General features: G+C 62.9%; 213 protein-coding genes, 6 tRNA genes and 1 pseudogene (1 of these 220 only partly in view). 122 read left to right on the top strand and 98 right to left on the bottom strand.

What is annotated here, in order from left to right; genetic code table 11:
- The first annotated feature begins 16 nt into the window (after positions 1 to 16).
- Complete coding sequence (gene ggt / locus ACIQWO_RS21890) at positions 17 to 1690, top strand: gamma-glutamyltransferase (protein ID WP_402829202.1); 1674 nt, start codon at positions 17 to 19, stop codon at positions 1688 to 1690.
- 218 nt (positions 1691 to 1908) lie between these two features.
- Complete coding sequence (locus ACIQWO_RS21885) at positions 1909 to 2736, top strand: hypothetical protein (RefSeq protein ID WP_402828844.1); 828 nt, start codon at positions 1909 to 1911, stop codon at positions 2734 to 2736.
- A gap of 62 nt (positions 2737 to 2798) precedes the next feature.
- Here ACIQWO_RS21885 and ACIQWO_RS21880 read toward each other — a convergent pair whose 3' ends face one another.
- Positions 2799 to 2924, bottom strand: a complete 126-nt coding sequence (locus ACIQWO_RS21880) for a hypothetical protein (protein WP_402828842.1) — start codon at positions 2922 to 2924, stop codon at positions 2799 to 2801.
- A gap of 218 nt (positions 2925 to 3142) precedes the next feature.
- Entirely contained in the window at positions 3143 to 5377 is a 2235-nt protein-coding gene (locus tag ACIQWO_RS21875) for a TonB-dependent siderophore receptor (protein WP_402828840.1), read from the bottom strand.
- A gap of 229 nt (positions 5378 to 5606) precedes the next feature.
- Here ACIQWO_RS21875 and ACIQWO_RS21870 point away from each other — a divergent pair, with 229 nt between their 5' ends.
- Positions 5607 to 6440 carry an AraC family transcriptional regulator gene (locus ACIQWO_RS21870; protein ID WP_402828838.1) on the top strand — a complete coding sequence of 278 codons (834 nt, stop codon included), beginning with the start codon at positions 5607 to 5609 and terminating at the stop codon, positions 6438 to 6440.
- Here ACIQWO_RS21870 and ACIQWO_RS21865 read toward each other — a convergent pair.
- The gene (locus ACIQWO_RS21865; protein ID WP_402828836.1) at positions 6404 to 7336 is read right to left on the bottom strand and encodes a LysR family transcriptional regulator; all 933 of its coding nucleotides are present in this window, start codon (positions 7334 to 7336) and stop codon (positions 6404 to 6406) included. The two genes, ACIQWO_RS21870 and ACIQWO_RS21865, sit on opposite strands and share 37 nt — an antisense overlap.
- Before the next feature lie 139 nt (positions 7337 to 7475).
- Here ACIQWO_RS21865 and ACIQWO_RS21860 point away from each other — a divergent pair, with 139 nt between their 5' ends.
- Positions 7476 to 8963, top strand: a complete 1488-nt coding sequence (locus ACIQWO_RS21860; RefSeq protein ID WP_402828834.1) for an MmgE/PrpD family protein — start codon at positions 7476 to 7478, stop codon at positions 8961 to 8963.
- A 60-nt stretch (positions 8964 to 9023) separates the two neighbouring features.
- Here the strand turns inward: ACIQWO_RS21860 and ACIQWO_RS21855 are convergent, their stop codons facing one another.
- The 4 genes from ACIQWO_RS21855 to ACIQWO_RS21840 form a co-directional block, all read right to left on the bottom strand.
- The gene (locus ACIQWO_RS21855; RefSeq protein WP_402828832.1) at positions 9024 to 12044 is read right to left on the bottom strand and encodes an autotransporter outer membrane beta-barrel domain-containing protein; all 3021 of its coding nucleotides are present in this window, start codon (positions 12042 to 12044) and stop codon (positions 9024 to 9026) included.
- Between the two features lie 192 nt (positions 12045 to 12236).
- Positions 12237 to 12851 (bottom strand): pyridoxamine 5'-phosphate oxidase family protein, encoded by a 615-nt coding sequence (locus ACIQWO_RS21850; RefSeq protein WP_402828830.1) that lies wholly within the window; start codon positions 12849 to 12851, stop codon positions 12237 to 12239.
- Positions 12852 to 12955: 104 nt separating this feature from the next.
- Complete coding sequence (locus ACIQWO_RS21845) at positions 12956 to 13282, bottom strand: DMT family transporter (RefSeq protein ID WP_402829200.1); 327 nt, start codon at positions 13280 to 13282, stop codon at positions 12956 to 12958.
- A 13-nt stretch (positions 13283 to 13295) separates the two neighbouring features.
- On the bottom strand, positions 13296 to 13964 hold the full coding sequence (locus tag ACIQWO_RS21840) for a glutathione S-transferase family protein (RefSeq protein ID WP_402828828.1): 669 nt from the start codon (positions 13962 to 13964) through the stop codon (positions 13296 to 13298).
- Between the two features lie 102 nt (positions 13965 to 14066).
- Between ACIQWO_RS21840 and ACIQWO_RS21835 the strand changes: the two genes are divergently transcribed.
- Positions 14067 to 15293, top strand: coding sequence for a transketolase-like TK C-terminal-containing protein (locus ACIQWO_RS21835; protein WP_402828826.1), 1227 nt, complete (start codon positions 14067 to 14069; stop codon positions 15291 to 15293).
- Between the two features lie 18 nt (positions 15294 to 15311).
- Here ACIQWO_RS21835 and ACIQWO_RS21830 read toward each other — a convergent pair whose 3' ends face one another.
- Positions 15312 to 15773 carry a MarR family winged helix-turn-helix transcriptional regulator gene (locus tag ACIQWO_RS21830; RefSeq protein ID WP_402828824.1) on the bottom strand — a complete coding sequence of 154 codons (462 nt, stop codon included), beginning with the start codon at positions 15771 to 15773 and terminating at the stop codon, positions 15312 to 15314.
- A gap of 170 nt (positions 15774 to 15943) precedes the next feature.
- Here ACIQWO_RS21830 and aceE point away from each other — a divergent pair, with 170 nt between their 5' ends.
- Entirely contained in the window at positions 15944 to 18628 is a 2685-nt protein-coding gene (gene aceE / locus ACIQWO_RS21825; protein ID WP_402828822.1) for a pyruvate dehydrogenase (acetyl-transferring), homodimeric type, read from the top strand.
- A gap of 92 nt (positions 18629 to 18720) precedes the next feature.
- Here the strand turns inward: aceE and ACIQWO_RS21820 are convergent, their stop codons facing one another.
- A complete protein-coding gene (locus ACIQWO_RS21820) occupies positions 18721 to 19347 on the bottom strand; it encodes a LysE family translocator (RefSeq protein ID WP_402828820.1) in 627 nt (208 codons plus the stop codon).
- 146 nt (positions 19348 to 19493) lie between these two features.
- Positions 19494 to 20270, bottom strand: a complete 777-nt coding sequence (locus ACIQWO_RS21815; RefSeq protein WP_402828818.1) for an NAD(P)H-dependent oxidoreductase — start codon at positions 20268 to 20270, stop codon at positions 19494 to 19496.
- Between the two features lie 121 nt (positions 20271 to 20391).
- On the opposite strand from ACIQWO_RS21815, the gene ACIQWO_RS21810 reads away from it, so the two are divergent.
- From ACIQWO_RS21810 to ACIQWO_RS21800, 3 genes are all read left to right on the top strand, one after another.
- A complete protein-coding gene (locus ACIQWO_RS21810) occupies positions 20392 to 21285 on the top strand; it encodes a LysR family transcriptional regulator (RefSeq protein ID WP_402828816.1) in 894 nt (297 codons plus the stop codon).
- Positions 21286 to 21374: 89 nt separating this feature from the next.
- Complete coding sequence (locus tag ACIQWO_RS21805; protein ID WP_402828814.1) at positions 21375 to 21749, top strand: hypothetical protein; 375 nt, start codon at positions 21375 to 21377, stop codon at positions 21747 to 21749.
- Positions 21746 to 21940 (top strand): helix-turn-helix transcriptional regulator, encoded by a 195-nt coding sequence (locus ACIQWO_RS21800; RefSeq protein ID WP_402828812.1) that lies wholly within the window; start codon positions 21746 to 21748, stop codon positions 21938 to 21940. Before ACIQWO_RS21805 ends, ACIQWO_RS21800 begins: the two co-directional genes overlap by 4 nt.
- Here ACIQWO_RS21800 and zapE read toward each other — a convergent pair.
- Positions 21924 to 22970: a cell division protein ZapE gene (gene zapE, locus ACIQWO_RS21795; RefSeq protein ID WP_402828810.1), complete on the bottom strand. Its 1047-nt coding sequence runs from the start codon at positions 22968 to 22970 to the stop codon at positions 21924 to 21926. The two genes, ACIQWO_RS21800 and zapE, sit on opposite strands and share 17 nt — an antisense overlap.
- Before the next feature lie 332 nt (positions 22971 to 23302).
- Here zapE and ACIQWO_RS21790 point away from each other — a divergent pair, with 332 nt between their 5' ends.
- The gene (locus tag ACIQWO_RS21790) at positions 23303 to 23839 is read left to right on the top strand and encodes a glyoxalase superfamily protein (RefSeq protein ID WP_402828808.1); all 537 of its coding nucleotides are present in this window, start codon (positions 23303 to 23305) and stop codon (positions 23837 to 23839) included.
- Positions 23840 to 23854: 15 nt separating this feature from the next.
- Positions 23855 to 24715, top strand: coding sequence for an arylamine N-acetyltransferase (locus ACIQWO_RS21785; protein WP_402828807.1), 861 nt, complete (start codon positions 23855 to 23857; stop codon positions 24713 to 24715).
- 83 nt (positions 24716 to 24798) lie between these two features.
- Here ACIQWO_RS21785 and ACIQWO_RS21780 read toward each other — a convergent pair whose 3' ends face one another.
- A complete protein-coding gene (locus tag ACIQWO_RS21780) occupies positions 24799 to 26037 on the bottom strand; it encodes an MFS transporter (protein WP_402828805.1) in 1239 nt (412 codons plus the stop codon).
- Between the two features lie 98 nt (positions 26038 to 26135).
- Here ACIQWO_RS21780 and ACIQWO_RS21775 point away from each other — a divergent pair, with 98 nt between their 5' ends.
- Positions 26136 to 27113 carry a LysR family transcriptional regulator gene (locus ACIQWO_RS21775; RefSeq protein WP_402828803.1) on the top strand — a complete coding sequence of 326 codons (978 nt, stop codon included), beginning with the start codon at positions 26136 to 26138 and terminating at the stop codon, positions 27111 to 27113.
- Positions 27114 to 27135: 22 nt separating this feature from the next.
- Here the strand turns inward: ACIQWO_RS21775 and ACIQWO_RS21770 are convergent, their stop codons facing one another.
- Positions 27136 to 28122 (bottom strand): LysR family transcriptional regulator, encoded by a 987-nt coding sequence (locus ACIQWO_RS21770; protein ID WP_402828801.1) that lies wholly within the window; start codon positions 28120 to 28122, stop codon positions 27136 to 27138.
- 154 nt (positions 28123 to 28276) lie between these two features.
- On the opposite strand from ACIQWO_RS21770, the gene ACIQWO_RS21765 reads away from it, so the two are divergent.
- The 3 genes from ACIQWO_RS21765 to mmsB all read left to right on the top strand — a co-directional run bounded on the left by ACIQWO_RS21765 (position 28277) and on the right by mmsB (position 32053).
- Complete coding sequence (locus ACIQWO_RS21765) at positions 28277 to 29515, top strand: ABC transporter substrate-binding protein (RefSeq protein WP_402828799.1); 1239 nt, start codon at positions 28277 to 28279, stop codon at positions 29513 to 29515.
- A 77-nt stretch (positions 29516 to 29592) separates the two neighbouring features.
- Positions 29593 to 31092, top strand: a complete 1500-nt coding sequence (locus ACIQWO_RS21760; RefSeq protein WP_402828797.1) for a CoA-acylating methylmalonate-semialdehyde dehydrogenase — start codon at positions 29593 to 29595, stop codon at positions 31090 to 31092.
- A gap of 31 nt (positions 31093 to 31123) precedes the next feature.
- Complete coding sequence (gene mmsB / locus ACIQWO_RS21755) at positions 31124 to 32053, top strand: 3-hydroxyisobutyrate dehydrogenase (RefSeq protein WP_402828795.1); 930 nt, start codon at positions 31124 to 31126, stop codon at positions 32051 to 32053.
- 108 nt (positions 32054 to 32161) lie between these two features.
- On the opposite strand, the gene ACIQWO_RS21750 is transcribed toward mmsB, so the two are convergent.
- Positions 32162 to 32590 (bottom strand): hypothetical protein, encoded by a 429-nt coding sequence (locus ACIQWO_RS21750; protein ID WP_402828793.1) that lies wholly within the window; start codon positions 32588 to 32590, stop codon positions 32162 to 32164.
- Between the two features lie 188 nt (positions 32591 to 32778).
- On the opposite strand from ACIQWO_RS21750, the gene ACIQWO_RS21745 reads away from it, so the two are divergent.
- The 3 genes from ACIQWO_RS21745 to ACIQWO_RS21735 all read left to right on the top strand — a co-directional run bounded on the left by ACIQWO_RS21745 (position 32779) and on the right by ACIQWO_RS21735 (position 35080).
- Positions 32779 to 33690 carry a bestrophin family protein gene (locus ACIQWO_RS21745; RefSeq protein WP_150664546.1) on the top strand — a complete coding sequence of 304 codons (912 nt, stop codon included), beginning with the start codon at positions 32779 to 32781 and terminating at the stop codon, positions 33688 to 33690.
- Positions 33691 to 33792: 102 nt separating this feature from the next.
- On the top strand, positions 33793 to 34149 hold the full coding sequence (locus ACIQWO_RS21740) for a helix-turn-helix transcriptional regulator (protein WP_039401336.1): 357 nt from the start codon (positions 33793 to 33795) through the stop codon (positions 34147 to 34149).
- Positions 34133 to 35080: an SRPBCC family protein gene (locus ACIQWO_RS21735; protein ID WP_402828790.1), complete on the top strand. Its 948-nt coding sequence runs from the start codon at positions 34133 to 34135 to the stop codon at positions 35078 to 35080. The genes ACIQWO_RS21740 and ACIQWO_RS21735 overlap by 17 nt, the downstream gene beginning before the upstream one ends.
- Before the next feature lie 55 nt (positions 35081 to 35135).
- Here the strand turns inward: ACIQWO_RS21735 and ACIQWO_RS21730 are convergent, their stop codons facing one another.
- A complete protein-coding gene (locus tag ACIQWO_RS21730) occupies positions 35136 to 35807 on the bottom strand; it encodes a helix-turn-helix transcriptional regulator (protein WP_402828788.1) in 672 nt (223 codons plus the stop codon).
- 126 nt (positions 35808 to 35933) lie between these two features.
- Between ACIQWO_RS21730 and ACIQWO_RS21725 the strand changes: the two genes are divergently transcribed.
- A complete protein-coding gene (locus tag ACIQWO_RS21725) occupies positions 35934 to 36674 on the top strand; it encodes an alpha/beta fold hydrolase (protein ID WP_402828786.1) in 741 nt (246 codons plus the stop codon).
- A 161-nt stretch (positions 36675 to 36835) separates the two neighbouring features.
- Positions 36836 to 37246, top strand: a complete 411-nt coding sequence (locus ACIQWO_RS21720; RefSeq protein WP_072633351.1) for a DUF4148 domain-containing protein — start codon at positions 36836 to 36838, stop codon at positions 37244 to 37246.
- A gap of 111 nt (positions 37247 to 37357) precedes the next feature.
- On the opposite strand, the gene ACIQWO_RS21715 is transcribed toward ACIQWO_RS21720, so the two are convergent.
- On the bottom strand, positions 37358 to 38260 hold the full coding sequence (locus ACIQWO_RS21715) for a ferritin-like domain-containing protein (protein WP_402828783.1): 903 nt from the start codon (positions 38258 to 38260) through the stop codon (positions 37358 to 37360).
- Between the two features lie 113 nt (positions 38261 to 38373).
- Positions 38374 to 39696: a TIGR00366 family protein gene (locus tag ACIQWO_RS21710; RefSeq protein WP_150664542.1), complete on the bottom strand. Its 1323-nt coding sequence runs from the start codon at positions 39694 to 39696 to the stop codon at positions 38374 to 38376.
- Positions 39697 to 39967: 271 nt separating this feature from the next.
- On the opposite strand from ACIQWO_RS21710, the gene ACIQWO_RS21705 reads away from it, so the two are divergent.
- Complete coding sequence (locus ACIQWO_RS21705; RefSeq protein ID WP_402828780.1) at positions 39968 to 40393, top strand: hypothetical protein; 426 nt, start codon at positions 39968 to 39970, stop codon at positions 40391 to 40393.
- 53 nt (positions 40394 to 40446) lie between these two features.
- Here the strand turns inward: ACIQWO_RS21705 and kefC are convergent, their stop codons facing one another.
- Together kefC and ACIQWO_RS21695 are read right to left on the bottom strand one after the other, a co-directional pair.
- The gene (gene kefC / locus ACIQWO_RS21700; protein ID WP_402828778.1) at positions 40447 to 42372 is read right to left on the bottom strand and encodes a glutathione-regulated potassium-efflux system protein KefC; all 1926 of its coding nucleotides are present in this window, start codon (positions 42370 to 42372) and stop codon (positions 40447 to 40449) included.
- A complete protein-coding gene (locus ACIQWO_RS21695) occupies positions 42372 to 43091 on the bottom strand; it encodes an NAD(P)H-dependent oxidoreductase (RefSeq protein ID WP_402828776.1) in 720 nt (239 codons plus the stop codon). The genes kefC and ACIQWO_RS21695 overlap by 1 nt, the downstream gene beginning before the upstream one ends.
- 263 nt (positions 43092 to 43354) lie before the next feature.
- Between ACIQWO_RS21695 and ACIQWO_RS21690 the strand changes: the two genes are divergently transcribed.
- Complete coding sequence (locus ACIQWO_RS21690; protein WP_402828774.1) at positions 43355 to 43648, top strand: hypothetical protein; 294 nt, start codon at positions 43355 to 43357, stop codon at positions 43646 to 43648.
- Positions 43649 to 43719: 71 nt separating this feature from the next.
- Here ACIQWO_RS21690 and ACIQWO_RS21685 read toward each other — a convergent pair whose 3' ends face one another.
- The 6 genes from ACIQWO_RS21685 to ACIQWO_RS21660 all read right to left on the bottom strand — a co-directional run bounded on the left by ACIQWO_RS21685 (position 43720) and on the right by ACIQWO_RS21660 (position 52129).
- Entirely contained in the window at positions 43720 to 44187 is a 468-nt protein-coding gene (locus tag ACIQWO_RS21685) for a cupin domain-containing protein (protein ID WP_402828772.1), read from the bottom strand.
- A gap of 175 nt (positions 44188 to 44362) precedes the next feature.
- Positions 44363 to 45757 (bottom strand): amino acid permease, encoded by a 1395-nt coding sequence (locus ACIQWO_RS21680; RefSeq protein ID WP_402828770.1) that lies wholly within the window; start codon positions 45755 to 45757, stop codon positions 44363 to 44365.
- 765 nt (positions 45758 to 46522) lie between these two features.
- A complete protein-coding gene (locus ACIQWO_RS21675) occupies positions 46523 to 47293 on the bottom strand; it encodes an SH3 domain-containing protein (protein ID WP_402828768.1) in 771 nt (256 codons plus the stop codon).
- 177 nt (positions 47294 to 47470) lie between these two features.
- A complete protein-coding gene (locus ACIQWO_RS21670) occupies positions 47471 to 49135 on the bottom strand; it encodes an inorganic phosphate transporter (RefSeq protein WP_402828766.1) in 1665 nt (554 codons plus the stop codon).
- A 16-nt stretch (positions 49136 to 49151) separates the two neighbouring features.
- A complete protein-coding gene (locus tag ACIQWO_RS21665) occupies positions 49152 to 50258 on the bottom strand; it encodes an S-(hydroxymethyl)glutathione dehydrogenase/class III alcohol dehydrogenase (RefSeq protein WP_039392986.1) in 1107 nt (368 codons plus the stop codon).
- Between the two features lie 149 nt (positions 50259 to 50407).
- Complete coding sequence (locus tag ACIQWO_RS21660) at positions 50408 to 52129, bottom strand: putative bifunctional diguanylate cyclase/phosphodiesterase (RefSeq protein WP_402828764.1); 1722 nt, start codon at positions 52127 to 52129, stop codon at positions 50408 to 50410.
- Between the two features lie 518 nt (positions 52130 to 52647).
- Here ACIQWO_RS21660 and ACIQWO_RS21655 point away from each other — a divergent pair.
- The 4 genes from ACIQWO_RS21655 to ACIQWO_RS21640 all read left to right on the top strand — a co-directional run bounded on the left by ACIQWO_RS21655 (position 52648) and on the right by ACIQWO_RS21640 (position 56936).
- Entirely contained in the window at positions 52648 to 53193 is a 546-nt protein-coding gene (locus ACIQWO_RS21655) for a YfiR family protein (protein WP_402828762.1), read from the top strand.
- Positions 53190 to 54614 carry a diguanylate cyclase domain-containing protein gene (locus tag ACIQWO_RS21650; RefSeq protein WP_402828760.1) on the top strand — a complete coding sequence of 475 codons (1425 nt, stop codon included), beginning with the start codon at positions 53190 to 53192 and terminating at the stop codon, positions 54612 to 54614. Before ACIQWO_RS21655 ends, ACIQWO_RS21650 begins: the two co-directional genes overlap by 4 nt.
- Positions 54615 to 54748: 134 nt before the next feature.
- Entirely contained in the window at positions 54749 to 55372 is a 624-nt protein-coding gene (locus ACIQWO_RS21645; protein ID WP_402828758.1) for an OmpA family protein, read from the top strand.
- A 256-nt stretch (positions 55373 to 55628) separates the two neighbouring features.
- On the top strand, positions 55629 to 56936 hold the full coding sequence (locus ACIQWO_RS21640) for an SGNH/GDSL hydrolase family protein (protein ID WP_402828756.1): 1308 nt from the start codon (positions 55629 to 55631) through the stop codon (positions 56934 to 56936).
- A gap of 46 nt (positions 56937 to 56982) precedes the next feature.
- Here ACIQWO_RS21640 and ACIQWO_RS21635 read toward each other — a convergent pair whose 3' ends face one another.
- Positions 56983 to 57645 (bottom strand): 2-hydroxychromene-2-carboxylate isomerase, encoded by a 663-nt coding sequence (locus ACIQWO_RS21635; protein WP_402828754.1) that lies wholly within the window; start codon positions 57643 to 57645, stop codon positions 56983 to 56985.
- A gap of 223 nt (positions 57646 to 57868) precedes the next feature.
- Here ACIQWO_RS21635 and ACIQWO_RS21630 point away from each other — a divergent pair, with 223 nt between their 5' ends.
- Positions 57869 to 58921 carry a YeiH family protein gene (locus ACIQWO_RS21630; protein WP_039401322.1) on the top strand — a complete coding sequence of 351 codons (1053 nt, stop codon included), beginning with the start codon at positions 57869 to 57871 and terminating at the stop codon, positions 58919 to 58921.
- 122 nt (positions 58922 to 59043) lie between these two features.
- Complete coding sequence (locus ACIQWO_RS21625; RefSeq protein WP_402828752.1) at positions 59044 to 59214, top strand: hypothetical protein; 171 nt, start codon at positions 59044 to 59046, stop codon at positions 59212 to 59214.
- Between the two features lie 38 nt (positions 59215 to 59252).
- On the opposite strand, the gene ACIQWO_RS21620 is transcribed toward ACIQWO_RS21625, so the two are convergent.
- The 4 genes from ACIQWO_RS21620 to ACIQWO_RS21605 all read right to left on the bottom strand — a co-directional run bounded on the left by ACIQWO_RS21620 (position 59253) and on the right by ACIQWO_RS21605 (position 62222).
- Entirely contained in the window at positions 59253 to 60155 is a 903-nt protein-coding gene (locus tag ACIQWO_RS21620) for a glycosyltransferase family 2 protein (RefSeq protein ID WP_402828750.1), read from the bottom strand.
- A 12-nt stretch (positions 60156 to 60167) separates the two neighbouring features.
- Positions 60168 to 61469, bottom strand: a complete 1302-nt coding sequence (locus ACIQWO_RS21615) for an O-antigen ligase family protein (RefSeq protein ID WP_402828748.1) — start codon at positions 61467 to 61469, stop codon at positions 60168 to 60170.
- 122 nt (positions 61470 to 61591) lie between these two features.
- Positions 61592 to 61954, bottom strand: coding sequence for a hypothetical protein (locus tag ACIQWO_RS21610; RefSeq protein ID WP_402828746.1), 363 nt, complete (start codon positions 61952 to 61954; stop codon positions 61592 to 61594).
- A gap of 55 nt (positions 61955 to 62009) precedes the next feature.
- Entirely contained in the window at positions 62010 to 62222 is a 213-nt protein-coding gene (locus tag ACIQWO_RS21605) for a hypothetical protein (RefSeq protein ID WP_039392977.1), read from the bottom strand.
- Positions 62223 to 62569: 347 nt separating this feature from the next.
- On the opposite strand from ACIQWO_RS21605, the gene ACIQWO_RS21600 reads away from it, so the two are divergent.
- The 3 genes from ACIQWO_RS21600 (at position 62570) to ACIQWO_RS21590 (ending at position 65831) form a co-directional block, all read left to right on the top strand.
- A complete protein-coding gene (locus ACIQWO_RS21600; RefSeq protein WP_402828744.1) occupies positions 62570 to 63523 on the top strand; it encodes a LysR family transcriptional regulator in 954 nt (317 codons plus the stop codon).
- 227 nt (positions 63524 to 63750) lie between these two features.
- Positions 63751 to 64404 (top strand): hypothetical protein, encoded by a 654-nt coding sequence (locus tag ACIQWO_RS21595; RefSeq protein ID WP_402828742.1) that lies wholly within the window; start codon positions 63751 to 63753, stop codon positions 64402 to 64404.
- Positions 64405 to 64484: 80 nt separating this feature from the next.
- Entirely contained in the window at positions 64485 to 65831 is a 1347-nt protein-coding gene (locus tag ACIQWO_RS21590) for an MFS transporter (RefSeq protein ID WP_402828740.1), read from the top strand.
- Positions 65832 to 65926: 95 nt separating this feature from the next.
- Here the strand turns inward: ACIQWO_RS21590 and ACIQWO_RS21585 are convergent, their stop codons facing one another.
- The 4 genes from ACIQWO_RS21585 to ACIQWO_RS21570 all read right to left on the bottom strand — a co-directional run bounded on the left by ACIQWO_RS21585 (position 65927) and on the right by ACIQWO_RS21570 (position 72251).
- Complete coding sequence (locus tag ACIQWO_RS21585; RefSeq protein WP_402828738.1) at positions 65927 to 68767, bottom strand: ATP-binding protein; 2841 nt, start codon at positions 68765 to 68767, stop codon at positions 65927 to 65929.
- On the bottom strand, positions 68764 to 69549 hold the full coding sequence (locus ACIQWO_RS21580) for a DNA-binding response regulator (RefSeq protein ID WP_402829198.1): 786 nt from the start codon (positions 69547 to 69549) through the stop codon (positions 68764 to 68766). Before ACIQWO_RS21580 ends, ACIQWO_RS21585 begins: the two co-directional genes overlap by 4 nt.
- Positions 69550 to 69986: 437 nt before the next feature.
- Positions 69987 to 71288 carry a UDP-N-acetylglucosamine 1-carboxyvinyltransferase gene (locus tag ACIQWO_RS21575; RefSeq protein ID WP_150809096.1) on the bottom strand — a complete coding sequence of 434 codons (1302 nt, stop codon included), beginning with the start codon at positions 71286 to 71288 and terminating at the stop codon, positions 69987 to 69989.
- Between the two features lie 147 nt (positions 71289 to 71435).
- Positions 71436 to 72251, bottom strand: a complete 816-nt coding sequence (locus ACIQWO_RS21570; protein WP_402828736.1) for a GntR family transcriptional regulator — start codon at positions 72249 to 72251, stop codon at positions 71436 to 71438.
- 395 nt (positions 72252 to 72646) lie between these two features.
- Here ACIQWO_RS21570 and ACIQWO_RS21565 point away from each other — a divergent pair, with 395 nt between their 5' ends.
- From ACIQWO_RS21565 to ACIQWO_RS21540, 6 genes are all read left to right on the top strand, one after another.
- Positions 72647 to 72895 carry a DUF3311 domain-containing protein gene (locus tag ACIQWO_RS21565; protein WP_402828734.1) on the top strand — a complete coding sequence of 83 codons (249 nt, stop codon included), beginning with the start codon at positions 72647 to 72649 and terminating at the stop codon, positions 72893 to 72895.
- Positions 72892 to 74391, top strand: a complete 1500-nt coding sequence (locus ACIQWO_RS21560; protein WP_402828732.1) for a sodium:solute symporter — start codon at positions 72892 to 72894, stop codon at positions 74389 to 74391. The genes ACIQWO_RS21565 and ACIQWO_RS21560 overlap by 4 nt, the downstream gene beginning before the upstream one ends.
- Positions 74388 to 75578, top strand: coding sequence for an amidohydrolase family protein (locus tag ACIQWO_RS21555; protein ID WP_402828730.1), 1191 nt, complete (start codon positions 74388 to 74390; stop codon positions 75576 to 75578). The genes ACIQWO_RS21560 and ACIQWO_RS21555 overlap by 4 nt, the downstream gene beginning before the upstream one ends.
- Positions 75575 to 76804 (top strand): cyanate transporter, encoded by a 1230-nt coding sequence (locus ACIQWO_RS21550; protein ID WP_402828728.1) that lies wholly within the window; start codon positions 75575 to 75577, stop codon positions 76802 to 76804. The genes ACIQWO_RS21555 and ACIQWO_RS21550 overlap by 4 nt, the downstream gene beginning before the upstream one ends.
- Before the next feature lie 516 nt (positions 76805 to 77320).
- Positions 77321 to 78130, top strand: coding sequence for an alpha/beta hydrolase family protein (locus ACIQWO_RS21545; protein ID WP_402828726.1), 810 nt, complete (start codon positions 77321 to 77323; stop codon positions 78128 to 78130).
- 4 nt (positions 78131 to 78134) lie between these two features.
- Positions 78135 to 79652, top strand: a complete 1518-nt coding sequence (locus tag ACIQWO_RS21540) for an MATE family efflux transporter (protein WP_402828724.1) — start codon at positions 78135 to 78137, stop codon at positions 79650 to 79652.
- A gap of 31 nt (positions 79653 to 79683) precedes the next feature.
- Here ACIQWO_RS21540 and ACIQWO_RS21535 read toward each other — a convergent pair whose 3' ends face one another.
- Positions 79684 to 80376: a LysR substrate-binding domain-containing protein gene (locus ACIQWO_RS21535; RefSeq protein WP_402829196.1), complete on the bottom strand. Its 693-nt coding sequence runs from the start codon at positions 80374 to 80376 to the stop codon at positions 79684 to 79686.
- An 84-nt stretch (positions 80377 to 80460) separates the two neighbouring features.
- Positions 80461 to 80622 (bottom strand): annotated as a pseudogene (locus tag ACIQWO_RS21530) (LysR family transcriptional regulator); the annotation flags it as partial.
- A gap of 263 nt (positions 80623 to 80885) precedes the next feature.
- Between ACIQWO_RS21530 and ACIQWO_RS21525 the strand changes: the two are divergent.
- The 3 genes from ACIQWO_RS21525 to mdoH all read left to right on the top strand — a co-directional run bounded on the left by ACIQWO_RS21525 (position 80886) and on the right by mdoH (position 86048).
- A complete protein-coding gene (locus tag ACIQWO_RS21525; RefSeq protein WP_402828722.1) occupies positions 80886 to 81539 on the top strand; it encodes a LysE family translocator in 654 nt (217 codons plus the stop codon).
- Between the two features lie 334 nt (positions 81540 to 81873).
- On the top strand, positions 81874 to 83427 hold the full coding sequence (locus tag ACIQWO_RS21520; protein ID WP_402828720.1) for a glucan biosynthesis protein G: 1554 nt from the start codon (positions 81874 to 81876) through the stop codon (positions 83425 to 83427).
- A complete protein-coding gene (gene mdoH / locus ACIQWO_RS21515; protein ID WP_402828718.1) occupies positions 83424 to 86048 on the top strand; it encodes a glucans biosynthesis glucosyltransferase MdoH in 2625 nt (874 codons plus the stop codon). The genes ACIQWO_RS21520 and mdoH overlap by 4 nt, the downstream gene beginning before the upstream one ends.
- Before the next feature lie 89 nt (positions 86049 to 86137).
- On the opposite strand, the gene ACIQWO_RS21510 is transcribed toward mdoH, so the two are convergent.
- Positions 86138 to 86902 carry a peptidoglycan DD-metalloendopeptidase family protein gene (locus ACIQWO_RS21510; RefSeq protein WP_402828716.1) on the bottom strand — a complete coding sequence of 255 codons (765 nt, stop codon included), beginning with the start codon at positions 86900 to 86902 and terminating at the stop codon, positions 86138 to 86140.
- Positions 86903 to 87404: 502 nt separating this feature from the next.
- On the opposite strand from ACIQWO_RS21510, the gene ACIQWO_RS21505 reads away from it, so the two are divergent.
- The 3 genes from ACIQWO_RS21505 (at position 87405) to ACIQWO_RS21495 (ending at position 89458) form a co-directional block, all read left to right on the top strand.
- On the top strand, positions 87405 to 87608 hold the full coding sequence (locus tag ACIQWO_RS21505) for a cold-shock protein (RefSeq protein ID WP_039392958.1): 204 nt from the start codon (positions 87405 to 87407) through the stop codon (positions 87606 to 87608).
- 230 nt (positions 87609 to 87838) lie between these two features.
- Positions 87839 to 88477 (top strand): LysE family translocator, encoded by a 639-nt coding sequence (locus tag ACIQWO_RS21500; RefSeq protein WP_039401294.1) that lies wholly within the window; start codon positions 87839 to 87841, stop codon positions 88475 to 88477.
- Positions 88478 to 88690: 213 nt separating this feature from the next.
- Positions 88691 to 89458: a flagellar brake protein gene (locus ACIQWO_RS21495; RefSeq protein ID WP_150576097.1), complete on the top strand. Its 768-nt coding sequence runs from the start codon at positions 88691 to 88693 to the stop codon at positions 89456 to 89458.
- Positions 89459 to 89574: 116 nt separating this feature from the next.
- Here the strand turns inward: ACIQWO_RS21495 and ACIQWO_RS21490 are convergent, their stop codons facing one another.
- From ACIQWO_RS21490 to ACIQWO_RS21455, 8 genes are all read right to left on the bottom strand, one after another.
- Complete coding sequence (locus ACIQWO_RS21490) at positions 89575 to 90696, bottom strand: helix-turn-helix transcriptional regulator (protein ID WP_402828712.1); 1122 nt, start codon at positions 90694 to 90696, stop codon at positions 89575 to 89577.
- Positions 90697 to 90856: 160 nt separating this feature from the next.
- The gene (locus ACIQWO_RS21485) at positions 90857 to 92206 is read right to left on the bottom strand and encodes a hemolysin family protein (RefSeq protein WP_402828710.1); all 1350 of its coding nucleotides are present in this window, start codon (positions 92204 to 92206) and stop codon (positions 90857 to 90859) included.
- Between the two features lie 47 nt (positions 92207 to 92253).
- Entirely contained in the window at positions 92254 to 93165 is a 912-nt protein-coding gene (locus ACIQWO_RS21480; RefSeq protein WP_402828708.1) for a LysR family transcriptional regulator, read from the bottom strand.
- A gap of 25 nt (positions 93166 to 93190) precedes the next feature.
- Complete coding sequence (locus ACIQWO_RS21475) at positions 93191 to 94027, bottom strand: dioxygenase (RefSeq protein ID WP_402828706.1); 837 nt, start codon at positions 94025 to 94027, stop codon at positions 93191 to 93193.
- Positions 94028 to 94105: 78 nt separating this feature from the next.
- Positions 94106 to 94510, bottom strand: coding sequence for a DoxX family protein (locus ACIQWO_RS21470; protein ID WP_150737556.1), 405 nt, complete (start codon positions 94508 to 94510; stop codon positions 94106 to 94108).
- A 256-nt stretch (positions 94511 to 94766) separates the two neighbouring features.
- Complete coding sequence (gene glcF / locus ACIQWO_RS21465) at positions 94767 to 96017, bottom strand: glycolate oxidase subunit GlcF (protein ID WP_402828703.1); 1251 nt, start codon at positions 96015 to 96017, stop codon at positions 94767 to 94769.
- A gap of 18 nt (positions 96018 to 96035) precedes the next feature.
- Positions 96036 to 97205, bottom strand: a complete 1170-nt coding sequence (gene glcE / locus ACIQWO_RS21460) for a glycolate oxidase subunit GlcE (protein WP_402828701.1) — start codon at positions 97203 to 97205, stop codon at positions 96036 to 96038.
- Positions 97205 to 98719, bottom strand: coding sequence for an FAD-linked oxidase C-terminal domain-containing protein (locus ACIQWO_RS21455; protein ID WP_402828699.1), 1515 nt, complete (start codon positions 98717 to 98719; stop codon positions 97205 to 97207). Before ACIQWO_RS21455 ends, glcE (ACIQWO_RS21460) begins: the two co-directional genes overlap by 1 nt.
- A 354-nt stretch (positions 98720 to 99073) precedes the next feature.
- On the opposite strand from ACIQWO_RS21455, the gene ACIQWO_RS21450 reads away from it, so the two are divergent.
- On the top strand, positions 99074 to 99880 hold the full coding sequence (locus ACIQWO_RS21450) for a FadR/GntR family transcriptional regulator (RefSeq protein WP_402828697.1): 807 nt from the start codon (positions 99074 to 99076) through the stop codon (positions 99878 to 99880).
- A 1005-nt stretch (positions 99881 to 100885) separates the two neighbouring features.
- Positions 100886 to 102211 (top strand): oxalate/formate MFS antiporter, encoded by a 1326-nt coding sequence (oxlT, locus tag ACIQWO_RS21445; RefSeq protein ID WP_402828695.1) that lies wholly within the window; start codon positions 100886 to 100888, stop codon positions 102209 to 102211.
- Between the two features lie 172 nt (positions 102212 to 102383).
- Here the strand turns inward: oxlT and ACIQWO_RS21440 are convergent.
- From ACIQWO_RS21440 to fdxA, 3 genes are all read right to left on the bottom strand, one after another.
- Positions 102384 to 102459, bottom strand: a tRNA-Asn gene (locus tag ACIQWO_RS21440).
- Between the two features lie 86 nt (positions 102460 to 102545).
- Positions 102546 to 102621 (bottom strand) — tRNA-Asn (locus tag ACIQWO_RS21435).
- Between the two features lie 104 nt (positions 102622 to 102725).
- Entirely contained in the window at positions 102726 to 103049 is a 324-nt protein-coding gene (gene fdxA, locus ACIQWO_RS21430; protein WP_402829194.1) for a ferredoxin FdxA, read from the bottom strand.
- A gap of 354 nt (positions 103050 to 103403) precedes the next feature.
- Between fdxA and pncB the strand changes: the two genes are divergently transcribed.
- The 5 genes from pncB to rmuC all read left to right on the top strand — a co-directional run bounded on the left by pncB (position 103404) and on the right by rmuC (position 109660).
- Entirely contained in the window at positions 103404 to 104597 is a 1194-nt protein-coding gene (gene pncB / locus ACIQWO_RS21425) for a nicotinate phosphoribosyltransferase (RefSeq protein ID WP_402828693.1), read from the top strand.
- Positions 104598 to 104766: 169 nt separating this feature from the next.
- On the top strand, positions 104767 to 105426 hold the full coding sequence (locus ACIQWO_RS21420; RefSeq protein ID WP_402828691.1) for a lactate utilization protein C: 660 nt from the start codon (positions 104767 to 104769) through the stop codon (positions 105424 to 105426).
- A 254-nt stretch (positions 105427 to 105680) separates the two neighbouring features.
- Positions 105681 to 107099, top strand: a complete 1419-nt coding sequence (locus ACIQWO_RS21415; protein ID WP_402828688.1) for a sodium:proton antiporter — start codon at positions 105681 to 105683, stop codon at positions 107097 to 107099.
- A gap of 46 nt (positions 107100 to 107145) precedes the next feature.
- Positions 107146 to 108138: a 2-hydroxyacid dehydrogenase gene (locus ACIQWO_RS21410; protein ID WP_402829192.1), complete on the top strand. Its 993-nt coding sequence runs from the start codon at positions 107146 to 107148 to the stop codon at positions 108136 to 108138.
- Between the two features lie 58 nt (positions 108139 to 108196).
- Entirely contained in the window at positions 108197 to 109660 is a 1464-nt protein-coding gene (rmuC, locus tag ACIQWO_RS21405) for a DNA recombination protein RmuC (protein ID WP_402828685.1), read from the top strand.
- A gap of 85 nt (positions 109661 to 109745) precedes the next feature.
- On the opposite strand, the gene ACIQWO_RS21400 is transcribed toward rmuC, so the two are convergent.
- From ACIQWO_RS21400 to ACIQWO_RS21370, 7 genes are all read right to left on the bottom strand, one after another.
- Complete coding sequence (locus ACIQWO_RS21400) at positions 109746 to 110243, bottom strand: GNAT family N-acetyltransferase (protein WP_402828682.1); 498 nt, start codon at positions 110241 to 110243, stop codon at positions 109746 to 109748.
- Between the two features lie 3 nt (positions 110244 to 110246).
- Positions 110247 to 110531, bottom strand: coding sequence for a hypothetical protein (locus ACIQWO_RS21395; RefSeq protein WP_039401268.1), 285 nt, complete (start codon positions 110529 to 110531; stop codon positions 110247 to 110249).
- 134 nt (positions 110532 to 110665) lie between these two features.
- Positions 110666 to 111949 (bottom strand): gephyrin-like molybdotransferase Glp, encoded by a 1284-nt coding sequence (glp, locus tag ACIQWO_RS21390; RefSeq protein ID WP_402828679.1) that lies wholly within the window; start codon positions 111947 to 111949, stop codon positions 110666 to 110668.
- Between the two features lie 87 nt (positions 111950 to 112036).
- Positions 112037 to 112696: a molybdenum cofactor guanylyltransferase MobA gene (gene mobA, locus ACIQWO_RS21385; RefSeq protein ID WP_402828676.1), complete on the bottom strand. Its 660-nt coding sequence runs from the start codon at positions 112694 to 112696 to the stop codon at positions 112037 to 112039.
- A 22-nt stretch (positions 112697 to 112718) separates the two neighbouring features.
- Positions 112719 to 113525 carry a hypothetical protein gene (locus ACIQWO_RS21380; RefSeq protein WP_402828673.1) on the bottom strand — a complete coding sequence of 269 codons (807 nt, stop codon included), beginning with the start codon at positions 113523 to 113525 and terminating at the stop codon, positions 112719 to 112721.
- A gap of 182 nt (positions 113526 to 113707) precedes the next feature.
- Positions 113708 to 114835, bottom strand: coding sequence for a GTP 3',8-cyclase MoaA (moaA, locus tag ACIQWO_RS21375; RefSeq protein ID WP_402828670.1), 1128 nt, complete (start codon positions 114833 to 114835; stop codon positions 113708 to 113710).
- A 353-nt stretch (positions 114836 to 115188) separates the two neighbouring features.
- Positions 115189 to 118545: an Rne/Rng family ribonuclease gene (locus ACIQWO_RS21370; RefSeq protein WP_402828667.1), complete on the bottom strand. Its 3357-nt coding sequence runs from the start codon at positions 118543 to 118545 to the stop codon at positions 115189 to 115191.
- 619 nt (positions 118546 to 119164) lie between these two features.
- On the opposite strand from ACIQWO_RS21370, the gene ACIQWO_RS21365 reads away from it, so the two are divergent.
- The 4 genes from ACIQWO_RS21365 to ACIQWO_RS21350 all read left to right on the top strand — a co-directional run bounded on the left by ACIQWO_RS21365 (position 119165) and on the right by ACIQWO_RS21350 (position 122390).
- Positions 119165 to 120169, top strand: coding sequence for an RluA family pseudouridine synthase (locus ACIQWO_RS21365; protein ID WP_402829190.1), 1005 nt, complete (start codon positions 119165 to 119167; stop codon positions 120167 to 120169).
- The gene (locus tag ACIQWO_RS21360) at positions 120156 to 120818 is read left to right on the top strand and encodes an HAD family hydrolase (RefSeq protein ID WP_402828664.1); all 663 of its coding nucleotides are present in this window, start codon (positions 120156 to 120158) and stop codon (positions 120816 to 120818) included. The genes ACIQWO_RS21365 and ACIQWO_RS21360 overlap by 14 nt, the downstream gene beginning before the upstream one ends.
- Before the next feature lie 20 nt (positions 120819 to 120838).
- The gene (locus ACIQWO_RS21355) at positions 120839 to 121237 is read left to right on the top strand and encodes a Rieske 2Fe-2S domain-containing protein (RefSeq protein WP_039404159.1); all 399 of its coding nucleotides are present in this window, start codon (positions 120839 to 120841) and stop codon (positions 121235 to 121237) included.
- 100 nt (positions 121238 to 121337) lie between these two features.
- The gene (locus tag ACIQWO_RS21350; protein ID WP_402828661.1) at positions 121338 to 122390 is read left to right on the top strand and encodes a S49 family peptidase; all 1053 of its coding nucleotides are present in this window, start codon (positions 121338 to 121340) and stop codon (positions 122388 to 122390) included.
- A gap of 99 nt (positions 122391 to 122489) precedes the next feature.
- Here the strand turns inward: ACIQWO_RS21350 and ACIQWO_RS21345 are convergent, their stop codons facing one another.
- Both ACIQWO_RS21345 and ACIQWO_RS21340 read right to left on the bottom strand, forming a co-directional pair.
- Positions 122490 to 123206, bottom strand: a complete 717-nt coding sequence (locus tag ACIQWO_RS21345) for an SAM-dependent methyltransferase (RefSeq protein ID WP_402828658.1) — start codon at positions 123204 to 123206, stop codon at positions 122490 to 122492.
- Positions 123203 to 123829 (bottom strand): Maf-like protein, encoded by a 627-nt coding sequence (locus tag ACIQWO_RS21340; RefSeq protein ID WP_402828655.1) that lies wholly within the window; start codon positions 123827 to 123829, stop codon positions 123203 to 123205. Before ACIQWO_RS21340 ends, ACIQWO_RS21345 begins: the two co-directional genes overlap by 4 nt.
- Before the next feature lie 175 nt (positions 123830 to 124004).
- Between ACIQWO_RS21340 and ACIQWO_RS21335 the strand changes: the two genes are divergently transcribed.
- The 21 genes from ACIQWO_RS21335 (at position 124005) to nagZ (ending at position 143713) form a co-directional block, all read left to right on the top strand.
- The gene (locus ACIQWO_RS21335) at positions 124005 to 124607 is read left to right on the top strand and encodes a DUF177 domain-containing protein (RefSeq protein ID WP_402828652.1); all 603 of its coding nucleotides are present in this window, start codon (positions 124005 to 124007) and stop codon (positions 124605 to 124607) included.
- 128 nt (positions 124608 to 124735) lie between these two features.
- Positions 124736 to 124915, top strand: a complete 180-nt coding sequence (rpmF, locus tag ACIQWO_RS21330) for a 50S ribosomal protein L32 (RefSeq protein WP_023594409.1) — start codon at positions 124736 to 124738, stop codon at positions 124913 to 124915.
- A gap of 118 nt (positions 124916 to 125033) precedes the next feature.
- Positions 125034 to 126086: a phosphate acyltransferase PlsX gene (gene plsX, locus ACIQWO_RS21325; protein WP_402828646.1), complete on the top strand. Its 1053-nt coding sequence runs from the start codon at positions 125034 to 125036 to the stop codon at positions 126084 to 126086.
- Between the two features lie 36 nt (positions 126087 to 126122).
- Positions 126123 to 127109, top strand: a complete 987-nt coding sequence (locus ACIQWO_RS21320; protein WP_402828643.1) for a beta-ketoacyl-ACP synthase III — start codon at positions 126123 to 126125, stop codon at positions 127107 to 127109.
- A gap of 147 nt (positions 127110 to 127256) precedes the next feature.
- Positions 127257 to 128186 (top strand): ACP S-malonyltransferase, encoded by a 930-nt coding sequence (gene fabD, locus ACIQWO_RS21315; RefSeq protein WP_402828640.1) that lies wholly within the window; start codon positions 127257 to 127259, stop codon positions 128184 to 128186.
- A gap of 24 nt (positions 128187 to 128210) precedes the next feature.
- Positions 128211 to 128960: a 3-oxoacyl-ACP reductase FabG gene (fabG, locus tag ACIQWO_RS21310; RefSeq protein ID WP_039401231.1), complete on the top strand. Its 750-nt coding sequence runs from the start codon at positions 128211 to 128213 to the stop codon at positions 128958 to 128960.
- Positions 128961 to 129096: 136 nt separating this feature from the next.
- Complete coding sequence (gene acpP, locus ACIQWO_RS21305) at positions 129097 to 129336, top strand: acyl carrier protein (protein WP_039401228.1); 240 nt, start codon at positions 129097 to 129099, stop codon at positions 129334 to 129336.
- 142 nt (positions 129337 to 129478) lie between these two features.
- Positions 129479 to 130717: a beta-ketoacyl-ACP synthase II gene (fabF, locus tag ACIQWO_RS21300; protein ID WP_150664491.1), complete on the top strand. Its 1239-nt coding sequence runs from the start codon at positions 129479 to 129481 to the stop codon at positions 130715 to 130717.
- Between the two features lie 166 nt (positions 130718 to 130883).
- Positions 130884 to 131483: an RNA polymerase sigma factor RpoE gene (rpoE, locus tag ACIQWO_RS21295; RefSeq protein ID WP_010805230.1), complete on the top strand. Its 600-nt coding sequence runs from the start codon at positions 130884 to 130886 to the stop codon at positions 131481 to 131483.
- A gap of 38 nt (positions 131484 to 131521) precedes the next feature.
- Entirely contained in the window at positions 131522 to 132208 is a 687-nt protein-coding gene (locus tag ACIQWO_RS21290) for a sigma-E factor negative regulatory protein (RefSeq protein ID WP_402828635.1), read from the top strand.
- Complete coding sequence (locus tag ACIQWO_RS21285; protein ID WP_039401223.1) at positions 132209 to 133264, top strand: MucB/RseB C-terminal domain-containing protein; 1056 nt, start codon at positions 132209 to 132211, stop codon at positions 133262 to 133264. It abuts the gene before it with no gap.
- Between the two features lie 128 nt (positions 133265 to 133392).
- Entirely contained in the window at positions 133393 to 134904 is a 1512-nt protein-coding gene (locus ACIQWO_RS21280) for a DegQ family serine endoprotease (RefSeq protein WP_402828630.1), read from the top strand.
- A 7-nt stretch (positions 134905 to 134911) separates the two neighbouring features.
- Positions 134912 to 135157, top strand: coding sequence for a glutaredoxin family protein (locus tag ACIQWO_RS21275; protein ID WP_402828628.1), 246 nt, complete (start codon positions 134912 to 134914; stop codon positions 135155 to 135157).
- Between the two features lie 208 nt (positions 135158 to 135365).
- Positions 135366 to 137171 (top strand): translation elongation factor 4, encoded by a 1806-nt coding sequence (gene lepA, locus ACIQWO_RS21270; protein ID WP_402828625.1) that lies wholly within the window; start codon positions 135366 to 135368, stop codon positions 137169 to 137171.
- An 18-nt stretch (positions 137172 to 137189) separates the two neighbouring features.
- The gene (gene lepB, locus ACIQWO_RS21265; RefSeq protein ID WP_402828622.1) at positions 137190 to 138104 is read left to right on the top strand and encodes a signal peptidase I; all 915 of its coding nucleotides are present in this window, start codon (positions 137190 to 137192) and stop codon (positions 138102 to 138104) included.
- 276 nt (positions 138105 to 138380) lie between these two features.
- On the top strand, positions 138381 to 139418 hold the full coding sequence (rnc, locus tag ACIQWO_RS21260) for a ribonuclease III (RefSeq protein ID WP_402828619.1): 1038 nt from the start codon (positions 138381 to 138383) through the stop codon (positions 139416 to 139418).
- Positions 139419 to 139475: 57 nt separating this feature from the next.
- A complete protein-coding gene (gene era, locus ACIQWO_RS21255) occupies positions 139476 to 140369 on the top strand; it encodes a GTPase Era (protein ID WP_402828617.1) in 894 nt (297 codons plus the stop codon).
- Complete coding sequence (recO, locus tag ACIQWO_RS21250; RefSeq protein WP_402828614.1) at positions 140356 to 141357, top strand: DNA repair protein RecO; 1002 nt, start codon at positions 140356 to 140358, stop codon at positions 141355 to 141357. The genes era and recO overlap by 14 nt, the downstream gene beginning before the upstream one ends.
- Positions 141354 to 142115, top strand: coding sequence for a pyridoxine 5'-phosphate synthase (pdxJ, locus tag ACIQWO_RS21245; RefSeq protein WP_402828611.1), 762 nt, complete (start codon positions 141354 to 141356; stop codon positions 142113 to 142115). Before recO ends, pdxJ begins: the two co-directional genes overlap by 4 nt.
- A gap of 90 nt (positions 142116 to 142205) precedes the next feature.
- Complete coding sequence (gene acpS / locus ACIQWO_RS21240; RefSeq protein ID WP_402829187.1) at positions 142206 to 142682, top strand: holo-ACP synthase; 477 nt, start codon at positions 142206 to 142208, stop codon at positions 142680 to 142682.
- Positions 142679 to 143713 (top strand): beta-N-acetylhexosaminidase, encoded by a 1035-nt coding sequence (gene nagZ, locus ACIQWO_RS21235; protein ID WP_402828608.1) that lies wholly within the window; start codon positions 142679 to 142681, stop codon positions 143711 to 143713. The genes acpS and nagZ overlap by 4 nt, the downstream gene beginning before the upstream one ends.
- A 125-nt stretch (positions 143714 to 143838) precedes the next feature.
- Here nagZ and efp read toward each other — a convergent pair whose 3' ends face one another.
- Together efp and earP are read right to left on the bottom strand one after the other, a co-directional pair.
- Positions 143839 to 144396 (bottom strand): elongation factor P, encoded by a 558-nt coding sequence (efp, locus tag ACIQWO_RS21230; RefSeq protein WP_402828605.1) that lies wholly within the window; start codon positions 144394 to 144396, stop codon positions 143839 to 143841.
- Between the two features lie 139 nt (positions 144397 to 144535).
- Positions 144536 to 145777 carry an elongation factor P maturation arginine rhamnosyltransferase EarP gene (gene earP, locus ACIQWO_RS21225; RefSeq protein ID WP_402828602.1) on the bottom strand — a complete coding sequence of 414 codons (1242 nt, stop codon included), beginning with the start codon at positions 145775 to 145777 and terminating at the stop codon, positions 144536 to 144538.
- A gap of 177 nt (positions 145778 to 145954) precedes the next feature.
- On the opposite strand from earP, the gene uvrC reads away from it, so the two are divergent.
- The gene (gene uvrC / locus ACIQWO_RS21220; RefSeq protein WP_402829185.1) at positions 145955 to 148108 is read left to right on the top strand and encodes an excinuclease ABC subunit UvrC; all 2154 of its coding nucleotides are present in this window, start codon (positions 145955 to 145957) and stop codon (positions 148106 to 148108) included.
- 73 nt (positions 148109 to 148181) lie between these two features.
- On the opposite strand, the gene kch is transcribed toward uvrC, so the two are convergent.
- Entirely contained in the window at positions 148182 to 149432 is a 1251-nt protein-coding gene (gene kch, locus ACIQWO_RS21215; protein ID WP_402828599.1) for a voltage-gated potassium channel protein, read from the bottom strand.
- A gap of 172 nt (positions 149433 to 149604) precedes the next feature.
- On the opposite strand from kch, the gene pgsA reads away from it, so the two are divergent.
- The 4 genes from pgsA (at position 149605) to ACIQWO_RS21195 (ending at position 150776) form a co-directional block, all read left to right on the top strand.
- The gene (gene pgsA / locus ACIQWO_RS21210; protein ID WP_402828596.1) at positions 149605 to 150198 is read left to right on the top strand and encodes a CDP-diacylglycerol--glycerol-3-phosphate 3-phosphatidyltransferase; all 594 of its coding nucleotides are present in this window, start codon (positions 149605 to 149607) and stop codon (positions 150196 to 150198) included.
- 188 nt (positions 150199 to 150386) lie between these two features.
- Positions 150387 to 150462: transfer RNA gene (locus ACIQWO_RS21205), tRNA-Gly, on the top strand.
- Between the two features lie 48 nt (positions 150463 to 150510).
- A tRNA-Gly gene (locus ACIQWO_RS21200) sits at positions 150511 to 150586 on the top strand.
- A 116-nt stretch (positions 150587 to 150702) separates the two neighbouring features.
- Positions 150703 to 150776, top strand: a tRNA-Cys gene (locus ACIQWO_RS21195).
- A gap of 126 nt (positions 150777 to 150902) precedes the next feature.
- Here ACIQWO_RS21195 and ACIQWO_RS21190 read toward each other — a convergent pair.
- Positions 150903 to 151370 carry a MarR family winged helix-turn-helix transcriptional regulator gene (locus ACIQWO_RS21190; RefSeq protein ID WP_402828593.1) on the bottom strand — a complete coding sequence of 156 codons (468 nt, stop codon included), beginning with the start codon at positions 151368 to 151370 and terminating at the stop codon, positions 150903 to 150905.
- A gap of 40 nt (positions 151371 to 151410) precedes the next feature.
- Between ACIQWO_RS21190 and ACIQWO_RS21185 the strand changes: the two genes are divergently transcribed.
- Entirely contained in the window at positions 151411 to 151845 is a 435-nt protein-coding gene (locus ACIQWO_RS21185; RefSeq protein WP_402828591.1) for a cupin domain-containing protein, read from the top strand.
- 218 nt (positions 151846 to 152063) lie between these two features.
- Here the strand turns inward: ACIQWO_RS21185 and ACIQWO_RS21180 are convergent, their stop codons facing one another.
- Together ACIQWO_RS21180 and ACIQWO_RS21175 are read right to left on the bottom strand one after the other, a co-directional pair.
- A complete protein-coding gene (locus ACIQWO_RS21180) occupies positions 152064 to 152345 on the bottom strand; it encodes a hypothetical protein (RefSeq protein WP_402828588.1) in 282 nt (93 codons plus the stop codon).
- Positions 152346 to 152519: 174 nt separating this feature from the next.
- On the bottom strand, positions 152520 to 153092 hold the full coding sequence (locus ACIQWO_RS21175; RefSeq protein ID WP_402828585.1) for a hypothetical protein: 573 nt from the start codon (positions 153090 to 153092) through the stop codon (positions 152520 to 152522).
- A 320-nt stretch (positions 153093 to 153412) separates the two neighbouring features.
- On the opposite strand from ACIQWO_RS21175, the gene ACIQWO_RS21170 reads away from it, so the two are divergent.
- Positions 153413 to 155395, top strand: coding sequence for a tetratricopeptide repeat protein (locus tag ACIQWO_RS21170; RefSeq protein WP_402828582.1), 1983 nt, complete (start codon positions 153413 to 153415; stop codon positions 155393 to 155395).
- Positions 155396 to 155455: 60 nt separating this feature from the next.
- Here the strand turns inward: ACIQWO_RS21170 and ACIQWO_RS21165 are convergent, their stop codons facing one another.
- A complete protein-coding gene (locus ACIQWO_RS21165; RefSeq protein WP_402828579.1) occupies positions 155456 to 156241 on the bottom strand; it encodes a helix-turn-helix domain-containing protein in 786 nt (261 codons plus the stop codon).
- Between the two features lie 171 nt (positions 156242 to 156412).
- On the opposite strand from ACIQWO_RS21165, the gene ACIQWO_RS21160 reads away from it, so the two are divergent.
- The 3 genes from ACIQWO_RS21160 (at position 156413) to ACIQWO_RS21150 (ending at position 158556) form a co-directional block, all read left to right on the top strand.
- Positions 156413 to 156862 (top strand): hypothetical protein, encoded by a 450-nt coding sequence (locus ACIQWO_RS21160; protein WP_402828576.1) that lies wholly within the window; start codon positions 156413 to 156415, stop codon positions 156860 to 156862.
- A 111-nt stretch (positions 156863 to 156973) separates the two neighbouring features.
- Positions 156974 to 157627 carry a glutathione S-transferase family protein gene (locus ACIQWO_RS21155; RefSeq protein ID WP_402828573.1) on the top strand — a complete coding sequence of 218 codons (654 nt, stop codon included), beginning with the start codon at positions 156974 to 156976 and terminating at the stop codon, positions 157625 to 157627.
- Between the two features lie 179 nt (positions 157628 to 157806).
- Complete coding sequence (locus tag ACIQWO_RS21150; protein WP_402828570.1) at positions 157807 to 158556, top strand: hypothetical protein; 750 nt, start codon at positions 157807 to 157809, stop codon at positions 158554 to 158556.
- Positions 158557 to 158621: 65 nt separating this feature from the next.
- Here the strand turns inward: ACIQWO_RS21150 and ACIQWO_RS21145 are convergent, their stop codons facing one another.
- Positions 158622 to 159140: a lipocalin-like domain-containing protein gene (locus ACIQWO_RS21145; protein ID WP_402828567.1), complete on the bottom strand. Its 519-nt coding sequence runs from the start codon at positions 159138 to 159140 to the stop codon at positions 158622 to 158624.
- 166 nt (positions 159141 to 159306) lie between these two features.
- On the opposite strand from ACIQWO_RS21145, the gene ACIQWO_RS21140 reads away from it, so the two are divergent.
- The 3 genes from ACIQWO_RS21140 (at position 159307) to ACIQWO_RS21130 (ending at position 161235) form a co-directional block, all read left to right on the top strand.
- Positions 159307 to 160185, top strand: a complete 879-nt coding sequence (locus tag ACIQWO_RS21140; protein WP_402828564.1) for a LysR substrate-binding domain-containing protein — start codon at positions 159307 to 159309, stop codon at positions 160183 to 160185.
- 73 nt (positions 160186 to 160258) lie between these two features.
- On the top strand, positions 160259 to 160828 hold the full coding sequence (locus ACIQWO_RS21135) for an HD domain-containing protein (protein ID WP_402829183.1): 570 nt from the start codon (positions 160259 to 160261) through the stop codon (positions 160826 to 160828).
- An 11-nt stretch (positions 160829 to 160839) separates the two neighbouring features.
- Positions 160840 to 161235 carry a VOC family protein gene (locus ACIQWO_RS21130; protein ID WP_402828561.1) on the top strand — a complete coding sequence of 132 codons (396 nt, stop codon included), beginning with the start codon at positions 160840 to 160842 and terminating at the stop codon, positions 161233 to 161235.
- Here the strand turns inward: ACIQWO_RS21130 and ACIQWO_RS21125 are convergent.
- Both ACIQWO_RS21125 and ACIQWO_RS21120 read right to left on the bottom strand, forming a co-directional pair.
- Positions 161219 to 161917: a GNAT family N-acetyltransferase gene (locus ACIQWO_RS21125; RefSeq protein WP_402828558.1), complete on the bottom strand. Its 699-nt coding sequence runs from the start codon at positions 161915 to 161917 to the stop codon at positions 161219 to 161221. The genes ACIQWO_RS21130 and ACIQWO_RS21125 overlap by 17 nt on opposite strands.
- 33 nt (positions 161918 to 161950) lie before the next feature.
- Complete coding sequence (locus ACIQWO_RS21120; protein WP_402828555.1) at positions 161951 to 162376, bottom strand: MAPEG family protein; 426 nt, start codon at positions 162374 to 162376, stop codon at positions 161951 to 161953.
- Positions 162377 to 162476: 100 nt separating this feature from the next.
- Between ACIQWO_RS21120 and ACIQWO_RS21115 the strand changes: the two genes are divergently transcribed.
- Together ACIQWO_RS21115 and ACIQWO_RS21110 are read left to right on the top strand one after the other, a co-directional pair.
- Positions 162477 to 163445, top strand: coding sequence for a GlxA family transcriptional regulator (locus ACIQWO_RS21115; protein ID WP_402828552.1), 969 nt, complete (start codon positions 162477 to 162479; stop codon positions 163443 to 163445).
- Between the two features lie 171 nt (positions 163446 to 163616).
- Positions 163617 to 164018 (top strand): glyoxalase superfamily protein, encoded by a 402-nt coding sequence (locus ACIQWO_RS21110; protein WP_402828549.1) that lies wholly within the window; start codon positions 163617 to 163619, stop codon positions 164016 to 164018.
- A 16-nt stretch (positions 164019 to 164034) separates the two neighbouring features.
- On the opposite strand, the gene ACIQWO_RS21105 is transcribed toward ACIQWO_RS21110, so the two are convergent.
- Positions 164035 to 164991 (bottom strand): dienelactone hydrolase family protein, encoded by a 957-nt coding sequence (locus ACIQWO_RS21105; protein ID WP_402828547.1) that lies wholly within the window; start codon positions 164989 to 164991, stop codon positions 164035 to 164037.
- A 106-nt stretch (positions 164992 to 165097) separates the two neighbouring features.
- Entirely contained in the window at positions 165098 to 165946 is an 849-nt protein-coding gene (locus ACIQWO_RS21100) for an AraC family transcriptional regulator (RefSeq protein ID WP_402828544.1), read from the bottom strand.
- Between the two features lie 92 nt (positions 165947 to 166038).
- Here ACIQWO_RS21100 and ACIQWO_RS21095 point away from each other — a divergent pair, with 92 nt between their 5' ends.
- Positions 166039 to 166713, top strand: a complete 675-nt coding sequence (locus ACIQWO_RS21095; protein WP_402828541.1) for an MSMEG_1061 family FMN-dependent PPOX-type flavoprotein — start codon at positions 166039 to 166041, stop codon at positions 166711 to 166713.
- Between the two features lie 31 nt (positions 166714 to 166744).
- On the opposite strand, the gene ACIQWO_RS21090 is transcribed toward ACIQWO_RS21095, so the two are convergent.
- From ACIQWO_RS21090 to ACIQWO_RS21080, 3 genes are all read right to left on the bottom strand, one after another.
- Positions 166745 to 167491, bottom strand: a complete 747-nt coding sequence (locus ACIQWO_RS21090) for a FadR/GntR family transcriptional regulator (protein WP_150664471.1) — start codon at positions 167489 to 167491, stop codon at positions 166745 to 166747.
- A 255-nt stretch (positions 167492 to 167746) separates the two neighbouring features.
- A complete protein-coding gene (locus ACIQWO_RS21085) occupies positions 167747 to 168919 on the bottom strand; it encodes a porin (RefSeq protein ID WP_402828536.1) in 1173 nt (390 codons plus the stop codon).
- A gap of 123 nt (positions 168920 to 169042) precedes the next feature.
- Complete coding sequence (locus tag ACIQWO_RS21080) at positions 169043 to 170317, bottom strand: glucarate dehydratase family protein (RefSeq protein WP_402828533.1); 1275 nt, start codon at positions 170315 to 170317, stop codon at positions 169043 to 169045.
- 307 nt (positions 170318 to 170624) lie between these two features.
- Between ACIQWO_RS21080 and ACIQWO_RS21075 the strand changes: the two genes are divergently transcribed.
- The 4 genes from ACIQWO_RS21075 to ACIQWO_RS21060 are packed head-to-tail and all read left to right on the top strand — an operon-like array spanning position 170625 to position 174739.
- On the top strand, positions 170625 to 171800 hold the full coding sequence (locus ACIQWO_RS21075) for an extracellular solute-binding protein (protein WP_233327665.1): 1176 nt from the start codon (positions 170625 to 170627) through the stop codon (positions 171798 to 171800).
- Between the two features lie 10 nt (positions 171801 to 171810).
- Entirely contained in the window at positions 171811 to 172905 is a 1095-nt protein-coding gene (locus ACIQWO_RS21070; protein ID WP_150576151.1) for an ABC transporter ATP-binding protein, read from the top strand.
- Positions 172902 to 173786 carry an ABC transporter permease gene (locus tag ACIQWO_RS21065; RefSeq protein WP_150576152.1) on the top strand — a complete coding sequence of 295 codons (885 nt, stop codon included), beginning with the start codon at positions 172902 to 172904 and terminating at the stop codon, positions 173784 to 173786. Before ACIQWO_RS21070 ends, ACIQWO_RS21065 begins: the two co-directional genes overlap by 4 nt.
- A gap of 53 nt (positions 173787 to 173839) precedes the next feature.
- Positions 173840 to 174739: an ABC transporter permease gene (locus tag ACIQWO_RS21060; RefSeq protein WP_402829181.1), complete on the top strand. Its 900-nt coding sequence runs from the start codon at positions 173840 to 173842 to the stop codon at positions 174737 to 174739.
- On the opposite strand, the gene ACIQWO_RS21055 is transcribed toward ACIQWO_RS21060, so the two are convergent.
- Entirely contained in the window at positions 174714 to 176366 is a 1653-nt protein-coding gene (locus ACIQWO_RS21055) for a methyl-accepting chemotaxis protein (protein ID WP_402828526.1), read from the bottom strand. The genes ACIQWO_RS21060 and ACIQWO_RS21055 overlap by 26 nt on opposite strands.
- A 371-nt stretch (positions 176367 to 176737) precedes the next feature.
- Between ACIQWO_RS21055 and ACIQWO_RS21050 the strand changes: the two genes are divergently transcribed.
- From ACIQWO_RS21050 to ACIQWO_RS21040, 3 genes are all read left to right on the top strand, one after another.
- Positions 176738 to 177130, top strand: a complete 393-nt coding sequence (locus tag ACIQWO_RS21050; protein WP_402828523.1) for a hypothetical protein — start codon at positions 176738 to 176740, stop codon at positions 177128 to 177130.
- Positions 177131 to 177316: 186 nt separating this feature from the next.
- Complete coding sequence (locus ACIQWO_RS21045; RefSeq protein WP_150576155.1) at positions 177317 to 177889, top strand: RNA polymerase sigma factor; 573 nt, start codon at positions 177317 to 177319, stop codon at positions 177887 to 177889.
- The gene (locus ACIQWO_RS21040) at positions 177889 to 178893 is read left to right on the top strand and encodes an anti-sigma factor family protein (RefSeq protein WP_402828520.1); all 1005 of its coding nucleotides are present in this window, start codon (positions 177889 to 177891) and stop codon (positions 178891 to 178893) included. Before ACIQWO_RS21045 ends, ACIQWO_RS21040 begins: the two co-directional genes overlap by 1 nt.
- Positions 178894 to 178979: 86 nt before the next feature.
- Here the strand turns inward: ACIQWO_RS21040 and ACIQWO_RS21035 are convergent, their stop codons facing one another.
- Positions 178980 to 180554: an aldehyde dehydrogenase (NADP(+)) gene (locus ACIQWO_RS21035; protein ID WP_402828518.1), complete on the bottom strand. Its 1575-nt coding sequence runs from the start codon at positions 180552 to 180554 to the stop codon at positions 178980 to 178982.
- Between the two features lie 10 nt (positions 180555 to 180564).
- A complete protein-coding gene (gene kdgD / locus ACIQWO_RS21030) occupies positions 180565 to 181476 on the bottom strand; it encodes a 5-dehydro-4-deoxyglucarate dehydratase (RefSeq protein ID WP_402828515.1) in 912 nt (303 codons plus the stop codon).
- 379 nt (positions 181477 to 181855) lie between these two features.
- Here kdgD and garD point away from each other — a divergent pair, with 379 nt between their 5' ends.
- The gene (garD, locus tag ACIQWO_RS21025) at positions 181856 to 183442 is read left to right on the top strand and encodes a galactarate dehydratase (RefSeq protein WP_402828512.1); all 1587 of its coding nucleotides are present in this window, start codon (positions 181856 to 181858) and stop codon (positions 183440 to 183442) included.
- 30 nt (positions 183443 to 183472) lie between these two features.
- Here the strand turns inward: garD and ACIQWO_RS21020 are convergent, their stop codons facing one another.
- A complete protein-coding gene (locus ACIQWO_RS21020) occupies positions 183473 to 183949 on the bottom strand; it encodes a nitrate reductase associated protein (protein ID WP_402828509.1) in 477 nt (158 codons plus the stop codon).
- Between the two features lie 453 nt (positions 183950 to 184402).
- On the opposite strand from ACIQWO_RS21020, the gene ACIQWO_RS21015 reads away from it, so the two are divergent.
- From ACIQWO_RS21015 to ACIQWO_RS21005, 3 genes are all read left to right on the top strand, one after another.
- Positions 184403 to 184666 carry a hypothetical protein gene (locus tag ACIQWO_RS21015; protein WP_402828506.1) on the top strand — a complete coding sequence of 88 codons (264 nt, stop codon included), beginning with the start codon at positions 184403 to 184405 and terminating at the stop codon, positions 184664 to 184666.
- On the top strand, positions 184633 to 185655 hold the full coding sequence (locus tag ACIQWO_RS21010; protein ID WP_402828503.1) for a hypothetical protein: 1023 nt from the start codon (positions 184633 to 184635) through the stop codon (positions 185653 to 185655). Before ACIQWO_RS21015 ends, ACIQWO_RS21010 begins: the two co-directional genes overlap by 34 nt.
- Positions 185656 to 185781: 126 nt before the next feature.
- A complete protein-coding gene (locus ACIQWO_RS21005) occupies positions 185782 to 186675 on the top strand; it encodes a DMT family transporter (protein ID WP_150664459.1) in 894 nt (297 codons plus the stop codon).
- Positions 186676 to 186710: 35 nt separating this feature from the next.
- Here the strand turns inward: ACIQWO_RS21005 and ACIQWO_RS21000 are convergent, their stop codons facing one another.
- The 6 genes from ACIQWO_RS21000 to ACIQWO_RS20975 form a co-directional block, all read right to left on the bottom strand.
- Complete coding sequence (locus ACIQWO_RS21000) at positions 186711 to 187547, bottom strand: DUF4088 family protein (RefSeq protein ID WP_402828500.1); 837 nt, start codon at positions 187545 to 187547, stop codon at positions 186711 to 186713.
- A 349-nt stretch (positions 187548 to 187896) separates the two neighbouring features.
- On the bottom strand, positions 187897 to 188889 hold the full coding sequence (gene egtD / locus ACIQWO_RS20995; protein WP_402828497.1) for an L-histidine N(alpha)-methyltransferase: 993 nt from the start codon (positions 188887 to 188889) through the stop codon (positions 187897 to 187899).
- Positions 188889 to 190136 (bottom strand): ergothioneine biosynthesis protein EgtB, encoded by a 1248-nt coding sequence (egtB, locus tag ACIQWO_RS20990; protein ID WP_402828494.1) that lies wholly within the window; start codon positions 190134 to 190136, stop codon positions 188889 to 188891. Before egtB ends, egtD begins: the two co-directional genes overlap by 1 nt.
- 301 nt (positions 190137 to 190437) lie before the next feature.
- Complete coding sequence (locus ACIQWO_RS20985) at positions 190438 to 190962, bottom strand: chromate transporter (protein WP_233327674.1); 525 nt, start codon at positions 190960 to 190962, stop codon at positions 190438 to 190440.
- A 32-nt stretch (positions 190963 to 190994) separates the two neighbouring features.
- Complete coding sequence (locus tag ACIQWO_RS20980; RefSeq protein WP_402828489.1) at positions 190995 to 191624, bottom strand: chromate transporter; 630 nt, start codon at positions 191622 to 191624, stop codon at positions 190995 to 190997.
- Positions 191621 to 191845 (bottom strand): hypothetical protein, encoded by a 225-nt coding sequence (locus ACIQWO_RS20975; RefSeq protein ID WP_150664454.1) that lies wholly within the window; start codon positions 191843 to 191845, stop codon positions 191621 to 191623. Before ACIQWO_RS20975 ends, ACIQWO_RS20980 begins: the two co-directional genes overlap by 4 nt.
- Before the next feature lie 92 nt (positions 191846 to 191937).
- Between ACIQWO_RS20975 and ACIQWO_RS20970 the strand changes: the two genes are divergently transcribed.
- The 6 genes from ACIQWO_RS20970 to ACIQWO_RS20945 all read left to right on the top strand — a co-directional run bounded on the left by ACIQWO_RS20970 (position 191938) and on the right by ACIQWO_RS20945 (position 196372).
- A tRNA-Leu gene (locus ACIQWO_RS20970) sits at positions 191938 to 192022 on the top strand.
- 198 nt (positions 192023 to 192220) lie between these two features.
- The gene (locus tag ACIQWO_RS20965) at positions 192221 to 192778 is read left to right on the top strand and encodes a hypothetical protein (protein ID WP_402828485.1); all 558 of its coding nucleotides are present in this window, start codon (positions 192221 to 192223) and stop codon (positions 192776 to 192778) included.
- 586 nt (positions 192779 to 193364) lie between these two features.
- Positions 193365 to 193868, top strand: coding sequence for a hypothetical protein (locus ACIQWO_RS20960; protein WP_402828482.1), 504 nt, complete (start codon positions 193365 to 193367; stop codon positions 193866 to 193868).
- Positions 193869 to 194039: 171 nt separating this feature from the next.
- A complete protein-coding gene (locus ACIQWO_RS20955) occupies positions 194040 to 194624 on the top strand; it encodes a hypothetical protein (RefSeq protein ID WP_402828479.1) in 585 nt (194 codons plus the stop codon).
- A 69-nt stretch (positions 194625 to 194693) separates the two neighbouring features.
- Positions 194694 to 195200 carry an AAA family ATPase gene (locus ACIQWO_RS20950; protein ID WP_402828476.1) on the top strand — a complete coding sequence of 169 codons (507 nt, stop codon included), beginning with the start codon at positions 194694 to 194696 and terminating at the stop codon, positions 195198 to 195200.
- 485 nt (positions 195201 to 195685) lie between these two features.
- Positions 195686 to 196372, top strand: a complete 687-nt coding sequence (locus ACIQWO_RS20945; RefSeq protein WP_402828473.1) for a phosphatase PAP2 family protein — start codon at positions 195686 to 195688, stop codon at positions 196370 to 196372.
- Between the two features lie 489 nt (positions 196373 to 196861).
- Here ACIQWO_RS20945 and ACIQWO_RS20940 read toward each other — a convergent pair whose 3' ends face one another.
- Complete coding sequence (locus ACIQWO_RS20940; RefSeq protein ID WP_402828470.1) at positions 196862 to 197626, bottom strand: SDR family NAD(P)-dependent oxidoreductase; 765 nt, start codon at positions 197624 to 197626, stop codon at positions 196862 to 196864.
- A gap of 159 nt (positions 197627 to 197785) precedes the next feature.
- Between ACIQWO_RS20940 and ACIQWO_RS20935 the strand changes: the two genes are divergently transcribed.
- Together ACIQWO_RS20935 and ACIQWO_RS20930 are read left to right on the top strand one after the other, a co-directional pair.
- On the top strand, positions 197786 to 198706 hold the full coding sequence (locus ACIQWO_RS20935; RefSeq protein ID WP_402828467.1) for a LysR family transcriptional regulator: 921 nt from the start codon (positions 197786 to 197788) through the stop codon (positions 198704 to 198706).
- 133 nt (positions 198707 to 198839) lie between these two features.
- Positions 198840 to 199886: a cation diffusion facilitator family transporter gene (locus ACIQWO_RS20930; RefSeq protein ID WP_402828464.1), complete on the top strand. Its 1047-nt coding sequence runs from the start codon at positions 198840 to 198842 to the stop codon at positions 199884 to 199886.
- An 84-nt stretch (positions 199887 to 199970) separates the two neighbouring features.
- On the opposite strand, the gene ACIQWO_RS20925 is transcribed toward ACIQWO_RS20930, so the two are convergent.
- On the bottom strand, positions 199971 to 200606 hold the full coding sequence (locus ACIQWO_RS20925) for a hypothetical protein (RefSeq protein ID WP_402828461.1): 636 nt from the start codon (positions 200604 to 200606) through the stop codon (positions 199971 to 199973).
- A 385-nt stretch (positions 200607 to 200991) separates the two neighbouring features.
- Here ACIQWO_RS20925 and ACIQWO_RS20920 point away from each other — a divergent pair, with 385 nt between their 5' ends.
- The gene (locus ACIQWO_RS20920) at positions 200992 to 201507 is read left to right on the top strand and encodes an Lrp/AsnC family transcriptional regulator (RefSeq protein WP_402828458.1); all 516 of its coding nucleotides are present in this window, start codon (positions 200992 to 200994) and stop codon (positions 201505 to 201507) included.
- Positions 201508 to 201523: 16 nt separating this feature from the next.
- On the opposite strand, the gene ACIQWO_RS20915 is transcribed toward ACIQWO_RS20920, so the two are convergent.
- Positions 201524 to 202378: an EamA family transporter gene (locus ACIQWO_RS20915; RefSeq protein ID WP_402828455.1), complete on the bottom strand. Its 855-nt coding sequence runs from the start codon at positions 202376 to 202378 to the stop codon at positions 201524 to 201526.
- Between the two features lie 162 nt (positions 202379 to 202540).
- Positions 202541 to 203452, bottom strand: a complete 912-nt coding sequence (locus ACIQWO_RS20910) for an alpha/beta fold hydrolase (protein WP_402828452.1) — start codon at positions 203450 to 203452, stop codon at positions 202541 to 202543.
- 391 nt (positions 203453 to 203843) lie between these two features.
- Between ACIQWO_RS20910 and ACIQWO_RS20905 the strand changes: the two genes are divergently transcribed.
- Complete coding sequence (locus ACIQWO_RS20905) at positions 203844 to 204479, top strand: superoxide dismutase (RefSeq protein ID WP_402829179.1); 636 nt, start codon at positions 203844 to 203846, stop codon at positions 204477 to 204479.
- 187 nt (positions 204480 to 204666) lie between these two features.
- Here the strand turns inward: ACIQWO_RS20905 and ACIQWO_RS20900 are convergent, their stop codons facing one another.
- A complete protein-coding gene (locus tag ACIQWO_RS20900) occupies positions 204667 to 204996 on the bottom strand; it encodes a hypothetical protein (RefSeq protein WP_402828449.1) in 330 nt (109 codons plus the stop codon).
- Here ACIQWO_RS20900 and ACIQWO_RS20895 point away from each other — a divergent pair.
- Complete coding sequence (locus ACIQWO_RS20895; protein ID WP_402828446.1) at positions 204995 to 206497, top strand: SulP family inorganic anion transporter; 1503 nt, start codon at positions 204995 to 204997, stop codon at positions 206495 to 206497. The genes ACIQWO_RS20900 and ACIQWO_RS20895 overlap by 2 nt on opposite strands.
- Before the next feature lie 20 nt (positions 206498 to 206517).
- Here ACIQWO_RS20895 and ACIQWO_RS20890 read toward each other — a convergent pair whose 3' ends face one another.
- Both ACIQWO_RS20890 and ACIQWO_RS20885 read right to left on the bottom strand, forming a co-directional pair.
- Positions 206518 to 206937 (bottom strand): c-type cytochrome, encoded by a 420-nt coding sequence (locus ACIQWO_RS20890; protein WP_402828443.1) that lies wholly within the window; start codon positions 206935 to 206937, stop codon positions 206518 to 206520.
- A gap of 86 nt (positions 206938 to 207023) precedes the next feature.
- Positions 207024 to 207215 carry a hypothetical protein gene (locus ACIQWO_RS20885; RefSeq protein WP_402828440.1) on the bottom strand — a complete coding sequence of 64 codons (192 nt, stop codon included), beginning with the start codon at positions 207213 to 207215 and terminating at the stop codon, positions 207024 to 207026.
- On the opposite strand from ACIQWO_RS20885, the gene ACIQWO_RS20880 reads away from it, so the two are divergent.
- A complete protein-coding gene (locus ACIQWO_RS20880; protein WP_402828437.1) occupies positions 207209 to 207748 on the top strand; it encodes a DUF6622 family protein in 540 nt (179 codons plus the stop codon). The two genes, ACIQWO_RS20885 and ACIQWO_RS20880, sit on opposite strands and share 7 nt — an antisense overlap.
- Positions 207749 to 207864: 116 nt before the next feature.
- On the opposite strand, the gene ACIQWO_RS20875 is transcribed toward ACIQWO_RS20880, so the two are convergent.
- From ACIQWO_RS20875 to ACIQWO_RS20860, 4 genes are all read right to left on the bottom strand, one after another.
- Positions 207865 to 208662, bottom strand: a complete 798-nt coding sequence (locus ACIQWO_RS20875; RefSeq protein WP_402828434.1) for a transporter substrate-binding domain-containing protein — start codon at positions 208660 to 208662, stop codon at positions 207865 to 207867.
- Between the two features lie 63 nt (positions 208663 to 208725).
- Positions 208726 to 209454 (bottom strand): amino acid ABC transporter ATP-binding protein, encoded by a 729-nt coding sequence (locus tag ACIQWO_RS20870; RefSeq protein ID WP_039401080.1) that lies wholly within the window; start codon positions 209452 to 209454, stop codon positions 208726 to 208728.
- Positions 209438 to 210091 carry an amino acid ABC transporter permease gene (locus tag ACIQWO_RS20865; protein ID WP_402828431.1) on the bottom strand — a complete coding sequence of 218 codons (654 nt, stop codon included), beginning with the start codon at positions 210089 to 210091 and terminating at the stop codon, positions 209438 to 209440. The genes ACIQWO_RS20870 and ACIQWO_RS20865 overlap by 17 nt, the downstream gene beginning before the upstream one ends.
- Positions 210088 to 210891, bottom strand: coding sequence for an amino acid ABC transporter permease (locus ACIQWO_RS20860; protein WP_402828428.1), 804 nt, complete (start codon positions 210889 to 210891; stop codon positions 210088 to 210090). Before ACIQWO_RS20860 ends, ACIQWO_RS20865 begins: the two co-directional genes overlap by 4 nt.
- Positions 210892 to 211341: 450 nt before the next feature.
- Here ACIQWO_RS20860 and ACIQWO_RS20855 point away from each other — a divergent pair, with 450 nt between their 5' ends.
- The 6 genes from ACIQWO_RS20855 to ubiA all read left to right on the top strand — a co-directional run bounded on the left by ACIQWO_RS20855 (position 211342) and on the right by ubiA (position 216570).
- Positions 211342 to 211803, top strand: a complete 462-nt coding sequence (locus ACIQWO_RS20855; RefSeq protein WP_039401071.1) for an Lrp/AsnC family transcriptional regulator — start codon at positions 211342 to 211344, stop codon at positions 211801 to 211803.
- A 288-nt stretch (positions 211804 to 212091) separates the two neighbouring features.
- Positions 212092 to 212715 (top strand): iron transporter, encoded by a 624-nt coding sequence (locus ACIQWO_RS20850; RefSeq protein WP_402828424.1) that lies wholly within the window; start codon positions 212092 to 212094, stop codon positions 212713 to 212715.
- Positions 212716 to 212811: 96 nt separating this feature from the next.
- Positions 212812 to 213135, top strand: a complete 324-nt coding sequence (locus tag ACIQWO_RS20845; protein WP_402829177.1) for a cupredoxin domain-containing protein — start codon at positions 212812 to 212814, stop codon at positions 213133 to 213135.
- Positions 213136 to 213193: 58 nt separating this feature from the next.
- Positions 213194 to 214033, top strand: a complete 840-nt coding sequence (locus ACIQWO_RS20840; protein WP_402828421.1) for an FTR1 family protein — start codon at positions 213194 to 213196, stop codon at positions 214031 to 214033.
- Between the two features lie 159 nt (positions 214034 to 214192).
- A complete protein-coding gene (locus tag ACIQWO_RS20835; protein WP_402828418.1) occupies positions 214193 to 215587 on the top strand; it encodes a 4Fe-4S binding protein in 1395 nt (464 codons plus the stop codon).
- 116 nt (positions 215588 to 215703) lie between these two features.
- Positions 215704 to 216570, top strand: a complete 867-nt coding sequence (gene ubiA / locus ACIQWO_RS20830) for a 4-hydroxybenzoate octaprenyltransferase (protein ID WP_150664436.1) — start codon at positions 215704 to 215706, stop codon at positions 216568 to 216570.
- An 84-nt stretch (positions 216571 to 216654) separates the two neighbouring features.
- Here the strand turns inward: ubiA and ACIQWO_RS20825 are convergent, their stop codons facing one another.
- The 3 genes from ACIQWO_RS20825 to ACIQWO_RS20815 form a co-directional block, all read right to left on the bottom strand.
- Positions 216655 to 217641: an N-acetylmuramoyl-L-alanine amidase gene (locus tag ACIQWO_RS20825; RefSeq protein WP_402828414.1), complete on the bottom strand. Its 987-nt coding sequence runs from the start codon at positions 217639 to 217641 to the stop codon at positions 216655 to 216657.
- A 115-nt stretch (positions 217642 to 217756) separates the two neighbouring features.
- Positions 217757 to 218569, bottom strand: a complete 813-nt coding sequence (proC, locus tag ACIQWO_RS20820) for a pyrroline-5-carboxylate reductase (protein WP_402828411.1) — start codon at positions 218567 to 218569, stop codon at positions 217757 to 217759.
- Positions 218570 to 218634: 65 nt separating this feature from the next.
- Positions 218635 to 219348 (bottom strand): YggS family pyridoxal phosphate-dependent enzyme, encoded by a 714-nt coding sequence (locus ACIQWO_RS20815; RefSeq protein WP_402828408.1) that lies wholly within the window; start codon positions 219346 to 219348, stop codon positions 218635 to 218637.
- 221 nt (positions 219349 to 219569) lie between these two features.
- On the opposite strand from ACIQWO_RS20815, the gene ACIQWO_RS20810 reads away from it, so the two are divergent.
- Entirely contained in the window at positions 219570 to 220067 is a 498-nt protein-coding gene (locus ACIQWO_RS20810) for a glutathione peroxidase (protein ID WP_402828405.1), read from the top strand.
- A 30-nt stretch (positions 220068 to 220097) separates the two neighbouring features.
- Here ACIQWO_RS20810 and ACIQWO_RS20805 read toward each other — a convergent pair whose 3' ends face one another.
- Positions 220098 to 220460, bottom strand: a complete 363-nt coding sequence (locus ACIQWO_RS20805; protein WP_402828402.1) for a hypothetical protein — start codon at positions 220458 to 220460, stop codon at positions 220098 to 220100.
- A 269-nt stretch (positions 220461 to 220729) separates the two neighbouring features.
- Here ACIQWO_RS20805 and ACIQWO_RS20800 point away from each other — a divergent pair, with 269 nt between their 5' ends.
- Entirely contained in the window at positions 220730 to 222220 is a 1491-nt protein-coding gene (locus tag ACIQWO_RS20800) for a PLP-dependent aminotransferase family protein (protein ID WP_402829175.1), read from the top strand.
- Positions 222221 to 222242: 22 nt separating this feature from the next.
- Here the strand turns inward: ACIQWO_RS20800 and glcE (ACIQWO_RS20795) are convergent, their stop codons facing one another.
- Positions 222243 to 222692: the 3' portion of a glycolate oxidase subunit GlcE gene (gene glcE / locus ACIQWO_RS20795; RefSeq protein WP_402828399.1), read on the bottom strand. It continues 633 nt past the right edge of the window; the window shows 450 of its 1083 coding nt (coding positions 634-1083); the start codon falls outside the window, past its right edge; the stop codon is at positions 222243 to 222245.

Below are 222692 nucleotides of genomic sequence, written 5' to 3'. Positions count from 1 at the left end.
ACTGTCCTTTGGCGCGATGTCGGCAGACTCGCATAGCCCGTATTGCGAAACCGTCGCGCAATGCGCGAACCCGATGGCCACCGGCGGCATGGTCACATCGTCGAACTATCTGGCGACGCAAGCCGGACTGAAGGTGCTTCAGCAAGGCGGGAATGCCGTCGATGCGGCGATTGCCGTCGCGTCCACCATCGCCGTCGTCTACCCCCAGATGAACACCATCGGCGGCGACAACTTCTGGCTCATCTACAACGCCAGAACCCACGAGCTTCGCGCACTGAACGCCAGCGGCCGAGCCGGTGAACGCGCCACCATTCAGTTCTACAAAGACAAGGGCCTGACTTCGATCCCGCCACGCGGCTATCTGTCGGTCAATACCGTGCCCGGCGTTGTCTCCGGATGGGATGAGGCCTATCGATACGCCCACGCCAGCATGGGACGAAGCCTTCCGTGGCCCGACCTGCTACGAGACGCCATCCATTACTCCAAAGACGGTTTCATCGTCACGCCGTCGCTGGCAAAGTGGTCGGCGATCAACGTCGACACCACCGATAAGGTGTTCCGCAACCTTCAACAGTTCGATGGCTTCCGGCAAATCTTCCTGAAACCCGACGGCACGCCCTACCGATCAGGAGAGCGCCTCATTCAGCCGGAACTGGCGAACACGCTCACGCAGATTGCCGAGCAAGGTGCGCAGGTGTTCTACAAGGGCGAGGTTGCCGAGAAGATCGTCAAGGACCTGCAGGCCAATGGCGGATTGCTCAGGCGTGAGGATTTCGCCCGTCATCGCGCCGATTGGGTGAAACCGATCTCGGTGAAGTACCGTGGTTTCGACGCCTACAATTTTCCACCGAATACACAAGGGTTTGCCTCACTCGAAATTCTGAACATCCTGAATCGATTCGATGTGAAGGCGTTGGGCGAAGGCTCGGCCGATTACTATCATCTCCTCGTGGAGGCGACCAAGCAGGCCTTCGCAGACCGTGACAAATATCTGGCCGATCCGGACTTCTTCGATATTCCGCTAGCCGACCTGCTATCCGTCAAGCACGGTACAGCGCAGGCCGCGCGTATCGACATGCACCGCGCCAACAATGCGGTCAGGCCGATGGACCCGAAGGGCGATACCGTCTGGTTCGGTGTCGTCGATGGTGACGGAAACGCCGTCTCGCTGATCCAGAGCATCTATTACGACTTCGGCTCCGGCATCGTGCCGAAGGGAACCGGCATTCTCCTGCAAAATCGCGGCTCGTTCTTCTCGCTCGACCCGAGCCACATCAATCACCTCGCCCCGCACAAGCGCACCTTCCATACGCTCAACCCCGCCATGCTGATGAAGGACGGCAAACCGTATCTGGTCCACGGAACGATGGGCGGCGAGGGGCAACCGCAGACGCAGGCGGCCATCGTCACACGCGTCGTCGATTTCGGCCTCTCGCCGCAGGCCGCGATCCATGCGCCGCGCTGGTTGTACGGCCGGACCTGGGGCGTGTCGTCGAACGATCTCAAGATCGAATCGCGTGTGCCAGCGGCAGTCTCGGAGGCACTGAAGCAGCGAGGCCACCCCGTCAAGGTCGTTGAACCCTTCACCGATACGATGGGCCACGCGGGGGCAATCCTGATCGATCAGGCCTCGGGTGTGCTGCAAGGCGCAGCCGATCCGCGCGGCGACGGATTAGCGGCAGGTTACTGAGCTCGACGCGCGCCGGACTTCGAACTGCGGTTTGGCGCGTATCACTGCGAAGTATTTCGTGGGACTCTCCACGCGGACCTATCAAGATTTCCTGATTTTCTGCCGTTATTTGCAGATCAAGTCCGCGTTATCTTGCCTGCAACGCTGTCCTCATCCGACAAGCGAGACTCGATAAATTTCGCCTGCCAACATTCTTTACTTTTTCGCTGATGATGAACATGAAAGTCACAACGCTTGCGTCGGCAGCATTCCTGAGCGCAGCGTTGGCCGGTTGCGGTCACTCGGAAATCGATACGGTTAAGTCTGCCGCCGTTCCGCAGGATTCGACGCACACCTACGAAAGCGCGCTGTCGAGCCGGTCCTCGTGCGATAAGGATAGCTGGAGCACCTTCAAGGACGATACGAACCGAACCGTCGTGGAATACCGTTGCGAGTTGAAAAACGGTGCGCCGCTGCTGGCTGCATTCCGTCAGCAGAAGATCCTCGATACGCAGCGTGATTTCCAGGGCTACTACAACGGCCTCGATCAATCCGCCGAGACCCTCCGTCAGCGGGATCCTGAGGCTCTGGAGAAGCAACTCGCGGACGCTCAGCGTCAACTCTCGGAATTGCAGGCCAATGGCTCGGGCCCGATGCCGAATACGCCGGAGGCGCTCAAGCAGTCCATCGTCAACCGCGACAGCGCATTGGAGGCTGCACAATCTGCGGTCAATCGCGCTCAACGGGCGCTCAGCGATGCGCGAGGCGGACAGGCCGGGGTGCAGCAGGAGCGTGCTCGATTCGAGCAGCAGGAGAAGGACGCGCTTGCGCAAATCGACAAGACCTACGGCGGCGTCGCCGGTGCGAGCGAAGTGTTCCGGTGGTATGTCAGGGATAAGCAGGTCGTGCCTGCCTGGGTGGGCGTCGAACTCGCAAAGCAGGATGGCAGTACCGTGCGACAAGATCGCAACTGGCAGCAGAACCTTCAGGATCTGCTGAACCACCGTGGAGACGATCACGTTCACGCAGTACTCAACGTGCCGGACAGTATCGTAGCGAGCAAGTAGTCGGCTACGATTCGGGACTGCGAGATGGGGTGATGGACCAACGGGCCAACTCACCCCAAACCTCACCCCTCAATCTTGTCGATGAACGCGAGCACCTGCGCTTCGGCTCTTACCCACGCGTCATCCGGTGAGTGACCTGATAACCCGGTGATTTTCGAGAAGTCCGTGAAGAACACGCCGTGCTCCATGTGACCTATCGACGCGACAGCTCTCCATCCCGAGACCCCGTTCGGTGCTACGCGAATCATGTATGTTCGCTGGCGGTACTGTTTATGCAACTGCGTTGGCATGTGGCGAACTCCGACTGCTGGAAGCTAATCCTAGCACGCGAATACGTAACGTGCGTTTAAAGTCCCTGCGTCGGTCGTTCGCCACCTCACCCTTTTGCCAACGACTTACGAACGAATTACCAACGATACTTCGCCGTCCCGATCACCGACGTCGTCGATCCGTAATAGCACGCCCCGCCTGAGCAGTACGCCGCATATTTCCGGTTGAACAAGTTGCTGCCGTTGATCGCAAACGTCCAGTTGCCCGTGTCGTAATGCACGGCGGCGTCCACGAGTGCGACGGCCGGGACGTCGAACGTATTCTGCGCATCGCCCGCCGACGGTCCGATCAGACGCACCCCCGCACCGAAGCCCAGTCCGCGCAGCGGGCCGCCATGCAGCGTGTAGTCAAGCCACAGCGAACTCAGATAGCGCGGCATCATCGTCGGGCGCTTGCCCAACTGCGACGCCGTGTTCGTCTTCATCACCGTCTGGTTCAGATACGTGTACGACCCGATCGCGCTCAGCGAGTCCGTCAATTGCAAACGTGCTTCCAACTCCACGCCGCGTGAGCGTACCTCGCCCGTCTGAACGATTGAACCGGTGTGCGCCGGGTCCGCAGTGCTCACGTTCTGTTGCGTCAGGTTGTAGAACGACAGCGTGTACAGCGCGTTGTACGACTTCGGCTGGTACTTGATCCCGATTTCGTACTGTTCACCCGTCGTGGGCTTGAGCGCCTGATTGAGATAGTCGACGCCCGCCGTCGGCTGGAACGACTTCGCGTAACTGAAGTACGGCGCGATGCCTGTGTCGAACAGATACGACAGCCCACCTCGCCACGTAAACGCATGCGGGCTTTGATTCTGGATGTTGGCCGCAGTGGTCGTCTGCGTCTGCACATTCATCGACGTCCAGTCCTGACGCAGGCCGAGCAACGCCGTCCAGCCGCCGTACTGGATCTGGTCTTGCAAATAAACGCCGAACTGGTCGGTGGAAGTATCGACGCGCTTGTTCGTCGTGGAGATCCGGCCGAGCGAGCTGTAATTCGGGGCAAACACGTTGAGCGTGCCGACTGGCCCTGTTCCGCTGCTCGTGCCGCTCAGCAGACGCTGATAGTCGAGGCCGACCAGCACGGTGTGCTGCACCGGACCCGTCGACAGCTTGCCTTCGAGCTGGTTGTCCCACGCGAATTGACTCAGATGTTCGCGGTCGAGGAAAGCGTTCATCGACACGGTCGTCGTCGAACCGGTCAGATAGTTCAGGAAGAACGACTGGTGATAGTCGATGTCGTCGTGCAGGTAGCGCGCGTTCGAGCGGAACTTGAAGGTGTCGTTGAACGCGTGCTCAAACTTGTACCCGAACGAGTATTGCGTGCGACGGAAATAATCTGCATCCGGATTGCCGACGTAAGTCCCCGGATCGATCTTGCCGTTCGGATTCCCGCTGGCCACACCGCTCACCGGCAACGAATTGAACAGACCGCCCGCCGGATCCCGTTGATAGGTGGCGAACAGCGTGAGCGACGTATCGCGCGACGGGCGGAACGTCACGCTCGGCGCAATCGCCAGACGCTGATCCTTGATGCCGTTGACCTGCGAGTCGGCGTCACGGGCGAGGCCCGTCACGCGATACAGAATCGTGCCGTCGTCGGTGACCTTGCCGCCCATGTCGAAGCCCGCTTCGAAACGGCTGTGACTGCCGAATTGCAGCATCAACTCGTGCACCGGCTCCTCGCTGGGCATCTTCGAGATCATGTTGACGATGCCCGCCGGGCTGCCCGCGCCATAAAGCACTGACGCCGGTCCGCGCAGCACTTCGATGCGCTCCAGGAAGTACGGATCGATGCGAGGGTTCGCGTAGAACGCATTAGGCTGAAGGATCAGCCCGTCAAGATACGTGTCGTACGAAAACCCGCGACCGCGCAACTGATCGAACCGGAAGTCGGTCGCGTCCTGCGACGACACCCCCGGCGTGTAACGCAACGCCTGATCGATGGTGGTCGCGCCCTGCGCATCCATCTGATCGCGCGTGACGACCGAAACCGACTGCGGCACGCGCACGAGCGGTGCGTCGGTCTTGGTCGCCGACAGGCTGCGTTTGGCGACTACACCGTCGGTCCGTCCTGTGGGCGACTCCTCACGACCGGCGCGCACCTCCTGCACCGGAAGGGCCACCGCCGGTTGAAGACCGCTTTCCTGTCCCTGCACCTCTCCCTGAGCTTGCGCATGCGCTACGCCAGTCATCGCTGCCAATGCGAACGGCAGCCCCAGCGGTGCCCGCCTCAACCAGCTTCCCCGCCGTTTCAACCCCTTGGGCAACCCGAATTCCGGATCAATGGACGAAGGCGTGACGAAATCGTGTGTGTTTATCATGTTAATAAAAATGCGTATCATTAACTTTTTGCGTGAAGCGTCGTCCCTGGCGTCTGAACGGCCGGGGTACGGAGGGTTTGGCGGGGGGATGAGTTATGAGCCGCGCCGGATCGGGCCGGGGCGGGGCGTCGACGATTAGCCGACGGGACCCGATCTTATCGTTGCCGCAGAAGTGTGTGGCGACAACAATCGTTTCGATTGCGACAGATTTTGTCCTGCCGACAGGGATTTGCTGAAATCAACTAACGAGATGGACACGAAGCGTATTCCAGTGACCGCGACGGGAGGTCGCGCGCTGCCGCCGGTGATCGCCAACGCGATCGACTATGCCCACGGCATGCGCGAGCCCGCTCATACGCATCAGCGCGCGCAACTCATCTACGCCACGTCCGGCATGATTCGCGTGCGCACGCCGTTAGCCTCATGGGTCGTCACGCCGACCGTGGGGTTGCTGGTCATGCCGCGCGTCGAACACGAACTGGAGATGGTGGGGCGCGTGGAGTTCCGCACCGTCTATCTCGTCAGTTACGAAGCGCCCGAGGCCGGGCTGGAAGGCGTGTTGCTGCCGGTGACGGGGCTGCTGCGTGAAGCCATCGTGTCCATGACGCAGGCGCCGGAACACTACGACCCCGACAGCGTGCCCGGCGTATTGGCGGATCTCATCGGCCGACTGCTTCGGGCCGCACGGCCGGGCGAGATCGAGACGCACTGGCGATTGCCGTTGCCGTCGCATTCGCGCCTGCGCACGATCTGCGAGGCGCTGCTGGCTGCGCCCGACAACAACGACACGCTGGAACTGTGGGCCGACCGTCTGGGGGCGAGTTCGCGCACCGTATCGCGGCTATTCCAGCGCGAGACCGGTGTCGCTTTTGCCCGATGGCGCGAGCAGATGCGGGTGTGCGAGGCGATGTGCCGTCTGTCGACCGGGGATGCGCCCGGCGACGTCGCGTCGGCCCTCGGCTATGCGGATACTGCGACCTTCGCCAGCATGTTCCGTCGTGTCCTCGGCGTCTCGCCGCAGCGCTATCAGGCAGGATTCGTCGCAGGGAATGCCCCTGCTTGAGACGTCGCGCCGCCCGCGAACCCAAGAATCGTGTCGTAGAGCTGCTGAGCCGCGCTGGATAGCACCAGTCCCCGCCGACGAATCAACCCGACGGTTCGCGTGACTTCCGGTTCCACCAGCGGCACGCTCGTGAGTAGCGGATGCTCGCCCGGTGGCATCGCCAGTCTCGGCACCGCCGCAATCCCCAAGCCCGCTTCGACCAGACTCACCACGCTCATCACATGCCGCACTTCGCAGAAAGAGCGCGGCAGATCGGGCGTGCCCGCGAGCGCCAGATCCAGCACGAACCGGTTGCCGCTCGCTTTCGCCACCGCCATGAAGTCGTATTCCTTCAGCTCGGACCACTTCACTTCCGTGCGTTTGGCCAACGGATGCTCATGTCGGCAAGCGAGCACAAACGGCTCCTTCAGAATCGGTTCGAACTCAATCGTGTCCTCCTGCGCGCCGAGGTAGTTCAACCCGAAATCCGCTTCGGCACGCACCACACTCGACAGCACGTCGCTCGCCCCCGTGTCCATCACGCGGATCAGCACACGCGGATACGTCTCGTGAAACTGACGCAGTACCTCTGGCAGGAAGTGACGCACAGCCGACGGCACGCACGCGAGCGTCACTTCGCCGCCCAGACGCGTCGCACCGTCCGTCAGGCCGCGCAGGCTTTCGTCGAAATCGTTCAGCAGCTCGCGCGCCTTGCGGGCGAAATCGCGTCCGAACGCCGTCAGGTCGACGCGACGGGTCGTGCGGTCCAGCAGCCGCACGCCCAGCGTGCTTTCCATCTTGGCGATGCGACGCGAGAGCGCCGACTGCGACAAGTGAATTTCTTCCGCTGCCGCCCGAAAGTTGCCCCGCTCCGCAATCGCCACAAAGGCCCGCAGGTCGCTCAGTTCAAGATTCATGCGTTCAGTGCACTAATGGTTGTGATTTTTGCGATTCTAATGCGTTGCGAGATGGCCGATCATTTTGGGCTGCCCCAACGCAGGGCAACCGGTAGCCATTCACCAAAGCACACACAACGATTTCACGGAGGAACGACACATGAGCACTTTTACCCGACGCTCGGCCCTGAAGGCTGGCGCTTTCGCCTCGCTGGCCGCAGCGCAAGGACTGGTTCAGCGCAGCATCGCCGCGCCCGCCCCCGGCGCAGCATCCGCCGCCAGCGCCGCTGAAAATACGCAGAGTGGCAAAGGCGTCACCCGCACGCTCGCGCGCTATATCGTCAACGCACGTTACGAAGATCTGCCTGCGAATGTGCGCAAGGAAGGCACGCGCACGTTGCTGAACTGGATCGGTGTGGCCGTCGGCGGCTCGCATCATGAGACGGTGGACCGCGCCGTTGCGGCGCTCACGCCGTTCTCAGGTCCGGCGCAGGCGCATCTGCTCGGCCGCAAGGAACGCTTCGACATCATGAACGCGGCGTTCCTGAACGGTGTGGCGAGCCACATCTTCGATTACGACGACACGCATCTGAAGACGATCATCCACCCGGCCGGTCCGGTGACGTCGGCCTTGCTCGCGTTGTCCGAATACCACCCGATCTCGGGTCGCGAGTTCCTCAACGCGCTGGTGCTGGGCGTGGAGACGGAATGCCGCATCGGGAACGCCGTCTATCCGAACCATTACGACGTGGGCTGGCACATCACCGGCACCGCCGGTGTATTCGGCGCGGCTGCGGCCGCAGGCAAGGTACTCGGGCTGACCGAGCAGCAGATGGTCTGGGCGCTGGGTCTGGCGGCGTCGCAGCCGGTGGGGTTGCGCGAGTCGTTCGGCTCGATGAACAAGAGCTTCAATCCGGGACGCGCCGCCAGCAACGGACTCTTCGCCGCCTTGCTCGCCGCGAAGGACTTCACGAGTTCGGACGGCATGATCGAAGCCAAGCGCGGCTGGGCGAACGCCATCAGCACGAAGCAGGACTACCGGGAGATCACGGAAGGTCTGGGGCAGCGCTACGAGGCGGCGCTCAACACGTACAAGCCGTTCGCATGCGGCATCGTGATTCACCCGGCTATCGACGCGGCCATCCAACTGCGCAACGAGTACAAGCTGACGGCCGACCAGATCGCGAGCATCGACCTGAAGGTCAACCCGCTCGTCATCGAACTGACCGGCAAAAAGACGCCGCGTATCGGACTGGAAGGCAAGTTCAGCGTCTACCACTCGGTCGCTGTGGCGATCATCGAGGGGGCTGCGGGCGAGCGTCAGTACAGCGACCGCGCGGTGCAGGACCCGGCGGTCATCGCACTGCGTGACCGGGTGACGGCGACGGTCGTGCCGTCGATCAAACCGGAGCAGGTCGACATGACCATCACGCTCAAGGACGGCCGCAAGCTGCACAAGTTCATCGAGCACGCCATCGGCAGTCTGGAAGTGCCGATGACGGATAAGCAACTGGAGACCAAGTTCCTCGACCTGGTGAACGGTATCCTGCCCGATGCGCAAGTGCGTCGCCTGATGGACGCTTGCTGGCAAGTCGAGACGCTGAAGAACGCGGGCGACATCGCCACGCTCGGCTCTGTGCAGAGCTAAGCGCAGCGAAGTTGAACGGTGCGACGTGCCGTCCGGCACGTCGCATTGGCATCACCAGCCTCACCAGCGATAGCGATACCCGACCTGCCCATAGACGTTGCGACGATAGTCGCCGCCCATGTTGCGCGCGTACTTCACACCGGCGTACAGCGAGGACGTGCGACCCAGCGTCGCTTCAACGCCTGCGCCGAGTTCGTACCACGTCTTCGCGAGGCTGCTGTCGAACGTCGCACCGCCCACGTTGGTCGCACCCGGCGACAGGAAGTCGTGGACCACGTCGACGCTCAGATATGGCGACGCCGAACCGACGCCCACCGCATTGCCCAGATCCGGCGTATTGAACTTGACGCCCACACGACCGCGCAGGGCATTCGTCGTATTACCCGATACAGACGACACGCTGTCGCTGAAGCCGTTCAGATGCAGGTACTGATACGCCAACTGCACTTGCGGCTCGACGGTGAAGCCCGATCCCAGAATCGAGAAGCGATGGCCGACCTCACCCGACAATGCCGCACCGAAGCCGTTCTGCGTCGCGCCTACGCCAGCGACGTCGCTGTACTTGTTGCGATAGTGCGAGAACTGCGTGGTGACGTCGATGAAGGCGCCTTGCGGCAGAATGCGCGTCCAGTACGCTCCGACCGATTGCGCCTGCATCGAGACGGTGCCGGTCGCGGCGGAGAGCGTCGGGTCCTGTGTGCGGGCACTGTCGGAGAACGACGCCGAGGCCGTACCGAACGTTGCCGTCAGCCCCACGAGCGCGCTGCCGCCCATGCCTGAGGCATCCGTATTCAGACGCCAGTCACGGCCGAACTGCGCCGCGAACATGCGTTCGTCCGCACCGAAGCGGCCGGACAGCGTGGTGTCCATCGTCTTGCCGTACAAACGTCCCCACACGCCGTTCGATGCATCCTCACCCGGCACGCTCACACCGCGCACACTACCCATGCGCTCCTGCAAGCGGCCCAGCATCGTGTAACCGAAGTCGGCGTTCAGTTGCGGCGTCATCGCGTAGCCCACGGCGGCGGCACGATACGCGGTCTGGCCCGAGGCGTACGACGTCGACAAGTACCAGCTCGGATCGCCGCCCACCGGGCCGACCTTGCGAAGTAGGTACTGATACGCGCCTGCCTGAATCGGTGCCGCCAGCTTGAAGGCCCCATCCGAGGCCGTGCCGTTGACTTGCACCAGCTGAATGCCCGCGCCCGACGTCGGCACACCCGTACCCGAGACCGTTAGCTTGAGCAGCGTCGTGCCGCTCGCATTCCCGTTGATGACGAGCTTGTCCGATGCAGTCGAGCCATCCGGCGCGACCGTCGCACCGAACAGCGCCGTGCCGTTGTTACCGACGTAATCGCCTGCGATGGTGAACGTGCCGAGTACGCCCGGCGTAGCACCCAGCGATGTGCTGCCCACCGCGATGATGCCCGCGTTCGTCACGCTGCCGAGTACGCCGCCGTAGCCGCCGAGCGTCGCACCGGAGGCGACGCTCGTCATGCCACTGCCCAGCGTCGCGCTGCGATGTGCGGCGTCGCCGACGAGGACCGTCGCACCGCTGGCAATCGACGTTGCGCCCGCGTAAGTGCTCGCACCGTTGAGCGTAATCGTGCCCGCGCCGAGCGAGACTGCCGAGAAGTTGGAAATCGCACCGTTGTAGTTGAACGCGTTGCCCGCGCCCGGTGTGATGGTCAGCGTGCTGGTGCCGGTGCCGCCGGACACGTCGCCATTCACGACCGCCGCGCCGCCCAGAATCTGGAGATTGCTGTTGCCGCTGCCGAGATCCACGGCTTTGCCGCTTTGATCGGCCGTGATCGTGCCGTAGTTGATGACCGTCGCATCGTTCGCGCCGGTATTCACGACCGCTGCTGTGGCACCGCCGCCTTCGAGCACACCGCTGGCCTGGTTGATGACGGTCACGGTGAAGGCGTTGCGCGCGCCGGTCACGGCAATCGCCGAGTCGCTCTGCCCACGGATGAGGCCGCTGTTGACGATAGTGGTGTTCGTGTAGATGCCCTGCACCGGAATGGGCGCTTTGGTGACGGGGTCTTTGTCGACGCCTGCGAGCGTGATACCGCGACCGATAGCGCCCGGCGTGTTCTCGCCGACAATGGTGCCGCTGTTGACGATGGTGCCGCCGCCCACGGTGACGCCTTCGCTGACGTCGTTGTTGGCGCGCGCGCCGCGAATCGTGCCCGTGTTGGTGATGTTGACGACGCCGTCGACATCTACGCCGTCGCCATCGCCCGTCACGCCATTCCCGATGATCGTGCCCGCGTTGACGATGGTGACGACTTCCTTGGCGTTGAAGCCGTCGATGTTGATGCCGGAGCCGTTCATGCCCTGAATCGTGGCACCGGCAGCGTTGTTGACGCTCAGCGTGAACGTGCCGTCGGTCGTCGCATCGGCGCCGCCCGTAATGCCGTGGCGTGCCCCCTGAATCAGGCCGCTACCCGTGTTGTTGACGGTGATGCCGCTGTTGGCCTGCGCGTCGACGCCGTCGCTGCTGCTCGTGCTGCCGGGGTTCACGGTCGAGCGAATGATGCCCGCGTTGTTGACCACGCCATTCACACCGGGGCGCACCGCGTCGGCTTCGTTCGCCTGAATGACACCGCCCGCAAAGTTGTTGAGAACGTTGGTGCCGGTCGTGATGGCGTTGAAGTCGATGGCCTGATTGCCGGAGCCGGAATTGTTGGTCGACGTCAGCGTGCCGTAGTTGTTGAAGACGATGCTGCCGTTCGACTTGTTCATCTGGATGACGTCGGCGTCGAACGTCGTCATGCTCGCGCCGACACCGTTCGTGACCGTTAGCGACACACCCGTGTTGTCGCGAATGGCCCGGCCGGTGCCCGTCATATTGATCGTGCCGTTGTTGACGATGGTGGCGTTGCCGGTGGCCGTAATGCCCACGGTACCGCCGCTGACCTGCAACGTGCCGCCGCTGTTGATCGTGCCGGTTTGGCCGCTCGACAACGTCTGCCCGGCGGTGAGCGTTTGCCCGTTATTGATCTGGAAGTTGGCGGCGAGGGCGTGCTGCTCGGCGAAAAGCGCGATGACGCCTGCCAGAATGGCGATGGGTTTCATAGACTCCGATGTCCTCTTTGGAACTTGGTCGAAGTCCCGGAGTATTGGACGGAGTCATGACGAACTGATGAAATGAAGTGAAAGTTCGGGAATTCGGGACGTGCAACGCACCGATGACCTAAGGTCACCTAACGATACGGACCGCGAAGCGCATCGGTGGCGAAGCGCTTGCACGGCCTGACGTTTCATCCGTCAATACAAACCGGCGACGGTATTCTTCTGGAGATCGCGGTCGTAAGTCTCTGCGTCGAAATGACCGCCGCTCAGACGGCGATGCATCGCGCCGGTGCTCGGCAGACATTCGCGAGCGATCTGCGTCGCCTGATCCCACAGGTGGGAGCGGACGATGGCTTTCGCGCAATGGAAATACACGCGATCGATCGACACGACGATTACGGTTTTGGGCAGTTTGCCGTTCACATCGAAGCGCGCGAGCAGGTCGGGGTCGACCGAAATGCGCGCACGGCCGTTCACACGCAACGTCTCGCCGATGCCGGGGATGAGGAACAGCAGCGACACGCGCGGATCGGCAATGATGTTGCGCAGATTGTCGATGCGATTGTTGCCGGGACGGTCTGGCACGGCGAGCGTGCGTTCGTCGAGAATCTGGACGAAACCGGCCGGGTCGCCCTTGGGCGAGCAGTCCGTGCCTTCCTCGCTGACGGACGCCAGCACGACGAACGGGCAGGCTTTCACGAACGCCTGATAGTCCTCGTTGAGGTACGTCAGTTCCTTCCAGATCGCGCGTTCGCCCGGCTCGCCGTAGATCGCTTCGAGCTGTTCGACAGTGCTCACATCGTGATTCATGTCATTGCCTCATCACTTCAGATGTCGGTTGCAGCGGGCAGTATAGAGGGTGACGTTGACGCGCGTAAGGCAGTCATTGCGCACATCCGCACGTCAGGCCCACATCAGGCGGCATCGCCTGCGGAGAACCGTAGTCCCGCAATGCCCACGATGGCCAGCGTCAGAAAGCCGACACGGCTCCACGTCAGCGATTCGCCGAAACAGAAGATGCCGACGGCCACCAGTCCAACCGTCCCGATGCCGGTCCAGATGGCATAGGCCGTGCCGACGGGCAACGCGCGCAACGCCAGCGCCAGCAGGTAGATGCTCGCGAGCGCGGCGGCAATGGCGACCGCACTCGGCAGCACGCGCGTCCAGCCCTGATTGAGCTTCAGCGCGAGCCCCATCGCGATTTCCAGTGCCGCCGCGAGCAACAGGTAGATCCAGGCCATCGCGTTCATCGTGTCAGGCCTCCTGCGCCTCGGTTGTCTCGGACGCGCCGCGATTGGCCGCAATCGCCTTTTGCACGGCCGGACGCGCCTCGATGTCCGTCAGCCATTGCCGCACATCGGGGAACGGCGTCAGGTCGAGGTCCAGTTCGTAGTACGTGCGCAGCCACGCGAAGGCGGCGATGTCGGCAATCGAATACTCGTCCGTCGCGAGATAGGCCGATCTGGCCAGCCTCGTGTCCACGACCCCGATCAGCCGCAGCGACTCCTTGCGATAGCGCTCGATGGCCTCGGCGTTACGTGTCTTCGAGCCGTGCAGGAACCACCAGAGTTGACCCAGCATCGGGCCGATGCCACCGATCTGAAAGTGCAGCCACTGATTGACGGCAATCGCCTTCGCTTGCGTCATCGGTTGCAGCACGCCGGTCTTGGTCGCGAGATAGGTCAGGATCGCGCCCGACTCGAACACCGTCAGATCGCGTTCGTGGTCGACGATCACCGGAATCTTGCCGTTCGGATTGAGCGACAAAAATGCGGGTTGCTTCTGCTCGCCCGCAGAGAGATCGACGTTCACCTGCTGATGGGCCAGTCCGGCTTCGTGCAGATACAGACTGACCTTCAGGCCGTTGGGCGTGTTGGCGGTGTAGAAGGTGAGCGGCGGATGGATGGAATTCTTGGCGTTCATGGCATTCCTCGGGACGTTGTCTTGATCTACGATTGCAAATACAATGATTGCAATTGCAATCGTATGTGTTTCCACGACGAATCACAAGATGTGAGGAATGCCATGAGGGAATGGGTGAGCCGGGGCCGTGCTGCAGTGAAAGGGCGGAGCGCGCCAGACGAGGTCACGCGGCAGGCGGCGCTTGCCTGCATCGGCAAGCTGCGCGCCGTGCGCAGTGCGGGGCAGACGCCGGTGTCGCCGTCCGGCGCGCTCGCGTCGCTGACGCATGCGCTGTCGGAGGGCGAGACGTCCGACAAGGTCTGGATCGTCGATTCGGATGCGGAGATTGCACCATCCCCGCCCCGCGATCCGGCATCGAAGCGCAAGCGAAGCAGCAAACCCGTGCCGCTCGCGAGCGCCATCGTCACGTGGTTTCGCTCGGCCCCGGCACGCGAACGTCCGCTGCTGTACCTGCTGCATTCACCGACGTTGCGCGGCGTGTTGAGCGCCGGTATCGAAGCGGCGGGACTGAAAGACGATCAGGACGCCGGAGCGGGACGGCGTGGCATTTTCCTCAACGACGCCACCATCTGGTCGCCGGACCGGTTCAAGCGCGTTCGCCCGGAATTGCCGATGTGGCTCGCGGCACAGACCGAGTGGTTGCCGTATGACCCGGCGTCGGCGCAGGAGCTGAAGGCGTTGCTGTGCGCGGCGCTTGACGCGCTGTACGTGCGCGGTGAATCCGGTTTTTGCTATCTGAGCGCGCATGAAGTGCCCCACGCGCCTTCGCGCGCACTCACTCGCACCGATGCGCGCGACGCTTTCAAAGGGATGTACCGACTGCGCACGTTACCTGACACGAATCCGCCGTACGTCATTCGACTGTGCGGGGCGGGCAGGGCGTTAGCGAACGTGCTGGAGGCCGCGCGCTGGCTGCAACTCGACTGGGGCGTGGCGTGTGAGGTGTGGAGTTGCCCGAGCTACACGCGTCTGGCGCGCGAGGCAGGGGAATCCGAGCGCATGGCGTTGCAGCGCCCGGACGAAGCCGCAGATGTGCCGCATCTCGTGCAATGTCTTGGTGACAGCAGTGCACCGGTACTCGCCGTCACCGGCTACGCCCGCCACATCGCCCATCAGATCGGCGCGTTCGTGCCCGCACGCTTTGCGGCGCTGGGCAGCGACGACACCGACATCGGGGCAGCGACAGACGACAGCGGCGAGCGTTTAGGCACCGGCGACGCCCCTGGTGTGCGATGGATCGTACTCAACGCGCTGCGTCTGCTGGTGGACGAGGGCACGTTGCCGCGCTCTCGCATCGCAGACGCCACGCGTCGTTACGGTGTGGTCTGACGGCGTGGACGGAATGTCCTATCGCGTCTTGGTTTCCGACAGAAACGCCTTCGCTGCCGTACTCGCACGATCCAGCGCTTCGGCCATCGGCGCGACGTCCTTCTCGCGAAACTGGTTGAGGAACAACTCCGCCACGGTGGATTGGTAGACCTTCCACATCTTCTTGCGAAGGCTGCGTCCCTTGTCGGTGATGGTCGCGTAGGCCGCACGCCCGTCGTCCGGATCGCGCATGCGCGTCACGAGTCCTTCCTGCTCCAGACGGTCGATCAGGCGCGTGAGGTTGTAGCGCTCGATGGCGAGCACGTCGGCCAGTTCGTGCATGCGCCGCGTGCCTTGAGGGCCGCTTTCCAACCCCCACAGCGTGTCGTACCAGGCGTAGGCGGGCAGGTCGGCCTGCGCCAGACGGCGCTCGATCTCGCGAATCATCGTGCGGTGCGCGCGCACGAAGGAGAACCAAAGATCGGGGTCAGGCGTGCTCATGAATGTCCTTGTTGATGTCACATGTGAGTTGCAGATGCAATTGTACATGGCTAGAATGGCCAACACGACGATTGCAAATGCAATCCATGCTGCGCTATTGCTGTCGTAATCTCTATCGCGAGCCCCCGTCGCGATCCGTACTGTGGTTCGTGATCTCAAGGAGACATGTCATGACTCAATTGCCAGTGGCGGCGGGTGCCGACACCGATATCCAGGAAACGCGCGAATGGCTCGATGCGCTCGAAGGCGTCACCACCGTTGAAGGTCGCTCGCGCGCTCACTTCCTGATCGACCGTCTTGCCGCATGGGACTTCGCGCAGCACGGCGACTTCCATACCCGGGTGACGACCGACTACGTCAACACGATCCCGACGTCGCGCCAACCGGCGTACCCGGGCGACCTCGCCATCGAGCGCCGACTGAACGCTTTCATCCGCTGGAACGCGATGGTGATGGTGCTGCGCGCGGGCAAGCATTCGAACGTGGGTGGCCACATTGCGACGTATCAGTCGGCGGCGGTGCTGTACGACGTCGGTTTCGATCACTTCTTCCGTGGCCGCACCGATACGTTCGACGGCGACATGATCTACGTGCAGGGCCATTCCGCGCCGGGCATCTACGCACGCGCTTATGTCGAAGGCCGCATCACGCAGGCGCAGCTCGATAACTACCGTCGTGAAGCGGGGCGCAGCGGCATCTCGTCGTACCCGCATCCGCGTCTGATGCCCGACTTCTGGCAGTTCCCGACGGTGTCGATGGGCCTCGGCCCAATTACTGCCGCATATCAGGCGCGCTTCATGCGCTATCTCGAATACCGTGGGCTGAAGCAGCATCAGGGCCGCAAAGTCTGGGCGTTCCTTGGCGACGGCGAGATGGATCAGCCGGAATCGCTCGCTGCGATCTCGCTGGGCGGACGCGAGCGTCTCGACAATCTCGTCTTCGTCGTGAACTGCAACCTGCAACGGCTCGATGGCCCCGTGCGCGGTAACGGCAAGGTCATTCAGGAACTGGAAGGCACGTTCCGGGCGGCGGGGTGGAACGTCATCAAAGTGGTGTGGGGCAGTGGCTGGGACGCGCTCCTGCAAAACGACGTTCACGGCTTGCTGCGCGAGCGGATGATGGCGTGCGTCGATGGCGATTATCAAACGTTCAAGTCGCAGAACGGTGCCTATGTGCGCGAGCACTTCTTTGGCACCTCACCGGAGTTGCTGGCGATGGTCGCGCATCTGAGCGACGACGAGATCTGGCAACTCGCGCGCGGCGGTCACGACGCGCTGAAGGTCCACGCCGCCTACGCGCAAGCGATGAAGACGGAGGGACGTCCGAGCGTCATCCTCGCCAAGACCGTAAAGGGCTTCGGCATGGGCGAAGCGGGCGAGGGGCAGAACGTCAACCACCAGTTGAAGAAGATGAGCGCCGACGCGGTACGCGCTTTCCGCGACCGCTTCGATCTGCCGGTGAGCGACGAGCAACTCGCCGAGATGCCGTATTTGCGTCCCGAGCCCGATAGTCCCGAAGGTCGATACTTCGCGGCGCGTCGTGCCACGATGGGCGGTCATCAGCCTGCGCGCTTCGGTTTGCGCGCGCCGCTTGCCATCCCGCCGCTAAGCACCTTCGCCGCACAGCTCAAGGATTCGGGCGAGCGCGAGATGTCGACGACGATGGCGTTCGTGCGCATCCTCACGACGTTGCTCAAGGACAAGGAGATCGGCAAGCGCGTGATTCCTATCGTGCCCGACGAATCGCGCACGTTCGGCATGGAGCCGCTGTTCCGCCAGATCGGCATTCACTCGTTCCAGGGACAGCGCTACACGCCGCAGGACGCCGGACAGCTGAGCTACTACAAGGAAGCGCTCGACGGTCAGATTCTGCAGGAGGGCATCAACGAGTCGGGGGCGATGGCGTCGTGGATCGCGGCGGGCACGTCGTACAGCACGCACGGCTTCGCCACGATTCCGTTCTACATCTTCTATTCGATGTTCGGCCTGCAACGCGTGGGCGATCTCGCCTGGGCCGCTGGCGACGCCCGCACACGCGGCTTCATGCTCGGGGCGACGTCCGGGCGCACGACGCTCATGGGCGAAGGCCTGCAACACGACGACGGTCACAGCCACGTGCTCGCGTCCGTCATCCCGAACTGTGTCGCGTACGACCCCACGTTCCAGTACGAACTCGCCGTGATTCTGCAAGACGGTATGAAGCGGATGTACGTCGACGATCAGGACGTCTACTACTACGTCACGCTGCTTAACGAGAATTACGCGCACCCGGCCATGCCCGAAGGTGCGGAGGCGGGCATTCTCAAGGGGCTGTACATGCTACGTAATGGTGATGAGGGCGAAGCAAAGGCCGATGCCCCGCGCGTACAACTCATGGGCAGCGGCGCGATCTTGCGTGAGGTCATGGCGGCGAGCGAATTGCTGCGCGACGACTTCGGCGTGCAGAGCGATATCTGGAGTGCGACGAGTCTGACGGAAGTGCGTCGTGAGGGGCTGGCCGTCGAGCGCTGGAATCTGCTGCATCCGGACCAGACGCCGCGTGTGCCGTACGTCCAGCAATGTCTTGCGGATCGCAAGGGGCCGGTCGTGGTCGCGACGGATTACATGAAGATCGTCGGCGACCAGATTCGTCCGTTCGTGCATGACCGTCGTTTCGTCACGCTCGGCACGGATGGCTTCGGCTGCTCGGATACGCGCGAATCGTTGCGCACGTACTTCGAGGTGGATCGTCACTTCATCGTGCTGGCGGCGCTTGGTGCGCTGGCCGACGAGGGACGTGTGCCGCGTGAGCGTGTCGCCGAGGCGATTCGCAAGTACGGTATCGATCCGGAGAAGCTCGACCCGGCAACGGTTTGACGGGGAAGTAGAGAGAGGCTAGAAGCGAGCTAGAAGCGGGACGGTGAAGCGCGGTGCGGGGGCGTGTCGCGCTTCACCTGAACGTTTGGCCGTCAGTTGCCCGTCTTGCGATACAACGCCAGACCACCCGCGAGCGAGAACATGACGACGGCGCAAACGCGATTCAGACGCTTGAGACCGTGTGCCGTCATCAGACGTGCGGCCTGCACGCCGCCGGTCGCGTAAAGCGTCATCACCAGAATGTCGACGCCTGCGGAGACCACTGCCAGTACGGCGTACTGCGGCGCGAGCGGCATCGACGTGTCCACGAATTGCGGCAGAAATGCCGAAAAGAACAGCAGGATCTTGGGGTTGGTCAGTCCGACGCCGAAGCTGCGCAGGAAGACGCGTCCCGCACTCAGATCGGACTTGATCCGCACCTGACTCAAGTCTTGCGGATGGCTGCGCCAGAGTTGAATCGCGAGCCAGACGAGATACGCCACGCCGACCCACTTGACGGTGGCGAAGAGCGTCGCCGACGCCATCAGCACCGCACCGAGCCCTGCGCCCACCGCCGCCACGACCAGCAGGTCGGACAGCGCCGCACCGCACATCCCAACGAGCACCACACGCCAGTTCCCTGAGATGCCGTTGGCAAGGGCGAGCAGTGTCGTCGGACCGGGGATCAGGCCGCCGATCAGCGCGGCGGTGGCGTATATCGCAAGCGTGGAGAGTTGCATGAGGCGGCGTCGGTAACGGAACGGAGACGCCAGTCTTGCAGATCGCGCTTCGGGCGGCAAGCGGCCTGCGCGAACCGCGCTCAAACGCCCGTGGCACAAGGCATTTGCCTATTCCCGTTTGGCGCCCGTGTTTCCCAATATGGCCGTCAGGCGATGTGCGCGGCGTATCCCGTTCTGTCTGTCGCAATATCGTCCCGAAGCGTAAGCGCCGGAATCTCGTAGTCCCCGTAATTCTGGCGACGATAAGGGATCGGCGCTGTCGTCGCGAGCGTGTCGAGACGCTTGCCGAAATCGCGCGTGATCGTGGCGAACGCCTCGGCGTCGACCCGCGACGAACGGAACGTCACGAACGGCGGCAGTACGTCGAAGCCGGGATAGAACAGCATGCCGTGCTGAATCGGGAACAGAACGTCGTCGATAGGGCCGTTGATGCCGCGCGCGCTGTAATGCGAGTCCCAGCCACCAGTCGTCACCACGAGCATCGCGCGTTTGCCTGACAGCGAACCTTCGCCGTAGCGGTCGCCCCAGTGCGCGCTCGAATGTTCGCCCACGCCATAGGCGAAGCCATACGCGTACACGCGATCGAACCAGCCCTTCATGATCGCGGGCATGGAGAACCACCACAGCGGGAACTGGAAGATTACCGTATCGGCCCAGCGAAGCTTCTCCTGCTCGCGGGCGATGTCGGCGCGCTGTGTGCCATCGAGGAATGCCTGCTTCGAGTCGAGCGACGCGTGAAACGGTTCAGCCGGATCGCGTTGCGGCGCGTCGGACTCGTCGATAGTGGTCTTCCATTGCATCGCGTACAAATCCGAGACTTGCACGTGATGCCCCGCCGCTTCCAGATGCTGAGCAGCGAAGTCGCGCAGCGCACCGTTGAGCGAGCGCGGTTGGGGATGGGCGTAGACGATCAGGACATTCATTTTCAGACTCCGTGGCCTTGCGGCGTATTCAATGCCATCGCTTCATTCCGATGGGGATGAATGCAGCTTAGTAACGCACGCGGTATATTGGAAATGAATTCCTGATATAGCAGGTATAACGATGGTTAATTTGCGGCGTCTTGATCTGAATCTGCTCGTCACGCTCGACGTACTGTTGGCTGAGCTGAACGTCACACGTGCGGCCGAACGGTTGCACATCTCCCAGCCAGCGGTGAGCGTGCATCTCGCGAAGCTGCGCGAGGTGCTGGAAGACCCGCTGCTGCTGCCGGGGCCGCGCGGCATGCGACCGACCGCGCGGGCGGAGTCGCTGCGCGAACCCTTGCGCGAAGCGCTCGAATCACTCACGCGGGCCGTCGCTCCGGCGGCACCGTTCGAACCGGCGAATGCTGATCGGACGTGGCGCATTACCGCGACCGATTACACCGAATCGACGATTGTCCTGCCGCTCATGCAGCAACTGCGGACGCAAGCGCCGAAGACGCGGCTGGCGGTCTACGACCTGGTCCCTTCACGGCTGTCGCGTCAGGCGGAGCAGGGCAACATCGACATCGTCTTTCACACGACGGAGAATGCGCCGGACGGCCTGCGTCGCAAGGCGCTCTTCACTGAGCGTTATGTGCTGGTGGGACGGCGGGGGCATCCGAAATTGAAGCGTCGCCCGACACTCAAGCAGTTCTGCGAACTCGATCACAGCATCGTTTCGCAGGACGGTGGCGGTTTTCATGCCAGCACCGACGACGCGCTGGCCGCGATGGGCCTGTCGCGACGTGTCGTCTTCTCGGTGCCGCACTTCCTGTTCCTGCGCGCAGCACTCGCAAGCACCGATCTCGTCGCTATGGCCCCGGAGCGTCTTGTGCGCGACGATCCCGCGCTGCAACTCATGGCGCCGCCCATCGATCTGCCCGGCTTCGAGATTTCGATGTACTGGCATGAGCGCGTGCACCGCGACCCGGCGCATCGCTGGCTTCGGGAAACCATCGCGAGTGTGGTGTGACCTCCTTCGCGAGGTGGTGTGTAAAGTAAGCTTTACACGTTGTGTCGTTTCGTCTATCGTGTAAAGCACGCTTTACATAAGGATGGACGATGACGCGTTATGTGAAAGAGATGGGCGGTGCGCTGCTCGCCTATATGTTGGTTTTGGCGGGATCGATTCGCGTGTTGCAGGCACTGCCGGAATTGGCGATGGCGGCGAAGGCGGCGATCGCCCTGTTGCCGATGCTGCCGGGTATTGCGATGTGCTGGGCCATCGTGCGTAATCTGCGTCGTATGGACGAATTGCAGCGGCGCATTCAACTCGAAGCGTTTTCGGTGTCGTTCGCGGGCACGGGGCTGATCACGTTCAGTTACGGTTTCCTCGAGGGCGTGGGCTTTCCGAAGCTATCGCTCTTTATCGTCTGGCCGCTGATGTGCACGCTGTGGGTGGTCTCTGGTTTCTTTTGCGGACGTCGCTATCGATGAAGAACGAGGTCAAGACGCTGCGTCTGGCGCGCGGCTGGTCGCAGAGCGATCTGGGCACGGCGCTGGGCGTATCGCGCCAGACGGTCAACGCCATCGAGAACGAGCGCTACGACCCGAGCCTGCCGCTGGCGTTCGCCATTGCGCGTGTGTTCGGTCTGCGCATCGAGGAAATCTTCAGCGAGGACGCATGAGCGTGCGTCGCTCGTAGTCGCGCGACCCCATCTCCGCCAGACGGCTGATCGTGCGCGACAGATCGCGCCAGTCGCTCAACGCATCGAGTGCAGGGATCAGCGGCGCATCGGACGCGATCAGCAGCGTTCGCTGACGGTCGTAGCAAATGTCGACGAGCCAGAGAAAGCGTTGCAGCGTGTCCGGGCGACGCAACTGCTCGACGTGCAGTTCGTCGACGATCAGCGCCTGCCACTGTTCAGCCAGACCGAGGTAGTCCAGATGCGAGCGGTGGGCCACGCACAGCGCCTCGAAGTCGGCCCACACCACGCGCTCGCCTGCGCTGCGCACCGCCAGGGCGCGACCGGCCACCGTGACGCTTGACGGGGCGCTTGCCGGGCGACCCTCCAGCGCTTCGTAACACGCGGGCAGGACCTCATGCGCAGCTGCCAGCGGCGCAAGCCAGCGCGGCATCGACGCCGCGTCGCCCCCCATCCGGTAATCGGTCGCGCCGTCGAAATGCACGATGGCGAAGCGCTGAAGAATCACCGCGATGGTCGGCTCGAAGCGCTCGTGAAACTCGGGGTCGGGCAACAACTGGGCGGGGGCGTAGTTCGACGTCAGCACCAGCCGCACGCCGCGTGCGAGCGCAATGTCGAGAAAGCGTCCGATGAGGAAGGCGTCGGCAATGTCGTGGACGTGGAATTCGTCGAAGCACAGCAGTTCAACGCCATCCAGCCAGCGATTGGCCACGGCCGCGAGCCGGTCGTCGCACTTCGGCTCGCGCACGAGTTGACGATGGATATCGCGCAGGAATTCGTGAAAGTGCACGCGGCGCTTCTCGCCATCGGCGACGGCGAAGGCGGTATCCACGACGAGGCTTTTGCCGCGTCCGGGCAGACCGTAGCAATAGACGCCGTCATGCGTCGCCGTTCCACGGGGTGCGCCCGGTCGCGAGAGGTTCGCGAGCACGGCGATGGCATCGCGTTGACGAAGGTCGGGGGTGATGTGGCGCTCGGCCAGCGCTTGCGTGATACGCGCGGCGTCGATCATGGACGCAGGACTCCGGAAGGCTGAGGCCGACGCATGGGGATCACGCGCTCGGCCGACGAGCGCCACTATACCGGCGCGCCGCACGGCAGGCCAATACGGAATTCCGTGCGCCGCCATCGCATTTCGGCATCGCCCCGGCGGTGGTCTTCGGCGGCCTGCGATTGCTGCTAGAATTGCCGCACGGCCGATGCTGCCTGCCGCTCGCACCCGAAACGGGGACGGTGAAAGCATCGCAGGCATCGCATGTCCGTCCCGTTCTCCGGGCGACGCGCATCAGCAACGCGAGCACTGATCGAATGCGTCGCCATTGAACGCTATCAAGGATGGCCAACATGCGAACCTATCTCGACGCCAAAATCATGGCCAAGTCCCTGCGCGAACGTCTCGCGCGCGAGGGCATCGACATCTCCCACGCACAAGCACTGGAATCCGTCGCCGCACAATTCGGCTTTGCGGACTGGAACGTGCTCGCCGCCAAAGTGAACGCCGCTGCGGTCAGCGACGGCATCGTGTTCGACACCGTCGCGCCGATTCACCGGATCTTCGACGAAGCGAAAGCGCGCGAATTCTACGTCGACTTTCTCGGCTTCAAGATCGATTGGAAACATCGCTTTGCCGACGGTCTGCCGCTGTACTGCCAGGTCTCGCGTGCGGGCATGACGCTGCACCTGTCCGGTCACTTCGGCGATGCCAGCCCGGGGGCGACGACGTTCGTCTTCATGCGCGGTGTCGAAGCCTATCAGCGCGACTTGTCGGGCAAGCGTTATCCCAATATGAATCCCGGCATCGAAGCACTCGACTGGGGCAAGCAGATGACGGTGACGGACCCATTCAATAACCGCATTCGCTTCTGCGAATCGAACGACTGACAGAGGAAGGCCGGTATGTCCCAAGATTTCGATCCAGCGCGCTATTTCCAGCGCATCGGTTATACCGGCCCCCGCGAAGCCACGCTCGACGTGCTGCGCACGGTGCATTCGCTGCATCCGCTTGCGATTCCCTTCGAGAACATCGATCCGATGCGCGGCAAAGCGGTGAATGTCGATCTGCCGTCGGTCGTCGCCAAGCTGGTCGACGGCGAACGCGGCGGTTACTGCTTCGAACAGAACGCACTGTTTGCGAGTGCGCTCAAGTATCTCGGGTTCGACGTCACGCCGCTGATCGGACGAGTCTGCTGGGGCCGCACCTTCGACGCGGAAGCGCCGCTCACGCACATGATGCTGCGCGTCGAACTCGACGGCGAATCATGGTTGGCGGATGTGGGCTTCGGCTCGGTCACGCTGACGGCGCCGTTGCGCCTGAATGCGTCGGGCGAGCAGGCCACGCCGCTCGAAACCTTCAATCTGACGCCCGTGCCGACGGGCGACGGTCATACCGTCGGCGAATATCGTTTGAGCGTGAAGTCGGCGCAGACATGGCTGCCGACGTATTGCTTCACGCCGCGTCCCGCCGAGTGGATCGATTACAAGCTCGGGAACTGGTACACGTCGAGCGCGCCGGACTCGATCTTCACGAATCACCTCATGGCGTGCCGCGTGTTGCCGCAGGGACGCCTCGCGTTGCTCGACACCAAGCTTGTCGAGCGCAGTGCGACGGGCGACGTGATCGCCGAGACGAAGATCGATTCGGCGTCGCAGCTCGTCGACGCGCTGGCCGGACGCTTCGGTCTTAATCTGGCCGATGTCGACACCGACGAGTTGTTCGCGCGTGCGCTCGCGGGTGCCGCCAAAACAATCGTGCGCTGAACAGTCGAAGCACAAAGAAAAAGGGCCTTGCAGACCGACCGTCTGCAAGGCCCTTTTTCCATGCATCCCTCGTTATGCGTGCATCAATGTGCCGACGTCGTACCCGGCCACATCCGCACGGCCAGCGCACCGAGGGCGGAGAGCATGGCGAGCGATGAGACGCCCGTCCAGCCCCAATGCGCCAGCGCTTGCGAGCCGAGCACCGAACCGAGCGACATGCCGATGAACACGCAGACGAACAGCACAGCGTTCAGACGGCTGCGGGCAGGGGGCTCGATCCCGTACACGATGGTCTGATGCGAAATCAGGGCGACCTGCACACCGAGGTCGAAGCCGATGGCGCCCAGACCGATCAGCCACAGTTGCGCATGCGGGCTCAGCAGCGGAGCAAACAGCATCGCGGCAAACGAGACGGCCACAAGGGCTGCGCCCAGACGCGTCACGATCTGCGGGCCCTTCTTGTCTGCGATACGACCGGCAATCGGTGCGCCGAGTGCACCGGCGGCACCGGCCAGACCGAACGCACCGGCCGCTGCCGCGCCCAGATGGAACGGCGCTTCGTGCAGCATCACGGCCAGCGTCGACCAGAACGCGCTGAAGCCGACCGAGAGCAAGCCCTGTGCGAAGGCCGCCCGGCGCAGCGCCGGGTGACGACGCCACAGACTCGCGACCGAACCGATCAGTTGACGATAGGACATCTGCGTCGTCGGATGGAACGACGGCAGGCTGCGCCACGCCACGACGCCGAAACCCGCCACGCTGATGGCTGCGACCACGTACATCGCCCGCCATCCGAAATTCTGCGCGACGAAGCCCGACACCACGCGGGACAGCAAAATCCCGAGCAGCAGGCCGGTCATGACGGTGCCGACGACGCGTCCCCGGATCGATTCGGGGGCGAGGGTGGCGGCCGCTGGCACGATGTCCTGCGCCATCGTCGCCGTCAGACCGATAGCGAGACTCGCGACGAGCAAGGTACCGATGCCCGGGGCGAAGGCTGCCAGCAGCAACGCAAGCGTCAGAATCGCGCCCTTGATCAGCACGATGCGGCGACGGTCGATGATGTCGCCCATCGGCACGAGCAGCAGAATCCCAAGGGCGTAGCCGAGTTGGGTAAGCGTCGGCACCCAGCCCACGGTCGTGTTGGCCGCGTGGATGTCGTCGGTCATGATGCCGAGCATCGGTTGCGCGTAGTACAGCGAGGCGACGGTCAGGCCCGTGCCCGTCGCCAGCAACAGAATCAGGCGTGCGGACAGCTCCGGCTGCGGCCGGGGTGTGGCACGGCTCGCGTCGGGGGTGTTCGAAATCTGAGCGGAACTCATGGGGTGAGGCTCCAGTAGGAAGGGACGGGGCGTAGTGTCTCGCTTGGTGCGGTGCAGCGGTAGACCTATAATCCGTACAACCTTTATACGTGTGACGTATGACAGAGCCCCTCGATCCCTCGTCCTCCGCATCGCCTTCGGCCCTCCGCCCCGGCGGTGCCGACCGCGTCGAACTGATGCAGACCTTCGTGCGCATCGTCGAATCCGGCAGCCTGTCGGCGGCGGCGGCACAGCTCGGCACCACGCAGCCGACTGTCAGCCGTCGGTTGCAAATGCTGGAACGCTCGCTGGGCCTGCGACTGCTTCAGCGCTCGACCCATCGCATGAAGCTCACCGAAGACGGCGAGCGCTGTTTCGCGCGTGCGAAGGAACTCGTGACCAGTTGGGAGGCGTTCGAGGCCGATCTGCGCGGCACCGGTGCCGAGCCGGAGGGGACGCTGCGCGTGCTTGTGCCGCACGCGTTCGGGCAGGACATGATGATCGGGCCGCTGGCCGATTTTCTCGACCGCTATACCGGTATGAAGGTGCACTGGTTCTTACAAGATCGCGAGCCGGACTTCATTGCGGAAGGCGTCGATTGTGCGATTCACGTGGGCGAGTTGCAGGACCCGTCGAACGTCGCCATTCTGCTCACCGACGTGCCGCGCATCGTCGTGGCATCGCCCGAGTTGCTTAGAGGACGTCCGATGCCGGAGCATCCCTCCGAACTAACGGCGTTTCCGTGGCTCGCGCTCACCACGTTCTACCGGACCGACATCACGCTCACGCATCGCGAGACGCACGAGAGCGAGCGCATCACATTCGACCCGCGCATGAGTACGGACAATCTGTTCGCATTGCGCAGTGCCGCATTGCGCTGTCTGGGGGTGGGCGTCGCGTCGGCCTGGGTGATGGCTGAAGACATTGCGCAGGGACGTCTGATCCAGCTCGTGCCGAAGTGGCGTTCGACACCGCTGCCGATGTATCTCTTGTACCCGTACGCGAAGTATTACCCCGCGCGTCTGCGCCGCTTCGTCGAAGCGATGCGCATCGCGATTCCGACCGTGATCGAGGAAGAGCAGCGCAAGATTCGCTGACGGGAGACGTGTCGGTGCGGCGTCAGGTCAGCAGCAACTGCCCGGCCTTGCCTTGCAACAGGGCGTCGTTGCGCTGGGCGGCGTCGCGCAGGTAATCCCACAGCACCGTAATGCGTTTGAGCGTGCGCAACTCCTCGTGACAGTAGATCCAGAAGCTGCGCGTGACGACCACGTCGTCGACCAGCAGCGGCACCAGTCGGGGATCCTGCGCCGCCATGAAGCACGGCAGAACGGCCAGCGCTTCGCCCTGCAACGCCGCCTGATATTGCGCGATGACGCTCGTGCTGCGCAGCACGACATGGCACCCGGGCACGATGTCTTCCAGATAGCGCAATTCGTTGCTGAACGAGAGTTCGTCCACATAGCTGATGAAGCGGCGCCCGGTGAGATCGGCGAACGTCGAGACGTCGCCATACTGTGCGAGATAGCCGGGCGTGGCGTACAACTGCAAACGGTAATCACACAGCTTGCTGCACACGTACGGTCCCCGTTGCGGGCGCTCAATGGTGATCGCCAGATCGGCTTCGCGCTTGGAGAGACTGACGAAGCGCGGCACCGGCAAGACGTCGAAATCGATGGCGGGATATTCGCGCTGAAAGCGTGAGAGCACGGGCGTGACGAAGTAGGTGCCGAACGCTTCCGTCGACCCGATGCGCACATGACCCGAGAGCGTTTGGCCAAGCCCTGCGACCTGTTCGCAGGCCGATTGCAGCGCCGTCTCCATCTGCTCGGCATGCACCAGCAGTTGCTGCCCCTCCGGCGTGAGCGCGAAGCCCGCGTTGCGCGACTTGTCGAACAGCAGCGTGCCGAGCGCCTGCTCCAGCGCACGCACCCGTCGCGATACCGTCGTGTGATCGACGCCCAGTCGAAGCGCGGCCGCGCTCACGCGCTGCGTGCGCGCCACTTCCAGAAAGTACCGAAGGTCGTCCCAATCGGGACGCGGTTCCGCACCCGACGTCCCCGCAATGCCGCTTGACCGCGTGGTTCTCGTCGTGCCGCTGTGCCCCATACCCCCGCTCCTGTGTGAAGTTGCTTTGTGCATTTCTGCACAAAGTAGATGCAGATTTTCGCTATGTAAAGCAAATTCGCACAAATACAATTTATGAGCGCCACGCATAGACGTCGGCGACGAAAGCATAAAAGACCTGAAGGAGACAAAAGCGATGAAGATCAAGCCGTGGCTGCTCGCGCTGGGACTCGGTGCGGGCTTGGGATTGTCGTCAGCCGGAACGTTTGCGCAGTTGCCGGACCGGCCCGTCAAGGTGGGCGTGCTCACCGATATGTCGGGCACGTATTCGGCGATGGGCGGGGCGGGGTCGGTGGTGGCCGCACAAATGGCTATCGATGACTGTCTGGCCGCCGAATGTAAAGGGATGAAGGTCGAACTGGTGTCGGCCGACAACCAGAACAAGGCCGACGTCGCCGCCAACAAGGCGCGCGAATGGTTTGATCGCGACAACGTCGACGCGATTGCCGATCTGACGAACTCGGCGGCGGCGCTCGCCGTGCAGAAGCTCGCGATGGACAAGCAGCGTGTCGTGCTGTTCTCCGGGCCAGCCACCACGCGTCTGACCAACGAAGACTGCTCGCCCACGGGCTTCCACTGGATGTTCGACACGTACTCGCAGTCGGCCGCCACCGCCCGCGCCGTGGTCGGCGACGGCGGTAAGTCGTGGTACTTCATCACCGTCGACTACGCCTTCGGACATTCGCTGGAGAAAGACGCCGCGGATATCGTGAAGACGCTCGGCGGCACGGTCGTGGGCCAGTCGCGACACCCGCTCAATGCGTCGGATTACGCCTCGTTCCTGTTGCAGGCGCAAAGCTCGAAGGCGCAGGTCGTGGCGCTCGCCAACGGCGGGCAGGACACCGTCAACGTGCTCAAACAGGCGCGTGAATTTGGCATCGTGCAGCGCGGTCAGAAGCTTGCCGCACTGCTGGTGTTTCTGTCGGACGTGCACGCCCTCGGCCTGAATACGGCACAAGGGCTGATGTTTACCGACGGCTTCTATTGGGACTACGACGACGCCTCGCGCACGTGGTCCGACCGCTTCCAGAAGAAGTACAAGAATCTGAAGCCGACGATGGTGCAGGCCGGTGTGTATTCGAGCGTGCTGCATTACCTGCGCTCGGTCGCGGCGGCAAAGAGTGTGGACGCGAAGGTGGTTGCGCAAAAGATGCGTGAATTGCCGATTCGCGATCCGATCATGCACAACGCGTCGATTCGTCCGGACGGACGCGTGATTCACGACATGTATCTGTTCCGCGTGAAGTCGCCCGCCGAGTCCAAAGGCCCGTGGGATTACTACACTAAAGTGGCCACCGTCCCCGCGACGGAAGCCTTCCAGCCGCTGTCGAAGTCGACCTGTTCGCTCGTGAAGACGAACACGGCAGCGAAGTAACCGACATCGGGCCGTCACCCGACGGTCCTCAACCCTTACCCGAATCCCTGCATTCGTTTCGATCTGGAGAGCGTGTCATGTCCCTACCCACCATTCCGCTGCTCATCGATGGCAAGCGCGTTGAATCGAAGACGTCGCAGTGGCGCGACGTCGTGAACCCGGCCACGCAGGAAGTCGTCGCGCGTGTGCCGTTCGCCACGACCGAGGAACTCGATGCGGCGGTGGCTTCCGCCAAGGCGGCCTACAAGGGCTGGCGCAACACGTCGCAGGCCAATCGCATGCGTGTGATGCTGCGCTTCCAGCAACTGCTGCGCGATCACACGGGCGAACTCGCCGAACTGATCACGCGCGAACACGGCAAGACGCTGCCCGACGCCGAAGGCGAAGTCGGACGTGGCCTCGAAGTCGTGGAGCACGCCTGCTCGATTGCATCGCTGCAACTCGGCGAGTATGCACAGAACGCGGCCGGTGGCGTCGACGTCTACACGCTCATCGAACCGCTGGGTGTGTGTGCGGGCATTACCGCGTTCAACTTCCCGGTGATGCTGCCGTGCTTCATGTTCCCGCTGGCCGTCGCCACGGGGAATACGTTCGTGCTGAAGCCTTCGGAACAAGACCCGAGCGCGTCGCTGCGCCTCGCCGAACTCGCGCTCGAAGCCGGTCTGCCGCCGGGCGTGCTCAACGTCGTACACGGTGGTCCGGACATCGCGAACGCGATTTGCGATCACCCGGATATCAAGGCCGTGTCGTTCATCGGCTCGACGCATGTCGGCACGCACATCTATCGTCGTGCATCGGAAGCGGGCAAGCGCTGTCAGGCGATGATGGGCGCGAAGAATCACTGCGTGATCCTGCCGGACGCAGATCGCGAGCAAGCCATCAACCATCTGCTCGGCGCGGCCTTCGGGGCGGCGGGGCAGCGCTGCATGGCGACGTCGGTGGCGGTGCTGGTTGGCGAGGCCCGCGAGTGGGTGCCGGAGTTGGTAGAGCGCGCACGTGCACTCAAGGTCGGTCCGGGCACGGATCGTAAGGCCGACGTTGGGCCGCTCGTCTCGAAGCAGGCGCGTGCGCGCGTGGAGAAACTGATCGGCGTGGGGGCGGAAGAGGGCGCGAAGCTGCTGCTCGACGGGCGCGGTCACTCGGTCAAGGAAGCACCGGACGGCAACTTCGTCGGTCCGACCATCTTTGACGGTGTGACGTCCGAAATGTCGATCTACCGCGAGGAAATCTTCGGGCCGGTGCTGTGCATGGCCGGGGCCGAGACGCTCGACGAAGCCATTGCCTTCGTCAACGCGAACCCGAACGGTAACGGCGTGGCGCTGTTCACGCAGGATGGCGGTGCGGCGCGTCAATTCCAGAATGAGATCGACGTCGGTCAGGTCGGCATCAATCTGCCGATTCCGGTGCCGGTTGCGTGGTTCAGCTTCACCGGTTCACGTGCGTCGAAGCTTGGCGATCTTGGCCCGAACGGTAAGCAGGCGATTCTGTTCTGGACGCAGACGAAGACCGTTACCGCACGCTGGCAGGCGCGCGGCACCGGCCCGTCGGGTGTGAACACCACGATCACGCTGAAGTAACGCGTCCTTCCACGGATTTCGGAGACAGACGATGGCTACGGAAACTCAACAAGGGACGCTACGCGTGGCGTTCATCGGCCTGGGCAACATGGGCGGTCCGATGGCGGCGAATCTGGTGAAGGCCGGACATGCCGTGCGCGGCTTCGACCTCTCCGGCGAGGCGGTGGAGCGTCTCGCGGCTGCGGGCGGTAAAGCGGCGAAATCGATTGCCGATGCGGTGCGCGACGCGCAGGTTGTCATCACGATGCTGCCTGCCGGTGAGCACGTGCTTGCGGCCTACGACGGCCCCGACGGTGTGCTGGCGAATGCTGCGCCGGACGCCGTGCTGATCGACAGCAGTACGGTGCCGCCGGAGATTCCCCGTCAACTGGCGAAGCTTGCGCGACCCGGCACGTTGCTGCTCGACGCGCCGGTTTCGGGTGGCACGGCAGGCGCGGCGGCAGGCACGCTGACGTTCATGGTCGGCGGCGATGCGGCTCTCGTCGAGCGTATGCGACCGCTGTTGGGCAACATGGGGCGAGCAATTCACCACGGCGGCCCGCTCGGGGCAGGGCAGACGCTTAAGCTATGCAACAACATGCTGCTGGGCATTCTGATGGCGGGCACGAGCGAGGCGCTGCGCCTGGGCATTGCGAACGGTCTCGACCCGAAGGTGCTCTCGGCGGTGATGCAGCAAAGCTCCGGACGCAACTGGACGCTTGAGGTGTATAACCCCTGTCCAGGTGTGATGGAGAATGCGGCGTCCTCGCGCGGCTACACCGGCGGTTTCGCGACCGATCTGATGGCGAAGGACTTGCGTCTCGCGCACGGTGCGGCCGAGTCGAGCGACGTGGCGACGCCGCTGGGCGATCTCGCGCGCCGCATCTTCGAAGTGCATCGCGCGAATGGGCACGGCGGACTCGATTTTTCGAGCATCTTCCAGGACCCAGTGACGCTGGCGCAGGCGCTGAATGTGAAGTAACGCCTTCGCGCATTGAGTGAGACGCGCGAGAGCAAAAACGCCCGTCGGCATCGTGCCTGACGGGCGTTTTCGTTTGTCGTTGCAGACCTGATGGGGACGTTTTTCCGATCAACCGGCGATCATGTGGTGCAACTGATCGAGTTCCTGATTGAGCGCGCGTTGCTCGTCTGCCGACAATCCGCCACCGTGCTGTGCGGCCATGTCGCGAGTTTCCTGCGCAATGGCGTCGAGGCGGCGATGCAGATCGTAGCCTCGCGGCGGCGGGTAATAGCCCTGATTCACGTGATTGTCGATGTCGCGCGACTCGTTGCCGATGCGACGGTCGATCTGCTCACGACGCTGCACGGCCACCGTATGCGGGTCCTGTTCGACGACGACGCGGGCAGCCGGGGCCGGGCGCGGCGGCTCGACCACGCAGCCCGACAGGCTGCCGACCACGCCCGCCAGTCCGGCGAGCAGGGCAATCGAGGCCAGTCCACGGGCCTTGCCGGCACGACCGGCGAGTTGTTTGCGAGAAGTAGTGTGTGGGACGTTCATGATCGTTATTGACCCAGAGGTACGCCAAGACGGCGTATGAGCATTCTCACGAAGCGGGGACGGGCCGAACAGCGATGTTGCAATCGGTTGCAACCATTTCAATGACGCGAATATCGGCGTATCATCCGGCCCCAACGGCTCCCCCCACGGCCAGTTTCTCAGCGCTTGCGAGCGCCCCATTCGTCATCATGATCGTCCGTCCCAATCTGCATTGGCTGCGCATGCTATTCGTCGTGCGTGGCTCGATCTTGCCCAAGATCGCTCCGCAGCTCATTTTCACCACGATCATTTCGATTGTCGTCACGCTGGCGCACGGGCGCATCTTCGAATGGAAGATCCCGCTCACGTTCATCCCGTTCTCGCTGATCGGCATTACGCTCGCGATCTTTCTCGGCTTTCGCAACACCACCAGCTACGCCCGCTATTGGGAAGCTCGTGTGCTCTGGGGCAGTGTGCTCAACGAGACGCGGGCGCTCTCCCGTCAGTCGATGACGCTCGTCTCGGACACCTCCGATTCGCCGCGCTTCGTCGCTTATCTCATCGCCTTCGTGCACGGTATGCGCCACCAACTGCGTGGCACGGACCCGCGCGCCGACTTCGAGCGTCTGCTCGATAAGGAAGACGTGGCGTGCCTCAAACGCAAGCAGTTCAAGCCGATCACCATTTTGCTGATGGCGGGCGAGTGGCTACGCGAGCGTCGCATGCGCGGGCAGATCGAAGCGCCGCTGGCACAGGTCATGGAGATGCATCTGGACCGCCTCGGCGAAGCCATTGGCGGCTGCGAACGCATTGCCACCACGCCGATTCCGTTCACGTACGGCGTGATCCTGCACCGCGTGACCTATCTCTACAGCCTGCTGCTGCCGTTCGGGCTGGTCGACTCCATCGGGCCGATGACACCGGTCATCGTCGCCTTTATCTCGTACACGTTCTTTGCGCTCGAAGCGGTGAGCGCCGAGATCGAGGAGCCGTTTGGTCTGGAAGCGAACGATCTGGCGCTCGACGCCATGTCCGAGACCATCGAGCAATCGCTGCGGGAAATCCTGCATCGCCAGCACACGGCGCAAGTGCGGGCGCGCGAGCATCACATCATTACCTGAGCCTTCCGAGGCCTCGGCGGCTCCCCAGTCGCCGACGTCTTTCCCGAAAAATTTAATACTAAAGTCTTTGCTTTAGTATTTATCGCGACTATACTCAAGCACATGCTTGACCATGACAACACCCTCGATCTGACTTTTCAGGCGCTGGCCGACGCCTCTCGCCGAGCGATGCTCGTGCGGCTGGCGCAGGGGCCAGCGTCGGTGAGCGCGCTGGCGCAACCCTTGTCGATGTCGTTGCAGGCGGTCATGCAGCACCTTTCCGTGCTGGAGAGTGCGGGGCTGGTGCGAACGGAAAAGGCGGGACGTGTGCGCACGTGCCGGATCGAACCTCAGGCGCTGAGCCTTGCAGAGCGATGGATCAACCAGCGCCGTCACGAGTGGGAGGGCCATCTCGACCGATTGGGCGAGTATCTGGCCAGCCTGCCGCCCGAAGGAGACCTTCATGACGACAGCAAGTGAAGCAAAAGCGAGCGCGCAAGCGCGTCCGCTCACCGTTGGCCGCACGTACGCAGTGGCGCGTGACGTGGTGTTTCGTGCATGGACCTCGACCGACGCCGTCAAGCGCTGGTTCTGCCCGACCGGTTACACGGTGCCCGAAGCACAGATCGACGCTCGCGAGGGTGGTGCGTTCGATCTGCGCATGCAGTCGCCCGAAGGCGAATCGCACTGGATTCGCGGGCGCTTCGTCGAAGTCGATGCACCGAAGCGTCTGGTCATCGACATGAAAGTGACCGACGAGAAGGGGCACCCGTTGTTCAGCGCGCTCACCACCGCGAGCTTTACCGATGTGGCGCAAGGCACGCAGCTCGACGTCGAGCAACGCTATACGGTGCTCGATCCCGCCTTCGCATGGATGCCGGAAGGTGCCGGGCAGGGATGGACGCAAACGCTCGACAAGCTGGGACGCGAAGTCATGAAGGAAGCCGAAGCGCCGACGCAGCGTAGCGTCGTGCATTCGACGTTTCGTCTCGAGCGCCAGTACCCGGCATCGCCCGCCCGTGTATTCCGCGCACTCGCGGAGCGCGAGGCCAAGGATCGATGGTTTGCGCGAAGCGACGGCCTGACGCTGATCGAGCGATCGATGGATGTTCGTCCGGGCGGCCGTGAAACGGCGAAGGCTCGGTGGACGAGCGGCATGGTGTCGACTTTCGACGCGCTCTACTACGACGTGGTCCCCGACACGCGTCTCGTCTACGTGTACGAAATGCATCTGGATACGCGCAAGATTTCGGTGTCGCTCGCGACCATCGACATCAAGGCGCGCGATGGCGGGACCCATCTCGTCATGACCGAGCAAGGCGCATTTCTGGACGGTTACGACGACGCAGGATCCCGTGAGCGCGGCACCAATTCGCTGCTCGACGCCCTCGGCGCATCGCTCACGGATTGACGGCGGCCTCGTTGGTTCGCTAGCTGTACTGACCGGGGCGAGTTGATTGAAGGATTCACTCGCCCCGGCCGTGGACCGGCCTGGCGTTCGCTGGGGGTGTGCCGACCTCACGGATGGTGTGGCCTGTGCAGGCTGTCTTGGTCACGCTGGCCCGCTCGACCTGTGACACGGTGAACCACCGCATCGCGTCGCGCATGCGGCACCAGCCAACGAGATACCACTGGCCGTTTGTGGAGGCGAACAGCACGGGCTCGACATCGCGGATGGTCGTTGCCCCGGACTGGGATGTGTATCGAATACGAACGACTCGCTGTTCGGCCATCGCCTCTTCCAGCGCCGACCGGATCCTGCGCGAAGCGGTGGGAGGTGCATCGACCCAGACGCGACCGGCCAGCGCGTCGGCTCGCGCTCGGGTTCTGGGATCGAGCACGTCGAGGATCTTTTGCACCCCGGCCGTTGCTAGATCCGAATAGGGGGCCTCGCGCGCAGCGGATACGGCGGCCATGAGCGCCACGGCCTGTGCTGCAGACAGGCTGATCGGCGGCAAAGATGCACCGTCCGCGAAATGGTAACCACCCCCGGGGCCTGGGCGCGACCAGATGGGCGCGCCGCTACGTTCGAGCGCATCGAGGTCTCGCTTGACGGTGCGCACCGACACGCCAAACTCGCTCGCCAGCCGTTCGGCGGAGCACCCTCGCGTTCCGTTCCGCCGCAGCATCTCGGACAAGGCATTCAGTCGTTCTACTCGCTTCACGGTTCAGCACGTTTAAAATTCGTGACATAAATAGTGCCATACACCTGTCCGGAGCGTGCACGAAGATGGCGACATGACCACTTCGAACAGGATGAAGACATGACGACTTCGAACAGCACACCGACAATCCTTCTCATCGCCGGTCACTGGCTGGGTGCTTGGGCGTGGGATGAAGTCCTCGAACACTTGGGAGACGATCGCGCTCGTGCAGTCGCCATGACGTTGCCCGGTCTCGATCGAGGTGACCCTGCACGTTCGACCAGGACCCTCGACGACCAAGCCGCAGCAATCGAAGGCACCCTCGCCCGACTCGATGTCTGCGGCGACCGGCCCGCCACGCTCGTCGCTCACAGTGGGGCGAACGCTCCCGTCAGCCTCGTCCTTGATCGGCATCCCGAACTCGTTCATCGAGTGATCTGGGTCGACTCCGGTCCTCTGGCGACCGGGACCGCGTTCGCGCCGGACTTCCCGCAGGATATGGAAGCGCTTCCGCTCCCACCTTTTGACGTCCTCGCTCGGCAGGCGAGCCTTGAAGGTCTGAGCGCAGAGGTACTTGAACGTTTTCGCGCCAAGGCCGTCCCTGAGCCCGGCCCCGTGCTTCGTCAAACCATCGAGCTGACGAATGACGTCCGCAACACCATTCCGACGACCCTCGTGTGCTGTTCGATCTCGAGTGCGCAAGTGCTGGACATGGCCAGACAAGGGCACCCCATGTTCGCCGAAGTCGTAAAGCTCGAAACCGTCGACGTCATCGACCTACCGACGGGACACTGGCCTATGTGGAGTCGTGCCCGCGACCTTGCCGAAGTTATTCGGTCTGCGGCGTCAGAGGCGCTTTGAACATTTTATGTGCACCAATGCGGTGCATTAATTCTCGTCAAAAGACACAATAGTTCCTCGACAAATATCGCGTTTTTCATTGCAAGCGCGAGTTCTAGACTTCTTTCCATCGACGGCGCAATTCAAAACAAAGTCGTCGCAACATGACAGGAGTTAGGAAAATGAACCGCAAGAACATCGCAATCGCCCTTATCGCCGCTGTGGCCTCCCTTGGTGCTGTTGCTAGCAACGCTGCCGAAAACGGCAACAACTACCCCGAAATCGCTTCGCAAGGTCAGCCGCTCACGCGTGCCGCCGTGCAAGCCGATCTGGCTCAGGCTCGCGCCAACGGCCTGATCCCGCAAGGCGACGCCGACTATCCGGTGTATGTCGCTTCGGGTGAGAGCAAGACCCGCGCCGAAGTGAAGACGGAACTGGCGCAAGCCCGTGCCGAAGGCCTGATGGCACAAAACGACCAGGACTACCCGGTCGCCGCCGTCGCCCAAGGTTCGAGCGTGTCGCGTGCCGACGTCAAGCAAGAGCTGGCCCGTGCCCGCGCTGCTGGCCAACTGGACGAATTCCAAGGCAGCTGATCGCCTCGCGGCTGATAGGGCCGCAGCAGTAGCAAGTTAAAAAGCCGTCCCGGGTGTGATGCCCGGGACGGCTTTTTTGTGTTCGCGATCTGTCTACGGAAGCATCGTTCGTCAGGCTTTCATGAAGCGCAACGCGATGCGGGCGAGCTTCGGCACGAATGTCGGACGCAACAGGCGCTTGTCGTAACCGTCCATGCGCCGGGCGTCTTCTTCCAGACACAGCAGGATCAGATCGCGCGGCTTGAGCGATTCGCCGATGTCGGCCGTGCCCGTCGCGGGAAAGTTGGCGTCGCGCGCGACGCCGTCGGTGTCGATACCGCGCGCGATGGCCATGCGATCCCAGATCAGCGTGACCCAGACGGCTGCGACCCGCGCGTAAAACCACGGACGCTTCCAGAACGGCAGTGTGCGCCGGTACCAGGCGACCCAGTTCGCGAAAAAGAGAATGTGGCGCGCTTCTTCCTGAATCACCGGCTCGAACGTCTCGACCAGTGCTTCGGGAAAATAGCCGGAGCGCTGCGCCGAGCGAAACAGACCGAAGGCCACGAAGCTATCGATGCACTCGCTGAAGCCGGTTTTCATCCACGCCCATTCGGCGTCTTTCGGCGGCGGGTAGGGCGGCTCGGCGGCGAGTTCGATGCCGTAGGCTTCGACAAGTTTGGAGAGCACGACCTTGTGACGCGCTTCTTCTTCGCCGTCCATGACGAGGGCTTCACGCAGCAGCGGATCTTGAATCGTCGCCGCGTAAGTCGCGACGCGAATCGATGCGCGTCCTTCCGTCTGCACGGCGATGTCCCAGATGGGCAGCGCGGTCAGACGTTTGAGGGCGTCGGGCGGCAGCTTCGGCCACTCGATGACGGACGGCTTGTAGGGGTTGTGAGACTCCAGCAGCATGCGGCAGAACATGCGTTTATGGGAGTCCGAACCAATTCTCACGGGGCCGTCGACATCGTATTGCCAATGCCGCATGACATGGTCGGCCTGCGCTACGGCGGCCGCTAACGTGTCGGACATCTGGTCGGGATATCGCATTCGGTATGAGGTCTGTCAGCGTCGACAAAAATCATATCACCAGGACCACATGCGCGCCGTGCAGGCCGTCGCATCGACAGCCCGCACGGAACCCGTCAGAACAGATACATCCCCGCGATGAAGATCGCGCCCGAGAACAGCAGCGCGGTCACGCAATAACCCATGATGTCGCGCACGCCGAGTCCGGCAATCGCGAGCGCGGGCAGCGCCCAGAACGGTTGTGCCATGTTCGTCCAGGCTTCGCCGTACGCGATGGCCATGGCCGCCTTGCCGAGATCGGCATGCAGCGCCTGTGCGGCGGGCATGACGAACGGCCCTTGCACCACCCAGTGACCGCCGCCCGACGGCACCGCGAAGTTGATCACGGCCGAACTGAGGAAGGCGAGCAGCGGGAACGTGTGGACGTTGGCGATTTCGATGAACCAGTTCGTGATGACACCGGCGAGTCCCGAGTGATCCATCGTCGCCTGAATGCCAGCGTAGAACGGGAACTGAATCATGATGCCCGACGCGCCGCGTGCGGCGTTCGCCACGGCACGCGCATAGGCCATCGGCGTGCGATGCAGCAGAATGCCGATGCCGAGGAACGCAATGTTCACCGTGTCGATGTCGAGCGTGAAACCCTTCGTGACGGTGCGCAGCACCAGATACGCGGCAATCAGCACGAACACCAGCAGCGACAGCAGACGGCTTTCCTCCAGCTTTTCGGCCAGGGTGGCGTTCGGGCCGAGTACGCGTTCATGCGTCGGTTCGTCGACAAGCAACTTCGGATCGACCGACACGACTTCGTTCGGACGCGGCATCATCGCGCGTGCCAGCAGCGGCAGCATCACGATCAGGCCGATGGTGATGAAGGCGTTGTAGCCGGTAAACAGCGTCTGCGAGACGGGAATCAGGCCGACGACTTTTTCCATCGGATTGCCATGCGTTGCAGCCACGAGCGGCACGGAACCGGAGAGTCCGCCGTGCCACGTCAGAAAGCCCATATAGGCACATGCGACGAGCAAGCGGTAATCGGTGCCCTTCACGCGACGTGCCACTTCACGCGCGAACATCGCGCCGAGCACAAGGCCGAAGCCCCAGTTGATCGCGCACGCGACACCGGCGAGCAACGCCACCATCATCGTGGCTTGCGCGGGGGAGCGGGCCGAACCGGCCAGTGCGGCCATCGCACGCTTCATCGGCGCAGAGCTGGCGAGGGCGTGACCCGTCACGAGAATCATCGCCATCTGCATGGAGAAAGCGAGCAGATTCCAGAAGCCCGAACCCCAGAGGAGTACGAGATCGCCCGGCGTCTTGGGGGTGAAGCCGAGGGCGAGGGCAAACGTGATGACGGTGAGGAAGATGGCGAAGATGAGCGGATCGGGCAAAAAGCGGTGCACGACCTGCGTGAAAAAACGGGAAATACCTTTGACCACGACTGTCTCTTCCTTTTTGTTAATTTGTTAACCGATTTCTAGCCGTGCATTGTGTCATCGGCCCGGGGGCCACGGCATGACGTAAAACTGCGTAATGACAATGCGGCGGACGTTGTGGCAGGAAGGCCAGTGCGGCGGATGAAATATTTGGTAATTGTTGCGGCGCATGCAACGCAGGTATTCGCGCGACACGCTATATCGCGCGCGCAGACGTGACTAGACTGTAGAGCCGCTGTCGTAGTTTTCGCAGCTACCTTGCAATGGACTCATCATGTCGCTGACCCTTGAGCAACTCTTTCCGCAGCATCGTCCCGAAGGTGAAGCCGTGGCTACGGCTCTCGATAGTCACGCTGTCGTACAGGCGCTGTCGCTCGCCGTTGCCGACCATCCGCTCGCGCTGCTGCGCATGATGTACCCGGCCACCGACGCGAATACGCACCGCAGCCGCGACGAACTCGCGGAAGTGCTGCACCGTCACGGCCTGCATCAGGTCGCCGGGCTGATCGAAGAAGAATCGCCGTATCTGATGTTCACGTCGGCCGAGCACGCACATCTCACGCTTGTGGAAATCCGCCGCTACTCGGCGGCCATTGCCGTACATCTTTACTACCGTGGACTCGCCGGTGTGGAAGCGGAAACGCGTCTGCGCGCCGACGCCCGCGTGCCTGCCGACGGGCACTTCAAGCCGTTCGACTGATTGGCGGGATGGGGATGCACGCTATCGACGCGATAGCGTGCGTTGGTGAAAGCTCAGGCGCGAGGTTCGTCGCCTGCGCGTGATGTCGCGGTTTGGTCCTGAGACATTGATGTGTCGGCGCTGGCTGGCTCCGGTGTTTTTTCGGGGGCGCTGTCGCCATCCCAACCAAACGTGACCTGACGCTGCGCGCGACGCGTCGCCCGCTCGCGCGCCATCTGCTCCTCGAACTGACGACGCCCTTCCTTCGCGGTGGCGATCATCTTGTTCCGATCCTGGTAGGAGGGATACATTTCGTCCGTCAACTGCAAATTGGCGCGTCTGAACGCCATCGTCGCTTCACGGGCTTCGGACGCTGGCCATCCGAGTGTTTCGAGCACCGAGCGCGCGCTGCGCAGCGACGACTCGAAGACTTCCCGCTCGATGTGCTTCACGCCACGCTCGCGCAACTGGAACAAGTGTCCGACGTTGCGTGCTCTGGCGATGACGGGCACGTCGGGGAAATGCTCGCGCATCAGATCGGCGATTTCGAGCGACTGATCGATATCGTCCACTGCGATGACCACCGCACGCGCGTTGGCCACGCCCGCAATGCGCAGCAGGTCGAGGCGCGTCGCATCGCCGTAGAACACCCGAAAGCCGAACTGACGCAGACTCTCGATAGTGTCCGGATCGTGGTCCAGCACGGTGACCGACACGCCTTGCGGAATCAGCGTGCGGCCGACGATTTGGCCGTAACGTCCGAAGCCGCAGATCACGACGTTCGCCGACTGCGGCTCCGAGATCTCCTCCATGCGCGGCGACCCCTTCACGCTGTAACGCGGCAGCAACCACTTGTCGATGGCCACGAGCAGCAGCGGCGAGAGCAACATCGATAGTGCGACGGCCCCGATCAGGAACGACGACACCGCCGGTGGCAGCACCTGCGGACCCGCCGACTGAAACACGACGAAAGCGAATTCACCGCCTTGCGCGAGCAGCAGCGTGAAGATCGGACGCTCCTGATACGGCAACTGCATCAGACGCGACAGACTGTAGATCGCGAGTCCTTTGAGCGCCATGAAGCCGATCACGACGGCGAGCATGCGCAGCGGTTGTGCCATCAGCACACCGAAGTCGATGCTCATGCCCACGGCGATGAAGAACAACCCCAGCAGCAATCCCTTGAACGGCTCGATGTCGGTTTCGAGTTCGCGACGGTATTCGCTTTCGGCGAGCAGCACGCCTGCGAGGAAGGCGCCGAGCGCCATCGACAAGCCGACGAGTTGCATCAACGTCGCGATGGCGACGACCAGCAACAACGCCGCCGCCGTGAAGATCTCGGGTGTTTTGCTGTTGGCGATCCAGCGCAGCAGCGGACGCAATGCGAGACGGCCGCCGAGAATGATGGCGGCAATCACGCCGACGATCTTCAGCGCTTCGAGTGCGCGCGCTGTGCCCGTAATCGCATGGCTATCGACCGAATCGGCGAGCAGCGGCAGCAACGCGAGAATCGGGATCGCGGCGACGTCCTGGAACAGCAGAATCGAGAAGCCTGCCTGACCGCTGGCGGTGGCGAGCATGTTGCGCTCGGCCATCACCTGCAAGGCGATGGCGGTGGACGACAACGCGAGACCGAGCGCAGCGACGAGGGCGATGCGCCACGGCGCACCGAGGGCGACGCCCGCCGCGAACAGCAGCACGGCGCACCCGATGACCTGCGCCGAGCCCCAGCCGAAGATCGGCCGTCGTAAGCTCCACAGGCGGCGCGGCTCCAGTTCGAGGCCGACGAGGAACAGCATCAGCACCACACCGAATTCGGCAAAGTGCAGGACATCTTCCACTCGCGAGACAAGGCCGAGGCCCCACGGGCCGATGGCAATCCCGGCGGCGAGGTAGCCGATGATCGCGCCGAGACCGAGCGCACGGGAGAGCGGCACGACGATGACGGCCGCCGCCAGATAGATGAGGCTGGCGAGCAACCAGGACGGCACGTGTTCCATCAGGTGGCCCTCCCGGCAGTCGTATCGGCGGTGTCTGTTGTGCTGTCGCCAGTCGCGCAGCGCGGCCGGTCCGTCGACGGGATCGCCTGACATTCGGCAGCGTCTGCCATCGAGATCAGTTCGGGCCAGTGCGGATAGGTGGCGAGGCGTCCGGCGAATTCGCTCACGTGGGTGTCGAGTGCGGCAGCGTCGCAGCGTCGTGCGCCAAACAGCACATGCGGCGGCAAAAAGCGCATGCCGCACAGATGCGACGTCTGCTCGTAGGCGGGCAGGAAGGCAGAAAATTCGTGCTGGTTGTACCCTTCCGGACGGTAGCTTTCGAGCGGCCCGCCGGTACTGGCCACGAGCCAGAGGTCCTTGTTGGCGAGCGCGTGGCCGTCCTGACCGTAAGCCCAGCCCCACGAGAGTACTTCGTCGAACCAAAGTTTCTGCAACGGCGGCATGCTGTACCAGTAAATCGGATGCACGAGCACGATCAGGTCGGCGCGCGCCACGCGTTCTTGCTCGGCGGCCACGTCGATGCTGAAGTCGGGATACGTCGAGTAGAGATCGTTGACGTCGACACCTTCGATGCCGCGTGCGGCTTCAAGCAGGCGTCGGTTCACGCGTGAGTCGCGCCAGCGCGGGTGCGCCACGATGACGTAGACGGCGCGCTGCGGGGCACCGTCGCGGGTGTCCTGTGCGGCTTGCTGGAGACGGGAGGAAGCGGGGGCTGTCATGCGGGGGAGGATACTCCATTCGTATGATGCACGGCATCACGCGAAGGTGTGGATTCGGCGCGGTAAGATGCACGGCGCACATGCCACCGACCGACGGTGAACGGCCGACGATCCGCTAAAGACTCGGCAGCCAGCGCCGTTAGGGATTAAGTGGGGAATTAAAGGACCGCGATGCGTTTCGATGCGTGCTGCGGATCAAAAAACGAATAACAAGACACTTCGCGCAGGCGGTGCAGTCATGCATACGTCAGTGCTTTTCCGACATGTCGCCGCAAGCCTTTCGCAATACCGTCAATCTGATCTATCACGGACGCAACGTGGCGCTCACGCTGCTGCTCGTCGCGTTGCTCTACAACCAGACGTTCTGGGTGTTCGCTAGCGCGGTGGCGGCGGCGCTCTGCACCGGTGCGCTGCATGAGGCGGCCCGTATGCCGCAGGACGAGGATTTGCCGCCGCGTCCGCTCGTCATTCAGATCCTGCGCATCTCCGTGCCGCTGCTGCTCACGATGTTTGCGCTCGGGTACGGCGCCGTCTGGATCAATCGCAACTTGGGCTGACCTGTCGCTGCGTCGCTGCGCGGTGATGGGCACGGGACCGTCAGGCGTCTCCGTGCCGGACCGTCATCCTTTCACTTCACCCATTGAATGTCGTTCGGTGCCTGCGGCGGCAGCTTGATCGCCAGCACCTTGAACTCGCCGCTGGTGTTCTGCGACCCGGCATGTACGGTGTCGCGCGGAATCACGATCAGATCGCCGGGGTGCACCTCGCGCTGCTGGTCGCCCAGCCAGAACGTGCCACTACCCGAAATCACGTACTGAATTTCATCGGCATCCTGATGGGTATGACGCGGCACGTTCCCGCTTTGCACGGCGACGGTGCCGTTCTGCGTGGCGACGAGTGTGCGCGAGCGCAGCGTGCCCACGTTGGGGACGAGCTTGCCGATCTGTTCGTCGGTCATGGCGCCGACGTCGATGATCTGTGGCGTGAGTGCCGCAGGCGGTGCTGACTGCGCCACGGCGGTTGGCATCAGATGGGAAGAGAGGAAGCCCGCAGCGAACGCGGCAGGCACAGCGGCAAGCAGGACATAACGGCGCATGTTTTGATTCCTTGGCTAAGACGTGTGGTGACGACGGCAAGGGAAAAGCACGGACGAATGCGAAAGATGCAAAAAGGGCCTCGGAGGCACACCGATGTGTCCCGCGAGGCCCTGTGCCGGACTATACGCCCACTCGCGACGGCGCGCGAGATGGGGAAAGTCGGTGTTGCCGGGATTAGCGTTGCTTGTGCAGCAGCGCGTTGCGGCGCGCGTAGGTGAAGTAGATCACCATGCCGATGGCGAGCCACACCACGAAGGCGATCCACGTGGTCGCTTGCAGATGCGCCATCAGGAACAGGCACAGACCCACGGAGATGAGCGGCACGACCGGCGCACCCGGCACGCGGAACACGCGCGGCAGGTCGGGGCGCGTACGACGCAGCACGAGCACGGCGACGGACACCAGCGCGAACGCCGACAAGGTGCCGATGTTGATCAGCTCGGCGAGCACGCCCAGCGGCACGAAGCCTGCGATGACGGCGAACACCACGCCGATGATCCAGGTGCCCGCGAACGGGGTCTTGTGCGTGGGGTGAATGCGCGAGAGCAGCGGCGGCAGCAGGCCGTCGCGCGACATGGCGTAGGTGATGCGCGTCTGGCCGTACGTCATCACGAGAATGACGGTGGTCATGCCGAGAATTGCGCCCAGATCGACGAAGCCCGCGATCCAGTTCTGTCCGGCATATTGCAGCGCGAGCGATACCGGGTGGTCGACACCGGCGAACTGCGCGAACGGCACGATGCCGGTCATGATCGCGGCCACCGCCACATACAACAGCGTGCAGACGATCAGCGAGCCGATGATGCCGATGGGCAGGTCGCGTCCCGGGTTGCGGACTTCTTCGGCGGCGGACGTGACGGCATCGAACCCGATGAAGGCAAAGAACACGAGCGCGGCGGCGTTGAACATGCCGCTGGTGCCGAACGGCATGAACGGTGTCCAGTTGGCCGGTTTGACGTGCCACACGCCCACGGCGATGAACAGCAGGACGACACCGATCTTGATGGCGACCATCAGGTTGTTGATGCGTGCAGACTCGCGCACGCCGTACGACAGCACCCACGTGATGAGCAACATGATCACGACGGCGGGCAGGTTGATGAACGTGGTCACGCCAGGCACGCTGCCGGGCGTTGCGGTGATCGCGGCGGGCAGGTGAAGGCCGAAACCGGCGGCAAGCGACTGGAAGTAGCCGGACCAGCCGACGGACACGGCGGAGGACGCCAGTCCGTATTCGAGCATCAGATCCCAGCCGATGATCCACGCGACGATTTCACCGAGCGTGGCGTAGCTGTAGGTGTAGATGGAGCCGGAGACGGGGATGGTGGAGGCGAACTCGGCGTAGCACAGCGCGGCGAAGCCGCAGGCCATCGCGGCGATCATGAACGAGACGGTGAGCGCCGGGCCAGCGGTCAGCGCGCCGGTGCCGGTGAGAACGAAGATGCCGGTGCCGATGATGGCGCCGATGCCCATCAGGACGAGGTCGACCGGGCCCAGCACTTTCTTGAGATCGCCGGTGCGACCTGCGGCCAGCATGTTCTCGATGTTTTTGGTTCGAAAAAGACTCATTGCCTGCAAAAGGTTCCTGCAACGTATGCCCCTGGCGCTCGCGGGGCGAGCGCCATCCGGGGAATCTGCGGGAGACGTGTCCCGCAACCTGGCTGCAAAGGGCACCCGGGCTTGTGGCCGCTCGTTCCCATGCGTGGCGGAAGGCCACAGGGTTTGACGAACCACGTCGTTGCGCTAGCGCCGCCCGGACTCAATGCACGAGCAATACGGCCGACACCGGCGGGCGCGGGTAGCGCGTGCCGGTGATGGGGCATGGCGATAGGCATGCCACGACGCCGCCGCTCAGGGAGAGGGCACGCCGGGGCGGGACGAACACAATCGAGACTTACTGAGGATCCTGCCGGACTGCCGTGACCGCTGCAAAGCGTTGATTCTTCGCTGCGGCACACCGGAGATAGGTCTGCTGAAGGGTCTGCAATGTTGGTGCACGGTGGCGCCGGAAGGCGTCGGTGTGCAAGGGCTCGCTGTCCTGCGGTCCGGCCATCGGCGCCCGTTCGGCACCTCCGCCTGGCCGGAATTGCTCACATTTTAAGCGTTTTTCCCAAAGTGCGTGTAGTTACTGCTTAATTAGGGGCGGATGTGGTAGCGGCGGGGGTATCTGCTCAACACCACATCCCGCGACCACGGCCACGCTCCGGCCACCCCCCGGGCCGCGGGGGGTGCCGATACCCTGACTGCGCTCCACCTGAAAGTCGCTCCGTCAGGGCACCGACAACCCCCGCCACTCCATTGCCCGAATTCAAACCATCGGTCGGCATGCGCTCACTATCGGTTCTGACCCCCCGGACCCCCGCCCGGCGGACGTCCCCCACCATGACCGCCTCCGTGACCACCGCCATTCCCGCCACCGTGACCACCGCCGTGCCCGCCACCGTGCCCGCCCCCATTTCCACCTCCCGGCGGACGCGGTCCCGGACCACCGCCGTGCCCAGGCGGACGCGGCCCCGGGCCTGCGCCATGTCCCGGCGGTCGCGGACCCGGACCTGCGCCATGTCCCGGTGGCCTCGGTCCCGGTCCCGCTCCATGACCCGGCGGACGCGGGTGGCCCGGATAGTAGCCATGTCCCGGCGGTCGCGGACCCGGCCCCGGTCCCCAATGCGGCGGACGTGGTCCCGGCGGCGGACGATGCCAGTAACGCTGATCGTTGTACCAGGGCCGATTGCGGTAATAGTTGCCCCAGTACGAACCGATCGAGAAGGTGATGATCGGCAAGCCGATCATCGTTCCGTAGTTCAGCACGGGCACCGGATTGCCCTGATAGGGATAGCTCAGCAATGCGCCATAGATCCATCCGCGTGCGCCCGGCAAGCCGATGTCGCACCACGAATAGCCCGCGACACAGCCATAGACCGTCACCGGCATGCCAGGCCCTGCCTGAGCGACGACCGGATAGTCCGACGCCGGACCCGCCCGCACATTGGCCGATGCATTGATGACTGCCTGACTCGACTGCGCCGACGCCACATCGGGCAGTGCGACCAGCGTCGTCAGCACGGTCGCGGCTGCGACGGCGAGGGGCAAGGTTTGTCTGTTCATTTTCATCTCCCTGATTCGGCGGTGCGCGACGAGGGGCCAAGGCCTTCCGCGCGCGCCATGCCGGTTCGACCGGATGTTCTGCCCGATGGTTTGCGGTAATGCGTAACGAAACGTTGCCGGAATATTGTCGTGTGTTACCGGCGGGATAGCCGCCGCTATCCCATGCGCGCGCTGCGCTCAGAACAGTTGGCTGAAGCCCCAGTACAAGCCGCCTGCGAGCACGATGGCCGCTGGCAGCGTGAGCGCCCACGCCAGCAGCAGATTCCGGATGGTGTCCCACTGGAGGCCCGAGCCGTTGATGGTCATGGTGCCCGCGACACCGGACGACAGCACGTGCGTGGTCGACACCGGCAAGCCGTACATGTCCGCCGCCCCGATGGTCAGCATGGCGACCACTTCGGCCGACGCGCCCTGCGCATACGTGAGGTGCTTCTTGCCGATCTTCTCGCCGACGGTCACGACGATGCGTCGCCACCCGACCATCGTCCCGAGACCCAGGGCGACAGCGACCGACACCTTCACCCAGAACGGGATGTACTTGGTGGCCTCGTCCAACTGGCCGCGAAACGCCTGAAGCTCACGGACGGTGTCCGCCTGAAGATGCACACCATGTTGCCGTTCCAGCAGCCGGATGGTCTCGGACGCGATGTACATATCGTTGCGCACGTTGGCCACCGACGTGGCAGGCATGCGCGCAAACGAGCCATGCTCCGCCACCTCGCGGCCGATATCGCCGGTGAGTTCGGACAACGCCGGTACGACGTCGGGCGTGAAGCGTTCGGTGCGTATGAAGTTGGTCAGCACGTCGCGGGCGGGAACACCCGGTGTGGCATTCGATACATCGGTGTCAGGCGTGGCACTCAGCGGCGGGTGCGCTGCGAGCGAGCGTTGCGTGGTCTGCGCGCTGGCGGCGAACTGGGCCACCTGCGCGTCAGGCATCGCATGGTTGAGGGCGTAGGCGATGGGCACGGTGCCGACCAGAATCAGCATGATGAGCCCCATGCCTTTCTGTCCGTCGTTCGACCCGTGCGCGAAGGACACGCCGGTACAGGTGAGGATGAGCATGCCGCGAATCCACCACGGCGGCGGCTTGCGCGGCTCGGGTGAAGCGTACAGCGCCGGATTCCGAACGCAGAACTTGAGGGTGACGAACAGGGCCGCCGCCAGCCCGAACCCGATCACGGGCGAGAGCAGCAGTGAGTAGCCGACGGTCGTCACCTGCGACCAGTCGACGCCGCTTGTGCCGTCGCGTCCGTGCATGAGCGCGTTGGCAATGCCCACGCCGACAATCGAGCCGATCAGCGTGTGGGAGGACGACGCGGGCAGGCCGAGCCACCACGTCGCCCCGTTCCAGACGATGGCGGCGATGAGCAGCGCGAAGACCATCGCAAAGCCCGCCGACGTTCCGACTTGCAGGATCAGTTCGACCGGCAGCAGGGACACGACACTGAAAGCCACCGCACCGCTTGAGAGCAACACGCCGAGAAAGTTGAACAGGCCGGACCACATCACGGCAATGCTCGGCGGCAGGGAGTTGGTGTAGATGACGGTGGCGACCGCGTTCGCCGTGTCGTGAAAACCGTTGACGAATTCGAAGCCGAGGGCGATGAGCAGTGCGACGACCAGCAGCAGGAACGGCAGCAGCGCGATGCTGTGCTCGCCTGCCCGGCCGACGTCGCGCACGAGACTGACGGTGGTGAAGATCAGCCCTGCCAGCAGCAGGGTGAGGAAGATCGCGAGACGAATGCGGTGACGGCGGCGGCGCGCCTGTGCGAGCGGTCCGCCGGCATCGCCGGCGGGGCTGTCGGGCCTGCCCTGTGGAGGGAGCACGCCGCCGCGCATGGGGGTCTTTGCGAGATCAGTACAACACGACGGAGCGGATGGACTCGCCGCGCTTCATCAGATCGAAGCCTTCGTTGATCTGGTCGAGACGCAGCGTGTGCGTAATCAGATCGTCGATGTTGATCTTGCCTTCCATGTACCAGTCGACGATCTTCGGCACGTCGGTGCGGCCACGCGCGCCGCCGAATGCCGAACCCTTCCACTCACGCCCCGTCACCAGTTGGAACGGACGCGTGCTGATCTCCTGACCCGCTGCGGCCACGCCGATGATGAACGACTGACCCCAGCCCTTGTGGCAGCATTCCAGCGCCTGACGCATGGTCGTGACGTTGCCGATGCACTCGAACGAGTAGTCCGCGCCGCCATCGGTCAGTTGCACAATCGTGTCGACGACGTTTTCCACTTCGTTCGGGTTGATGAAGTGCGTCATGCCGAACTTCCTGGCGAGTTCCACGCGTCCCGGGTTGATGTCGACGCCGATGATCTTGTCCGCGCCGACCATCTTCGCACCCTGAATCACGTTCAGGCCGATGCCGCCCAGACCGAACACGACGACGTTCGCGCCCGCTTCGACTTTCGCCGAATAGACGACGGCACCAACGCCGGTCGTCACGCCGCAGCCGATGTAGCAGACCTTGTCGAAAGGAGCGTCGGAGCGGACTTTCGCCACGGCGATCTCCGGCACGACGATGTAGTTCGAGAAGGTGGACGTGCCCATGTAATGGAAGATGGGCTTGCCGTCGAGCGAGAAGCGCGACGTGGCGTCCGGCATCAGGCCGCGACCCTGCGTGCTGCGGATCGCCTGGCACAGGTTGGTCTTGCGCGACAGGCAGAATTTGCACTGACGACATTCCGGCGTGTACAGCGGAATGACGTGGTCGTCTTTCTTGAGCGTGGTCACGCCGGGGCCGACGTCCACGATCACGCCCGCACCCTCATGGCCGAGGATGGCAGGGAAGATACCTTCCGGGTCTGCGCCGGAGAGTGTGTAGTAGTCCGTATGGCAGATGCCGGTGGCCTTGACCTCGATCAGCACCTCGCCAGCGCGCGGCCCTTCCAGATCGACTTCCTCGATGGTCAGGGGTTTGCCCGCTTCCCAGGCAATGGCGGCTTTGGTTTTCATGGCGTTATTCCTCGTTGCTACGTCGTTCGGGGGAATCCCTTCGCGACGTACCATACCGCGTTCTAAAGTCACGCGCGAGTCTTGACACGCCATGTCGACAAAAAAGACGTTGCTGGATACATGAATCGCTCAGCGCCGCTCAGCATCACTCAGCGCCGTGCACCGCTGCCCAACGGTGCCACGATGTGATAGAAGCCCTGTGCGTCAACGGGCCGTGCGAACCAGTAGCCCTGCGCCTCGTCGCAGCCCAGTTCGGTGAGGCGCAGCGCTTGCGCCTGCGTCTCGACGCCTTCGGCCGTCACGCGCAGCCCCAGCGAGTGCGCCATGGCGATGACGGCGCTCACAATGGCATGGCTCGGCGCATGCGTGAGCATGTCGCGCACAAAGCTCTGATCGATCTTCAGGCGATGAATCGGAAAGCGCGTGAGATAGGCAAGACTCGCGTAACCCGTACCGAAGTCGTCCACGGCGATCTCTACGCCCATGTCGTGCAGCGAGCGCAGACTGCCGACGGCGGTGCTGGAGTCGCCCAGCAGGACCGTCTCGGTGATTTCGATTTCCAGATGACGCGGCTCCAGCGCATGGGCATTCAGCGCCCGCTCGATCATGCCGACGACGTCCTGCCGCGCGAACTGCTGCGCGGAAACGTTCACGGAGATGCGCGGCAAATGGCCGCAGCGTCGCAGCAAGCGGCTCGCTTCCCGGCAGGCGGTCTGCATGACCCATTCGCCCAGCGGCAGAATCAGCCCCGAGGTCTCGGCAATCGGCACGAATTCCGCAGGACCTACCGCGCCAAGCGAGGGATGACGCCAGCGCAGCAGTGTCTCTGCGCTGCGGATCTCGCCCGTCGAGAGCGTGACCTGCGGCTGGTAGACGAGATGCAACTGCGAATGCGACGCCTCATGCACGGCTACGCGCAGTAGCGTCTCCAGTTCGTTGCGACGTCGCGCCTGCGAATCCATCTCGCTGCTGAAAAAGCGCAGACCGCCACCGGCGGCGCTGGCGATGCCGAGCGCCACGTGGGCGCGTCGCAGCAGTGTTTCGGGGGTATTCCCGTGATCCGGGTAGCTGACTGCGCCGATGCTCGCGTCCAGCGCAACGGAGTTCTGGTCGACGTCCACCCATTGTGCGAGCCGTGCCTGAATGCGTGCAGCGAGCAGGCGCGCACCGTCTCCCGTTTCATTGGTGACAATCACGAACTGGCTGCCGCCCAGACAGGCGAGGGCGTCCTCGGGGCCGCTGGCTTCGCGCAATCGCTCGGCCGCGATGCGCAGCGCCAGCTCGGCGGCGGGCGGACCGAAGGTGCTGCGCAGTTTGCGCAGGTGATCGAGTTCGACCAGCATCACCGTAAGCCCGACCTGCTGAATCGCGCAGCGATGGATCGCCAGTTCGAGACGTTCGTTGAGCAGGGTCTGATTGGGCAGGCTGGTGACCGGGTCGTGGTGTGTGACATACCAGAGCCGCGACGCCACATGCACCTGCTGCGACAGATCGAGCACGATGCCCACCCAACGGCGCTCGCCCGGTGCGTGTTCGACGCAGGAGAGCGCGAGACGGATCGGCAACCAGCTACGGATGTGGGTGAGCAGATGCCATTCGTCGTCATACGGCACCGCTTCATGCGCCGACAGACTGGCCAGCGCAGGCAGGCGGCGGCGTGCCAGTTCCGAGGGATCGAGCAGGGAGACGAAGCTGCGTTTGCCCAGCAGGTCGTCGGGCGTGTAGCCGGTCAGGCGTGTGAACGCCGCGTTCATGCGCTCGAGCATGCCGTCGTCGGTACAGACGAACATCGCATACGGCGCGCTGTCGAGCGCGGCACGGCTCAATTCGCCCTGGACGTCGGGCACCCGACGAGGTACGGGATCGTTCACGTCCGTACCTCCCGAAAGCCGGTCCGGCCGGGATTCAGGAACGTCATGCAACACCTCCCTGGCGTCGCGATTTTTATCTCGAAAATCGAGCGATCTAGTCGCCCGATTCCTCTTGTTTATCAATTGGTTATGAGCGTCATTCTGCCACGATGCAAGCGGCTTCGTGCAAGGGAAAACGCGGGGTCGGGAGGGGTTCCGAAAAGGCGGCGGCACGCGCATGCTGTGGGCTGGCGACACCGGTGTGGAAATGCCTCGCCGGACCCGGTCCGTATGGCTTCGCGAGGAGCCGTTCGGTATCATGCGGCCTGTTTCCGTCGGGATGACACCGAAATGGCGTCGATCTCGCCGGTGGTGCCGACAGGGCATTTTGAAGGGCAAGCGGACGACCGCGAATATTTGGGTACTGAGGGAAGGCGACGTTGCATAGCGTCCGGACAAAGACGACCGGTGTGACACGAGGCCTGCGGCAGGCATGCGGCAGAGGCCGGTCTGCGCGCGCGCGTTCGTGGCTGTACCTCATGTGTCTGAGCGTCCTCATGATGGGACTGGCAGGGCAGGCAGCGGCGCAATCGTCGGCCGCAGGCAACGCAGGCAATGCCGGTGCGAGTTCCGTCAGCGGGCGTGATGCCAATGTCCGGCAAGTCGTACTCGGCATCATCAGTTTCACCCGCTGGCCGACGACGCCCGCGAAAGTGCGTATGTGCGTCGCAGGCAATACCGACTACGCGCGCGACCTGCTGGCGGCGCAACCGTCAGGCAGCGCGCCGCCGGTGGAAGCGCAGCGCATTGCTCCCCTGGAACCGGCCATCGGTTCGTTGTGCGACGTGTTGTACCTCGGCGCGATGAGCGATACCGAGCGTCGCCAGGTGCTGGCCAACCTCGCCGGTCATCCCGTGCTGACGATCAGCGAACGCAACGACTCGTGCACCATCGGCACGATGTTCTGCCTGAACGTCGACGCCGACCGGGTGACCTTCGATATCAACCTCGACACCGTCGCGCGCAGCGGCGTGCGTGTCCACCCGAACGTGCTGAAGCTGGCGCGAAAGCCGGCAACGCCATGACCACCCAATTCCCCCCAGCCCATCCACCGCCGTCCGGACCCGGGACGCCCGTGGCCGGGTTGCTGTCACCGCAGGCCGCGCCAGATGCCGCGACCGGCGCAGCGACACATGAATCGACGCACGAATCGACGCATGAGCCACCGCCGGGTGCTACCACCGCGACGCCCACACCGCCTGTCGGGTCGCCCGTGCGCCCGCGACGGCCTTCCCTGCAGCGCGTGCTGAGACGCACGCATCTGCGTCTCGCGGTCTCCGCCGTAGTCCTCGCAGCTCTCCTGCTTTCGGTCGTCGCGTGGATCGCGTTGCGCGCCTACGCCGAAAACAATCTGTTGCTGATCGGCCGCTCGCTGGCCTACACCGCCGAAGCGGCGGTCGTGTTCGGCGACAAGGTCGCGGCGCAGGAAGCGATTGCCCTCATCGCCAAAGACGAAGACGTGGTGCAGGTGCGCGTGCTCGATGCGCGCAACGCGCAGTTCGCCATGTGGCGGCGTCCCGACGGCGGCACGCTGGCACGTATCGAGCGAACTGTCGCCGACATCGCCATGCCCGGTCCGGTGACGCTGCCGATCCGTCACGAAGACAAGGTCGTCGGCACGATCGAAGTCCAGGGGCAGGGCAATCAGTTCTTCGTGTTTCTCATGAGCGGGATCGGCGGCGTGCTCGCGTGTCTGGCCGTCACGTTCGGCGTTGCGAATGTGCTCGCCAAACGGATGCACCGCGATATCGTTAAGCCGCTGCGTGCGCTGGCGGAAGTGGCGCATGCGGTGCGGCGGGAACGGGCGTTCCATCAGCGCGTGGCTGCTACGCCGATTGCCGAACTGAAGGAACTGGGCGACGACTTTAACGCGCTGCTCGACGAGTTCGAAGGCTGGCAGAACCATTTACGCGCGCAGAATGCAACGCTCGCCCATCAGGCGAATCACGACCCGCTGACGGGCTTGCCGAATCGTGCGTATTTCGAGTCGCGGCTGGTGCAGGCGCTCGACGAGGCGCGCGAGTTGGGCACACACGTCGCGCTGTTGTATCTCGACAGCAACCGTTTCAAAGACATCAACGATCAGCTCGGTCACGACGCTGGCGACGCGGTGCTCGTGGCGATTGCCGAGCGTCTGCGCCAGCCGCTGCGCGAGGGGGATCTGGTGGCGCGTCTGGGCGGTGACGAGTTCGCGGTGATGCTGCCCGGCGTGCGGCAGACGTCTAACGCCGTGCGTCTTGCCCAGAACCTGCTCGCCTCGATGGAACGACCGATTGCACTGCCCGACGGCAGCGAACTGGCCACGTCGATGAGCATCGGCGTGGCGTTGTACCCGACACACGCCGACGACGCCGTAGCACTGCTGCGCGCAGCGGATGCGGCGATGTATCAGGCCAAGCGTGCCGGAGACGGCACCTGGCATGTTGCGGAAAGCCCCAAGGGATAAGGCGGCGAGCAACACTAGGGTCTGTTCACGCTAATACCGGGCAACACGAGCCCGGTATTAGCGTGAACAGACCCTAAGCTTCAAAACATAACCATAAATGACGACCGGATTTCACACCGCAATGGGGATTGGCCTTGGACTTCGCTGCTATCGCTGCTAAAACCGCCGACGCTGTCGGTACGGGCAGCTCACAACATTCATCCGCCCGCCGGGGCGACTTCGGTGGCAACTTCTTCGCCGCGCTGAATCGCACTTTCTCGCAATATCGGACGCTCCTGCGCCGCGCCCTCGGACTGCTGGTCCTGCTCGGCTTCGGTGCGCTCGCCGGTTGTCAGACCACGCCGGTGCACGGCCTGACGCCTGAGCAGATCGCCGCACTCAAATCGGAAGGCTTCACGCAGACGGACGAAGGCTGGGAGTTCGGACTGTCGGATACGGTGCTCTTCGACACTGACAAGTTCGTGGTGCGCGACCCCGCACGCGAGACGGTCACGCGCATCGGGCACACGCTGGTGAAGGTCGGACTCGACGCGGTGCGCGTCTACGGATACACCGACTCGGTCGGCAGCGAGACGTACAACGAGCAGCTTTCGGCACGCCGTGCCGACGCCGTAGCCGGTGTGTTGGCCGAGGCGGGCGTCAAGCGCGCAGGCATCCAGACGATCGGGGCGGGCAAACGTAATCCGGTTGCCGACAACAGCACCCCGGCAGGGCGTGCGCAGAACCGACGCGTCGCTATCGTGATTTCGACGCGCTGACTTCGACGCACCGAGTCGCACCGAGTCGCACCGAGTCGCACCGATTCCCGGCACTTTCGCTTGTCAGGTTTCGCCACGCCAAACCGGGCGGCAGGGCCATGCCTGAAAGGTAATGTAAGTCCTTGCCAACGGCCGCAATCAGGCACAATGGCGGCTGCTGCCCGAATTACCCATGTTGGCCCACGCTGTTTTCATGCTCCCGACGTTGTCTACGTTCACGAACTTCTGGTTTTCCGCTGCCGAGGGCTCGCCCCGAATGCAACGCGCTTTTCGCGTCGCGCTGACCGTGTTCGCGACCACCGTCGCGGGTGTGTCCTCGACGGCGCTTGCTCAGGGACAGAGCGCATCGAATGTTCCGAACGCACGCGTTGGGACATGGGCGACGGCACCGCAAGCCGTCGCGCAGCATCCGGCAGCGCCTTCGTTCAACCGGGCACCGGCCGCAGGCGGGCGCACCGTTCGTCAGATCGTTTATCCCACGCTGTCCGGCAACGATGTCCGTGTGCGGTTCTCGAACGCGTACGGCACGCAGCCTCTGGTCATCGAACGAGCAAGCCTTGCTGTGTCCACACGCGGTGCGGCCATCGACGCGGGCACAATGCGAGGCCTGACGTTCGGCGGGCAACCGGCGGCGCGCATTGCACCGGGCGCATCGCTCGAGAGTGACCCGCTGCCGTTCGCTGTACGCGCCGGAACGCCGCTGGCCGTCAGTCTCTTCACACAAGAATCGAAGACGCCCACCACGTGGCACAAGATCGCGCAGCAGACCGCCTTTCTGAGCGGCGCGGGGGATTTCGTCGATAACGCACAGGCGGCGTCGTTCCCCACGCGCTTCACGAATACGTTGTGGCTGGCCGGGCTGAGCGTCGTCCCTGACGCGCCGTCGCACGCCATCGTCGCCATTGGCGATTCGATCACGGACGGCATGCGCAGCACGCTGAACGCCAATCGTCGCTGGCCGGACGGGTTGGCGCGTCGTCTGGACGCCGCCGGGCGACGCGATATCGCCGTGCTCAATCTCGGCATCAGCGGTAATCGCCTGCTGCACGATTCGGCCTGCTACGGCGAGCGGCTGGTGGCCCGCTTTCGTCGCGACGCTTTGGAGCAACCGGGCGTGAAGACGGTCGTCGTGCAGATCGGCATCAACGACATCAATTTCGGTTACGTGCCGCCGCACGGCGGGCTCGATTGCGACGTGCCGCACGTGATCGTGACCGCACCGGAGATGATCGCGGGCTATCAGTCGCTGATCGCAGCGGCGCACGCCCGCAACGTGCGCATTCTTGGCACCACGATCCCGCCGGGCAAATTGCCGCCTGAGCGTGAAGCGGTGCGTGAGGCCGTCAATCAGTGGGTACGTACCGGCGGCGCTTTCGATGGCGTGATCGATTTCGACGCGGCATTGCGCGATCCGTCGCAACCGACACGCATGCTGCCGCGCCTGGATAGCGGCGACGGCACGCACCCGAGCGACGCTGGCTACGCCGCGATGGCGGACGCCGTGTCGCTGCCGCTGATTCTGGGTAGCGGTGCGAAGACGCAGCCGTCGGGCGCTGCGCGCTGACGCCTGTCAGCGGACAGCCGTTCCTCAGCGTCTCTCACCGTCGCTATCAACGCTCCCGTTTCACGCCGACCGTCACCTGTTGCAGCCGGGTGACGTCTGGCGACTGCAGCCATTCGGGATGCGCGAGGCAGTGGCGGAACATCGCCGTGGCGTCATCCCCCCAATACAACTCCCCGTCATAAGCAAACGTCGGCACGCCGAACACCCCGGCGGCAATCGCCCCTTCGGTGTTCTCGCGAAGCGCCGTTTTGACCTCGGGCGATTCCGCACGCGCTAGCGCGTCGTCGGCTGACAGGCCGAGGCGCTCGCTCAGGTCGGCCCAGCCCTGCGGGTCGGTCACGTCGCGTCCTTCCGCCCAGATGAAGCGGAAGATCGTACGCACGACCTCGTGCGTCGCGCCTAACGCGACCGCCAGACGCAACACGCGAATCGGATGGAACGGGTGCACCGGCGGCATCCGGTACGCAATGCCGTCCTGCTCGGCGCGAAACTGCGCCATGCGATAGGTAAAGATGCGCTTGTGCGGTGTCTCGGCCGGTCCCTGCGTCTGCAAGTGCACGAGGATCGCGCCCAGCACGATGGGTTTGAGTTCGATGTCGAGCGTGCGTGGCAATGTATCGAAGCGCTCGAATTGCAGGTACGCGAACGGGGAGGCGAAATCGAAATACCACTGGGCGTGACGGGCGGGGGTGTCGGCGTTCTGCGACATGGGGCGCGGTCTCCTGTGTAGAAATTTTTCTCGGCGCGTGCGACTTGACGCTCCGGACAGTGTAGCGGGACCGCGCGAACGTCGCTAAAACCCTCATGGAATCAGTGGCTTATCATCGCTGCGAATATTCATCGGAATTTTGGATATTTTGTATCCGATATAACGATTTTTATTATTGAAGCGGAGTTTTTAGACTGGCACTCATTCGCAAGGAGTGCCCGACATGACAACAAAAACCCACGCTGCAACGCCCGCTTCGGCCAGCCGTCCCGACACGCTGGTGCCGGATCAGCACAACCCCTGGGCGGGCCTCATTCTCTCGACCGTGATCGCTTTCGTGGCGCTGTTGCTGGGGCGTCAGATGCCGCTCGTTGGCGGTCCGGTGTTCGGCATTCTGCTGGGCATTCTCGTGCGCAATATCTTCGCCCCGGGCGCACGTTACGAGTCCGGCATCAAGTTCGCATCGAAGTACGTGCTTCAGTGGTCGATCATCGCACTGGGCTTCGGTCTGAGCCTGTCGCAGGTGGCGCATACGGGACTCGAGTCGCTCGCCGTCACGGCGGTCACGATCACCGCCGCCGGACTGTCGGCCTGGGGGCTGGGTCGCCTGCTGGGCGTGCCCGACAAGCTCAAGCTGCTCATTGGCGTGGGCACGGCCATTTGTGGCGGCTCGGCGATTGCCGCCGTCACGCCCATCGTGAAGCCGGACGATCACGAAACGGCGTTCGCCATCTCGACCATCTTCCTGTTCAACATCGCCGCCGTGCTGCTGTTCCCGGTACTCGGTCACGCGCTGCATCTCTCGGATCTCGGCTTCGGCATGTGGGCCGGTACGGCAATCAACGACACGTCGTCGGTGGTGGCGGCCGGTTATAGCTACAGCAAGGAGGCGGGCGACTACGCCACGATCGTCAAGCTGACGCGTGCCACGCTGATCATCCCGATCTGTCTGACACTGGCTGCCATCGTGGCCTACCGCGCCAAGCGTGCCGGTGCCGGTAACTTCAGCCTCGCCCGCATCTTCCCATGGTTCATCCTGGGCTTCCTGATCGCATCGGGCATCCGCACGGCAGGCCTCGTGCCCCCGGCGCTGCAACCGTGGATTCATGACGCTGCCGAATTCCTGATCATCGTGGCGCTCACCGCCATCGGGCTGTCGTCGAATCTGCGCCGCATGGCATCGACCGGTGTGCGTCCGATCCTGCTCGGACTGGGTGTCTGGGCGGCGGTGTCGGTCAGCAGCCTCGTGGTGCAACTGACGATGGGGCAGCTCTGAAGTGACTGGAAGGATGAACCCCCGACGTTAGGGCAGACCCGGCGGGCAAGCCGGGTTTCGTCGCCTAGAATGCAATCACGGACGGCCGCCGGTCGTCCGTGATGCGTTTTTGGGAGGCCGTTATGTCAACCTCATTCGGCGAGATCTGGTACACCATCGGCGCACTCGTGGTGATCGCCGTGCTTGCGGGCATGGTGTGGGAGATGGGGGTCTGGTGGACACGTCACCCGGACAGTCCTGCGGTGAAGCGTCTTGAGCACGCGTGGGCACGCATCCGTCACCCACGGCACTGATTTACGGTTTTAACGGTGCTGGCGCGCGGCTGGACGTCTCAGTCCAGCTTCAGATGTTGCGGGACGTTGGCGTCCCAGCGCGCGAGGTCTTCGAGCGGGTACGGCTTGCTGCCGTGCAGCGCGCGTTTGATGCGGCTCTTGCCGCTGGGCATCGGCACGTTCGGCAGTGCCGCGCCTGCTGGTGTGCCCGCGAGATCGAGATAGTCGCGCTTGAACTCGGCCTGCGTCATCCCCCACTTCATCAGGAATTCGCGACTGCCGCGATTCTTCACCACGCGTCCGGTCGAGCGGCAACCGAAGTGATAGACCACACTCTTGCCGACGATACGGAACGTCCGGCAGCCGACCAGCCAGAGCTTCATCAGGAAGTCGTCGTCGCTGCTCATGCCGGGGCCGAACTCGATGCTGTAGCCACCGACCAGGTGCCATAGCCCGCGGCTCACGAGCGTGGGCTGCGTCGGCACGCCGTTCACGTCGCTGCGTCCCAGCGAGGCGGCGAAGGCGAGCATCGCGGCTTCGTCGAACGTCTCCGGTGTGGTGCCGAAATCTTTCGAAACGACTTGCTTGCTGACCCCGGCGTTGGGTTCGACCATGACCGACGAGAGGTAATAGACCTGCGTGCCGAGTGCCTGGAGCGCACGGGCGGCATCGGTGAGTGCGGTGTCCCAGCCGGGCGTGACGAACATGTCGTCGTTCAGGAACAGCAACTGATCGTGCGACGCGAGCGGGGCGAGTTGATTGAGCGCGAGGCAAACGCCCACGTTGCCGCTGCTGTGCGTGTGACGCAAGCCCTGCTCACGCACCCAGTCGAGCGTACCGTCGCTGCCGTCGTTGACGTGCACGAGAATCTCGTGCGCCTCGCCGGAGTGCCGGCGAACGCTATCGATACACAGCTTGAGGAACGGTAGGTTGTTCCAGGTGGGGATCAGAATGCTTAGCATGAGGGAGCGGCGTTATCGCTTGTCAACGGGCGGTCTGTCGTCTGAGGATCCGACAGGATAGGCGAACGCGGCAAACAGAGCCAGCATCGTTGCATAGAAGGCGACCGTCACCTTCAGATTGAACGTCTCCACGGTCAATCCGAAGACGGCGAAGGCGACCGCCGTCATCAATCCCATCAACGCCGCGCGATTCTTGACGCGGTCGTGTTGCAACTGCGCCGAGCGAATGAAGAAGATGGCCGGGCCGAGGTAGACGCCGAGAATGCACAACAGGCCAAGCAGACCGTAATCGACGAAGTAGGCAAGGATCTGATTGTGCACTTCGCCCTTGCCGAGGTCGGCGGCCAACGGCGTCAACTCGCCGGATGCCGCCATGGCGGGCATCGCATCGCGAAACCCATGGGCGCCGAGGCCGAGCAACGGATGCTCACCGATGAGTTGGCCGGCGACCTTCCACAATTCGACACGGATACCGGTCGACGTATTGGGGTTGCCTGCGGAGAGATTGATCAGATCCGACCGGATCATTTCGAAGCGTTCGCGCACGACATGCGAGCTGAACGTGGCTGCGAGCAGCACGGCGACGACGACGCCGATCGCGACGCGCCGTGCGCCGCTCAGCGGTTGATTGCGCCACATCAGCCAGACGACCAGCAGCACAGGCAGCACGATCCAGCCCCCGCGGGACTGGCTGGCCCACGACGCGTAGCATCCGGCAGCAGCGCCCAGCAGCTTGAACGCGACGGTCCAGGCCTTATCGCGCGACAGCCAGTGAATCGACACGACGGACAGTGTGCCCAGCAGGACGGCGATGTCGCCGAAGTGGATCGGATTCAGGAACGAGCTTTCGGCGCGGGCGGCGAGAATATCTGCGGTGGAATACAAGGCCATGAAGGCCGCAGCGATCGCGCCGGTGGCGAACGACAGATCGGTCCATTTCGGCATGACGTCGACGATCCGGCGCAGCCCCAGGAATACAAAGGTAGCGAGCAGGAAGCGTAGCGGGGAGTCGAGCGTGTTCGCGACAATCCGGCCGTGCAGAATTTCGACGAGCAGAATCGAGAAAAACGGCAGCAGTAGCGAGATGAGGAGCAGGCGGACGTGGGAATTGGCACGCACGAGCGAACAGATTTCGCCCCGTTCGCGGCCCGTGAAAAGGACGATGGCGCCGAGGGCCACCGTCAGGAACATCGCCGTATTCCCGCCGCGTGGAACGACCAGGGATACGGCGGGGAACAGCAGGATCAGCGTGCCGAAAATATTGGCAAAAAGGTGCCGACGGGGATTCCGTGCCGGCGCGGCGGACTTGCTCATTGGTTACCAGGCAGACTGCGGGAATTTACTTTGCACGAAGTATGCCAGAAATGCCCACAGCGCCAAGGCTTCCGTCGACGCCACGCAACGGCCAAAACATCGATCTGCTCAAAATTTCACAATTACAGATTCATCGCGCCGAGCACGCCGCACAAATGCAGCGCCACGTGCGTCCAGGCCGCTTCGTCGTAATTGTCGCCGTCGCGCGCCAATTGCTGCGCCTCGTGGAACGTGCGCCAGATCGCTGCCGCACTCGACGGCGTGCCGCCTGCCAACTGATATTGCCGTTGCAGCGCTTCGGCCAGCCAGGGCTGGTCCTGCGCGCAGGCCTCGGCGTAAGCTTCGACGGCAACGCGGGCGTACGGGTCGCCGACCGGATCGAGGACGACCGGCTGGCGTGCACGGGCGGAAGAATGGGCTGAGGACGGCATGGCAGCCAGGGCGTGCCGCTCGGCGGCGCTGTGACGGGTGTGGTGATGTTTCATGGTCTCGTCTCGTTGGCCGCGCCAGGGCCGCTGGCGCGGAATCACTTACGTGGACTCAGTCGTTTTCCATATTGCGGATAAACAGCATGGCCGCATGCTTGGCCTGATCGATGCTCGAATACGTCCGACCGTCCATCGGCCAGATGTCGACCAGCACCGCATAGCTGCCGGGATGTTCGGCCTGCATGATGCGGATGTAATGCTGCCGGAACACGCACCGGGCGAGTTCCACTGTCGGATGCGGTCGACGGAAATGGGCGCTTGACATGACAGTCTCCAAAAATTTGGCCCTCCGACCTCGACGGGTCGTTGCAAAAGACTCAGCAAATCCCGTGCCAATTGTCTTGAAACCCTTAACTGCTTGATTTGTAAGGAGTGTGGGCGAACGGGGCGCGCGCCGATATCAAAAAACGTTACGGAAACGAAACACTGCAGGAACGCGCTGCCGTAACAGTGGCCTGTGGGGCGGCGGCGGATACGGGCAGGGATGCCGAACGCCATTCGCGTTTCATGCGTGGAACAAAGCGGGCGACGTCTTTTGTGTTCCCGCTAAAATGCCCATTTCTCCCAAGACTTCTGCGTAGACAGGCCATCACGTCTACGGTCCTATGCCGCATGAATCTGCGTTTTCTCGAAACCTTCGTCTGGCTCGCCAAGCTGCGTAATTTCCGGCTGACGGCCGAGCGTCTGCACACGACGCAGGCGGGGGTGTCGAGCCGGATCGCGTCGCTGGAACAGAGTTTCGGCGTGCGCCTGTTCGACCGGAGCGCGCGCGAGGTCACGCTGACGGCCGCAGGCCAGAAAGCGTTGGCGTATGCCGAGCGCATCGTCATGCTGGGGCAGGAGATGAAGCGGGAACTGAGCGATCCGGACATGCCGCCGGGCGTGCTCAAAATCGGCGTCGTCGAGTCCATCGTGCACAGTTGGTTTCCGGATCTGGCGGCGCGTATTCACCGTGAATATCCGCAACTCGAAATCGAGGTCACAAGCGAGACGACCATCAATCTGTGCAAGCAGCTTGAGGCGGGCTCACTCGATCTCGTATTGCAGACGGACATGCAACACGGTGCTGGCGTGGAAAACCTGCCGCTGGCCGAATTCCCGATGCGCTGGGTCGCGAGCCCCAAGCTCAATCTGGAGGGCGAAACGCTCGACGTGGCCGATCTGGCTGCGTATCCGTTGGTGAGCTTTTCGCGCAATTCCGGGCCGCACAAGACGCTGGAGCGCATGTTCTCGGTCGCCGCCGAGCGGCCGGTGCGGGTGAACTGCATGACGTCGGTCGCGGCGATCATCCGGCTGGTAGCCGATGGGTTCGGGGTGGCGATGCTGCCGCCCGCCATCATCCAGCGCGAACTGGGCGAGCACAGTCTGCATCTGCTGCGCGTGAACGCCAATTTTCCCAATCTGCCGCTGGTCGGCTCGTTCCGCACGGGCGCGCTGCTCGCCGAGAACGTGGCGCGTCTGGCGCAGCGCACGGCCAGCGAGTTCGCCCTGAACATGGGGCCGGACATCGCGATTCCCCCCGCCGCCGCCATGACCGCCCCGGCATGGGGCGCTTCCGACGCCTGAACCACCCGGCGTGAAACGGCGAAACGGCGCAATGGCGCACGAAGGCCCCGCCCGGCAAGGGTTTGGGGCCGGTCATAAGAATTTGCTGTTGCCGCGAATTTGATTTCTTGTTGGACGCTCCCTCCATCGTTTTGCACACTCAAATGGACGGTCGGCCTCATGCGTGCTGATGCTGCTTAGCGGCGCACACTGGCCGACCCCCGATTGTCGACACCGATGGATGCCTCATGACTGTGACTGCCCCGCGCGCCCAACTCTGTATCTGGACGAATATCGATCCGGCCTCCGAAGCCGATTTCAACCGCTGGTACGACCGCGAACACATGCAGGAGCGCGTCGCGATTCCCGGCTTCCAGTTCGCCCGGCGCTTCAAGGCGCTGCATGACAGCGCCCGCCCGTACCTCGCGCTCTACTGCACGCAGGACGCCGGCGTGTTCACCAGCGAGCCGTATGCGCAGGCCTTCAATCATCAGACGGAATGGTCGCTGCGCAACTTCGCGCGCATGCAGGGCACGCAACGCCGCGTCGGCACGCTCGATGTAGAAGCCGGTGAAGGTCAGGGCGGCATGCTCGCTGCTTTCGTGTTGACGGAGGCGGCCGTGGCGCAGGCGCGCCCTCGCCTCGACGCCCAACTCGCGGAGATCGCACAGGGCGATGGCATCGTGCGTGCCACGCTCCAGGTCACCGTGCCCACGCTCTCCGTCTCGCTCACGGCGAAGGACGCCGCACTGCCGCCGGCTGACGCCGTCGTGCTCATCGAAGGCACAGATCCGGACGCGGTACGTATCGCCGCTGAAACGCTGGCGGCGAGTTACGGCCTGCCCGCCTCCGACGTGACCCGCTTCGCCATGCTGTGGCGTCTCGGTGCCAACGACGACTGACGTCGCGCGCTTAGTTCTCTTTGCTCCCCTCTCACGGGGTCGGTCTACCCGGCTGACCCCGCGCACCCCCGGAGACATCCATGACAACGTATTCGAATACCCGGGACACCCGGGACACAGGCACCGCATCAGGTGTCGCTGCCGCGCCCGCCAAACAAGGCGCGAACAAGGGCCGACTGGCGACGGCCAGCATGGTCGGCACCACGCTCGAGTGGTATGACTTCACGGTCTACAACACGCTTGCCGCACTCGTCTTCAATCATCTGTTCTTCCCGTCGATGGACCCGCTCGCGGGCACCATCCTCGCGTTGTCGACGTACGCCGTCGGCTACGTCTCGCGCCCGCTGGGCGGCTTCGTGTTCGGCAACCTCGGCGACAAGATCGGACGACGCGCCGTACTGGTGCTCACGCTCGTCGTCATGGGCCTGACCACGGGTCTGATGGGCCTGCTGCCGACCTATGCCTCGATCGGCATCTGGAGTCCGGTACTGCTCGTCGCGTTGCGTTTCGTGCAGGGTGTGGCGCTGGGCGGCGAATGGGCCGGTGCGGTGCTGCTCTCGGTCGAACATGGCGATCAGCGCAAGCGCGGGTTGAATGCCTCGTGGACGCAGGTCGGGCCGTCGTTCGGTACGTTGCTCGCGACCGGTCTGATTGCACTCATCACGCTGTCGATTTCGCCGGACGAGTTCCTCGCCTGGGGCTGGCGCGTGCCGTTCCTGCTGAGCCTCGTGCTGGTGGCGTTCGGTCTGTGGGTGCGTCGTGGCGTGGAAGAAACGCCGATGTTCGAAGAAATGCAGCATTCGGACCGTCAGGCGGAAATGCCGATTGCGGACGTCTTCCGCAAACACTGGCGCAACCTGCTGGTCGCGGGCGGCTCGCGTATCGGCTCGGACGTGCTCTACGCCCTGATGGTCGTCTTCACGTTGACGTATGTGACCGGCACGCTGCATCTGTCGCGTCCGCTGGCGCTCACGGCGGTGCTCGTCGGCACCGCGTTCAATGCACTGACGGTGCCGCTGTTCGGCGCGCTGTCAGACAAGCTGGGCCGCCGCCCGGTGTATGGCTTCGGCGTGCTGTGCGCGGTGATCTGGGCCTATGGCTTCTTCGTGTTGCTCGACACGTCGAGCCCGGCGCTGATCGTGCTGTCCGTGGTCATCGGTCTCGTGATCCACGCGATTATGTACGGTCCGCAGGCGGCGTTCGTCACGGAGCAGTTCCCGACGCGTGTGCGCTATGCCGGTTCGTCGCTGGCTTACACGCTGGCGGGCATTCTCGGTGGTGGCTTCGCGCCGCTGATCATCGTGACGCTCTACAAGGAGTACGGCACGACGCTGTCGGTGTCGCTGTACGTGACGGCGGCGCTCGCGATCACCGCCATCGCGTTGTTCGCGGCGAAGGAGACGGCCCACAAGCCGCTTCGCGACTGACGTAATCGACGTCAAATAAACGACGGCACGCTCTCGAGCGTGCCGTTGTCGTTTGCGGCGTCTCTATGCGTCGTCGTTATTGCCAACGCGCTGTTTCACTGCGTCGGCGCGCACAACTCCGTGAGACTGGCGAGATCGCCACGTTGCGCGAGTTGATGGACGTGACGGGCGAAGACGTCGTACTGCGGGGCTCGTGTGCTGAGATCGCGCGACCAGTCCATCAGATCGGTAATCGCCCCCATCGCGATCAACTGACGGGCTTCCACCAGCCGCTCGCGCGGCGGACGCACCATAGCGCGCTCTTGTTCCACTTCGCTGATGGGAGCCTCGCCACGTTGCAGGTCGAGCAGACGCGCCAGCGTGTTGCGCAGGTCCGCCAGTTCGACGGGCTTGAGCAGACACGCGTCATAGCCGCGCTCGCTGCCTTCCCCCTCGCTGCCAGCGCCCGCGACCGCCTGCGGCGATGCAGAGACGGCCAGCACCGGCACCTCGGGCCAGCGGCGGCGTGTGGCGCGTGCCACCGCCAGTCCGTCGGCGTTGGGCATCATGTGGTCCGTCAGCACGAGGTCCGGCTGGGGCACTTTGGGATTGCCCAGCGCGGCGATGAGCGCGACGCCGTCGCCGAAGGTGCTCACGGTGAAGCCCAGACTGGCCAATTCGTCATGCAGGAATTGACGGATTTCGGGGGAGTCTTCGGCGAGCCAGATGTGATACCCGGTGCCGTCGAGCGGTGGCAAGGCGTGCGTGGCCCCTGCGAACGATTGCGGCACGAGATCCGCTTCGCGCGCCACGCGCAGCGGTAGCGTGAACGTGACCTTCGTGCCGACGTCGGGCTGGCTGTCGATCACGATCGTGCCGTCCATGCGCTCGATCCATTGCCTGACGATAGCGAGTCCCAGCCCCACGCCGGGCAGACGTCGCGCGCGGTCGAGCCGGGCGAAGGGTTCGAACACACGCGGCAGGTCGTCCTTTGCAATGCCGCAGCCGGAGTCCTCCACGCCGAAGCTCACATGCACGATGTCTGCGCGAGTCGCATCGGGGGTGGCGGACAGCGACAACGTGATCGTGCCGTCCGAGGTGTACTTCGCCGCGTTGTCGAGCAGATTGCCGAGCACCTGACGCACCCGCTTGGCGTCGAAAGCGAGCAGCGGCGGCAGCGACGCACGCACGTCGAGCAGGAAGGCGTTGTCGTGCTTGCGCGCGAGACTCATGCCTTCGTGCACCATGCCGTCGACGAACGCGTGCGTGTAGACGGGGGCGACGTGCAGCGCGTCGGCGGCGCCACCGCCCGCGTATTCGATCAGGTCGTTGACCATCGCGAGCATGTGATGCGCGCTGCGACGGATGATGCGGCCCCGGTCGGCGTCTTCGCGTCCGCCCGATTGCACTAGATCGGCAAAACCGATGATCGACGTGAGCGGCGTGCGCAGATCGTGGCTGATGCGCGCGAGGAAGTCGCTCTTTGCGCTGTTGGCTTCGTCGGCGGCGATGAGGGCGGCTTGCAGTTCGCGCGTGCGGGTGTCGACGGCATTGGCGAGCCGCACCTGTTCTTCGCGGCGCGTTTGCAGCACCTCGCGCTGTGCGGCACGCTGTTCGCGCACGAGTTCGCGCGAGCGTCCGGCGATGATGATGGTCAGCATCAGCAGCACGGAGAAGTTGGTGCTCCACGCCATCGCCGTGTTGGCGAGCCAGTCCTCCGGCAGCAGGCCGTAGATGATCGCGAGCCGCCAGAACAGCACCAGACAACCGGGCGAGAACGAGAGCAGGCTCAGGCGCGCGTTCTTGAACCCGCGTCGCCAGCCGTCGGCCAGCGAGACGACCCAGATCACGTTGAAGACAGTGAGCAGTTGCAAATGCGCGAACGCGGCCACACGGTGATCGCCGAACAGCACCCACAGTGCCATGAACCCCATGAGGCCGATCATCGCGCGATACAGCCAGCGCCATAGCGTCACGCGCTCAAGACCGGCGAAGATCATCAGCATCGCGCTGAACACGCCGACGGTCAGCGTCGAGAAAAAGCTCGGCGCGCGCACGATGAACTCGCCGCCCTGCGGCAGGAAGTAGCGATACAGGAAGCCCTGAAACGCCATGTCCTGCGCCACCTGCGTGATGGTCGTGAGCGCGAGCAGCACGAACACCGGATCGCGGCGGGAGATGCCCAGCACGAAGGCATAGAGCGCGATGGAGAGCATCGAACCGACGAGCAACATGGCGATCATGGCGTTGCGCGATTCGGACTGTCGGAAGTCGTCCGGCTGCCAGAACTGCGGCACGATGCTCACCGACGAGCGGGTCTCCACACGCACGAGGAACGTGAGCCGTTCCCCCGGAAGGAGCGTGATCGGGAAGACCGACGTCTCGGACACGATAGGGTGCTGGTCGAGCGGCACGGTGTGCCCGGCGCGCCACGTTTCGGTGGGCTGCGTTGCGCCGAACGGCATCGCATAGAAGCGCACATCCTCCAGTCGCACGATGCCGACGCTCAGCCAGCGCGTGACGGGCTCGTTGCTCGGATTCGAGACGTTACCGGTGAGCCAGAATGCCGAGCGGCTGTAGCCCGCATTGAGCATCTGGGGCGCGACGTTGCGCCAGCCGGGTGCTGCGAGTGCCTGCGTGGCATCGAGGCGTCGGGTCGGGTCTTCGAGCAGACGTAGCTGTCTGTCGAGCTTGAGGGGCGAGGGCGCGTCGGCGAGATCGATGAACGCCGGGGCGGTCTGGACGGCGACAGGTGCGATGTTCGTCGATGTCGTCGCTGCGGTGGCTGTAGCGGCTGTAGCGGCCGTCGCGGCCGTCGCCGTGCCCGGCAGACAGAACGTCACGACCAGCGCGATGAGCGCAACGAACGTGAGCGCAATGCGCGTCAGCCAGATGGAAGGGGGCGAGGAGGACCGGCGCGTCACTTGCGCCGGTAAGTCCGCTGGCGCAGTGCTCATGCCTGCGTCGATCCCGAATTGTCGGGGGCGAGATACGTCTGCGCGCCCTGTTCGCGGAACCCGCTGGGCGGTATGCCGAAGCGCTCGCGGAAGGCGGTGGCAAAGTTGGCGGCGCTGGCGAAACCCACGGCGCTCGCAATGTCCTGCACATCCAGCGATGTCTCGGAGAGCAGGCGTCGCGCCTCCTTCATGCGTTCTTCGCGCAGGAAGTCGAACACCGTCACGCCGACACAACGGCGGAACGCGAGATTGAGACGGCGCGTGTTCGTGCCGACGGCACTCGCCAGACCGGCCAGCTCAGGCGTCGTGCCGAGCTGGTCGAGCAGCAGCGCACGCGTGGCGCGAAACAGCACGGCGTCCAGCGTGTGGGCCTGCACGGGCAGCGGCGCGTGCTTGTCGGTGTCGGCTGCGGTGGTGGCGTTGGCTGTCGGCGCTGCGCTGTGGGCGGGCGCGGATGGCGTCGTCTTCAGGTGGATCGACAGCCGCAGCCGGACCTCTTCGAAATCGTACGGCTTGGTGACGTAATCGACGGCACCGGCCGACAAGCCAGCGACACGCTCGCCGGGCAAGGCGGCGGCCGTCAGAAAGATGAGCGGGATGTGCCGGGTGCCGGGGTCGGCCTTGAGCAGGCGGCACGCGCCGAGGCCGTCGCATACCGGCATGCGGATGTCCATGAGGATCAGATCGGGCTGCACGGTGCGCGCTTTGGTGTACCCGTCGCGACCGTCCTGGGCGATGTAGACCCGGCAGCCCTGCTGGCTGAGGAAGTCCATCAGCAGCATGCGGTCTTCCTGATTGTCGTCGACGACGAGCACGCGCACACCCGAGAGCTGGCGGGCGTGCGGCGACGCAGGCCATGCGCCGCTCTGACGCGGGGTTGCCGTCGCCACAGCAGCAGGTGTGGCGGACGTGGCAGACGACTGCGGGGGCAGGTGACGATCGCTCATGATGGTCGTCATTCTTTCACATTCGCTTGGGCGCGCTGCACCGAACCGGGGCGAATATCGACGTGCGGGAAATAAATTTCCGCCGGGCAAACGAGAGATGCCGTCGGGCAAAGGTGAAGTCATGGCGCGCCGTACCGGCTCAGGTAAGGTCAACCGTCGGGTTCGCAGCGGCGGACGACCGGCGTGTAGGTGATCGGGGGGTCGTCTGCCGCTGGCGTGTGCCGCAGGGCGAGCCCGGCCCCCCCGGGGGGGCGCGGGTGCACGTCAGAGGCTTACTCCGGTGCCGTCCAGACCACGTTCGCGCCGACCGAGCACAGATTCTCGACGAAGCGCGGGTGGGCGCGGCGGATCGGCTGCGCGTTCTTGATGGTCGACTGACCGTCGATGCTCGCTGCCACCATCAGCAAGGCAATCGCCACGCGAATGATGTACGGGCTTTCCACGACGGCAGGCGACAGCGGCACGCCGCCGAACGTGATCAGACGGTGCGGATCCGATTGGAACACGTGCGCACCGAACTTCGACAGCTCCGTCGACCAGCCCATCGCGCCGTCATACACCTTGTTCCAGAACATCGCGCTGCCTTCGGCCTTCACGCCCAGTGCGATGAAGATCGGCAGCAGATCCACCGGGAAGTACGGCCACGGGGCCGCTTCCACCTTCGTCAGAATGTTCTGCGTGAACGGGGCCTGCACCTTGAGCTTGCCCTGCGCGGTGGCCGTCGACCAGCCGTCGCGATGCTCGACCTTGATGCCGAACTTCGCAAACGTGCGGTCGATCAGCGGGAACTGATCGGGGGCCGTGTTCTTGACCGTGATCTCGCCGCCGGTGATCGCGCCGAGCGCGAGGAACGTGGTGATTTCGTGGAAGTCCTCGGCGAAGCGGAATTCGCCGCCGCCGAAGCGCTCGACGCCTTCAATCGCCAACTGCGACGTACCGACGCCTTCGATGGGCACGCCCAGCATCTGCATGAAGCGGCAGAACTCCTGCACGTGCGGCTCGGACGCGGCGTTGTTCAGTTGCGAGCGACCCTTCGCGGTGGCGGCGCACAGCACGAAGTTCTCAGTGGTCGTCACCGAGGCGTAGTCGAGCCAGTGATGGATTGCCGGGCGGGCGTCGTCGGCGTGAATCAGCAGCGAGCCGGCGGTGCGCTCGACGCGCCCGCCGAAATGCCGCAGCACTTCGATGTGCGGATCGATCTCGCGCACGCCGAGCGTGCAGCCCTTGATGTTGTCCTCGATGCGCGCAACGCCGAAACGCGCGAGCAGCGGCGGCACGAGCATGATCGACGAGCGCATCTCTTCGGGCAGATGGTCGGTGCGCGGATCGAACTTCGTATTCAGATGGTGGACGTCGAGAATCCCGGCGTCGAAATCGACGCTCACGTCGCTGCCGAGCTGACGGAAGATGTCGAGAATCTTACGGACGTCGGTGATCTCGGGCACCCCGATCAGGCGCACGGGCTGATCTGTCAGCAGCGTGGCGCACAGCACCGGGAGAACGGCATTTTTGTTGGCGGAGGGCGTGATGCGGCCGCGTAGCGGCTGGCCGCCGTGGACTACCAGATGGGACATGGGCTTCCTTCGGGCTTGGTGCCTTAATACGTTCGAGCGGGGGGCAAAAGTGGCTGGCGGGCCGCAGGCCCGTCGCGATCAGGCGCAATATACTCCGATTTGGGCATCCGTCTCATGCAACACTCGCACACGTGGTGTGATGTCGGGTCACGCCCCGCCCGCGAACGCCTCGGCGAAGATTGCGCGGAAGTCCGGTGTCTCGGCGGCAGCCGCCCGCGTGAGTACCCGCGCTTCGAGTTCATCGAGATGCGCAGTGGCCAGCGAGATGGCCGCCTGCGTCTTGCCGTCACGCAACTGGCTGACGAGTTGCGCGTGTTCGGTGGGGGCGCAATGCATGAATTCCGCCGGGTCATACAGCGCCTTGTATAGCTCCGTCTTGGCGACGAGCTGATGCGCGAAGGCGTCGAGCTCCGCGCTGTCGGCCATGCCGATCAACTTCAGATGGAACTCACCGGCGAGGCGGATCGAGCGCTCATGCGTGCCGTCGGCGTGCGAGCGCGCTTCGGTGTCGACGTGGGCGTCGAGCACCGCGAGCTGCGCGTCGTTCAACCGGCCGCAGATGCTTGCGATCACGCCGGTTTCCAGCACGCGTCGCGCACGGTAGGTCTGACGGATGTCGTCGAGCGAGGGCTGCGGCACGAACGCGCCGCGATTGGGTTCGAGCACCAGCTTGCCTTCGAAGCCGAGCCGCGCGAGCACCTTACGCACTGCGCCACGCGTGCAATCGAGCGCCTGCGCCAGATTGCGTTCGCGCAGCGGCATCCCCGGCCGGAGCTTGCCCGAGAGCAACGCCTGCGAAATCGCCGCGTACACGCGGGCCTCGATCTGCTGACCTGCGCTGCCCGTCGCGCCATCTCCCTCGGCGTCGAGCGCTGCCGGGTCCGGCCCCGTGATGGGGGCGGCCTGAACGCGAGGGACGTCGACAGACGCGGCGGACGAGGGCGGTGCTGCGGTGCGGCTCAAGCCTGATCTCCTGAAATTTGTCGCTTCGCATGAAAGTGCGCGGGCGTGGGCCGAATTGTACCTGCCGCCCCGGGGCATCCGATATGGCGTGACATCGCTTACCGAGGCAAATCCGACGCCAATCCGACGCCGACCTTCCCACGATGCCCATTCTCCGGAAAACCCTAGGTTTGGCCCCTCTGCGCGACGCGACCTTGCATTTCGGCAAATCGTTACCGATAATGGTCAACAAAAATGGTTAACCATTTGTTGATGTTTGGTTGATGATATGGCAAATCGACACGATGTGCCATTCACCCCGACGTCGACGACATGGACAAAGCCACCGAACGCATCAGGCCGCCGGGATTGCAAACGAGCGGCCGCCTTATGAATCCCTTGGGTCTGGAGACGTCATGAAACCCGTACATTGCCTGGCCGCGCTTCCCATCGCGGCCTTTTACAGCGGCGGCTGGCTCGCCGAACATGTGGGTACCCGGCTGGCCGGGCTGCCTTTTCTGATGACGTGGAACATCGTGTGGCTGTTGCTCACGTCGGTGATCATGCTCGTGATGTTCCGCTTCGACGGTTCGCGCGATGCGGCCCAGCGCACGGCGCAGCAGGTCGCGGGTGAGCGCCGCGACCATGACGGAGCCGCATCATGAACGCGGCGCTTGCCGTCATCGCGGCGTTTCTGGCCTTTGCGCTTTTCGTGGGGTTGCGCGCACGTCGCGGGCGCACGATGAGCCTCGAACAATGGGCGGTGGGCGGTCGTGGCTTCGGCACGCTGCTCGTGTTCTTGCTGATGGCCGGTGAGGCCTTCTCGACGTTCACGTTTCTGGGCGCGAGCGGCTGGGCGTACAGCAAGGGACCGCCCGCGTTTTACATCCTCGCTTACGGGGCGCTCGCGTATCTGCTCGGCTACTGGATGTTGCCCGCTGCGTGGCGTCACGCGACGAAGCACAACTGCGTGTCGTTCTCCGACTTCTTCGCCACAGCGTACCGGTCGCGTGCGCTGGGTGTCGTGGTGTCGCTGGTGGCCGTGCTGGGCATGAGCGCGTTGCTCATCATTCAGCTGCGCGGGTTGGGCATCATCGTGTCCGAAGCGTCGTACGGCACGATTCCCCCGGCCGTGGCGATCTGGTGCGGCGCGATTGCGATGGTGGTCTACATCACCGTGTCGGGCATTCACGGCTCGGCGAGCATCGCGATTTACAAGGACATCCTGATCCTCGTGATCGCGATCTTCCTGGGCATCTATCTGCCGCTGCATTACTTCGGCGGTTTTGGCGAGATGTTCGACCGCATCGAGGCGGCGCGCCCGGGCTTCCTGCAAATGCCCACGAGCGGCCTGACGCTGTCCTGGTACAACTCGACGATTCTGCTCACGTCGCTCGGTTACTACCTGTATCCGTACGTCTTCACGTCCGTGTATGCGGCGAAGACGGAAAGCGCCGTGCGCAAGAATACGATTCTGATGCCGCTGTATCAGATGGTCATCGCGTTCATGTTCTTTGTCGGCTTCGCGGCCATTCTGCAAGTGCCGGGACTGACCGGTGCGGACTCGGATCTGGCGCTGTTGCGCATCGTCAAGCAGACGTTCTCGCCGTGGTTCGTCGGCGTGATCGGCGGGGTAGGGGTGTTGACCGCGCTGGTGCCCGGTTCGATGATCTTGCTCAATGCGTCGACGCTGATTGCCAAGAACATCTATCGCGACGGTTTCGCGCCACAGGCGAGCGAAGCGACGGTCGGCAAACTGGCCAAGCGCGTGCTGCCGGTGTTCGGTCTGGTGGCGGTGTTCTTCGTGTTGCGTGGCGGTGCGACGTTCGTGGCGCTGGCGCTGTTTGCATCGAGCCTGCTCACGCAGTTGTTCCCGTCGTTCGTGGCGAGCTTGCTGCCGCGTCCGTTCGGTAACAAGTACGGCGCGTTTGCAGGGATCGGCGCGGGCGCGCTCGTGTTGCTGGCTGCCGTCGGGTTCGACGTCACGCTGCGCATGTTGCCCGGCGCGTCGGATACCGTGGCGTCGATCAACATGGGGCTGGTGGCGCTGGCGGTGAACGCGGTGACGTTCGTCACGGTGAGCATGCTGACGCGATCCCGGAATGTGGACGGAAGCAGTGTCGATAGCGACGCCGAAGCAGGACTCTTGAGGAAAGTATGACAACACTGGAAATTCGCAATGCGCGCGGGCTGGACGGCACGTCGGTCGACGTGCGCGTCGAGCACGGGAAGATTGCGGCCATCGGGCCGTCGTTGCCTGCATCGGTCGACGGCAGCACTCGCAGGATCGATGCGCGCGGCGCTTTGCTGATGCCCGGGCTGGTAGAAGCGCACACGCACCTCGACAAGACGACATGGGGCATGCCCTGGTACGTGAACGAATGCGGCTCGCGACTCATCGACCGCATCGACAACGAGCGTCAGTGGCGTGCCACGAGCGGCCACGATGCGGCGGCAGCGTCGCTGGCGCTTGGCCGTGCATTTCTCGCGGCAGGGACCACGCGGCTGCGCACGCACGTCGACATCGATACCGACGCGGGCCTGCGTCATCTCGACGGTGTGCTGGCTACGCGCGAGACGCTGGCGGACACGCTCGATATGCAGATCGTGGCGTTCCCCCAATCGGGCGTACTCGATCGCGCGGGCACTGTGGAGTTGCTCGATGCGTCGCTTGCGCGCGGAGCCGATGTGCTCGGCTGGCTCGATCCGTGCGCCATCGACCGCGACCCGAAGGCGTCGCTCGACGCCATGTTCGCACTCGCCGACAAGCATGGCTGTCCGGTGGACATCCATCTGCACGAGCCGGGCGAGATGGGCGTGTTCTCGTTCGAGTTGATGCTTGAGCGCATTGTGGCGCTGGGCATGCAGGGCAAGGTCGTGGTGTCGCACGCCTTCTGTCTGGGAGAACTCGACGCTGCGCGCGCCGATGCATTGCTCGCGCGTCTGGCCGATGCCGGTGTGGCGCTCATCACGACGGCACCGCCGTCGCGCATCGTGCCGCCGCTCATGGCGTGCCGCCGTGCGGGTGTGACGCTGGCCGGGGGCAACGACGGCATTCGCGACACGTGGACGCCGTACGGTTCGCCCGACATGCTCGAGCGCGCCATGTTGATCGGGCTGCGCTACAACCTGCGTCGCGACGACGAACTGGACATCGCGCTCGATTGCGTGACGCATCAGGGCGCACGTGCGTGCTGGTTCGACGACTACGGTCTGCATGTCGGCGCGCGCGCCGATCTCGTGCTGGTCGACGCGTTGAACGCGGCGCAGGCCATCGTGACGCGTGCATCGCGTCGCTGGGTGGTCGCGAACGGTCACGTCGTCGTGAACGAGGGCGTGGTGGTATGACGCTTTGGCTGGCCATTGTCGCCGTCGGGCTGACGCTGCGACCCACGCTCACCTCCATCAGTCCGCTGTTGCCGCAGATTCGCGAGGCGACCGGGATGACGTATCCCGTGGCGGCGCTGCTCACATCGCTGCCGGTGCTGGCGATGGGCGCGGGCGCATTCGCGGCGAGCGGGCTGACGCGTCGCTTCGGTGAGCGCCGCGGTGTGTTGCTCGGACTGGTGGCACTTGCGCTGGCCTGCGGCGTGCGCTTTTTCGCCGACGATACGGTAACGATGATTGCGACGGCGCTGGCGTCGGGCATCGGCATCGCCATCATTCAGGCGTTGCTGCCGGGCGTGGTGAAAGCGAACTACAGTGCGGCGCGCATGACGTCGATGATGGGGCTGTACTCTGCTGCGCTCATGGGTGGTGGCGGCCTCGGGGCGGCGGCGAGTCCGTGGGCGGCGTCCGAGGCGGGCGACTGGCGCGTCGGGTTAGGTATGTGGCTCGCGGTCGTCGGCGTTGCGGCGCTGGCGTGGTGGCGTGCGCCGCTGAAGGTGCATGCCGTCGCTCACGGCGTCACCCCGGCCGCAACGTCCACAACTTCCGGCAAGCCGCCGTCGATGCTCGACTTGTTGCGCAAGCATCGTGCGTGGACGCTGGCCGTCTACTTCGGTCTCATCAACTGCACTTACACGACGATGGTTGCGTGGCTGCCGCCGTTTTATCAGCAGCGAGGCATGAGTGCGACGCAAAGCGGCGCATTGCTCGCCGGACTGACGGCGTGTCAGGTCGTAGCGGCGCTGATGTTGCCGTGGCTGGCGCGCCGCAATGTCGACCGTCGCCGGTGGCTGACACTCGCGCTGGCTGCGACGCTCGCCGGTCTGGCCGGTCTTGTCGTGGCACCGGATGCTGCGCCGTGGTGGTGGATCGGTGGCATCGGCTTCGGACTGGGCGGCACCTTTTCGCTCGGACTGGTGCTCGCGCTCGATCACCATGCACACCCGCGTCATGCGGCCGCGCTCGCGGCTTTCATGCAGGGCGTGGGCTTTTGCATTGCCGCCGTGGCACCGTTTGCGTCTGGCGCGGTGATGGCGATGACGGGCAGCTTCATGCCGTCGTGGATCGGTCTCATCGTGCTCAACGTGGCGCTGATTGCACTGACGTGGCGCTTCGATCCGCAGGGCTACGCGTCGGCGCTGGGCCTATCGCGCGACGGGCATACAGGACAGCGTCAAGGTGCCTGACGCCCTATGCCAGACGTGCTCTGACGGTGGCGTCGATGGGCGATTGATGAGTCCGGGAATCGTCCGGTGCGTTGCGCACGCGAGACAGGTGGGCGCGATGCAAAAATCATGCGAGCGCCTACGCAATCCGCGCTAAGATGGCTCATCGTGTGATGTCGCAGCGGAGCTTCGTCGCGAGACCGTCGCTCCCGGCCTAACCCGTTCCCTCGGTGGTTCGAACTTAGCAAGATCAGGGACAAGCGCCCCTTGGGCCAGGTTGGCTGCGTGCTGCCGGAAACCAGGGGAGAACGGATGCTCGGAAAGTCGCGCAGGGCCGTGGGACGATCGTTCGGGACGTTACGCGTCGCGCTCGGTGCCTGCAGCGTCGGCGCATCGCTGTTCGCCGCATTGTTGCTCGCAGCGTTTCCGACTCACGTTTTGGCTGCCGACACCGTCTTTCCGGGAGCCGCGCCTGCGAAAACTGCATCTGCCCCGTCCGCCTCATCCTCCGCGTCGTCCCCTGCATCGGCGAAACCCGTGACCGCCACCCCGGCATCTGCCGCGACCGGCGTCGATCAACGCGTCATGCGCAGCGACGGCGCGTATGCCAACCTCCACGTCTTCCGTCCTCAAGTGGCGTGTAATGGTGTCGTCGTCGTGAGCCCCGGTGCGGGCGACGACCGCGACGCGATGTCGTGGCTCGGGCGAGCGCTCTCGCAATACGGCTGGCTGACGGTGACGATGGCGCATCAGGAGAGCGGACGCGATTCGCTGCGCGACCGGGTGCGCAACGGCGGTTTGCGCGACGGATTGCTTGCCCTCACTACGGACCCCGAAGCGTATGACGACCGTCTCGAAGATGCGGGTGCGGCGCTGCGCTGGGCGCGTAATCAATGCCACGCGGGGCCTGCCGTGCTGGCGGGGCATTCGATGGGGGCAGTGACCGTCATGATCGAGGCGGGTGCGAAGAACAAGCTCGGGCTCGACAGCGACGACCGCTTCGACGCCTATATCGCGCTGTCGCCGCAGGGCAAGGGCGCGATCTTTCCGGCGGGGGCGTGGCATGACGTGCGCAAGCCCGCGCTGCTCGTGACGGGCACGCGCGACGACCCGCTCGAAGGCAAATGGCAGACGCGCACCGAGCCGTTCGCCGACATGCCGCCGGGGTGTCACTGGCTCGCCGTGGTCGATGGCGCGACGCATTTCAACTTCGCGGGATTCGGTTACGGGCACGGCGACATCGAAGCGAAGATACTGCCGTTGATCGAGCGGTTTCTCGACAATGTGCGCGGCCATCGGTGTGCCGTGCCCGCGCCCGCTGCTGGCGTGAAGTTCGATACCAAGTAAGACGATGGCCGAACAAGACCTCACGCGCGGCCCCATCGGCAAGACCTTGTTCTGGTTCTCGCTGCCGGTGCTGGGCAGCAACGTGCTGCAATCGCTCAATGCGTCGATCAATGCGATGTGGATCGGCCATTACCTTGGCGAGTCGGCGCTCACTGCGGCGTCCAACGCCAACATCCTGCTGTTCTTCCTGCTCGGTGTCGTGTTCGGCATCAGCATGGCCAACACCATCCTCATCGGTCAGTCCATCGGCGCGAAGAATCACGTGCTGACTCAGCGCATCGTCGGCACGAGCGCGACATTCTTCATCCTGATGTCGACGGCTGTGGCCGTGTTCGGCTACATCTTCACGCCGGAGTTGCTGCGCGCGCTGGGCACGCCGAGCGATGCGCGCGAGTTTGCGGTGGCGTATCTGCGCATCATCTTCGTGGCGTTGCCGGTGATGTACTTCTACAACTTCGTGATGATGGCGTTGCGCGGGGCGGGCGATGCACGCACGCCGTTCCGATTCATGCTGTTGTCCGCTGGGCTGGATGTCGCGCTCAACCCGTTGCTCATCTTCGGCTGGGGCCCGATTCCGCCGTTCGGCATTGCGGGCTCGGCGGGCGCGACGCTCATCGCGCAGACCGTGAGTCTCATCGCGCTCATGTACACCCTGTACAAGCGCCGCGATCCGCTGTGGCTCACGCGCAAGGATTGGAAGTACCTGTGGATCGACATGGGGTTGCTGCGGCTGATCGTCGTCAAGGGACTGCCGATGGGGTTGCAGATGGTGGTGATCTCGTCGTCGGCGATGGTCATGATGGGATTCGTCAACGGTTACGGATCGCAGACCACGGCGGCCTACGGGGTCGCATCGCAGTTGTGGACGTACGTGCAGATGCCTGCGCTGGCGATCGGTGCGGGGGTGTCGTCCATGACGGCGCAGAACGTCGGGGCGGGCTTGTGGGATCGTGTGTCGAAGATCGGGCGTGTGGGCGTCGGGCTGAACTTCGTCATGACCGGCACGCTGGTGATCGCGATTCTGTTGTTCAACCGTCAGTTCATGAATGCGTTCCTGCCGGACGACGGCTACGCCATTTCCGTCGCGCAGCACATCAATGCCGTGGTGGCGTGGTCGTTCGTGCTGTTCGGCGTGACCATCGTGCTCTTTGGCGTGGTACGGGCGACGGGCGCGGTGACAGCGCCGCTCGTCATCCTGTTCGTGTCGCAGTGGGTGATCCGGCTGCCGTTCGCGTGGCAGATGCAGAAGACTTGGGGCTCGGAGGCAATTTGGTGGAGCTTCCCGCTGGGGTTTGCTGTCTCGCTCGTGATGGCGCTCACGTATTACAAGTGGGGCAATTGGCGCGGGGTACGCATGTTGCCCAAGGGACCACCTGCCGTGGCGCAAAGCAAGGATGCGGCGGGCGCTGCTGCGGGACCGGCCCCTGTTCCGGTTCCACCGACCTCGATGACGGCTGAGCCGTCTCCGTCTCCCCAACCGTCTCCCAATACTCAGGACGCGCAGAACGAACCGCGCGCCTGACGAATCTCCTCACGCTTTACCTTCCCTCTTGTCACTGCGCGTTCGCGATCCAGGGCGATGCGGATTCCGCCAGTGCCGTGCGCAGCCAGTTCAGCAGTGTTGCCTTCGCCGGATTGTCGGCGAACGGTTCGCGGGAGAGTGCGACGTAGCCTGAGCCATCGCGGATGAAGCTAGCGGGGGCGACGAGGCGTCCGGCGTTCAGTTCGTCGCACACCATGTAGACCGATCCGATGGCGGCCCCGAGGCCTGCGCCAGCGGCTTGCAGACTCAGATAAAAGTGTTCGAACGGCGGCGTTGCCGGGTTGGTGCTCGTCTCGAAGCGTTGCGCGCGTTCGGGCGACGGTGCGGCGCGCATGGCGCGCTGCCAGTCCTGCCAGGCGTGCGGACGCGTGCGCGTGTGGAGGTACGAAATCGGAAGCGAGTCGAAGGCCGAAGGGAGACCGACGGGGCCGATCCATTCGTCGGCGAGCGGCTCAGCGATGAGCGAATGTCCCCAGAAGAAGTCGTTGCGTCGAATGGCGACGTCGACACCGGCGCTTTCGAAGTCGAGGGGGCCACCGGCGGAGTGGAGGTGGAGCGAGATGCCGGGGTGCGCTTGTGAGAAGGCGGCGAGGCGGGGGATCAGCCATCGCATTGCGAGGGTCGGTTCGCAGGAGACGACGAGCGTGTCCGAGGGAGAGGGGGGATGTAGCGAGGCGACCGTGGTGGCGAGTTGCTCGAACATCTGCCGGGTGGTGGCGTGGAGCTTTTCGCCTGCGGTGGTCAGGAAGACGGCGCGGTTACGGCGTTCGAAGAGGGGGAGGCCGAGGGCGAGTTCGAGGGTTCGGATTTGTCGGCTGACGGCGCCGTGCGTGACGAAGAGTCGGTCGGCGGCGCGGGCGAAGCTGAGTTCGGTGGCGGCGACGTCGAAGACCTGAAGGGCGTTCAGGGGAAGGGGGCGAGAAAGGGGGCGGTGTGGAGATCGCGTCATACGTGAGAAATTATCACGGATAGGCGGGCAAATAGATCGTTTTTCCGGAGAGGCGGAAATAGCGAAAATGCAGCCTGAGAAGCGACAGTACGGATGGGAAAAATAAGAACGTAGACGTAAAAGGTGCGATGAGCGGGGGATTAGGGCCCTGTTCTGAACCGAGTTGGGTCTGTGTCTGAGGGGCGGAATAGGGCCCTGGTCCCCTGCGGGGTCGAGTACGGAACGGGAAGATCGGGCACAAACAGGAAGGGTGAAAGAAAGTCATGCAAGAGCTGATAGCAGTAATGACGATCACGGTCTTGGCGGTGATCAGTCCGGGCGCGGATTTTGCGATGGTGACGCGAGCGAGCTGGCGTCATGGGCGGCGGGCGGGGTTATGGGCGGCATTGGGGATTGCGGCGGGCGTGCAGGTGCACGTGGCGTACACGCTAGTGGGGGTGGGGTTGTTGATCGTGCAAGTGCCGTGGTTGTTCACCGTGATCAAGTGGATTGGCGCCGCGTATCTGGTGTACATCGGATGGCGGACGTTGCGCGACCGGTCGCCGGTCGTGGACGTCACGCAGGAGAGTGGAGCATCCGCGTCACCGGAAGCGGGCAATGCAGCCCCCACCCGCTGGCGCGAGGCCTTCCAGGCGTTCCGCACCGGCTTTTTCACTAACGCATTGAATCCGAAGACCACCTTGTTCGTGGTGAGTACCTTCACGCAGGTCGTTCATCCGGGCACGGGCTGGGCACTCGGCCTGGCGTACGGGGCGTTCATGTCGTTTGCGCATTGGGCGTGGTTCAGCCTTGTGGCGCTGGGATTCTCGGCGGGATGGATGCGCGAGGCGATGGTGCGGCGGCAGCATCTTGTGAGACGGACCATCGGCGGCGCGCTAATGACGTTGGGCGGATTGCTGGCAATGGCGAGTCGCTGATGCCACGTCGGGTGACGGGAGCGGTTTCCGGGCGATTCCGCCCCGAATGCCATGAAAATGGCGCGGGAATGGCCAAAAAATGACGGAAAACGGTCAGGAATGAAGGGGCGAAGGGAGTGAAATCCTTTCATTTCGCCGCCCGGTCACAAAAAGTCACAAATTTGTGACGCGCCGGAAGCACCGTCACAGCAGACGATTGGGGTAATGTGAGTACCCGCTTCGAAGGTTTTGCCGATGCATCTTTAGTCAATCGGTGAATGAACGGGTAAAATTGCGCGTTCGGCGCACGCTGGCTGTGGCCAGCACGCGCGTTACATGCCATTCCCCACTGCCGATGGAATTCCTGCTCAACGCGGTTCCCCGCAAGACTTCCCACCGTGCCCTGCGCCTGGCGATTGCCGGCGTACTCAGCGTCTGTGCGCTCATCTCGGGCGCGGCGCATGCTTTCTCGTTCGACGACGTCGCCAAACAAGCGCGTACGCTGGCGAACAATCGCTATAAGCCCAAGGATCCGAACCTCCCGAAAGAGCTTCAGAATCTGACCTACGACCGCTATCGCAACATTCGCTTCAAGCCTGAGAAGGCGCTGTGGCGTGCGCAGAAGCTGCCGTTCGAGCTGATGTTCTTCCACGAGGGTTCGTACTACGACCGTCCCGTCAAAATCAACGAACTGATCGGCAACAGCGTGCGCGAAGTGCGCTACAGCCCCGACATGTTCGATTTCGGCGCACTCAAGGTCGACCCCAAACAACTGCGCGGCCTCGGCTTCGCGGGCTTCCGTATTCACTTCCCGGTCAACACGCCCAAGTACAAAGACGAAGTCATGGTCTTCCTCGGCGCGAGTTACTTCCGCGCGCTGGGTAAGAACCAGACCTACGGCTTGTCGGCGCGTGGCCTCGCGCTCGATACCGCGCTGAACTCCGGCGAAGAGTTTCCGCGCTTCACCGAGTTCTGGATTCAGCGTCCCGCACCCGGTGCGAAAGAGCTGATCATCTACGCGTTGCTCGACTCGCCGCGTGCGACCGGTGCGTACCGCTTCACGTTGCGCCCCGGCGTCGACACGACCGTCGACGTCAAATCCGAACTGTACCTGCGCGAAAACGTCACCAAACTGGGCATCGCTCCGCTGACCAGCATGTTCTTCTTCGGCGAGAACCAGCAGGCCCCCGTGCCCGACTATCGCCCCGAAGTGCATGACTCCGACGGCCTGTCCATCCAGTCCGGTACGGGCGAATGGATCTGGCGTCCGCTCGTCAATCCCAAGCGCCTGCTGGTGTCGTCGTTCTCGCTGTCCAACCCCGGCGGTTTCGGGCTGGTGCAACGCGATCGCGACTTCAACAACTATCAGGACCTTGAAGACCACTATGAATTACGTCCGAGCGCCTGGGTCGAACCGAAGGGAAAATGGGGACAAGGCCGCGTAGAGTTGGTCCAGATTCCCACGCCGGACGAAACGAACGACAACATCGTCGCCTACTGGGTGCCCGATGCGCCGCCCAAGCCCAAGCAGCCGCTGTCGCTTGAATACCGGCTCTCGTGGCAAAAAGATAACGATAAGCGCCCGCCTTTGGCGTGGGTGACGCAAAGCCGCCGGGGACACGGCTACCGGGGAAAACCAGACGACAGTCTGCTCTTCGCGCTCGACTTCGAAGGCCCGGGGCTCAAGAAGCTGCCGGACGATGCCAAGGTCGACGGCAATGTGTCCATCGACGGCAACGGCAAGATCCTTGAAGTGCAGACGCAGCGCAATGACGTCACGGGAGGCTATCGCGTCATGCTTCGCATGCGCCGCCTCGATTCCGAGAAACCCGTCGAAATGCGCGCTTACCTGCGCAACGGCAGTAACACCCTATCCGAAACGTGGAGCTACCTGTTACCCCCCGAGTGAGCGACCGCTCCGACATTCCGGTCGACGAACTTTACGTCGACCGGTTGCCCCTGCCCGCCGAAAAACGTCGTGCGCTGCTCGCACAAGCGACGCGTGACGGTGGCGATTCGCTCGACGTTCTGACCCGTCTGCAGCGCTTGCTGGCTGCGCGCGGTTCGAACATCGCAGGCGAGGCAACCGATACGACCGACACGTCTGCGACGGCTTCCGATCTTTCAGAGGCCACCGACGCCGCCGGTCAGACCGACGGCGCCACCACAACGGTGGCGACGGCGGCTTGGCACGCCCACGATCTTGCCGAGATCGAGTCCGACAGCGACGCAGTGCTCGCGTCGCAACCCGTGCGGCTCTCGCTCACGGAAGGCGGCTCACTTGCCGCTGCCGCCGGCTTGAACGAAGTGCGTGGCGTGCAGACGTTGCGTGTCGCGCCGCCGGTGCGCCGTACGTCGCTCATTCCACGTCCTTGGTCGCTCAATCCGCTCGCGCGGCTGTGGCGCAAGCTCATCGGCCGCAAAGACCCCGATCCGCTCGTGCGCGACGCACCCGATCCCAAGGGACGCTGGTCGCAGGCGGGACGCCGTCGTCGCTGGATGCTGCTCGCGCTGATGATCGCGCAGACGGCGCTTGCCACGCACTTCATGGCCTCGGTATTGCCGTATCACGGCGCCGATCCGCTGGAGTTCTCGGTGCTCGTGCTGTTCGTGCTGCTCTTCGGCTGGGTCTCGGCGGGCTTCTGGACGGCCATCTTCGGCTTCTTCGTCCTGCTGTTCGGTGGCGAGCGTCACATGATCTCGAAGATGGCGGCAGGCGACGCGCCCATCGAGCCCGATGCGCGCACGGCCATTGTCATGCCGATCTGTAACGAAGACGTCGGCCGCGTGTTCGCCGGTTTGCGTGCGACCTACGAGTCGCTGGCCAAGACCGACTCGCTCGAACGCTTCGACTTCTTCATCCTGTCGGACTCCAACGAGGCCGATAACTGCACCGCCGAAGTCGACGCCTGGCAGGCGCTGTGCCGCGAAGTCGGTGGCTTCGGACGCATCTTCTATCGTCGGCGTCAGCGTCGCGTGAAGCGCAAGAGCGGCAACCTCGACGACTTCTGCCGTCGCTGGGGCAGCGACTATCGCTACATGATCGTGCTCGACGCGGATAGCGTGATGAGTGGCGAATGCCTGACCAAGCTCGTGCGCATGATGGAGGCGCATCCGAGCGCGGGCCTGATTCAGACCGCACCGCTCGCTGCAGGCCGCGAAACGTTCTACGCGCGTTTGCAACAGTTCGCGGGGCGCGTCTATGGCCCGCTCTTCACCGCCGGGCTGCACTACTGGCAACTCGGTGAATCGCACTACTGGGGCCACAACGCGATCATCCGCCTCAAGCCGTTCATGGAGCATTGCGCGCTTGCGCCGCTGCCGGGCAAGGGCGCAATGTCCGGCGCGATTCTCTCGCACGACTTCGTGGAAGCCGCGCTCATGCGACGCGCGGGTTGGGGCGTTTGGATTGCCTACGATCTGCCTGGCAGCTACGAGGAAATGCCGCCGAACCTGCTCGACGAACTCAAGCGCGACCGTCGCTGGTGTCAGGGCAACCTGATGAACTTCCGGTTGTTCCTCGCGGAGGGCATGCATCCGGTGCATCGTGCGGTGTTCGTCACCGGCGCGATGGCGTATGTGTCCGCGCCGCTGTGGTTCATCTTCCTGATTCTCTCCACGTGCATGTTGGCCAAGCACACGCTCGTGGTGCCGGAGTACTTCACAGCACCGCGCCAGTTGTTCCCCGTGTGGCCGGAATGGCATCCGGAGCGCGCGCTGGCGTTGTTCTCCGCGACGGCGACGCTGCTTTTCCTGCCCAAGATCCTGGCGGTGTTGCTGATCTGGGTGAAAGGGGCGAAGCGCTTTGGTGGTGCCTTCGCGGTGACCGTCAGCATGTTCATCGAGATGGTGTTCTCTGCGGTGCTCGCACCAGTACGCATGCTGTTCCATACGCAATTCGTGCTCGCGGCGCTCACGGGCATCGCCATTCAGTGGAAGTCGCCGCCGCGAGAAGATGCCGAGACGCATTGGGGCGAAGCGATTCGCCGTCACGGATTGCAAACGGTGATCGGCATGGCGTGGGGCGGGGTCGTCTACTGGCTCAACCCGGACTTCATCTGGTGGCTGATGCCGATTGTCGGCTCAATGATGATTTCGATTCCGGTGTCGGTCTTCTCCAGCCGTGTGTCGCTGGGGCGCGGTCTCAAGCGTGCGCGCCTGTTCCTGATTCCGGAAGAGTCGTGGCCGCCGAAGGAACTGCGCATGACTGAGAAGTACACGAGCGAGGCGGGTAAGCATGTGGACTTCGTGGACGCCGTAGTCGACCCGATGGCCAACGCGCTGGTGGCGTCGAGCGTCAAGCCGACACTGGACGATGCGAAGCGCGACGCCTTGCGCGCGGGCCGAGTCGAGACGGCGCTGCTGCGCGGCCCGACCAAACTCACGAACACGCAGAAGTGGGAGTTGCTCAACGATCCGCGCGCACTGGCGGCGCTTCATCTGCTGGTGTGGACCGATCCTCGCGCGCATCCCGAATGGTGTGACGCACGAGCCAACGGGTTGTCGCAGGGGTTCCTCGCTTCCGCCTGAGTGTTACACGCAAGGCTGCGAGATAAAAAAACGGCAAGGCATCGCGCCTTGCCGTTTTTTCATGGGTGCTGCAAATACCGCTGACCAGATCAGCGCGGCGGTAGGAAGTCGTTTGGATTGAACGGCGTGCCTTTCTGACGCACCTCGAAGTGCAGCTTCACGACGCCATGCGAGTCGGTGTCGCCCATCTCTGCAATCTGCTGCCCCTTGCTGACCGACGCCCCTTCCTTCACACGCAGCGCGCGGTTGTGGGCGTAGGCCGTGAGGTAGCCGTTTTCATGCTGAACCATCACGAGATTGCCGTAGCCGCGCAGTCCGTTGCCCGCATACACGACCTTGCCCGCTGCAGCGGCGTAAATCGGATCGCCCGCCTGGCCGCCGATGTCGATGCCCTTATTGCTGCTGCCGTTGTAGTTGGCGAGGATTTTGCCGGTTGCTGGCCACGTCATCGGAATTTTGTTCGTCGCCGTACGCGGCGCGGCGGGTGTCGGCGCGGGCTTCGGTGCAGGCTTGGCCTGTGGACGAGGACGTGCCGCACCCGACGACGCACTGCCGCCGGACGACGCGACGGCCACCGGAGCACTCGACGATCCGGGCGGTGGCACGACGCGCAACACCTGACCGACTTCGATCTTGTCGGCGTCGGCCAGACCGTTCCAGCTCACCAGATTGGCGGTGCTGGTGTTGTTGGCGCGGGCGATGCCGTACAGCGTGTCGCCGGACTGCACTCGATAGCTCCCGGCGGGCACGGGGCCATAGTTAGGCGTCCCGGCGCAGGCGGCGAGCGTGGCGCAAACGGCCAGACTGATCAGGTGGGTACGGCAGCGGGCAAGCCATCGCGGCTGGCCGGACATGCGAATTTCAGGTTGCGATCGCGGGGATCGCGCGAGGCGAATAGGCTCCATCCGTGGGCAGGTTGAAAAAAACTTGAGGGTGGAGGCCCGCTGACGGTCGCGAAACGCGGTGGCCGGCCAACTTTCGCTGGAATGTGCACAGTAGGGGAAAAACGTCGGAAAACGGTTTCACACAGCACAAAACACGGGCCAAACGGGCGACAACGGCATGGGCGCGGGACAAAACGCTTATTGTACGGGCAGCGATTGCCGGTCGGACATTCAAACAGTGCCCAAATTCCCCGCTAATTGCGGAAATTGTTACTCTTTTTACGGCATTTTCCCGGTTGACAAGCATCGGTCCACCGCGTATAAAACAGCTTGCAGATTGTCAAGCCGCGAAGTTGTTGTCAGACGTAGTTTTCCTGCTTCTCGCTGGTTTCTAGTCCTTCATTTTCCCTTGATTGTCAGCGCTTCACGAGGTCAATTCCGACCTCAGGCTATTGTTTTATTAGGAAAAAACATGGAAACCGGTACCGTTAAGTGGTTCAACGACGCAAAGGGCTTCGGCTTTATTACCCCGGACAACGGTGGTGAAGACCTGTTCGCTCACTTCTCCGAAGTGAAGGTGGACGGCTTCAAGTCGCTGCAAGAGAACCAAAAAGTGTCGTTCGAGGTCAAGACTGGCCCGAAGGGCAAGCAAGCTGCGAACATCAAGCCGGTTTAAGGCTGATTCGCTTCACGTGATGCTGCGCTAGCCTTCGGGCGGCGCTGTATCCCGCGACCGACAGGCCCGATGACGAAAGTCATCGGGCCTGTTTGTTTTTCGGCACGCCGTCGTGCGTTTGGCCGAGATTCCGCAGATTCGCATGAGACGTGCACGCGAACGATGCCACCGTCACGGTTCGACGCTACAATGCCTGATCGAATTCGCGTAAGCATTTTTCCGGGGCAATCATGAGCCTGCAAACGTGGTGGCTATACGTAGTCACCGTTTTTTTCGTCTCCGCCACGCCGGGCCCGAACATGTTGCTCGTCATGACGCATGGCGCACGCCACGGCCTGCGCGCATCGCTAGGCACGATGGCCGGCTGCATGACGGCGCTCATCGCGATGATGTCGATTTCCGCCGCAGGTCTGGGCGCTGTGCTCAAAGCCTGGCCGATGCTGTTCGACACGCTGCGCTATGTGGGCGCGGCCTATCTCGTCTACCTCGGTTACAAGAGCTGGCGCTCGCCGGTGAACGCTCAGGACGAAGCCGCCAAACTCGCAACGCCGGCGCTGGTCGCCGATTCGAGCTTCGGCAAGCTGTTCAAGTCGGGCTTCCTCGTCGCGGCCAGCAACCCCAAAGCTATTCTTTTCGCGGCGGCATTCCTGCCGCAGTTCATCGATCCGACGGCCGCCAAGCTGCCGCAATTCTCGATCCTGCTCGGCACGTTCGCCGTCATCGAGATGAGCTGGTACATGGTCTACGCCACGGGCGGGTTGCGCATTGCACCGTATCTGCGTGAAGCGCGCGTGCTCAAGGCATTCAACCGCATCAGCGGCGGGGTGTTCATGGGCTTCGGCGCGTTGATGGCCGCAGTGCATCGCTGATCTGCGGCGCAGCTCAGGAAAGGTAAGGAAAGGGCGTGGAATGGCCCGAGTGTGGCGCACGGCACGGGGAGCGGTAGGCTCGTGCGCCGGGGACACTCAATATTTCCGGCCAGTGACCGTTAACGCTCATGACCAGATGCATGAGACGGGTTTATTACGTACGGTGGGCGTGGTTGCGCGCGCACCGTCACGGGGACAAATAGAAGATCAGGTATGGAAACGACAGAACCGCAGGTGACACCGGCGCCCACGGACGAAGAGTCTCAACTGCATGACTCGTATCGCATCAGCAACCCGCTGGAGATCGGCGGCGTGCTGCGTCATCTGGCGACCCGCGGCGATTTCATGACGGTGTACTTCGCGAACGGCCAGCGCCAGCTCGTCACGCGACTCCTCAAGGTCGAACCGCAAGCGCGCGGTTTCTATTTCGACTGGGGCGGCATCGAGACGGAAAACCGGGCACTGCTCGCCAACAAGCGCGCGTTGTTCGTTGGGGTGCCCGAGGGTATTCAGGTGCATTTCCCCATCGGCGACGTGGAGGAGCGCGAGTACGAAGGCTATCCCGCGTTCTATTCGTCGTATCCGGAAACCCTCGTGCGCTTGCAGCGCCGCGACTATTTCCGCGTGAAGACGCCGATTCTCGATCCGTATCAGTGCACGGTCAAATTCCCGGAAGACACGCCGATGCGCCTCGCGGTGTTCGATCTGTCGCTGGGGGGCGTGGGGCTGCGCACGAAGGCCGAAGCCGCTGCCGAGATCCCCAAGGGATCGATGCTGATGCACGTCGAGATCGAGCTGCGCGACTACGGGACCGTGCAGGTCGACCTGGAAGTCTGCGCGGTGCGTGCCGTGCCGCTGGCCAAGGACATCGAGTATCACATCGGCTGCCGCTTCATCGCACTGTCGCGCACGGCCGAGTCGCGTCTGCAAAAGCTGATCACGCAACTCGAACTCAATCGCAAGGCGTTTGCGCGGGGCTAAAGGCTTCGGCGAAAGCGGCGACGTCATCCGACGTTAAAAAAGGGCGGCCTTTCGGTCGCCCTTTTTGCATCCTCGCTATTCGTTCAGCGCGTTGCCCGTTTCCGATTGCCCCGAAATCACCCCGGCGCATGAATCCGTAGCGCCGGAATGGCATGCAACAAACGGAGCAAATCCGTCTGACGGCGGCATCCCGTTTTGTCGAAGATGTGACGCAACTGCGTGCGCGCCGTGTTGATGGCGACGTTGGCGTCCTGCGCGTATTGCGTCAACTCGCGGCCCTCGGCGAGGGCTTGTGCGAGACGCGCTTCCGTCGGTGACAGACCGAATAGCACCTTGAGCGTGTAGGGACCGAGCGTGACGCGCCGGTCGAGCTCACCGATCGTCAGCATCGCCATCGGCTTTTCCCACGGCGCAGCGCAGGCATGCGACTCGCGCAGCGGTAGCACCGTCACGACCCAGTGTTGCTGATTGTCGCCTTGCAGACGATGGCTGCCCGCGACCGGCATCGGCGCGGTCGCATGAGTAATGAGACGCCGCACGGCTTGCTCATCGTTGGGCAGCACGGCGGTGAACTTCCCGCCGCGAATGCACACGTTGCGCGTAGCGGCGAGACGTTGATGCGCGGCGACGTTCAGATAGTGCGCATGCCCCGTCTCGTCCGTAATGACGATGGCCATGTCCAGATGGTCGAGCACCGCCATGCCGATGGCCGCCTGCGCCTGCAAGTGACGCGTGCCCGCCCGCAGACGTGCCGCCCGCGCGATGTGCTTCGTCAGAATTTCCAGCTCGGGGGCGTCGTCGGCGTCTTCGAAGGGCACATGGTCGGGCGCACGGAATACCGCCAGCAGCTCGCTGGTGCCATCGGCGCCGTCGAGATGCATGCCGTATGTGTAACGCACGCCGTGAGGGATCAGAAAGTCGTTGAACAGCTCGCTACGGGCCACATAACGATCGCTCAGGTGATGGTGACAGCGCATGGCGTGACCGACCGGCTGTTGCAGCATGAGCGCCACGCGCGGATCGGTCGGTGCGAGCTTTTCGACGAACTCGCGAATGAGGTCGGGGGAGGCGTCAAGCGAGTTGGAATCGCGCGTCGCACAGTGACGCGCGCGATCCCATGTGACGGAATGGAAGCCGATGCCACCGGCCCACCGGTTGAATTCGCGCAATGCCTGATCCCAACGCGCTTCGTCGAGCACCCCGTCGTAGCAAGTGCCGATCAACGCGTCGAGAGACATTTTCCCCGTGTCGTCCATCATCGCCTCCCCTGGCTTTGTTTTGACGAACTAGTGTCCTGCCATGCCCGCGCCAACATGCGTAACCCTTGTGGTTGCCTCTGATGGGCCTGTTACGCATAGTGGGTATTCTGGCAAGCGACCTGACGGGGATCAATCGGGGTCAATGCTCGCGTTGTTGCACCGCCACATCAGGGGGTTCCCCGCGCGCTTCGCGCACGCCGTCCGGGTAGATGCGCACGAGCACGATACGCGGCCCTTGCATCTTCTTCACGACCACGGAGAAGCCTTCGAAGTCGACCTTCTGGCCCTCGCGGGGCAGATAACCCAGCGCGTTCATGATGAGCCCGCCCACCGATTCGGCGTGCTCGCTTGGAATATCCAGGCCGAGCGCGCGCTCCAGCGTCAGGATCGGCAAGCTGCCGCGCCCGATGAGCGTGCCGTCTTCCATGCGGGTCCAGTCGTCTTCCGTCTGACGGAATTCGTCCCGAATCTTGCCGACCAGCGCAGAGAGCAGGTTGTCCAGCGTGAGGAAGCCGATGGGTTTCTGGTCCGGCCATCCCACGATGGCAAAGTGCGGCGCACCCCGACGGAAGCGGCTGAACAGCTCGCGGGCGGGCATGTCGGGCTTCACGCGCTCGACCGGACGCGCCATGCTGCCCAGATCCTCGATGGACTGGCCATGATGCTCGGCCAGGAACAGATCCTTCAGGTGGACCACGCCGAGGACGGTTTCGCCGTCGTTGTCGAAGAACGGATAGCGGCTGTAGCGATGGCGATAGGCTGTGTCCATGTTCTCCACGAACGTGGCGTTACGACGGAAGGCCGCGACTTCACTCATCGGACGCATCAGGTCGGACACCGACAGGTCGCTGAAATCGATAGCGTAGGCGACCACATTCCAGTCGTCGCGCGAGAGTTTTTCGCTCGACGCGCCGCGACGCATGATCAGCTTGATTTCGTCGGCCGAGTAATTGGCGTCGGTGCCGTGTGCCGGATCGAGGCCGGTCCAGCGCAACAGGCGGTTGGCACTGTGGTTGAGCACCCAGATGGCCGGGTACATCAGCCAGTAGAAGGCGTACAGCGGCGCGGCCGTCCACACGGACACGGCTTCGGGCATGCGCAGTGCCATCGACTTCGGCGCGAGTTCACCCACGACGATGTGCAGATACGAGATCGTGAAGAACGCGATGAAGAACGCGAGCGCGTGGATCAGTTCGGGAGAGCTGACGCCGACCAGTTCGAACAGCGGGGTGAGAATGCGGGCAAACGCGGGTTCGCCGATCCAGCCCAGGCCGAGCGAAGCGAGCGTGATACCGAGCTGACACGCAGAAAGGTAAGTATCGAGATGGCCGTGGACCTTGGCCAGGATACGGCCGCGCCAACCTCTCTGGCGGGCAATGACATGAACGCGCGTCTGGCGCAGTTTGACGAGGCCGAATTCCGCCGCCACGAAGAAGCCGTTGAGCAACACCAGCAGGATCGCAGCGACGATCAGTAAGAAGTTTTCCAAAATATAGGGAATGGGACGACAGGCCCGACAGTATAAGTGACAAACACTTAGGGACGATTTAGTAGGCGCCAACCCGGCATGGCAAAGGCTTCCACGAGGAAATCGATCATGGCGCGGACCTTGGCGCTCAGGTATTTGCGTGACGGATAGACGACATAGATGCCGCGCTCGCCCTGCGTGTACTCGGGCAGGAATTCGACGAGGCGACCGTCGCGCAACGCGTCCTGCACGAGAAAGGCCGGTTGCAGGATGATCCCGGCACCGGACAGTGCCGCCGCCATGCACGTGTCGCCGTTATCGGCGATGAGGCGGGCGTGCGTCTGCACGGAGACGGGGCCGTCCGGCCCGTCGAAATGCCATTCGCGACGGTGCAGGAAGTAGCTGTAACCGACCGTCTCGTGCTGGGTCAGTTCGCTCGGATGCTTCGGCGTGCCGTGTTGCGCGAGATAGCCGGGCGACGCACACAGCACCAGACGCGTGCCCGCGAGGCGCCGGTGAACGAGCGACGAATCGGGCAGCCGCGAGATGCGAATCGCCAGGTCGTAGCCTTCGTCGACGATATCGACCAGCCGGTCGCTCAGCGTGATGTCCAGCGAGACTTGCGGGAATTGGGCGAGAAATGCGGGCCAGAGCGGCGCGAGATGCAGCACGCCGAACGTGTGCGGGGCGTTGATCCGCAAGGGTCCTGCGGGTTCGCCGTCCTGCTCGCCTGCCATCGCGTCGGCTTCGTCCAGTTCAGCGAGGATCTGACGGCAGCGCTCGACGTATCGCTGACCGGGTTCGGTCAGCGACAGGCGGCGCGTGGTGCGCTGGATCAATCGGGTGCCCAGACGCGCTTCGAGGTCCGCGACGTATCGCGAGACGGCCGTCTTCGAAATGCCCATTGCATCGGCCGCCTTGACGAAGCTGCCCGACTCGACCACGGCGATGAAGCACTCGATCTCACGAAGTTTGTTCATGCCGGGTCCAGGGGTGTCGATGGCGTTATTGTGCCAGCGCGCCGACTTCCGCGAGCGACGGGGCGGCGCTGCCGAACGCGAAGGCGTCCATACGCAGCGCGCCGTAGGTCGAGCCGGTGTCGAAGTGCGTCTGACGGGCGGGATCGTCGGCCGCGCCAAGGGCAACGTAGATCGGCAGCAGATGCTCGTCCGTCGGGTGTGCGCGCTCGGCGTGGGGCGCGCGGGCCCGGTAGTCGAACAAGGCGTCGAGGTCCATTGCCGCCAGACGCTCGGTGAACCACGTCGAAAACTCGGCCACGTACGGCGCTTCGGGGGCTGCCTCACGTGCGCCGCCCGGGGCGCGGAACACCTCGTGCAGGTTGTGCGTGAAGCTGCCCGACGCCACGATCAGCACCCCCTCGCGAGCGAGCGGCGCGAGCGTCTGCCCGACTTGGTATTGATATTCGGGACGCATATGCCGTTGCAGCGACAACTGCGTGACCGGCACATCCGCATCGGGGTACAGATAACTCAGCGGCACCCAAGCGCCATGATCGAGACCCCACTGATCGTCGGTGACGGCGGGCAAGCCGACGTCCTTCAACATCTGCACGGTGCGCTCGGCGAGTGCCGGTGCACCCGGGGCGGGGTACTTCAGTTCATAGAGTTCGCGCGGGAAGCCACCGAAGTCGTGGATCGTGCGTTGCTGCGCGAGGTTGCCCACGCGCGGTGTCGGCGTCGACCAGTGCGGCGAGATCACTAGGATCTCCTTGGGACGCGGCACCGCACGCCCCAGCGCCGTCAGCAACGGACCGGTGCGGCCCGGTTCGACCGCGAGCAACGGCGAGCCGTGGGAGACGAAGAGGGTGGGAAGGGCAGACATGGCATTCACTCCGGCAAAACAACGCTAAACGACATCACGACAGGATCAGGCGGTGCACGACTCGGCGGGCTTCACTCGTCACGCGGTGCGATTGCGGCGAATCGCGAAGGCACCGTCGCCCAGCAACGCCACGGCCAGCAGGCCCACGAGCCAGAACGCCGGGAATTCCCAGCCGCCGCCCTTATTAGTGAACAACCAGCCGTTGTGGCCGTGCACCGAGACGATGGTGCCGAGCATCAGTGCGGCGAGCGGCAAAGCGGCCCAGCGAGCGTAGAAGCCGGTGATCAGCATGAGACCACCGATCAGTTCCAGCGCCATCGTGACATAGGCGACGACCGGCGGCAGGCCAAGCGAACCCATGAAGCCGACGAAGCCGGGCACGGTGAAGACGAACACTTTCAGCGACAGGTGCGAAAGGAACAGGATACCCAGCGAGACGCGCAGCAGCAGGGCAGCGTACGGGGCGGTTTTGGTATCGATCATGACAAGCTCCGGTGAGGGAATCGGAATATGGACTAAGGTTCGACTCGGTCATCGACGGATATCCACGACGATTGAACGGTGACGTGGCGTCGACGACTGACTTAGCCCCAATTCTAGGGAGCGGGATCGTACAGATAAACGAGCGGTGAAGGGATTGATTGTCCCGTTGGTAGGGACAATGAAGCTGTGATGCTGGCGATGCAGGCCGCCCGGGTCGCCCCGGGTAGCTTGCATCGCGCAGAATTGCTCAGGCCGTTCAGGCCGTTGCGATCATCCGGTCGAGCAGTTCGACCCAGTGTTGTACCGGCGCGTGGTCACGGGCGTGCTCGCCCTTGGTCGTCGCCTGCAAATGGCAGATGCAACCGACGTTGGCCGACACGACCAGTTCGGGGTCGAGGGCATCGAGCGACTTCCATTTGGCATCGCGCAACTGATGCGACAGATCCGGTTGCGTGACGGAATACGTCCCGGCCGAGCCACAGCAGATGTGGCTGTCCTGCGGCAGCATGACGTTCACACCCACACTGGCGAGCACCTTCTCCACCACGCCCTTGAGTTGCTGGCCGTGTTGCAGCGTGCAGGGCGGGTGATACGCGATCTTGCCTGCCTTACGATTGGGGACGCGCTTTTGCAGCGCTTCCAGATTGTCGAGCAGCACTTCCGACAGATCGCGCGCGAGTTCGGAGACGCGCTGCGCCTTGCCTGCGTACTTCGGATCGTGACGCAGGAGGTGGCCGTATTCCTTGATCGTCGCACCGCATCCCGACGCGTTGATCACGATGGCTTCCGTACCGGCTTCGATCTCGGGCCACCAGGCGTCGATGTTGCGGCGAGCGTCGTCGAGACCGTCGTCGTGATAGTTCAGATGCAGACGGATCGCGCCGCAGCAGCCTGCGGACGACGGGCGCACCATCTCGATGCCGAGGGCGTCGAGCACGCGGGCGGTGGCCTTGTTGACGTTCGGCAGCATGGCCGGTTGTACGCAGCCTTCGAGCATCAGCATGCGGCGTGCGTGCTTCGTTTGCGGCCAACTGCCGGAGCGTTGACGGTGCGGGACTTTTTCGCGCAGCGAGCGCGGCAGCAGCGTGCGGAACTGCTGGCCGAGGCGCAGGGCGGGCGAGAACAGGGTGCGGTTGGGCAACACGTGGGCGAGGGTCCAGCGCACGGCGCGCTCACCTGCGGGACGGCCGACCTTGGCGTCGATATGGCGACGGCCGATCTCGGCCAGACGCCCGTATTGCACGCCCGAGGGGCAGGTCGATTCGCAACTGCGGCAGGTCAGGCAACGATCGAGGTGACGCTGCGTTTCGCGCGTCACGCTCTGGCCTTCGACCATCTGCTTGATCAGATAGATACGCCCGCGCGGGCCGTCGAGTTCGTCGCCCAGCAACTGATAGGTCGGGCAGGTCGCGGTACAGAATCCGCAATGCACGCATTTGCGGAGAATGGCTTCGGCTTCGTCGCCGTCCGGTGTCTGACGAAGGAATTCTGCGAGGTTCGTTTGCATCGTTTTCTAAGTAGCGATTTACCGGTACAACCGATGACGGTTGAAGATGCGGCTCGGATCGAATGCTTGTTGCAGACGCTCGCCGATAGCTTGCAGCGCGGCGCTCTGAGGCGTAAATACGCGCTCCGCGCCGGTCGACTTGCTGCCGTGGCGAAACAGCGTAGCATGCCCGCCGACCGCTGCGGCAATTGCGCGAATTTCGTCGGCCGGGCGCGGCGTGATCCACCACCGTTGTGCACCACCCCATTCGACGAGATGCGCGTCGCCGCCTGTCAGCGGCGGCGTGGTTGGCGGCACCGACAGACGCCACAGCGGCTGCCCGTCGCCCTGTACCGGCGCGGTGGCGAAGAATGGGTGCGTTTGCTCGCGCAGCGACGTCCAGAAGGCATGCGCTTCGAGGGCATCGACATGACGGCCACCCATCGTGGCGCGGGCGGCGTCGATGGCGGCGGCAGCACCGCCGAGGCGCACGCTCAACACACCGTCGTGCCACGCCGAGCCCATGAGCGGCAGCGGCTGACCGCCCCAGCGGTTGAGCTGGTCGATGGCCTCCGCCTGCGTCAGGTCGAAGCGCAACGTCGCCTCTGCCACCGCGCAGGGCAGTACCTTGATCGAGAGTTCCAGCAGGATGCCCAGTGTGCCGAGCGCACCGGCGAGGACGCGCGAGACGTCGTAGCCCGCCACGTTCTTCATCACCTGTCCGCCGAAATGCAGCACCTGGCCGTGTCCGTTCATGACGACAGCACCGAGCACGAAGTCGCGTGGCGCACCGACGTGCGGGCGGCGCGGCCCGGCGAGACCGGCGGAGATGCAGCCGCCCAGCGTCGCATCGGGGCCGAAGTGGGGCGGCTCGAAGGGAAGCATCTGGCCACGCTCGGCGAGCGCGGCTTCGATCTCCGCGAGCGGGGTGCCCGCACGCGCAGTGATCACGAGTTCGGCCGGATCGTACGAGACGATGCCGCGATAGGCGCGCACGTCGAGCGGCTCACCCGTGGGCGTTTCGCCGTACCAGCGTTTCGTGCCGCCGCCCTGAATGTCGAGCGGCATGCCGCTGGCGGTGGCGGCGAGCACGCGCTCGCGGATCGTAGCTAGCGCCTGTTTAGCGCGGCTCGCTTCGCTGTCGGGGGATGACGTTGGAGGCGGTGGTGTAAGCGGCACAACCGACGCCGTCTGAATAGCTTGTGACATCAGAACCTCGGCAAATCGGGATGGGGGAGCAGGCCGCCGCGCACATGCATCTTGCCGTACTCGGCGCAGCGCGCGCGCGTGGGGATGCCTTTGTCGGCGTTGAGCAGGCCAGCGGGATCGAAGGCACGCTTCACGGCGAAGAAAGCGTCGCGCTCTTCTTCGGAAAACTGCACGCACATCGAGTTGATCTTCTCGATGCCCACGCCGTGTTCGCCGGTCACCGTCCCGCCCAGTTCCACGCACGCTTCGAGAATGTCGCTGCCGAACGCTTCGGCGCGGTGCCATTCGTCCAGATCGTTGCCGTTGAACAGGATCAGCGGGTGCATATTGCCGTCGCCCGCGTGGAAGACGTTGATGCAGCGCAGGCCGTATTGCACCTCCATCGCCTCGATGCGCTTGAGCAGCGTGCCTATCGTGCGACGCGGAATGGTGCCGTCCATGCAGTAGTAGTCGGGCGAGATGCGCCCGGCGGCGGGGAAGGCGTTCTTGCGTCCGGACCAGAAGCGCAGACGTTCCGCTTCCGAGGCCGAGACCTGGATGCGGGTCGCGCCCGAGGCGCGCAGGACGGCCGAGACGCGGGCGATTTCTTCGGCGACTTCCTCGGGCGTACCGTCGGATTCGCACAGCAGGATGGCGGCGGCGTTGAGATCGTAACCGGCGTGCACGAACTCTTCGACGGCCTGCGTGGCCGGTTTGTCCATCATCTCCAGCCCGGCCGGGATGATGCCTGCGGCGATGATCGCGGCGACCGCATTGCCGCCCGCTTCGACGTCGTCGAAGCTCGCCATGATGACTTGCTGGACTTGCGGCTTCGGCACGAGCTTGACCGTGATTTCCGTCACGACGCAGAACATCCCCTCGCTGCCGATGAAAACGGACAGCAGGTCGAGGCCGGGCGAATCCAGTGCGTGGGAGCCGAATTCTACGACCTCGCCGTCCATCGTCACCGCGCGCACGCGCAGGACGTTGTGCACCGTGAGGCCGTACTTCAGGCAGTGCACACCGCCCGAGTTTTCAGACACGTTGCCACCGATGGTGCAGGCGATTTGCGAGGACGGATCCGGCGCGTAGTAAAGGCCGTAGGGCGCAGCGGCTTCCGAGACGGCGAGGTTACGCACGCCCGGCTGCACGGTGGCGGTGCGGGCGTAGGCGTCGACTTCCAGAATGCGCTTGAACTTTGCCAGCGACAGCACGATGCCGTCGGTGATCGGCATGGCGCCGCCGGACAGGCCGGTGCCCGCGCCGCGTGGCACGACGGGAACGTTGTTCGCGTGACACGCCCGCAGAATGCGGCAAACCTGATCTTCGTCGGCAGGCAACACCACGGCCAGCGGCAGCTTGCGATAGGCGGCCAGACCGTCGCATTCGTACGGCGTGATCTGTTCGCGGTCGGTGAGCCACTGGGCGTCGGGCACGGCGGCGCGCAACGCGGCCAGCCGGGCAGCGCGGGTGGCGTCGTTTAGCGTGTCGAAGACGGGTTCGTTCGCACGAGCGGTATCGAAGGCTGCGGACATCGCCGCAGAACCCGATGACGTCTGTGGCACCGGCGGCGCTGACACGGGAGAAGGGAGGGGCGACGCATTCGATGCCATCTGGCTTGCTCTCGGACGATCGTTGACGTGTAATGACATTGACGGGCCTTGGTCTACTGGTAGACTGGTCGACCAGTTGTCGGATGACGTCATCGTAAAGGGAATGATCTGATTCCGACTAGCGGGTTAACCCTAGGTTTAACGTCGATCCTCTAGCGCGGTGGGGCGACGGGTCGCAGGGGAGCCCTGAGCGAAGCCGCATCCTGTATCGTGGCGTCTGTGATTTTTCTGTCGAGAGCCGAAGCCGACATGTCGTCCAACGAGTCGTCCTTGCCTATGTCTACTTTTTCCGCCAACGAGCCCTCGGGCACCGTTGCGAGCTTTGCGCCGGTCACACCGCCGCCGCGCCTGCGTCTGTCCGACATGGTCTACGAGCAACTGGAGACGATGGTTGTCGAAGGCCGTCTCGCACCGGGCTCGGCGCTGCCGTCCGAGCGGGATCTGGCGCAGCAGATGGGCGTGTCGCGCCCCTCCTTGCGTGAAGCGCTACTGCGGCTGGAGTCGCGCGGGCTGATCGTCGGCCGAGCCGGGGGCGGTTATCTCGTCGCCAATGCCAGTCAGCCGTTGCTCGCCGAGCCGCTCTCGCAATTGATGTCGCGACACAGCAAGACCGTCGACGACGTGCTGGAAATGCGCGAAGTGCTCGAAGCGAAGGCCGTGGAGCTGGCGGCCGAGCGCGCGACGCCGGAAGACATCGCTCGTCTCGCACAGGCGCTCGAAGCGCTGGAAGCCGCTTTTGCCGCCGGTCGCGACGGTCTGGACGGGGAGGGCGACGCGCGTGGTCAGTCGCTGCTGACCCGCGTCCCCGAACTGGATGCGCATTTCCATCTGGCGCTGGCCGAGGCGACGCACAACCTCGTGCTGGTGCATCTGATGCATGCGATCTTCGAACTGCTGCGCGGCTCGGTCGTCGACAATTACCGCGCCATCGTCGGTCACGGCGCCGATCTGGCGGAGCTGATCGATCAGCATCGGCGCATTTTCAATGCTGTGGCGTCACACGACGCCGGTAGCGCGCAACGTTCGCTGCACGAACATCTCACCTTCATCCGCAACAATTCGGGCGACGTCGAGCCGGTCTGACCCCGATTTATCGCGTCGGCGGTGCCCTCGCCTGAGGGCAAACCCCACCCGCTAAAACCTCATCGTTTTCCCTGACGCTCTCCCACGGCGACGCACGTCGCGCGGGGGCGGCTGCGCCGACGCCTGAGCGCGGCACGCCCCGCAATGGCGCGGTTTACCTCAGTTTCCGAGTTATCGAGCGCTTACGTCTGCCACCACTGCTCGCCGCTCTCCCTGCATGCCCGACACCGATATGCGGGCGCTTTCGGGTTGACAGTGGTTCGGCCATCGACTAATTTTGGAACCATAAAAAATACTTAATTCGATATATTGAATCTTGTATATCAGATTCAAAGTGTCGAACCGGCCCCGGCAGGACCTGTGAAATTTCCGGGTAGGGGGGGCGGCGCGGCACGGTATTCATCGGAGACATCAGTGGGTAAGTACACATTTCCTTTCGGGCAGTCATCGTGCGACGTCGAGTTCGCACCGGGTGCCCTGTCGTATCCGCCGTCAGTGGCCACGCAAGACCTGCGTGCCCTGGGGTGTTCCTCATCTCCCTGCCGCCCGTTGTGGGCAGGCGATCTGGCGATCACGCGTCCGCGAGGCGCGCCCGCCTGAGTGACGTGACCTGGTCTGCGATGCGATCCGTGCGGTCCATCGCGACACGCCGACAGCGCAGGCCGGTCCGCACTCGAATTTGTTCACCAGTCACCCTTCGGCAGCCGGCAACTTGCCGACGCGGACCATGAAAAGTCTGTGTCGCCGCGCCGAAGAGGGGACCGGAAGGGTCCTTTGGCACTTCCGAGAGTCAGTCAGCCGGGGCTTAAGCCCTGCGAGCCTGCCGCCAGGCAGTGCTCCACGATCAAGCGGCCAAGCATGAGCCGCACGCAACGCCAGGAGGCGTGCCGTCTGCGCGACATCCCCGACTTTTCCGGGGCGCGCGACAGCACGCGATGACGGCGGGCACCGCACAACGAAAACGCGGGCCGTCGTCAATCGTCTGACAGGAACAGGAGGCAAGTCATGCAAGCAGCTGCGCAACCGGAGGAGAAGACCTCTTTTCTGGGAGGGCGCTGGTCACAACTGGTGATCGGCATCATCTGTATGGGCCTTGTGGCCAATTTGCAATATTCGTGGACGTTGTTCGTCGAGCCGATGCAAGCGAAGCACAACTGGGGCATCGCGGCGATTCAGGTAGCGTTCTCGATCTTCATCGTGGTGGAAACGTGGCTGGTCCCGCTCGAGGGCTGGCTGGTGGATCGCTTCGGGCCGCGTCCCGTGGTGGCTGGCGGTGCAGTGTGCGTCGGGCTGTCGTGGATCATGTATTCGTACGCTGAGTCGCTGACGGTGCTCTACACGGCGGCCGTCATTGCCGGTATCGGCGCGGGTTGCGTGTATGGCACCTGCGTGGGTAATGCGCTGAAGTGGTTCCCGGACAAACGCGGCCTGGCGGCGGGTCTGACGGCGGCGGGTTTCGGTGCGGGCGCTGCCATCACCGTGATTCCGATCGCGAACATGATCAAAGCGTCGGGTTATGAAGCTGCGTTCTTCAACTTCGGCATTGTGCAAGGCGTAGCGATCTTCATCCTCGCGCTGTTGCTGGTCAAGCCGCGTGCACCGAAGGGTGTCACGGTGTCGCGCCGCAATCTGGCGACGAAGCAGGACTACACGTCGGGCCAGATGATTCGCACGCCGGTGTTCTGGGTGATCTACATCTGCTTCGTTGCAGTGGCTGCCGGTGGTTTGATGGCCACGGCGCAGATCGGTCCGATCGCGAAGGACTACGGCATTGCTTCGATGCCGATGACGCTGTTCGGTGCGACCCTGCCGCTGCTGACGATGACGCTGTCGATCGACAATCTGTGCAACGGCTTTACGCGTCCGCTGTGTGGCTTCGTCTCGGACAAGATCGGTCGTGAGAACGCCATGTTCGTCATCTTCCTCGGGGAAGGCGTGGCGATGCTCGGCCTGATGCACTTCGGTCAGAACCCGTACATGTTCGTGTTCTTCGCGGCGATGACCTTCCTGTGCTGGGGCGAAATCTTCTCGATCTTCCCGGCGCTGTGTGCGGACACGTTCGGCAGCAAGAACGCCGCCTCGAATGCAGGCACGCTGTACACCGCCAAGGGCACGGCTGCATTGCTGGTGCCGCTGGCTTCGGTGCTGGCTGTCGGCGGTCACTGGGATCGCGTGTTCATCGCTGCGGCGAGCATCAGTATCGTGGCGGCAGTGGGTGCGAAGTTCGTACTCGCCCCGATGCGCCGTCGCTGGATCGAATCCGAAAACAGCAGCAGCGCACAGGCATCGACGAGCCCGTCGGTGGCGATGGGTGCACCTGCCAGCGAGTAAGGTCGCAGCAGACAGCTGTATCGGGTCTGAGCAGTATTGATGACAGAAAAACGGGGTGCCGGAAACGGTGCCCCGTTTTTTTATTTGAGGGGCGTCGGCTTGTCGATGTCGTCGTTCAACGATCAGGACGTAGAAAACAAAAAAGCCCGTCAATGACGGGCTTTTTGCGTTCTGGCTCCTCGACCTGGGCTCGAACCAGGGACCTACGGATTAACAGTCCGGCGCTCTACCAACTGAGCTATCGAGGATCAAACTTGGCAGTCGCACAACGCTGTAACGATGTGCCGACTAAAACAAAGGCCTCGCGGGAGCGAGGCCATCGCTTCGGTATTCTTGGCTCCCCGACCTGGGCTCGAACCAGGGACCTACGGATTAACAGTCCGGCGCTCTACCAACTGAGCTATCGGGGATCAAAAGAGAAAGCGATTATAGTGGCGGTTTTTACACACTGTCAACACTCCGGACGCATTTTTTATGCATCCGTCATGCGAATTCCGCCAGTCGTGCTCGCGCCTTAGCGCTCGAGCAGATGGAGCTTTTCCTTGACGTCTTTCCAGTCGTCCGCATCGGCGAGCGACGGCTTCGTCTTGGTGATGCTCGGCCAGCCCGGCGAGAGGTCGGCGTTGAGCTTGATGAATACCTGCTGGTCGCCCGGCACGTCCTCTTCGGCATAAATGGCATTCACCGGACACTCGGCCACGCAGACCGCGCAATCAATGCACTCGTCCGGATCGATGGACAGGAAGTTCGGGCCTTCGCGGAAGCAATCCACGGGGCAAACGTCCACACAGTCGGTGAATTTACATTTGATGCAGCTTTCGGTGACAACGTGCGTCATGCCAACTCCAGAGTAGGGCGCAAAACGGCTTCGATCGGCCGTTAAAGCGCGTATTGTAACGCAGCCCGTCATTGCGGGTGCGAGAGCCGAACGCGCGTTGCCGTCGGACGTCAGGCGCGTCTCGCAAGCCTCCTCACACCCTGCCGCAAGGCGCGCCGCGATCCCCGCTGTGATCACCGCCGTGATCCCCTTTTGCATTTGGGATGATGTGGTGCGTGACATCGCTTTGCGGTACGATGCCAGGTGTTCCTGTGCGCTGCCCGTCAATGAGCATTCCGCGCGTATGAAAGTACGCGCTAACGTTCGGCAGCGTTCGATGTTTTCTCGTGAGTGCTCCGCGCGGAGCCTGTCGTCATGATCATCACGTCGCTGCTCGATACCGATCTCTACAAGTTCACGATGATGCAGGTCGTCCTGCATCACTTCCCGGCGGCCCAGGTCGAATACCGCTTCAAGTGCCGCACCGAAGGCGTCGACCTCACGCCCTACGTCGATGAGATTCGTGACGAGATTCGCCTGCTGTGCGGGCTTCGCTTCACGGAGTCGGAGCTGCGCTATCTCGGCGCAATGCGCTTCATCAAGAGCGATTTCATCGATTTCCTCGACCTGTTCCATCTGAACGAGAAGTACATCACGGTCACACCGTCGCCGAAGGGCAATGGTGAAATCGACATCGAAATTCGCGGCCCGTGGCTTCACACGATTCTCTTCGAAATTCCCGTGCTCGCCATCGTCAACGAGGTGTATTTCCGCAATACGCAGCGCACGCCCGCGTATGAGGAGGGGCGTCAGCGTCTCAAGGACAAGATCTGCATGCTGGCGGAGCCGGTCGATTACCGTGATTGCAAAATCGCCGATTACGGGACGCGCCGCCGTTTCTCGAAAGAGTGGCATGAAGAAGTGATTCACACGTTGCGCGACGAACTCGGCGAGCAGTTCGCGGGTACGAGCAATGTGTACTACGCGTCGAAACTTGGGCTTACGCCGCTGGGCACGATGGCGCACGAGTATCTTCAGGCGTGTCAGGCGCTGGGTCCGCGTCTGCGCGATTCGCAGATTTTCGGTTTCGAGACTTGGGCGAAGGAGTATCGCGGCGACCTCGGGATCGCGCTCTCCGATGTCTACGGCATGTCCGCCTTCCTGCGCGATTTCGACATGTACTTCTGCAAGCTTTTCGACGGCGCACGCCACGACTCGGGCGATCCGTTCGCGTGGGGCGAGCGTCTGCTGGAGCACTACGCGCAGAATCGTGTCGACTCGCATACCAAGACCATGATTTTCTCGGACGGTCTGGACATTCCGAAGGTGTTGCAGCTTTTCGAGCGCTTCCGTGACCGCTGCAAACTGGCTTTCGGCGTCGGGACGAATCTGACGAATGACCTCGGCTATCAGCCGTTGCAAATCGTCATCAAGATGGTGCGTTGCAACGGTCAGCCGGTGGCCAAACTGTCGGATTCGCCAGGCAAGAATATGTGCGAGGACGATGCCTATCTGGCGTATCTGCGTCAGGTGTTCGAGATCGCACCGTTGCCGGAAAAGGCGAAGTGATCCGAAGGCGGGTGCAGACGATTCCGATAGTGCGCGAACGCCCGTCGCGCTGGCAGACCCAGCCGCTATAATTGCGCATCGCCCGCCAGACTTAGGTCCGGTGGCTTCGAGAGACGACACAGTGACGACGCCGGCCGCAGACCGGCGCGTCGGCTTCACAGGACAGCTCATGGATACCTCCGACGCCCGCAATCGCATCTTCGCCCGCATCCGCAACGCCCAGCATCGTCCCGATGCGGCTCGCGCGAACGAGCAGGCAGCGGCCGAGGACTATCTGGCGCGGCACCCGCAGGGACCGCGTCCGGCAATGGGCGACATCATGGCGACGTTCATCGCCAAGGCCGAAACCCTCTCAACGACGATCAACCGCGTGCCCGCCATGAGCGACGTGCCGGCGGCGGCCAGCACATATTTGCAGGCGAACGGCCTGACCACCCGTGCGGTGGCGTGGCCGACGCTGCGCTCGCTCGATTGGGCAAGCGCGGGCTGCGAAGTGGAGTTCCGTAAGCCGCACGGCGACGATCTCGTCGGCATCACCGGCTGCTTCTGCGCGATTGCCGAGACCGGCGCGCTGATGATGATGTCGGGACCGCAGACGTTTGCTTCGGCCACGCTCCTGCCCGAGACGCACATCGCCGTGGTGCCTGCGTCGCGCGTCGTCGCGGGGCACGAAGACGGCTTTGCGCTGATGCGCAGCGAGCGAGGGCAACTCTCGCGCGCGACCAATTTCATTGCGGGTCCGTCGCGGACCGCCGACATCGAACAGACGCTGGTGCTGGGCGCACATGGGCCCTACCGTGTCCATCTCATCATTGTCGACGGCGCCTAAAGCTAGCGCCGTGTCGCGCGGACGGTCGATCCGGCGCGCGACGCATCGACTTCGACTTTCTCACTCGCCCGCGTAGGTGCGCGACGGCGGGGCGCAGGACTTGCGCAAAGCGACCGAATGCCGAAGGCGTCGGTCTTTTCGAGAAACGTACATCATTATTTTGGGATTTTTCCCAAGGTCGTGCCGTTTTGGGCACTCCGGCGCTGACGGCGACTCGTACCCAGTCGACCATCAATCACTAGGAACCAGAAACAATGCATAAGGGGATTTGGGGAGCACTGACCGCGACGGGGCTGGCAGTGGCAAGCCCGGCGGCTTTCGCTGCCGGACCGGACGGCGCACAACTCGTCGCCTGGTGGGGGCTGCCGTTTGCCGGACTGCTGCTGTCGATCGCGCTCGGGCCGCTGCTCGCGCCCGCGTTCTGGCACCACCACTTCGGCAAGATCGCGGCGTTCTGGGGCGCCGCCTTCCTGCTGCCGTTCGCGCTGGTCTTCGGTGCAGGGGCGGCTTGGTACGGAGCCGTTCACGCGGTCGTCGGGGAGTACATTCCGTTCGTCGTACTCCTCACGGCGTTGTTCACAACGGCCGGTGGCATCTGCGTGCATGGCAACCTGCGCGGCGGTCCTTGGCTCAACACCGGGCTGCTGGCGCTGGGCACCGTGCTGGCGAGCATCATGGGTACGACCGGCGCGGCCATGCTGCTGATTCGTCCGCTGATTCGCGCGAACGATAACCGCAAACACAACGTGCACGTTGTCGTCTTCTTCATCTTCCTCGTGGCCAACGCCGGTGGTTCGCTGACCCCGCTGGGTGACCCGCCGCTGTTCCTCGGTTTCCTGCAAGGGGTCGATTTCTTCTGGACGACGGCGCATATCTGGCCGGAGACGCTGTTCATCTGTGCCGTATTGCTGGTGCTGTTCTTCATCATCGACGCCTACCATTTCCGTCAGAAGAACGAACGTCAGATTGAAGAACTGGATCCGACGCCGCACGCTGCGCCGCTGCGACTCGAAGGCAAGCGCAATTTCATCCTGCTCGCGGCAGCCGTCGGTCTGGTGCTGATGAGCGGTATCTGGAAGCCGGGCGTCTCGTTCGACGTGTTCGGCACGCCGGTCGACTTGCAGAATCTGGCGCGTGATGTCGGCCTGGTGGTGGTGACGCTGATCTCGCTGGCGATCACGCCGCGTACGGCGCGCGAAGGCAACGGCTTCAACTGGGAGCCGATGAAGGAGGTTGCCAAGCTGTTCGCCGGTATCTTCCTGACGATCATTCCCGTGGTGGCCATTCTGCGCGCGGGCGAAGCCGGTGCGCTGGGCTGGGTGATTCGTCTCGTGACGGGGCCGGGCGGTGCGCCCGATAACGTCATGTACTTCTGGGCGACGGGGCTGTTGTCGTCGTTCCTGGATAACGCGCCGACGTACCTGGTGTTCTTCAACACGGCAGGCGGCGACGCGGCGTCGCTGATGACGAGCGGTGCAGCTACGCTGGCGGCGATCTCGGCGGGCGCTGTGTTCATGGGTGCGAATACCTACATCGGTAATGCCCCGAACTTCATGGTGAAGGCCATTGCGGAGCAACGCGGCATTCGCATGCCGAGCTTCTTTGGCTATATGCTGTGGTCGGGCGCAATTTTGCTGCCGCTGTTCGTTGTGATGACCCTGATATTCTTCTGAGCCGCAATAAGCCCAAGCAGCCACGCGGCCAACCTTTACGAGACAACTGGTGAAACCGAAGATCCTGGTAGCCCGAGCCATTTTCCCGGACGTGATCGAGCGTCTGGCGCAGTACTTCGACGTCGAGCGTAACGATGCCGACACGGTGTTTTCGAGCGACGAGTTGCGTGCGCGTCTGGCCGACAAGGCCGGTGCGATCACCACGGCGAGCGAACGCATCGATGCGTCGGTGCTCGCCGGTGCGCCGAACCTGCGTGTGGTGGCCAACATGGCCGTGGGCTACAACAACTTCGATATCGAAGCGATGACGGCTGCGGGCGTCATGGCGACGAACACGCCCGATGTGCTCAACGAGACGACCGCCGATTTCGGCTGGGCGTTGCTGATGGCGACGGCGCGTCGCGTGACCGAGTCCGAGCGTTGGTTGCGCGAGGGGCACTGGGACAAGTGGGCTTACGACATGTTCCTGGGCGCCGACGTGCATGGCAGCACGCTCGGCATCGTTGGCATGGGACGCATCGGTCAGGCGATTGCACGTCGCGCCATGGGCTTCAATATGCGGGTGGTGTATCACAATCGCTCGCGTCTCGATGCCGCGACGGAAGCGGCTTGCAAGGCGAGTTACGTCGACAAGGACACGCTGCTGCGCACGGCCGATCACGTCATTCTCGTCTTGCCGTATTCGAGCGCAACGCATCACACCATCGGTGCCGCAGAGTTGGCGCTGATGAAGCCGACGGCCACGCTGGTGAATCTGGCGCGCGGCGGCATCGTCGACGACGCCGCGCTCGCGGCGGCGCTGGCCAATAAGCAGATCGCCGCGGCTGGCCTCGACGTGTTCGAGGGCGAGCCGAAGGTGCATCCCGATTTGCTGAAGGTGTCGAACGTCGTGCTGACGCCGCACATTGCGAGCGCGTCGGCAGCGACACGCCGGGGCATGGCGAGTCTGGCCGCCGACAATCTGATCGCGGCGCTGGGCTTCGGGGCGGCCGCAGGAAAGCCGCCTTGCCTGCTCAATCCGGCAGCGCGTAAGTCGTAAGCAACGTCGGCAGTGACGTTGGCAGAATAGAGAAAGAATCAACGGGAGTCGCAACGCGATGGTCGAGATGGTGTTGGTAGCGCTGGCGGCGCTGAATTTGTTGGTGATGATCGCGATTGCGGTGAAGGTCTGGCAGCGCGGCGGCGACGCGTCGCTGCGCGCGACGCTCAATGACTCGCTCACCAACGTGCGTGACGATCTGCTGCACGCGGCAGACCGCAGCGAACGCGGGCTGCGTCAGGAGTTCGCCGAGACGGCGCGCGCCGGTCGCGGTGAGCAAAGCGCGCAGATGGCGCAGTTCCAGCAAACGCTCGCGGCGCAGATGACGAGCGTCGCCACGGTGCAGAACAATCAGATCGACGGCTTTGCCCAGCAGCTCGCGAAGCTCACCGAGTCCAACGCCGCACAGCTCGAAGCGATTCGTCAGAGTCTGGTGCTCAATGGCCAGCAGATGCGCGAAGAGCAGACGTCGACGTTGCGTCGCTTCGGCGAAGCGCAGCATCAGCAATTGACGCAACTGTCCGAAGGCAACGAACGGCGTCTGGCGGAAGTGCGTGCCACGCTTGAGCAGAAGCTCAAGGACATCGAAGTCAACAACGCGGCAAAGCTGGAAGAAATGCGTCGCACGGTCGACGAGAAGCTGCACGCCACGCTTGAACAGCGGCTCGGCGAGTCGTTCAAGCTGGTGTCGGATCGTCTGGAACAGGTGCATCGCGGACTCGGCGAGATGCAGACGCTCGCCGCAGGTGTGGGCGATCTCAAGCGCGTGCTGACCAACGTGAAGACGCGCGGCATCTGGGGCGAAGTGCAGTTGCAGGCGCTGCTCGAACAATTGCTCACGCCTGAGCAGTATGCGAAGAACGTGGCGACGCGTCCGGGTAGCACCGAGCGCGTTGAATTTGCGATTGCCTTGCCGGGGCAGAGCGGCGACAGCAACAAGCCGGTCTGGCTGCCGATCGATGCCAAGTTCCCGCGTGAGGATTACGAGCGCTTGCTCGATGCGCAGGAGCGTGCCGACCCGGCAGCAGTCGAAGAGGCTTCGAAGGCGCTGGAAACGCGTATTCGTCTGGAAGCGAAGACGATTGCAGACAAGTATCTGGCACCGCCGCACACCACCGATTTCGCCCTGCTGTTCCTGCCGACGGAAGGGCTGTATGCCGAAGTGCTGCGACGTCCGGGATTGTCGGATCTGCTGCAACGCGAATATCGCGTGACGGTGGCGGGACCGACGACGCTGACGGCGTTGCTCAACAGTCTTCAGATGGGATTCCGTACGTTGGCCATCGAACGACGTTCCAGCGAGGTCTGGCAGGTGCTGGGTGCGGTGAAGACGGAGTTCACCAAGTTCGGCGATGTGCTTGCCCGGACGAAGTCGCAGTTGGAGACGGTGACACGCTCCATCGACAAGGCGGAAGTCCGTACCCGGGCGATGGCGCGTCAGCTCAAGGCGGTCGAAGCATTGCCCGGCGAGCAGGCTGTCGAACTCCTGGGCGTCGAGATGGAGCAGGACGAAGAGGAGTGAGCGTCGGTCCGCACGACCGCTTCGCCAAATGCAAAGCGCCCTGAATGTTCAGGGCGCTTTTTTATTCAGGACGCTTCAACACGCTTCAGGTCCTGGACGCTTTCCCGCCATCGGCAAATTGCGTGAGGGCGTCGCCCGTCATGCGGACCACGCGCCAGTCGGGCAGGACCGTTGCGCCCTGCGCCTCGTAGAAGTCGATGGCCGGTTGATTCCAGTCGAGCACCGTCCATTCGAAGCGTCCGCAATTGCGCTCGATAGCGATGCGCGCGAGCTGACGCAACACCGCTTGCCCCACACCACGGCCGCGCATCGTCGGCTGCACGTAGACGTCTTCCAGATACAGACCCCGGCGGGCGAGGAACGTCGAGAAGTTGTGGAAGTAGATGGCGTAGCCGACCGGCACGCCATCCCACTCGGCCATCAGGCATTCGGCGGCGGGCGTCGCGCCGAACAGCGCCTCGTGCACGCTCTCAGGCGTTGCCTCGAAGATATCCAGCAACTTTTCGAAGACAGCCAGTTCTCGCATCAGGCCGTGGATAGCGCCGACGTCGTCGACAGTCGCAGCGCGCAGGGTCAGGGACATCGCTTAGTACTCTTCTTCAGGGGCGTCGCTCAGCGCGATCTCGATGCCGCCGAACTTCACCGCCACCCAGTTATACAGGTGGCAAGCAATCCAGAGCAGCACGAAGCCCACGATGGCGTTGAGCACCAGCGCGGAGATGATCGCGAGGCCCGGCAGTTCGCCGTAGCGGATAAACGCCGCCAGGAAGGCGAGCAGAACCAGCGGAATGCTGAAGGTGAGGTAGACCAGCACCAGCGCTTTGGCCGTCTGGCCGGGACTGATGTACGTGATCTGCTTTTTTGTTGTCATTGCCGTGTGCTTTCGGTTTGTGTGGTGCTGGCATCGTCGAAGCGCCGACGCCAGCGATATTTCGTTAATGCGTTGCTTCGCTTTTTGGGTGGAATTCGGATGCGCTAGTGCTGGAGTGAGTATCGGGTTTGTTGTTACACCAGACCGTCGAATGCGATGACGTCGACCAGTTCCCCAGCGGCGACGTCGCCACGTTCGGTGCCCAGCGTCACGAAGCAATTGGCTTCGCTCATCGTGCGCAGAATGCCCGCGCTTTGTGCGTCCGCGACGGTGACTTGCCAGCGGCCTTGATCATCCGCAGCGAGAATGCCGCGCAGAAACTCGGTGCGCCCCGGGCGTTTGGCGATGGCGGTGGCCGTCGGTACGGGCAGGCACGGCGTGACTTGTGGTTCGGCGCCCATGAGGACGAACAGGCCGTCTCGCACAAGATGATAGAACGACGCCATCACGGCAGCCGGGTTACCCGGCAAGCCGAACAGCAGGGCGCGCTTGCCCTCGCTTTCCAGCTCACCGAAGGCAAACGGACGACCCGGGCGCATCGCCATCTTCCAGAACACGACGTTGCCCAGACGCGTCATCATTTCGCGCGTGAAATCGGCTTCGCCAACGGATACGCCGCCCGAGGTAATGACGGCGTCGGCCTCGCGGCATGCCGTGCGCAGGGTGTCTTCGATGGCCTGAGGATCGTCGCGTACGACGCCCAGATCCAGCACTTCGACGCCCAATCGTTGCAGCATGCCGAAGAGCGTATAGCGATTGCTGTCGTACAGATTGCCCGGGGCGAGCGGTTCGCCCACCGAGCGCAGTTCGTCGCCGGTCGAGAAGAAGGCGACGCGAATGCGTCGGCGCACGGGGACTTCAGCAATGCCCAGCGACGCCAGCAAGCCGAGCGCTGCCGGTCGCAGTCGCTTGCCTGCATGCAGGGCGGTGTGGCCTGCGGCCAGATCTTCCCCGACATGACGCACGTGACGCCCGGGCGTGACAGCCGCCGCATCGAAGGTGACGATTTCGGTGTCGCCTTCGCGTTGCACCTGTTCCTGAGGGATGACGGTGTCGCAACCGGCGGGCAGAAGCGCGCCGGTCATGATGCGCACGCATTCGCCTGCGGCAGTTACACCATCGAAGGGATGGCCTGCAAACGAGCGGCCTGCGACACGCAGACGAACTTCGCCACCAGCGGCCAGCGCGGTGCCTGCAAACGCATAGCCGTCCATCGCGGCGTTTTCGAAAGCGGGGACATCGAGCGGCGATACGACGTCGCGACCGAGCACGCGGCCCAGTGCGCTGCGTACGGCGATCTGCTCGATGGCGGATACGGGACTCGCGGTGCGCGCAATGATGGCGCGCGCCACTTCGACCGTCATGTGGTTAGGGTCGTAGTCCGGCAAGCCGGCCAGGGCTTCGTCAAGTGTTGTCATCGGTATGGCGTCGTCATCCGGCACGTACCCGGCATGAATCCCGTAAAAGCGGTGGCGACGGATCGGGCTGCGTCGGCACCCGGCACTTCAGGGCGCGCGCGGCGAATCGGTAAGGAGGTCGTCCAGCGTGTTGACATTGTAAAACGGACGCTCGTCACCGAAGTGAACTTGTACGGCCTTGTGGCGTGCGAGCCACGCTCGCACACGGTGTTCTCCGGCCGCCAGCGTCGCCGCCAGATCGTCGGCCAGTGAGCGGTGCAGAAGCGCGAACACCGGATGCGGCCCCTGCGCCGTTGCGGCATAGGCAGCCAACGGGCGGGGGCTGGCGGGCGCATCGGGATCGGATTGGGGGAGCGCGTTCAATGCGGCGCAAAGCCGTTCGCCCAGATCGTCGGGAAGGTAAGGGGAGTCGCACGGCACGGTGAGGACATAGTCCGTACATGCCGCGCGCAGTCCGGCCAACATGCCCGCGAGCGGTCCGGCGAAATCCTGCGTTTCGTCGCTTATTACACCGTCCGCGCCGTCTGTACCGAGATCGGCGAGGGCGGCCGCATAGGCATCGCGATTCCGATTGGCACTGATCAGCAACGCGCCAACCTGCGGATGCAGACGGGCTATCGCATGTTCGACCAGCGGTCGTCCGGCGAAGGGCTGGAGGCCCTTGTCACGTCCGCCCATGCGCTGACCGCGCCCGCCCGCGAGGATCAATCCTGTGATGTCGCTGCGGCGGAAGGGCGGGGTCGTCATGGATGGAGGGCGGATGACTGGGTCAGGAGCGGTTCAGGGCGATGACACGTCCGGCGGCATCGAACCAGACGGCGCCGTCGCCGAGCATCACCCCTTGATCGCGAGCGAACATCAGGCGAGGCACGGCTGCGCCGATGGTCCGTACGTAACCATCGGTGAAGATCTCGTTATAGCGCGCAAGCAATGACTTCGGGTTCCGAAGAATGATCGTTTTGCCACGCAACGACACATGCAACGGGTAACGGATCGATTGTGCGACGACATCGCGTCGGTCGTCGAGCACGCCCTTGCGGAACTGCGTCGCCGCGCGATTGATGGTCTCGTCGTCGTTCACGCCCGCCACGCCGTACAAATGGTCGATCTTTCCGCTCTGGATACTGGCCAGCGACAGATCGAACGGCACCGTGCGGCCGCTGCGCAGGTCTTTCCACTGGCCGGAAATCACTTCGCACGAAGACGATGCGCCGCGTTGACGATTGACGTCGTCCGCTGCGGCGAATTCGCCTTCAAAGGTGGCGCGCGGCATGCCGCCAGCGTCGAATTCGGTCAGATGCAGGTGCGACTTGTTCTCCAGCTTGCCCGTGAGTGCCGTGTCGCCTTGCGAGGACGCATTGGCGTACCGGCCGTCGAGCTTGCCGCCGGAGGTCGAACGAAGCACCAATCGCAGCGGATTGCGTTCGCCGAGTTGACCGGTGTAGGTCATGACGTGGTTGGCAATGTTGCGATCGGACGGGTCGCAATCGGCACGGGCGAGCGCCGGTGTGAGGGCGGTGACGAGCATCGCCAGGGCACTCAGGCCGATGGCGATGAGGCGCGACGGGAAGGGCATGCGTGTGCGGCCTGTGTGCAGGGCGTCACGTCGAGCCACACGGGGAAGAGCAGGCGAGGAGTCTCGGGCGCAACTAGCGTCCGGGGCAACAGAAATCATGAGTCGAGAAGGAATTCGGTAAATCGAAAGCGGCGAGACGAACCGCACGGCGCTGGAGCGGTCAGGCATGCGAGCCCGAGCACTTATCCGCCGATGTAGGACATCTCCACTTTCGGTGGTGCGTCTTCAGGCAGGCCGGTGGCCGCCGTGCGCAAGGCTGAGTAGCGGTCGATGCGCTTGTGCCAGATGTCGCCGATGACGGTCGAAATCTGCGCGTCGCTTGCGCCGTTACGCAGCAGCGTACGCAAGTCATAACCCGAGCTGGCGAACAGACACAGGTACAACTTGCCTTCCGTAGACAGGCGGGCACGGGAACAAGTGCCGCAAAATGCGCGGGTGACCGAGGAAATGACACCGACTTCCCCGCCACCGTCGCGATATTGCCAGCGCTGCGCAGTCTCGCCCGCATAGTTGGCTTCGAGCGGTTCGACCGGCAGGGCGTCGTTGAGCCGGGCGATGACGTCGGCGGACGGCATGACTTCATCCATGCGCCAGCCGTTCGACGTGCCGACGTCCATGTATTCGATGAAGCGCAGCACGACACCGCTGCCGTGGAAGTGTCGCGCCATCGGCACGATATCGGAGTCGTTGGTGCCCCGTTTGACGACCATGTTGACTTTGACCGGGCCAAGGCCGACGTGCTGCGCCTCCGCGATGCCTTCGAGCACCTTGGCGACCGGAAAGTCGACGTCGTTCATCTGCCGGAAAATCGTGTCGTCGAGGCTGTCGAGACTGACCGTGACACGGGTCAGTCCGGCGTCCTTGAGCGATTGCGCACGACGCGCCAGCAACGACCCATTGGTCGTGAGCGTGATGTCGAGTGGTTTGCCCGACGGCGTGCGCAGGCGTGCCAGCATCTCGATCAGACGCTCGATGTGCTTGCGCAGCAGCGGCTCGCCGCCCGTCAGACGCAGCTTCTCCACGCCATGTTCGACGAACAGGCGCGCAGCGCGCTCGATCTCTTCGAAAGACAGCAGGGAGGATTGCGGCAGGAAGGCGTAGTCCTTGTCGAACACGTCCTTCGGCATGCAGTAGACGCAGCGGAAGTTGCAACGGTCCGTCACCGAAATCCGCAGGTCGTGCAGCGGCCGTGCCAGCGCATCTTCGAGATGGCCGGTGGCAGCGCGCACTTGTGCGGGAATCTGCGGCGCATGCGTCGCATAACGCGCGTCGCTACGCAGATCGGTGAGTCGGATGATCGTTTCAGTCATGGTGGGGCCTTAGCTTGCGTCTCCATTCTAACGAATTGGCCTGATGGCCGCCGAAGTCGGCCCAATTCAGCCGATCTTAGCGATCGGGGCATCGGATATCGGTACCGAGGCCTTCGTTGTGAGACGTCAAACCCGTACTAAGGCAGAAGATACGGGCACGGCGAAACGGGCACAAGTCGGGACAACGCGGGGTTGCAAAGGGCGAGAGCGTCCCAAGGGCGCAACCATAAAAAAAGGAGGCCGAAGCCTCCTTTTTCTGGCATCACGCAGATTTCAGGTCGGTCGGGCGGACAGTGCACCGCGAGGTGCCGCCGCCCGGACGTTACATGAGATCGACGTCCTGCACTGCCCGATCACGAGCGCGTCGTTTCCACCTGCTCCATCGGACCGCTGTTGAGCGGCGTGGACGGGCGGCGTTCACGCGGCACGTGCGGTGCCGGTGCAACCTGCGCAGCGGCTTCCTTGGCGGCACGGTGCTTGTCGGCGTCCGTGTGGACCCAGACCAGACCCACGCTTTCCAGCGTCGATTCCAGTGCGCCGCGCTCCAGCGTCGGGGCAACCGCTGCCGGGGTAGCCTTCTGCGTCACGACTTCCGTCACCGCAGCGGCGGCTTCCATCACCACCGGTGCCGCAGGGGCTGCCGGAGCGACCGGGGCCGGTGCGACTTCCACCGGCTTGGCGGTTTCGACCATCTGGACCGGCGCCGGGGGCGTCGATTGCGTCGTCAGTTGAGCCGATTCGGCGACCGGTGCCGGTGCGGCTTCTGCCGGAGCGCTCGACGCGGCTGCCGTAGCGGCAATCTCCGTCAGGGCTTCGGCCGGAACCGTCGGCTGAGCCGGGGCAGGCGTGGCGACCGGCAGCGGGGCGCTGACCGGCGGCACGACCGGTGCGGCAGCGACTTCAGCGGCCGGCAGCGGTGCGACGTTGACCGGTGCGACCGGCGCGAATGCCGGAGCCTGCGTGACAGGTTCCGAAATCGGCTCGGAAACCGACTGCGACGGCACTTCCGGCGTTGCGGCCGGAGCGGCTTCCGTCACCGTGGCAACAGGTGCCGGGGCTTCGACCGGCGCGGCACGTACCAGCGTCGGTTCTGCGTGAACCACCGGTGCGGCGGCTGCCGGTGCCGGAATGGCCGGGGTCGTCGCACGGACCAGTGCGTCGGTCACAGCGATTTCGGCGGATTCGTCCGTCAGCATCGGGGCACGCGTGCCTTCGACCGCTTCCAGGGCATCGCCTTCGATTTGTTCGCCATCGGCGTTCAGTTGCGAGTCACCGGCTTCGCGCTCACGACGACCACCGCGACGACCGCGACGACGGCTGCGGCGACGCTCTTCGCCGCCTTGTTCGCCTTCTTCGCCGGTTTGCGGCGCGCCTTCGACCTGAGCCGTCAGACGATCCTGATCCAGTTCTTCCTGCTCTGCGTTCAGCGGTGCAGTCGGGACGGCGCGTTGCGTGACGGCTTGCTGGCCTTCGGCCCCTTCAGCCTGACGACGGTCACGACGCTCGCCACGTTCACGGCGGCTGCCGCGTTCGCGGCCTTCCCGCGGTTCACGACCTTCCTCGGCACGCACGTCTTGCGCCGGTTGACGCTGGGCGTCGTCGCGCTCGCGCTTGTCGCGGCCTTCCTGACGTTCCTGGCGCTCATTGCGGTCGCCACGCTCGTTGCGTTCATTGCGATCGCCACGTTCGTTACGTTCGTTACGTTCGTTACGGTCGTTACGGTCGTTACGTTCGTTGCGCTCACCACGGTCCGCACGTTCTGCGCGTTCCGGACGTGCACCACGACCGTCACGGCCCTCGCGACCTTCGCGCGCCGGCTGGCCGGCGTTGTCCTTGCCCGACTTGTTCTCGTCGCGAGCATTACCACGGCGATTGCGGTTTTGCTGATGCGGACGGTCATGGCGCTCACGCGGCGGGCGTGCCGTCGGCTTGGCCGGCTCTTCTGCCTTCACCGGTGCGGGTGCGGCGGCACCCATACCGAACAGGCGCTTAATGAAACCGAAGAAACCGCCGGTGGCCGGTGCGACTGCGGCAGGCGCAGTAGCGGCGACAGGTTCCGGACGCGGCTGAGCGGCCGGTGCCGGTTGTTCGGGCGTGATGCCCTTGACCGCAGCTTCCTGACGCGGACGCGCATCTTCCTTCTTCTTGCTGTAGCCAGCCGGATCTTCTTCCAGCGAGCGTGCGGCCTCTTCGGCGAGCGCGTAGCTGGCCTTCGGGGCATCCAGACGCGGATCGTCGAAGCGCAGGCGCTCCAGCTTGTAATGCGGCGTTTCGAGGTGCTTGTTCGGGATCAGCAGCACGCCAACCTTGAAGCGCGCTTCGATCTTGTTGATTTCCTGACGCTTTTCGTTGAGCAGGAACGCCGAGACTTCGACCGGCACCTGGCAGTGGATCGCTGCCGTGTGCTCCTTCATTGCCTCTTCCTGGATGATGCGCAGGACTTGCAGTGCCGACGATTCGGCATCGCGGATGTGGCCGGTGCCGTTGCAACGCGGACAGGTCACGTGCGTGCCTTCCGACAGCGACGGACGCAGACGCTGACGCGACAGCTCCATCAGGCCGAAACGCGAGATCTTGCCCATCTGGACGCGGGCACGGTCGTGCTTGAGCGCATCCTTCACACGTTGTTCGACTTCACGCTGGCTCTTGGCCGACTCCATGTCGATGAAGTCGATCACGATCAGACCGCCGAGGTCGCGCAGACGCAACTGGCGCGCGACTTCGTCGGCGGCTTCCAGGTTGGTGCGCAGGGCGGTTTCTTCGATGTCGGCGCCCTTGGTAGCGCGTGCCGAGTTCACGTCGATGGAGACGAGTGCTTCGGTGTGATCGATCACGATCGCGCCGCCCGAGGGCAGCGGCACCTGACGCGAGTAAGCCGTCTCGATCTGGTGTTCGATCTGGAAACGGGAGAACAGCGGCACGTCGTCGCGGTACTGCTTCACGCGGTTGAGGTGATCGGGCATGACCACCTGCATGAAGTTGCGTGCTTGTTCGGAGATTTCTTCCGTATCGATGAGGATTTCACCGATATCCGGCTGGAAGTAGTCGCGGATGGCGCGGATGACCAGGCTCGATTCGAGATAGATCAGGGCCGAATCGCGCGGCAATTCGATGTTTGCAGCAGCGCCTTCGACAGCGTGCCAGAGTTGCAGCAGGTAGTTCAGGTCCCACTGCAGTTCTTCGGCCGAGCGGCCGATGCCTGCGGTGCGGGCGATGATGCTCATGCCTTCCGGCAGTTCGAGCTGGCCCATCGTCTCGCGCAGTTCCTGACGGTCTTCGCCTTCGATACGACGCGAAACACCACCGCCACGCGGGTTGTTCGGCATCAGCACCAGATAGCGGCCAGCCAGGGAAATGAACGTCGTGAGGGCTGCGCCCTTGTTGCCGCGCTCTTCCTTTTCAACCTGAACGATGAGTTCCTGGCCTTCGGAGAGGGCGTCCTGAATGCGCGCATTGCGCACATCGGCACCTTCGCGGAAGTACGCGCGGGCGACTTCCTTGAACGGCAGGAAGCCGTGGCGGCCTTCGCCGTAGTTGACGAAGCAGGCTTCGAGAGAGGGTTCGATACGGGTGATGACACCCTTGTAGATATTGCCTTTACGCTGTTCGCGTCCGGCCGTCTCGATATCGATGTCGATGAGTTTTTGCCCATCGACGATTGCCACGCGCAGTTCTTCCTGCTGCGTGGCGTTAAACAACATGCGTTTCATGAAAACGACTCCCACCCGCCGCAGTTGCCAATGCGCAGTGCGTCGGGCACGTATCACTCGAGTTATCAAACACGCGAGGTTCGAGCCGGGAGTGGAAGAATTGCCGGGGGGTCCGGGCGATGAGGCCGACGGACGCTATGGCGCCAGGAATACGTTTTCGCGCTCACCCGGATCCGCCGGGCCACCGGAAAACACCGGCTCGGCGCGGATCACTTCGGGCTTGCAGTCCATACCAATAGAAACTGGACGAGAAACTTCATCAGCGTTTTCTCGGGGCGCCTGCCGACACTTATTCTTCTTGTGACGGCGCCTCACTTCGACTTTTTGCGCGAACGATATTCACAAAGCGATCAGCTCGGACAATGCAATCCGGGCTGATCGCCAAAAAATTCTATAACCACCAACTCTATCCGCGTCACACGCGCTCGACCGAAGCGGCCTATGGGCCCACTTCCTGCCGTCGCTGCGTGACGTGCGTGCGCTCGCTGCTCCAGGGTCACCGGACGAGCAGCCTGCCCGGGGTGCAAGTAAAATACCGTTTTGGGGTATGCACCGACAGAGGTGGGGATTTGGCATGATTCCCGCTACCGCCATCTCTGTCGGACAAATTATATTCATAATGAATGAGTTAGGCAAAAGTCGGCAGAAAATGGTTGCGCCGGCGTCCGCACCGCAGGTCCGTCTCGTCGAGGTTGACGATGGTTCGGCCGGTCAGCGTATCGATAATTTCCTGTTGCGTGAGTGCAAAGGGGTACCGAAAAGCCACGTCTATCGCATTCTGCGTAGCGGGGAAGTCCGCGTAAATAAAGGGCGAGTAGACGCAGCCTATCGACTTGTCATCGGCGATATCGTCCGCATTCCGCCGGTCCGGATGGCCGCGCCTGATCCCGAGGCCAAGGCCCATGTCCCGGCCGCGACCTTCCCAGTCCTGTTCGAAGACGACTACCTTATGGCCATCGATAAGCCGGCCGGTGTGGCCGTGCATGGTGGCAGCGGGGTGTCGTTCGGGGTGATCGAGCAATTGCGCCAGGCGCTGCCGCATCTGAAGTTCCTGGAGCTGGTGCACCGACTGGATCGTGAGACGTCCGGCATTCTGTTGCTCGCGAAAAAGCGCGCGGCACTGGTCGGCATGCACGAGCAGATCCGTCACAACCGGATGGACAAACGCTATCTCGCCTGCGTCACGGGCGAATGGCGCGACCCCAAACGTGCGGTCAAGGCACCGCTATATAAATATGTCACCGCCGAGGGCGAACGCCGGGTGCGGGTGCAGGAAGACGGGCAGGCATCGCACACCGTATTTCGCATGGTGGAATCGTTTCCGCCTTATACGTTGCTCGAAGCGGAACTGAAAACGGGGCGCACCCATCAGATCCGGGTTCATCTGGCGCATTGCGGTACGCCCATCGTCGGCGACGACAAATATGGCGACTTCACGCTGAACAAGAATCTGGCGCGGCCCGGCGTTCGTCCCGGTATCAAGCGGATGTTCCTACACGCGTACCGGCTGAAGTTCACGCACCCCGTGCTGGACACGCCGATTGCGTTGGAAGCGGCGTTGCCGCCAGAATGTGAGCAATTCCTGAATCAACTTCGAACCACCACCGCTGATGCCAAGCCCTGAATTTGACCTGGTCGTGTTCGACTGGGACGGGACGTTGATGGACTCGACGCCCACGATTACCCGCTGCATCCAGGCGGCGTGCCGGGATCTCGGTCTGCCGGTACCGACGGACGAGCTGGCGAGCCACGTCATTGGCCTCGGGTTGCGCGACGCGCTGCAAATGGCCGTCCCCTCGCTCGATCCTTCGCACTATCCACGCTTGTCGGAACGCTATCGTTTTCACTATCTGATAGGTGATAAGGAGACGGTGCTGTTCCCGGGCGTTCGCGAACTGCTCGACGAATTGCGCTCGCGTGGACGATTCCTCGCCGTGGCGACGGGAAAATCACGGGTCGGACTGAACCGGGCGCTCGAATCCGCCGGTCTGATGCGGATGTTCGATGCGACCCGTTGCGCCGATGAGACATTCTCGAAGCCGCACCCGGCCATGTTGCAAGAGCTGACGCGTGAACTCGGTCAGGATCTGCGCCGTACCGTCATGATCGGCGACACCACGCACGATTTGCAGATGGCGCGCAGCGCTGGCGCGGCGGGCGTGGGCGTGGCCTACGGCGGCGCGCACCCGCGCGATCAACTGGTCGCGCTCGAACCCGCGTACTGCGCGAGCAGCGTAGCCGAGTTGCGCGACTGGTTGCTGGAGCGCGTGTGAGCGACACCGCACTTCCCGTGATGCCGCTGCCGATCTGTCCGGGCAATGCGCTCGAAGACGGCGGACTCGGGGTTCGCTTCGAGGTGCTCGTCGGTGGACGGCCGACGCCAGCTTTCGTGATTCGTTACGATGGTCGCGTCTACGGCTATCTTAATCAGTGCGCCCACGTGCCGATGGAGCTGGACTGGTCCGAGGGGCAGTTCTTCGAGACGGGCGGCTTATACTTGATGTGCGCAACGCATGGTGCGACGTACGAGCCCGATACCGGGCTTTGCGTTGGCGGGCCGTGCCGTGGCGGGGCTTTGCAGCCGGTGCGCGTCGAGGAGCAGCCAGCCGCATCGGGTGAATCGGGCGCGTCGACGACGGTCGTCTGGTGGCCAGAAGCCGGTATCGCCGCACCTGAAACGTCAACGTCCTGACAAAACATCCGCATCTGGTGCTAAGTTGCTTCAAACGTTGCTGAGCGGTCCAATTTCTGTCTTGCCTGTCTCGTCTTTCACCCAAGTCTCTGGATAACGTATGGCCGACTCCTTGCCGCCCGATTCGCCGCGCTCCGAACCCGGTTTCACGCCGCCCGGTGGGCGTTCGCCACAGGCGTCCGGTGCGGGTCGCGATCCCCATGAGGTCAAGCCGTGGGAGCGCGAAATGCTGGAAAAGGTCTTGATGGCTGGCATTCGCGAGCAACGTGCTGCGCGACGCTGGAAGATCTTCTTCCGTCTGCTGATCCTGGCGATCATCGCCTTTGCTGTGTGGTCGATCTTCGATTTCGACGGCGGCAGTACGACATCTGTCGGATCGACCACGGGCAAGCACACTGCGCTTGTCACGCTGAACGGCGAAATTTCGGCGGACGGTCAGGCGAGCGCGCAGAAGATCAACGCGGCGCTGGAGTCGGCGTTCGAAGACAAGTCGGCTGCTGGTGTGATCCTGCGCATCAACAGCCCGGGCGGCAGTCCGGTACAAGCGGGCATGATCTACGACGACATCGCCCGTTTGCGTGCGAAATACCCGAAGAAGCCGATTTATGTCGTGGTCGAGGAGATGTGCGCCTCCGGCGGCTATTACGTGGCAGCCGCCGCCGACAAGATTTACGTCGACAAGGCGAGCATCGTCGGTTCCATCGGCGTGTTGATGGACGGCTTCGGCTTCACCGGTTTGATGGATAAGCTGGGCGTGGAGCGCCGTCTGCTGACGGCGGGCCGCAACAAGGGCTTCCTCGACCCGTTCTCGCCGCAGACCGATCAGCAGAAGACGTACGCGCTGGACATGCTCGAACAGGTTCACCAGCAGTTCATCACAGCCGTCAAAAAGGGCCGTGGCGACCGTCTGAAGGATGATCCGGATCTGTTCAGCGGCCTGTTCTGGACTGGGCAGCGCTCCGTCGAGCTGGGGTTGGCCGACGGTCTCGGTACGGTCGACTCTGTGGCACGTGACGTTGTGAAGGCCCCCGATCTGGTCGACTACACCGTCAAGGAAAACCTGCCCGAACGCATGGCGCGGCGCTTTGGTGCGGCAGTGGGCGCGGCGGCAATGAAGACGATGCTCATGGGCACCGCAGTGACGATGAAGTAATCACTGCGCCGCGCCGTCCATCGATAGACTGCGCGACGGTAAGAGCGAAAAAACCCCACGGAAGCCAGACTTCCGCGGGGTTTTCTTATTTGCGTCCCGTTATTGCGCCAAAAACAGGAAAATCGCAGGCCGTTTATGCAGATCGACGCTGGCGTGCGGCCATCCCTTGACTCGGTGCGTCACGATTTGCTCCGCATCCTGCGTGACATCGACGGCCACGCAAAGCAATGTGGAGGCGTCGCAGCTTTGCAGCAGGGCGTCGAGCATCGCTTTGTTCCGGTAGGGCGTCTCGATGAAGATCTGCGTCTGTTTTTCCTTGCGCGAACGTTGTTCGAGTTCGCGCAGACGCTTGGTGCGCTCGCCCGCATCCGTCGGTAAATAGCCGTGAAAGGCGAAGCTTTGGCCGTTAAGTCCGCTGGCCATCAGGGCGAGAAGAATCGAGCTGGGGCCGACGAAGGGGACCACCCGCACGCCTTTTTCATGGGCGCGACGCACCAGCAGCGCCCCCGGATCGGCGACCGCCGGGCAACCGGCTTCCGACACGAGGCCGCCATCTGTGCCTGCCAGAATTGGCGCGAGCAGGGCATCGATGGCCGCATCAGGCGTATTGACGTTGAGCTCGCGGATGTCGATTTCCTGAATCGGCGTGCTGACGCCCACCAGCTTCAGAAAGGCGCGCGTGCTCTTGGCCTGTTCGCCGACGAAGTATTTCAGTCCGGCGGTCACCGTGCGGACCTCTTCGGGCAACACGGACGGCAGCCCGCCTCGGGTACTCGTGCCGAGCGTGTTGGGAATCAGATACAGCGTGCCGCTCATGCTGCGCTCCCTTGTTGTGCCACGCCGGGCCCGGGCAGGGCGACACCGGCATGCATCAGCATGGTCGTGAGCGCAATCAGCGGGAGACCGATGAGTGCCGTCGGGTCGTCGTTTTCGATGGTTTCGAGCAGCATGATGCCGAGCCCTTCGGATTTGGCGCTGCCTGCGCAGTCATAAGGCGTTTCTGCGTGAAGGTAGGCGGCCAGCACGTTATCGGGCAAATCGCGGAACTTCACCCGCGTTACCACGTCTTTGGCTTGGCTCTCGCCGTTGCGGGCGTCGTAGACGCACAGGGCGGAGTGGAACTCGACCACCTTGCCGCGCATGTCGCGCAGTTGCGTCATGGCGTTCTCGAAATTGCCGGGTTTGCCGATCTGACGGCCTTCGAAGGTCGCGACCTGATCGGAACCGATAATGACAGCGTCGGGGTGACGGGCAGCGACGGCCTGCGCCTTCTTGCGGGCCAGTCGCAGGGAGGTGTCGTGCGGCGTTTCGCCAGCGGCAGGTGTCTCGTCGATGTCCGGGACGTCGACCGAGAATGGCAAGCGCAGGCGCTCGAGCAGTTCGCGGCGATAGCGTGATCCGGAGGCGAGGATCAGCGATGGCAGGGGCTGTGCGGTCATCGGGTTTAAGTGTTTGACGAGAAACGAAAAACTATTTAGAATTCACGGCTTTTGCAATCTGGCGCTCGGTCTCGCCAGCCTGCGCGGTACCGGTTCAAACGCCTGAAAGTGGCGTCGAATCAGGGCGCTGCGGGTGCAGGGGACATGAAATGCGGTCAGATGCGCCAAGGCAAGGATGAGCGTGATGAACGAATATATCGTCGATCTGTTCGAATTCGCGCGTACCGGCCGGGTGGCGGAAGGTGACGTGCAGCTTGCGGCATTGCCGCGCATGGTAACCGAAGTGCCAGCCGAAGTCTCGGCATCGGGGCATGCTCAGGGGGTGTTTCACTGGCGTGCGGAAGGGGCGGAGAAGCCCGTGCTGCGTGCCGATGGCAAGCCCACCGTCAAGCAGTTTCTGATGCTGACGGTTGAAGGCCCGATGTGGCTCGAATGCCAGCGTTGCCTTACGCCTTACCAGGAGTCGCTCGACTCGGAAACGACGTTCGAGATCGTGCCTGACGAAGCTGCTGCGGAAGCGCGTCCTCTCGATGAAGACGAACTCGAAGCGCTGGTTGGCTCCAAACATTTCGATTTGCGCGAGCTGATCGAAGAAGAATTGCTGTTGGCTTTGCCTATCGTCCCGAAACATGAGGTTTGTCCGAGTGTTCACGATAGTCTGGCCACCGGAAGCGACGGGTTGGCAGAGCCGGCTCCGGAGCCCGAAGAAGAGGATAAGCCGTCTCCGTTCGCGGCGCTGGCAGCGCTCAAGCGCTCGCCGGACAAGGACGGAAAGTAATGTGCGGCCGGATTTCCGGCTCACCAAAGAACATGTTTGCGTTAGTCGCACAGGTCGGGCCGACAGGCCGACACCGTAGGGCGGCGCTCGAACTGTGTTAAAATTTCGCGATATTTTGAGGAGTTATCATGGCCGTTCAACAGAACAAGAAGTCGCCGTCGAAGCGCGGCATGCACCGTTCGCACGATTTCCTGACCGCACCGTCGACCGCCGTCGAACCGACGTCGGGTGAGACGCACCTGCGTCACCACATCTCGCCGAACGGTTTCTACCGTGGTCGCAAGGTCATCAAGACCAAGAACGACTAATTCGGCCCTCAAGGCGATACGCGCCCATCATGGCGCTATTTGATCGTCCGATGTGGCAAAAGCGGCACTCATCCTGCCGCTTTTTTTGTTACCTGTACCGCAAGCCAATCACGTCGACATGACAGTCACCCTGACGATCGATTGTATGGGCGGAGACCACGGCCCATCGGTGACGGTGCCGGCTGCGGTTCGCTTCGTGCAATCCACCGACGATGTCGAACTTGTGCTGGTCGGGCAGCAGGAGATCATCAACGCGCAGCTCGCGAAGCTGCGTGTGACGGATCACCCGCGCCTGTCCGTCGTCAATGCGAGTGAAGTCGTCGCCATGGACGACTCGGTCGAGACCGCGCTGCGCAAGAAGAAAGACTCTTCGATGCGCGTGGCGCTCAATCTGGTCAAGGAAGCGCGCGCGCAGGCCTGCGTGTCCGCCGGGAATACCGGTGCGCTGATGGCCGTCTCGCGTTACGTCCTCAAGACGCTGCCCGGTATCGAGCGCCCGGCGATTGCCACGGTGCTGCCGAACGAGAAGGGCGGCTACACGACGATGCTCGATCTGGGCGCCAACGTCGACTGCGAACCGACTCACCTGCTGCAATTCGCCGAGATGGGCCACGCGCTCGTCGCGGCGGTCGACGGGAAGGAACGTCCGTCGATCGGTCTGCTCAACATTGGCGAAGAAGTCATCAAAGGCAACGACGTCATCAAGCAGGCGGGCGAGCTGCTGCGCGGCTCCACGCTGAATTTCTACGGCAACGTGGAAGGCAACGACATTTATCGCGGCACGACGGATATCGTCGTCTGCGATGGTTTCGTCGGCAACGTTGCGCTCAAAACCTCCGAAGGCCTGGCACAGATGCTCGGCGACATGATCCGCGAAGAGTTCACCCGTACGTGGTGGACGAAGGTGATTGCCGTCATCGCACTGCCGATTCTCACTCGCTTCAAGAACCGCGTCGACCATCGCCGTTACAACGGTGCTGCGTTGCTCGGGTTGCGTGCGCTCGTCATCAAGAGCCACGGTTCCGCCGATGCCTACTCGTTTGAATGGGCCATCAAACGCGGCTATGATGCAGTTCGCAACGGTGTGCTTGACCGTCTGTCGCACGCCATGCAAGAGAATCAGACCCAGTTCCAGGACAACAAGCCGGCGAGCGCCATTCCGGCGCTCTGAAGCCGGTCCCGCCCCGGTGCGCTAACCGACTATAAGATGACCCAGTCCGCGATTTATTCCCGTTTCGTCGGCACCGGCAGCTACCTGCCGGCACGACGCGTGACCAATCAGCAGTTGGCAGAAGAGCTTGCCACCCGAGGCATCGAGACGAGCGACGAGTGGATCGTCGCCCGTACCGGCATTCAGGCGCGTCATTTCGCCGCGCCCGACCAGACGAGCAGCGATATGGCGGTGGAAGCCGCCAAGCGTGCGCTCGATATGGCAGGGCTGAGCGCCGACCAGATCGACCTGATCATGGTGGCCACGTCCACACCCGATTTCGTGTTCCCGAGTACGGCTTGCCTCGTGCAGACCAAGCTCGGCATCACCAACGGTTGCGCCGCGTTCGACATCCAGGCTGTTTGCTCGGGCTTCGCCTATGCGATGGCGACGGCCGACAACTTCATTCGCTCGGGTGCTTACCGCAACGTGCTGGTGATCGGTGCGGAAACGTTCTCGCGCATTCTCGATTTCAACGACCGTACGACGTGCGTGCTGTTTGGCGACGGCGCGGGGGCGGTCGTGCTGCAAGCGTCCAGCGAGCCGGGCATTCTTTCGAGCGCACTGCACGCGGACGGCAGTCATGCCAACATCCTCTGCGTGCCGGGCAATGTGAGCGGTGGCGCGGTGCAGGGTGAGGCGTTCCTCTATATGGATGGTCAGGCGGTGTTCAAGCTGGCCGTCAAGGTGCTCGAAAAGGTGGCTCACGAGGCCCTCGAGAAGGCTGGGCTGGAAGCGTCGGCGATCGATTGGCTGATCCCGCATCAGGCCAATCTGCGCATCATGACGAGCACGGCCCGCAAGCTGGGTGCCGAAGCGAAAATGGTCGTGACCGTCGACCAGCATGGCAATACTTCCGCGGCATCGATTCCGCTCGCACTCGACGTCGCCGTTCGTGACGGTCGTATCAAAGCCGGCCAGAACGTCATGATCGAAGGCGTGGGTGGTGGCTTTACGTGGGGCGCGGTGCTGTTCCGCATGTAACGTCACGGCGCTGGAGCGCCTCGCGAGCCAGCCGCGCGTTGTGACGCGCGGTGTAAGCGAAACGCGAGGAAACGCTCTCTTGCGCGTCGTTGCGGCGCGCTAAGATGCGCCGCCATGTTTCTGAATTTGACTGTAAAACCAGCCGCTATGACATTCGCTTTCGTTTTCCCGGGACAAGGATCCCAATCGGTGGGCATGCTCGACGCATTCGCGGACAACGCTGTCGTGCGCGAAACGCTTGCCGAAGCTTCGGACGCCCTCGGGCAGGATATCGCCAAGCTGATCGCCGCTGGCCCCGCCGAAGAACTCAACCTCACGACCAACACGCAACCGGTGATGCTCACCGCCGCCTACGCGATGTACCGCGCGTGGCTGGCTGACGGTGGCGCAACGCCGGCTTTCGTCGCGGGCCACAGCCTGGGTGAATACACGGCACTGGTCGCCGCTGGCGTCATTGCGTTCAAGGACGCCGTGCCGCTCGTGCGTTTCCGCGCGCAGGCCATGCAAGAAGCCGTGCCGGTCGGTCAGGGCGGTATGGCGGCAATTCTCGGTCTGGACGACGACGCCGTTCGCACCGTCTGCGCCGAAGCGTCGGCAGCGGGCGTGGTCGAGGCCGTCAACTTCAACGCTCCGGCGCAGGTCGTGATCGCCGGTGCCAAGGCGGGAGTCGAAAAGGCCTGCGAACTGGCGAAGGCCGCTGGTGCCAAGCGCGCCCTCGTGCTGCCGGTGTCCGCACCGTTCCATTCGTCGCTGCTCAAGCCGGCGTCGGATCGTCTGCGCGAGTATCTGACGAGCGTGACGTTTAACGCGCCGCAGGTCCCGCTCGTCAATAACGTGGATGTGGCCGTCGAAACCGACGTGGCTCGCATCAAGGACGCGCTGGTGCGTCAGGCAGCCGCCCCGGTGCGCTGGGTCGAATCGGTGAAGTGGCTCGCTGCGCAAGGCGTGACGCAAGTGGTCGAGTGCGGTCCGGGCAAGGTGCTGACCGGCCTGACCAAGCGCATCGACGGCAATCTCGCGGGTTTGGCGATCACCGATCCGGCCTCGCTGGCCGACGTGCGCGCCCAACTCTCGTAAGCCATAGGCAAGGGTAATTCTTTCATGAGCAAGCAACTCGAAAACCTCGTGGCGCTGGTGACCGGCGCCTCGCGCGGCATCGGTCGCGCCATCGCCCTCGAACTGGCTCGCCAAGGGGCGACGGTCGTGGGCACCGCCACCAGCGAAGCCGGTGCGCAAGGCATCGATGCGTATTTTGCGGAAGCCGGTGTCGCGGGCAAGGGCATTGTCCTGAATGTGACTGACGCCGAAGGCGTGGCCGCAGCGCTGGACGACATCCTCAAGCAACACGGCAAGCTCGACATCCTTGTCAATAACGCTGGCATTACCCGCGATAACCTCGCGATGCGTATGAAGGACGACGAGTGGGACGATGTGATCGACACGAACCTCAAGGCGATCTTCCGTCTGTCGCGCGCTGTCATTAAGCCGATGATGAAGGCACGTAGCGGCCGGATCATCAATGTGACGTCGGTCGTCGGCTCCGCGGGCAACCCGGGACAAGCCAACTACGCTGCTGCGAAGGCGGGCGTGTCGGGCATGTCGCGTTCGCTGGCCGCCGAGATCGGCAGCCGAAACATCACGGTCAACTGCGTGGCCCCTGGTTTTATCGACACCGATATGACCAAGGCACTGGGCGAAGCACAGCACGAAGCGCTCAAGGCACGCATTCCGCTGGGCCGTCTGGGCGCACCGGAAGATATCGCTAATGCGGTGGCGTTCCTCGCGTCTCCGCAGGCCGGTTACATCACCGGCACTACGCTTCACGTGAACGGTGGCATGTTCATGAATTAAGGAAGATGTGCGCAGATTGTGGTGAAATTACACGATTTTGCGCGACATTGAACATTATTTGGCGCATGCTAACTTTGCTTGGCAAACCTGTTAAAATGCGCGCACTTGTCTGAACTAACTACCCCGGAGGGTTTGAATGGATAACATTGAGCAACGCGTCAAGAAGATCGTCGCCGAACAACTTGGCGTCGCGGAAGCCGACATTAAGAACGAATCCAGCTTCGTGAACGATCTCGGCGCTGACTCGCTCGATACGGTTGAGCTGGTGATGGCCCTGGAAGAAGAGTTCGAGATCGAGATCCCGGACGAAGAAGCAGAAAAGATCACCACCGTGCAACAAGCTATCGATTTCGCCTCGTCGCAGAAGAAGGCGTAATTCGTACGGATAGCCTGATTGGCCGGGATGCCGACCGGCTCCTGGCGTCGGGCATGCCTGTCAGCCGCAGGGAGCGCAGGGTCGGACCTTGTCGCCTCTGTGGCTTTTGTTTTGTATGACCCAGCAGAAGAAGGGGAGTATCGTGAGTCGTCGTCGCGTCGTCATTACCGGTCTGGGCCTGATCTCGCCGGTCGGCAACACTGTTGCCGAAGGTTGGGAAAATCTGGTCGCGGGCCGTTCGGGCATCGCCAACATCACGAAGTTCGATGCGAGCGAGTTCAAAGTTCGCTTCGCAGGCGAAGTCAAAAACTTCGAGACAGAGAAATATCTGTCGGCCAAGGAAGCTCGCCGTATGGATACGTTTATCCATTTCGGGCTGGCAGCCGGCATTCAGGCGTTTGAGGATAGCGGCCTGCAAATCACCGCAGAGAACGCAGAGCGCGTGGGCGTGCTGGTTGGCTCCGGCATTGGTGGTCTGCCGATGATCGAGGATACGCACGACGACCTGATCAAGGGCGGTCCGCGCAAGATCTCTCCTTTCTTCGTGCCGGGCTCGATCATCAACATGATCTCCGGGCACCTGTCGATCAAGTACGGCCTGAAGGGCCCGAACCTTGCCATCGTCACGGCTTGCACGACCGGTCTGCACTGTATCGGTCAGGCTGCGCGCATGATTCAGTATGGCGACGCAGATGCAGTACTCGCCGGCGGCGCTGAATCGACGGTGTCCCCGCTGGGTATCGGTGGTTTCGCTGCAATGACTGCACTCTCCACGCGTAACGACGACCCGGCGACGGCCAGCCGTCCGTGGGACAAGGATCGCGACGGCTTCGTGCTGGGCGAAGGCGCCGGCGTGATGATGGTCGAAGAGTACGAGCACGCCAAGGCGCGCGGTGCCAAGATCTACGCCGAACTCACGGGCTTCGGCATGAGCGCCGACGCGTATCACATGACCGCCCCGTGCGAAGACGGCGACGGTGCACTGCGTGCCATGACGAACGCGCTGCGCGACGCTGGCCTGAACGCCGACACGGTGAACTATGTGAATGCGCACGGTACGTCGACGCCGTTGGGTGATATCGCCGAGACGGTCGCGGTCAAGCGCCTGATGGGCGATGCGGCCAAGAACGTTGTGATGAATTCGACCAAGTCGATGACCGGCCACTTGCTGGGCGGTGCTGGCGGCCTGGAGTCGGTGTTCACCGTGCTGGCCGTTCACCATCAGAAGTCGCCGCCGACGATCAACATCTTCAATCAGGATCCGGCTTGCGACCTCGACTACTGCGCAAATACGGCCCGTGACATGAAAATTGATGTCGCGTTGAAGAACTCTTTCGGATTTGGCGGGACTAACGGCACGCTGGTCTTCCAGCGAGTCTAAGTTCGCGGGACGCCCCGCAGGCGTCCCGTCCCGCTGACCCACGCTCCGGTGAGTGTGCCCGGGCGTGCGGCGTCAAAGACACTTCCAGCCGTGGTGGTCAGTGCTGCCACGGTGCAATTGGGCCCGTTCGGGCCCGGCAGCCAGAGAAAATACGGATCCATATCAGGTGAGTGAACGAGAAATCGACCAGGCGCTCGTCGAGCGCGTGCAGAAAGGCGACAAAGCCGCCTTCGAGCTGTTGGTCGCGAAATATCACCGCAAGATCATCCGCCTCGTATCGCGGCTCGTGCGCGACGCCGCCGAGGTCGAGGATGTGACGCAGGAGGCCTTTATCAAGGCCTACCGTGCCTTGCCGCAGTTTCGCGGCGAGTCGGCGTTCTATACCTGGTTGTATCGTATTGCTGTCAACACGGCGAAAAACCACCTGGCGACCCAGGGACGTCGTGCACCGACTTCGACTGAAGCGAACGCTGAAGAAGCTGAAACTTTTGCCGAGGCCGATCAACTAAGGGATATCAACACGCCTGAGTCGATGCTGATGAGCAAGCAGATTGCTCAAACGGTCAACACAGCGATGGAGGCTTTGCCCGATGAACTTCGAACGGCAATTACCCTGCGAGAAATCGAAGGGTTGAGCTACGAAGAGATCGCCGAAGCCATGGGGTGCCCGATCGGAACGGTCCGTTCGCGAATTTTCCGGGCGCGTGAAGCGATTGCCAGCCGGCTCAGGCCGCTGCTGGACACGCCTGACGGTAAGCGCTGGTGAGCGCGCCGCCGGGAAAGTTATTTTCGTTGGGGGATATCATGGGATCAGCGACGGTGCAAACGCAGCGGGGGCTGCAAGCCGAGCGGATTTCCGCGTTGATGGACGGGGAATTCGATCCGGACGAACTGGCCGCCCTGCTGGACGAGGCTGACACCTCGGGCCGGCCTCTGTGGGACGACTACCATCTGATCGGGGACGCATTGCGTTCCGATGAACTGACGCTGCCGCGTTCGGAGTCTGCCTTTATGGCCTCCTTCGCAGCACGCCTCGAAGCCGAGCCGCACCTGCTCGCGCCGGCCGCACTGGCCGACGCTCAGGCGACTGCCGCGGGTGCCAAAGCCGCCGGCTCGCGTATCACGCGAATCAATCCTTTCCTGCGCGTTCGTCGCGTCCTGCCGACGGCGGCTGCCGCCGCTGCGGTCGCTGCGTTGTCGTGGGTCGTGGTGCCGCGTCTGCAGGATCATCCGGCAGGTGGCGCGCAACCGCAGGTGCTCGCTCAGACGGCCGCGCCGGCCGCCAGTGGCTCCAGCCTCACGCGTGTGGCGCTCTCGCAGCAGCCGCAAGCCGCTGTGGCCGCCAATGGTGCGGGTGCGCCGAACGATGTGATCGTGCTGCGCGATGCGCGTCTCGACCAGTATCTTGCGGCTCACCAGCAATATGCGCCGGCCCCGATCGGTCAGAGCGTTTCCCCTTACATGCGAGCCTCGGCGCAAGCGGACGAATAAATGCAGCGCCTGAGTATCGAATCCTTGCCGCGTGCGCCCTTCGGGCGCACTTTCTTCTTGTTTGCATTCCTGCTGGCGAGCACCCTGCAAACGCAGGCGTGGGCGCAAGCCTCCGCGTCCACCGACCCGCTGGTCGAGAAGCGCGAAGTCAGCGCGTGGCTCAACAAGATCCATCGTGCGGCGCAAACGCAAAACTACATCGGCACCTTCGTGTATCAGCGTGGCTCGACCATGCGTTCGTCGAAGATCAGTCACTTCGCCGAGAAGGGTAACGAGTACGAAGAACTAGAGACGCTCGACGGACGTCAGCGCCGCATTCTTCGTCAGAACGAAGACGTCTACACGCTGATTCCCGAGCAGAAGACCGTCTTCCAGGAAAAGCGCGAGAGCAAGGATTCGTTCCCCGCATTGCTTGCGACGCCCAATCGCGACGTGCTCGACTACTACGCGCCGAAGCTGCTGCCGAACGAACGAATGGCGGGCTTCGACTGCATGGTGATCGAGCTCACGCCGAAGGACGATTACCGTTTCGGTTATCGCTTGTGGGCCGATCGCAATACCGGCTTGTTGCTGCGTGCACAGACGCTCGATGCCGAAGGTCATCTGCTGGAGCAGGCGGCGTTCTCGCAAATCTCGATCGGCGTGCCGAGCGAGAAGGCGCGAATCGTTCATGCGATTCAGGCCACACACGGCTGGCATGTCGTGAAGCCGCAGATTGCGACAACGCGTCTGTCGGACGCGGGCTGGAGCATCGACGTCGACAAGAAGGTGCCGGGATTCAAGGCCGTGCGGGAAGTGCGTCGCACGATGCGCTCGACGGCTGACGGCAAACCGCTCGAAGTCCAGCAGGTGGTATATTCCGACGGCATGGCCGGACTTTCGGTGTTTATCGAGCCGGCCACGCGTGAGCGCAAGGAAGGCCACGGTAGCGCCGGAGCGACGAACATCCTCATCAAGCGCTATGGCGACTTCTGGCTGACCTTGCTCGGCGAAGTGCCGCAGGCCACCCTGCAACAGTTCGCATCCAGCATCGAGTACAAACAGCCGGCGAAGTGACCGGCTGTCGGGTGGGCCGCAACCGGTAACGGTGCGGTCCGGGCAGCGAGGCAGACATGACGCGACGGTGCGTCGGGTGCCGGACTGCCCTCAGGGATTCCGAGACTTTCGCGCACCACGATCTTCCAATGAAGAAGACTCTCCTGCTTCGTGTCATCCTCGGCGGCGCCATTGCCGTCCAATTGGCGGGAGTCCCCGCCGCCTTTGCTGCGCCGGCCTCGGCACCGAGCGGCGGATCGACATCGTCGAACCCACCGCTTGTCAGCAACCTTCCCGATTTCACTCAGCTCGTCGATCGCGTCGGCCCGGCCGTCGTGAACATTCGGACGACCGAGCGCGTTAGCCGCAATCAGCGCGGTTTGCCGCCCGGTATGGACGATGACATGGCCGAGCTGTTCCGTCGCTTCTTCGGCGTGCCCATGCCTCAGCAGCCGGACCCGAAGGGCGGCACGCCGAAGCGCGGCCAGCCCCAGCCGGATGAGGAGCAGAACAGTGGCGTGGGTTCGGGCTTCATCGTCTCGAACGACGGCTACATTCTGACGAACGCGCACGTGGTCGATGGCGCGGACAGCATCTACGTCACCCTGACCGACAAGCGTGAATTCAAGGCGAAGCTGGTCGGCGCGGACAAGCGTACCGATGTCGCCGTGGTCAAGGTGGAAGCCAAGGACCTGCCGACGGTGCCTGTCGGCGACTCGAACAAGCTGCGGGTGGGCGAGTGGGTGGTGGCGATCGGATCGCCGTTCGGTCTCGAAAATACGGTAACGGCGGGCATCGTGTCGGCCAAAGGCCGTGACACGGGCGATTATCTGCCGTTCATCCAGACGGATGTGGCCGTGAACCCGGGTAACTCCGGCGGCCCGCTGATCAATATGCGTGGCGAGGTCGTGGGCATCAACTCGATGATCTACAGCCAGACCGGCGGCTTCATGGGCATTTCGTTTGCGATTCCGATCGACGAAGTGATGCGCGTGGTCGATCAGCTCAAGAAGACGGGCAAGGTCGTTCGCGGCCGTATCGGTGTGGCGATCAGTGAGGTGAGCAAGGAAGTGGCCGATTCGCTGGGCTTGCCGCGTGCTCAGGGCGCACTGGTGCGCAGCATCGAGCCGGGTAGCCCTGCCGAGAAGGCGGGCGTGCAGCCGGGCGACATCATCATGAAGTTCGAAGGCCGTCCGGTCGATCACGCGACGGACCTGCCGCGCATGGTTGGCGAGACCAAGCCGGGGTCGAGCGCAACGCTGCAAGTCCTGCGCAAGGGCAAGAATCAGGATCTGAAGATCACGATTGCCGAGGCCGATACCGATACGCCCAAGGCGTCGAAAGCCCAGGGCGGCAGCGCCGAAGCGCCGCATCCGAACGCATTGGGTCTGGTCGTCTCCGATCTGACCGAAGCGCAGAAGAAGGACTTGAAGCTGCGTGGCGGCGTGCAGGTCGAGCTGGCGGAAGGCCCGGCGGGCCGTGCGGGGCTCCAGCAGGGTGACATCATTCTGCGAGTGGGCGACGCCGACATCGCCAACGCCAAGCAGTTCGAGGATGTGGTGAAGGCGCTCGATCCGAAGCGTCTGGTGCCGATCCTGGTGCGCCGTGGCGATGCGACGCAGTTTGTGCCGCTGCGCCCGCGTGCACCGGGCAGCAAGTAAGCCAGCCGTGACTGCGCCGGCGCTCACGCTCTACGGCCGCAAGTGGTGTCATCTGTGCGATGACATGCTTGCGGCGCTCGAAGCGATGCGTCCGGCGTGGGATTTCTCGGTCACGGTGATCGACGTCGATAGCGATCCGGTGCTCGAAGCGAAGTACGACGAGATCGTGCCGGTGCTTGCCTTGGGTGAGCGCGAGTTGTGCCGGTATCGTTTCGACGTCGACGCTGTCGCCACTGTTTTTCCCCGGGCCTGACACTTCGTCCAGCCCGGAAGCCCAGAATGAAACCGGCACCTGCCCATCATTTCCACTGAATCTCGCTTATTTCAGCTATACGGCCGCGATGCCTTCGATTCCGGACGGAATCGGTGCGCTTTCGGCTAAAATGTCGTGTTTGCCGATTCTCTCGAAAGTCGCTGCCGAGCCGAATCCGATGGCACCGACTTTTCTATAGCCCCGCCTCATGGACCATATTCGCAATTTTTCGATCATCGCCCACATCGACCACGGGAAATCGACCCTGGCCGATCGCATCATCCAGCTGAGCGGCGGTTTGTCCGATCGTGAAATGGAATCTCGCGTCCTCGACTCGATGGATCTCGAGCGCGAGCGGGGCATCACCATCAAAGCACAGACCGCCGCGCTGCAATACAAGGCACGCGACGGCAAGGTCTACAACCTCAACCTGATCGATACGCCGGGACACGTCGACTTCTCGTATGAAGTGAGCCGTTCGCTGTCCGCTTGCGAAGGCGCGCTGCTTGTCGTCGACGCCTCGCAGGGCGTGGAAGCGCAGACCGTCGCGAACTGCTACACCGCCATCGAGCTGGGCGTGGAAGTCGTGCCTGTGCTCAACAAGATCGACCTCCCGTCGGCCGAACCGGAAAACGCGATCCAGGAGATCGAGGACGTTATCGGCATCGAAGCGACCGACGCCGTGCGCTGTTCGGCCAAGACGGGTCTGGGCGTGGAAGATGTGCTCGAAGCGCTGATCGCCAAAGTGCCGCCGCCCAAGGGCGATGCCAACGCGCCGCTGCAAGCCCTGATCATCGACTCGTGGTTCGATAGCTACGTCGGTGTGGTGATGCTGGTGCGCGTGGTCAACGGCACGCTCAAGCCGAAGGAAAAGATTCACCTGATGGCCACGGGCTCCAGCTATCTGGTCGAACAGGTGGGCGTGTTCACGCCGAAGTCCAAGCAACTCGCGTCGCTGTCTGCCGGTCAGGTGGGCTTCATCATCTCGGGCATCAAGGAACTGAACGCGGCGAAGGTGGGCGATACCGTCACCCACGCCGTGACGACCACGACCAAGCCTGCCGAGGCACCGCTGCCGGGCTTCAAGGAAGTGAAGCCGCAGGTGTTCGCCGGTCTCTATCCGGTCGAAGCCAACCAGTACGACGCGCTGCGCGACTCGCTCGAAAAGCTCAAGCTCAACGATGCCTCGCTGCAATACGAACCGGAAGTTTCCCAGGCGCTGGGCTTCGGTTTCCGTTGTGGCTTCCTGGGCCTGCTGCACATGGAAATCGTGCAGGAGCGTCTGGAACGCGAATTCGACATGGACCTCATCACCACGGCGCCGACCGTGATTTATGAGGTGACGGAGCGCGACGGCACGATCGTCTCGGTGGAAAATCCGGCGAAGATGCCGGATCCGGGCCGCATCGAGGAAGTTCGCGAGCCGATCGTCACCGTGAATCTGTACATGCCGCAGGAGTACGTCGGTTCGGTCGTCACGCTGTGTCAGCAAAAGCGCGGCGTGCAGGTCGATATGCAGTATCACGGCCGTCAGGTGCGTCTGATTTATGAAATTCCGATGGCTGAAATCGTGCTCGATTTCTTCGATCGTCTGAAGTCGGTATCGCGCGGTTACGCGTCGATGGATTACGAGTTCAAGGAATATCGCGCGTCGGACGTGGTCAAGGTCGACATGCTGATCAACAACGATAAGGTCGATGCATTGTCGATCATCGTCCACCGCTCGGAGAGCCGTCGTCGCGGCGCGCAAGTCGCGTCGAAGATGCGCGAAATCATTCCGCGTCAGATGTACGATGTGGCGATTCAGGCGGCCATCGGTGCGAACATCATCGCGCGTGAAAACATCAAGGCACTGCGTAAGAACGTGTTGGCGAAGTGCTATGGTGGTGACATCTCGCGTAAGAAGAAGCTGCTCGAGAAACAGAAAGAAGGTAAGAAGCGCATGAAGCAGGTGGGGAGCGTTGAAATTCCCCAGGAAGCGTTCCTTGCCATTTTGCAAGTCGAAGACAAATAACGTAGCGACAGGTCCCGCATGAATTTCGCCCTGATTCTTTTGATCCTGGTGCTGGTGACCGGGGTGGCCTGGGTGGCCGACAAGTTGGTGTTTCAACCGGCGCGCCGCCGGGCAGCACAGACTGCCGTGGCGCAATTCGATCAGCAACAGCTTGGGTTGCAGGGCTCCGGTATTCAGGGTTCTGGTTCGCAGGAAGGCAATGCGCTGGCGAGTGCGCGTGCGAAGTTGCATGACGACAAACTGCGTCAGCCGTGGTGGCTGGAGTACTCGGCGAGCTTCTTCCCGGTGATTCTGGCGGTGTTCGTGCTGCGTTCGTTCGTGGTCGAGCCGTTCAAGATTCCGTCGGGGTCGATGATCCCGACGCTGCTCGTCGGCGATTTCATTCTCGTGAACAAGTTCGATTACGGTATTCGTCTGCCGGTGATCAACAAGAAGATCATCGATTTAGGCGAGCCGAAGCGTGGCGATGTCGTGGTGTTCCGTTACCCGAAGGATGAGTCGATGGACTACATCAAGCGAGTGATCGGCGTGCCGGGCGACGTGGTGGCCTACGAGAACAAGAAGCTCACGATCAACGGTGAACCGGTGCCGGAAACCGCGCTGCCGGATTACTTCGACGACGAACACATCGCGTACTTCAAGCAGTTCGAGGAGACGGTCGGCGGCGTGAAGAACCGGATTCTGAACGACCCGAACGTGCCGCCGTACATCATGGGCGCGGACGACTTCCCGAACAAGCAGAACTGCCAGTACAACAGCCAGGGCGTGATCTGCAAGGTGCCGCCGGGCAACTACTTCATGATGGGCGACAACCGCGATAACAGCGCGGACAGCCGCTACTGGGGCTTCGTGCCCGAGCAGAACATCGTGGGTCGGGCGTTCTTCATCTGGATGAACTTCTCGAACCTGAAGCGTCTGGGCGGCTTCCAGTAAGTCGGCGGCTTCACGGGGAACTCCGACTTCTCCGCTAAGGACTCAATTGATGCGGAAATTGACGTTATTTCGTCAGTTTCCGCATTATTGTTTTTAAATAAGAAATAAAAGGTGCGACAGGTGACGGCCGCCGGTGGGACTGATCGGTCCTGACCTCGGAATTGTCCGATCCACCGACCTCGCGCCAGTCCGAAAAGCCCGTCAGACGGCGGTAAAGCCCGTCGTTTCTTGGCGACGACCCGCTCCGGGGCGGGAGCGTCGCGCTATACTTGCGCCATGTCTCAATCACTGAATCAACTGGAAGAACGTCTCCAGTATCGTTTCCACGATGCGGAATTGCTTAGCCAAGCACTGACGCACCGTAGCCACAGTGCCGCCAACAATGAGCGGCTGGAGTTTCTCGGCGATTCCATTCTGAACTGTTCGGTCGCAGCGATTCTGTTCCGTCGCTACGGCAAGCTCGACGAAGGCGACCTCTCACGTGTGCGCGCCAATCTCGTGAAGCAACAATCGTTGTACGAGATCGCGCAGACGCTTGGCGTTTCCGAATTTCTTCGCCTGGGCGAAGGCGAGCTCAAGAGCGGTGGTTTCCGTCGTCCTTCGATTCTGGCCGACACCCTCGAAGCTTTGTTCGGGGCGATGTACCTCGATGGTGGTTTCGAGAAAGCCTATGCGGTGATCGAGCGTCTGTACACGCCCGTGCTCGAACATGTCGATCCGAAGACGCTCGGCAAAGACGCCAAGACGCTGCTTCAGGAATACCTGCAAGGCCACAAGATTGCGCTGCCGCAGTACACGGTGATCGCCACCCACGGGGCGGCGCACAACCAGCAGTTCGAGGTTGAGTGCACCGTGCCGAAGCTCGACATCAAGGTGGGCGGTTCGGGCGCCAGCCGTCGCGCGGCCGAGCAGGCGGCGGCCAAGAAAGCGTTGGAAGAAGTGCAGAAGATGCCTGCGCTGGCGAAGCCGAAGGCCGAGAAGAGTGCGAAGGCGGCGAAGAAGCGTGCTGCCAAGGCGGCGGCTTCGGAAGCGAAGAAGGCCGGACAGGTGGGGCAGGCTGGGCAACTGACGGTGGCGTCGCAGGCCGAGTCGAAAGACGCCAAGGAGTCGCGTGAGCCGAAGGATGCGCGAGACGCTGCGGCCGGAGCGACCACGGCGCCCGCCATGACCGCGTCGAGCCACAATGCGCCTCGCAATGCAGCGGCATCGCCCGAGAAGTCTGTCGAGAAGCCCGCTGAAAAGCCGACTGAAAAGTCCGCCGAAAAGCCGATCGACAAGGCCGACGCCGCCAAGCAACCTCCGGCAGCTGCCTGAGTCCCATTCAGGGGGAGAGCAATCGCTGCTGTCCCCCTTTCAAGAGAGTTTCCAATCATGAACGATAAGACGGATTTTCGCTGCGGTACCGTGGCGATCGTCGGGCGTCCGAACGTCGGCAAGTCGACGCTGCTCAACGCCCTCGTCGGTCAGAAGATCAGCATTACGTCGCGCAAGGCGCAGACCACGCGACATCGCATCACCGGCATCAACACCACGGAAGACGCGCAGTACATTTTCGTCGACACCCCGGGTTTTCAGACACGTCATGCGACCGCACTCAACCGCTCGCTCAATCGCGCGGTGACGTCCACGCTGTCGAGCGTCGATGTGGTGATGTTCGTGATCGAAGCGGGTAATTTCGGCCCGGACGACGAGAAAGTGCTCAAGCTCCTGCCGGAAAACACGCCGGTGCTGCTGATCGTCAACAAGCTGGACCGTATCAACGATAAAGCCGAGATGCTGCCGTTCCTGCGCAAGCTGGGCGAAGTGCGCGATTTCCGCGAAATCGTGCCGATGTCGGCGAAGCGTGAGGATGACATCAAGCGTCTGTTCGGTGTGTTGCGCCCGTATCTGCTCGAAGGCGACCCGATTTACGGCGAGGACGATCTGACCGACCGCAGCGAGCGCTTCATGGCGGCCGAAATCCTGCGCGAAAAGGTGTTCCGCTGGACGGGCGACGAATTGCCTTACACGAGCACTGTCATCATCGACAAGTTCGAAGTCGAAGGGAATCTGCGCCGTATTTTCGCGACGATTCTGGTCGATCGCGACAATCACAAGGCGATGATCATCGGCAACAAGGGCGCGAAGCTCAAGCAGATCTCCACCGATGCACGCCTCGATATGGCGAAGCTCTTCGACGGTCCCGTGTATCTGGAAGTGTGGATCAAGGTGAAGGGCGGTTGGGCCGACAACGAAGCCGGCCTGCGGGCATATGGCTACGAGTGAGCTGGATACGTCACGTGACGATGTCGACGCGCCGGATGCCGTAACGACGGCGACCGGTACGTCGCAAGCCACGCGATCAGCGCGATCCCCGCGAGCCTCCTCGGAGGTGGTGGGGGCACGGCACGCACGTCCGAAGAGCACGCGCACGCGTGCCGTGGACGACGATGCCTCGGAAGCCTTCCAGCAAGCGCAGGCCAACACCGATACCGTCAAGCGCGAAGCCAAGCGCACGCGACGCGCGCCGTCCCCCGCCCGGGTGGCCGAGCGCGAACAAAGCCGGGTGACGGAACAACCCGGCTTTGTGCTTCACAGCTATCCCTACCGCGAAACCAGTCTGATCATCGATGTGCTCACGCGCGACCACGGGCGTATTGCGCTCGTCGCAAAGGGAGCGAAGCGTCCGCATTCCGCACTGCGCGGTGTGCTTCAGACGTTTCAGCCGCTCTCGCTCGCGTGGCTCGGCAAGGGCGAGTTGCGCACGTTGACTAAGGCAGAGTGGGTCGGCGGCTTGCGTCCCCTGGAGGGCGACGCGTTGCTCTCGGGCTTTTACCTCAACGAATTGCTGGTGAAGTTTTGCGCGCGAGACGACCCGCACGACAAGCTGTTCCAGCACTATCTGACGACGCTGCATCATCTTGCGCACGGCGAACCTGCGGGCGTGATCCTGCGCGCGTTCGAGCGCGTGTTGTTGCGCGAGACGGGATATGCCGTGGCGTTCGACCGTTGCACGCAAACGCGTGGCAAGGTCGTGCCTGATCGCCGCTACGTGTTTCACCCCGACTGGGGCGTGCGCCCGTCGCGCGGCGACGAACCGTCGGACTGGCCGGTTGTCGCCGGTCAGACGCTGCTCGACATGGAGCAAGACGATTACTCGCGGGCGCAGACCGTGCAGCAAAGCAAGTTGCTCATGCGCTTTCTTCTCAACCACCATTTGGGCGGCGTGCCGCTCAATACCCGGCAGATCCTGCTCGACCTGCAAAAACTATGAGCCTCTTCTTCCAAGGCAACGCCATCGACCTCGGGGTCAACATCGATCACGTCGCCACGGTGCGCAACGCGCGCGGCACGAAATATCCGGATCCGATCAGGGCAGCCCTGCTGGCCGAAGAGGCGGGCGCGGATGTGATTACGCTGCACTTGCGTGAGGACCGTCGCCATATTCGCGACGACGACGTCACGAATTTGCGCGACAAGCTGATCACGCGCATGAACCTCGAGTGTGCGGTGACGGAAGAGATGCTGGCGATTGCCTGCCGCGTGAAGCCGCACGATGTCTGCCTGGTGCCGGAGAGCCGTCAGGAGCTGACGACCGAAGGCGGGCTGGACGTCGTCGGGCTGTACGACCGTATCGCTGCTGCGACACAACAGCTTGGCGAAGCCGGTAGCCGCGTCTCGCTCTTCATCGACCCGGACGAGGCACCGATTCGCGCTGCCGCCCGCATGGGCGCGCCGGTCGTCGAGCTGCACACGGGGCGTTACGCCGAGGCGCACGACGAAGCCTCGCGCGAGGCCGAGTTCGCTCGCATTGAACGTGCTGTGGCGCTCGGTGTGTCGCTGGGGCTGCGCGTCAATGCCGGTCATGGCCTGCACTATGAGAACGTGCAACCCATCGCGGCCATCGAGGGCATTTCCGAGCTGAACATCGGCCACGCCATCGTCGCGCACGCCCTCTTCGCTGGCTGGGAAAATGCGGTTCGCGAGATGAAGGCCATCATGGTCGCCAGCCGCATTGCGGCGCGCGGCTGAGCGGCGTCCCGTCCGTTTATCGCCGCATCAAGCCGTGACACGATTCTTCTCATGAGCGATCAGAATCTTCCGTCCTCGACACCCTCCCCGATGAGCCCGACGGCCGCCTCCGGCGTGCCGCCGCAGGGTCCGACGACGATCTACGGCGTGGGCACCGACATCCTGCAAATCAGTCGCGTCGTGGGCGTGATGACGCGCACGAAGGGCCGATTCGCAGAGCGCGTGCTCGGGCCTGAGGAACTCAAGGTTTATTACGCTCGTCAGAAACGCTCCGAGGTGCGCGGGCTGGCTTATCTGTGCACACGGTTCGCCGCGAAGGAAGCCGTCTCTAAGGCTATCGGACTCGGGATGCGCTGGCCAATGACATGGCGTGCCGTGCAGACGCTGAACGCGCCCTCGGGTAAGCCGGTGGTCGTCGCGTCGGGCGAGTTGGTGCAGTGGCTCGCCGAGCGGCAATTGTCGATCGAGATTTCGATCACGGACGAAAAGGAATACGCGGTCGCTTTTGCGATCGCGTCACGTAATTTAGGCAACATTGGCAATATTGCATCGGAGAAATCGCAATGACGAAGCGCAGGCCGGGCCCGGTGATGCTGGACGTTGTCGGGCTGACCCTCAGCGAAGACGACATCCGTCGCATCGATCACCCGTTGACCGGGGGTGTCATTCTGTTCGCCCGCAACTTCGACGATCGCGCGCAGTTGTGCTCGCTCACGAAGCAGATTCGCGACGTGCGCGACGACATTCTGATTGCTGTCGATCATGAGGGCGGCCGTGTACAGCGCTTTCGCACCGACGGCTTCACGCATCTACCCGCGATGGGCAAGCTGGGCAAGCTCTGGCATGAGGACGTGTTCAAGGCCACGCGCGTCACAACGGCCGTAGGCTACGTGCTTGCGTCGGAACTGCGTGCCTGCGACATCGACCTGAGTTTCACGCCGGTGCTGGATCTGGACTATGGCACGTCTGCCGTGATCGGCGACCGTGCGTTCGACGCGGATCCGCGTGTGGTGGCGATGCTCGCCAAGAGCCTCAACCACGGGCTGTTGCTCGCGGGGATGGCGAACTGCGGCAAGCATTTCCCGGGGCACGGTTTTGTGGCAGCCGATTCGCATCACGAGATTCCCGTGGACGAGCGCTCGCTCGACGAGATTCTGTCGGTCGATGCGCAACCGTACGACTGGCTCGGCATGTCGCTCGCGGCGGTCATGCCCGCGCACGTGATCTATCCTCAGGTCGACCCGAACCCGGCAGGCTTCTCGGCCAAGTGGCTCAAGGAGATTCTGCGCGGCCAGTATGGTTTCGACGGCGTAATCTTCAGCGACGACCTGTCGATGCAGGGCGCGAGCGCGGCGGGCGACGTGGTGACGGCCGCTCACGCGGCGCTGGACGCTGGCTGCGACATGGTGCTCATCTGCAACAGTCCGGAGAAGGCAGACCGTCTGCTGCGCGAAATGAAGGCGGTGGCCGACACAGTCTCGCAGCGTCGCATCAAGCACTTGCTGGGTCGTGGCAAGGTGCAAGGCTGGGAGAAGATGCTCGCGCAGCCTGAGTACCAGGCGGCGAAGCGTCTGATCGCGGAGACGTTCGGCGGCTAAGACTCGGGAAGGCCGGTGCGAACCGGTCGACCCAAACAAAAAGCGCTCGACCCCGAGGGGACGAGCGCTTTTTTGTTACCTGACGAACCGCACCGCCCGAGAGCGCTGCGGTTGCAAGCCATCGCTTAGGCGCGGCTCTTGTATTCGTCGGTACGCGTGTCGATTTCGATCTTGTCGTCGGTGTTGACGAACAGCGGGACCTGAATTTCCAGCAGATCGTTGATCTTGGCCGACTTCTTCACGTTGCCCGACGACGTATCGCCCTTAACGGCCGGTTCCGTGTACACAACGGTACGCACGACGGTGGTCGGCAGTTCAACCGAAATGGCCTTCTCGTTGTAGAACACGACTTCGCACGGCATGTCGGGTTCGAGGTACTTGATCGCGTTGTCCATGTTCTCGGCTTCGACTTCGTACTGGTTGTACTCGGCGTCCATGAACACGTACATCGGGTCGGCGAAGTACGAATACGTCACTTCCTTCTTGTCGAGGTTGACGGTTTCGAACTTTTCGTCGGCCTTGTAGGTGAATTCGCCACGGCCTTCCTTCAGCAGCTTCTTCCACTTCAGCTTGACCATGCTGGAGTTGCGGCCCGACTTGACGAATTCGGTGCGCAGCACAACGTTCGGCTCATTATCGAGAATGAAGACGTTACCGATGCGGAGTTCTTGAGCGATTTTCATAAAAAAACGAGATCCTGTGACGAAATAAGCGATTTGCCGCTTGTTGAGCGCTTCCATACGCCGATTCGCCGCTTGATTCCCGTGTCCGCCAAGGGCGACTCGGAGCAGCAGGTTCAGCAGCAAAGCGTTGAAAAACCAGCTATTTTACCTGATTTTGCGCGAAGCTTGCCAACTGTCGCGCAAGGTCCGGAAGCTGGGCCTGAGCATTTCCCCATGCCTGCGCATGGCATGTCAGGGCGGGCAATGCCGCTGCCAGCGCCGACCAGTCCGGTGCGGTGCTGGCGTACCCGTTCCACAGGTGCCAGAAGGTACGCAGCGCTTCGCGTTCGGCATGTCCCAAAGCGGCGTCGCCGGAAGGTAGGTCCGCCAGATACCGTTCGAGAAAAGCATCAAGCTTCCCATGATGGGTATTTTCCGCTTGCGGATAGATGTGCCAGACGAACGGTTTCGCCGCCCATTGCGCACGCACGAACGAATCTTCCCCTCGCACGAAATTCAGATCGCACGCCCAGAGCAGGTTATCGAACTCATGCTGCGGAACGAACGGCAGACCGTGGACGGTCAGCGCGCCGCGCGTCGCCGATTCGCGCGGGGCGAGCGCCTCACGTCCGAGCCACTCGCCGACAGCCGGGGCGATTCGACCTTGGGGAACGAGGCAGACCACGGGCGTTTCGTTTTCCGACCATTGCGTGAGTAACGCTGGCAACGCGACGTTCTCATACGCAAACAGCGACACAATTAGCGCATCCTGCGGTGCGGCAGACAGGCCGAGCGTGCGTTGCCACCATGCGTCGCGCAGGTCGGCGGCCGAGAGAAATGCGTCACGCCGGGAAAACAGTTCGCGCTCGCGGATCAACCCACCGGAGCGTTCGGTGAACCCGGGCATGAAAATCGTTTTGACGAGGCCCAGTTGCGGATGGAGCGATTTCTGCATATGAAATTCGTCGACCCAGGACTCTGCGCTCAGATACTCCAGATTGACCCACACCGGCGCGTTGCCAGCCTGTTTCCGGGCGTGCATCGCGTGGAGATAGGCGTCCGGGAGGTGGCACGCGAACCCCTCGATCACGATGTCGCCCGGCGCGTTGTTGTCCGTGATCGGGCCGAAGTCGGCGTCCCAGCGTCGCACGTCGACGCCATCGCAGCGCTGCTGTGCCTGCGACGGATCGATGTCCGGGCGCAGATGGCGGAAGCTCGTGAGATCGTCGACCCAGAGCCGCACCGACCATCCGTGCTCGCGCACGAGTTGGCGAGCGAGCCGCCAGCACACGCCGATGTCGCCGAAATTGTCGACAACGGTGCAGAAGAGGTCACAGCGCGGCACCAGTGGAAGGTGGCTTGGAATCGTGGTGGCGGACGAGGACGCAGTAGACAAGGGCATTGAGAAGCCGTGACGCGGATTGGTCTAAACTTCCAATTTTAGTCCCTGTGACGCGTGACGATGTCATCGCCAGCCAAATCGGCAAAATCCACCAAACCCGCCACCAAAGCAGCCGCCAAAGTCGCGAAAGCCGGAACGCCGAAGCGCGAGCGCCGCAGCGGCAACGACGGGCCGCAGATGCCTGCGGATGACGCTGGCGATGTTCGCGACGCCAACGACGCGCCGTTGTTCGATGCGCGCAAAGCGCTCGCGCAGTTGCCAAACCTGCCGGGCGTCTATCGCTACTACGATGCGGCGGGCAACGTTCTTTACGTGGGCAAAGCGCGCAATCTGAAGAAGCGCGTTTCGAGTTACTTCAACAAGACGCAGTTGTCGCCGCGTATTGCGTTGATGGTCGCGCGCATTGCGAAGCTGGAAACGACGGTCACGCGCTCCGAGACGGAAGCGCTGCTTCTTGAAAACAATCTGATCAAGGCGCTGCATCCGCGCTACAACATCCTGTTTCGGGACGATAAGTCCTATCCGTTCCTTAAGCTCACGCAACACAAGTACCCGCGCATGGCGTATTACCGTGGCTCGGTGGATCGTCGCGGTCAGTATTTCGGACCGTTCCCGAGTGCATGGGCGGTGCGCGAGAGCATCCAGATTCTGCAAAAGGTCTTCCAGTTGCGCACTTGCGAAGACTCCGTCTTTTCGAATCGCACGCGTCCGTGTCTGCTCAATCAGATCGAGCGATGCAGCGCGCCGTGTGTGGGCGCGATTGACGATGAGGACTACGCGCGTGACGTGAACAACGCCGCCGCGTTCCTCTCCGGACGTCAAAAGGAAGTGCTCGGCGCGCTCGAAGACAAGATGATGGCTTACGCCGAAGCGCTTCAGTTCGAGCAGGCTGCGGTGGTGCGCAATCAGATGCAGGCGCTCTCCGGCGTGTTGCAGCAGCAGTCCGTCGAAACGGCGGGCGATGTCGACGCCGACATTCTTGCCGTGGCCTACGCGGGCGGTCGCGCTTGCGTGAACCTGGCGATGGTGCGCGGCGGACGTCACCTGGGCGACAAGGCGTATTTCCCGGCGCATGTCGAGCGAGGCGTAGAAGGCGGGATCGCAGACGAATTCGAGGAAGACGAGGTGCTGGCCGAGTTGCCGTCCGATGATGATTCGGACGATGCCGTGGCCAAGCCGGACGAGGGCGGCAACGAGCCGTCCACGCAAGCGGAGCAAGCACCGTCTGCGTCGCTCGAATCGCGTCTGCTCGAAGCGTTCGTCGCGCAGCACTATCTCGGCCAGTCGGTACCGCCGGTGCTGGTGGTGAGCCATGCGTTGCCGAACGACGAGTTGCTCACCGCGCTCTCGGAGCAAGCGGGCCGCCGTATCGCGATGGTGCGGCAACCGCAGGGCCAGCGACGCGCGTGGCTCGACATGGCGTTGCAAGGCGCGCAACTTGCGCTCACGCGGTTGCTGACGGAGCAGGGCAGCCAGCAGGCGCGCACCAGCGAGTTGATCCAGACCATCGGACTCGACATCGACGATCCCGCGCTGCTGCGCGTGGAGTGCTTCGACATCAGCCATACGCAGGGCGAAGCCACCCAGGCGTCGTGCGTGGTGTTCCATCATCACAAGATGCAGACGAGCGAGTATCGGCGCTACAACATCACGGGTATTACGCCGGGCGACGATTACGCGGCAATGCGTCAGGTGCTTACGCGCCGGTACGGCCGTCTGATGGAGGCCGCTGCCGCCACGGTGAGCGACGCAGCGGACCCGTCGTCCGTGGCCGCAGACGTCGCACGTGCCGAGGCCGACACCTCCGTCGTGGCGGAAGGTGACGCGACCGAATCAACCGCATCGAGTGCATCGGCCGCCCCCGATGTCGCCGACGTCGAAGCCAATCTCCCGCAACTGGTGCTGATCGACGGCGGCAAGGGGCAGGTGGAGGTGGCGCGTCAGGTGTTCGTCGAGTTGGGAATCGATATTGGTCGTCTGGTCGGCGTGGCGAAGGGCGAGGGACGCAAGGTGGGTCTCGAGACGCTGATCTTCGCGGACGGACGTGCGCCGCTCGAACTCGGTCGCGAGAGCGCGGTCCTGATGCTGATCGCACAGATCCGCGACGAGGCGCACCGTTTCGCGATCACCGGCATGCGGGCGAAGCGTGCGAAGGCGCGTCAGACATCGCGGCTGGAGGAGATCGAAGGCATTGGTGCGAAGCGCCGTCAACGTCTGCTGATGCGCTTCGGCGGCTTGCAAGGTGTGGTGTCCGCGAGCGTCGATGAGCTGGCGAGCGTCGAGGGCATCTCGACGACGCTTGCCGAGCAGATCTATCGCCAGCTTCACTAAGTTCAGTCAGTTCACCAAGGACGCCGGGCCGCTGTCTCCCCCGGCGATCCACGTCCCCCTTCCTCACCTTTCGTCACGTATCGCCGTGAAACAGCAATCGCATCACGGTGTCGTTATCGACGGTTTCCCCGGAGAGCGTGCGGGCGAGCAACTCGCCGCCGACGACCGGCGGCGCAAAAATCATGTCCGGCTGCACGCGCTTGAGTTTGCTCAGGTGCTTGCTGTCGTTCACTGAGGCGATCGTACGCACGGTCGGCGCGATCTCCTTCGCGGCGAGCACGATGAAAGCATTTTCGGAATCGTCCGCTCGCAGTGCGAGCACGGCTTTGGCGTGCTCGATACCGGCGTGGGTCAGCACGGTGTTGTCGCTGGCGTCGCCGTGCATGACATCCGCTTCTTCCGGATAGGGATTGTCCACACCGCTCGCGATGATGACCGTCACCGGCCAGCCGCGCTTGGTGAGTTCATGGTGGACGTTGACGGCCAGCGGCGAGGCACCGGCCACGATGAAGTGGTTCTTTCGTATCACGTGCGTAAATCTCCCCGCGAGAATTTTCTTGAGGTTGCCCCCGACGAGCGGGCCGATGACGACGGAGAGCGACGTCGCGAACACGCTGATCCCGAAGATGATCACCGACGCGGTGAACAGGCGCGCGTCGGTCGACACCGGCACGATATCGCCGTAGCCGACCGTCGTCATCGTGACGATGGCGAAGTAGAACGCCGTGGCGAGATCGCCGACGTTCGGCTTGAACTCGCGCCCCAGATACATCGTGCCGAACGTCGCGTAGATCACCAGGGCGAACACGGCCACGAGCGTGTAGAGCGTGGCGGCGGCGAAGCTGGCACGGTCGAATTCACGCCAGTACCAGAGCAACAATCCGAAGCTGACGAGCGAGAGCACGAACGTCACGTCGAAGCGGATGTTGAGGTGGAAGTTGATAGCGGCGGCAAGCGCGAGCATGACCAGTGTGAAAGCCCAGGCGGTGCGCGCACGAATCACGAGCCCGCAGGACAGCGCGACGAGCGCCGTGCCGACGAGCGCACGAGGCAGATGCGAGAAGTCGATGCGCTCGATGGCGTTCAGTCCGAACAACAGCCGGGGCAGGTGCGTGGCTTCGATATGTTCGAGGGCGGAGAGGTCGCCGCGCACGAAGAGGTCGATGAGCAGCGAGCCGGGCACGCGCAGCAATACGGAGGCGACGAGCAGCAGGCCGTCGATGCCAACGAGTATGGCGATCAGAACGTACGGGGGGATCAGTGACCGGAAGGGCGGTCGGTGCAGGGCACTGCGCAGGGCGGACAGGGGCGAGTGCAGTTTCACGAGATCGGCGCTATTGGCGGGACGTTGCGAGCAAGATAGGGGCACACTGGCGCACATGTCAACAGGTGTGCGGTGCCTCGGCCTTGTCGCTACGGGGCAGACACGGCACAATGCGGGTCTGGTACGGCTGCCGAGTGCGCCGTGTGTCGACGTTTGCCGAACTCATGCTGCCATGCCTTTCAATGTCCCCATCTTCCTGACCTGGCTTCGGATCGTGCTGATCCCGCTGGTGGTCGGCGTCTACTATTTGCCGACGACGTGGTTATCGTCTGTCGAGATGAACTGGGTGGCGTGCGCGGTGTTCGTGCTGGCGGCGCTGACCGACTGGTTTGACGGGTTTCTGGCACGCCGCTGGAATCAGACGTCGGCATTCGGGGCGTTTCTGGATCCGGTGGCCGACAAGCTGATGGTGGCGGCGGCGTTGTTGATGCTGTTGCAGATGGGACGGATCAACGCGCTGGTGGCGCTCATCATCATCGGGCGGGAAATCACGATTTCGGCGCTGCGGGAGTGGATGGCGCAGATTGGCGCGTCGCGCAGCGTGGCGGTGCATCAGTTGGGCAAGATCAAGACGGCGGCGCAGATGGTGGCGATCCCGTTGTTGCTGTTCAACGGCACGGTGGCGTGGAACGGGTTGCGTTTCGACTCGCGATTCTGGGGGGCGTGGCTAATTTACGTGGCGGCGGTTCTCACGTTGTGGTCGATGCTGTACTATCTGCGCCGCGCGTGGCCGCAGATTCGTGAGCGTGGCGGCGCACAGATGTGAGCGTAAGTCTCTGAATATGCGGGAAGTGCGCGGGATCTGTGCGGTGAAGGAGAAAAAACTTCACAAATTTTCAGTGCAGGTGCTTGACACTGAATCGTCGTTTAGACATAATCTCCTTCTCGCTGCTACGGCACTAGCCCGGCAGCGAAGTTTTTAGAAGTCGATGGATTGGTAGTACGCATGACAATGCGGGAGTAGCTCAGTTGGTAGAGCGCAACCTTGCCAAGGTTGAGGTCGCGAGTTCGAGACTCGTCTCCCGCTCCAGTTTTCACACTGGACATTGAGTGGTTAATCCTTGGTGTTCGGTGTCATGCGGGAGTAGCTCAGTTGGTAGAGCGCAACCTTGCCAAGGTTGAGGTCGCGAGTTCGAGACTCGTCTCCCGCTCCAAATCCAGAGGGAAGCCTGACTTCCCTTTTTATTTGCCGAAAAGCCCACGGCGATCGATCCGACGGGCGCCCTCGATGGCAACAGCGAGTGGTTACAATGCGGCAGCATGTCTCGATGGCGGGATAGCAAAATGGTTATGCAGCGGCCTGCAAAGCCGTTTACGTCGGTTCGATTCCGTCTCCCGCCTCCAAATTCAAAAGCCCTGACTTGTCAGGGCTTTTTCTTTTTCTGCTGCTGTTGGGGCACGTCTATATCAAACCCTGAGCGCTGCAAAGTCTCGTGGCTCGCCGCGCCCACCTGAACTTCCCCCATTGAATCAACTATCCGTCAGTTGCTTGAGGACAGCGTAAAACGTCTGAAAGCGCTCTGTGCCGATCTGCTGTTCCCATTCGCGTTCGATCTGGTGCACCGTGGCGCGCTGAATTTCGGCCACTTTCCATCCCTTCTCGGTGAGGGAAACAAGACGCGTCTGCGTCCCCTCGTTCGTGACTCTTTTCACATAACCTAGCGCTTCAAGTTGCTGCAGCAGGTAGTTCATCGCCTGCTTGGACATGTTGGCGCGCTGTGCCAAATCAATGGGGCGCTCGTTCTCCGGAGGAGGAAAGCGCAGTACTTTGAAGTGGGCAATCTGGATGTCGGCCAAGCCCGCCGCGGCTAATGCCTGGCCCAGGCGTTGCTCCACCTGGTCGAGGCAATAACGCAGCCGCGCCCCGATGAGTGGATCATCGGGGTTTGGATCGTCGGAAAATCTCCGGGCGGACAGGGATTGACGGTCGGTAGGCATATGGTAAAGTCACTTTACCATACCTCCAGGGAGTTTCGCGATGAACTCGATAGGTAATGAACTGATCACCATTGGCTCACTGTCGATGCGGTTCCTGGTCGATGGTCGGGATACGACGGGTCATATGGCGATGGCGGAAATGATTGTCCAGCCGCTCGCCAAAGTCCCGCCCCCTCATCGCCACGTCGACGTGGACGAGACCATCCACGTCCTTGATGGATCGCTGACGTACCGGGTGGACGACTGCGTACGCGTCCTGAACGCGGGCGATTATTGCTTCTCACCGCGCGGCACCGTTCATCATTTCTCCAATCCTGGCGATGTCCCCGCTCGTGCGCTCGTTGTGTTTTCGCCCGCCAAAATCGGGCCTGAATATTTTCGCGAAGTGGCTGGCGTGTTGGGCGCTGGCGGCCCACCGAATCTGGAGATGATGAAGTCCGTGATGAAGCGCCACGGGCTAGAACTGGCGTCTTGAGCACAACGAGCGCCGATCGCAATCTACGTGGAGGCGTCGTGCGTGGCTCCGGCAGTGCAGTTCGGGCAAACAACCGAATGACGGTTGTGCGGCAAGGCGATTGCCGATGCGAAAGTCCGGCCAGGCTCGAAAGAAGACGCAGATCATCGGCCGCAATCGGCCAAGAAGGGACGCTCGACGTCGACACCGAGATCTCGGATGATTCGCGCTTGGATGACTCATTTCCATTGGTAGGCTGCTGCTCGCACGAACTGCGCACGGGCCTCCTCCGGTAGCCATGAAAACCGATGGTTTAGCCAGCTATCACAAGCGTCGCAGCACTCCGAAATGTCCGTTTGCTGCCAGTTATCAAAGCGACACGCTTCCATCCAGAGCTGCCCGAATAGTGCCCGGCCCTCAGAATCATCTGCGAGTTGCTCCAATACAGCAGAAGCGAATGTCCATGGCTTTTCCCAATCGAGAAACGCAATCGCAGCCTTGATGAGTTCCGATTTGGCCATGATAAGAAAATGAACTTTAGGGCATCGACAATAGCACGACCGGTGTTTGGCTCTCAGGGGGTCTGAAAGACCGCTTCGGGTCGTAAGCAGTCATCGGCAGAAGTCCGCTTTCGACCACAAACGTGCGTTCGCCCGTGTGACGAGAGTCGTGACAATAGCTATTGACTGATTGGCTTACTCGGCGGCACTCCATTTGCGGAACCGATCGAATAATCGGAACCCAACATAGTCCCGTTCTCGCTTGTATAGCCAACGGTAGTAGCAATCCCAGTAGCTAATCATTCGATCGTGCGTCTTTTGGAAAAATAGCGAATTCTCTCGGAAGAACGCTCCGTAGGTGTGTTGATCCATGGACGACAAGTGCGCCTCGACAGCGTCGAGAATTTCAACGACATACTCGCCGCAGAGTTGCATAACGAATGGCGCAACCCAAGGTTCAGAAGACGCTGCCAGCCGTTCGATCTGGCGCTGGCGCACATGCCCATCATGGTGTCTCGATAGCAAGCACGCATATACGATGGCTTGAACTTCATTCAGGCGTGCGAACAGAGTTTCGTCGGGATTCTCATAGATTCGATATGGGATATTGAGCGATTCACCTCGAACAACGACCTGCAATCCGCGATCGGTTGCGTCGCTACCTCCCATCAAATCTGCGACGACACTCACATCGGAGCGCAGCGCCTCCGGAAATGCCTTTATTAACGGACTGAAAAGGGCCGCGTTCACGGCTGGTTGAGGCGTCATACGTCGTCGCGGGCAGTACGATAGGCCGCCATTGTGGCATAGGAGCATCCGCTGAAATGTGGTTGCTTGGGGTGATTCAAAAGCCCTGACTTGTCAGGGCTTTTTCTTTCTCTGCTGCTGTTAAGGTCCGTCCGCATCCAGTTCCGCGCGCTGCCAAGCGCCATTCGCTCTCTCAAGTTTCCGTCGCAGATCGCCGTTAATCCGATCGCCAACAGAATTGTTTTTTTGGTGTCGAATGCGCGAGAGGGTCCTGGTGAATAAGGCTTTAGGTGGGACTTCGAGCGTCGTTGTGTTCAACCAAGAATCTCGTCAATCCTTTCATGTTCAAACGCATCCTGTCAGCACTAGGCGGCAAAAAGCGTAACGCCACCACCACTATCTCTTCCGCCTCAACACAAACAGCGGAACCGGAAGCGGGCGTCGATGGAGAACTCGTCACCGCCTACGATGCCTATGGCCGGGAGATGAAGATCCCGCGTAGCGAGTGGCACGATAAGGTTTTCCTGCCCAATCTGCAACAGAAGTGGAACGACCCGGCTGAGCTCTACGGCCAGATCGTTTCCGGCCTTAACGACGGCTTTGCTGCCGATCTGACGGCCGCCGCCGCTCGTCTTGTCGAGATTGATGGGAATCCGGAGCGCAGCCACGTCATTCAGGGCATTGTGCGAATGAAGAACGGCCAGCTTGATGCGGCCGAAGCGACGCTTCGTACCGGAATGGAGAAGGCGGGTGAGACCGGAACCCTGCTGACCAATCTGGCCAAAGTATTTGTCGAGCGTGGCGACGAGACTCGCGCAAATGAGACGCTTTGGCGGGCGATACAGGCAGACCCGAACCAAGACAATGGACTGCTCTGGTGGGCTGCCATACAGCGGGAGCGTGGAGGCGAGGAAGCCCATCTGCAGGCGCTGCGCACCGTGGCGTCTCTGCCCGGTAGTTGGCGGGCACAGTTGTGGTTGGCACGTCACGATCTGGAGCACAAGGATGTCGACGCGGCACGTGCTCTCTACGCAGAGGTTCTTGAAGCGAGCTTGTTCGACGCAAGTGCGCTCATGATGATATCTGGTGACCTGGGTAACAACGGTCAAGTGTCATTGATGCTCGAACTTGTTGGCCCGGCCTATGACGAGAAAAAGCACGATCCGATGACTGGCCTTAACCTGCTGCGTGCCTGCCAGCAACTCGGCAACGCCGACGAAGGCGAAGCGCTGCTTGTGCGTATGTACCGCTTGGGGATCGCGCCGATCAAGCACCACCTTGACGAGTTCGCGCAAGCATTCCAAGAAATGCGTAGCAAGACGGTTCAAAACACGCAAATAGATCCGGACAGCTTGAAGATCAGTACGCTGGCCACGAGCCAGCCGATATGGCACTACGGTCTGCGCGATGCCAACTGGCTCTTCGTGCAGAAGCCGGAAGGCGTCAGTGAGGTCGGATTCTTTGCGCTCTCGAAGATTACCGATGGCGCTGAACGCGCAGAATCGCAACGCGAAGATGATCTGGGGCGACTAACGCGCGCTATCCCTCTGTACTTGGCCGAAGCCACTCACTACTGGAGCGACTACGCGGCTAACTGTTACATCCAGATTGTGGAGGGGGGCGGCCCGGTCGTGTTGGGGGGCGAAACTGATGGCAACACACTCTTCGAGATCGTGCCATCGCAGATGAAGTACTTCGTGACAGGAGAGATCGGCCATTCGGGGGAAGGTGACTTAGCTGAATGGCAGGTGTCCTTGCACCTCTGGAATTGCGAAACTCGAACAAAGCAAGCGAGCGAAAGCAGAAAGGCAGGGCACGCAGACCTCGGCGCGTTGGTGATACGCCTTGAGAAGATCTTGCTTGATCACATCGGTAGGAAGCGCGAGCAGCCACTGGACGCGTTCTACCAACGGCCCCATGTAGAGGTCATGCAGACTTATCTGGGAGCGTTGGGTCAGACCTTCATGTTGACGTTGCTCGCCAACAAGCACATGTCCAAATCTGCTTTGTGGGGTGAGCGTGCCATGCTCGACTGGCCCCTCACTATGGCCCTACAGTGGCCTGCGGTAGAGGTCCATAAGCTGATGTACGTCTCGGGGCTGGGTAAGGCGATGGACTATCAGTCGGACATACTCGTGGAGTACAAGGAGCGCAGCCTCCAATTGCTACGCGATGCGAGGGAGGCTAACAGTCCTGCTGTCCGATTGGCACCTTTGGTATGGAAGGTGTTCAACATGCAGGACGAACTGCTGGCGCACATCCGAGATTTGCCCGCCGATGTAAGTCCTGCGTACAAGGCGTGGCTGGAGAGAGTTGCAGAGTAGCCGACACATCGGGGGCCAGCTCTGATTCGCCGTCGTTCATTCAAGTGCTCCCATCCGGCATCACAACACCATCGCACGCATGATCCTCCCGGTCGCTTCATCGGCCGGGTAGAACGCTTCGAGCGCCATCTCGGCGAGTGTCACATCCACGGGCGTGCCGAATACTGTGGTCGTGCTGAAGAACGACAGCAGACCGTCGTTCGTGCGCAACTGCATCGGCACGAAGATGTTCGCCGTCGGCGGTACCGCCGGTGCAGGACCGCGCTCTGCCACGGGATACGCCTTCAACTCCTCATACAACTCGCCCAGCGTGGCATCGCCGCTCGCGTGAATTTGCTGACGCAGGCGATGCAGCAAATGTGCGCGCCATTCCGGAAGATTGGCGATGCGCGGCGCGAGACCGTCCGGGTGCAGCGACAGACGCAGCACATTCACAGCACCGCTCAACAACGAAGGGTCGACGCCAGCGAGCAGCGGCATCACCGCGCGATTTGCCGCGAGCAGCGTCCAATGTCGGTCGACGGCGAGTGCCGGGTACGGCTCGTGTCCATCGAGCACACGTTGGACGGCCTCGCGAGCGACGGTCATGTCGGGACCGTCGAACGCGCGGGCCTCGAAGCGAGGCGCAAAGCCCGCCGCGACAAGCAGCGCGTTGCGCTCACGCAGTGGAATGTCGAGCGCTTGCGCGAGATGCAGCAGCATCTCGCGGCTGGGTTGTGCGCGGCCCGTCTCCACAAAGCTCAGATGACGGGTAGAAATCTCGGCTTCCAGCGCGAGATCGAGTTGGCTCATGCGTCGACGCTGACGCCAGTCGCGCAACAGGGTTCCGATAGCAGGTGTCGTCATGATGCGGAGTATGGCGCGGTTGGTGGATGAGCAGCCATTACCTCTCAGGTAATCGACGGTGCGTCGCGCAATCGAGAAGATTATAGCCAGCGAGACACGATGTCTCGTCATCCTGAGCAACGCTGCCATGGGCGGGTTGTCGGGATCGGACTCACTCCAACGGAGGTCAACATGATGTCATCCCGTCAGTCTTCGCTTGAGGCTACTAGCCACCATTCGCTTCATTCCTCCTCCCGCGCTTCGATGCTCGCCCGCGTCGTGCTCGCCGACGCACTGGTGAGCGGTGCCGTCGGGCTGTTGCAGGTACTCGCCGCAGCGCCACTGGCAGGGCTGCTGGACCTGCCCGCCTTCGGACTGCGCGTCACGGGCCTTATCCTGCTTGTCTACGGGGCGGCGCTCGTCTGGCTGGTGCGACGTACTACGTTACCCGCTGGGGCAGCGTGGACGGTCATCGGCATCAACGTGATCTGGGCACTCGATTGCGCCTTGTTGCTGGCATCGGACTGGATCGCGCCCAACGCGTTGGGTGTGGCCTTCATTGGTGTGCAGATCGTCACCGTGGTGGTGTTCGCCGAACTGACGTTCATCGGACTGCGCCGCCGTCGGCAGGTGTCTGTCTGATGGGGGGGATGCCCCCGCGACGTCACGAATTCACAGTTATTCGATAACGGCGGGGGCAGTCGGTATTACTATCGTCAGAATTGATCCAGACTTCGGAAATCGACGACAGACATGACCGACAAAAAGCTGTTTTATTACCCGAGCAACGCCAGCATGGCCCCTCACATTGTTCTGGAGGAAATCGGCCAGCCATTCGAATTGGTGCTGGTAGATCGCCATCACAATGAACACAAGTCAGCCGAATATCTGCGCTTGAACCCCAACGGATTAATCCCGGTGTTGGCCGATGGCGGCGTGGTGTTGTATGAGACGGCCGCTATCTGCCTGCATCTCGCGGACACAGCGCCTGAAAGCGAGTTGGCACCCAAGCTGGCAACGCCGGAGCGTGCCGAGTTTTACAAGTGGCTCATGTGGCTGACGAACACGCTTCAGTCGGCATTGATTGTCTATTTCTACCCGGAGCGTTGGGTGGACGTTGGCAACGTGGCGGGTGCGGATCAAGTGCGGGCGCATGCTGAATCGAAGATCGGCACTTTGCTTGAGCAGTTGGAGCAGCAACTTCAGTCGAGCGGCGGCCCGTGGCTACTGGGCAACCAATACTCGATCCTCGATCCTTACGCATTCATGCTCTGCCGGTGGACAAGAGGCTTCAAGAATCCGGCTCGCGAGCGCGCGCTGCTCGGTCAGTATTTGCAGCGGATGCTCGCACGCCCTGCAGTTCAACGCGTGTTGAAAACTGAGGGGCTGGCGGCGCCATTCGTCTGAGCCAAAGTTTCGTGGGGTATGCGAAGATTCGGCTGGTCTGCGGTCGGGGAAGTTGCCGCAACGAATTCCAATCACCAACAACTGAAATCACCAGACGTCGTCTGGCGTTGTCAAAATCGTCGGCCATACTAAAAATAATGAATCATTCCGATCGGGCCACATTGGCAGGTTGCCTGTGCATGTTCAGCGTCATATCGACGCTTCCGACGTTGTACTGGATTTTCGCATCCGAACAGGTGCGAGTTACCGAGCTGTTTCCGGGTTCGACGCTTTCTGTCAACTGGCAGTGGGCGCTCGTCGCGCTGGGTGCCTGTTGGAGTGCTGTCTGTGCCTTCGCGCTGATGCAACGTTATGCCTGGGCGAAGACGCTGTTGATCCTTCAGGTGATTTCCGGACTTGCGTTGACGTGGCTCATTGGTAAGAGCGCGCCGATGACCCATCTGTCTACGCTTCTGATCGCGGTCGTGCCGATATTGATCGTTCTGCGAGTGCCGATCGAGCGCATCAGGGATTGGCGTTCGCGAACGATGACGCAGCAGATTCGACGCATCTTCGGACTGTGCGCCTATGGTTTTTCCATCGCGCTGATGTTCCTGACCCTGATGGCACTATTCAGCGGCACATCCGCGACGGCCAATACGATGGCGACGACCAGTACGACAGCTATCAGCGTCGTTGCCGTCGCGCTGTTGATCATGCTGTTTGGCGGCGTCGTTTGGGGCGACAGAAGTGCGGCACGCAGAGCCGCAGGTTTGTCACTAATGGCACTCGCGATTTTCATGGTGGTGCAGTGCGTAGTCGCCGCGGCCTATGTTCGGGAGTACGCCCCGCAAGCACAAAGCCTGTTGCACTGGTCGGAGACGCTCCCCATGTTGCTCTTTCTGGCGATGACTGGTTTCACTGTGCGCAGAATGGTGCGAGAGAGGTGACGAAGACGCCCGCAAACGAACTGCGCGACTGACGTCGCAGTTGTCTCCCCCGCTCAAACCCCCCGTCACTCCACCCGCTGCCAGACGGAGATCGGCACGTCTCCGTTCGGACGCGGCGTCACGCGATAACTCAGCTCACCCCCCTTGAGTTCGTAATTGCGCTTCTGCTGTTCTCCCTCCCAGTTGGGGAACGACGCGTTATGAATGTGGAACGTCAGCGTGCCGTCGGCCGGATCGATGCTGATCGTGCCCGTGTGAGTGCTGGAACCCATGACGGCAGCCTTGTACTCTGCGGGCGTCCCCGCACTCTTGTCGCCCGACGCGAATTTGGGCCGTTCCGCCTTGAAGATTTGCAGGGAGTAGTTTCCCTTCACGTCGATGACCAGCAGGCCCTTGGGTGCCGCGCCGTAGTCGCGCGCTCGAGAGCCGTCCGGATGCTGAACGTCGGCCGCGACCAATGTCCATGTGCCCGCGAGTGATGGCGCAACCGTTGGCGTCGCGGCGTGTGCGCCCGTCGTCAATATCGTGCACACCGAGAAGACCGCGCCGAGCATGCCGCGTTTAAGCATCGTCTGACCGTTCATAAGGTGATGTCTCCGTGACCGGAAGGAGGTAAGAGGGATGGCCGGGGAGGGCGCTCGCAGATCGTGCGAGACTCGCGGATCGACCCGGGTCAGTGATCGATGATAGCCAGATGAACGATGCAGTAAATGCGATAATTCAGCATCGATGCTTCAGAGAAACTGAACAATGACGATCCCGAATCTCGACATGGATGCGCTGCGGACATTCCTGGCGACCCAGCAACTGGGCAGTCTGAATCGCGCGGCAGAACGCGTTGGACGTTCGCAGTCGGCGGTCAGTCAACAGATGCGCAAGCTCGAAGAGCAGGTCGGCCAGCCGCTATTTCGACGGAAAGGGCGGGGCTTGGCGCTCACCGACGCGGGCGAACTGATCCTCTCCTATGCGCACCGCATCCTCGACCTCAACGACGAAGCCGTTCGCGCGGTGCGAGGTGCGTCGGTCGAAGGCGTGGTGCGCTTCGGTCTGCCGGGCGACTTCGCCGAGACGTGGTTACCGGCGGCGCTTGGGCAATTCAAGAAGACGCATCCTGGCGTGCGCGTGGAGGTGGCCGTCGAACGCAACGGCGTGTTGCTTGAACGGCTTGACCGGGGAGAGTTAGACCTCGTCCTCGTGATGGGCAACGAAAGCCGGTCCGACGCCGAGCCGCTCGCTCTGTTGCCAATGACATGGATCGGACCTGTCGGTATCGACGTGGCACTGACGCCAGGCGTTGCGCTGGACCTCGCACTGTATAACCCGCCGTGCTTCTTTCGTCGCGCGGGCATCGAGGCGCTCGATGCCGCAGGCATTTCGTGGCGGCTGGCCTACACGACGGCGAGTCTGCAGAGCCTTTGGTCGGGTGTCGCTGCAGGACTTGGCATCACACTGAGAACGGCGGCCGGTCTTCCACCGTCGTTAAAGCGACTCGGCGCAAAAGAGGGCCTGCCACCGCTGCCGTCGGTCGCGCTCTGCCTGCACGCGGGCCATCGGGACACGCCACCCGCATTGGCACAGCTCAAGCGCGTGGTGATGGAGTGTGCGGGCGCGAACCTGGCCGCAGCATAGTCTCTGCGTGGCCGCTCCCGTCGTCGAATCGTAGAATGCGCAATTGACCCAAAAGAGCCGTCAGAGGTACGTAATGGACACAGCAATGATCGATGGACGTCTTAATTTCCTGCGAACCTGCGAGCGATTAAAAGACGTTTTGCGAAGCGCGCACACGTCCTCCGGACGCCGCGAGAGCACGGCCGAACACAGTTGGCGTCTTGGTCTGATGGCGACGGTTTTCATGGATCAACTGGGCGACGTCGACCGCTTGAAAATCATGGAGCTTTGTCTCGTCCACGATCTCGGTGAGGCGCTTCATGGGGATGTTCCGGCGACCGAGCAAAGCGGCGATATCGATAAGGACGCCGTCGAGCGAAACGACTTGATGGAAGTCTGTGCATCGCTCGATGCGCTACTGCGTGAAAAGATCATCGCGCTTTGGGATGAGTACGCCGACGCGAAAACCCCCGAAGCGCGAGCTGTTAAAGCGCTGGATAAACTCGAAACCATGCTGCAACACACGCAGGGCGATAATCCTTCCGACTTCGACTACGCATTCAATCTCAATTACGGACGCAAGTACACCGACGCCGTATTGCCGCTTCGCGCCGTGCGCGCGAGAGTCGACGACGCGACACGGGAACGGATCTCACAATCCTGAGGAAGACTGCCATGACCGATACCCTTCCACTGACCCCCTACGCCTTCGTGCTTGCCGTGAATGACATGGACAAGAGTGCGGCGTATTTCCGCGACGCTCTGGGGTTTCGACTCGATTGGGCCGATTCCTCCGATTGGCGTCTGATGGTGCGCGGGGGTATGCGCGTCATGCTTGGCCACTGTCCCGATGCCGTACCCGCGTCGCAGACTGGCGATCACAGCTATTTCGGGTATCTCGAAGTGGCGGACGTCGATGCGCTCCACGCAGAATTCGTCCGTCAAGGTGCGCTGATTCTGTCACCTCCGACCGACCGCCCTTACCTCATGCGAGAAATGACGGTGGCAACGCCCGACGGACATCGATTCGTCGTCGGGCACAGCCTCGGTCAAGTCAGCGCTGGGGAATGACGGCTACCCGATTCATCACAAACGTCTGACGCGTTTCAAACCCCATGCGTTTGTAAAGCGCGATAGCGGTTTCGTTGTCTTCCTTCACGTGAAGGAATGGGGTATCGCCGCGCGCTTTGATTTGTTGGCGAAGGATGTTCATCAGACGTCCCGCGAGCCATTTGCCGCGGTGACGCTCATCCACACACACCGCGCTGATTTCCACATAGCCGTCCAGACGCATGCGCTCGCCCGCCATCGCAATCAGCTCGCCGTCTGCACGAATCCCGATGTAGTTGCCCATCTCGATCGTGCGCTTGCCGAACGGCCCGGGGCGCGTGCGTTCCGTGAGCGCGATCATCGCCGGGACATCGTTCGCATCGAGTTGCACAACCCCGTCTTCATTAAGCCCACCGACACTCCCCGCATCCACCATTTGAATCACGGAAAACACGTGATCGTGATGAATGCCGTCCATCGGCGGCAGCGCTTCCAGCGACGGTAGAAACACAAAGCCGCCTTGGGGAATGATCGATGCCAGCGCATGAAATGCCGCTTGCGTCGTATTCGCCACGCCAGCAAACGGCGCCACGTCGGCTTCATAACGACGTGCCAATTCAGTCCCTTGCGCGAGTGAGGATTGCTTCGTCACGAGTGCATTCCACGTCGGATTGTCGAGACGGCAATGATTCGAGTGTTCCATGATCGTTTCCCTTGCTGATGCCTTGATGTCGATTTAAACCGCGTGTCCGAGAATTGCCGTCGCGAATGAGACCGTCGCGCCGAAACCCACAAGAAATGCCAGCGTGCGCACGACCGGAATACCGGCGACATAAACGACGTAATGCACGATGCGCGCGATCAGGTACAGCTTCGCCGCGAAAACCGTGGCGGGCGTCGATATCCCGACCAACGCGGCAATCAACACGAGCGGCGCAAAGACGGCAAGGTTTTCCACCGCATTGGCGTGTGCCCGTTTGGCGCGTTGCATCCATGCGGGCGTCGCAATCCCGGACGTCTGCCCGGCGACTTCCGGCACCGGATTAGCCATCGCCCGCATCGGTCCGCGCAGCACGATCCCCGCCAGAATGTAGGGAATCCACATGGCGGCCGTCAGCAATGCCACGAGGGTCAGGTAATACAGTTCTGTCGTGAGCTTCATGATGTTCCGGTTCCGGAAGTCGTTGAATATGAGGCGATTCTAGACTTCCAGGAACGACAGGAATATAGTCGCGAATGACAATATTCGAGTCATTTACGACATGAAGATATGCGTTTTTGCACTGGACGGCGCATTCGACACCGGCCTCACTGCGATCCTCGACACGCTCTGCACGGCCAACGAACTCGCGATGCTGCGCGGGGCGGATGTTTTGCCGTTCGACGTAAGCGTCGTCGGCACGAAGTCACGCATCAAAACGGCGCTAGGGATGACGATGGCCGTCGAACCGGCACGTGACGTCGAGCACTCGACCCAGTTGCCCGACTGGGTGGTCGTCCCTGCGCTGAACGCCAAGCTGCCGGACATCCTTGTGCCCGCGCTGGCGCGACGCGACGTCGAAGACGCCAAGTCGTATCTGCGCACGTGGCGCGCGCAGGGCGTCGGCATCGCGGCGGCCTGTATCGGCACGTTCGTGGTGGCCGACAGCGGCTTGCTCGACGGGGAGGAGGCGACGACGACATGGTCGCTCGCCCCACTGTTTCGTGAGCGATACCCGACAGTGAAGCTGAGCGATTCGCGAATGGTCGTGGAGTCGAACCGGCTGGTGACGGCCGGTGCAGCGATGGGTCACCTCGACCTCGCGCTGTGGTTCGTGCGGCAGGCGAGCCCCGAGCTGGCGTCGCACGTCGCGCGGTTCTTGCTAATCGACAACCGCTCGTCGCAGGCGCAGTACATCATCCCGGACTTCCTCGCGCATGCCGATCCGCTCGTCGAACGCTTCGAGCGATGGGCGCGCGAACATATGTCGCAGGGCTTCTCGCTGGAGAGCGCCGCGCAGGCGTTGCATGTGCATGTGCGGACGTTGCAGCGACGTACGGAGCAGGTGCTCGGCAAGTCGCCGCTGGCGTTCTTTCAGGACCTGCGCATTCAGCGTGCGAGACAACTGGTGTCGAACGGCTGCGATCTCGACACCGTCGCGACGCAGGTCGGCTATGCGGATGCCTCCACGCTGCGCAGCCTGCTCAGACGCAAACTCGGTCGCACCGTGAAGGAGCTTCGCAGCGACTGATGCGTGCTGCGCACTTATGGGGATGGGAAGCTGCCGCCCGTGCTCGGGTGAACGCGCAGAACTTCCGTGCTAGCATTCGCTTTCCATGCGGACACCGCTCCGCCAACGGACGTCCGTCCTGCCGAAGCACTGCCTTCGAGGGAATCGCGGATGTCGTATTCGGAGCGCCTCATGGATAGCCGTATCCCTCACCTCGCCCATTCCATCCGTTTCGGCCGTATTGCGCCGACTCTATCTGTTACAAACATCGAACGTTCGCTCGACTTTTACGTCGGCATCCTCGGCTTCGAGAAAGCGTTCGAGAACGGCTCACCGGCCGGGTTCGTCATTGTGAAGAAGGACGATGCGGAACTTCACCTGACCCGAGCCCCGCAGCATCGCGGCACGACGCAGAACGTCGCGCATCTGATGGTGGCCGACGCCGCAGCGCTTTACGCGCATCTCGAAGCCAACGGCGTTCGTATCGTCAAGGGGATCCGCGATGCGGACTTTGGGCTCAGATGCTTCGTTTTCGCCGATCCCGACGGCAATCGCATCGACGTCGGCGAACGTGTCATGAACAACGACACCTGATCCGGCACGCCGGGACTCAGAACCCGATCTGTTTGAGAAATTCGTTCACCGGACCCGACCACATCTTGCCGCCGTAGGTGAGCAGCATGTGACCGTCGTGCCCAGCGACATCCTCCGTGTGGACGAATTTCGCCGGACTGCCCGACGCGGCGAAGGCATCGAACCATTGCTTCGGCGCGTCCGGTCCCCAGTACTGGTCGTTGTGCGCGTACAGCCACAGTCCCGGGATTTTTGTCGTCTTGCCGAATTCGCCGTAGACCGTCTTCATCTGCTCGGGATCGCAGCTGTGTTGCGGCGACAGCTCGGGCGACCCGCCTGCGCCGCCGGAGAAGTTGATGTAACCGACGACACCCGGCGGATTCGTGGCCGCCGTGGAGACGGTCGTGAAGCCGCCGACCGAGCGGCCCTCCAGCACCACGCGATTCTTGTCCGCCCAGGGTTGTGCCTGCACCCACTTCAACGCCGCGAGGTTCGCTTCCGCCGTGACCTTCGCCAGCTTCTCGAAGTCGGGACGCCGCACGCACTGCCCGTTCTTGAACGACGAGCCGGAGTTCTCCCGATCCGGGCCGCCCGTCAGACCGTAGCCAACGCGAATCGGCGCGACGATGGCGAACCCCCGCGCCAGCCAGAACCGCACGTGACCCTTGAGAATCGGTGCGTCGAGCTTGGCGCGAACTATCGGATCGCCTGCGCGTCCGTGCTCGAAGATCAGTACGGGGAACGGGCCGTTGCCCGCCGGTTTGTAGACCTCCGTATGCATCGCGATGTCGCCGCCGAAGGTACTCGCCCCGGGCACGACGATGCCGACGATTTCGGGCTTAACGTCGGTTTGCGACGGGGCGGCGCTCGCAGGTGGTGCAGATGTGTCGTCCGTCGCAGCGAACGACGTCGGCATCGAGACGAGGAGTGCAGCCAGCGCCGTGGCGCAGAGCGAACCGGTGCGCTTGAGCGCACATGCAGCGAAGCGTGTCATGTGAGGGACGATCGTGTTGTATGAGCGAGGTGGACTTGCTAGCCGACGCTATCGTACTTCGCGCTGTGTGACAGGGACACTCATTCGAACGGCTGAGGACGTAGCTTCAATCAGTGGTTTCGATGCCGTCGTCGTCGGTATGCGTCACGTCGACGATCTCCGTCGAATCCGTCGCAAAGTAGCGTCCCGGTGTGGTGTCGAAGGTGCGTCTGAACAGCGCGATGAAGGCGCTGGCGTTGTCGTACCCGAGGTCCAGCGCGACGGCCCCGACCGGCTGTCCGGCAGCGAGCAGTTCCAGCCCGCGCAACAGACGCGCGCGCTGACGCCACGCCGTGAACGTCAGCCCCGTCTCCTCGACGAAGCGGCGGCTCACCGTGCGCGTCGATGTGCTGGCCCAGTCGGCCCACGCGTCGAGCGAGCGGTCGTTGGCCGGATCGTCGATGAGGGCGGCGGCGATGCGTCGCAGGCGAGGGTGGCTTGGCATGGGCAGACGGAATGCGTCGGCAGGGCTGACGGCGATCTCGTCCAGAATCACATTCATGATGTTCGTCTGGGCTCGATCTGGCTCGCCCAACACCCACTGTGCGGCGCGTGCCACCGCCTCGCGCAGAAGTCCGGACACCTCGATCGCACGCGGCTGATCCGGCAACCCGGCGCATTGATCCGGACGCACATAGACAGCCCAGCCATTGAATGGCCCATGTGAGAAGGCCGCATGCGGGCAGTGCGGAGGCACCCAGACGGCACGCGACGTCGGTACGACCCACGTGCCGAGATTGGTGCGAACGGAGATCAGGCCGCTGAATAGCCCGAGCAACTGTCCGGACGCGTGTTGGTGCGTCTGCGAGACACGCGGCACGCTTTCCCGGCCGACGAGCGCAATCAGCGGCGGGTCCTGCGCGTCCATGATCTGCACGCGCGCCATTTTCGGCTTCAGGTGGTCGGGGAATTCCATGGCGTCATTTCGCTATTGAATGGCTTGGATAGTCTATCAGCGCCATTCGGCATCGCGATAAGCTCGGCACATGTTTTCGAAGGAGCATCGCCATGTCGCTGCCAATCTATCCGGCCGGTTCGAGTGACGCTGCGCAGTCACCGGCATCTGCCACGTCCGCCGATCCCGCGCAGGTTGATCTTGATGCACTGTACGACCCACCATCCGAAGGGATCGTCAAAGGCGTGATGTCGCGCCTGTTGCCGTTCCACACGGCTTATCTCGATGTCGCAACGTTCTTCTGCGTGGCCACTGGCAATGCGCAAGGTCTCGACGCCTCACCGCGCGGCGGCGCACCTGGCTTCGTCAAAGTGCTCGACGAGAAGACGGTCGTGTTCGCAGACTGGCCCGGCAACAACCGCATCGCGTCGCTGCGCAATCTGACCGACGACGATCGCATCGGCATGTTGTTCCTGTTCCCGGGGCTGGAGGTCTTCATGCGTATCAACGGTCATGCGCGCATTGCCGTCGACCCGGTGTTGCTCGCGCAGTTGAAAGAGGGAGAGCGTACGCCGAAGACAGCCATCGTCGTGAGCATCGACGAGGTGCTGTTTCACTGCGGCAAGGCGATCAATCGCGCGAAGCTCTGGCGTGCCGAGTCGCAACTCGACCGCAAGGCCGTACCGTCGATGGGAGATATGAAGGCGGCGCTCACAGGGATGGACCCTGCCCGCGCCAGCGAGATCGATGCGGGGTACTACCGCGCGGTGCGCGGCGACCTTTATTGACGACCGGCGGGCCGGTCCTGCGCAAGAGCGCTTAGTTCTGTGTGCCAGCCGACTCTTGCGCGCGACGCAGACGCTCGCGGCTGTTCGTGAGGTGCGTGCGCATGGCGGCGCGCGCGGCTTCCGGGTCGCGACGCGAAATCGCGTTGTAGATGTCTTCGTGCTCGCGATTCACGCGATTGAGATACGACACCTGATCGTCGTCGGCCAGCGCTGCCGAGTTCACGCGCGTACGCGGAATGATCGTGTTGCCGAGTTGTTCGAGGATGTCGTGGAAATAGCGGTTGCCGGTCGCGCTCGCTACTTGCAGGTGGAAGGCGACGTCGGCCGTCACGGCGTTGCCGGTGCGCTGGCGCACGTGCATCTCGAAATCGTCCAGCGCCTGACGCATGGCCTTGAGCTGGCCGTCCGTGCGACGGTTCGCCGCCAGACCTGCCGCTTCCGTTTCGAGCGAGATGCGCAGCTCCAGAATCGCCATCACGTCGAGCATCGTCAGAATGCTGTTCGTGTCGACTTGCAACGCATTCTCACGCGGGGCTTCGAGCACGAAGGTGCCGATGCCGTGACGCGTCTCCACCAGTTGTGCCGCCTGCAGTCGCGAAATCGCTTCGCGCACCACCGTGCGGCTCACGCCCAGACTTTCCATGATGGCCGACTCGGTCGGCAGCTTGTCGCCCGGACGGAACGTACCGGCGCGAATCTGCTCGGACAAGGCGCTCACCACCTCCTCCGTGAGGCTGCGAGACTTGCGGCGAGGACGTGCGGGCAACGGGCTGGTCATGGACATGGCGTCGGTTGGAATTGTGGGTGACGATAAATGGCAAATACGTCCCCAGTTTACCTTATCGACCGTCGCATACATACGACAACCGATAAGAATCGACCGCCAATGTCACAGCCCAGACGCTACCGGGCACTGGCGGCCGAAAAGACTGCTTTGTGCGACTTCTCGCGACCACTCTCATGCACCTGCTGCCATCCAGACCGGCACGCGCACAGCGTCGGTCCGGACGGCGTTACACCTTAGGGACCGGCATCAGAAATCGACGCGGATCCCGAGCATGCCGACGAACTGCGAGCTCGTTGCCGACGGCGTGCTGTTCTGCGAGTCGCCCACCACCGGTCCGGCGTTGATGATGCTCACGCCGTTCGCGGAGATCGACTTGCCGTTGGCGTGTTGCCACGCTTCGAGCGCGTACAGCGACGTGCGCTTCGAGAGCGAGTACACCTGTGCGAGCGACACCTGATGGTAGGTCGCGGCGTCGGTAATGCCGTTGGCCTTCGACGCAGCCGTGTAGCTGTACGCCGCCGCCAGACGCCACTGCGGCGCGACGATCCACGACGCATGCACGCCCGCCGTGTTGAAGATCGCGCTGTCGTGGAAGAGCGACGCTGCGCCCGGCTTGTACTGCACGTTGCTGTAGCTCGCGCCCAGCGTCAGGCTGCCGAGCGTGTAGATACCGGCCACTGCAATGTGTTGCAGCGAGTCGGCGGTGACATAGCCCTGATTGACGGCCGACGTGCCCGGCACCCCGGTCGACGAGCTGTTCCAGGTCGTGCCGCCGCCGATGTTGTTCATCCGCAAGTAGCCCGCCGCCAACGACAACGGACCGCCGTCGTAACGCAACGCACCGGAGAACGTGTTGCCCTTACCCATCGAGCCTGCCTGACCGCCAAAACCGTACTGGACGCTGGCCGTCACGCCCCACAGCACCGGCGACGTGTACGTCACCGAGTTGTTGATGCGTATGGTCGTATCGAGGCCGTCGATATCGCCGGGGTGCGCGCCGGTCGCGCCCGTGACATACGCGACGGGACCGATCGTGCCGACCATCAGGTAGTACGGCGAGTACTGACGACCGATGGTGACCGTACCGGCCTGTGCGTTCTTCACGCCGACGAACGCCTGACGGTTGAACATCACGCCCGACGAACTGAATGCGCCGCTGTTCACGTCAAAGCCGTTTTCCAACTGGAAGAGTGCGCTGGTGCCCCCGCCCAGATCTTCCGTGCCGCGCAGGCCCCAGCGGCTGCCCGCGAGGTTGCCGTTGCGCAGATAGGTGTTCGACTTGCCGTTCTGGTTGCTGCTGTAGGTCAGTGCATCGTCGACGATCCCGTACAGCGTCACGTTCGACTGTGCGAACGCCGGCATTGCACCGGCGGCGAGACCGGCCAATACGAGCCCGGCAAACAGTTTCGAATGTCTCACGACTTCTCCTCTTGTGATGTGTTTTCTTGGACTTCGCGTACTTCGTTTTTTGTGTGAAGCGGGTGCTGCTTTGGTGGTGTTGCCGTGGTGTTCTGTCGGATAGGCGTTGGCGCGAACCAACGCTCAAAAACGCGGAGCCTTGCCGCTCCAGTCGGGCCGGTATTTGCGCATCTGCACCGCGTCGTTGCGCGTGCGCAGGCCGCAGCGCAGGTATTGTTCGTGGAGCTTGGCCAGTTGGTCCTGATCGATGTCGAGTCCGAGTCCGGGGGCTTTAGTGACGGCGACCGCGCCGTTGCGAATCGCGATCTTGCCGCCGCGCACGACTTCCTCGTCGGCTTCCTGCCACGGGTAGTGCGTGTCGCAGGCGTAGGACAGGCGCGGCACGCTCGCCGCCAGGTGCGTCATCGCCATCAGGCTGATGCCGAGGTGCGAGTTCGAGTGCATCGACAGGCCGATGTCGAACGTCTCGCACATGCGCGCGAGCAACTGCGTGTCGCGCAGTCCGCCCCAGTAGTGGTGATCGGAGAGGATGATCTGTGCGCCGTTGAGATGCACGTTCTCGCGGAACTGCCGCAGATCGGTGACGACCATGTTCGTGGCGAGCGGCATGCCCGTCGCACGATGCAGCTCTGCCATGCCTTCAAGCGTAGGCGTGGGGTCTTCGTAGTATTCGAGATCGCCCGCCAGCTCGCGTCCCATCGCAATCGCCGTCGGGAGCGACCAGTTGCCGTTCGGGTCGATGCGCAGCGGCTTGTCGGGGAAGGCGCGCTTGAGGGCCTTCAGGCATGTCACTTCTTCTGCCGGTTCCAGCACCCCGGCCTTGAGCTTGATGCTGCCGAAGCCGTACGTGTCGATCATGAAACGCGCTTGCGCTACAAGCTGCTCGGCGTTCAACGTCTCGCCCCAGCTATCCGGCGCATACGGCGAATCGATGTGCTGCGCGTACTTGAAGAACAGATACGCGCTGTACTGCACTTCCTGACGCACTGCACCGCCGAGCAGTTCGACGAGCGGTATCCCCAGGTGCCGCGCCTGCAAATCCAGAAACGGAACTTCGAACGCGGAGTAAAGCTTCTCGGCGTCCTTGCGCGGGTCTGTGCCCGGCGCGAGTTCGTATTCCACGCGCTCGCCACGAACGCCCTGACGCACGACAGCGGCGACCCGCTCGCGCAGCCCGTTCGTGTCGAACGGATCCATCCCGATCAAAAGCGGCCGCGCGTTTTCGAGCAAGGCGAGCACTGGCGCGTCGCCATAGGTTTCACCCAATCCGACATGCCCGTTATCCGTCTCGATTTCGATGATCGAGCGCAGGGCATACGGCTCGTGAATACCCGCCGCGTTGAGTAGCGGCGGGTCGCGAAAGGCAATCGGGGTGATCGTGATGCGCTGAATTTTCACGGCAACTTTTCCTTGGTCTCCACCGGGAACGGGGTGTCGGTGGCGACGTCTATCTCGCGGTTTGTGTAACTTTTACGTCATCGTATGACTGGCCGTAATTTAGGTGACGCGCTGGCCGTGTCTCTATCGGTGAAATCCCTGACAAAATGCTCGGTGTCCTGATGAAATCAAGGCTTAAAGCCCATGTAAACAAGGATTTCTCGATTTATAAGGGAAACCTCTGGGGTGTTTAGGCACGTCTCCTAATTGCAAATTGGATATCTCAGTCATATGATGACTTACGAGAAATTTAACCAAAGGAGACAGCATGAGCTTCAGCCGCAGGGGATTCTGGCAACGCACGCTCGGTGCGGTGGCATGTGCCGCCGTACTGGGAAGCATCGCAAGCACGGCAACCGCTGCACCGGTTGCGCTGAACATCGTCGACGTGGCCGGTAATCTCGCGCTCACGCAGAAGGGCTTCGAGGCTTTCCGTGACAAGTACCCGGATCTCGTCTCCAAGATCACCTTCACCAACGCGCCGGCGCCGCAACTGCCGGGCAAGATCAAGGCCATGCAGGCCGCCGGTCGCTCGGACATCGATATCGTGCTGACGGGAACCGACGCGCTTGCTGCTGGCATCCAGCAAAACCTCTGGCAACGTCTGCTGCCCGACTACAGCGCGAAGCTGCCGGGCGTGCTCGACAAGTACGCCCCGAACGTGCGCGCGATGCAGGAGTTGTCGAAGGGCTACGGTCTGGCCGTCACGTTCATGCCTGCAGGTCCGCTCGTCGAATACAACCCGGCCAAGGTCACGAACCCGCCCAAGACCCCCGCCGAACTGCTCTCCTGGTGCAAGGCAAATCCGGGCAAGTTGATTTACGCGCGTCCGGCCAACTCGGGCCCCGGCCGCACGTTCCTGATGGGCCTGCCGTATCTGCTCGGCGACAAAGATCCGCACGACCCGATCAAGGGATGGGACAAGACGTGGGCGTTCCTGAAGGAGCTCGATTCGTGCATTCCGTACTACCCGGGCGGCACGTCGGCGGTGATGAAGGAGTTGGGCGAAGGCAGCCGCGACATGACGCTCACCGTCACCGGCTGGGACATCAATCCGCGCGCGCTGGGTATCGTGCCCGCGACGTTCAAGATTCAGTCGTTCGACAAGTTCACGTGGGTCAACGACGCGCATTACATGGTCGTACCCAAGGGCGTGGCGAAAGAGAAGATGGAGGTGATCCTCAAGCTGATCAACTTCATGCTCGAACCTGCTCAGCAGGCGCTCACGTATGACGATGGCTACTTCTATCCGGGCCCGGCGGTGAAGGACGTACCGCTGTCCGCCGCCCCGGCGAAGAGCCAGGAAACGATCGCGAAGTACGGCCGTCCGGAATACGCGAAGCTCATCGCCGATTTCCCGCACGCCGTGCCGCTCGATGCGACGGCGATGGTGGCCGCATTCCAGAAGTGGGATGCCGAAATCGGTTCGCTGAAGTCGAAATAAGGGTTGCGTCATGAAGCACAACTTTCAGCAACTGCGCCTCGACCACGTGGCGCGCAGCTTCACCAACGCTGAGGGTCAGTCGGTGGCCGCGTTGAACGGCCTCGACCTGACCATCGAGCGTGGGGAGTTCATCGCGCTGCTGGGGCCTTCGGGCTGCGGCAAGTCGACGGCGCTCAACTGTATTGCCGGACTCACGCCGCTCACGGGCGGCGCGATCTGGCTGGACGACGAGCGCATCGACGTGCTGCCCAGCGAGAAGCGCGGCTTCGGCATGGTGTTCCAGAACTACGCGCTGTTCCCGCACATGAGCGTGCTTGAAAACGTGGGCTTCGGTCTTCGGATGCGCGGCGTGCCGCGCGCCGAGATCGAGAAGCGCGCCCGCGAAGCCTTGCAGCTCGTGCAACTGGTCGGGCACGAGCGCAAGTTGCCGGGGCAGTTGTCGGGCGGTCAGCAGCAACGTGTCGCGATTGCACGTGCCATCGTGATCGAGCCGCCGGTTGTGCTCATGGACGAACCGCTGTCGAACCTTGACGCGAAGCTGCGTATCGAGATGCGCGCCGAAATCCGCCGCATTCACGGCAAGCTCGACCGCGCGACGATTTACGTCACGCACGATCAGGACGAAGCGCTCTCGATGGCCGATCGCATCGTCGTGATGAAAGAGGGCGTGGTGCAGCAGATCGGTGCACCGCGCGATGTGTATGGTCGTCCGCGCAATCTGCACGTGGCGCGTTTCATGGGCTATCGCAATGTGCTCGACGTGTCGATCACGTCGGCACAGGGCGAGCATGCCCGCGTGTCGTGCGGCGGGGCGTCGTTCGATGGCGTGTTGATGGAGCCGCCCGCCAGCGGTGGCAAGGTCGAGGGCAAGGTGTCCGTGGCGATTCGTCCCGACGATTTCGAGCGCGCACCGGCCGCCAACGATAACGCCTTCGAAGTGGTGGTCGAGACCGTGGAGTACGGCGGTCGCGATTCGCTGCTGCGCGTGGCGTCGCCGTTCGGTCAGTTGTACGCGCGTTTGCCGGGCGATTACGCCGTCGGCGAGCGCGTGCCGCTGCGCGTACCGGCGGATCGCACGCTCGTCTATGCCGGGGAACGCGCATGAGTGCCGCCGCTTCCGTGTCGATGACACCGGCGGCGCGTGCCGACGGGCGCGGCTGGCTCGTCGCGCCCGCGCTCGTGTGCCTGATCGCGATGTTCGTGTATCCGTTCGCGTACGGTCTGTTCCTGTCGTTTCAGCCGATGGAGGGCGGCGGCGTTTTCGCGAACTATCTGAAGTTCTTCACCGAGCCGACGCTGTGGCCGACGGTGCTCATCACGCTCAAGCTCGCCGTGCCCGCCACGCTGATCAACGTGGGCGCGTCGATCCCGGCGGCGTTCGCGTTGCGCAAGAGCACGCGGGCGTCGAAGTTCGTGACGATGCTGCTGGTCGTCCCCGTGACGCTCGGCACCGTGCTCATCGCCGACGGCATGCTGACCTACTACGGGCCGAACGGCTGGTTCCCGCAGGCGTTGCATGCGTTGGGGCTGTATCACGACGAAGTGCGTCTCACGCACAACTACTGGGGCGTGCTGATCTCGCTGGTGATCTCGGGCTTCCCGTTCGCGTTCCTGCTGATCCTGTCGTACGTCACCGGTATCGATCCGACGCTCGCTCGCGCGGCAGGTACGCTGGGTGCCGGGCCGTGGCAGCAATTCCGTCTGATCTATCTGCCGCTGCTGGTGCCGGGCCTGACGATGGCCGCGTGTCTGTCGTTCGTGCAGGCGTTCTCGGTGTTCCCGTCGGCGGTGCTGCTCGGCGTGCCCGCAGGGGCAACGCGCGTGGTGTCGATTGCCGCGTACGAAGCCGCGTTCGAGAGCTACGACTACTCGCTCGCCTCGTGCGTGGCGATTGTGATGGGATTCGTGCAGTTGCTGATCGTGGCGGGCATGCTCGGCGCGCGCCGGGCGTTCTATAGCGGTCCGACCACGGGAGGCAAGGGATGAGTGTCGCAGACAAGAATCCGGCCGGTACGCTGGCCGCGCAGAACGGAGATTTCATGACAACGCAGGCACCCGTCAGCCAGTCGGCAGCCGCACCCGAAGCTCGGCGCAAGATGCGCCGTGAAGGGCCGGGCTCGCGTCTGTGGCGCGTGCTGGTCTGGGGCACGATGATCTTCTTCCTCGTGAATGTGGCGCTGATGATCGCCACCGTCACGATGAATTCGTTCGCCACGCGCTGGTTCGGCACACCGCTGCCCGAAGGTTTCACGTTGCATTGGTACGCGCAGGCCTGGCGTGATTTTCAACTCGCCGATGTGCTGTGGGTGACGGTCGAGGTCGTGGGCGCGGTCGTGCTGTTGTCGATTGCGCTCGGCGTGCCTGCGGCGTATGCGCTAGCGCGGGCGCAATTCCCCGGCAAGAAGCTCGCGATGCTGGTGTTTCTGCTGCCGCTGATGGTGCCGCCGGTGACATACGGCATTCCGATGGCGACCGTGCTCTACAAGGTCGGACTGGGCGGCACGCTCACGGGCGTGATTCTCGCGAATCTCGTGCCGTCGCTGCCGTTCGTGATTCTGGTGATGACACCGTTCATCGAGCAGATCGATCCGAACCTCGAAGCCGCCGCGCGTATCTTCGGTGCGAACACGCTGAAGTACTTCCGTCATGTGTTGCTGCCGTTGCTGGTGCCGGGCATCCTCGCGGCGGGCCTGCTCGTGCTCGTGCGCACCATCGGCATGTTCGAGCTGACGTTTTTCACCGCTGGCCCGGACACACAGACGCTCGTCGTCGCGCTCTACTACGCAGTGTTCTCGACCGGCGTGAGAGCCCCGCAGTCTATCGACGCGATGGCGATGATCTACATGGCCATCACGCTGCTGTGGGTGCTCATTGCGCTGCAATTCGTGAGTCCGACGCAGTTGGTCAGCCGCGTCAAGGAAGCGCCGAAGGGCGAGTGATCGCAGGGTTTGCATTGCTGCTACCGTTGGCATAGGCCGCTTCCAGCTGGAAGCGGCCGACCGACAGCGTAAGCGCCTGCGCTTGTTGCTGCAACATCTGCGCGGCCGCGCCCGCATCCTCTACCAGCGCGGCGTTGTGCGACGTCACCTGATCCATCAGCGCAATCGCGCGATTCACTTCTTCGATCCCCTGTTTCTGCTCGTGACTGGCGGCGCTGATTTCGTCCATTGCGTTGCTGACCTGCTTCACGCGTGCGACGATCTCGCGCATCGTCTTGCCTGCGTTCTGCACGAGCGTCGTGCCTGAGGCGACTTCTGCAACCGATGCGTCGATCAGTTGCTTCACTTCCTTCGCGGCTGCCGAGCTGCGTCCCGCGAGGCTGCGCACTTCCGCGGCGACCACCGCGAAGCCCTTGCCTTGTTCGCCTGCACGCGCAGCTTCGACGGCCGCGTTCAGCGCGAGGATGTTCGTCTGAAAGGCGATGCCTTCGATGACCGCGATGATGTCCACGATCTGGCGTGACGACGTGTCGATCGACGACATCGTCGTGACCACCTGCTCGACCATGTCGCCGCCTTGCTCCGCCATCTCGGCAGCGCGATGGGCGAGATCGTTCGCACCGCGCGAGTTGTCGTCGTTCTGGCTGACGGTCGACGTCAGTTCTTCCATCGCGGCGGCGGTCTGCTCCAGCGAGCTGGCCTGTTCCGCCGTGCGTGCGGCGAGGTCGCGATTACCTGAGGCGATGCGGTGGCTGATGGCCGTGACGTCGTGCGACGCGTGGCGCACTTGCGTGACCGCATGACGCAGATTCGTCGCCATCTCCGCGAGCGACGCCATGATGCTCGTGTCATGTTCGCGGTTCGCTGTGTTCGGTGCGTTAGAAGCCTCACGTCCGACGTCGAACTCGTGATACAGCTCGCCACGATCCACCGCCAGCGCCAGTGCTTTGACGTCGTCCGGCTCGGCACCCAGCGCGCGTCGCAGCTGACGCGTAATCAGAAACGCCATGACCGCGCCGCACGTCAGTGCGACGAGCACCAGTGCAAGCATCACGGTCTGAAAGCCATGCGCGCTCGCAACGGCGGCCATCGACTCCGTATGACTCGTGCGGTCTTCGAGATCGATCATGCGGTTGATGGCGGCGAGCCAGTCGACGAAGGCGGGGCGCGCCTGATCGAGTACGAGACGGCGTGCGCCGTCGAGGTCGCCCGCGCGGCGCAGCGTGATCACCTGCGCGATGATCGGCTGCGTGCGCGCTTCGATGGACTTGATCGCGGCCAGATCGTCGCGCTCTTCCGCGCTCACGCGTTCGGCGTTGGACGGCGCGAAGAGTGCGTCCATTGGTCCGGCGGAGCGCTGATAGTCGGCGTTCAGACGCTCGATGAGCGTGACGATTTCGTCGACATGACTGTCGTCAGCAAGCGTGATGTCGCGCACGGCGATGGCTCGGTCGTGCACGCTGCCGCGAAAATTCACGGCGTATTGCTGTTTCACATTGTTGTTGTCGCTGATGTTCGTCAGCGTGCGCTCGATGCCGTGCACGCGCAGCACGGCGAGCGCGGCCAGCGCGAGCATCATCGCGAGGATGACGGTGAAGCTCAGCCCGAGCCGGGCGGCTACGCTCATTCGCGGCTGACGGGGTAACGAAGAGGCGGGGGAGGCACTGGATGCGGCGTTCATAGGAGTGTGTCTGGTCTGATCTTTCTTATGTGTGGCGCGCGACGTTGCAGGGGGCGCGCGCATTGCCCGACGGGCAAACGTCTGGCAGACGGCGATTATTCCGCTCGGTCGGGGGCGATAGAGGTCAACGGTTCGTTGAGGCGACGCGCTTGAGCATGCGTTGTGCCTGGTGGACCCCACACCGGATCAGGCGCGGCGTCGGCTGTCCGGCGTGCTGCGTCGCAACAATAAATATCTTAAGAAAGGTGTGGAATAAAGGGTCGGCGCGAAGCGTTCAGAGAGTGTCGACAACGACATTTCACTCAGGAGCCAAAGTCATGAACCAACGTCAATCGATGTCCGCTGTTCTCACCAGCCTCGTGGCTGCCGCCGGTCTGTTCGCTACGGCTGCGGCCCACGCGGAAGTCCCGCTCAAGACGGCCGACGGCATGCTCGTCGACGCGCAGAACCGCACCGTCTATACGTTTGACAATGATGTGGCAGGCAGCGGCAAGAGCGCTTGCAACGGCGGATGCGCGACCGCCTGGCCGCCGGTGATGGCCGATGGCGGTGCGAAGGCCGAAGGTAACTATTCCATCGTCACGCGTGATGACGGTATGAAGCAGTGGGCCTACAAGGGCAAGCCGCTGTACCTGTTCGCGAAGGATGCCGCCGCAGGCGAGAAGAAGGGCGACGGCTTCAAGGACGTGTGGCACGTTGTCAAGCCCTGAGCGGGCGCTGACGGCATTCTGGCGGCATTCCGACGGGGAGCGAGCGTGTTGGCATATCGGCGGCCTGGGAACGCGCATGCAAAGTCGCGGCGGCTCAGTATAATTTCGCGGCAGGTGCCAGCGGTACTCGCTGGCGATGCTTCGGACTGGGTGGCCAACAGGCACCCGCCGCCAGGAAATTCGCCGATGACCGGTCAGGATTTACCCAGCTTGCTTCCGGGCTTGCTGCCACGCCTCTGGGCGTTCGCCTTGCGCATTACGGGCGATCGCCATGATGCCGAGGATCTTGTGCAACGCGCTTGCGTGCACGCGTTGGAGCGCGTGCACCAGTGGCAGCCGGGATCCTCGGCGTTGAGCTGGATGTTCAGCATCGTGCATACGACGTGGATCAACGAGATCCGCGCGCGGCGCGTTCGCTCGCGCGGCAGTCTGGCGTGGGACGAAGCCGACGTCGATGCGATTCCCGATTTTCAGGCATCCACGCCCGAAGAACTGGCCAGTTGTCATCAGGTCTTCGGTGCAGTCGATCGTCTGCCCGAAGCGCAGCGTCTCGTGCTGCTGCTCGTGGCGGTGGAGGGTATGAGTTATCAGGAGGCGGCAGAAGTGCTCGACGTGCCCATCGGCACGGTCATGAGCCGTCTGTCACGCGCACGCCGTACTATCGGCGACCAGTTTCGTAACCCCGAGGGGCAACCCCGCACGGCAGAGCACACCCTTCGTGGTGGCGCGGCCGCTGGCGCACGTGAGGAGGACGCGTGATGAACGAAGACGATATCCGCCTGCTCGCTTACGTCGACGACGCGCTGCCTCCTGCGGAGCGTGCGGAAGTGGAAGCGGCCATTGCCGCGTCGCCCGAACTGGCCGACGCGGTTGCGTCGTTGCGGGCCTCGCGTCTGCCGTATCGCGAGACGTTCGCGGCGCAAGTGATTCCGCCGGTGCCGCAGAGCCTGAGCGCCGGTCTCGACGCACTCCTGCGCGAGCACGCGCAACGTCAGGCCTCGCCGCCCACTCAGGATGTTCAACAGGACACTCACGCGCCTGACACCGTCAAATCGACGGCACCGGCGACGCCCGTGCGTGTCGACACGACGCACAACGTGCCCGCCGCCAACGATGCGCCTGCCGGACGACGCGTGCGTCCGTGGTGGCTCGCGGCGGCCTTCGCGGCCGGTGTCGCGGCGACTGCCATTACGCTGCCGTTGATGTCGGGCGTGCTGAATCGCTCGGGTGCGGGGGGCTTCATGACCGCTTCTGTCACACCTGCGCCCGCACCGGGTCGGACATGGGTGCGTGCCGCTGCCGAATACCAGCAGTTGTATGCGCGGGACACGGTGGCATCGATTCACGTCGACGACAGCGACACTGAGCGCACCGTCAGCGAGATCCATCAGAACGACAAGCTCGACATCAGCGTTCCCGACCTGCGCTCGCAGGGCCTGACGTTCAAGCGCGTGCAGCGTCTGCGCTGGCAGGACCGTGCGTTGGTGCAGATGGTGTATCTCCCTGCGACGGGTGATCCTGTGGCGCTGTGTGTGGTGCGCGATACGCGTCCCGATCAGAGCGTGGCGGAACAGCAGATCGACAAAATGGGTGTGGTGACGTGGCGCAAGGGACAGATCGGCTACGCGCTCATCGGGGCGCCGGGGTCGACGGATCTCAAGGCAGTCGCGAAAGCGCTGGCAGAGGGTCCCGTCGCACCGCTTTACGGCATGTTGATGCTGCCGGACCCAACGTTGCTGCAGTCGCCGCATAAGGCTTCGTAACGACTGTCGTCCGTCGTTCACACGTCGTACCAAAACAAACGCCCTCGAATCCGAGGGCGTTTGTCATTGCGGGACAGCGATTGCGATTACGCTTGCGCGAGCGCGCCATCGCGAAGTCGCCACAGGCCGAGCGGGTTGCGCTCCTGCAAGGCTTCGGGCAGCAACGCATCCGGCAGATCCTGATAGCAGACAGGACGCAGGAAACGATCGATGGCCGATGCACCCACCGAGGTGAACATCGCGTTCGACGTTGCCGGGAACGGGCCGCCGTGCACCATCGCGTGACACACCTCGACGCCGGTTGGGAAACCGTTGGCGAGAATGCGTCCGGCGCGACGCTCCAGACTCGGCAGCAGACGACGCGCGTTAGCAGTGTCGCCAGCGTCGAGTTGCAGCGTGGCCGTCAACTGACCTTCCAGACGTTCCGTGATGGCGATCATCTCGTCGACGGTGTTGCAAGCAATCACGACCGACGCAGGCCCGAACATTTCATCGTGCAGCGCCAGGGTGGCGAGAAATTCGGCGGCCGTCGTGCGGAAGAGGGCCGCCTGACCCTGGCATGCGCCGCCCGCCTGACCACGCGCGACGAGCGTCACGTTCGGTTCGTCGGTCAGACGCGCGACACCCTTGTCGTACGCCTGATGAATGCCCGGCGTGAGCATGGTGCCTGCGGCCTTGGCCGTCAGCGCATCGGAGGCCGTCTGGCAGAAGCGTTCGAGCGCGTCGCCCGCGAGGCCTAACACCAGCCCCGGGTTCGTGCAGAACTGACCGACGCCCATCGTCAGCGAATCGACGAAACCCTTAGCGATGGCATCACCGCGTGCAGCCAGTGCTTCGGGCAACAGGTACACCGGATTGATGCTGCTCATCTCGGCATACACGGGAATCGGCACCGCGCGCGACTGTGCGATGCGTTGCAGTGCGAGACCACCGTTACGCGAGCCGGTGAAGCCGACGGCTGCAATCGCGGGATGCGCCACCAGCGCCTCGCCCACGGCACGCTCGCCGACGAGCAGCGAGAACACGCCTTCCGGCAGATCGAGCTTCTGCACGGCCGAACGAACGGCGCGTGCCACGAGTTCCGACGTCCCCAAATGCGCGGAGTGCGCCTTCACGATCACCGGGCAACCGGCTGCGAATGCCGACGCCGTATCGCCCCCCGCGACGGAGAACGCCAGCGGGAAGTTGCTCGCGCCGAACACCGCCACCGGACCGAGGCCGATCTTCGCCAGACGCAGGTCGCTGCGCGGTAGCGGTTCGCGTGCCGGTTGTGCGGGGTCGATGGTGGCGTCGAGAAAGTGTCCGTCGCGCACCACGCGGGAGAACATCCGCAACTGACCGACAGTGCGTCCGCGCTCGCCTTGCAGACGCGCCACGGGCAGGCCGGTCTCTGCGTGGCCACGTTCGATGAGGGCGTCGCCCAGATCGAGGATGGCCTGCGCGACCGCTTCCAGAAACTCGGCGCGCTTCGCTAGCGGCAATGCGCGAAACGGATCGAAGGCAGCACGCGCCAGTTCGCACGCTCGCTCGACGTCCTGCACGGTGCCTGCGCCGAACGACGGCGTCAGGCGCTCGCCACGCGACGGGTCGAACGCTTCGAGCGTTCCCGCACTGCCGCGCACGTCGGCGCGGCCGATCAACATCTCACCGGTGATCTGCATGCGGGGCCCCTTAGCCTTCGACCTTCTTGATGAGCGCGTCGAGCGCGGCGAGTTCGTCCGGCAGCAGGTCGGTCAGCGGTGCGCGCACCGGACCGGCGTCGCGACCGACGAGCTTGGCGCCCGCCTTGACGATGCTCACGGCGTATCCCGCGCGACGGTTGCGAATCTCCAGGTACGGCAGGAAGAACACGTCGAGCAGGTGGCCGATGGTCTCCTGATCGTTGTTGCACACGGCGCGATAGAACTTCATCGCCGTCTTCGGAATGAAGTTGAACACGGCCGACGAGTACACCGGCACGCCCAGCGCGCGGTAGGCGGCGGCATAGACTTCAGCCGTCGGCAGGCCACCCAGATACGAGAAGCGATCGCCCATGCGGCGACGGATCTGCACCATGCGCTCGATGTCGCCCACACCGTCCTTGAAACCGATCAGGTTCGGGCAGTTCTCGGCCAGACGCTCAAGTTGGTCTGCGCCGAGCTTCGAGTTCGCGCGGTTGTAGACGATCACGCCGATGTTCACAGCCTTGCAGACCTGTTCGACGTGCGCGGCGATGCCGTCGAGGCTGGCTTCCGTCAGATAGTGCGGCATGAGCAGCACACCCTTCGCGCCCAGATGCTCGGCTTCCTTTGCGTACTCGATGGCCAGACGGGTCGGGCCGCCTGCGCCCGCGAGGATCGGCACCTTGCCCGCACACGTGTCGACGGCCGTCTTGATCACGGCGCTGTAATCCTGCGGCGTGAGCGAGAAGAATTCGCCCGTGCCGCCAGCGGCGAAGAGCGCCGTCGCGCCGAACGGCGCGAGCCACTCCAGACGCTCGGCGTAGCCGCGTGCGTTGAAGTCGCCGTTCGCGTCGAAGTCGGTCACGGGGAAAGACAACAAGCCGTCCGAGACGATTTGCTTGAGTTCTTGAGGTGCAGTCATTTCAAGAGTTCCTGTCGGCTGATGAGCCGGATTCGATGAATAAAGAAGGCGCTCAACCAGCGCTCGGCGCTGAGTTATATGTCATCGTATAACATGTGATGAGACCGGACAAGAGGCTGACCCGTCGAATGGCAGTGGGATAAACCCGCAAAAGGCGTGGGAAGGGTTTTTCCCGATTCGCGTAGAGGCCCGTAAAGCCACGCATGGCTGGGGTTCTAGATGTATGATGACACATAAGTGACGGGTGGTTGAGCGAACATCAACGACCGCCCGTGGTTTTTGTGTCATGGCCCGGGTGACGCGACAGATCGCAGGTGTCGAGAAAGGCGAACGTCGTGAAACGCGGGGCTGGCGGGATGAGATGGGAGGGGTGAGGGACATGGCAGCAACGCAGGAGACGGCCGTCGGGAAAGACGCGCCGCGCTACATTCGGATGCAGGCGGAGGACAACGTCGCCATCGTGGTGAACGACGGCGGCTTGCCCGCGGGTAGTCGGTTCGCGGACGGACTCACGCTCATCGATGCTGTGCCCCAGGGCCACAAGGTGGCGCTGATCGATCTGGCCGCAGGGGCTGCGGTGGTTCGCTACGGCGTGGTCATCGGCTACGCGGCGCGCGATCTGAGCGCAGGCAGTTGGGTCAACGAGCGGAACATCGCGATGCCCGAAGCGCCATCGCTCGACCGTCTGCCGATCAGCACACGTGTGCCTGACGAATTGCCGCCGCTCGACGGCTTCACGTTCAAGGGCTATCGCAATGCCGATGGCTCGGTCGGTACGCGCAACATTCTTGCCATCACGACCACGGTGCAGTGCGTGGCAGGCGTGGTGGAGTTCGCCGTCAAGCGCATCAAGGAGACGTTGCTACCGCAGTATCCGAACGTCGACGACGTCGTGGCGCTGGAGCATACGTATGGCTGCGGCGTGGCCATCGACGCACCGGACGCCATCGTCCCGATCCGTACGCTGCGCAACATCTCCACCAATCCCAACTTTGGCGGCGAAGTGATGGTCGTGAGTCTTGGCTGCGAGAAGCTGCAGCCGGAGCGTCTGCTCCCGGCAGGCAGCATTCCGATCGGGAGCGCCGATGCCGATGGGAAACCCGACACCGTCTGTCTTCAGGACGATGCGCACGTCGGCTTTCTGTCGATGATCGATTCGATCCTGACGACGGCGCGTGCGCATCTTGAGCGGCTCAATGCGCGTCAGCGTGAGACTGTGCCCGCGTCGGAGCTGATCGTCGGTGTGCAGTGCGGTGGCAGCGACGCGTTCTCCGGTGTAACGGCCAACCCGGCCGTGGGCTTCGCGACCGATCTGCTCGTGCGCGCGGGCGCGACGGTCATGTTCTCCGAAGTCACCGAAGTGCGCGACGGCATTGACCAACTGACCTCACGCGCGGCCACGCCGGAAGTGGCCGAAGCAATGATTCGCGAGATGGCGTGGTACGACGCGTATCTGGAGCGTGGGCGCGTCGACCGCAGCGCCAACACCACGCCGGGGAATAAGCGCGGCGGGTTGTCCAACATCGTCGAGAAGGCGATGGGGTCGATTGTGAAGTCGGGCAGCGGGCCGATTCACGGCGTGATTTCCCCGGGCGCGAAGCTCGACCGCGAACACCAGCGCGGGCTGATTTACGCTGCGACGCCCGCGAGCGATTTCATCTGCGGCACGTTGCAACTGGCCGCGGGCATCAACTTGCATGTGTTCACAACCGGGCGTGGGACGCCTTACGGACTCGCCGAGGTGCCCGTCATCAAGGTGGCGACGCGCTCGGATCTGGCGCGTCGCTGGCACGATCTCATGGATGTGGACGCCGGACGCATCGCCACGGGCGAGGCCACCATCGAAGACGTGGGCTGGCAATTGTTCCACCTGATGCTGGCCGTCGCCAGCGGTGAAAAAACGTGGGCCGAGCGATGGGGGCTGCACAACGCGCTCACGTTGTTCAACCCAGCGCCGGTGACCTGAAACCGGCGCGTCGATGTGCGAGTGTGAGGCTCAGAGTTCGGCTTGCGTTTGCGCGAGTCCGAATTCGAGCATGGCGGGCACGAAGCAGTGATTGAGCGTGTCGCGTCGCGACAGCTTCGTGAGGACATAGCGGCGAAACGGCGTGAGCGTGCCCCAGTTGCCGACGTCCGGCGCCAGCAGGTCGGCCATCTCGCATTGCTTGAGCAATCCCGGCGGCAGGGCGTTCATGTCCTGCCATGCCGTGGGCGCGGCGTCGACACTGCGCTCGACGGCCTGCCCGAGATGATCGCGAGCGATCTCGTCCAGACGCGCCGCAAAATCCTCATCGCCCGGCACGCACGACGCGAGCGTCTCGCGGGCTTCCTGCGGCAAGCGCTGCCAGTCCGCCAGCGACAGATGCTGGCCGTTACGATCCAGATTGAAGCGAATCGCCATCGTGATGTATTTGAGGTTTTCGCAGGCTTCAATTTCGAAAACAAACATCGGCAGACGCTGGTAAAGGTGCATGGCTGTCACTCCTCGTGTGGCGACGTATCGCATGCGGCCGATTGTACTCGCGCCCCGAGGGAGATTGCGGACGGGGTGCGCGCTTGACGATGCGGCATGGCGACGCATCGACGCGGAGGATCTGGCCAATGGGGTACCGCTTTCGGCGTCCCTCTTGAGGGCGTTGTCTTTCCAAAAGTGCCAATTGTTCTTGGGAAAACTCTCAAAAGCACTCGGGCGAACGCTGAAAAATTCAATCGTTTTGCACGACGTCTCGTAGCACGGAAAGGCTGTCTTAGAGCGGCCGCCCAGCGATTTCGGACAGTTCACATCGCCAGCAATGTGAAGCGTCCTAGAGATTCGGTTCTTTCCCAAGGCCGTCCGGATTTCCTAAGGTAGGCGTTCTGCCGATCCATTCTCGATCCACCCCCGACAGGAGCCGACATGCCACCCCGTACGTCTAATGCGTCGCCGATGCCTTTCCCATTTCTTCCCGTGGTCCTGGAGTCGCCTAAGGCGTCACCGTCGCACGGCTCCGCGGCGTCGCCCGAGGTGTCGGAGCCTGCGAGCCGTGCCAGTGCGGTACGCAACAAGCCGCGAACGAGCCGTCGCCCGGCGGTGGTCGAGGCCGCGCAGCCGCCGGGTATGGGCGGCGACGGCGGCTGCCCGCTGAGGGTGGAGGTGGTGCGCAGCGTCGCGCCCGAATGTCTGACATTGCTTGGGGCCATCGTCCGATGAGCGCCGTTGCAACTCACGCGGTGTCACACGCGCAAGGCGATGTTGGCACAGAGATGTCGGTGTCGGCGGGTGGTGCGGTGTGGGTCATCGCCTCGCCGCACGCGCAATGGAAGTGTGCGCCGGACGCTGTGACTGTGTCGTCCTATGAAGTGTCGTGCACGCTGCACGAGGCGCCCGTCGACACGGCGCTGTGGCTCGAACGCATGAAGCATGGCGTGTTGTTGGCGCAAGCGCCGGTGCCCGGGACATGGCTGGCGACGCTTGTGGACGAAGCGCTAGTGCATGTGTTGCCTGCAACACCTCGCGGTAGTCAGGACATCGTGCCCGCGTTCGGGCAGATCTGCGACGCATGGGTGCGGGGCATCTTCGCGGCACCGTTCTGGACGCGGTTCCTCGCAGGCGAGTCGAGTGACATTCAGGTGCTGGCGTTTCTCGCACAGCTTTACCATCGCGCGGCGGGGGCTGACGTCCACAATCGCATTGCGGTGGAGCGTTGCACCGACGCGGCGCTGCGGCCGCTGCTGCTGCGTCAGTACCGAGAGCAGCGCGGTCAGTCGACGATGCTGGCCGCAGGGCTGTTGCGCTGCGGCCCGGCGGCACGTACGTTTCTGGACAGCGGTGCCTTCGACGCGACGCATGTGCTGATCGACTTCATCATCGGCGCGGCGGGCGATATGCCCGCTTATGTCGGATGTTGTGCGTTGTGTCAGGCGCCCGCAACGGTGCGCGCGGCCAGCGAGATCGAAGCGCAGTTCGAGGCGCTCGCGCAGCGCTACCCGTCGGCGGCCGATGGCTTCGCGGCTGTTTGCGCCCATGCCCGGCATGACGCGAGCGTATGCGGCGGCACCGCGCTGCTCACGCAATGGGTGGAAGACGCGGGCGAGCCGGACGTGCCGTCGCGTTTGCGGATGTTGCGTGGCGCGTATGGCGTTGCGGCGGCGTACCGGGTGATGTTCGACGCGTTGCATCGGCTCGATGAAGAACTCTGACGAGCGAAGGGTTGTGCAGTCCTGACGTCGGCGAGCAACGCATGCCCCCGATTGGGGCATGTCACTCGTATAATGGCGTCCCAACGGCGGGGGCGGTTGCGGCTCCATGCCGTCCGCCCCCGGACCATGACAACCCAACTCGCCTACCTCGCCGCGCTCGGTGCCGCCCTTTGCTGGGCTTGCAGCGGCATGATCGCCATCACGCCTGTCCGTCAGGCCGGTTCGTTCCCCTTCAATTACGCCCGCATGCTGCTGGTCTTCGCGATGCTGCTGTTCGCACTCGCGGTGCTGCGCGGCTGGCCGTCGCTGTCGCTTGAGCAGTGGTTGCGGCTCACGGCGTCGGGGTTGATCGGCATTCTCGTGGGCGACACGATTCTCTACACCTCGCTCGGACGGCTCGGGCCGCGACGCAACTCCATCGTCTTCGCAACCAATGCGCCGATGACGGCCGTGCTCGGTTACTTCTGGTTAGGTGAGGCGCTGGGCTGGCGAGCGGTCGCGGGCGTTGCGCTGGTGACGGCCGGGGTGGCGCTTGCGATTGCCTTCGGCGGCCGTCGCGAGGATGCGCACCACTGGGAGTCGGTGCGCGGCGACGTGCGCGTGGGTGTCGCCATCGGGTTGACGGCGGCGCTGTGCCACTCGATCGGGACGCTCATCGCCAAGCCCGTGATGGCGGCGGGCGTGGATCCTGTGGGGGCGTCGGCGGTGCGCGTGGGCGTGTCGGCGCTCGGGCTGACGATCCTTGCGGCGCGACGCGGGCGAGGCATCTTCTCGGACTTTACGCCGGGCACGCTGGCGCTCACGGCCGCGTCCGGCTTCGTCGGCGTGGCCGTTGGCATGACGTTGCTGCTGTACGGCATGGGGCATGGCAACACGGGCGTCATCGCGACGCTTTCGGCGACCACGCCGGTGATGGTGTTGCCGCTGCTGTGGATTCGCACCCGGCAGCGTCCGGCAGCGGGCGCCTGGTGGGGCGCGCTGATCGCCAGCGCCGGGGTGGCGCTGATCTTTAACCGATGATGTCGATGGCGAGCGCCAGAAGCGCCTGAAACGCCTTAGCGTGGGACGGGCGTGACAGGCGTTTGCAGGGCGTCGGCGCTCTGGTGCGACGCTTCGGTGCCGAGCGTGGGCACCTGAATGTCTTGCACCGGCGCAGGGCGCGGCACGCTCGGCGTGAGCAGACGTCGTAACCAGGCGGCGATGCGCTCGAAGATGCCCGGATCGTCGTTGAACAATTCGGGGCGCAGCACGCCCAGATACTCCAGAATCTGATCCGCTTCCTGAGCACCGACCGAGCCATAAATGACGGCGAGATCGAGCAGCGCACGCAGCTCACCCAGCTTTTCGCGGGCTTGCAGCGAGCGGGCGGTCTCAACAGCGCGCTTGGCTTCGAACACACGTTCGCGCAGCACCGACGCGGTGCGCCATGCGGGCGTCTGCAACGTGGCCTCCAGCGTTCGCAGGTCCTGCGCCGACGTCACGATCTGACCGGCGAGCGATTCCACGATGCGCTCCTCACCCTTCGCTTCCTTCACGATGCCTTCGGCCCAGCGGCTGGCCTGACGCGCCATGTCTTCGCGCGACCATTCCGGGCGCGAGACGAAATAGAACCCGTGCTGACGTGCCTGATTCAGGATGATCGAGACGACGTCCGGAAACTGCTTGTCGAACGTGCGTTTAGCCCACGCGTAGTGGCCGCCCGCGAGCAGTTGGGCGACGGCGGCTTCGGTGAGCGGCACGGTGCTGTCGAGCAGGCGGGCGCGCAGGAAGTCGTCGAAGGGCGGCGGCGTGAAATGGCGGTCGACGGCAGCGGAGATGCGCACAAAGGCGTCGAAATCCTTTTGCAGGTCGGCCAGCGCGCTGTCGGAGAGCGTAAGGGCGATGCGGCTCATCGTGACCGGCTCCCGGTCGCGGCGATAGCGAGTCCGTCCCACGCGAGCGAAGTCGCGTCGGCCGGTCGAGTGTCGGTGCGAGTGCCCGTGTGAGTGAGGCGGGCCACAGGCGGAGCCGCCGGAGCCCGTGCCACGTGCATCCCCATTGCGCGTGAAGTCATGTGCAGCGATACGTATCAACGGTGCGCTGCGGTCATGGCCGTGCGCTGTGAGATGGGCTGTCCCGCCGGACGTTTGTCACGTCCATGGCGGGCAGCATGAGTCTGCATGCATCAACGGCGCAACGGCGTAAAAACTTTAGCCTCCGGGGCGCATTTTCTTTCAACGCCTTGTGGAGACGGCCCTCGGATCACTCGCCGTTGGCGGCGCGCAGCAGGTAGACGGCGAAGCGCGAGCGGGCGTCGAGCCAGACGCGCTCGATATCCCAGCCTGCGGAGTTCGCCAGTGCGCGGAACTCCGTCTGTCCATATTTGTAGGAGTTCTCAGTATGGATCGACTCGCCTGCCGAGAAATCGAAGCGATGGCCGAGGACGGTGGCCGAGAATGCGCGCTGTGCGACCAGATGCATCTCGATGCGGCTGGCCTTCGCGTTGAAGCGGGCTTCGTGACGGAAGGCTTCCAGCGGCAAATCGCCGTCGAGTTCGCGGTTGATGCGCACGAGCACGTTCAGATCGAATTGCGCGGTCACCCCGCGCGCGTCGTCGTAGGCGGGCAACAGCACGGCCGGATCCTTGCACGCGTCCACGCCGACGACCATGCGCCGGTGCGGCCCGAGCATCTTGCCGACATGTGCGAGGAAGGCGGCCGCCTGTCCGGGCGCGAAGTTGCCGATCGTCGAACCGGGGAAGAAGCCGAGGCGCGGCCCTTGCGTGTTCTGCAACTGCGGCGGGAGGTGGAACGGGCGGGTGAAGTCGGCACGCACCGGCAGCATCGGAATGCCGGGGCAGCGACGCGCGAGTGTGGCGACGGCGTCGTCCAGAAAGTCGTCGGCAATGTCGACGGGGACGTACGCGCGTGGGGTCACGAGGGCGTCGAGCAACAGCGGTGTCTTACGGCTCGATCCACTACCGAACTCCACGACGACGGCGTTCGGTCCGACGACATCGGCAATGGCGGCGGAGCACTCGCCGAGCAGGGCGGTTTCGGTGCGCGTCTGGTAGTACTCGTCGAGGCCGGTGATCTCTTCGAAGAGTTCGCTGCCGCGCTGATCGTAGAGCCAGACGCTGGGCAGGGTCTTCGGCGTGTGGCCGAGACCGGCCAGCACGTCGGTGGCAAAGGCGTTTTCCGGCAATGACGGGCAAACGAACGCCGTGGCTTGTTGGGATTGCGTAGCTTGCAACATCAGCGGTCCTCCGCGAGCCTCAGGCCGCAGAACTGCCAGCGCTGATGCGGGTAGAAGAAATTACGGTACGTAGCGCGTGCGTGTCCCGGCGGCGTGGCGAGCGATCCGCCGCGCAGCACGAACTGTCCGCACATGAACTTGCCGTTGTACTCGCCGACGGCTCCCGATGCCGTCCGGAATCCCGGGTACGCGACGTATGGACTGGCCGTCCATTGCCATACCGGGCCAAAGCGCTGCTCCATCGTGGGTTGCATGGGTGACGATGGACTGCCTGTGCCGCTCGCCGCCACCTCCCATTCTTGTTCTGTCGGCAGACGCTTGCCCGCCCAGCGCGCGAAGGCGTCCGCTTCGAAATAGCTCACGTGTTGCACGGGCGCATCGTCGTCGACGGGCTGCATGCCTGCGAGCGTCATCGACTGCCATTCGCCGTCGTGCAGCTCCCAGTAAAGCGGATGTCCCCAGCCTTCGCGTTGCACCGTTGCCCAGCCATCGGAGAGCCAGAGCCCGGCCATGCGGTAGCCGCCGTCTTCGATGAAGTCGCGCCATTCGCCGTTTGTCACTACACGCGACGCAATCGCAAACGGTCGGACCAAAACGTCGTGCGCGGGCGTCTCGCAATCGAAGGCGAAGTGACCGCCCGAGCGGCTGTTGTCACCGGGATGTCCGATGCTGTGTTGTCCACCGCCATGCTCGATCCATTGCAGCGGTGCACTCGCGCGAAGCGCGGCCGATGGCGGGCGATGGGCGGGACGCAACGGATTCTGCGCGAAGAGATGCAGCAGGTCGGTGTGCATCAACTCCTGATGCTGCTCTTCGTGGTGCAGGCCGAGCGTGATGAGCGCGACGGTGTCGGGCGCGAGATCGGGCTGTTGCAATAGCGCGTGCATGGCAGCGTCAACGTGGCGGCGATAAGCGAGCACTTCGTCGAGCGTGGGGCGCGTGAGCAGCCCGCGCTGCGGACGCGGATGACGCGGACCGGCGGCTTCGTAATACGAGTTGAAGAGGTAGGCGAAGCGGGGATCGTAGGGGCGGTAGCGTCGCCCGGGCGCATCGTTCGCGTCGCTCAGCAGAAACGTCTCGAAAAACCACGTTGTGTGGGCCAGATGCCACTTGATCGGGCTCGCGTCCGGCATCGACTGCACGGTGGCGTCGGCGTCCGAGAGACCTTGCGCGAAGGCGACGGACGCGGCTCGCACGGCGTCGAAGCGAGCATGCAGGGACGTGATGGGCGACGTGGCGGGCGACATGAGCGGTGAGGCCGTCGCCGCATTGGCAGACGGCCCATCGCGAGCGGTCCGCGAGGGGGAGACGTTGGGGGAGGTGCCTGAGGGCGCCTCGGCTTGCGACGTACAACAGGGGACGGTCATAGGAAATACCCGGGGACACACCGTGTTGTGAAACGTGCTGCCTATTGTAGACCCGTTGCCGGGGCGTCATGTACCCCCAGTTTGGGGCCAGTATGTGACGGTTCGTAACGACGGTTGACGCTGGCGGCCGTCTTCCCCCGCCGCCTTGTCCTACAAGCCTGAGCGGTGTGGCAGACGATGCCTACATCAACCAGCCGGTGAGGCCGAGCAGGCTGCCAGCGGCGATGAGCCACAGCGGATTCCAGCGGGTGCGCAGGGTGATGACGACCGCGACGAGCGTCACGAGTCCGCGCGCCACGTTGATGTCGACTTCCCGGGCGAGCAGCGCGCTGCTGGCGGCGAGCAGGCCGACGGTGATCGGCGCGAGCCCGGCGCGTACGGCGCGGACCCAGGGCGACTGTTCGTGACGGTCCACCCATCCGCCGACCAGATACGCGAGGAGAGAACTCGGGGCGCATTTGGCGAGTGTGGCGGTGAATGCGCCGGGCAGTCCCGCGGCTTGCAGGCCGATCAGGGTGACCGCCATGCCGTTGGGGCCGGGCGCGGCCTGTGCGAGCGAGAAGAAGGTGACGAACTGGGCATCGGTAATCCAGTGGCGAGTGTCGACGGCGTAGCGATGGATGTCGGCGAGCGTGACGTTGGTGCCACCGACGGCCAGCAGCGACCAAAGTGAGCCATGCAGGAACAGATCGATGAGCGTGGTCATGAGGGTCAGGGCGTAGCGTCGCCTTGATGACGCTACTGGTCGAGCTTGTCGAGCCGTTCAAGTCGGTAGGCGCTCAGGATCGCGCAGGGGCCGAGCACGCCGAGGACCAGTAACAGGGGCAGCCCGAAAACGAAACTCCCGAGGAAGGTCGCGGCGGCGAACGCGAGCGTTGTCCAGTGGCGCTTCAACCCGGCGAGCAGACGGACCGACGTCGCGATCACGAGACCCGTTGCCGCAGGCATCAGGCCGGAGAGCAGGTGCTGGACGAGGGGTGTCTGTCCCCACTTGGCGTAGGCGAAGCCGATCAGGATGATGACGATGGTCGGGCAGAAGTAAAGCCCTGCGACGGCAGCGGCTGCCCCTCGGGGGCCGCGAAAGCGACGGCCGAGGACGGTGGCGATATTGGCGACGTTGGGGCCGGGCAGGAGTTGCGCGAGCGGGAGCAGTTCAGCGAATTCCCGGTCGGTGAGCCAGCGGCGCTGGTCAACGACCATCCGGCGCGCCCAGGGCAGGACACCGCCGAAGCCTGTCGCGCCGACGGTGCCGAATGCGAGCGCGAGGTCCCAGCAGGTAGGGTGTTCGGTGGGGTTGGGGGAGGTGGGGCCGGGGGCTGGCGACGCGGGGTGTGATGCGTCGGAAGGCGGGGAAGCGTGGGATGTCACGATTGTCCGTTGCCGGGGGGATGGTTGTGGCCTTGAAGGGGGCCGTGGAGTTCGTGTTCGAGGCGCACGACTTCCTGAGCGACGAGGGCGATGGCGTTACGGATTTCCATGAGCGCGGTGTAGAGGGCTTGCGCGTTCTGGGGGGAATGCATGGCGACGTCGCGGGCGGCGGTTTCGATGGCGTCGAGCGACAGGGCGATGCGGTCGAGATTCTCCAGCATGGGGCGATCTCCGTTGACGCGCACAGTGCGTGCATACCCCCATGATACCCAACTGACGTATCTCGGTGGGGGATGTTAGAATGCGTGCCCTTGCCGGGGTGATGAAATTGGTAAACATAGCGGACTTAAAATCCGCCGCCTTCGGGCTTGCCGGTTCAAGTCCGGTCCCCGGTACCACTAAGGCTTCGAGCCACATCAAGCCAGACACAGTAATCCCTATCGTTTCAGGGGCTTGTGTTGGATGTTCCGTTTCAGTAGCTGTGCAATAGCGTAGTAAAAGGTAGCCCAAGAAAGCTATTTTTGCGTCTCAGTGCACCAGATTTGCACCGAAATTTGCACCAAAAATTTCACGAATTCTCAACTGCCTGACGCCAGATGAAAGTCCTAACGCTCCTCGTCCCGAATGGGGCAGCGAGGCTCCTTTCGAAGGTATTCGATGGCGAGCAGTTCGACGTTCAAAGTCCTTTGCCTTGTGCGCAGGCGCTCGCTCAGTTGCAAATGCTCACTGAATGGCGTTCTGACAAAAGCTCGCTGATGGGCTCTGTGAATACCGACACTATCGAGTTGCGCATCCCGCATGTCTTCATGCGAGGAAATGGTACGCGGTTCCGAGGGCGCTTACTGACAAGTGACGAGGGGTCGTTACTTGTTGGATCGTTTATATCTTCAGCTTATAGCCGCTTCATTACCGCAATAGTCTTAGTAATGGTGGGCGTCATGCTGTTCGGTGGACTGTTAGGTGGCCTCTATCAAGCTGTTGCACAAGCATCTAGTCTGCTCAATGCATTGACGGTCATCGGATTCCTGCTGGTATGGGGAGCAGGCGTATGTCTGATGGGTTGGCTCGTGGTGTGGAATGGCGCACCGGCTCGCAAAGATGTTCTAGTGATCTCGACAGCCATCCGGCATGCGCTGCAAGAACGCCGGACGTAGTTCACGTGTGCGGCCAGGAGGCGCGACTGACTGAAGTCGGCCAAGATCAGCCGTTCGACATCAATGCATGAATCGTCGACAATCATGTCCTGCGCTTCGCCGTATTACGAGAATCGTAAATGACTATGCCCGAAAGAGCGATGCATTGGGAGTCGTTAGCTGAAGTGGATTTCCCGTGCCCAGATCTCGAATTTCAGTTCAATACACGCGATGAACTCCGAGTCGTGATGCGCTTTTCGCTACTGGATACTGGCTCCGAACCGCAGAAGCCGGACTTGGAGCTATGCTTTTCGGGCGTCATAGGGCTCCGGTGGACAGAGGAGTTTCACGGCTCTGTCATCCAACCATCGGTGCGATTAAGGCCCAAGTGCCAAGAGAGAGCATGGAGTCAATGGGTCCTCCCGGCAGTCATCATCGAGAATTCTGCGTGGCTATCGCAGTATATGAACTTGCCCGGTACTGAGGATCGTCAACACTTTTCGATCGTCTGCATGAACGATCTGCTAGACGTTCTTGCTTTGCCCGATGTTCGAGTGCGGCGGATCGAAGCGGCCTAAAACAGCACATCAAACGGCGGAATTTCACTATGAATGAAAAGCACTTGGCCCTCTACATGGGGTACGCGTTCAGTCACGGGGTCAATGTTCAGCACCTTCTCGCACCTGGCGAGCTAACGGTTCCGTACGTTGTCTACTGGGACAACGAGACGCCCACACCAGTCCCCTATCCCGCGGCGACTCAGCATGAAGCGGTTGAAAATGCGCGATCAGCGCGAGAGCAGGCTGCTGGTGTGTCGGGATGGTCGTCCGGTCGCGAAGGAGCGATCACTCAGAGCGACGGCACAACATTGGACCTTTTGCTGATCGAGGGTTGGGTGCCGGGGCTTGATGCACCACTCGAAATGTTCGTGTACTACAGGACGCAACCGTTCCGGCTGATCCACGGATTCATGTGGAAGGAACATCCGCAAGCGCGAAAAGACCGTCATTCGTTCATGGACGACTTCAAACGCGGCATCCTGATGCAGCCATTCGGCCAGCGATGCATGGAAGACATTGAAAACGCGGAGCGCCTCCAGTTCGTGCGGTGATAGTCATTCGCGACACGAGCATTTACGCCGTGCACTAATTTCCCTCGGCGAAAGCGTTCGCGGTGGTGCACCAGATTTGCACTGAACAAATCCGCTTACACGTATCGGTCTTTGGTCACCGCTGAAATCCAGCGTTGAAGCACATCCAGAATGTATTCAGGGGGAGGGGGAATGAAGCTGGACCATCGCATAACTCGCTGGATTTTCACGATGGCATATTTGTTGATGGTCTCCACAGCATCAGCAGCCTCTCCAGCGGACAAAGCGATCTCAGTTTTCTTTCGTGACGTTGAGTATCAACACAGGTGGTCGAAAGGTGGTCAAAACGAATTCACGCCGCAAGGCCAGGAAGATCTCAGTTCGTGGCGGGACATGATGACTTTGAATGTGCATGAGTCCGTGACGAATGGAGATCAACTGGCCGAAACGGCGAACAAGACCCTAACCAATTACCAACGTGCCGGAAAAATTCTGCGGACTGATTCCAAGCCCAGAACCCCTGATCGCCCCGCAGAACACCTGGTTGTCGCGGTGCTTGGTAACCCGGACTTTCTTGAGGCTGTCTTTGCCCGTTTTGCCCTGATCGAAGGCGTCGGAACTGTCACAGTCTATTCCCATCGAGTGTACGGAAAGTCCGTCGGCCAATCGATGAGTGAGTGGCTCAAAACCAATGGTCCGCAAGTCGAAAGTGCTCTGATGTCTTTGGACAAACTGCCGACACCTGCTTCCCTAAAAGCCCTGCCCCAAAGCAATTGAGTGGGGACGTTCGCTCGGTCAATCTGAATCCGTGATAATCAAGCGTCATTGCCAGACATTGGGCCTGAAATGTTGATTGTCTTTGCTGGACTCCCTGGTACGGGAAAATCGACGGTTGCCAAGGAACTCGCGCGTGCGATTGCTGCGGTTTATATCCGTATCGATACGCTTGAGCAGGCGTTTATCGGCTCGGTCGATAGCGAGGTGGATATTGGTCCCGCAGGCTACATCGCCGGATACGCGGTGGCCAAAGACAACCTTGGTTCCGGCCTGACCGTGATTGCCGATTCCGTCAATGCACTGCAATTGACTCGGGACGCATGGCGATCAGTGGCGGCGGAAATGGGAGTCGGCATTCTGGAAGTCGAACTGATTTGTGCCGACGCGTCTGTGCACCGTCAGCGAGTGGAGGCGCGGCAATCCGACATTTCCGGCCACAAGTTGCCAACATGGAAGCGCGTCATTGAACGCCAGTACGATCTGTGGGATGTCGACCACCTTGTCATCGACACCGCCCGCGTCTCGGTAAGTCAGGCGGTGGATCACATCGTCAATCGAATGAAGACCCTTGAGTAGAGGGGCGCTGGACACGGAAATTGAACAACTCGGGTGGGGCGGAATCGGCCATCCACGTCGGCTATTTTCTCTCGAAATGTTAAATCCACGACTTGTCTTGGATTTGTAAGCACTACTCCCCTGGATCAAATCTCGACTAGTATTCGTCAACGGGTTCGTGTCTAGTCAATTCCTACGTATTCCAAAAAAATGGAGCGCCGATGCCGGGGGGGAATTGGGCAGTATTCAAAGCTACGTGGATCTTGAATTGTGTTTTGGTTGTAGCGGACTTTGTTTGGGGGCGACATATAGGTTTGGTGCTCGGATTAGATGAGGTATGTTGGGTTGTCTCTCGCGGCTGCCTCGGTCTTCTAATCGCTTCGGGGCTACTCTTTGCGTCAGGAAATTTTAAAATAGTCGGAACGGCACGCGGTCGCTTTTATCGTGACGCAGCATTAGGGATTCTCTGGATCACTAGTCTGGCTGTATTCACGTGCGGCGCGACGGTGCTGCAGTATTTGTCCGTGTCCTGGGGCGCTTCGGATGTCGCCGAGGTCCTAATATCCGTCGACGAGACATTCGGAATTCAGTGGCCTCGCATTTACGCTGCGGTCCATGCCAGGGAGTGGCTGGATATCTTGCTGGGAGCGGCTTACGATTCGCTGTTCTTGCAGATGGCTTTGATGCCGTTTGCGCTAATCATCGCGGGGAAAGTCGAACACTACGCAGAGTTCGTCGTTCAGTTCATGACGGCAGCGTTGATCGTTGTGGTCATCGCAACACCGTTTCCCGCCGAGAGCGCCTTTACTCATTTCCATGTCCCGGATGTGAGCGCTACCGCGTCTGTCTCCGATTTCAGCGACTTCCGTTCGGGGAAGATGCGAGAACTGTCATTTGGCACGATGCAAGGTCTCGTCTCGTTTCCCTCATTCCATGCGGTCTTAGCCGTTCTGATTCCGTATGCGATGCGACGACTTAAGCATCTTTTTCTCTTGTTTCTCCCCTTGAACGTTCTGATGCTGGCCTCTACACCGGTGCGTGGCGGCCACTACTTGACCGACGTCGCCGGTGGCCTTGCAGTGGCCGTCGTTTCAATTTGGATAGCATCACGGCTGTTGGGTGATCGATCATGGAGCGAACCTGGGGCTGTGGTTGCCACTGACGGGCGGTCTCAGGTAGCGCGTGAGGCTTAGGCTGTTTGGCATTCCTGCTGCCAGGCCTCAATTTTCTGCACCGTTCTTGCACTTGTGTTGGGGGGGGCGAATGCTTCGAGGCGCAGCGATTTCTATCGGCCTGATGGCTTCGATTACCGGGTGCGTCAGTCGGCTGGAAACGGGATGGGTGAGTCCTCCACAATGCAGCGAACCTCGTCCTGTCTACATAAAGGCGAGACTCCACCGATCACCGTTAATGCCAAACCCGCTCGTTAGCTATGTGGTCGACGAGCATGCCGGTGTGCGAGATGTCGTTCTCAAACAATCGTCCGGTTCGGATGCCCTCGATGAGGCGGCGCTCACTGCGGTGGAAGACATAAGCTGCACCCGACCGGCGATGGATCATAGTGGCTACGCGTGGCCCTACGCCATCACGACCGAAGTCAAGTTCGGGTTTCGATAGCGTTGCCGCACCCGAAGCCTCGGGCATCGCGCGACCTGCGCATGCTGCCCGGGCTTCGGTTTCCTTCAAATCTGCTGCTGACCACCATCAACGAACAACTCCGCACCGTTCACGAAGCTGGCGTCGTCAGACGCAAGGAACAGCGCTGCGCTGGCGATTTCCGTCGCTTCGCCGAGACGCGCCAGCGGAATCTGTGCGGCAAGGTAGTCGGCCAGCCCTTGACGTTGTGCGGCGTCGTCGCCTGCGAGATCGAGCAGGCCGGGAGTGCGGGTTGCGCCCGGGCTGATCGTGTTCACGCGGATGCGGCGCGACTTCAGGTCGAGAATCCAGCTGCGGGCAAACGCGCGCACCGCTGCCTTCGAGGCCGAGTACACACTGAACGCCGCAGTCCCCGAGCTGCCCGCCGTCGAGCCGGTCAGGATCACCGACGCACCGTCCGCCAGCAGCGGCAGTGCCTTCTGCACCGTGAACAGCACGGCCTTCACGTTACGGTCGAACGTCTCGTCGTAGTGCGCCTCGGTGATGTCGCCGAGTGCGAGCATCGAGCCGCCGCCAGCATTCGCAAACAACACGTCGAGACGACCGTGGGCTTCGCCGATTTGCTTGTACAGCGAATCGAGTTCTTCCAGCTTCGTCGAGTCAACGCGAAGACCGGTCGCCTTGCCGCCGACTTCACGAATCGACGCGACGGCCGTATCGAGTTCGGCCTGACGGCGTCCCGTCAGATAGACGTGCGCGCCTTCCGCAGCAAAGCGTTGTGCCGTAGCCAGGCCGATGCCGCTGGTTGCGCCGGTGACGAGTGCGATCTTGTTTTCGAGTTTGCGTGCCATGGTGTTGCTCCTTCGTTCGATTCAGTGTGTTGGTTGGGCCGGTGTCCGGCGTTCGCAACGCGTTGTCGGTTGCGATGTGATGAGAATATCGACGCGCCAATGTTTTCGAAATAGAATCAATTGCAAACCAACGTTGCAAATTTGAAATGATGGGTGATCGTGTCCAAGCTGCCTGATTTCGAAGGACTCGCGATGTTTGCCAAGGTCGCCGAGGAGGGGTCTTTCGCGGCTGCGGCGCGCGAGATGGGGGTGTCGGTCGCCACCGTGTCGCGCGGCGTCGCGCGCCTGGAAGACCGCTTGGGCGCACGGCTGTTCAATCGGACGTCGCGTCAGTTGGCGCTGACCGAGTTCGGCAGGACGTTGTGCGAGAAAGCTGGCGAGATTTACCGGCAGGCCGAAGCGGCGGAGGGCGCTGCCCGTGAGATGTCGGTGCAGCCTCGCGGGCTGGTGCGACTGGCCGTGCCGATGTCGTTCGGGCTGCGCTGGGTCGCGCCGTTGATGCCGGAATTCTTCCGGCGGTATCCGGACGTCCAGGTCGATCTGCATCTGGCCGATTCGACCGTCGATCTGGTAGCGGAGGGATTCGATGCGGCGCTGCGTATTGCTGCGCTGCCGGACTCGTCGCTCGTCGCGCGGCGTTTGTGCACGGTGACGCAATTCGTCGTCGCGTCACCAGCGTATTTGAAGCGCGAAGGCCGACCGGCGCATCCGCGAGAGTTGGTAGATCGGCCTTGCATGTCTTACGCATACCGTGCGCGAAGCGACGTCTGGCGCTTCGCCAACGATGCCGGAGATGAAGAACTGGTGACGCCAGTCGGCCCGCTTCGCGTGACCAATTCCGATGCGCTGCTGCCGATGCTGCTCGAAGGACTCGCCATCTCCGAGTTACCGGAGTTCATCGCCGCCGAATATTTGAGCGACGGGCGGCTCGAAGCGATTCTCACCGGCTGGTCGCTGACGAAAGGCGGCTTGTACTTCGTTACGCCGTCAGCACGTGCAAGACCAGCGAAGGTCAGCGCGTTGTCGTACTATTTTGCCGAGCATCTGAGTGAACCGACGTGGCGCTGGCCACGCGAATGACTTCATTCCGGCAGGCGCGTTCAGGATTTTCGCGATCTGCATCAATACATGACTGGCGTGATCTCGAAAGGACGTTGACGACGAAGTCTTCGCCACAGGATTAAAATCCTCTCATCTCGACGCGAGGTCTGCCATGTCGCATTCACCGAACGACGCTCATGATCATGGGCATCACCACGGGCACGCTCACTCACACAGCCACGCCGGGCACAGTCATGCCGGTCATAGTCACACCAGTGGCGTCACCGATCAGAAGCGGATTGGGATCGCGTTCGTCATCATTGCGATCTTCATGGTCGTCGAGGTCGTCGGCGGGTTGTTGTCCGGCTCGCTCGCGCTGCTGGCCGACGCCGGGCATATGGTCAGCGACGCCGCCGCACTTGCCTTCAGCTGGATCGCGATTCACTACGGCAAGCGTCCCGCGACGTTGCAACTGACCTACGGGTACAAACGCCTCGAAGTCCTCGCCGCATTCGTGAACGGCTGCGCGCTTTTCGTCATCGCGGCATGGATCGTCATCGAAGCGATACGACGGTTCGCCGCGCCAGTGCCGGTCGTCGGCATGACCATGCTCATCGTCGCGTTCGCCGGACTGCTCGCCAACATCGCCGCCTTCATGGTCCTGCACGGGGGCAATCGAGAAAACCTCAACATGCGCGGCGCATGGCTGCACGTGATGGGCGACATGCTCGGATCCGCTGCCGCCATCGTCGCGGCTGGCGTGATTCTTCTCACGGGATGGACACCCATCGATCCGCTGCTGTCGATCTTTGTCGCCGTGATCATTCTGAAAAGCGCGTGGGGCATCGTGAAGTCCTCCGCGCATATCCTGCTCGAAGGCACACCCGACTCGCTCAATCCGACGGAGATCAAGGCCGATCTGGAGACGACCGTGGTGGAAGTGCAGGGCGTGCATCACATCCACGCGTGGTCGATCACCGGCGAGCGCCACATGATCACGCTGCACGCCGTGCCCGCGCCCGGGGTGAGTGCGCGCGACGCCATGACTGCCGTGCAGCAGCGTCTCGCCGCACGCTTCAACGTCGAGCACGCCACGATTCAGATCGAAGACGCGGAGTGTGCCGACGGCCACAGCGGCGCAGATTGCGACGGAGCGTCAGCTTCGTCGTCCCCATCGCCCGCCCGTTCCTCACACGAGGATCACGGCCACTCGCACTGATCGGAACAATGCGGGGCAGCGACCCGAGCGCGCGTTACGCTGCGCACGGGCCTGCACCGCTGCCAGCCATTTCCGTGACACTAGTTACCACTTGTACGTCACGCCGACTTTCACGATCGGGTAGAACTTGAGCTTGTTGGCCTTGTCCTGAAGCTGCTGACGCTGGTCGTCGACGGTGGCTTGTCCGACAATCGCCGTGATGAGCGGCGGGACGTCGAGTTCTACGGTCGGCTTGCCGTAGGCGACACCGGCGTCGAACGACATCGACCAGCCCGGCGTGGCCAACGGGCTATGACCGAAGCCGATGCCGACATACGGTCGCACGGTCGGCAACTTGATGCGCCCGGTCACCGATTGACCTGCGGTCGGATACGCGACACCTCGATAGACGTACGTGTCTTGCACCGCATGGCCGACGAGATCGACATGGTCGTCGCCGACCAGCATCCCCGCCGTCAGACGAAACGGAATCGTCGCCGGTGCAGGGAAGAAGTCGGCGTAGACGCCCCCGTGCACAAAACGTGCCTTCCCGTCATAGCGAACCTGACCCGCCGTGAAGCTATGCGACAGCGCCAGACCGTTCACATCGGCGCGCACCCCAAGGTGACTCGTCACACCGACACCAGCGCCAATGCCGAGACCTTCCGTACCTACCGCGCCATACACCTCGATGGCTTGCGCGTGCGCGGCGCTCGCGAGCATCGCCACGGCAAAAGCCATTGCCTTGCAATTCATGTTGCTTAACTTTCAAAATGAGTGAGAGGGACGTCGAGGAGGCGGTGTTGATCGGCGACCGTCGTCCGACGGTGCAACACGTTGACGTGCCTGCGATGATCGATGGACAGACTTCACTACTTCCCCGGCGTGATCTTGCGTCCCTGTTTCAGGTGACGTTCTGATTTTGTGGCGCGATCCTAGCACGCGCCCCGTGACAGTCTGACGGGCTGTGAAGATACGTTGTGGGGGTGCAACATGGCCGTCGGAGGCCGCGTCGGACGTCAAAGACGACGGATTCCCCCGGCCCCCGACGCGGGCCGACGCGCGTCGTAGAATGACGAACCGGTCGCCCGCGAGCGCCGATTCCCTCCTGTCACATTCCCGGTAAATGAGAAATAAAACCGACAAAAGCGCCGAAAAAAGCGCCGACATAGCCGATCTCGACCGGTTCGATCTGAACATCCTCGACCTGGTCCAGACGAATAACCGGCTTTCGCACGCGGCCATCGCCGAGCAAGTGGGGCTTTCCACGGCCTCGGTGCAGCGGCGCATCAGTCGGCTGGAGGCGCGGGGCGTCATCCGGGACAACGTCGCCGTGCTCAACCCTGCGATGATCGGCAATCCGGTGACAGCCGTGATCGAATCGCGACTGGTCGAGGATCGAAGCGTCGTGATGGATCGTGCGAAGCGCTACTTCCGGGGCGTCGACGAAATTCAACAGTGCTATTTCGTCAACGGCGGCGTCTCGTTCATCATCATCATGATTTCCCGCGACATTCCGCATTTCGAGCAGCTTGTCCGCCAGCACTTCGCGGACAATCCGGACATTCTCACCTACCGGACGCTGATCGTGCTCGATCAGGTGAAGACCGGCCTGAAGCTTCCGCTCTTCGATCTGATCTGACGACAGCGCTACGACGTCATGCGTCGGCGCGTGGCCGCGAAAACAGCGCACATCCCGCACATGCAGCGACGACGCACGCGATCCCGCCACATTGCGTCGGCGTCAGCGTCTCGTTCAGGACAAGCCATCCGGCGATGGCGCTGACGGCGGGCGACCCGCTCAGCAGCACGCCGAACACGCGCGCGGGCAAACGTCGCATCGCGTAGATATCCAGCAGAAACGGCAGCATGCTCGACAACACGGCCACGCTGAAGCCGACCATCAGCACGTGTGTGGACATCAGCGCCGTGCCCGCCTGCGCGACCCCCAGCGGCACGGCGATCGCCGCAGCAATCGTCATGCCGACCGCCACCGATTGCCCGCCACCGGCCGACGCTCTGCGCCCCACGAGCACGTAGATCCCCCAGAACAAGGCGGCCGCCAGCGAAAACGCGACGCCACGAATGTCGATCTCGCCTTTGACGTCGCCAATCGCGAGCCCGACCATGCCGAGCGCGGCCAGCGCAATCCAGACAAGGTCGGACGCGCGTCGGGACGTCAGCAAGGCCGCGCACAATGGCCCCATGACTTCGATGGAGATGGCAACGCTCACAGGGATATACGCGAACGCGCGATAGATGAGCAGATTCATCAGCGCCAGCGTGACGCCGTAGGTGAGCATCGTCAGCCACGAAATGCCCGCGTCGCGGAAATTCAATCGCCAGGGCTTAAGCGCGGCGAGGAGGACGAGAGACGACAGGCCAAGGCGCAGCGCGGCAACGCCTTCACTGCCGACGAGGGGAAACAACGTTTTGGCAAATGCTGCGCCGGTCTGGACGGAGACCATGCCCGCGAACGCGGCGGCGAATGGCACATTCCGGTGGTTGAACATCTGAGTCGGTGGCAATGACGAAGGAGAGGAAATTCTAATTTCCTCTCCTGATTCATCGCCTCGCAAATGTCGTGTATCCGAGTGATTTAACCGAATTTCGACGTCGGACGATGCGAAAACTTATGCGCGTTGTGCTGCACCGGCGATGCAATGCAAAGGCGTTTACTGAAGAAACTCGGTAATCGCCGTCATCGTCGCTTCCGGTTGCTCTTCCATCAGCCAATGCCCGGCATTCGGGATGACCGCGCCTTTGACGTTAGTCGCCGCAGCGCTCGCGACCGTCGCCATCATCGTGGCAAAAGACTTCTCGCCGCCAATGGCCAGCACCGGCATGGGGAGCGGTCCTTTCGCGAGGTAGGCCTTGTTGTCGATGGCGTCCTGATCGAATGCGTGGAATTGCTCGAAGCCGGAATGCATCGCGCCGGGCAGCGCATAGAAGCGCGTGTAATGCCGACGCGACGCTTCATCGAAATGCTTCGGATCTGCGGAGAACTCGTTCCAGAAGCGGTCGAGGTAAATGCGTTCGCGTCCCTTCACGAGACGCTCCATATCCGGACCGCCAAAGCGGAAGTGCCAAAGCAGCGGATTCTTCAGGATCTCTTCCCACGGGCCGACGCCGGGAATCGGCGCGTCCATCAGCACCAGTTTCGTCACTCGGTCGGGCTGCTCGGCGGCAAAGGCATACGCCACCATATTGCCGATGTCGTGCGCGACGACATCCACTTTGCCGATCTTGAGCGTATCCAGAACGCCCGCGATATCGCGCGCTTCGTTCTTCTTGTCGTAGCCGTTCGCCGGATGATCGGACAAGCCCATGCCGCGAAGATCGGGCACGACGACGGTGTGAGTCTTCGCCAGGCGCGCCGCCAGCGGTGCCCACATGTCGCCCGTCTCGCCGTATCCATGCAGCAGCACGACCGCCGGTCCGTGGCCGCCGACGCGCACGTAGATCTTCGCGCCGTTGGTGGCGATGGTCTGCTGTTTGAAATCCGGGGGGAACGAGAATTTGTCGGCGAACGCCGGTACGGCATGGAGGGACGCAAGCAACAACACAAACGCAAGCAACTTTCGCATTTCTGACTCCCGTGGATGGATCGGATCGATCTGCTGCAGGTGCGGGTCGTGCCAGTGGTGCCAGTGGTGCTGATGATGCGGATGGCGCGGATGTTCTCACACTTTATTTGGATTGTGCGAAGTCCGCGCCGACAGTGGGTTGCCACAGGGTCTCATTTTTAATGGATGGATGGAATAAGTCGCGGCCCTCCGACGTTATGTGAGTGAGACGGCGCTCGCAACCGCGCTCTCGATCCCCCCAAACGAACTGGAAATGACTATGTCCAACACGCTCCTGTCCCGCCGTCAGATGCTCGCCAGCGGTTCGCTCGGCGGTGCCGCACTCGTCATGTCGAATATTGGTTTTGCTGCGACGTCTTCGCAGAAAACCGCCAAGTCGCAAGGCAAGACGATGGACGAGGCGGCGCTACTCGCCTATCTGGGCGCGTCGCCGCAATCGCTGCCGAATCTGCCCTACGCGCAGGACGCGCTGGAGCCCGTGATCTCGGCGCGCACCGTCGGTATTCACTACGGCAAGCATCATCAGGCGTACTTCACGAATCTGCACAAGCTACTCGCCGACACGCCGCTCGCGAGCGCAACGCTCGAACAACTCATTCTGAAATCGCACGGCCGCGAGGATATGGAGGACGTTTTCAACAACGCTGCGCAGGCGTGGAATCACAACTTCTACTGGAAGTCGCTCAGCCCCGTGCAAACGTCGCCGGACGAGCGCCTCGCCCGCGCCATCGTCGGCAAGTTCGGCTCAACGGAAGCGCTGTCGAAGCAATTGCTGTCGGTGAGCGCGTCGCAGTTCGGTAGCGGCTGGGGATGGCTTGTCGTCGACAAGGGCGAGCTGGCTGTCGTGAAGACGGGCAATGCCGAGACGCCGTTCACGCGCAGCGGACAGCTGCCGCTGCTGACAGTCGACGTCTGGGAGCACGCGTATTACCTCGACTACCAGAATCGCCGCCCCGACTATCTGGCGGAGACGATTGCGAAGAAGCTGAACTGGACTTTCGCTTCGGCCAACTACGCGCGGATCTGAGATCGGTATTCAACCGCGCGCGATTCATCCGTCGCAAATAGAGAGAGCCCTGACGTGTCAGGGCTTTCTTTATTTGCGTTGGCCGTCGAGCGGTTATTGCCAGAAGGGCGATGCGGCGGAGACGAGGCCTGCGAGGTACAGAGCGCCTTCGGCGAGCAGGGGCAGCAGGGGCATGGTGTTTCTCCTTTCAGATTTCGTTGGTGGTGAGTGCGATGGTGCTCGGCGGGCAACTTAGTGGAAGAACGGGCCCATGGTCGAGAGCAGACCGGAAACGTAGCTGTAACCTTCGATGAGCAGCGGGATGATCGGCATGGTGTTTCTCCTTGGGTGGGGCTCGTTGCGGTGTTGCGTGAGCCGTTGAATGAAGTATCCGAGTTACGGCCTTGCGGCGAAACTGAGATAAATACAAGTGCGCTTCAAAGGCTTCGTCCGACGTGTCGATCAAGGCGAAAACCGCCCGGCTGGTAAAATGCGCCTCCGCTGCAATTCGCTGCATCTCCGCTTCAACGTCATTCATGAAGTCTCAATCGCTTCGGGAACAGTGGCTCCCGAACCTCCCCGGTAACGTGCTTGCCGGGCTTACCACCGCCTTTGCGTTAGTGCCCGAGTGCATCGCCTTCGCGCTGGTCGCTCAAGTCAACCCGCTGATGGGCCTTTACGGTGCATTCATCATCTGCGCCCTCACTGCGATCTTCGGCGGACGTCCCGGCATGATCTCCGGTGCGGCCGGTTCGATGGCCGTGGTGATCGTTGCACTCGTGGTCGAGCACGGCGTGCAGTACCTGCTCGCGACCGTGGTGCTCGGTGGGTTGCTGATGATGCTGTTCGGCCTGCTGCGGCTCGGCAAGCTGATTCGCATGGTGCCGCACCCGGTGATGATCGGCTTCGTCAACGGACTCGCGATCATCATCGCCATGGCGCAGCTCGAACACTTCAAGCAGGCGACGCCGCAAGGCACCGTGTGGTTGCACGGCACACCGCTCGCGATCATGTGTGCGCTGGTCGCGCTGACAATGCTGATCGTCTACGTGTTGCCCCGCCTCACGAAGGCGGTGCCGCCCGCGCTCGTGGCTATCGTCGGCGTCGGATTGCTCAGCCAACTGCTGAACCTGCCGACACGCACGCTCGGCGACATGGCCCACATCGCAGGCGCCTTTCCGACGCTGCATCTGCCGCAAGTGCCGTTCACGCTGGAGACGCTTCGCATCGTCTTCCCGTATGCATTGCTGATGGCCATCGTGGGCCTGTTGGAGACGCTGCTGACGTTCAACCTTACCGATGACATCACGCAGACGCGCGGACGCCCCAATCGCGAATGCCTCGCACTCGGCGTGTCGAACGTCGTCTCGGGGATGTTCGGGGGCATGGGCGGCTGCGCGATGATCGGGCAGACGATGATCAACCTCAGCTCAGGCGGACGCACCCGTGTCTCGGGGGCGACCGCAGGCTTCATGATCCTGCTGTTCGTGTTGTTCCTGTCGCCGCTCATCGAGCGAATTCCGCTTGCGGCGCTCGTTGGTGTGATGTTCGTCGTCGCGCAGCAGACTTTCGCGTGGGGATCGCTGCGCGTGCTGGGCAAGGTGCCGCGCAACGACGCGCTGGTGATCGTCGCGGTGACGGTCATCACCGTCTTCACCGATCTGGCGGTGGCGGTGATGTGCGGCATCGTGATCGCGGCGCTGAACTTCGCCTGGCAGCATGCGCGCGAGATTCGCGCCGAGGTCGTGGACGGGGTGGACGGTGTTGAAGGTGCCGATGCACGCACGTACGTCTTGCACGGCACGCTGTTCTTCGCGTCGACGGCCAATTTTCAGGATCTGTTCCGACCGCTGTCGGATGTGCATGACGTCGTGGTCGATTGCCGCCATCTGCACGTGGCCGATCACTCGGCTATCGTAGCGTTCGAGACGCTGCGTGAACGGTACAGAAAAGCAGGGCGGAACCTGCGTTTCGTCAATCTTTCTTCACGCAATCAGCACATGCTCGAACGGGCAGGGGTGAGTTTCGCCGAAGCCTGACGCGACGTTCGGCGTCCCCGTCATTTGAACGTGTGGAGATACGCAATCAGATCGGCGACCTTGCGTTCGTTGCCGATCCCCCAGAAGCGCATCTTGGTGCCGGGCACGGTCTTCCCGGGATTGGCGATGAAGGCGGCAAGGGTCTTGTCGTCCCACACGAGGCCGGATTGCTTCATCTCTTTCGAGTAATCGAAGTCCGCGAGACTGCCCGCGCGACGCGCGGCCAACCCGTTGAGTTGCGGGCCGAAGCCCGAGGCTGCCATCGGGCCGACCGAATGACACGACGCGCAACGCGAAGCAAACAGCGCCTTGCCCGCTTCGATATCTCCTGCCGCGATGGCGGGCGCCGTGACGGCGGCCAGCGTCAGCGCGAAGAGACCGACGCGCAGGCGTGCGGCGAACGAGAGCAATAGGGCGGGGCGGCAAGCGTGCGCGGTCATTGGGTCGAGTCAGGTGAAAGAAGGACGAAAGCGGTGACGAAAGCAAGCCGCTAACTTACCCCTTTCCTTGAACTGCTGCCAGTGAATCAAAAGGGGCGCGGTGCGGCATCGCGTCGCGCGAGTCGCCAGCGACCGGCGATCATTCGCGCCACAAAGCCGACCGTTCGCGACAGCGGTCCGCCGCTCGTCGCAGCGGCGTCGCCGTCCGGCCGGGGCAGTGCGATGCTGCGCTCGTCGCTGCCAGCCAGCTCTCGTCCCGTGGAGTCTCCCGATGTCATTCGCCTTCCTCTCGCACGTTCCGATCTGGGTCTGGGGACTCCTTGTCGCGCTGATCGCGGTGGGCTTGTTGGCAACGCGGCCACGTCAAAAGACGGTCTGGCAAGCGCTGACCATGCCGCTCGCCATGACCGCGTTCTCGATTTTCGGCGTCGTCAGCACCTTCGCGACAAATGTTCCTGCGCTAATCGCATGGTGCAGCGCCGTGGTGGTCACTGTCGCGCTGCGTGCCGCGCTGGGATGGTGGGGCAACGTTCGCTGGGACCCGGCATCGCGTCGCGTGCACTTGCCGGGTAGCTGGCTGCCGCTTGTGTGGATACTCTCGATCTTTGTGGCGAAGTTCACGGTGGCGGTCGCGGTGGCGATTCACCCTGATCTGATGAAGCACGGCGGCTTCGCGGCGTGGGTCTGTCTGACGTATGGCACGTTCAGTGGCATCTTCCTCGGGCGCATGCTCGCCATCGGTCGTGCCGTGCGCAAGGGGCGCAAAGGTGGCAGCGGTGAGCTGCCGGACTCGCCCTCGATGGTCTCATGAACGCGCGATGAACCCGTACCAGAAATGAAAAGGGCCGTCCCTGCCGAGGCAAGGACGGCCCGTCGCAATGCGCTATCGGCCCGACAGTGTTGCGAATGTGACGTGTGCCGTGAGCCTTAAACCGCGCCCTTGGTCACGCTGTCCGGCAGATCGCGGCCGTGGTACTTCTTGTAGATCTCGTTGAGCTTACCGTTCTTCAGATTGGTCTTGACCCAGTTGTTAACCCAGTCCTTGAGCGCCGGTTGGTTCTTGTTCAGCGCGATACCCAGATCGAATTCCTTCTGTGCGAACTTCAGTTCGAGGTTCTTCGCCGGTGCGCGCTTCTGCATTTCGCCGAGGTTCGACGGCGTGCTGGAGAAGATGTCGACCTGACCCGTCACCATCGACGTGATCAGCGTGGCGTCGTCTTCGTAACGCACGATCTGCGCGCCCTTGGCGTTCGCCGTGGTCAGCGTGTCGTTGACGGTGGCGCGCGTGAGACCGATGCGCTTGCCGTCCAGATCGGCGTAGCTCTTGATGTTCATGCTCTTCGGACCACCCACGATGATCGAGATCACGGCGTACGGCACGGAGAAGTCCACGACTTGCGCACGTTCCGGCGTGATCGACAGGTCGGCCACCACGAGGTCGGCGCGGTTCGCTTGCAGCGTCGGCACGCGTGCGGCGTTCGTCACGGACACGATGTCGAGCTTCACGCCCAGGTCCTTCGCGAGCAGCTCAGCCGTCTCGACGTCCGAGCCGACCGGCTTCAGATTGGCGTCGGCGTACGAGTAAAGCGGCGTTCCCATGGCGATGGCCACGCGAATCTTGCCCGCCTTCTTGATGTCGTCGAGCTGATCGGCAAGCGCTGCGTGGGCCATCGCGCCAAGCGCAACGGCGGCGCAGACCTGGGTGAAGAACGTCTTGAGTTTCATGCAATGGTCTCCTTCGAGTGATTGTTGTCTTGCAATATGGACTGACGGGTTCCCGTGGGCCGCTTACAGACCGTTCGCGAGGAACGCGCGCAGTTCGGGGGTCTTCGGGTTGTCGAGCATCTCGCCCGGGCCGACTTCCCAGACCTTGCCCTGATGCATGTAGATGATCTGGTCGGCCACGCGCTTGGCAAACGCCATTTCGTGCGTGACGAGCAACATCGTCATGCCGTCTGCCGCCAGGTCTTCCATCACGCGCAGCACTTCGCCCGTGAGTTGCGGATCGAGTGCGGACGTCACTTCGTCGAACAGCATGACCTTCGGCGACATGGCGAGCGAGCGCGCAATCGCCACACGTTGCTGCTGCCCGCCCGAGAGTTGCTCGGGATAGCTGTCGGCCTTGTCCGAGAGACCGACTTGCGCGAGCACACGCTTGGCGACTTCTTCGGCTTCGCTGCGCGCCATGCGCTTCACATGACGCAGCGCCAGCATGATGTTCTCGCGCACGCTCAGGTGCGGAAACAGGTTGTAGCTCTGAAAGACGATGCCGACTTCGCGACGCAACTGATGCAGATCGATGGACGGATCTTCCACGCGAATGCCGCACACTTCGATAGAGCCTTCGTCGATGGTTTCCAGACGGTCGATACAACGCAAGGCCGTACTTTTGCCCGAGCCGCTGGCGCCGATGATGGCGACCATCTGACCGCGCTCTACTTCGAACGATACGCCCTTGAGCACCGGGTTGTCGCCGAAGCGCTTGTGAATTTCATTGACCTTAACGATTGCCGACATTGAGCCTGTCCTCCAGTGATGCGCTCCAGCGGGAGAGTGGGTAGCACAGCACGAAATAAAACACCCCCACCAGCGAGAACACGAGGAAGGGCTGGAAAATCGAGTTGTTGATGATCTGTCCTGCGCGGGTCAGCTCGACGAAGCCGATGACCGAGGCGAGCGACGTCATCTTGATGATCTGCACCAGAAATCCGATGGTCGGCGGCAGCGACAGACGCACCGCTTGCGGAATGATCACGAGACGCAGCGTCTGCCAGCGGGTGAACGACAGGCATTCCGCCGCTTCCCATTGCGCACGCGGCATGGCTTCGACGCAACCGCGCCAGATGTCGCCCAGATAAGCGCTCGTGTAGACCATCAGCGCGAGGGCGGCGGCCACGATCGAGGGCAGCTCGAAGCCGTACACCGACAGACCGAAGTAGACGATGAACAGCAGAATCAGCAGCGGAATGCCCTGAATCGCTTCGATGAACACTTGCGTGGGAAAACGCAGCCAGCGGCGCGGCGAGATGCGTCCGAGCATCACCAGAAAACCACCGGCCATGCCGAGCACGAAGGCCAGGGCAGAAAGCACCAGCGTCCAGCCGATGGACTGCACCATGTACCCGAGATAGGTGAGCGAGAAATTGCCGATCATGAAGCGCTCCGTTGCGCGGTGTTGCCCGCCGACGTACCGGAGGCGTTCTGAGCTGTGCTGGCAGCGCCCGCCGCGCGTGACGCGGCAGCGCGGCGACGTGCGGCCTGAGCAGTTTGCGCGGCGGCGCGTCGCACGGTGCGGCGGCGCTTGAAGAAGTACTCGCCCGCAGCCCACGCCACGAGCTTCACGAGCAGCGACAGCGCCAGATAGAGCGCAGCCACGACGATGTACGTCTCGAGCGAGCGGAACGTGTCCGATTGCACCGTGTTAGCCACGGCGGTGAGTTCTTCGGCGGAGATCTGCGACGCAATGGCCGACGCCTGCATCATCAGAATGAACTGGGTCGTGAGCGACGGGTATACCTTCTCGATCGACGGCTGAAGCATCACGTGCCACGCAATGCGCCACTTCGAAAGTCCCAGACACTCGGCCGCTTCGATCTGACCGCGCGGCACCGATTCGAGACCGGCGCGAATGATCTCGGCCGCATAAGCGCCGATGTTGATCACCATGGCGAGCACCGACGCCGTGAATGTCGGCAAGTGCACGCCGATGCTGGCGAGACCGAAGTACAGCAGGAAGATCTGAACGAGGAACGGCGTGTTGCGGACCGACTCGATGTAGATGCCGCACACGCGCGACAGCAGACGGTTGGGACTGCGTTTGGCGAAAGCGACCAGCGTGCCCAGCACGGTGCCGATCACGACTGAGAAGACAGTCATCTTCAGCGTGAGCCACGCGCCTTCAAGGAAAACCGGCCAGTAAGGAACCAGCGGGGCGAAATTCAACGAAAAATGCATGGCAAACGCCTGTCTCCGGTGACGTTCGGGGCCGACGCGCCAGGCAGCCATCGTTGCGGTTATGGCATCCGCAGCAGCTGTGGTGGGTCTTTCTTGTACGTCGTCATATAAGTGATGTGATTTTGCGCATCGCCCATCGGCGTTGTCAATAGCCATCCCTTGGGGGGATACCCTTGGCTATCGCCTTTATAGGACAAGGGTTAAAGGCAGTTTTCTACGGTGTGGCGGGGCATCGCAGGTTGCGTGAAGTGCCCTCAACGTCGGGTTGACGGCGGGCGCGCGGAAACCCTTGTCATCGTATCTCTTAGGAGGCCATTGGTCGGCCGCATCGTTACCGCATTGCGCGGCGCGGTCGCTCTATAATCTCGCATCCGTTCTGCCCGATATGACGACCATGACAGACCGAAAACTGCTTGTGCCGCCCAGCAGCCCCCATTCCGGTGAGGGTCGATGACGCTCTCCGCGACGGCCCTCGACGAACTCGACCGCAATCTGCTCGCGCTGCTGCGGGTGAACGCCCGCGAGAGCACGGCGAATCTGGCGCGACGTCTCGGCGTGGCGCGCACCACTGTGGTTGCCCGGCTCGGGCGGCTGGAGCAGGCGGGCGTCATCGCCGGTTACACGGTGCGGCTGGGGCAGGACGCCATCGGCGGCGGGCTGCAAGCCTGCGTGAGCATCAGTGTCCAACCGCGCTCGGGGCGCGATGTGTTGCGACGTCTGAACAAGATGCCCGAGATCCATCTGCTGTGTTCCGTGAGCGGCGAGTTCGACTACGTGGCGTGGCTGCACGCCGCGTCGGCCGATCAGCTCGACGCCTTGCTCGACATCATTGGCGAGATCGACGGCGTAACCCGGACCACCACGTCGGTGGTGCTTGCGCGCAAGATCGACCGGGGTGGTGTGCTGCCCTGAAAGGCCTCCGTCCCTAATTCTTTACTAACAAACGACGGTTATGGTGTCGGCCGCGTGGCAGATCGACGTTGTCATGGCGCGTCACCGGGCATTAGGTAATTTTCCGTAACCGGATACTAAGAATTGCCGGGCACCCCCACCGGGGCTCATGCAACCCTCAAAATTCCCGCATTTTTCCCGTTTCTCCCCGAGTTTCATTGACAACGCCGGTTTGTCTGCCTGTGGCGATAGTGCTAAACTTATTGAGAATTGTTTGCATTAACTTCTCGACAAAACATTGGAGTGTGTATGCGCGTGAAATCCCTCGTGGCAGCGGTGCTGCTTGCCGGTGCGGCCACTATGGCTCAGGCCGCCGAATTCCCGATCGGCAAACCGCTCAATACAGCGGGCATGGAAATTAACACCGTGTACCTCCAGCCGATCACGATGGAACCGGCGGGCATGATGCGCGACGCCGCGAAGTCGGACATCCACCTGGAAGCCGATATTCACGCGATCAAGAACAACCCGAACGGTTACGCCGAAGGCGACTGGATTCCGGGTCTGGAAATCACGTACAAGCTTCAGAAGATGAAGTCGGACGGCAAGACGCCGGACGGCGCAGCGGTCGAAGGTCTGATGATGCCGATGGTCGCGAGCGACGGTCCGCACTATGGCGACAACGTGAAGCTGGCCGGCCCGGGCAAGTATCAACTGACGATGGTCGTAAACGCACCGGGCACGCTTCAAGAGTTCGGTTGCAAGATGGGCGGCACGCCCGCAGCCGGTGCGCACGCAGCACATGGCGGCATGGGCCCGTGGTGCTTCGGCCGTCACGTCGACAAGGAAACCGGCGTGGGTCCGTGGTTCAAGCCGATTACGAAGGTCGTCGATTTCGCATTTGCGGGCGTCGGCAAGAAGGGCGGCTACTAAGCCGGGATAACCTGATGCAGCGTTGGTCAGCCGACCAGCGCTGTTTTCATTTGGAGCAGAAGGATGAATCAGCGCATCGCGCGCCTGTTGGCCACGATGGCGGCCGTGGTGGTGACCTTGTTCGGATTGGGCGTAGCGCAGACCGCGCGTGCCGACGACCTGCCCACCTTCAAGCTGGAAATGAACAACGGCAAACTCAATCCGGCACGTATCGAAGTGCCCGCTGGCAAGCGCATCAAGATCGAGGTGCACAACACCGGAACGAATGCCGTCGAGTTTGAAAGTCTGCAACTGCGCAAGGAAAAGGTGCTCGCACCCGGCGCGCAGTCGTTCGTCGTGATCGCCCCGTTGCAACCGGGCGAGTACAAGTTTTTCGATGACTTCCATCAGCAGGCGCAAGGCGTGATCGTCGCCAAGTAAGCCGGACGTCGTCGTTTCAGTCACACGGTAGTACACGCATTACAAAAGGAATCACACGATGGGTCAGGTCATGTTCATCGTCTGGCGCGAAAGCGTCGAGGCATTGTTGGTGGTCGGCATTCTGCATGCCTGGCTGGCCAACCCGGATCACGGTGCGAAGCGCGGCCTGCCCTATCTGTGGGCGGGGGTCGTGCTCGGTATCGCCGCAGCGGTCGGTCTGGGCGCCGCGCTCGTCGGCTTCACCGAAGTGCTCTCGGGTGACGCGCAAGATTACTTCCAGACCGCTATGGTGCTCGTGGCCTGCGTGCTGATCGTGCAGATGGTCTTCTGGATGAAGCGCAACGGGCGAACGCTCAAGCGCGACATGGAATCGTCGCTACAGAAGAATCACGATCAGGGCACATGGTGGGGCGTGCTGGTGCTGGTCGCGCTGGCCATTGCCCGCGAAGGCAGCGAAACCGCCATCTTCCTGTACGGTCTGGGCTTCGGCCAGGGCGGCAGCGTGCCGATGTCGATGTGGCTCGCTGTGGTCATTGGCTTCGCGCTGGCGCTCGTCACGTTCTGGTTGCTGCAACTGGGCGGCAAGATCTTTTCGTGGCGTCTGTTCTTCCGCGTCACCGAAATCATGCTGCTGTTCCTCGCAGCCGGTTTGCTGGAGTCGGGGCTCGATCGCCTGATCTCGCTGGAGCTTGTGCCGACGTTGGTCGACCAACTGTGGGATACTTCCGCGATTCTGGATGACGCCAGCCCGTTCGGCAGCCTCGTGGCTACACTGACCGGCTACCGTGCGCATCCGTCCGGCATGAATCTGTTGGTGTATGCGGTGTATTGGCTGTTCATGTGGGTGCTGCTCAAGCGAGCAGGCGCTCCGCCGGCCAAGCAGGTGAAGCCCGCGTAAGCGGGTGGTGCACGCCGGGTGGCGATTCCGCCCGGTGATGCACGTGAGTGCACGTGAGCGCACATTAAAGCAGCACCGGACTGAACGGACGCGCCGTACATGAGATCCGTCATTCCGCAAAGGTAATCCCCCGACGCAAGACCCGAGCAAGAGCTACGCATGAGCATCGCCATCACTGTCCCGAACCGACTGGCCCGACTGGGCCTTTTGATGCAACGCCACGGTAAGTTGATACGCGGCGTGCAGTGGGTCATCGTGTTGGTTTATGCGTTCCTGATCTGCGTACCTGTCCTCATGCCATTGCCGGACGAGACGGCGCACATCCTCAACAACCTCACCGTTTTCGCGCAGTTCACCTTCTGGGGCATCTGGTGGCCGTTCGTGCTGCTGAGCATGGTGCTGATGGGGCGCGTGTGGTGCGGTGTTCTGTGTCCGGAAGGCACACTCTCCGAATTCGCAAGCCGACATGGCCGGGGGCGCGCGATCCCGCGCTGGATGCGCTGGGGCGGCTGGCCGTTCGTCGCCTTCGCCGGGACCACGCTGTATGGCCAGATGGTCAGCGTCTACCAGTATCCGAAGGCGGTGCTGCTGGTGCTGGGTGGCTCGACCATCGGCGCGATGGTGATCGGTTATTTCTACGGACGCGACAAGCGTGTGTGGTGCAAATACCTGTGCCCGGTCAACGGCGTGTTCGCACTGCTGGCGCGTCTTGCGCCGTTCCACTTCAAGGTCAACGAAGACGCCTGGCGTCAGTCGTACAACACCAAGGGTCACAAGATCATCCCGATCAATTGCGCGCCACTCGTGCCGCTGCGCAATATGAAGGGCGGCGCGCAATGCCATATGTGCGGCCGCTGCGCCGGGCATCGCGACGCCATCGAACTCACGGGCCGCTCGCCCAGCGAAGAGATCGTGAAGTACGGCGCGACGGAGAACAACAGCATCTGGGATAGCGTGCTCGTCAACTTCGGTCTGCTGGGTGTGGCCATCGGCGCATTCCACTGGACGGTGAACCCGTGGTTCGTCGCGACCAAGACGGAACTGGCGACGTGGCTTATCGACCGCGGCATCATGTGGCCGTTCGAGACGAATGCGCCGTGGTTCGTCTTCACCAATTACCCGGAACAGAGCGACGTTTTCAGCTGGCTCGACGGTGGCATGGTCGTGACCTATATTCTCGGCAACGGTCTCGTGCTGGGGCTGGCGTTCACGCTGATTTTCGCGATTGCGAACCGGGCGATGGGGACGTGGCAGACGTCGCGTTTCAATCATCTGGTGCAGTCGCTGATCCCGATTGCCGGTGCGGGCGTGTTCATCGGGTTGTCGGCGACGACGGTCAGCCTGCTGCGTGCCGAACACCTGCCGATCTACTGGGCGAACGACGTGCGCGCCACCATCCTCGCCGTGACCACGTTGTGGAGCTTGTGGCTGGGCTGGCGCGTGACGGGCCGTCATGCGACGTCGATGGTGCGACGTCTGGCGGGCATGGCCGGTATCGTGGCGGCGCTCGCGCTCGTCAACTGGCTCTGGCTGCTGATGTTCTGGATCTGGTAACGTTCCGGGGCAACGGGCGCCACCCGAACGAATCGCAGGGGCCGGAACGCCAATTGGCGAGCCTCCGGCCCGTAGCCTACAATAGCGCCACAAGTCTTCCTGTGTGACGCCCGCCCATGTTGCTCGCTCAACGTCTTCCGCTGTATTTCCGACTCGTTCGTCTCGACAAGCCGATCGGCACCGTGCTGCTGCTGTGGCCGACGCTGTGCGCCCTGTGGATCGCGTCGAACGGACATCCCGACCCGTTGCTGATCGTGATCTTCACGCTCGGCACGTTTCTGATGCGCTCGGCGGGTTGCGCCATCAACGATTACGCCGACCGCGACTTCGACAAGTTCGTCAAACGCACGAAAGAGCGTCCCATCACGTCGGGACGCATTCGCGCCTGGGAAGCGGTCGCCGTGGCCGCTACGCTCGCGCTCGTGAGCTTCCTGCTGATCCTGCCGCTTAACGCGCTGACCAAGTGGATGTCGATTCCGGCATTGTTCGTGGCGGGCACGTACCCGTACACCAAACGCTTTTTCGCTTTGCCGCAGGCCTATCTCGGCGTAGCGTTCGGTTTCGGCATTCCGATGGCATTCGCTGCCGTGCAGGATCAGGTGCCGGTACTCGCATGGGTGCTGCTGCTCTCGAACGTGTTCTGGTCGCTCGCTTACGACACGGAATATGCGATGGTCGATCGCGACGACGACCTGAAGATCGGCATCAAGACGTCGGCCATCACGTTCGGACGCTTCGACGTGATCGCCGTCATGCTCTGCTACGTAGGTGCGCTGGGCATTCAGGCGGGCGTGGGCGTGTACCTCGGCTTTGGCTGGCCGTTCTGGCTGGGCATGGCGGTGGCTGTCAGCTTCGCCATCTATCACTACTTCCTCATCCGTGGCCGCGAGCGCATGCCTTGCTTCGCCGCGTTCCGTCACAACAACTGGCTCGGTGCGGCAGTCTTTGCCGGGATCGCCGGGCACTACCTGCTGACGGCGTAGGGCAGTCAGGCCGCACATGAACGAAGACGGCGCGTGATGCGCCGTTTTCGTGTCTCGTTCAGTTTTCGTGCTCTCTTTTCGCACTTACGCGGTTCCGCGTCCATCTGCATCGGACGGCCTGGGCCGGTTCAGGTACTTCTCCAGTAGGGCGTCGAGAACCGCGACCGTCGGCGGATCGGGTTCTCCATCGTAACGTTCCGATGCGCAGAAATGCATCTGAAACGATTCGATGACATTGCGGGTTGCCGTGTCCAGCTCGCCGGTTTGCGGCGTGTCGTAGCCATAGTCTCGCAACTTGGCCTGTAGTGCGGCAATGTCTCCGTCGTACGGTCGGTGTGTCACATACCAGTCCACGGTGCCAGCATCCGGCCACGCGCCGATGTTGTACTTCACATGCAGTTCTTTCCACGGAAAAAGCGGACCGGGGTCGGTCTTGCGTCCCGGGGCAATGTCGGCGTGGCCGACGATCCGGTTCGGTGCGATCCGGTGACGTCGCGCGATATCCATGACCAGTTGCGCGACGACGGCAACCTGCGCCTCCGGATATTCGTACCATTGCCGCTGCATGAGCGGCACTCTGTTGTCGCTTGCCGGGAACCCCAGATTCACGATCTCCAAGCCGATGGACGAACCATTTAGCAGGCGCTCGCCCAGCCACCAACTCATCCCCGCGTGGTGAGCGAGATGCGATTCCGGGACGAGATTGAAGATGGTAAAGCGACCGCCTTCACCGGCGGCGTCCGGGACAAGGTAATGCGAACTCACGGCGACCCTTCGATTGGGGTCGGTCAGGATTTCCAGCGCCCGGGCCAGATTCACTGCGGTGTAGTGCAGCACCAGCGTACGGATGCGTGGTGCTCGATTGGGCGAAGCGATCGACGTATCGATGTCGTAGGTCGACGGCGTGCAAGCGAGGGAGGCGCTGGCGGAGCGGGGCGCGCTGGCGTGCAGCGTCAACGGAGATGCGGTAAGCGCGGCGGAGATGGCCGTCGCCCCGGTGAGGAATTTGCGGCGTGGGGACGGTACGGACGTCTCAAACGTGTCGTCCGGCGTCTGTCGAAAGTGAGGCATTGGCCTTCGGCATGACGTTATGACGCTGGCAGTGTGGCCGTCGTCCCAAGCCGAAGACTTCTAGAAAACGCTCACGCCGGTATCGCGTTGTGCGATCCCGGCGTGTCGATCCTGCTTAGGCATCGCCCAGTTCGTCGCCTAGTTCTTTGGCGCGGGCGTTGGCGGCCTTCACGCCGCGCACGATGGCGGCCTTGATCGCGTCGTTCTCGAACGAGGTGAGCGCTGCGAAGGTCGTGCCGCCCTTGGACGTCACGCGCTCACGCAGCACGCTGGCCGGTTCGGTGGAGTCGGCCGCGAGTTGCGACGCGCCCGTGAACGTCGCGATGGCGAGCTGACGACCTTGCTCGGGCGTGAAGCCCAGGTCGTGCGCCGCTTGCTCCAGTGCTTCGATGAAATAGAACACGTAGGCCGGGCCGCTGCCGGAGATGGCGGTGACGGCGTCGAGCTGGCTTTCCTTGTCGACCCACACGATTTCACCGGCGGCGCTCAACACGCTTTCCGCGCGCTTGCGCTGATCCGAATCCACGCCCGAGAGTGCGATCAGACCGGTGATGCCTTTACCGATCAGCGCAGGCGTGTTCGGCATGCAGCGCACGATCTGGTTGTGGCCGCCGAGCCAGCGGGCCAGATCGGACGCGCGGATGCCCGCTGCGATGCTGATGACCAACTGGCCGTTCAGATGCGGCTGAAGCGCTTGCGCAACATCCTTGAGCACCTGCGGCTTGACGGCCAGTACGAGCGTGTCGAAGTCGCGCAGACGGTCATTCGGCGCGCTGGCGGTGTCGATGCCGTGTTGCTTGACCAGACCCTCACGGGTCGATTCGTTGACGTCGATCGCGAGAATGTCGCGCGGTGCCGTGCCGCGCTTGACGAGTCCGCCGATCAGGGCATTGGCCATGTTGCCGCCGCCGATGAATGCAATTCTCATAACCATCCTTTGCGTTGCGTATGTCGTTGCGTGTATTACGTTGCTGCTGTGTTCGCGCCGCGCGATCAGGCTCTTGAGCCGTAATCGCGTGCGCCGAAAATCGCGGTGCCGATGCGCACCATTGTCGCACCCTCGGCCACGGCCGCTTCGAGGTCTCCTGACATGCCCATCGAGAGCGTGTCGAGCGCCAGACCGTCTGCGCGCAGGGTGTCGAAGAGCTCGCGCACCGCCTTGAACGGCTCGCGCTGACGCGACGGATCGTCCTCCGGTTCCGGAATCGCCATCAGGCCGCGCAGTGTCAGATTCGGCAGCGCCGCGATGGCGCGCGCGACAGCGGGCACCTCGTCGGGCGTCACACCGCTCTTGCTCGCTTCGCCGCTGATGTTGACCTGAAGACAGACCTGCAATGGCGGCAGATCCGTCGGGCGTTGCGCACTCAGGCGTTCTGCAATCTTAAGCCGGTCGACGGAATGGACCCAGTCGAAATGCTCTGCCACCGGACGCGTCTTGTTGCTTTGCAGCGGCCCGATGAAATGCCATTCCAGCGGTTCGCCGTCGACGCGCTCGCTGGACGTCGCCGCGATCTTGTCGAGGGCTTCCTGCACGTAGTTCTCACCGAACGCCCGCTGACCGGCGATGACCGCTTCGCGCACGGCGTCCGCACCGAAAGTCTTGGAGACAGCGAGCAGACGCACGCTGCCTGCCGGTCGTCCGGCATCGGCGGTCGCGCGGGAAATCCGGGAGAGGACGTCGTCGAGATGTGCTGCGATGGTCGACATAAGACTGGTTCGGCGGGTTCGGCAGATTCTTCGGCAGGATCGGCGGGATCGGGGTTGAGCGAACGATTATAGCCGTGCACGCACCCGAGGTGCTACCCGGCAAATAACTAGGTGCTACCCGTGGCGGATGTCCGACAAAAGCGCGGGGGAGGTGCGCGGAGCGCCCGCCGGACCGGCGTTGTGGCAGACTGCGCGGTGCCAACATCCAAAGGGAGACGCCGATGAGCGCCCAACCGCAGCGCGTGTACGATTTTTCCGTCCAGACGCTTGCCGGCGAGTCCGTGAGCCTGTCGCAATATCGCGGCAAGGTCCTGCTGATCGTGAATACGGCCAGCGAATGCGGCTTCACGCCGCAGTACGCCGGTCTTCAGACGCTCTACGAGCAACTCGGCCCGCGCGGCTTCGAGGTGCTGGCGTTCCCGTGCAACCAGTTCGGCAAACAGGAGCCCGGCGACGCCCAGGCGATTCGCAGCTTCTGCGATCTGCGCTTTCACGTGAGCTTTCCGATGTTCGCCAAGGTCGACGTGAAAGGCCCCGCCGCCGCGCCGCTCTACGACTTTCTGACGAAGGAAAAGCGCGGCGTGCTCGGAACGAAGGCGATCAAGTGGAATTTCACCAAGTTTCTCGTCGACGCGTCGGGCAATGTGATCGCGCGCTACGCGCCGACCGCCAAGCCCGAAGCGATCCGCGCCGACATCGAGAAACTGTTACCGGCCTGAGCCGCCGTTCTGCGGTCTTGAGCCGTGGGCTTACCGGAAATGGAGGCCAAACCGCCAGAACAGGCGTTCGAGACGTCCTGCCAACTGCCGTCCCGGCGCAACGCTGGACGGTGACGCCGCCACTTCCTCCCTGCACGCGACACGTGCGCCGACGTCGCTCGCGAGCGTGATCCAGCCGCCAGTCTCCGTCACATAGACGTGACCGGCGGTCAGCGAGACGTCGGTGCGCCAGGCACTATCGGCCAGCCAGCGCGATGCGGGCGTGAGTACCACGCGTCCTTGCCCGACGTGAAGCACCGTGCCCTGGCTCACGTACCCGTGGAACGACTGGCCTGGCGCGAGCGAGACGTCGGTAGGCTGGGGCGTTTGATGTGCGGAAGAAGGCTTGGCCATGATGGACTCCGGTGCAGTGAACAGACGACTACAGCGTATCGGCCGCACCGCCGCCCCGGTAGGCACACAGTCACGCTGTTTCGCCCGTAACAGATGGGCGTGAGTCAATCTGTTACGATCCCGAATCAGCAAATCTGTATCTGTTCTGGTGGTGTTCGATGCCGGATCATCTGCGCATGGACGCCGCCATCTCAAACCTCTCCGACCGCTCTGTCTCCGACGAGACACCCGCCATGTCTTTGACGTCAGCCGCTCCGACGCCTGGCCTGATGCCCGCGTCGACACCCGAATCGACGACGCCGTCTGCCGCCGTCGAAGAGCGCACGCCCCTCTACCGCCAACTGGCCGATCACTACCGTCACGCCATCGAAGCAGGCACGCTCGTCCCGGGCGCGCGCATGCCCAGCGTGCGTGCGCTTATGGAGCGCCATCAGGTCAGCCTGTCGACTGCGTTGCAGACGTGTCGTCACCTCGAAGCGCAGGGCTTGCTCGAAGCGCGCCCGCGTTCGGGCTACTTCGTGCGTACGCCCGCCCGAGCGAGTGTCGTGCCGGTGGCCGAGCCGCGTCCGTGGGTGCCGGACCTGATGCAGTACGTGGGGATCAATCAGCGCGTGTCGTCGATCCTCGCACGCGGGCTTCAGGCGGACGTCAAAGTGAATCTCGCCGTCGCGCACGGCTCGCCGTCCCTGTACCCGGTGAATGAGTTGCGGCAAGCGACCATGAGGGCGCTGCGCGATCACCCGATGCTCTACGGCACCCCGCCGCCCGGAGGCGGCGAAGCGCGTTTCCGTTCGGCGATTGCCCGTCGTGCGCTCGAAGCGCGCATGAACATCAATCCGGACGAAATCGTCGTCACGCACGGTTGCATTGAGGCGATCAATCTCGCGCTGCGCGCCGTGGCAAGTGCCGGTGACGTGGTCGCGGTCGAATCGCCCACGTACTACGCGTTGTTGCAGACGCTGGAGAGCATGGGCATCCGGGTGCTGGAAATTCCGACGAGTCCGCAGACCGGGATTTCGCTCGACGCACTGGAGCTGGCCAGTCAGACCTACGACAACATCAAGGCCGTCATCGTCGTGCCGCATTTCCAGAACCCGCTCGGTTCGGTCATGCCGGACGCAAACAAGGCGCAACTGGTGAAGTGGGCCGAGTCGCGCGGCATCGCTATCATCGAAGACGACACTTACTCTGCGCTCGGCGACGACGGCAACATTCCCGCCGCGATTCGGTCATGGGACACGACGGGCAACGTGATTCACTGCGCGTCCCTGCACAAGACGATGGCGCCCGGCATGCGTCTGGGCTGGATCGCCGGTGGCAAATGGCAGTGGCGAGTGGAGATGCTGAAGTACGCGCAGACGCGTCCGAATGAAGCGCTGGCGCAGATCGCGATGGGCGAGTTCATGGATTCGCCGCGATTCGACCGGCATTTGCGACGCCTGCGTGTCCAGTTGCGCGAACACCGTGGGGCGATGGCAGAAGCGATTGCCACGTATTTCCCGGCGGGCACACGTCTGACGCAACCCGCCGGTGGCCTGAGTCTGTGGGTGGAAATGCCGGGGAGCGTGAGTTCCGAAAAGCTGTTCGACGCGGCGCTGGCGAAAGGCATTCGGGTCGCACCCGGCAGCCTCTTTTCCAACTCGTCGCGCTACGACAACTTCTTGCGCATCAACGGCGGACAACCGTTCACGCGCGACGTCGATCGCGCCGTACGCACGCTGGCATCCGAAGTCATTCGACTGCTGGACGCCACCGGCTGACGCGACCGAACGACCGCGCCAGTCAGAACTCCGGGTACATCCGTCCCGGATTGAAGATGCCAGCGGGATCGAACACGGCTTTCAGATTCCGATGGATGCGCATGACCGGTGCGGGCAGCGGCGTGAAGACACTCACTCCCGGCTCGCCGTAGCGGAACAGCGTGGCGTGCCCACCGTCCTGACGCGCAGCCGAGCGCACGATCTGCGCGTCGGCGTCCGTAATCCACCAGCGCTGCGCGCCGCCCCACTCGATGAGTTGCTTGCCCGGCAGACGGTGAGGTTCCGCGGTCGACGGCACCGCCAGACGCCACAAGGCTTGTCCCGGCCCGGCATCGGCAAAGAAGTTGTCGGTCTGCTCGCGAATGGCATGCCAGAACTTGGCTGCATGAATGGCGTCGACCAGTTCGCCGCCCATCTTCACGCGCGCCGCCTTGATGGCCGCCGACGCGCCTGCCAGTCGAATCACCAGCAG

Source organism: Pandoraea sp. NPDC090278 (genome assembly GCF_044772185.1).
Taxonomy (GTDB): Bacteria; Pseudomonadota; Gammaproteobacteria; order Burkholderiales; family Burkholderiaceae; genus Pandoraea.
Note: the sequence above shows the minus strand (reverse complement) of the source record. Positions and strands in the feature narration are given on the sequence as shown.

Excerpts from the sequence above, each read along its gene's own strand:
- ggt (WP_402829202.1), top strand. The coding sequence starts at position 17 with ATGTCGGCAGACTCGCATAGCCCGTATTGCGAAACCGTCGCGCAATGC.
- ACIQWO_RS21885 (WP_402828844.1), top strand. The coding sequence starts at position 1,909 with ATGAAAGTCACAACGCTTGCGTCGGCAGCATTCCTGAGCGCAGCGTTG.
- ACIQWO_RS21880 (WP_402828842.1), bottom strand. The coding sequence starts at position 2,924 with ATGGAGCACGGCGTGTTCTTCACGGACTTCTCGAAAATCACCGGGTTA.
- ACIQWO_RS21875 (WP_402828840.1), bottom strand. The coding sequence starts at position 5,377 with ATGATAAACACACACGATTTCGTCACGCCTTCGTCCATTGATCCGGAA.
- ACIQWO_RS21865 (WP_402828836.1), bottom strand. The coding sequence starts at position 7,336 with ATGAATCTTGAACTGAGCGACCTGCGGGCCTTTGTGGCGATTGCGGAG.
- ACIQWO_RS21860 (WP_402828834.1), top strand. The coding sequence starts at position 7,476 with ATGAGCACTTTTACCCGACGCTCGGCCCTGAAGGCTGGCGCTTTCGCC.
- ACIQWO_RS21855 (WP_402828832.1), bottom strand. The coding sequence starts at position 12,044 with ATGAAACCCATCGCCATTCTGGCAGGCGTCATCGCGCTTTTCGCCGAG.
- ACIQWO_RS21850 (WP_402828830.1), bottom strand. The coding sequence starts at position 12,851 with ATGAATCACGATGTGAGCACTGTCGAACAGCTCGAAGCGATCTACGGC.
- ACIQWO_RS21845 (WP_402829200.1), bottom strand. The coding sequence starts at position 13,282 with ATGGCCTGGATCTACCTGTTGCTCGCGGCGGCACTGGAAATCGCGATG.
- ACIQWO_RS21840 (WP_402828828.1), bottom strand. The coding sequence starts at position 13,964 with ATGAACGCCAAGAATTCCATCCATCCGCCGCTCACCTTCTACACCGCC.
- ACIQWO_RS21835 (WP_402828826.1), top strand. The coding sequence starts at position 14,067 with ATGAGGGAATGGGTGAGCCGGGGCCGTGCTGCAGTGAAAGGGCGGAGC.
- ACIQWO_RS21830 (WP_402828824.1), bottom strand. The coding sequence starts at position 15,773 with ATGAGCACGCCTGACCCCGATCTTTGGTTCTCCTTCGTGCGCGCGCAC.
- aceE (WP_402828822.1), top strand. The coding sequence starts at position 15,944 with ATGACTCAATTGCCAGTGGCGGCGGGTGCCGACACCGATATCCAGGAA.
- ACIQWO_RS21820 (WP_402828820.1), bottom strand. The coding sequence starts at position 19,347 with ATGCAACTCTCCACGCTTGCGATATACGCCACCGCCGCGCTGATCGGC.
- ACIQWO_RS21815 (WP_402828818.1), bottom strand. The coding sequence starts at position 20,270 with ATGAATGTCCTGATCGTCTACGCCCATCCCCAACCGCGCTCGCTCAAC.
- ACIQWO_RS21810 (WP_402828816.1), top strand. The coding sequence starts at position 20,392 with ATGGTTAATTTGCGGCGTCTTGATCTGAATCTGCTCGTCACGCTCGAC.
- ACIQWO_RS21805 (WP_402828814.1), top strand. The coding sequence starts at position 21,375 with ATGACGCGTTATGTGAAAGAGATGGGCGGTGCGCTGCTCGCCTATATG.
- ACIQWO_RS21800 (WP_402828812.1), top strand. The coding sequence starts at position 21,746 with ATGAAGAACGAGGTCAAGACGCTGCGTCTGGCGCGCGGCTGGTCGCAG.
- zapE (WP_402828810.1), bottom strand. The coding sequence starts at position 22,970 with ATGATCGACGCCGCGCGTATCACGCAAGCGCTGGCCGAGCGCCACATC.
- ACIQWO_RS21790 (WP_402828808.1), top strand. The coding sequence starts at position 23,303 with ATGCGAACCTATCTCGACGCCAAAATCATGGCCAAGTCCCTGCGCGAA.
- ACIQWO_RS21785 (WP_402828807.1), top strand. The coding sequence starts at position 23,855 with ATGTCCCAAGATTTCGATCCAGCGCGCTATTTCCAGCGCATCGGTTAT.
- ACIQWO_RS21780 (WP_402828805.1), bottom strand. The coding sequence starts at position 26,037 with ATGAGTTCCGCTCAGATTTCGAACACCCCCGACGCGAGCCGTGCCACA.
- ACIQWO_RS21775 (WP_402828803.1), top strand. The coding sequence starts at position 26,136 with ATGACAGAGCCCCTCGATCCCTCGTCCTCCGCATCGCCTTCGGCCCTC.
- ACIQWO_RS21770 (WP_402828801.1), bottom strand. The coding sequence starts at position 28,122 with ATGGGGCACAGCGGCACGACGAGAACCACGCGGTCAAGCGGCATTGCG.
- ACIQWO_RS21765 (WP_402828799.1), top strand. The coding sequence starts at position 28,277 with ATGAAGATCAAGCCGTGGCTGCTCGCGCTGGGACTCGGTGCGGGCTTG.
- ACIQWO_RS21760 (WP_402828797.1), top strand. The coding sequence starts at position 29,593 with ATGTCCCTACCCACCATTCCGCTGCTCATCGATGGCAAGCGCGTTGAA.
- mmsB (WP_402828795.1), top strand. The coding sequence starts at position 31,124 with ATGGCTACGGAAACTCAACAAGGGACGCTACGCGTGGCGTTCATCGGC.
- ACIQWO_RS21750 (WP_402828793.1), bottom strand. The coding sequence starts at position 32,590 with ATGAACGTCCCACACACTACTTCTCGCAAACAACTCGCCGGTCGTGCC.
- ACIQWO_RS21745 (WP_150664546.1), top strand. The coding sequence starts at position 32,779 with ATGATCGTCCGTCCCAATCTGCATTGGCTGCGCATGCTATTCGTCGTG.
- ACIQWO_RS21740 (WP_039401336.1), top strand. The coding sequence starts at position 33,793 with ATGCTTGACCATGACAACACCCTCGATCTGACTTTTCAGGCGCTGGCC.
- ACIQWO_RS21735 (WP_402828790.1), top strand. The coding sequence starts at position 34,133 with ATGACGACAGCAAGTGAAGCAAAAGCGAGCGCGCAAGCGCGTCCGCTC.
- ACIQWO_RS21725 (WP_402828786.1), top strand. The coding sequence starts at position 35,934 with ATGACGACTTCGAACAGCACACCGACAATCCTTCTCATCGCCGGTCAC.
- ACIQWO_RS21720 (WP_072633351.1), top strand. The coding sequence starts at position 36,836 with ATGAACCGCAAGAACATCGCAATCGCCCTTATCGCCGCTGTGGCCTCC.
- ACIQWO_RS21715 (WP_402828783.1), bottom strand. The coding sequence starts at position 38,260 with ATGTCCGACACGTTAGCGGCCGCCGTAGCGCAGGCCGACCATGTCATG.
- ACIQWO_RS21705 (WP_402828780.1), top strand. The coding sequence starts at position 39,968 with ATGTCGCTGACCCTTGAGCAACTCTTTCCGCAGCATCGTCCCGAAGGT.
- kefC (WP_402828778.1), bottom strand. The coding sequence starts at position 42,372 with ATGGAACACGTGCCGTCCTGGTTGCTCGCCAGCCTCATCTATCTGGCG.
- ACIQWO_RS21695 (WP_402828776.1), bottom strand. The coding sequence starts at position 43,091 with ATGACAGCCCCCGCTTCCTCCCGTCTCCAGCAAGCCGCACAGGACACC.
- ACIQWO_RS21690 (WP_402828774.1), top strand. The coding sequence starts at position 43,355 with ATGTCGCCGCAAGCCTTTCGCAATACCGTCAATCTGATCTATCACGGA.
- ACIQWO_RS21685 (WP_402828772.1), bottom strand. The coding sequence starts at position 44,187 with ATGCGCCGTTATGTCCTGCTTGCCGCTGTGCCTGCCGCGTTCGCTGCG.
- ACIQWO_RS21680 (WP_402828770.1), bottom strand. The coding sequence starts at position 45,757 with ATGAGTCTTTTTCGAACCAAAAACATCGAGAACATGCTGGCCGCAGGT.
- ACIQWO_RS21675 (WP_402828768.1), bottom strand. The coding sequence starts at position 47,293 with ATGAACAGACAAACCTTGCCCCTCGCCGTCGCAGCCGCGACCGTGCTG.
- ACIQWO_RS21670 (WP_402828766.1), bottom strand. The coding sequence starts at position 49,135 with ATGCGCGGCGGCGTGCTCCCTCCACAGGGCAGGCCCGACAGCCCCGCC.
- ACIQWO_RS21665 (WP_039392986.1), bottom strand. The coding sequence starts at position 50,258 with ATGAAAACCAAAGCCGCCATTGCCTGGGAAGCGGGCAAACCCCTGACC.
- ACIQWO_RS21655 (WP_402828762.1), top strand. The coding sequence starts at position 52,648 with ATGTGTCTGAGCGTCCTCATGATGGGACTGGCAGGGCAGGCAGCGGCG.
- ACIQWO_RS21650 (WP_402828760.1), top strand. The coding sequence starts at position 53,190 with ATGACCACCCAATTCCCCCCAGCCCATCCACCGCCGTCCGGACCCGGG.
- ACIQWO_RS21640 (WP_402828756.1), top strand. The coding sequence starts at position 55,629 with ATGCAACGCGCTTTTCGCGTCGCGCTGACCGTGTTCGCGACCACCGTC.
- ACIQWO_RS21635 (WP_402828754.1), bottom strand. The coding sequence starts at position 57,645 with ATGTCGCAGAACGCCGACACCCCCGCCCGTCACGCCCAGTGGTATTTC.
- ACIQWO_RS21630 (WP_039401322.1), top strand. The coding sequence starts at position 57,869 with ATGACAACAAAAACCCACGCTGCAACGCCCGCTTCGGCCAGCCGTCCC.
- ACIQWO_RS21625 (WP_402828752.1), top strand. The coding sequence starts at position 59,044 with ATGTCAACCTCATTCGGCGAGATCTGGTACACCATCGGCGCACTCGTG.
- ACIQWO_RS21620 (WP_402828750.1), bottom strand. The coding sequence starts at position 60,155 with ATGCTAAGCATTCTGATCCCCACCTGGAACAACCTACCGTTCCTCAAG.
- ACIQWO_RS21615 (WP_402828748.1), bottom strand. The coding sequence starts at position 61,469 with ATGAGCAAGTCCGCCGCGCCGGCACGGAATCCCCGTCGGCACCTTTTT.
- ACIQWO_RS21610 (WP_402828746.1), bottom strand. The coding sequence starts at position 61,954 with ATGAAACATCACCACACCCGTCACAGCGCCGCCGAGCGGCACGCCCTG.
- ACIQWO_RS21605 (WP_039392977.1), bottom strand. The coding sequence starts at position 62,222 with ATGTCAAGCGCCCATTTCCGTCGACCGCATCCGACAGTGGAACTCGCC.
- ACIQWO_RS21600 (WP_402828744.1), top strand. The coding sequence starts at position 62,570 with ATGAATCTGCGTTTTCTCGAAACCTTCGTCTGGCTCGCCAAGCTGCGT.
- ACIQWO_RS21595 (WP_402828742.1), top strand. The coding sequence starts at position 63,751 with ATGACTGTGACTGCCCCGCGCGCCCAACTCTGTATCTGGACGAATATC.
- ACIQWO_RS21590 (WP_402828740.1), top strand. The coding sequence starts at position 64,485 with ATGACAACGTATTCGAATACCCGGGACACCCGGGACACAGGCACCGCA.
- ACIQWO_RS21585 (WP_402828738.1), bottom strand. The coding sequence starts at position 68,767 with ATGAGCACTGCGCCAGCGGACTTACCGGCGCAAGTGACGCGCCGGTCC.
- ACIQWO_RS21580 (WP_402829198.1), bottom strand. The coding sequence starts at position 69,549 with ATGCTGCTGATGGACTTCCTCAGCCAGCAGGGCTGCCGGGTCTACATC.
- ACIQWO_RS21575 (WP_150809096.1), bottom strand. The coding sequence starts at position 71,288 with ATGTCCCATCTGGTAGTCCACGGCGGCCAGCCGCTACGCGGCCGCATC.
- ACIQWO_RS21565 (WP_402828734.1), top strand. The coding sequence starts at position 72,647 with ATGAAACCCGTACATTGCCTGGCCGCGCTTCCCATCGCGGCCTTTTAC.
- ACIQWO_RS21560 (WP_402828732.1), top strand. The coding sequence starts at position 72,892 with ATGAACGCGGCGCTTGCCGTCATCGCGGCGTTTCTGGCCTTTGCGCTT.
- ACIQWO_RS21555 (WP_402828730.1), top strand. The coding sequence starts at position 74,388 with ATGACAACACTGGAAATTCGCAATGCGCGCGGGCTGGACGGCACGTCG.
- ACIQWO_RS21550 (WP_402828728.1), top strand. The coding sequence starts at position 75,575 with ATGACGCTTTGGCTGGCCATTGTCGCCGTCGGGCTGACGCTGCGACCC.
- ACIQWO_RS21540 (WP_402828724.1), top strand. The coding sequence starts at position 78,135 with ATGGCCGAACAAGACCTCACGCGCGGCCCCATCGGCAAGACCTTGTTC.
- ACIQWO_RS21535 (WP_402829196.1), bottom strand. The coding sequence starts at position 80,376 with ATGTTCGAGCAACTCGCCACCACGGTCGCCTCGCTACATCCCCCCTCT.
- ACIQWO_RS21525 (WP_402828722.1), top strand. The coding sequence starts at position 80,886 with ATGCAAGAGCTGATAGCAGTAATGACGATCACGGTCTTGGCGGTGATC.
- ACIQWO_RS21520 (WP_402828720.1), top strand. The coding sequence starts at position 81,874 with ATGGAATTCCTGCTCAACGCGGTTCCCCGCAAGACTTCCCACCGTGCC.
- ACIQWO_RS21510 (WP_402828716.1), bottom strand. The coding sequence starts at position 86,902 with ATGTCCGGCCAGCCGCGATGGCTTGCCCGCTGCCGTACCCACCTGATC.
- ACIQWO_RS21505 (WP_039392958.1), top strand. The coding sequence starts at position 87,405 with ATGGAAACCGGTACCGTTAAGTGGTTCAACGACGCAAAGGGCTTCGGC.
- ACIQWO_RS21500 (WP_039401294.1), top strand. The coding sequence starts at position 87,839 with ATGAGCCTGCAAACGTGGTGGCTATACGTAGTCACCGTTTTTTTCGTC.
- ACIQWO_RS21495 (WP_150576097.1), top strand. The coding sequence starts at position 88,691 with ATGGAAACGACAGAACCGCAGGTGACACCGGCGCCCACGGACGAAGAG.
- ACIQWO_RS21490 (WP_402828712.1), bottom strand. The coding sequence starts at position 90,696 with ATGTCTCTCGACGCGTTGATCGGCACTTGCTACGACGGGGTGCTCGAC.
- ACIQWO_RS21480 (WP_402828708.1), bottom strand. The coding sequence starts at position 93,165 with ATGAACAAACTTCGTGAGATCGAGTGCTTCATCGCCGTGGTCGAGTCG.
- ACIQWO_RS21475 (WP_402828706.1), bottom strand. The coding sequence starts at position 94,027 with ATGTCTGCCCTTCCCACCCTCTTCGTCTCCCACGGCTCGCCGTTGCTC.
- ACIQWO_RS21470 (WP_150737556.1), bottom strand. The coding sequence starts at position 94,510 with ATGATCGATACCAAAACCGCCCCGTACGCTGCCCTGCTGCTGCGCGTC.
- glcF (WP_402828703.1), bottom strand. The coding sequence starts at position 96,017 with ATGCAAACGAACCTCGCAGAATTCCTTCGTCAGACACCGGACGGCGAC.
- glcE (WP_402828701.1), bottom strand. The coding sequence starts at position 97,205 with ATGTCACAAGCTATTCAGACGGCGTCGGTTGTGCCGCTTACACCACCG.
- ACIQWO_RS21455 (WP_402828699.1), bottom strand. The coding sequence starts at position 98,719 with ATGTCCGCAGCCTTCGATACCGCTCGTGCGAACGAACCCGTCTTCGAC.
- ACIQWO_RS21450 (WP_402828697.1), top strand. The coding sequence starts at position 99,074 with ATGTCTACTTTTTCCGCCAACGAGCCCTCGGGCACCGTTGCGAGCTTT.
- oxlT (WP_402828695.1), top strand. The coding sequence starts at position 100,886 with ATGCAAGCAGCTGCGCAACCGGAGGAGAAGACCTCTTTTCTGGGAGGG.
- fdxA (WP_402829194.1), bottom strand. The coding sequence starts at position 103,049 with ATGACGCACGTTGTCACCGAAAGCTGCATCAAATGTAAATTCACCGAC.
- pncB (WP_402828693.1), top strand. The coding sequence starts at position 103,404 with ATGATCATCACGTCGCTGCTCGATACCGATCTCTACAAGTTCACGATG.
- ACIQWO_RS21420 (WP_402828691.1), top strand. The coding sequence starts at position 104,767 with ATGGATACCTCCGACGCCCGCAATCGCATCTTCGCCCGCATCCGCAAC.
- ACIQWO_RS21415 (WP_402828688.1), top strand. The coding sequence starts at position 105,681 with ATGCATAAGGGGATTTGGGGAGCACTGACCGCGACGGGGCTGGCAGTG.
- rmuC (WP_402828685.1), top strand. The coding sequence starts at position 108,197 with ATGGTCGAGATGGTGTTGGTAGCGCTGGCGGCGCTGAATTTGTTGGTG.
- ACIQWO_RS21400 (WP_402828682.1), bottom strand. The coding sequence starts at position 110,243 with ATGTCCCTGACCCTGCGCGCTGCGACTGTCGACGACGTCGGCGCTATC.
- ACIQWO_RS21395 (WP_039401268.1), bottom strand. The coding sequence starts at position 110,531 with ATGACAACAAAAAAGCAGATCACGTACATCAGTCCCGGCCAGACGGCC.
- glp (WP_402828679.1), bottom strand. The coding sequence starts at position 111,949 with ATGACAACACTTGACGAAGCCCTGGCCGGCTTGCCGGACTACGACCCT.
- mobA (WP_402828676.1), bottom strand. The coding sequence starts at position 112,696 with ATGACGACCCCGCCCTTCCGCCGCAGCGACATCACAGGATTGATCCTC.
- ACIQWO_RS21380 (WP_402828673.1), bottom strand. The coding sequence starts at position 113,525 with ATGCCCTTCCCGTCGCGCCTCATCGCCATCGGCCTGAGTGCCCTGGCG.
- moaA (WP_402828670.1), bottom strand. The coding sequence starts at position 114,835 with ATGACTGAAACGATCATCCGACTCACCGATCTGCGTAGCGACGCGCGT.
- ACIQWO_RS21370 (WP_402828667.1), bottom strand. The coding sequence starts at position 118,545 with ATGAAACGCATGTTGTTTAACGCCACGCAGCAGGAAGAACTGCGCGTG.
- ACIQWO_RS21365 (WP_402829190.1), top strand. The coding sequence starts at position 119,165 with ATGAATGAGTTAGGCAAAAGTCGGCAGAAAATGGTTGCGCCGGCGTCC.
- ACIQWO_RS21360 (WP_402828664.1), top strand. The coding sequence starts at position 120,156 with ATGCCAAGCCCTGAATTTGACCTGGTCGTGTTCGACTGGGACGGGACG.
- ACIQWO_RS21355 (WP_039404159.1), top strand. The coding sequence starts at position 120,839 with ATGCCGCTGCCGATCTGTCCGGGCAATGCGCTCGAAGACGGCGGACTC.
- ACIQWO_RS21350 (WP_402828661.1), top strand. The coding sequence starts at position 121,338 with ATGGCCGACTCCTTGCCGCCCGATTCGCCGCGCTCCGAACCCGGTTTC.
- ACIQWO_RS21345 (WP_402828658.1), bottom strand. The coding sequence starts at position 123,206 with ATGAGCGGCACGCTGTATCTGATTCCCAACACGCTCGGCACGAGTACC.
- ACIQWO_RS21340 (WP_402828655.1), bottom strand. The coding sequence starts at position 123,829 with ATGACCGCACAGCCCCTGCCATCGCTGATCCTCGCCTCCGGATCACGC.
- ACIQWO_RS21335 (WP_402828652.1), top strand. The coding sequence starts at position 124,005 with ATGAGCGTGATGAACGAATATATCGTCGATCTGTTCGAATTCGCGCGT.
- rpmF (WP_023594409.1), top strand. The coding sequence starts at position 124,736 with ATGGCCGTTCAACAGAACAAGAAGTCGCCGTCGAAGCGCGGCATGCAC.
- plsX (WP_402828646.1), top strand. The coding sequence starts at position 125,034 with ATGACAGTCACCCTGACGATCGATTGTATGGGCGGAGACCACGGCCCA.
- ACIQWO_RS21320 (WP_402828643.1), top strand. The coding sequence starts at position 126,123 with ATGACCCAGTCCGCGATTTATTCCCGTTTCGTCGGCACCGGCAGCTAC.
- fabD (WP_402828640.1), top strand. The coding sequence starts at position 127,257 with ATGACATTCGCTTTCGTTTTCCCGGGACAAGGATCCCAATCGGTGGGC.
- fabG (WP_039401231.1), top strand. The coding sequence starts at position 128,211 with ATGAGCAAGCAACTCGAAAACCTCGTGGCGCTGGTGACCGGCGCCTCG.
- acpP (WP_039401228.1), top strand. The coding sequence starts at position 129,097 with ATGGATAACATTGAGCAACGCGTCAAGAAGATCGTCGCCGAACAACTT.
- ACIQWO_RS21290 (WP_402828635.1), top strand. The coding sequence starts at position 131,522 with ATGGGATCAGCGACGGTGCAAACGCAGCGGGGGCTGCAAGCCGAGCGG.
- ACIQWO_RS21285 (WP_039401223.1), top strand. The coding sequence starts at position 132,209 with ATGCAGCGCCTGAGTATCGAATCCTTGCCGCGTGCGCCCTTCGGGCGC.
- ACIQWO_RS21280 (WP_402828630.1), top strand. The coding sequence starts at position 133,393 with ATGAAGAAGACTCTCCTGCTTCGTGTCATCCTCGGCGGCGCCATTGCC.
- lepA (WP_402828625.1), top strand. The coding sequence starts at position 135,366 with ATGGACCATATTCGCAATTTTTCGATCATCGCCCACATCGACCACGGG.
- lepB (WP_402828622.1), top strand. The coding sequence starts at position 137,190 with ATGAATTTCGCCCTGATTCTTTTGATCCTGGTGCTGGTGACCGGGGTG.
- rnc (WP_402828619.1), top strand. The coding sequence starts at position 138,381 with ATGTCTCAATCACTGAATCAACTGGAAGAACGTCTCCAGTATCGTTTC.
- era (WP_402828617.1), top strand. The coding sequence starts at position 139,476 with ATGAACGATAAGACGGATTTTCGCTGCGGTACCGTGGCGATCGTCGGG.
- recO (WP_402828614.1), top strand. The coding sequence starts at position 140,356 with ATGGCTACGAGTGAGCTGGATACGTCACGTGACGATGTCGACGCGCCG.
- pdxJ (WP_402828611.1), top strand. The coding sequence starts at position 141,354 with ATGAGCCTCTTCTTCCAAGGCAACGCCATCGACCTCGGGGTCAACATC.
- acpS (WP_402829187.1), top strand. The coding sequence starts at position 142,206 with ATGAGCCCGACGGCCGCCTCCGGCGTGCCGCCGCAGGGTCCGACGACG.
- nagZ (WP_402828608.1), top strand. The coding sequence starts at position 142,679 with ATGACGAAGCGCAGGCCGGGCCCGGTGATGCTGGACGTTGTCGGGCTG.
- efp (WP_402828605.1), bottom strand. The coding sequence starts at position 144,396 with ATGAAAATCGCTCAAGAACTCCGCATCGGTAACGTCTTCATTCTCGAT.
- earP (WP_402828602.1), bottom strand. The coding sequence starts at position 145,777 with ATGCCCTTGTCTACTGCGTCCTCGTCCGCCACCACGATTCCAAGCCAC.
- uvrC (WP_402829185.1), top strand. The coding sequence starts at position 145,955 with ATGCCTGCGGATGACGCTGGCGATGTTCGCGACGCCAACGACGCGCCG.
- pgsA (WP_402828596.1), top strand. The coding sequence starts at position 149,605 with ATGCCTTTCAATGTCCCCATCTTCCTGACCTGGCTTCGGATCGTGCTG.
- ACIQWO_RS21190 (WP_402828593.1), bottom strand. The coding sequence starts at position 151,370 with ATGCCTACCGACCGTCAATCCCTGTCCGCCCGGAGATTTTCCGACGAT.
- ACIQWO_RS21185 (WP_402828591.1), top strand. The coding sequence starts at position 151,411 with ATGAACTCGATAGGTAATGAACTGATCACCATTGGCTCACTGTCGATG.
- ACIQWO_RS21180 (WP_402828588.1), bottom strand. The coding sequence starts at position 152,345 with ATGGCCAAATCGGAACTCATCAAGGCTGCGATTGCGTTTCTCGATTGG.
- ACIQWO_RS21175 (WP_402828585.1), bottom strand. The coding sequence starts at position 153,092 with ATGACGCCTCAACCAGCCGTGAACGCGGCCCTTTTCAGTCCGTTAATA.
- ACIQWO_RS21170 (WP_402828582.1), top strand. The coding sequence starts at position 153,413 with ATGTTCAAACGCATCCTGTCAGCACTAGGCGGCAAAAAGCGTAACGCC.
- ACIQWO_RS21165 (WP_402828579.1), bottom strand. The coding sequence starts at position 156,241 with ATGACGACACCTGCTATCGGAACCCTGTTGCGCGACTGGCGTCAGCGT.
- ACIQWO_RS21160 (WP_402828576.1), top strand. The coding sequence starts at position 156,413 with ATGATGTCATCCCGTCAGTCTTCGCTTGAGGCTACTAGCCACCATTCG.
- ACIQWO_RS21155 (WP_402828573.1), top strand. The coding sequence starts at position 156,974 with ATGACCGACAAAAAGCTGTTTTATTACCCGAGCAACGCCAGCATGGCC.
- ACIQWO_RS21150 (WP_402828570.1), top strand. The coding sequence starts at position 157,807 with ATGTTCAGCGTCATATCGACGCTTCCGACGTTGTACTGGATTTTCGCA.
- ACIQWO_RS21145 (WP_402828567.1), bottom strand. The coding sequence starts at position 159,140 with ATGAACGGTCAGACGATGCTTAAACGCGGCATGCTCGGCGCGGTCTTC.
- ACIQWO_RS21140 (WP_402828564.1), top strand. The coding sequence starts at position 159,307 with ATGACGATCCCGAATCTCGACATGGATGCGCTGCGGACATTCCTGGCG.
- ACIQWO_RS21135 (WP_402829183.1), top strand. The coding sequence starts at position 160,259 with ATGGACACAGCAATGATCGATGGACGTCTTAATTTCCTGCGAACCTGC.
- ACIQWO_RS21130 (WP_402828561.1), top strand. The coding sequence starts at position 160,840 with ATGACCGATACCCTTCCACTGACCCCCTACGCCTTCGTGCTTGCCGTG.
- ACIQWO_RS21125 (WP_402828558.1), bottom strand. The coding sequence starts at position 161,917 with ATGGAACACTCGAATCATTGCCGTCTCGACAATCCGACGTGGAATGCA.
- ACIQWO_RS21120 (WP_402828555.1), bottom strand. The coding sequence starts at position 162,376 with ATGAAGCTCACGACAGAACTGTATTACCTGACCCTCGTGGCATTGCTG.
- ACIQWO_RS21115 (WP_402828552.1), top strand. The coding sequence starts at position 162,477 with ATGAAGATATGCGTTTTTGCACTGGACGGCGCATTCGACACCGGCCTC.
- ACIQWO_RS21110 (WP_402828549.1), top strand. The coding sequence starts at position 163,617 with ATGGATAGCCGTATCCCTCACCTCGCCCATTCCATCCGTTTCGGCCGT.
- ACIQWO_RS21105 (WP_402828547.1), bottom strand. The coding sequence starts at position 164,991 with ATGACACGCTTCGCTGCATGTGCGCTCAAGCGCACCGGTTCGCTCTGC.
- ACIQWO_RS21100 (WP_402828544.1), bottom strand. The coding sequence starts at position 165,946 with ATGGAATTCCCCGACCACCTGAAGCCGAAAATGGCGCGCGTGCAGATC.
- ACIQWO_RS21095 (WP_402828541.1), top strand. The coding sequence starts at position 166,039 with ATGTCGCTGCCAATCTATCCGGCCGGTTCGAGTGACGCTGCGCAGTCA.
- ACIQWO_RS21090 (WP_150664471.1), bottom strand. The coding sequence starts at position 167,491 with ATGACCAGCCCGTTGCCCGCACGTCCTCGCCGCAAGTCTCGCAGCCTC.
- ACIQWO_RS21075 (WP_233327665.1), top strand. The coding sequence starts at position 170,625 with ATGAGCTTCAGCCGCAGGGGATTCTGGCAACGCACGCTCGGTGCGGTG.
- ACIQWO_RS21070 (WP_150576151.1), top strand. The coding sequence starts at position 171,811 with ATGAAGCACAACTTTCAGCAACTGCGCCTCGACCACGTGGCGCGCAGC.
- ACIQWO_RS21065 (WP_150576152.1), top strand. The coding sequence starts at position 172,902 with ATGAGTGCCGCCGCTTCCGTGTCGATGACACCGGCGGCGCGTGCCGAC.
- ACIQWO_RS21060 (WP_402829181.1), top strand. The coding sequence starts at position 173,840 with ATGACAACGCAGGCACCCGTCAGCCAGTCGGCAGCCGCACCCGAAGCT.
- ACIQWO_RS21055 (WP_402828526.1), bottom strand. The coding sequence starts at position 176,366 with ATGAGCGTAGCCGCCCGGCTCGGGCTGAGCTTCACCGTCATCCTCGCG.
- ACIQWO_RS21050 (WP_402828523.1), top strand. The coding sequence starts at position 176,738 with ATGAACCAACGTCAATCGATGTCCGCTGTTCTCACCAGCCTCGTGGCT.
- ACIQWO_RS21045 (WP_150576155.1), top strand. The coding sequence starts at position 177,317 with ATGACCGGTCAGGATTTACCCAGCTTGCTTCCGGGCTTGCTGCCACGC.
- ACIQWO_RS21040 (WP_402828520.1), top strand. The coding sequence starts at position 177,889 with ATGAACGAAGACGATATCCGCCTGCTCGCTTACGTCGACGACGCGCTG.
- ACIQWO_RS21035 (WP_402828518.1), bottom strand. The coding sequence starts at position 180,554 with ATGCAGATCACCGGTGAGATGTTGATCGGCCGCGCCGACGTGCGCGGC.
- kdgD (WP_402828515.1), bottom strand. The coding sequence starts at position 181,476 with ATGACTGCACCTCAAGAACTCAAGCAAATCGTCTCGGACGGCTTGTTG.
- garD (WP_402828512.1), top strand. The coding sequence starts at position 181,856 with ATGGCAGCAACGCAGGAGACGGCCGTCGGGAAAGACGCGCCGCGCTAC.
- ACIQWO_RS21020 (WP_402828509.1), bottom strand. The coding sequence starts at position 183,949 with ATGCACCTTTACCAGCGTCTGCCGATGTTTGTTTTCGAAATTGAAGCC.
- ACIQWO_RS21015 (WP_402828506.1), top strand. The coding sequence starts at position 184,403 with ATGCCTTTCCCATTTCTTCCCGTGGTCCTGGAGTCGCCTAAGGCGTCA.
- ACIQWO_RS21010 (WP_402828503.1), top strand. The coding sequence starts at position 184,633 with ATGTCTGACATTGCTTGGGGCCATCGTCCGATGAGCGCCGTTGCAACT.
- ACIQWO_RS21005 (WP_150664459.1), top strand. The coding sequence starts at position 185,782 with ATGACAACCCAACTCGCCTACCTCGCCGCGCTCGGTGCCGCCCTTTGC.
- ACIQWO_RS21000 (WP_402828500.1), bottom strand. The coding sequence starts at position 187,547 with ATGAGCCGCATCGCCCTTACGCTCTCCGACAGCGCGCTGGCCGACCTG.
- egtD (WP_402828497.1), bottom strand. The coding sequence starts at position 188,889 with ATGTTGCAAGCTACGCAATCCCAACAAGCCACGGCGTTCGTTTGCCCG.
- egtB (WP_402828494.1), bottom strand. The coding sequence starts at position 190,136 with ATGTCGCCCGCCACGTCGCCCATCACGTCCCTGCATGCTCGCTTCGAC.
- ACIQWO_RS20985 (WP_233327674.1), bottom strand. The coding sequence starts at position 190,962 with ATGACCACGCTCATCGATCTGTTCCTGCATGGCTCACTTTGGTCGCTG.
- ACIQWO_RS20975 (WP_150664454.1), bottom strand. The coding sequence starts at position 191,845 with ATGCTGGAGAATCTCGACCGCATCGCCCTGTCGCTCGACGCCATCGAA.
- ACIQWO_RS20965 (WP_402828485.1), top strand. The coding sequence starts at position 192,221 with ATGAAAGTCCTAACGCTCCTCGTCCCGAATGGGGCAGCGAGGCTCCTT.
- ACIQWO_RS20960 (WP_402828482.1), top strand. The coding sequence starts at position 193,365 with ATGAATGAAAAGCACTTGGCCCTCTACATGGGGTACGCGTTCAGTCAC.
- ACIQWO_RS20955 (WP_402828479.1), top strand. The coding sequence starts at position 194,040 with ATGAAGCTGGACCATCGCATAACTCGCTGGATTTTCACGATGGCATAT.
- ACIQWO_RS20950 (WP_402828476.1), top strand. The coding sequence starts at position 194,694 with ATGTTGATTGTCTTTGCTGGACTCCCTGGTACGGGAAAATCGACGGTT.
- ACIQWO_RS20940 (WP_402828470.1), bottom strand. The coding sequence starts at position 197,626 with ATGGCACGCAAACTCGAAAACAAGATCGCACTCGTCACCGGCGCAACC.
- ACIQWO_RS20930 (WP_402828464.1), top strand. The coding sequence starts at position 198,840 with ATGTCGCATTCACCGAACGACGCTCATGATCATGGGCATCACCACGGG.
- ACIQWO_RS20925 (WP_402828461.1), bottom strand. The coding sequence starts at position 200,606 with ATGGCTTTTGCCGTGGCGATGCTCGCGAGCGCCGCGCACGCGCAAGCC.
- ACIQWO_RS20920 (WP_402828458.1), top strand. The coding sequence starts at position 200,992 with ATGAGAAATAAAACCGACAAAAGCGCCGAAAAAAGCGCCGACATAGCC.
- ACIQWO_RS20915 (WP_402828455.1), bottom strand. The coding sequence starts at position 202,378 with ATGTTCAACCACCGGAATGTGCCATTCGCCGCCGCGTTCGCGGGCATG.
- ACIQWO_RS20910 (WP_402828452.1), bottom strand. The coding sequence starts at position 203,452 with ATGCGAAAGTTGCTTGCGTTTGTGTTGTTGCTTGCGTCCCTCCATGCC.
- ACIQWO_RS20905 (WP_402829179.1), top strand. The coding sequence starts at position 203,844 with ATGGACGAGGCGGCGCTACTCGCCTATCTGGGCGCGTCGCCGCAATCG.
- ACIQWO_RS20895 (WP_402828446.1), top strand. The coding sequence starts at position 204,995 with ATGAAGTCTCAATCGCTTCGGGAACAGTGGCTCCCGAACCTCCCCGGT.
- ACIQWO_RS20900 (WP_402828449.1), bottom strand. The coding sequence starts at position 204,996 with ATGAATGACGTTGAAGCGGAGATGCAGCGAATTGCAGCGGAGGCGCAT.
- ACIQWO_RS20890 (WP_402828443.1), bottom strand. The coding sequence starts at position 206,937 with ATGACCGCGCACGCTTGCCGCCCCGCCCTATTGCTCTCGTTCGCCGCA.
- ACIQWO_RS20880 (WP_402828437.1), top strand. The coding sequence starts at position 207,209 with ATGTCATTCGCCTTCCTCTCGCACGTTCCGATCTGGGTCTGGGGACTC.
- ACIQWO_RS20885 (WP_402828440.1), bottom strand. The coding sequence starts at position 207,215 with ATGACATCGGGAGACTCCACGGGACGAGAGCTGGCTGGCAGCGACGAG.
- ACIQWO_RS20875 (WP_402828434.1), bottom strand. The coding sequence starts at position 208,662 with ATGAAACTCAAGACGTTCTTCACCCAGGTCTGCGCCGCCGTTGCGCTT.
- ACIQWO_RS20870 (WP_039401080.1), bottom strand. The coding sequence starts at position 209,454 with ATGTCGGCAATCGTTAAGGTCAATGAAATTCACAAGCGCTTCGGCGAC.
- ACIQWO_RS20865 (WP_402828431.1), bottom strand. The coding sequence starts at position 210,091 with ATGATCGGCAATTTCTCGCTCACCTATCTCGGGTACATGGTGCAGTCC.
- ACIQWO_RS20860 (WP_402828428.1), bottom strand. The coding sequence starts at position 210,891 with ATGCATTTTTCGTTGAATTTCGCCCCGCTGGTTCCTTACTGGCCGGTT.
- ACIQWO_RS20855 (WP_039401071.1), top strand. The coding sequence starts at position 211,342 with ATGACGCTCTCCGCGACGGCCCTCGACGAACTCGACCGCAATCTGCTC.
- ACIQWO_RS20850 (WP_402828424.1), top strand. The coding sequence starts at position 212,092 with ATGCGCGTGAAATCCCTCGTGGCAGCGGTGCTGCTTGCCGGTGCGGCC.
- ACIQWO_RS20845 (WP_402829177.1), top strand. The coding sequence starts at position 212,812 with ATGGCGGCCGTGGTGGTGACCTTGTTCGGATTGGGCGTAGCGCAGACC.
- ACIQWO_RS20840 (WP_402828421.1), top strand. The coding sequence starts at position 213,194 with ATGGGTCAGGTCATGTTCATCGTCTGGCGCGAAAGCGTCGAGGCATTG.
- ACIQWO_RS20835 (WP_402828418.1), top strand. The coding sequence starts at position 214,193 with ATGAGCATCGCCATCACTGTCCCGAACCGACTGGCCCGACTGGGCCTT.
- ubiA (WP_150664436.1), top strand. The coding sequence starts at position 215,704 with ATGTTGCTCGCTCAACGTCTTCCGCTGTATTTCCGACTCGTTCGTCTC.
- ACIQWO_RS20825 (WP_402828414.1), bottom strand. The coding sequence starts at position 217,641 with ATGCCTCACTTTCGACAGACGCCGGACGACACGTTTGAGACGTCCGTA.
- proC (WP_402828411.1), bottom strand. The coding sequence starts at position 218,569 with ATGAGAATTGCATTCATCGGCGGCGGCAACATGGCCAATGCCCTGATC.
- ACIQWO_RS20815 (WP_402828408.1), bottom strand. The coding sequence starts at position 219,348 with ATGTCGACCATCGCAGCACATCTCGACGACGTCCTCTCCCGGATTTCC.
- ACIQWO_RS20810 (WP_402828405.1), top strand. The coding sequence starts at position 219,570 with ATGAGCGCCCAACCGCAGCGCGTGTACGATTTTTCCGTCCAGACGCTT.
- ACIQWO_RS20805 (WP_402828402.1), bottom strand. The coding sequence starts at position 220,460 with ATGGCCAAGCCTTCTTCCGCACATCAAACGCCCCAGCCTACCGACGTC.
- ACIQWO_RS20800 (WP_402829175.1), top strand. The coding sequence starts at position 220,730 with ATGCCCGCGTCGACACCCGAATCGACGACGCCGTCTGCCGCCGTCGAA.